At 72.1% G+C, this 196,399-nt stretch carries 163 protein-coding genes (1 of these 163 running past the window's edge); 90 read left to right on the forward strand and 73 right to left on the reverse strand.

From position 1 onward, the window contains the following. A protein-coding gene (locus ACIQCJ_RS16090; RefSeq protein WP_402711668.1) for an FAD binding domain-containing protein crosses the window boundary here: on the reverse strand, nt 1-166 show its 5' portion. It extends 740 nt beyond the left edge of the window; the window shows 166 of its 906 coding nt (coding positions 1-166); its start codon is at nt 164-166; its stop codon lies beyond the left edge, outside the window. 273 nt (nt 167-439) lie between these two features. Here ACIQCJ_RS16090 and ACIQCJ_RS16095 point away from each other — a divergent pair, with 273 nt between their 5' ends. Then, nucleotides 440-2,101 (forward strand): PucR family transcriptional regulator, encoded by a 1,662-nt coding sequence (locus tag ACIQCJ_RS16095; RefSeq protein WP_402711753.1) that lies wholly within the window; start codon nt 440-442, stop codon nt 2,099-2,101. A 222-nt stretch (nt 2,102-2,323) separates the two neighbouring features. Next, complete coding sequence (locus ACIQCJ_RS16100; protein ID WP_391049409.1) at nt 2,324-3,076, forward strand: hypothetical protein; 753 nt, start codon at nt 2,324-2,326, stop codon at nt 3,074-3,076. A 102-nt stretch (nt 3,077-3,178) separates the two neighbouring features. Here ACIQCJ_RS16100 and ACIQCJ_RS16105 read toward each other — a convergent pair whose 3' ends face one another. Both ACIQCJ_RS16105 and ACIQCJ_RS16110 read right to left on the reverse strand, forming a co-directional pair. Beyond that, nucleotides 3,179-4,021 (reverse strand): NmrA family transcriptional regulator, encoded by an 843-nt coding sequence (locus ACIQCJ_RS16105; protein WP_355338860.1) that lies wholly within the window; start codon nt 4,019-4,021, stop codon nt 3,179-3,181. Between the two features lie 88 nt (nt 4,022-4,109). Then, a complete protein-coding gene (locus ACIQCJ_RS16110) occupies nt 4,110-4,838 on the reverse strand; it encodes a GntR family transcriptional regulator (RefSeq protein WP_355338857.1) in 729 nt (242 codons plus the stop codon). A 418-nt stretch (nt 4,839-5,256) separates the two neighbouring features. Here ACIQCJ_RS16110 and ACIQCJ_RS16115 point away from each other — a divergent pair, with 418 nt between their 5' ends. The 3 genes from ACIQCJ_RS16115 to ACIQCJ_RS16125 all read left to right on the forward strand — a co-directional run bounded on the left by ACIQCJ_RS16115 (nt 5,257) and on the right by ACIQCJ_RS16125 (nt 8,584). After that, on the forward strand, nt 5,257-6,240 hold the full coding sequence (locus tag ACIQCJ_RS16115) for an acetylxylan esterase (RefSeq protein ID WP_402711669.1): 984 nt from the start codon (nt 5,257-5,259) through the stop codon (nt 6,238-6,240). 225 nt (nt 6,241-6,465) lie between these two features. After that, nucleotides 6,466-7,341, forward strand: a complete 876-nt coding sequence (locus tag ACIQCJ_RS16120) for a (2Fe-2S)-binding protein (protein WP_402711670.1) — start codon at nt 6,466-6,468, stop codon at nt 7,339-7,341. Between the two features lie 175 nt (nt 7,342-7,516). Continuing rightward, entirely contained in the window at nt 7,517-8,584 is a 1,068-nt protein-coding gene (locus ACIQCJ_RS16125) for a DUF2637 domain-containing protein (protein WP_355338847.1), read from the forward strand. A gap of 80 nt (nt 8,585-8,664) precedes the next feature. Here the strand turns inward: ACIQCJ_RS16125 and ACIQCJ_RS16130 are convergent, their stop codons facing one another. After that, nucleotides 8,665-9,120, reverse strand: a complete 456-nt coding sequence (locus tag ACIQCJ_RS16130; RefSeq protein ID WP_391163575.1) for an ATP-binding protein — start codon at nt 9,118-9,120, stop codon at nt 8,665-8,667. A gap of 384 nt (nt 9,121-9,504) precedes the next feature. On the opposite strand from ACIQCJ_RS16130, the gene ACIQCJ_RS16135 reads away from it, so the two are divergent. Beyond that, nucleotides 9,505-12,345, forward strand: a complete 2,841-nt coding sequence (locus ACIQCJ_RS16135; protein WP_401311744.1) for a fascin domain-containing protein — start codon at nt 9,505-9,507, stop codon at nt 12,343-12,345. A gap of 164 nt (nt 12,346-12,509) precedes the next feature. Here the strand turns inward: ACIQCJ_RS16135 and ACIQCJ_RS16140 are convergent, their stop codons facing one another. Together ACIQCJ_RS16140 and ACIQCJ_RS16145 are read right to left on the reverse strand one after the other, a co-directional pair. After that, nucleotides 12,510-14,252, reverse strand: coding sequence for a pyruvate dehydrogenase (locus tag ACIQCJ_RS16140; protein WP_355338838.1), 1,743 nt, complete (start codon nt 14,250-14,252; stop codon nt 12,510-12,512). A gap of 86 nt (nt 14,253-14,338) precedes the next feature. Beyond that, nucleotides 14,339-17,233, reverse strand: a complete 2,895-nt coding sequence (locus ACIQCJ_RS16145) for a protein phosphatase 2C domain-containing protein (protein ID WP_402711672.1) — start codon at nt 17,231-17,233, stop codon at nt 14,339-14,341. A 380-nt stretch (nt 17,234-17,613) separates the two neighbouring features. Here ACIQCJ_RS16145 and ACIQCJ_RS16150 point away from each other — a divergent pair, with 380 nt between their 5' ends. The 5 genes from ACIQCJ_RS16150 (at nt 17,614) to ACIQCJ_RS16170 (ending at nt 21,506) form a co-directional block, all read left to right on the forward strand. Beyond that, nucleotides 17,614-18,609, forward strand: a complete 996-nt coding sequence (locus ACIQCJ_RS16150) for a helix-turn-helix domain-containing protein (protein WP_355338832.1) — start codon at nt 17,614-17,616, stop codon at nt 18,607-18,609. Nucleotides 18,610-18,866: 257 nt separating this feature from the next. After that, complete coding sequence (locus ACIQCJ_RS16155; protein WP_188282878.1) at nt 18,867-19,349, forward strand: DUF456 domain-containing protein; 483 nt, start codon at nt 18,867-18,869, stop codon at nt 19,347-19,349. A gap of 156 nt (nt 19,350-19,505) precedes the next feature. Next, on the forward strand, nt 19,506-19,892 hold the full coding sequence (locus tag ACIQCJ_RS16160) for a PPOX class F420-dependent oxidoreductase (RefSeq protein ID WP_355350185.1): 387 nt from the start codon (nt 19,506-19,508) through the stop codon (nt 19,890-19,892). A 193-nt stretch (nt 19,893-20,085) separates the two neighbouring features. Further along, the gene (locus ACIQCJ_RS16165) at nt 20,086-21,132 is read left to right on the forward strand and encodes a LacI family DNA-binding transcriptional regulator (protein WP_355350182.1); all 1,047 of its coding nucleotides are present in this window, start codon (nt 20,086-20,088) and stop codon (nt 21,130-21,132) included. Nucleotides 21,133-21,368: 236 nt separating this feature from the next. Then, complete coding sequence (locus ACIQCJ_RS16170; RefSeq protein WP_188282881.1) at nt 21,369-21,506, forward strand: hypothetical protein; 138 nt, start codon at nt 21,369-21,371, stop codon at nt 21,504-21,506. Between the two features lie 37 nt (nt 21,507-21,543). On the opposite strand, the gene rsgA is transcribed toward ACIQCJ_RS16170, so the two are convergent. Next, a complete protein-coding gene (gene rsgA / locus ACIQCJ_RS16175; RefSeq protein ID WP_391163570.1) occupies nt 21,544-22,692 on the reverse strand; it encodes a ribosome small subunit-dependent GTPase A in 1,149 nt (382 codons plus the stop codon). 372 nt (nt 22,693-23,064) lie between these two features. On the opposite strand from rsgA, the gene ACIQCJ_RS16180 reads away from it, so the two are divergent. Then, nucleotides 23,065-24,006: an aldo/keto reductase gene (locus ACIQCJ_RS16180; protein ID WP_402711673.1), complete on the forward strand. Its 942-nt coding sequence runs from the start codon at nt 23,065-23,067 to the stop codon at nt 24,004-24,006. 24 nt (nt 24,007-24,030) lie between these two features. Here the strand turns inward: ACIQCJ_RS16180 and ACIQCJ_RS16185 are convergent, their stop codons facing one another. The 6 genes from ACIQCJ_RS16185 to ACIQCJ_RS16210 form a co-directional block, all read right to left on the reverse strand. Further along, nucleotides 24,031-25,047: a LacI family DNA-binding transcriptional regulator gene (locus ACIQCJ_RS16185; RefSeq protein ID WP_355350172.1), complete on the reverse strand. Its 1,017-nt coding sequence runs from the start codon at nt 25,045-25,047 to the stop codon at nt 24,031-24,033. A 159-nt stretch (nt 25,048-25,206) separates the two neighbouring features. After that, entirely contained in the window at nt 25,207-25,527 is a 321-nt protein-coding gene (locus ACIQCJ_RS16190; RefSeq protein WP_402711674.1) for an L-rhamnose mutarotase, read from the reverse strand. An 81-nt stretch (nt 25,528-25,608) separates the two neighbouring features. Next, a complete protein-coding gene (gene rhaS / locus ACIQCJ_RS16195; protein ID WP_355350166.1) occupies nt 25,609-26,712 on the reverse strand; it encodes a rhamnose ABC transporter substrate-binding protein in 1,104 nt (367 codons plus the stop codon). A gap of 80 nt (nt 26,713-26,792) precedes the next feature. Further along, nucleotides 26,793-27,938 (reverse strand): ABC transporter permease, encoded by a 1,146-nt coding sequence (locus tag ACIQCJ_RS16200; RefSeq protein ID WP_402711675.1) that lies wholly within the window; start codon nt 27,936-27,938, stop codon nt 26,793-26,795. Further along, the gene (locus ACIQCJ_RS16205; protein WP_355350160.1) at nt 27,931-28,986 is read right to left on the reverse strand and encodes an ABC transporter permease; all 1,056 of its coding nucleotides are present in this window, start codon (nt 28,984-28,986) and stop codon (nt 27,931-27,933) included. The genes ACIQCJ_RS16200 and ACIQCJ_RS16205 overlap by 8 nt, the downstream gene beginning before the upstream one ends. Continuing rightward, on the reverse strand, nt 28,983-30,503 hold the full coding sequence (locus ACIQCJ_RS16210) for a sugar ABC transporter ATP-binding protein (RefSeq protein WP_401719703.1): 1,521 nt from the start codon (nt 30,501-30,503) through the stop codon (nt 28,983-28,985). Before ACIQCJ_RS16210 ends, ACIQCJ_RS16205 begins: the two co-directional genes overlap by 4 nt. Nucleotides 30,504-30,802: 299 nt before the next feature. On the opposite strand from ACIQCJ_RS16210, the gene rhaI reads away from it, so the two are divergent. The 9 genes from rhaI to ACIQCJ_RS16255 all read left to right on the forward strand — a co-directional run bounded on the left by rhaI (nt 30,803) and on the right by ACIQCJ_RS16255 (nt 42,054). Continuing rightward, on the forward strand, nt 30,803-31,969 hold the full coding sequence (gene rhaI / locus ACIQCJ_RS16215) for an L-rhamnose isomerase (RefSeq protein WP_188282894.1): 1,167 nt from the start codon (nt 30,803-30,805) through the stop codon (nt 31,967-31,969). 243 nt (nt 31,970-32,212) lie between these two features. Beyond that, entirely contained in the window at nt 32,213-34,267 is a 2,055-nt protein-coding gene (locus ACIQCJ_RS16220) for a bifunctional aldolase/short-chain dehydrogenase (protein WP_402711676.1), read from the forward strand. A 335-nt stretch (nt 34,268-34,602) separates the two neighbouring features. Further along, nucleotides 34,603-36,108, forward strand: a complete 1,506-nt coding sequence (locus ACIQCJ_RS16225; protein ID WP_401856100.1) for a rhamnulokinase family protein — start codon at nt 34,603-34,605, stop codon at nt 36,106-36,108. Nucleotides 36,109-36,169: 61 nt separating this feature from the next. Further along, on the forward strand, nt 36,170-36,991 hold the full coding sequence (locus tag ACIQCJ_RS16230) for a (Fe-S)-binding protein (RefSeq protein ID WP_355350145.1): 822 nt from the start codon (nt 36,170-36,172) through the stop codon (nt 36,989-36,991). Then, entirely contained in the window at nt 36,988-38,481 is a 1,494-nt protein-coding gene (locus ACIQCJ_RS16235; protein ID WP_402711677.1) for a lactate utilization protein B, read from the forward strand. Before ACIQCJ_RS16230 ends, ACIQCJ_RS16235 begins: the two co-directional genes overlap by 4 nt. Then, a complete protein-coding gene (locus ACIQCJ_RS16240) occupies nt 38,478-39,122 on the forward strand; it encodes a lactate utilization protein C (protein ID WP_402711678.1) in 645 nt (214 codons plus the stop codon). Before ACIQCJ_RS16235 ends, ACIQCJ_RS16240 begins: the two co-directional genes overlap by 4 nt. A 126-nt stretch (nt 39,123-39,248) precedes the next feature. Then, nucleotides 39,249-40,088, forward strand: a complete 840-nt coding sequence (modA, locus tag ACIQCJ_RS16245; RefSeq protein WP_355338771.1) for a molybdate ABC transporter substrate-binding protein — start codon at nt 39,249-39,251, stop codon at nt 40,086-40,088. Continuing rightward, on the forward strand, nt 40,085-40,945 hold the full coding sequence (locus tag ACIQCJ_RS16250; RefSeq protein WP_391048694.1) for an ABC transporter permease: 861 nt from the start codon (nt 40,085-40,087) through the stop codon (nt 40,943-40,945). Before modA ends, ACIQCJ_RS16250 begins: the two co-directional genes overlap by 4 nt. Beyond that, nucleotides 40,942-42,054 (forward strand): ABC transporter ATP-binding protein, encoded by a 1,113-nt coding sequence (locus tag ACIQCJ_RS16255; protein ID WP_401312224.1) that lies wholly within the window; start codon nt 40,942-40,944, stop codon nt 42,052-42,054. Before ACIQCJ_RS16250 ends, ACIQCJ_RS16255 begins: the two co-directional genes overlap by 4 nt. Before the next feature lie 43 nt (nt 42,055-42,097). Here the strand turns inward: ACIQCJ_RS16255 and ACIQCJ_RS16260 are convergent, their stop codons facing one another. Further along, the gene (locus ACIQCJ_RS16260) at nt 42,098-42,346 is read right to left on the reverse strand and encodes a sigma factor (RefSeq protein ID WP_355338762.1); all 249 of its coding nucleotides are present in this window, start codon (nt 42,344-42,346) and stop codon (nt 42,098-42,100) included. A 190-nt stretch (nt 42,347-42,536) separates the two neighbouring features. Then, nucleotides 42,537-43,781 (reverse strand): ThuA domain-containing protein, encoded by a 1,245-nt coding sequence (locus tag ACIQCJ_RS16265; RefSeq protein ID WP_391163901.1) that lies wholly within the window; start codon nt 43,779-43,781, stop codon nt 42,537-42,539. Between the two features lie 491 nt (nt 43,782-44,272). On the opposite strand from ACIQCJ_RS16265, the gene ACIQCJ_RS16270 reads away from it, so the two are divergent. Next, nucleotides 44,273-44,689, forward strand: a complete 417-nt coding sequence (locus ACIQCJ_RS16270) for a VOC family protein (RefSeq protein ID WP_402711679.1) — start codon at nt 44,273-44,275, stop codon at nt 44,687-44,689. Here ACIQCJ_RS16270 and ACIQCJ_RS16275 read toward each other — a convergent pair. Further along, nucleotides 44,664-45,356 (reverse strand): helix-turn-helix domain-containing protein, encoded by a 693-nt coding sequence (locus tag ACIQCJ_RS16275; RefSeq protein WP_401724016.1) that lies wholly within the window; start codon nt 45,354-45,356, stop codon nt 44,664-44,666. The genes ACIQCJ_RS16270 and ACIQCJ_RS16275 overlap by 26 nt on opposite strands. Nucleotides 45,357-45,410: 54 nt before the next feature. After that, nucleotides 45,411-46,658, reverse strand: coding sequence for a YhjD/YihY/BrkB family envelope integrity protein (locus ACIQCJ_RS16280; RefSeq protein WP_391048707.1), 1,248 nt, complete (start codon nt 46,656-46,658; stop codon nt 45,411-45,413). Nucleotides 46,659-46,676: 18 nt separating this feature from the next. Here ACIQCJ_RS16280 and ACIQCJ_RS16285 point away from each other — a divergent pair, with 18 nt between their 5' ends. The 16 genes from ACIQCJ_RS16285 (at nt 46,677) to ACIQCJ_RS16360 (ending at nt 64,383) form a co-directional block, all read left to right on the forward strand. Next, complete coding sequence (locus tag ACIQCJ_RS16285) at nt 46,677-48,314, forward strand: acyl-CoA dehydrogenase family protein (RefSeq protein WP_402711680.1); 1,638 nt, start codon at nt 46,677-46,679, stop codon at nt 48,312-48,314. 383 nt (nt 48,315-48,697) lie between these two features. Further along, on the forward strand, nt 48,698-49,975 hold the full coding sequence (locus ACIQCJ_RS16290; RefSeq protein WP_391163898.1) for a GAF domain-containing protein: 1,278 nt from the start codon (nt 48,698-48,700) through the stop codon (nt 49,973-49,975). Between the two features lie 229 nt (nt 49,976-50,204). Further along, nucleotides 50,205-50,756: a GNAT family N-acetyltransferase gene (locus tag ACIQCJ_RS16295; protein WP_355338744.1), complete on the forward strand. Its 552-nt coding sequence runs from the start codon at nt 50,205-50,207 to the stop codon at nt 50,754-50,756. A gap of 151 nt (nt 50,757-50,907) precedes the next feature. Next, the gene (locus ACIQCJ_RS16300) at nt 50,908-50,991 is read left to right on the forward strand and encodes a putative leader peptide (protein WP_355338823.1); all 84 of its coding nucleotides are present in this window, start codon (nt 50,908-50,910) and stop codon (nt 50,989-50,991) included. A gap of 155 nt (nt 50,992-51,146) precedes the next feature. Then, nucleotides 51,147-52,871 carry a nitrite/sulfite reductase gene (locus ACIQCJ_RS16305; protein WP_391163896.1) on the forward strand — a complete coding sequence of 575 codons (1,725 nt, stop codon included), beginning with the start codon at nt 51,147-51,149 and terminating at the stop codon, nt 52,869-52,871. Continuing rightward, nucleotides 52,868-53,047: a hypothetical protein gene (locus ACIQCJ_RS16310; RefSeq protein WP_355338738.1), complete on the forward strand. Its 180-nt coding sequence runs from the start codon at nt 52,868-52,870 to the stop codon at nt 53,045-53,047. The genes ACIQCJ_RS16305 and ACIQCJ_RS16310 overlap by 4 nt, the downstream gene beginning before the upstream one ends. Further along, a complete protein-coding gene (locus tag ACIQCJ_RS16315; protein WP_355338735.1) occupies nt 53,044-53,748 on the forward strand; it encodes a phosphoadenylyl-sulfate reductase in 705 nt (234 codons plus the stop codon). Before ACIQCJ_RS16310 ends, ACIQCJ_RS16315 begins: the two co-directional genes overlap by 4 nt. Nucleotides 53,749-53,843: 95 nt before the next feature. Further along, complete coding sequence (gene cysC / locus ACIQCJ_RS16320; RefSeq protein ID WP_355338820.1) at nt 53,844-54,383, forward strand: adenylyl-sulfate kinase; 540 nt, start codon at nt 53,844-53,846, stop codon at nt 54,381-54,383. Next, on the forward strand, nt 54,380-55,315 hold the full coding sequence (cysD, locus tag ACIQCJ_RS16325; protein ID WP_355338732.1) for a sulfate adenylyltransferase subunit CysD: 936 nt from the start codon (nt 54,380-54,382) through the stop codon (nt 55,313-55,315). The genes cysC and cysD overlap by 4 nt, the downstream gene beginning before the upstream one ends. A gap of 2 nt (nt 55,316-55,317) precedes the next feature. Further along, the gene (locus tag ACIQCJ_RS16330; protein ID WP_401312203.1) at nt 55,318-56,682 is read left to right on the forward strand and encodes a sulfate adenylyltransferase subunit 1; all 1,365 of its coding nucleotides are present in this window, start codon (nt 55,318-55,320) and stop codon (nt 56,680-56,682) included. A 261-nt stretch (nt 56,683-56,943) separates the two neighbouring features. Then, nucleotides 56,944-58,089 (forward strand): aliphatic sulfonate ABC transporter substrate-binding protein, encoded by a 1,146-nt coding sequence (locus ACIQCJ_RS16335; protein WP_355338726.1) that lies wholly within the window; start codon nt 56,944-56,946, stop codon nt 58,087-58,089. 73 nt (nt 58,090-58,162) lie between these two features. Beyond that, nucleotides 58,163-58,966, forward strand: a complete 804-nt coding sequence (locus tag ACIQCJ_RS16340; protein WP_402711681.1) for an ABC transporter ATP-binding protein — start codon at nt 58,163-58,165, stop codon at nt 58,964-58,966. Beyond that, the gene (locus tag ACIQCJ_RS16345; protein WP_355338720.1) at nt 58,953-59,888 is read left to right on the forward strand and encodes an ABC transporter permease; all 936 of its coding nucleotides are present in this window, start codon (nt 58,953-58,955) and stop codon (nt 59,886-59,888) included. Before ACIQCJ_RS16340 ends, ACIQCJ_RS16345 begins: the two co-directional genes overlap by 14 nt. After that, nucleotides 59,888-60,640 (forward strand): sirohydrochlorin chelatase, encoded by a 753-nt coding sequence (locus ACIQCJ_RS16350; protein ID WP_402711682.1) that lies wholly within the window; start codon nt 59,888-59,890, stop codon nt 60,638-60,640. Before ACIQCJ_RS16345 ends, ACIQCJ_RS16350 begins: the two co-directional genes overlap by 1 nt. Before the next feature lie 212 nt (nt 60,641-60,852). Continuing rightward, nucleotides 60,853-63,102, forward strand: a complete 2,250-nt coding sequence (locus ACIQCJ_RS16355) for an MMPL family transporter (protein WP_402711754.1) — start codon at nt 60,853-60,855, stop codon at nt 63,100-63,102. Nucleotides 63,103-63,360: 258 nt separating this feature from the next. Continuing rightward, nucleotides 63,361-64,383: a sigma-70 family RNA polymerase sigma factor gene (locus tag ACIQCJ_RS16360; protein ID WP_355338814.1), complete on the forward strand. Its 1,023-nt coding sequence runs from the start codon at nt 63,361-63,363 to the stop codon at nt 64,381-64,383. Here ACIQCJ_RS16360 and ACIQCJ_RS16365 read toward each other — a convergent pair. Next, the gene (locus ACIQCJ_RS16365; RefSeq protein WP_188280389.1) at nt 64,342-64,563 is read right to left on the reverse strand and encodes an STAS domain-containing protein; all 222 of its coding nucleotides are present in this window, start codon (nt 64,561-64,563) and stop codon (nt 64,342-64,344) included. The genes ACIQCJ_RS16360 and ACIQCJ_RS16365 overlap by 42 nt on opposite strands. Nucleotides 64,564-64,905: 342 nt before the next feature. Here ACIQCJ_RS16365 and ACIQCJ_RS16370 point away from each other — a divergent pair, with 342 nt between their 5' ends. Further along, on the forward strand, nt 64,906-65,772 hold the full coding sequence (locus ACIQCJ_RS16370; RefSeq protein ID WP_355338711.1) for an aminoglycoside phosphotransferase family protein: 867 nt from the start codon (nt 64,906-64,908) through the stop codon (nt 65,770-65,772). 172 nt (nt 65,773-65,944) lie between these two features. Here ACIQCJ_RS16370 and ACIQCJ_RS16375 read toward each other — a convergent pair whose 3' ends face one another. Both ACIQCJ_RS16375 and ACIQCJ_RS16380 read right to left on the reverse strand, forming a co-directional pair. Further along, nucleotides 65,945-66,655: an exonuclease domain-containing protein gene (locus ACIQCJ_RS16375; RefSeq protein ID WP_391048729.1), complete on the reverse strand. Its 711-nt coding sequence runs from the start codon at nt 66,653-66,655 to the stop codon at nt 65,945-65,947. A 125-nt stretch (nt 66,656-66,780) separates the two neighbouring features. Continuing rightward, complete coding sequence (locus tag ACIQCJ_RS16380) at nt 66,781-68,010, reverse strand: SAV2148 family HEPN domain-containing protein (RefSeq protein ID WP_355338811.1); 1,230 nt, start codon at nt 68,008-68,010, stop codon at nt 66,781-66,783. A gap of 275 nt (nt 68,011-68,285) precedes the next feature. Between ACIQCJ_RS16380 and glgX the strand changes: the two genes are divergently transcribed. The 5 genes from glgX to ACIQCJ_RS16405 all read left to right on the forward strand — a co-directional run bounded on the left by glgX (nt 68,286) and on the right by ACIQCJ_RS16405 (nt 76,558). Beyond that, on the forward strand, nt 68,286-70,424 hold the full coding sequence (glgX, locus tag ACIQCJ_RS16385; protein ID WP_402711683.1) for a glycogen debranching protein GlgX: 2,139 nt from the start codon (nt 68,286-68,288) through the stop codon (nt 70,422-70,424). Nucleotides 70,425-70,630: 206 nt separating this feature from the next. Further along, nucleotides 70,631-73,153, forward strand: coding sequence for a malto-oligosyltrehalose synthase (treY, locus tag ACIQCJ_RS16390; protein ID WP_402711684.1), 2,523 nt, complete (start codon nt 70,631-70,633; stop codon nt 73,151-73,153). 287 nt (nt 73,154-73,440) lie between these two features. Beyond that, a complete protein-coding gene (locus tag ACIQCJ_RS16395) occupies nt 73,441-74,391 on the forward strand; it encodes a GNAT family N-acetyltransferase (RefSeq protein ID WP_402711685.1) in 951 nt (316 codons plus the stop codon). Between the two features lie 251 nt (nt 74,392-74,642). After that, nucleotides 74,643-76,409: a malto-oligosyltrehalose trehalohydrolase gene (treZ, locus tag ACIQCJ_RS16400; RefSeq protein ID WP_401312187.1), complete on the forward strand. Its 1,767-nt coding sequence runs from the start codon at nt 74,643-74,645 to the stop codon at nt 76,407-76,409. Further along, a complete protein-coding gene (locus ACIQCJ_RS16405; protein WP_223186409.1) occupies nt 76,406-76,558 on the forward strand; it encodes a hypothetical protein in 153 nt (50 codons plus the stop codon). The genes treZ and ACIQCJ_RS16405 overlap by 4 nt, the downstream gene beginning before the upstream one ends. 15 nt (nt 76,559-76,573) lie before the next feature. Here ACIQCJ_RS16405 and ACIQCJ_RS16410 read toward each other — a convergent pair whose 3' ends face one another. Both ACIQCJ_RS16410 and zapE read right to left on the reverse strand, forming a co-directional pair. Further along, complete coding sequence (locus ACIQCJ_RS16410; protein ID WP_402711686.1) at nt 76,574-77,548, reverse strand: polyphosphate kinase 2 family protein; 975 nt, start codon at nt 77,546-77,548, stop codon at nt 76,574-76,576. 19 nt (nt 77,549-77,567) lie between these two features. Beyond that, a complete protein-coding gene (gene zapE, locus ACIQCJ_RS16415; RefSeq protein ID WP_402711687.1) occupies nt 77,568-78,605 on the reverse strand; it encodes a cell division protein ZapE in 1,038 nt (345 codons plus the stop codon). Between the two features lie 181 nt (nt 78,606-78,786). Here zapE and ACIQCJ_RS16420 point away from each other — a divergent pair, with 181 nt between their 5' ends. From ACIQCJ_RS16420 to ACIQCJ_RS16445, 6 genes are all read left to right on the forward strand, one after another. Next, nucleotides 78,787-79,548: a pyrimidine reductase family protein gene (locus ACIQCJ_RS16420; RefSeq protein ID WP_401312176.1), complete on the forward strand. Its 762-nt coding sequence runs from the start codon at nt 78,787-78,789 to the stop codon at nt 79,546-79,548. 210 nt (nt 79,549-79,758) lie between these two features. Then, the gene (locus tag ACIQCJ_RS16425) at nt 79,759-80,226 is read left to right on the forward strand and encodes an indole-3-glycerol phosphate synthase (RefSeq protein ID WP_402711688.1); all 468 of its coding nucleotides are present in this window, start codon (nt 79,759-79,761) and stop codon (nt 80,224-80,226) included. 295 nt (nt 80,227-80,521) lie between these two features. Further along, nucleotides 80,522-81,916: a UDP-N-acetylmuramate--L-alanine ligase gene (gene murC, locus ACIQCJ_RS16430; RefSeq protein ID WP_402711689.1), complete on the forward strand. Its 1,395-nt coding sequence runs from the start codon at nt 80,522-80,524 to the stop codon at nt 81,914-81,916. A gap of 10 nt (nt 81,917-81,926) precedes the next feature. After that, on the forward strand, nt 81,927-82,331 hold the full coding sequence (gene msrB, locus ACIQCJ_RS16435) for a peptide-methionine (R)-S-oxide reductase MsrB (RefSeq protein WP_355338679.1): 405 nt from the start codon (nt 81,927-81,929) through the stop codon (nt 82,329-82,331). Between the two features lie 359 nt (nt 82,332-82,690). Further along, a complete protein-coding gene (locus ACIQCJ_RS16440) occupies nt 82,691-83,482 on the forward strand; it encodes an aminoacyl-tRNA hydrolase (RefSeq protein ID WP_402711755.1) in 792 nt (263 codons plus the stop codon). Nucleotides 83,483-83,644: 162 nt separating this feature from the next. Then, on the forward strand, nt 83,645-84,154 hold the full coding sequence (locus ACIQCJ_RS16445; protein ID WP_402711690.1) for a hypothetical protein: 510 nt from the start codon (nt 83,645-83,647) through the stop codon (nt 84,152-84,154). On the opposite strand, the gene hemQ is transcribed toward ACIQCJ_RS16445, so the two are convergent. After that, nucleotides 84,103-84,855 carry a hydrogen peroxide-dependent heme synthase gene (gene hemQ, locus ACIQCJ_RS16450; RefSeq protein WP_355338673.1) on the reverse strand — a complete coding sequence of 251 codons (753 nt, stop codon included), beginning with the start codon at nt 84,853-84,855 and terminating at the stop codon, nt 84,103-84,105. The genes ACIQCJ_RS16445 and hemQ overlap by 52 nt on opposite strands. An 84-nt stretch (nt 84,856-84,939) precedes the next feature. Beyond that, the gene (hemG, locus tag ACIQCJ_RS16455; protein WP_401312164.1) at nt 84,940-86,352 is read right to left on the reverse strand and encodes a protoporphyrinogen oxidase; all 1,413 of its coding nucleotides are present in this window, start codon (nt 86,350-86,352) and stop codon (nt 84,940-84,942) included. 148 nt (nt 86,353-86,500) lie between these two features. Here hemG and ACIQCJ_RS16460 point away from each other — a divergent pair, with 148 nt between their 5' ends. Next, nucleotides 86,501-87,631: a DUF4349 domain-containing protein gene (locus ACIQCJ_RS16460; protein WP_391048756.1), complete on the forward strand. Its 1,131-nt coding sequence runs from the start codon at nt 86,501-86,503 to the stop codon at nt 87,629-87,631. 4 nt (nt 87,632-87,635) lie between these two features. On the opposite strand, the gene hemE is transcribed toward ACIQCJ_RS16460, so the two are convergent. After that, nucleotides 87,636-88,676: a uroporphyrinogen decarboxylase gene (gene hemE / locus ACIQCJ_RS16465; protein ID WP_355338664.1), complete on the reverse strand. Its 1,041-nt coding sequence runs from the start codon at nt 88,674-88,676 to the stop codon at nt 87,636-87,638. A 625-nt stretch (nt 88,677-89,301) separates the two neighbouring features. Between hemE and ACIQCJ_RS16470 the strand changes: the two genes are divergently transcribed. The 5 genes from ACIQCJ_RS16470 (at nt 89,302) to ACIQCJ_RS16490 (ending at nt 95,949) form a co-directional block, all read left to right on the forward strand. Then, nucleotides 89,302-89,934, forward strand: coding sequence for a DUF3000 domain-containing protein (locus ACIQCJ_RS16470; RefSeq protein WP_402711691.1), 633 nt, complete (start codon nt 89,302-89,304; stop codon nt 89,932-89,934). 247 nt (nt 89,935-90,181) lie between these two features. Next, on the forward strand, nt 90,182-90,847 hold the full coding sequence (locus ACIQCJ_RS16475) for a LuxR C-terminal-related transcriptional regulator (RefSeq protein ID WP_188280408.1): 666 nt from the start codon (nt 90,182-90,184) through the stop codon (nt 90,845-90,847). A 215-nt stretch (nt 90,848-91,062) separates the two neighbouring features. Next, complete coding sequence (locus tag ACIQCJ_RS16480) at nt 91,063-92,319, forward strand: HRDC domain-containing protein (RefSeq protein ID WP_402711692.1); 1,257 nt, start codon at nt 91,063-91,065, stop codon at nt 92,317-92,319. Between the two features lie 286 nt (nt 92,320-92,605). Then, nucleotides 92,606-93,826 (forward strand): acetyl-CoA C-acyltransferase, encoded by a 1,221-nt coding sequence (locus ACIQCJ_RS16485; RefSeq protein WP_355338657.1) that lies wholly within the window; start codon nt 92,606-92,608, stop codon nt 93,824-93,826. Then, entirely contained in the window at nt 93,823-95,949 is a 2,127-nt protein-coding gene (locus ACIQCJ_RS16490) for a 3-hydroxyacyl-CoA dehydrogenase NAD-binding domain-containing protein (RefSeq protein WP_402711693.1), read from the forward strand. Before ACIQCJ_RS16485 ends, ACIQCJ_RS16490 begins: the two co-directional genes overlap by 4 nt. 93 nt (nt 95,950-96,042) lie before the next feature. On the opposite strand, the gene ACIQCJ_RS16495 is transcribed toward ACIQCJ_RS16490, so the two are convergent. The 14 genes from ACIQCJ_RS16495 to acnA all read right to left on the reverse strand — a co-directional run bounded on the left by ACIQCJ_RS16495 (nt 96,043) and on the right by acnA (nt 116,505). After that, nucleotides 96,043-97,035: an SPFH domain-containing protein gene (locus ACIQCJ_RS16495; RefSeq protein ID WP_402711694.1), complete on the reverse strand. Its 993-nt coding sequence runs from the start codon at nt 97,033-97,035 to the stop codon at nt 96,043-96,045. Continuing rightward, nucleotides 97,032-98,297, reverse strand: coding sequence for a peptidoglycan-binding protein (locus ACIQCJ_RS16500; RefSeq protein ID WP_402711695.1), 1,266 nt, complete (start codon nt 98,295-98,297; stop codon nt 97,032-97,034). Before ACIQCJ_RS16500 ends, ACIQCJ_RS16495 begins: the two co-directional genes overlap by 4 nt. A 180-nt stretch (nt 98,298-98,477) precedes the next feature. Further along, on the reverse strand, nt 98,478-99,344 hold the full coding sequence (locus ACIQCJ_RS16505; RefSeq protein ID WP_391048769.1) for a thioredoxin domain-containing protein: 867 nt from the start codon (nt 99,342-99,344) through the stop codon (nt 98,478-98,480). Between the two features lie 43 nt (nt 99,345-99,387). Further along, nucleotides 99,388-100,947: a glycosyltransferase gene (locus tag ACIQCJ_RS16510; protein ID WP_402711696.1), complete on the reverse strand. Its 1,560-nt coding sequence runs from the start codon at nt 100,945-100,947 to the stop codon at nt 99,388-99,390. After that, nucleotides 100,948-102,453, reverse strand: coding sequence for an amino acid permease (locus ACIQCJ_RS16515; RefSeq protein ID WP_402711697.1), 1,506 nt, complete (start codon nt 102,451-102,453; stop codon nt 100,948-100,950). A gap of 219 nt (nt 102,454-102,672) precedes the next feature. Continuing rightward, on the reverse strand, nt 102,673-104,598 hold the full coding sequence (gene dxs, locus ACIQCJ_RS16520; protein WP_355338639.1) for a 1-deoxy-D-xylulose-5-phosphate synthase: 1,926 nt from the start codon (nt 104,596-104,598) through the stop codon (nt 102,673-102,675). A gap of 304 nt (nt 104,599-104,902) precedes the next feature. Further along, complete coding sequence (locus ACIQCJ_RS16525; RefSeq protein WP_355338636.1) at nt 104,903-106,210, reverse strand: ABC transporter permease subunit; 1,308 nt, start codon at nt 106,208-106,210, stop codon at nt 104,903-104,905. Further along, complete coding sequence (locus tag ACIQCJ_RS16530; protein WP_188282659.1) at nt 106,207-106,995, reverse strand: ATP-binding cassette domain-containing protein; 789 nt, start codon at nt 106,993-106,995, stop codon at nt 106,207-106,209. The genes ACIQCJ_RS16525 and ACIQCJ_RS16530 overlap by 4 nt, the downstream gene beginning before the upstream one ends. Before the next feature lie 230 nt (nt 106,996-107,225). Further along, nucleotides 107,226-108,308, reverse strand: a complete 1,083-nt coding sequence (locus ACIQCJ_RS16535) for a substrate-binding domain-containing protein (RefSeq protein ID WP_355338632.1) — start codon at nt 108,306-108,308, stop codon at nt 107,226-107,228. A gap of 139 nt (nt 108,309-108,447) precedes the next feature. Then, complete coding sequence (locus ACIQCJ_RS16540; protein ID WP_355338629.1) at nt 108,448-109,662, reverse strand: ROK family transcriptional regulator; 1,215 nt, start codon at nt 109,660-109,662, stop codon at nt 108,448-108,450. Nucleotides 109,663-109,923: 261 nt separating this feature from the next. Beyond that, nucleotides 109,924-110,880 (reverse strand): carbohydrate ABC transporter permease, encoded by a 957-nt coding sequence (locus tag ACIQCJ_RS16545; protein ID WP_355338626.1) that lies wholly within the window; start codon nt 110,878-110,880, stop codon nt 109,924-109,926. Between the two features lie 13 nt (nt 110,881-110,893). Continuing rightward, entirely contained in the window at nt 110,894-111,826 is a 933-nt protein-coding gene (locus ACIQCJ_RS16550) for a sugar ABC transporter permease (protein ID WP_355338623.1), read from the reverse strand. 81 nt (nt 111,827-111,907) lie between these two features. Continuing rightward, nucleotides 111,908-113,305, reverse strand: a complete 1,398-nt coding sequence (gene ngcE, locus ACIQCJ_RS16555) for an N-acetylglucosamine/diacetylchitobiose ABC transporter substrate-binding protein (RefSeq protein ID WP_355338620.1) — start codon at nt 113,303-113,305, stop codon at nt 111,908-111,910. Nucleotides 113,306-113,790: 485 nt separating this feature from the next. After that, nucleotides 113,791-116,505 (reverse strand): aconitate hydratase AcnA, encoded by a 2,715-nt coding sequence (acnA, locus tag ACIQCJ_RS16560; protein WP_355338617.1) that lies wholly within the window; start codon nt 116,503-116,505, stop codon nt 113,791-113,793. Nucleotides 116,506-116,888: 383 nt separating this feature from the next. Between acnA and ACIQCJ_RS16565 the strand changes: the two genes are divergently transcribed. The 3 genes from ACIQCJ_RS16565 to ACIQCJ_RS16575 all read left to right on the forward strand — a co-directional run bounded on the left by ACIQCJ_RS16565 (nt 116,889) and on the right by ACIQCJ_RS16575 (nt 119,714). Beyond that, a complete protein-coding gene (locus ACIQCJ_RS16565) occupies nt 116,889-117,491 on the forward strand; it encodes a hypothetical protein (protein ID WP_402711698.1) in 603 nt (200 codons plus the stop codon). A gap of 103 nt (nt 117,492-117,594) precedes the next feature. Continuing rightward, nucleotides 117,595-118,452: a class I SAM-dependent methyltransferase gene (locus ACIQCJ_RS16570; RefSeq protein ID WP_402711699.1), complete on the forward strand. Its 858-nt coding sequence runs from the start codon at nt 117,595-117,597 to the stop codon at nt 118,450-118,452. 32 nt (nt 118,453-118,484) lie between these two features. After that, on the forward strand, nt 118,485-119,714 hold the full coding sequence (locus ACIQCJ_RS16575; RefSeq protein WP_402711700.1) for a hypothetical protein: 1,230 nt from the start codon (nt 118,485-118,487) through the stop codon (nt 119,712-119,714). A 15-nt stretch (nt 119,715-119,729) separates the two neighbouring features. On the opposite strand, the gene ACIQCJ_RS16580 is transcribed toward ACIQCJ_RS16575, so the two are convergent. Then, nucleotides 119,730-120,248 (reverse strand): hypothetical protein, encoded by a 519-nt coding sequence (locus ACIQCJ_RS16580; RefSeq protein ID WP_402711701.1) that lies wholly within the window; start codon nt 120,246-120,248, stop codon nt 119,730-119,732. A 294-nt stretch (nt 120,249-120,542) separates the two neighbouring features. On the opposite strand from ACIQCJ_RS16580, the gene ACIQCJ_RS16585 reads away from it, so the two are divergent. After that, a complete protein-coding gene (locus ACIQCJ_RS16585) occupies nt 120,543-122,072 on the forward strand; it encodes a UDP-N-acetylglucosamine 1-carboxyvinyltransferase (RefSeq protein ID WP_355338602.1) in 1,530 nt (509 codons plus the stop codon). Nucleotides 122,073-122,204: 132 nt separating this feature from the next. Next, entirely contained in the window at nt 122,205-123,347 is a 1,143-nt protein-coding gene (locus ACIQCJ_RS16590) for a mandelate racemase/muconate lactonizing enzyme family protein (RefSeq protein ID WP_402711702.1), read from the forward strand. A 64-nt stretch (nt 123,348-123,411) separates the two neighbouring features. On the opposite strand, the gene ACIQCJ_RS16595 is transcribed toward ACIQCJ_RS16590, so the two are convergent. After that, complete coding sequence (locus ACIQCJ_RS16595; protein ID WP_401312122.1) at nt 123,412-123,810, reverse strand: RidA family protein; 399 nt, start codon at nt 123,808-123,810, stop codon at nt 123,412-123,414. Next, nucleotides 123,807-124,940: an acyl-CoA dehydrogenase family protein gene (locus ACIQCJ_RS16600; protein WP_391119932.1), complete on the reverse strand. Its 1,134-nt coding sequence runs from the start codon at nt 124,938-124,940 to the stop codon at nt 123,807-123,809. The genes ACIQCJ_RS16595 and ACIQCJ_RS16600 overlap by 4 nt, the downstream gene beginning before the upstream one ends. A gap of 240 nt (nt 124,941-125,180) precedes the next feature. On the opposite strand from ACIQCJ_RS16600, the gene ACIQCJ_RS16605 reads away from it, so the two are divergent. Continuing rightward, nucleotides 125,181-126,833: an AMP-binding protein gene (locus ACIQCJ_RS16605; RefSeq protein ID WP_402711703.1), complete on the forward strand. Its 1,653-nt coding sequence runs from the start codon at nt 125,181-125,183 to the stop codon at nt 126,831-126,833. 19 nt (nt 126,834-126,852) lie between these two features. Continuing rightward, nucleotides 126,853-127,719: a PaaX family transcriptional regulator C-terminal domain-containing protein gene (locus ACIQCJ_RS16610; protein WP_402711704.1), complete on the forward strand. Its 867-nt coding sequence runs from the start codon at nt 126,853-126,855 to the stop codon at nt 127,717-127,719. A 15-nt stretch (nt 127,720-127,734) separates the two neighbouring features. Here ACIQCJ_RS16610 and ACIQCJ_RS16615 read toward each other — a convergent pair whose 3' ends face one another. Continuing rightward, on the reverse strand, nt 127,735-130,242 hold the full coding sequence (locus ACIQCJ_RS16615; protein ID WP_402711705.1) for an FAD-dependent monooxygenase: 2,508 nt from the start codon (nt 130,240-130,242) through the stop codon (nt 127,735-127,737). Nucleotides 130,243-130,244: 2 nt separating this feature from the next. Next, entirely contained in the window at nt 130,245-131,072 is an 828-nt protein-coding gene (locus ACIQCJ_RS16620) for an enoyl-CoA hydratase family protein (protein WP_401723936.1), read from the reverse strand. 256 nt (nt 131,073-131,328) lie between these two features. Here ACIQCJ_RS16620 and ACIQCJ_RS16625 point away from each other — a divergent pair, with 256 nt between their 5' ends. Next, nucleotides 131,329-131,778, forward strand: a complete 450-nt coding sequence (locus ACIQCJ_RS16625; protein ID WP_355338580.1) for an ATP-binding protein — start codon at nt 131,329-131,331, stop codon at nt 131,776-131,778. A gap of 47 nt (nt 131,779-131,825) precedes the next feature. Here ACIQCJ_RS16625 and argF read toward each other — a convergent pair whose 3' ends face one another. Beyond that, a complete protein-coding gene (argF, locus tag ACIQCJ_RS16630; RefSeq protein ID WP_402711706.1) occupies nt 131,826-132,824 on the reverse strand; it encodes an ornithine carbamoyltransferase in 999 nt (332 codons plus the stop codon). Between the two features lie 175 nt (nt 132,825-132,999). After that, nucleotides 133,000-134,223 (reverse strand): arginine deiminase, encoded by a 1,224-nt coding sequence (locus ACIQCJ_RS16635; protein WP_355338574.1) that lies wholly within the window; start codon nt 134,221-134,223, stop codon nt 133,000-133,002. A gap of 178 nt (nt 134,224-134,401) precedes the next feature. Here ACIQCJ_RS16635 and ACIQCJ_RS16640 point away from each other — a divergent pair, with 178 nt between their 5' ends. After that, nucleotides 134,402-135,439 (forward strand): SPFH domain-containing protein, encoded by a 1,038-nt coding sequence (locus ACIQCJ_RS16640; RefSeq protein ID WP_355338571.1) that lies wholly within the window; start codon nt 134,402-134,404, stop codon nt 135,437-135,439. After that, nucleotides 135,436-136,332, forward strand: coding sequence for a hypothetical protein (locus ACIQCJ_RS16645; RefSeq protein WP_391048839.1), 897 nt, complete (start codon nt 135,436-135,438; stop codon nt 136,330-136,332). The genes ACIQCJ_RS16640 and ACIQCJ_RS16645 overlap by 4 nt, the downstream gene beginning before the upstream one ends. A gap of 92 nt (nt 136,333-136,424) precedes the next feature. Here the strand turns inward: ACIQCJ_RS16645 and ACIQCJ_RS16650 are convergent, their stop codons facing one another. The 7 genes from ACIQCJ_RS16650 to ACIQCJ_RS16680 all read right to left on the reverse strand — a co-directional run bounded on the left by ACIQCJ_RS16650 (nt 136,425) and on the right by ACIQCJ_RS16680 (nt 144,610). Beyond that, a complete protein-coding gene (locus tag ACIQCJ_RS16650) occupies nt 136,425-138,968 on the reverse strand; it encodes a polynucleotide kinase-phosphatase (RefSeq protein WP_401857119.1) in 2,544 nt (847 codons plus the stop codon). Further along, nucleotides 138,965-140,515 (reverse strand): 3' terminal RNA ribose 2'-O-methyltransferase Hen1, encoded by a 1,551-nt coding sequence (locus tag ACIQCJ_RS16655; protein WP_402711707.1) that lies wholly within the window; start codon nt 140,513-140,515, stop codon nt 138,965-138,967. Before ACIQCJ_RS16655 ends, ACIQCJ_RS16650 begins: the two co-directional genes overlap by 4 nt. Nucleotides 140,516-140,567: 52 nt before the next feature. Further along, nucleotides 140,568-141,476, reverse strand: coding sequence for a homocysteine S-methyltransferase (gene mmuM / locus ACIQCJ_RS16660; RefSeq protein WP_402711708.1), 909 nt, complete (start codon nt 141,474-141,476; stop codon nt 140,568-140,570). A gap of 7 nt (nt 141,477-141,483) precedes the next feature. After that, entirely contained in the window at nt 141,484-142,407 is a 924-nt protein-coding gene (locus tag ACIQCJ_RS16665) for a TIGR03560 family F420-dependent LLM class oxidoreductase (protein WP_391048848.1), read from the reverse strand. Between the two features lie 33 nt (nt 142,408-142,440). Beyond that, on the reverse strand, nt 142,441-142,845 hold the full coding sequence (locus tag ACIQCJ_RS16670) for a DUF6099 family protein (RefSeq protein ID WP_391048850.1): 405 nt from the start codon (nt 142,843-142,845) through the stop codon (nt 142,441-142,443). A gap of 122 nt (nt 142,846-142,967) precedes the next feature. After that, on the reverse strand, nt 142,968-143,318 hold the full coding sequence (locus tag ACIQCJ_RS16675; protein WP_391048853.1) for a MazG-like family protein: 351 nt from the start codon (nt 143,316-143,318) through the stop codon (nt 142,968-142,970). Further along, nucleotides 143,315-144,610 (reverse strand): AAA family ATPase, encoded by a 1,296-nt coding sequence (locus tag ACIQCJ_RS16680; protein ID WP_402711709.1) that lies wholly within the window; start codon nt 144,608-144,610, stop codon nt 143,315-143,317. Before ACIQCJ_RS16680 ends, ACIQCJ_RS16675 begins: the two co-directional genes overlap by 4 nt. A 158-nt stretch (nt 144,611-144,768) precedes the next feature. Between ACIQCJ_RS16680 and ACIQCJ_RS16685 the strand changes: the two genes are divergently transcribed. Further along, a complete protein-coding gene (locus tag ACIQCJ_RS16685; RefSeq protein WP_402711710.1) occupies nt 144,769-145,410 on the forward strand; it encodes a DUF1697 domain-containing protein in 642 nt (213 codons plus the stop codon). 9 nt (nt 145,411-145,419) lie between these two features. Then, a complete protein-coding gene (locus tag ACIQCJ_RS16690) occupies nt 145,420-146,238 on the forward strand; it encodes a DUF2785 domain-containing protein (protein WP_402711711.1) in 819 nt (272 codons plus the stop codon). On the opposite strand, the gene ACIQCJ_RS16695 is transcribed toward ACIQCJ_RS16690, so the two are convergent. The 4 genes from ACIQCJ_RS16695 to ACIQCJ_RS16710 form a co-directional block, all read right to left on the reverse strand. Continuing rightward, entirely contained in the window at nt 146,223-147,317 is a 1,095-nt protein-coding gene (locus tag ACIQCJ_RS16695; protein ID WP_355338542.1) for a mannonate dehydratase, read from the reverse strand. The genes ACIQCJ_RS16690 and ACIQCJ_RS16695 overlap by 16 nt on opposite strands. Then, entirely contained in the window at nt 147,314-148,165 is an 852-nt protein-coding gene (locus ACIQCJ_RS16700; protein WP_402711712.1) for a fumarylacetoacetate hydrolase family protein, read from the reverse strand. The genes ACIQCJ_RS16695 and ACIQCJ_RS16700 overlap by 4 nt, the downstream gene beginning before the upstream one ends. Nucleotides 148,166-148,191: 26 nt before the next feature. Next, nucleotides 148,192-148,926: an SDR family NAD(P)-dependent oxidoreductase gene (locus tag ACIQCJ_RS16705; protein WP_402711713.1), complete on the reverse strand. Its 735-nt coding sequence runs from the start codon at nt 148,924-148,926 to the stop codon at nt 148,192-148,194. Between the two features lie 179 nt (nt 148,927-149,105). Further along, complete coding sequence (locus ACIQCJ_RS16710; RefSeq protein WP_355338533.1) at nt 149,106-149,846, reverse strand: GntR family transcriptional regulator; 741 nt, start codon at nt 149,844-149,846, stop codon at nt 149,106-149,108. A 183-nt stretch (nt 149,847-150,029) separates the two neighbouring features. Between ACIQCJ_RS16710 and ACIQCJ_RS16715 the strand changes: the two genes are divergently transcribed. The 5 genes from ACIQCJ_RS16715 to ACIQCJ_RS16735 all read left to right on the forward strand — a co-directional run bounded on the left by ACIQCJ_RS16715 (nt 150,030) and on the right by ACIQCJ_RS16735 (nt 157,004). Continuing rightward, nucleotides 150,030-151,334, forward strand: a complete 1,305-nt coding sequence (locus ACIQCJ_RS16715) for an extracellular solute-binding protein (protein ID WP_402711714.1) — start codon at nt 150,030-150,032, stop codon at nt 151,332-151,334. Between the two features lie 164 nt (nt 151,335-151,498). After that, on the forward strand, nt 151,499-152,392 hold the full coding sequence (locus ACIQCJ_RS16720; protein ID WP_355338527.1) for a sugar ABC transporter permease: 894 nt from the start codon (nt 151,499-151,501) through the stop codon (nt 152,390-152,392). Then, nucleotides 152,392-153,318, forward strand: coding sequence for a carbohydrate ABC transporter permease (locus tag ACIQCJ_RS16725; RefSeq protein WP_355338524.1), 927 nt, complete (start codon nt 152,392-152,394; stop codon nt 153,316-153,318). Before ACIQCJ_RS16720 ends, ACIQCJ_RS16725 begins: the two co-directional genes overlap by 1 nt. 52 nt (nt 153,319-153,370) lie before the next feature. Beyond that, nucleotides 153,371-156,139, forward strand: a complete 2,769-nt coding sequence (locus tag ACIQCJ_RS16730; RefSeq protein WP_402711715.1) for a fibronectin type III domain-containing protein — start codon at nt 153,371-153,373, stop codon at nt 156,137-156,139. Nucleotides 156,140-156,287: 148 nt separating this feature from the next. After that, the gene (locus ACIQCJ_RS16735; protein ID WP_391048870.1) at nt 156,288-157,004 is read left to right on the forward strand and encodes an FCD domain-containing protein; all 717 of its coding nucleotides are present in this window, start codon (nt 156,288-156,290) and stop codon (nt 157,002-157,004) included. Between the two features lie 181 nt (nt 157,005-157,185). On the opposite strand, the gene ACIQCJ_RS16740 is transcribed toward ACIQCJ_RS16735, so the two are convergent. Then, complete coding sequence (locus tag ACIQCJ_RS16740) at nt 157,186-158,523, reverse strand: class I SAM-dependent RNA methyltransferase (RefSeq protein ID WP_401857140.1); 1,338 nt, start codon at nt 158,521-158,523, stop codon at nt 157,186-157,188. 168 nt (nt 158,524-158,691) lie between these two features. Then, a complete protein-coding gene (locus tag ACIQCJ_RS16745) occupies nt 158,692-160,755 on the reverse strand; it encodes an APC family permease (protein ID WP_355338512.1) in 2,064 nt (687 codons plus the stop codon). Nucleotides 160,756-161,000: 245 nt separating this feature from the next. On the opposite strand from ACIQCJ_RS16745, the gene ACIQCJ_RS16750 reads away from it, so the two are divergent. Further along, entirely contained in the window at nt 161,001-161,666 is a 666-nt protein-coding gene (locus ACIQCJ_RS16750; RefSeq protein ID WP_355338509.1) for a TrkA family potassium uptake protein, read from the forward strand. Next, nucleotides 161,666-162,349 carry a potassium channel family protein gene (locus ACIQCJ_RS16755; protein WP_402711716.1) on the forward strand — a complete coding sequence of 228 codons (684 nt, stop codon included), beginning with the start codon at nt 161,666-161,668 and terminating at the stop codon, nt 162,347-162,349. The genes ACIQCJ_RS16750 and ACIQCJ_RS16755 overlap by 1 nt, the downstream gene beginning before the upstream one ends. A 91-nt stretch (nt 162,350-162,440) precedes the next feature. Here ACIQCJ_RS16755 and ACIQCJ_RS16760 read toward each other — a convergent pair whose 3' ends face one another. The 4 genes from ACIQCJ_RS16760 to ACIQCJ_RS16775 form a co-directional block, all read right to left on the reverse strand. Next, a complete protein-coding gene (locus ACIQCJ_RS16760) occupies nt 162,441-163,202 on the reverse strand; it encodes a DUF3159 domain-containing protein (RefSeq protein ID WP_402711756.1) in 762 nt (253 codons plus the stop codon). 114 nt (nt 163,203-163,316) lie between these two features. Then, nucleotides 163,317-163,715, reverse strand: a complete 399-nt coding sequence (locus ACIQCJ_RS16765; protein ID WP_188282613.1) for an OB-fold nucleic acid binding domain-containing protein — start codon at nt 163,713-163,715, stop codon at nt 163,317-163,319. Between the two features lie 118 nt (nt 163,716-163,833). After that, complete coding sequence (locus ACIQCJ_RS16770; RefSeq protein ID WP_188282663.1) at nt 163,834-164,517, reverse strand: response regulator; 684 nt, start codon at nt 164,515-164,517, stop codon at nt 163,834-163,836. Nucleotides 164,518-164,573: 56 nt separating this feature from the next. Further along, complete coding sequence (locus ACIQCJ_RS16775) at nt 164,574-167,120, reverse strand: DUF4118 domain-containing protein (RefSeq protein WP_402711717.1); 2,547 nt, start codon at nt 167,118-167,120, stop codon at nt 164,574-164,576. Nucleotides 167,121-167,494: 374 nt separating this feature from the next. Here ACIQCJ_RS16775 and ACIQCJ_RS16780 point away from each other — a divergent pair, with 374 nt between their 5' ends. Both ACIQCJ_RS16780 and ACIQCJ_RS16785 read left to right on the forward strand, forming a co-directional pair. Next, nucleotides 167,495-168,736 carry a hypothetical protein gene (locus ACIQCJ_RS16780; RefSeq protein WP_355338500.1) on the forward strand — a complete coding sequence of 414 codons (1,242 nt, stop codon included), beginning with the start codon at nt 167,495-167,497 and terminating at the stop codon, nt 168,734-168,736. Continuing rightward, nucleotides 168,733-169,341, forward strand: a complete 609-nt coding sequence (locus ACIQCJ_RS16785; RefSeq protein ID WP_355338497.1) for a hypothetical protein — start codon at nt 168,733-168,735, stop codon at nt 169,339-169,341. Before ACIQCJ_RS16780 ends, ACIQCJ_RS16785 begins: the two co-directional genes overlap by 4 nt. Here ACIQCJ_RS16785 and ACIQCJ_RS16790 read toward each other — a convergent pair. The 3 genes from ACIQCJ_RS16790 to ACIQCJ_RS16800 form a co-directional block, all read right to left on the reverse strand. Beyond that, nucleotides 169,224-171,695 (reverse strand): ATP-binding protein, encoded by a 2,472-nt coding sequence (locus tag ACIQCJ_RS16790; RefSeq protein ID WP_402711718.1) that lies wholly within the window; start codon nt 171,693-171,695, stop codon nt 169,224-169,226. The genes ACIQCJ_RS16785 and ACIQCJ_RS16790 overlap by 118 nt on opposite strands. A gap of 90 nt (nt 171,696-171,785) precedes the next feature. Further along, nucleotides 171,786-175,031, reverse strand: a complete 3,246-nt coding sequence (locus tag ACIQCJ_RS16795; RefSeq protein ID WP_402711719.1) for an AfsR/SARP family transcriptional regulator — start codon at nt 175,029-175,031, stop codon at nt 171,786-171,788. Nucleotides 175,032-175,560: 529 nt separating this feature from the next. Further along, nucleotides 175,561-176,328, reverse strand: a complete 768-nt coding sequence (locus ACIQCJ_RS16800; RefSeq protein WP_402711720.1) for a VOC family protein — start codon at nt 176,326-176,328, stop codon at nt 175,561-175,563. Between the two features lie 227 nt (nt 176,329-176,555). Between ACIQCJ_RS16800 and ACIQCJ_RS16805 the strand changes: the two genes are divergently transcribed. After that, nucleotides 176,556-177,389: a sulfurtransferase gene (locus ACIQCJ_RS16805; protein ID WP_402711721.1), complete on the forward strand. Its 834-nt coding sequence runs from the start codon at nt 176,556-176,558 to the stop codon at nt 177,387-177,389. A 160-nt stretch (nt 177,390-177,549) separates the two neighbouring features. Here the strand turns inward: ACIQCJ_RS16805 and sepH are convergent, their stop codons facing one another. From sepH to ACIQCJ_RS16820, 3 genes are all read right to left on the reverse strand, one after another. Beyond that, entirely contained in the window at nt 177,550-178,656 is a 1,107-nt protein-coding gene (sepH, locus tag ACIQCJ_RS16810) for a septation protein SepH (RefSeq protein WP_355338482.1), read from the reverse strand. A gap of 374 nt (nt 178,657-179,030) precedes the next feature. Beyond that, nucleotides 179,031-180,371, reverse strand: coding sequence for a D-arabinono-1,4-lactone oxidase (locus tag ACIQCJ_RS16815; RefSeq protein ID WP_402711722.1), 1,341 nt, complete (start codon nt 180,369-180,371; stop codon nt 179,031-179,033). After that, nucleotides 180,310-181,572, reverse strand: coding sequence for an MFS transporter (locus ACIQCJ_RS16820; protein ID WP_402711723.1), 1,263 nt, complete (start codon nt 181,570-181,572; stop codon nt 180,310-180,312). The genes ACIQCJ_RS16815 and ACIQCJ_RS16820 overlap by 62 nt, the downstream gene beginning before the upstream one ends. Nucleotides 181,573-181,802: 230 nt before the next feature. Here ACIQCJ_RS16820 and ACIQCJ_RS16825 point away from each other — a divergent pair, with 230 nt between their 5' ends. Together ACIQCJ_RS16825 and ACIQCJ_RS16830 are read left to right on the forward strand one after the other, a co-directional pair. Beyond that, nucleotides 181,803-182,936, forward strand: a complete 1,134-nt coding sequence (locus ACIQCJ_RS16825) for a ferrochelatase (RefSeq protein WP_402711724.1) — start codon at nt 181,803-181,805, stop codon at nt 182,934-182,936. A gap of 96 nt (nt 182,937-183,032) precedes the next feature. After that, nucleotides 183,033-183,851 carry an inositol monophosphatase family protein gene (locus ACIQCJ_RS16830; protein ID WP_402711725.1) on the forward strand — a complete coding sequence of 273 codons (819 nt, stop codon included), beginning with the start codon at nt 183,033-183,035 and terminating at the stop codon, nt 183,849-183,851. A 207-nt stretch (nt 183,852-184,058) separates the two neighbouring features. On the opposite strand, the gene ACIQCJ_RS16835 is transcribed toward ACIQCJ_RS16830, so the two are convergent. After that, on the reverse strand, nt 184,059-184,232 hold the full coding sequence (locus ACIQCJ_RS16835) for a hypothetical protein (protein ID WP_188282026.1): 174 nt from the start codon (nt 184,230-184,232) through the stop codon (nt 184,059-184,061). A 289-nt stretch (nt 184,233-184,521) separates the two neighbouring features. Between ACIQCJ_RS16835 and ACIQCJ_RS16840 the strand changes: the two genes are divergently transcribed. The 4 genes from ACIQCJ_RS16840 (at nt 184,522) to ACIQCJ_RS16855 (ending at nt 188,050) form a co-directional block, all read left to right on the forward strand. Beyond that, nucleotides 184,522-185,175: a response regulator gene (locus ACIQCJ_RS16840; protein ID WP_391163844.1), complete on the forward strand. Its 654-nt coding sequence runs from the start codon at nt 184,522-184,524 to the stop codon at nt 185,173-185,175. 5 nt (nt 185,176-185,180) lie between these two features. Then, a complete protein-coding gene (locus ACIQCJ_RS16845) occupies nt 185,181-186,449 on the forward strand; it encodes a HAMP domain-containing sensor histidine kinase (RefSeq protein WP_355338466.1) in 1,269 nt (422 codons plus the stop codon). A 419-nt stretch (nt 186,450-186,868) separates the two neighbouring features. Further along, a complete protein-coding gene (locus ACIQCJ_RS16850; RefSeq protein ID WP_103884889.1) occupies nt 186,869-187,168 on the forward strand; it encodes a DUF4193 domain-containing protein in 300 nt (99 codons plus the stop codon). A gap of 117 nt (nt 187,169-187,285) precedes the next feature. Beyond that, nucleotides 187,286-188,050 (forward strand): hypothetical protein, encoded by a 765-nt coding sequence (locus ACIQCJ_RS16855; RefSeq protein ID WP_355338463.1) that lies wholly within the window; start codon nt 187,286-187,288, stop codon nt 188,048-188,050. A 54-nt stretch (nt 188,051-188,104) separates the two neighbouring features. Here ACIQCJ_RS16855 and ACIQCJ_RS16860 read toward each other — a convergent pair whose 3' ends face one another. Both ACIQCJ_RS16860 and ACIQCJ_RS16865 read right to left on the reverse strand, forming a co-directional pair. Beyond that, the gene (locus ACIQCJ_RS16860) at nt 188,105-188,554 is read right to left on the reverse strand and encodes a DUF3093 domain-containing protein (protein WP_355338460.1); all 450 of its coding nucleotides are present in this window, start codon (nt 188,552-188,554) and stop codon (nt 188,105-188,107) included. 27 nt (nt 188,555-188,581) lie between these two features. Next, the gene (locus ACIQCJ_RS16865; RefSeq protein WP_355338457.1) at nt 188,582-189,475 is read right to left on the reverse strand and encodes an SDR family oxidoreductase; all 894 of its coding nucleotides are present in this window, start codon (nt 189,473-189,475) and stop codon (nt 188,582-188,584) included. Between the two features lie 155 nt (nt 189,476-189,630). Here ACIQCJ_RS16865 and ACIQCJ_RS16870 point away from each other — a divergent pair, with 155 nt between their 5' ends. The 4 genes from ACIQCJ_RS16870 to ACIQCJ_RS16885 all read left to right on the forward strand — a co-directional run bounded on the left by ACIQCJ_RS16870 (nt 189,631) and on the right by ACIQCJ_RS16885 (nt 192,518). Continuing rightward, the gene (locus tag ACIQCJ_RS16870; RefSeq protein WP_355338454.1) at nt 189,631-190,236 is read left to right on the forward strand and encodes a PaaI family thioesterase; all 606 of its coding nucleotides are present in this window, start codon (nt 189,631-189,633) and stop codon (nt 190,234-190,236) included. A gap of 37 nt (nt 190,237-190,273) precedes the next feature. Next, nucleotides 190,274-190,804, forward strand: coding sequence for a dUTP diphosphatase (gene dut, locus ACIQCJ_RS16875; RefSeq protein ID WP_402711726.1), 531 nt, complete (start codon nt 190,274-190,276; stop codon nt 190,802-190,804). A 2-nt stretch (nt 190,805-190,806) separates the two neighbouring features. Further along, the gene (locus ACIQCJ_RS16880; protein WP_355338451.1) at nt 190,807-191,580 is read left to right on the forward strand and encodes a DUF3710 domain-containing protein; all 774 of its coding nucleotides are present in this window, start codon (nt 190,807-190,809) and stop codon (nt 191,578-191,580) included. A 200-nt stretch (nt 191,581-191,780) separates the two neighbouring features. Further along, nucleotides 191,781-192,518, forward strand: coding sequence for an ABC transporter ATP-binding protein (locus tag ACIQCJ_RS16885; protein WP_402711727.1), 738 nt, complete (start codon nt 191,781-191,783; stop codon nt 192,516-192,518). Between the two features lie 63 nt (nt 192,519-192,581). On the opposite strand, the gene ACIQCJ_RS16890 is transcribed toward ACIQCJ_RS16885, so the two are convergent. Then, nucleotides 192,582-193,763, reverse strand: coding sequence for an ROK family protein (locus ACIQCJ_RS16890; RefSeq protein ID WP_355338445.1), 1,182 nt, complete (start codon nt 193,761-193,763; stop codon nt 192,582-192,584). Between the two features lie 239 nt (nt 193,764-194,002). Between ACIQCJ_RS16890 and ACIQCJ_RS16895 the strand changes: the two genes are divergently transcribed. Together ACIQCJ_RS16895 and ACIQCJ_RS16900 are read left to right on the forward strand one after the other, a co-directional pair. Then, complete coding sequence (locus ACIQCJ_RS16895; protein WP_355338795.1) at nt 194,003-195,157, forward strand: Gfo/Idh/MocA family oxidoreductase; 1,155 nt, start codon at nt 194,003-194,005, stop codon at nt 195,155-195,157. A gap of 24 nt (nt 195,158-195,181) precedes the next feature. After that, the gene (locus ACIQCJ_RS16900; protein ID WP_355338442.1) at nt 195,182-196,189 is read left to right on the forward strand and encodes a sugar phosphate isomerase/epimerase family protein; all 1,008 of its coding nucleotides are present in this window, start codon (nt 195,182-195,184) and stop codon (nt 196,187-196,189) included. Nucleotides 196,190-196,399 lie beyond the last annotated feature (210 nt).

Genomic DNA, 196,399 nt, shown 5'->3' on the forward strand with positions numbered 1-196,399 from the left:
CCTGGAGCTCACCGATGCGGTTCAGGTCCAGCAGAAACTCGGGCCTGCGGTGGTCGAAGTTGATCTCGACCATCACGTCCGTGCCACCCGCGATGGGCACAGCGGAGGGATGCTCGGCCTTGGCGGCGAGCGCTTCCTCCCAGCTGGCGGGGCGCAGGAATTCCATGGGGTTCTCTTCTCGAATCCGAGTGGGCTGTTCATGTCCTGTACACGCGGGGTGGCCCCAGTACACGGCTGTGGGGCCGTCCGGGTGCAGTCACCGAAAACATGAAGCGGTTGGCTGGCCAAGGGGTGGGTCTTGTAGATTCCTCCGAAAGGGTCCGCTCCGAAACCTCGCGGCAGCCCACCCGCAACACCGGTGTTCGACACTGCGACCCCGGGCTCCCGCGACGACGGCCGGGACCGCGACCACGACCCGGCAGAGGACAAGGCGACGACTATGCGGCTGCGCGCACTGCTGGACACCGAGGCCCTCGGCCTGCGGCTGCTCGGCGGCGAGGACGAGCTGGACCGTACGGTCCGCGGGGTGATGACCACGGACCTGCGCGACCCCAGCCGCTATCTGACCGGCGGCGAACTGGTCCTCACCGGTCTGGCCTGGCGGCGCGGCCCCGGCGACTGCGAGCCCTTCGTCCGGCTGCTGGCCGGCGCCGGGGTGGCGGCGCTCGCGGCGGGCGAGGCGGGGCTGAGCACGATCCCGCAGGATCTGGTGGCCGCCTGCGCCCGGCACCGGCTGCCGCTGTTCGCGGTGGACGAGACGGTGGCCTTCGCGACCGTCACCGAGTACGTGGTCCGGCAGGTCTCCGGCGGCCGGGCGGGTGATCTCGCGGCGGTCGTGGACCGGCACCGGCGGCTGATGTCGTCGGGGCCCGCGGGCGGCGGCCCCGACGCCGTGCTCGACCTGCTCGGCAGCGACCTGGACCTGCGCGCCTGGGTGCTGTCCGCGGTCGGCCGGGAGATCGGCGGCTCCTGCCAGTCGCTGGCCGCCTCGGTCCGCGCCGAGCTGGCCGGCGCCCAGCAGGCCGCCGCCCGCACCGCCCGGCCCGCGCCGCACCGCGTCGCCGTCCAGGGCGGCCGGATCTACTCGCTCTTCCCGGTCCGCGCGGGGGCTGAGGACGTACGGGCGACCGTACTGTCCGACTGGTTCCTCGCCGTCGAGGCGGACGCCGGAGAGTGGCCCGCGGAGCGCCTGGACCTGCTGCACGGCGTCACGCAGCTCATCGCGGTGGAGCGGGAGCGGCGGGACGCGGCCCGTACGGTACGGCGGCGGCTGGCCGCGGAGGTCTTCGAGCTGGTGCGCGGCGGGGCGCCGCCCGCCGAGATCGGCGCCCGGCTGCGGGCCGCGGCGCCCGTCCTGGTGCCGGGCGCGGGCGGCGCGCCGCAGTGGCAGATCGTGGTCGCCCGGGTCGACTGGGCGGGCGGCGACCTGGCGCCGGGGCCGGTGGCGCGGGACCTGCTGGAGGAAGTGCTGGTCGACCCGGCGGCGGCCGGGGCCGAGGCGACGGACCGGATCGCGGTGGCGCACCTGGACGACAAGGCGATGGCGCTGGTACCGCTGCCGCCGCCGGTCCCCGGCGCCCAGGAGGGCGGCGAGGACTCCCCCGCGACCCTGCACGCCGACCGGCTGCTCGACGTGCTGCGCGGCCCGCTCGGCCGCGGGCTCGCCGACGACGGACGGCTGACCATCGGCGTCAGCGCCGCCGTGCAGTCCGCCGAGGGGCTGCGCGGCGCCCTGGAGGAGGCCAGGCACGCGCGCCGGGTGGCCGCGGCCCGCCCCGGCCGGGTCTGCGTGGCCGGGCACGAGGAGCTGGCCTCCCACGTCCTGCTGCTGCCCTTCGTCCCCGACGACGTGCGCCGCGCCTTCACCGCCCGGCTGCTCGACCCGCTGCGCGCGTACGACCGCAGGCACCGCGCCGACCTCATCCCGACCCTTGGGGCGTTCCTGGAGTGCGACGGCTCCTGGACGCGCTGCGCCACCCGGCTGCACCTGCACGTGAACACGCTGCGGTACCGGATCGGGCGGATCGAACAGCTGACGGGGCGTGATCTGTCGCGCCTTGAGGACAAGTTGGACTTCTTCCTCGCGCTGCGGATGAGCTGACGGCACGGCGGTACGGGCGGCGCGCCCGCCGAAGCGGCCGTCGAATCTCCTTCACACGTTCACCTGTTGGACCGTCCGACCTGCCGAACAGGCATTAGTGATCCCGTTCACAAAAGGTGATCTCCAACCCCTTGGCGTGGACCCCCGCGCCATGTTGGACTTCGGCCACTGCACGTAAGCAGGAACTCGCACTCGCTCGACGACGCGCTTGGGGGAGAGACTGTGGCGGAAACCGCCCTGTCGGAATCGGTGGTCGGGGAACCGGACGTATGGCGGCTGCGGGCTCGCGGCTGCTGGGCGGAGGCGGCGACACTGCTCGCGCCGTTCTGCGCCGACCACGCCGGAGCCGCGCTACGGAGGGCGGAACTGCTGGTCGAGGGGTGTTTCTACCACCTCGACGGCTGGTCCGAGGCGGAGGACGCGCTGCGCGCCGCCGAAGCGCTGGCGGGCACCGACGAGGAGCGCGGCGCCGCCGCCTCCGAACGGGGGTACCTCGCGTACGGCGCGACGCTGTTCTCCGTACGCGACCGCGCCGACGAGGCCAGCTCCGCGTTCGGCCGCGCCGCCGCGCTGCTGTCCCCCGCCTCTCCCGGCAGGCCGCTGCTGGACTTCCGGCGCGGCCTGGTCGCCGAGAACATCGCCGCCAATCCGGCTGCCGCCCGCGCCGCCTACCGCCGCGCCCACGCCGGCGCCGTCGCCCACGGCGACGTCTTCCTGACCTCCTTCACCTGGCGCCACCTCGCGGGGCTCGCCGCCGCCGACGGCGAGATCGCCGAGGCCCGGCACGGCTTCGCGGAGTCCCTCCGCATCCGGGTCTCCCTCGGGCACCTCGTCGGCACCGCCCCGGCGCTGCTCGCCCTGGCCGATGTCGAGGACGAGCCCGAGGCCGCCCGGCTCCGTCTTGAGGCCGCCCGCCTCTACGCCCTCCTGGACGGCGTCCCCACCTGGCTCGCCCCGGCCTTCACGGCGGCCTAGGGCAGGCCCCCGCCACCGGCCCCGGCGGGGCGGTTCGGGCGTCTCCGGACACCTGCCGGTGGCGGCGGTCCTCGCGGTTGCGCTCCCCGGGGCGGCGCGGGGTCAGCCCCGGGTCCAGGCGCCTTCGGAAGCGGCCCGCAGGGCGTACTCGGTGAAGTCGCGCGGCGGACGCCCCAGGGCTTGCCGGACGCCGTCCGCGGTGTGGGCGTTGCGGCCGTCGAGGACTTCGGTGAACAGGTCGGTGAGGAGCGAGACCAGCTCGGCGGGAAGCCCGTGGGAGCCGAGCAGGGCGGCGTACTCGGCGGCCGGCAGGTGCGTGTACCGGATGTCGCGCCCCGTGGCGCGGGCGATCTCGGCGGTGGCCTCGCCGAAGGTGAGCAGGCGGGGCCCGGTGACCTCGTACACCTTCCCCTCGTGCCCCGGCGCGGTCAGCGCGGCCACGGCGACGTCCGCGACGTCCTCGGCGTCGACGAAGGGCTCGCCGACCTCACCCGCGGGCAGCGCGATCTCCCCGGCGAGCACCGGCTCCAGCAGATAGTCCTCGCTGAAGTTCTGGGCGAACCAGCTCGACCGTACGATCGTCCAGTCGGCGCCGCTGTCCTGGACGGCCCGCTCGCCGCGGAGCGCGCCCGGCTCGCCGCGGCCGGAGAGCAGGACCAGCCGCCGTACGCCCAGCTCCACGGCGAGCGCGGCGAAGGCGCCCACGTCGTCGGCGCCCTCGGGCGCGGCCAGGTCCGGGGAGTAGGCGATGTAGGCGGCGCGGACGCCGTCGAGCACCTTCGGCCAGGTCCCCCGGTCCTCCCAGAGGAACGGCGGCTCGCCCGCCCGCGAGCCGATCCGTACCCGCAGCCCGTGCTCGCGCAGCCCGGCGGCGACGCGGCGGCCGGTCTTCCCGTTGCCGCCGAGGACCAGCACCGTCTCGTGTCGTGCGTCTGTTGTCGTCATGGGTCAAGCCAACGTCAGCGGCCCTCCCCCGGACCATGGCCGACCCGCTCACCGGCATACGCGGGCGTCTTCGGCCGTCTCGACCGGCTCAGCCGCGGGCGGCGCCCGAGAAGTGCTCCCTGACCAGCGCCTCGACGGTGTCGGTGTCCCCCGCGACGAGGGCGTCGAGCAGTACGGCGTGCTCGGTGGCGTCGGCGAGCAGTTCCGCCGGGGCCGGGCGGGCGGCGTGCGGCGGGCGCGGGACGGCCAGCGGCCACTGGGCGCGGCGGTGCAGCTCGTCGGCGACGGAGACGAGCTGGAGGTTGCCCGACAGGCCCAGCATCGCGCGGTGGAAGGCGCGGTCGGACTCGGCGTAGGCGGCCCGGTCGCCGAGGGCGGCGGCGGTCACGGTCGCCTCGGCCAGCGGGCGCAGCGCCTCCCACTGGTCGGCGGTGACGCTGCGGGCGAGGCCGAGGACGACGGGCACCTCGAGCAGGGCGCGGATCTCGGCCAGCTCCGCCAGGTCGCGGGCGCTGCGCTCGGTGATCCGGAAGCCGCGGTTGGGCAGCACCTCGACGGCGCCCTCGCGGGCCAGCAGTTGCATGGCCTCGCGGATGGGCGTGGCGGAGACGCCGTAGCGGCCGGCGAGGGCGGGCGCGGAGTGCACGGTGCCGGGCGGCAGCTCACCGCTGACCAGCGCGTGCCGCAGCGCTCCGAGCACCTGGTCGCGTACGGACAGCCGCTCGGGCATGCGCCGCGGCGCGGGCAGCTCCGGCTGCCCGGCGTGCGGGTGGTCGCCGCGTACCTGCTCGGCCCCCCCGGGTGCGGCTCGTTCCACGCGGCGTCCCTCTCCGTACTCCGTGAGCGTGACCGGCCGTCCTGGCCGTGACCGGTGACCAGTGCCTGGTGACGCCACTCGGGTGGCGCAGTGCGGTAAGCGTAACCCGCGCCGGTGGTGTCCCCGGCCGCCCGCGCATTACCCCCACGGGGTATCGCGCGGAGCGCTGTACGCGCGCCGGTCACCGCCCGCCGACGGGAATTCCCCGCACCGGATTCCGTGCGACGCAGTGACGTCGGACAGGTCCGACGTCAGCTTCCGGAACCATGAGTGGACTGGTCCAACGGCCTTATCCCCCACCGGCATTGGACCAGTCCGAGAGAACGGACCGGGCTGGCGGAGCCGACCGGACGTGCGGTCTCGTTTATTCTTGTGCGACCTTGTTTACTCTCGGTTCGCTCTCGCCCATGGAGTCCGCATGGCCCTGTTCGATCTGCCCCTCGAAGAACTGCGCTCGTACCGGCCGGAGCGCCACGAGCCCGACGACTTCGACGCCTTCTGGAAGCGCACGCTCGACGAGGCGGCGCGGTCGGCTCCCGACGCCGAATTCCTGCCCGTCGACGCCGCGTTGACGGCCGTCGACGTCTTCGACACGACCTTCTCCGGCTGGGGCGGCCACCCGATATCCGCCTGGCTGGTCGTGCCGCGCGGCGCGGAGGGCCCGGTGCCGTGCGTGGTGCAGTACATCGGGTACGGCGGCGGGCGCGGCCTGCCGCACGACCATCTGGTGTGGGCCGCCACCGGCCGGGCCACGCTGGTGGTGGACACCCGCGGCCAGGGCGCGGTGGGCCGCAACAGCGCGGGCTCGACGCCGGACCCGCACGGCGGCGGCAACCCGCAGGCCCCCGGCTTCATGACCCGCGGCATCCTGGACCCCGAGGCGTACTACTACCGCCGGGTCTTCACCGACGCCGTCCGCGCGGTGGACGTGGCGGCGGCCCATCCCGCCGTCGACGCCGGGCGGGTGTACGTGGCCGGCGGCAGCCAGGGCGGCGGCATCGCGACCGCCGCCGCCGGACTGCACCCGGGGGTCGCCGCGGCGCTGATCGACGTGCCCTTCCTGTCGCACTTCCGGCGCGCGCTGACCCTCACCGACCGGGACCCGTACCAGGAGATCGTGCTGTTCCTGGCGACCCAACGCGGCACGGACGACGACGTGTTCACGACCCTCTCGTACTTCGACGGCCTCAACTTCGCCGCCCGCGCGACGGCTCCCGCGCTGTACTCGGTGGCCCTCATGGACCAGGTCTGCCCGCCGTCGACGGTCTTCGCCTCGTACAACCACTGGTCGGGCAGCACGAAGGACATCAGCGTCTACCCCTGGAACGGCCACGAGGGCGGCTCCGCCGAACACCGCGCCACCCAGCTCCGCTGGCTCCGCGACCTGGAGGCGCAGCGGTAGCGGACCGACGCGACACGCCCGGCACGGGCGGCGGCCGGGGCGGGCAGCGGCCAGGGCGGGCTGGTGGGGGCGCGGGGCAGCCGGAGGGGGGCGTGCGGGCACGCCTTTCCCCCGAATGCCGTAGTGGCAAACACTCCGGCTTGCTCAGGAACCCTTCTCCATGAGTAAGGTAAGCCTTACCTCGTAACGATCTCGTGTCGCTCGAAACACCCGATGGTGAGCCGCATGCCCGTGTCCAGAATCCTGCCGCCCGCCGCACCGACCGGCTCGCCACTGACCATGGCGTACGACCGGCTCGCCGAGGTCTTCCCCGGCCTCGTCGTGACCGAGGTGACCGACGTGACCCAGCCGCTGCCGCACGGCCCCGGCTGGGTCGGGGCGCGCGAACTGGCGGACGGCGGCGCGGCGGCGGACGCCCTCACGGACACCGTCGCCGCCCAGGTCACGGCCGACCACGGCCGCCGCCCGCGACCCGACGTGGCGGCGGCGCTGGCGCTGCACCGCTACGCGTGGCCCGCGTGCCTGCTCTTCACCGTGCCGTGGTTCCTCAGCCGCCGGGTGCCGCGGCTGGCGGTCACCGACGTGTCCTTCCACCGCGCCGCGGGCCGGATGACCGTACGGCCGCGCTCCTTCGCCTGCCTGCCGGACGACCCGGCCGCGGCGCTTCCCCACGCCCGCGTCGTGCCCGACGAGGCGGCACTGCGCGACGAACTGCGGGCCGCGCTGGCCGAGCATCTCGCGCCGCTGCTGGAGGGATTCGGGCCGCGGCTGCGGCGCGGACCGCGTGCGCTGTGGGGCATGGCGACCGACGAGATCACCGAAGGGCTCTGGCGCGTGGGGCAGTTGCTGGGCGAGGAGGAGCGGGCCGCGGCGGAGCTGGCCGCGCTGCTGCCCGCTGGCACTACGCCGTATGCGGGAGGCGCCGCATTCCGCGAACTGACGGTCCCGACCGGTACTGACGTACCGTCACCGCCCGTGAGCCGGACCCGGGACCGGCTCACCTGCTGCCGGTTCTATACGATCAGTCCGGCCGATGCCTGCACCACCTGCCCGCGGACCTGCGACGCGGACCGGATCAGGCGGCTGGTCTCGGCAGCCTGACGATCACGCTACGATCTCGCTCAACTGAGTTGTTGTGGCACGGAAGTTCGAGCAATCCATCCGAAGGCGTGCTCTTGGGCCATAACCTCTCCAGTCATCCGCGCTCTTCGCAAAGATGTCGCTCGTAAGCCGTCCCGCGGCCCGAGCGCGACGGAAGCGACACTAGGAATCGCACATGAGACTTACGGACATATCGCTGGACTGGGCGCTCTCGGGGGCCATCGGCCTGGTCGTCCTCGTGGCCTGCGTGCTCGTCTTCCGCAACCGCAAGGCGAGTTCGAGCAGCGCCGACGGCGCCCAGGTGGATTCGTGGGAGCGCAGTGAGGAGCGCCGTCGCCGCAAGGAGGCGATATACGGCAGCGCCTCGTACGTGCTGCTCTTCTGCTGCGCCGCCGTCGCCGCGGCCCTCTCCTTCCACGGCCTGGTCGGCTTCGGCCGGGAGAACCTCAACCTGACCGGCGGCTGGGAGTACCTGGTCCCGTTCGGCCTGGACGGCGCGGCGATGTTCTGCTCCGTACTGGCCGTGCGGGAGGCCAGCCACGGTGACGCTGCTCTCGGCTCGCGCATGCTGGTGTGGCTGTTCGCCGGGGCCGCCGCCTGGTTCAACTGGGTGCACGCGCCGCGCGGTATCGACCACGCCGGTGCTCCGCAGTTCTTCGCCGGGATGTCGCTCTCGGCCGCGGTCCTCTTCGACCGCGCGCTGAAGCAGACCCGCCGGGCGGCGCTGCGCGAGCAGGGGCTCGTACCGCGTCCGCTGCCGCAGATCCGCATGGTGCGGTGGATGCGGGCACCGCGTGAGACGTACGCGGCCTGGTCCCTGATGCTCCTCGAAGGCGTACGCACGCTGGACGAGGCGGTCGAGGAGGTCCGGGAGGACAAGCGGGAGCGCGAGCAGAACGTGATGCGCCGCCGCGACCACGACCGGCTGGAGCGGGCGCGCGTCAAGGCGCTCAACCGGCAGCACAGGAACTGGCCGCGCGGTGGCGGCCGGGGCGGCCGTCAGGTCGAACTGCCTCCGGCGGCCAGTGCCGCGGGCGGCAGCGGCCAGGCCGCATCGGAGCCTGCCATAGAGGCCCACGCGGCCGAACTCCCCGTCCGCGCCCGTCCGGCGCTCCAGCCGGTACGCGAGGACGCCGCGGCCCCCTTCACCATCGACCTGACGGCGGAGGACGACACGATGACCCTCCCCCGGCTGGACTCCCTGGAGCGCAAGCTGGAGGAAATGGAACGCCAATTCGGCTGAGCCGAAAGCCGGTTGTCGACTGCCGCCCACGGGTGGTGGGGCACGGGAGAGATACCCGGGTCCCCGCCCCGTGGGCGCTGTCACACGCGGCGGGCGTCGAGCTCGAACCAGACGACTTTGCCCTTGCCGCGTGAGTGCGCGCCCCAGGCGTCGGCCAGGGACTGCACGAGGAGCAGCCCGCGGCCCGAAGTGCCGTGGTCCTCGGGGGCGGTCGCCTGGGCCGGGAGCCTCGGGTGCCGGGCGAGGTCGTCGTAGACCTCGACGCGCAGCCGCTCCCCGGCCGTCCGCCCGGGGACGAGTGTGGCGGTGAGCACCGCCCCGTCGGTGGTGTGCTGGAGTGCGTTGGTGACCAGCTCGGTGGCGAGCAGCTCCGCCGTGTCGCAGAGCACGGGCACTCCCCAGTCCCGCAGATGCTCGCGCAGCAGGCGACGCACCTCGGCCACGGCCGGGAGGTCGGCGTGCCGCACCGTATGCCGCAGTATCTGCCCCGTGATGTCCGTCTGATCCCCCAGTTCCCCTGCTTCGGGCTCTTCCATGGCCCCGCTCCGGTCGCCGCCGCGATTCCCCGGTCGAACTTTCTTGCCGATAGGCATTCCCAGCCCCACAGGTTCCAGTCCTGCGCGCGTGATCCCCTGATGTGTCCCGGATGCGCGCAGCCGACGTCACATCGGAGGTCTGCGGATCGCGCCGCCGCCGTCGCGGATTCTCGACCCGGGCAGGCACTCTGACCTCCACTCCCTGAAGAGGTCCGATGTATAGCCGAGTCGGCGTTGTGAAAATCCTTGACACTACGCGGTCACGGCCTCCACTCTGTGGCGCACTCATCCCATGTGTCTCTTGGGTGTTGCGCCTGTGTTGTCGTCCCGTTGCCTCGGGAGGGGCCCGTGTACTCACCGCAAGGAAAACTCGGACGTCGGCGAATGATCCGACCACCCGCGCTCGTCACCACCGCACTTCTGGCGGCGGGCCTGCTCACCGCGGGCCTGCTCGTCCCCGCCGCCGCCCCGCCGGCCGCGGCGGCGACCGCGACCACGGCCTGGCAGAACGGCGGCTTCCATGTCGACACCCCCAATGTGATCCGCCGTTCGAACATCGTGCTCGGCTCGCCGAACACCGCCGCCGCGCAGTCGCTGCCGCTGGGCAACGGCTCGCTGGGCGCCGCCGCCTGGGCCGCGGGCGGCTTCACCGCGCAGCTCAACCGCGCCGACACCCTGCCGGGCCGCAAGTCCCCCGGCCAGGTGCAGATTCCGGGCCTGTCCGCGCTGACGAACGCGAGCGACTTCAAGGGCTCGCTGGACGTCTACACCGGTGTGCTCACCGAGTCCGGCGGCGGCATGACCCTCAAGTCCTGGGTGTCGGCGACCAAGGACGAACTGATCGTGGACGTCACCGGCGCCGATCCGGGCGCCCAGCAGACCGCGACGCTGAGCCTGTGGTCGGGCCGCGGTCCGCAGGCCGCCGTCTCGGGCACCGTCGGCACGCTGGCCGAGACCTGGGTGGACAACCAGGAGGCGGGCTCCTCGGGCCGTACCTTCGGCTCGCTGGCCGCGCTCTCCGCGGGCGGTCGCAATGTCACCGCCTCGGTGGTCAACTCCACCCAGGTGAAGGTCGCGTTCACCCCCAACGCCGACGGCTCCTACCGGGTGATCCTCGGCGCCCCGGCCTGGACCGGCGGCAACGCGGCGACCACCGCCGCGAATCTGCTCGGCTCCGACGCGACCGCCGCCGAGTCCTCGCTGCTGTCCTCCCAGCAGTCCTGGTGGTCCGGCTTCTGGGCCAACTCCGGTGTCCTTGAGGCGAATTCGGCCGACGGCACCGCGCAGTACATGGAGACGCTGCGCACCTTGTACCTGTACATGGAGGCCGCCTCGATGCGCGGCACCGTGCCGGGCAGCCAGGCGGGCGTCGCCGACATGTTCAACTTCGGCCAGGACCACCAGAACTGGACGCCGTCGGCGACCTGGCTGTGGAATCTGCGCACCCAGATCTCCGCGAACACCAGCAGCGGCAACTTCGCGCTGAACATCCCGATCTTCAACCTCTACCAGAACAACCTGGCCGCCATCGAGGCGTGGACCAAGCAGCAGATGGGCGGCACACCGGGCGCCTGCGTCCCCGAGGTCATGCGGTTCAACGGCAACGGCGGCGACCCCGGCAACGGCGCCAACGCGGCGTGCAGCCAGCCGGGCAGCCCCAACTGGAACGCCCTGAACATCACCTCGGGTGCCGAGATCAGCCTGTTCATCTGGCAGCAGTACCTGGCCACCGGCGACATCAACTTCCTGCGCACGTACTACCCGTTGCTGAAGTCGTCGGCGACCTTCCTGCTCAACTACCAGAAGGTCGGCTCGGACGGGAAGCTGCACGCGGTCGCCAACGCGCACGAGACGCAGTGGGCGGTGCAGGACCCGACGACCGACCTGGCCGCGGACGCCGCGCTCTTCCCCGTGGTGATCAAGGCGGCGCAGCTCCTCAACACCGGGGACACCGCGCTGATCTCGCAACTGACCACCGCGCAGGGCCAGATACCGGCGTGGGCGCGTACCGACTACGGCCGTACGCAGGTGCTGCCGCCGTCGGCGGACGCGTCGAACAACGACATCATCGCGTACTCGTACCAGCCGACCGCGCAGATCAGGAACAGCGAGAACATCGACCTGGAGCCGGTGTGGCCGTACAACCTGGTCACCGACGACCCGGGGTCGCTGCGGGACCTGGCGGTGCGCTCGTACAACCACCGGGCGGTGACCGGGGGCAACGACTGGAGCATGGACGCGATCGACGCGGCCAGGCTCGGGCTGGCCAGTGAGGTCGCGGCGAGGCTGACGTCGATCACCCAGAGCCACCAGGTGTACATCAACGGGCTGGCCGACCTCGGCAACACCGTCGGCACGGAGGCGTACATCGAGCAGGCGTCCGGTGTCGCGACCGCGCTGAACGAGGCGCTGGTGCAGGACTACGACGGGCTGCTGCGGATCGCCCCGGCCTGGCCGGCCGGCTGGGACGCGGCGGGCACGGTCTCGGTGCAGGGCAACACCAAGGTGGACGTGCAGGTCCAGAACGGCACCCCGGTCACGGTCGCCATCCAGGCCGGGTCGTCGCAGACCATGCGCGTGCGCAACCCCTGGCCCGGTCAGTCGGTGCAGGTGGTGAACGGTTCGAGCAACGCCGTCGTGGTCGCGCCGACCACCGCGGGCACCTTCAATGTGCCGGTCGCCTCGGGGCAGTCGTACCTCGTCGAACCGGTGGCCGCGCCGACCACGGCGCTGCCCTACGCGCAGGTCTCCGGCTCCCCCGCCACCGCCGCCAAGCACCTGGGCAATGTGCAGATCGGTCTGGACGGCGGCGGCACCGCGCCCGGCGGCGGCACGGTGGTCTCGCTGCGCGCGCACGCCAACGGCCAGTACGTGACGGCGGACAACGCGGGCGCGGCGCCGCTGATCGCCAACCGTACGGCCATCGGACCCTGGGAGCAGTTCGACGAGATCGACCAGGGCGGCGGTTGGATCGCGCTGCGCGCGCACGCCAACAACAAGTACGTGACGGCCGACAACGCGGGCGCCGCCCCGCTGCTCGCCAAGGTCGACGCGGTCGGCACCTGGGAGCAGTTCCAGCTCGTGCGCAACGGCGACGGGAGCGTCAGCCTGCGGGCGCGGGTCAACAACCAGTACGTGACGGCCGAGAACGGGGGCGCGGCGGCGCTGATCGCGAATCGGGCGGCCATCGGGCAGTGGGAGGAGTTCGATCTGATCCAGAGTTGACGGCTTTTCCTCCGTCGGCCCCCTGTTCCGTCCCGCGGTACCCGTACAGCGACGGCTGATTGTCCGGGCACCGCTGGACCGGGACGGGGGGTCGAGCCGGTGGAACGTGCCGGTCGGGGTGTGCCGGAGGGCGCGGTCCTGGGTCACAACGGAGCCGAACGGGGCTACGGGCGCGGCACGTTGCGCAGGTTGGAGCGCGCGAGCTGCACCATCTTGCCGACGCCGCCGTCCAGTACGACCTTGCCCACCGACAGCGCGAAGCCGCCGATCTGCTCGCCGGTGATCTTCGGCGGGATGGACAGGGCGTGCGGGTCGGTCACGACGTCGACCAGGGCGGGCCCCTTGTGCCGGAAGGCGCCGCGCAGCGCGTCCCGCAGGTCCTTGGGCTTCTCGACCCGGACGCCGTAGGCGCCGGCGGCGTTGGCGATGGCCGCGAAGTCCGGGTTGTGGTTGGTGGTGCCGTACGCGGGCAGGCCCTCGACCATCATCTCCAGCTCGACCATGCCGAGCGAGGAGTTGTTGAACAGCACGACCTTGACGGGGAGTTCGTACTGGACGAGCGTCAGGAAGTCGCCCATCAGCATGGTGAAGCCGCCGTCGCCCGACATCGACACCACCTGCCTGCGGCGGTCGAGGAACTGCGCGCCGATCGCCTGCGGCAGCGCGTTCGCCATCGAGCCGTGCGTGAAGGAGCCGATGACGCGGCGCTTGCCGTTGGGCGTCAGATAGCGCGCCGCCCACACATTGCACATGCCGGTGTCGACGGTGAACACCGCGTCGTCCGCGGCCTCTTCGTCGAGCACGGACGCCACGTACTCCGGGTGGATCGGCACGTGCTTGTCGACCTTGCGGGTGTACGCCTTCACGACGCCTTCCAGCGCGTCGCTGTGCTTCTTCAGCATCCGGTTGAGGAATTTGCGGTCGGACTTCTCCCGCACCTTCGGCGTCAGGCAGCGCAGCGTCTCGCCGACGTCGCCCCACACCGCCAGGTCCAGCTTCGAGCGGCGCCCGAGGTGCTCGGGCCGCACGTCGACCTGCACGATCGTCACGTCGTCCGGCAGGAAGGCGTTGTACGGGAAGTCGGTGCCGAGCAGGATCAGCAGGTCGCACTCGTGCATCGCCTCGTACGCGGCGCCGTAGCCGAGCAGACCGCTCATGCCGACGTCGTACGGATTGTCGTACTGGATCCACTCCTTGCCGCGCAGGGCGTGGCCGACCGGGGCCTTGACGCGTTCGGCGAAGGCCATCACCTCGTCGTGCGAGCCCGCGGTGCCGCTGCCGCAGAACAGGGCGACCTTGTTGGCGCCGTTGACGAGCCGGGCGAAGACGTCGAGTTCCGCGTCGCCGGGGCGGACGGTGGGGCGGCGGGTGACCAGGGCGTGCTCGATGCTGCGCTGCGGCGCGGTCTGGGCGGCGATGTCGCCCGGCAGGCTGATGACGCTGACGCCGCCGCGGCCCACCGCGTGCTGGATGGCGGTCTGGAGGACCCGCGGCATCTGCGCCGGGTTGGAGATCAGCTCGCTGTAGTGGCTGCACTCGCGGAAGAGCTGGTCGGGGTGGGTCTCCTGGAAGTAGCCGGTGCCGATCTCGCTGCTGGGGATGTGCGAGGCCAGCGCCAGCACCGGGGCCATCGAGCGGTGCGCGTCGTACAGGCCGTTGATCAGGTGCAGATTGCCGGGGCCGCAGGAACCCGCGCAGGCCGCGAGCTTGCCGGTGAGCTGGGCCTCCGCGCCCGCCGCGAAGGCCGCGACCTCCTCGTGGCGTACGTGCACCCATTCGATGGAACGGTTGCGGCGTACGGCGTCCACGACGGGGTTGAGACTGTCGCCCACCACCCCGTACACGCGCTGTACGCCCGCGCGCACCAGCACGTCGATGAACTGCTCGGCCACGGTCTGCTTCGCCATCGGGCCCACCTGTCCTCGTCGGTGACTCCTCTCATCTCACCGGGAAGTGGGTGGCCCCGCATCCGGGAGCGCCGGGGCGCGCCCGGTCACGCGTCCCAGACGGTCACCGCCGTCCGGTCGTCGGCGTAGCCCTTGACGCGGGTCTGGGCGTCGGCCAGATACGCGGCCATGCCGGGCGGTCCCGCGCCCCAGCGGCCTGCCAGGTGGACGGCCAGCGCGGGCTCGCCGCGCAGCGGTTCCGCGAGGCCGCCGCTGCACATCACCAGCGCGTCGCCGGGCTGCGCGACGGTGGCCCGGAAGCGGAACGGCGCCGCCGTCTCGTCCGGCGCCAGGTCCAGGTCCTGCCAGGTGTCGTCCCTGATCCGGAACAGTCCGCCGTCGCCGACGCCGAAGAACAGCCGGGTCCGGCACTCCGGGTCCGCGGGCAGCAGCAGACAGCGCAGCGAGGCGGTGTACGTGCCCTCGTCCAGGCCCAGGTCCTCGCCGCGGGCCCGCAGGCGTCCGTAGCAACGGTCGGTCAGCCGGTGCAGGCCCGACTTGAGCGAGCCTCTGCGGGCCGCGCGCAGGTCGTCAGAGAGCCGGTTCCTGCTCCGGCCGACCGCGCCCGCGATCCACCGCACCGCGTCCTGCGCCGCCTTGTGCGCGTCGTCCGCCGCGCGGGCGCCGCTGGCCATCGCGACCAGCAGCAGCGCCTCGTCGCCGCTGCCGAAGCGGGCCGTGAGCAGGGCGTCCCTGCGGGGCTGGCCCCGGTACCGCGCCGAGTCGCCGCGCAGCGACACCGTCCGGACCGTCATGCGGCCGTACCGCGCGCCGTCCAGCACCGTGTCCGCCACCAGGGCGCCCAGGTCGTCCGGTTCCGCCTCCGGCCACGCGGTCGGCTCCGCCGCGTACGTCGGCGGCCCCCCGCCCACCACCTCCGGCTCCGCGACCTCGTCCCGCGCCCCCACCGCCGCCACCCACCCGGGCGGCAGCTCCGGCGCCCACCGCACCTCCCCTTCCACGAACGCCGTCTCCCGCCCCCACCCCGCCGCCGACCCGGCCGCCTTCCCTGCGCCCTCGGTCGCCCCGGTCCCGGCCTCGGCACCGTCCCGCTCCCCCGCCTGCCCCTTCCGCCCGCCGACCGGCACGCCGACGACCGCGGGCCCCGCCCACGGACGGCGGGGCTCGACCGAAGCGGACGGCTGCGGGGGAATGGGCTGATCGGGCCCCGGTACGTCGGACTCGCCCGGCGCCGCCGGGACAGACTCGGCGTCAGCCGCCTGCGAAGGGCGTGACGGATCGGGCTCCGGCTCGACCGGTTCGGCCTCGGCCGCAGGTGTCTCCGGAGAAGGACCCGGCTGGGCCGGTGCCTCCGGAGAAGGACCCGGCTGATTGTTCTGCGCTGCGGTCGGCACACCCACGGCAGTCGGACCCACCCAGGGACGGCGGGGCTCGGCCGGGGCGGACGGCTGCGGGGGAATGGGCTGATCGGGCTCCGGTACGGCGGGCGGCTGGGCCGCCCAGGAGCGATCGACCTCCGCCCCGGGCGGGACAGCCCAGGGAGAGCCGGGCTCCGGGGAGGCGGTGGGGGCCTCCCGGTCGGCCGGGACAGGCTCGGCGTCAGCCGCTTGCAGGGAGGGACCCGGCGGGGCGGGCTCCGCCTCGGTCGGGGGAACCCACGGGCGGCGGGGCTCGGGCGGGGCGGACTGCTGCGGGGGAATGGGCTGGGCGGGCTCGTCCGGTGTCGCAGGGGCGGGTGGTTGGGCCGCCGAAGGGGAACGATCGGGGGCCGGTCCGGGCGGGGCGGTCTGCGGGCTCGGGGGTGCGCTCGGCGTGGTCGGGGCGGGCGGCCAGGGGTAGTTGGGGTCCGCCGCGCCGGTCGGGGCGGTAAGCGGGCGGTGGGGCTCGGCCTCGGGGCGGTCCGGCTCGGGGGTGGCCCAGGAGTTGTCGGAGGGGGGCGGCTCGGGCGCGGGGCGGCGGGCTGCCAGGAGTTGGTCGAGCGCCGAGTCGGTCGGCGACGGCGGTCCGGAATCGTCCGGCTCGGCCGGTGCCGGTTCGGCCGTCTCGGGGGTCGGGGCCTGCCAGGCGGTGCGGGGCCAGAGGGCAGGCTCGTCCGGGGAAGCGGGCGGGGGGTCCTCGACGGCGAAGGTCGGGGTGGCCGACCATGCGTCCCACGAGGCTCCGGGCGTATCGCCCTCCGGGGCCTCCGGCTCTTCGGCGACGGGCTCCGGCGCCGGTGCCGGCTCGGGGGCGGCCGAAGGTGAGCGGGTCCACCAGGAGTCGGACGCGGGGCGCGGCGCCTCGCGGGGCTCCGGGGCGGGGGCCGACGGCTCGGGGCGTTCGGCGAAGGTGGGAGCGGACGACCATGCGTCCCAAGGGCGTTGCTCCGGCCGGGGCGGCGGAGTGGGCTCGGGCGCGGCGGCCTCCGGAGCCTCTTCCGGTGGCGGCGGCGCCGTGCCGAAGGTCGGCTCGGCCGACCAGGCGTCCCACGCGGGAGCGTCATCGACCGGCGGCGCGTCCGGCGCGGCGATCGACGGCTTGGCGGGTGGTTCGGCCGAGGACTCGACCGGCGGCTCGGCCGGCCGCTCGGCTGGCACCACGTCGGCCGGCACCTCGTCGGCCGGCACCACGTCGACCGGCATCACGTCGACCGGCACCGCGTCGGCCGGTACCTCGGGCGACGCGTCCTGCTGAGCCGGAATCGACACCGAAGCGGGCTCCGGAGCCGAGACCGGCACCGTGGTCGGGACCGGCGCCGGAGGCGCACCCGGTGTGCGCGGCGGCCCCGGCCAGGAAGGGGGCGGAGGCGGCGGAGTGGGCCGACGCAGTCGCAACGTGTCGGCGGCCGGCGTCGGCGGCGGAGGCGCCACCGCGTCCAGCGCCGTATCGAAGTGCGCGTCGACGGAATCCGGCGTGGCGGACGGCGTGGCCGCGTCGTCGTCGTACAACTGACGCCACCAGTCGTCCTCTTGGCTGCTGTGGGAGTCCCCCTGCTGGCTCATGCCCTTATTGTCCACCGCGCGGGCCGCCGGGAAACGTGGAACCGCCGGGCCGGCCCCGCCCCCACAGCAGGGCCGCCCGGCGGAGTCGCCGTCCCCGGCCGGGACCTCGGGAAAGATCCTCCGGGGACCGCACCGAGACCTTCGGACGCGTCCGGAGACTTCTTGCGGGGGCTGCCACGGACGCCGTCCCCGGCGCCCTCCGTCCCGCCTCCCGCGAAGCCACCGGAAAGCTCCCCGTGAAGCTCTCCGTCAAGCTCTCCGCAAAGCTCGGTGTCGATCACACTGGCAGAGCGGACCTGCGGGAGTACAAGATGACCAAGGCGGGAAACCGCCGTGGCTCATTTCCGCCACCGTCACCATCACCGCAGGGAGGGGGCTCCGTGCTCGGCGCCATCGGTCTGGACGAAGTGCAGGAATCGGCCTACCGGGCGCTGGTCGGCCTGGGCGCGGCCGAGGTCGGCGACCTGTCGCACCGCCTCGGGCTGAACGAGGAGGACGCGGGCCGCATCCTGCGCAGGCTGGAGGGGCACGGGCTGGTCGCGCAGTCGTCGGCGCGGCCCGGCCGCTGGGTCGCCGCGCCACCGGCCGTGGCGCTGTCGGCGCTGCTGACCCGGCAGCGGCACGAGTTGGAGCAGGCGGAGCTGGCCGCCGCCGTCCTGGCCGCCGAGTTCCGCGCGGAGGCGACGGAACCGGCCGTGCACGACCTGGTCGAGGTGGTCACCGGAGCCAACGCGGTGGCGCAGCGCTTCCTGCAACTCCAGTTCGGCGCGGAGAGCGAGGTCTGCGCCCTGGTCACCGACCGCCCGGTGGCCATCACCGGGACGGAGAACGACGCCGAGCAGGAGGCGTCCCGACGCGGCGTCACGTACCGCGTGGTGCTGGAACGTTCCGTCGTGACGAGCCCGAGCGGTTTCACGGAGGTGTCCGCCGCGCTCGGCAGGAACGAACAGGTGCGGGTGGTGGACCGGGTGCCGACCAAACTGGTGGTGGCCGACCGGTCGTTGGCGATGGTGCCGCTGACCCGCCGCCTCGCCCAGCCCGCCGCGCTGGTCGTGCACGCCAGCGGGCTGCTGGAGTCGCTGATGGGGCTGTTCGAGGGAGTGTGGCGGCAGGGGATGCCGCTGAGCCTGGACGGGACGGGCACCGTGGCCGAGGAGTCCCCCGAAGCGCCGGACAGCACCGACCTGCGCATCCTCTCGCTGCTGCTGGCCGGTCTGACGGACGCCTCGGCGGCCAAGCAGCTCGACCTCGGGCTGCGCACCGTGCAGCGCCGGGTCAAACGGCTGATGGAGATCGCCGAGGTCACCACCCGCCTCCAGCTCGGCTGGCACGCCTACGAACGCGGCTGGGTGGCACGCGGCGACACGGACGTATGAGCGCGGGGCCGTACACGGCGGACGCGGTGACCGGCGACCGGCGACCGGCGACCGGCGACCGGGCCGACGGTCCCACCGGAAGGGTGAGCGCGCCACCGGACGGTTGACGGGCTGGCGGACCGACGACGTCCCCACGGCGTACGGACGGCGTACGAGCGGCGTACGCGAGTGGTCCTACGGGTCTCGGACAGGTCTCGCCTTGCGCCCCGAGGGTGATCCGCCCGGCGGACGGGCGCGTCATCGGGCAGGGTGGGCTCATGGGGACCGCACAGGTGTGCCTGATCGGCGCGGTGATGCTGCTCGGACTCGTCGGTGTGCTGGCCCCCGGCGTGCCGGGGACGCTGCTCTGCTGGGCCGCCGTCATGTGGTGGGCGACGCAGGAGCACACGAGCCTGACCTGGGGCGTACTGGCCGGGGCGACCGGTCTGCTGGCCGTCGTCCAGGTGGTGGTGTGGCTGCTCCCGGCGCGCCGGATCCGCGATTCGGGCATCACCTGGCACACCGTGCTGGTCGCGGGCTCCTTCGCCATCGCCGGTTTCTTCCTGATCCCGGTGCTGGGCGCGGTCCTCGGCTTCGTCGGCACGATCTACGCGACCGAGCGCGTACGCCTCGGCGGCCACCGCGCCGCCTGGACCGCGACCCGCACCGCGATGCGCGCGGTGGGCGGCTCCGTCCTGGTCGAACTCCTGGCGTGCCTCGTCGTGGCGGGCGCGTGGCTGGGCGCGGTGATCGCGGGCTGACCGGCACCCGGCCCCGCGCTCAGGGGGAGACGTACGGGGTGTGCGGTCGTACGGACATACGTATGACCGTACGACCGCGCGTCCCCACTCGGCCTAGGTCCTGGATAGGTCAAAGGTCCAATGGCCCGGTGCGCTCGCCCGTGTGAGGGTGAGGGCATGGCGATCAAGACACCCAGGACAGCGCTGACCGAGGCCGAGCTGCGCTATCTGCGCACGCAGCGCCTCGGGCGGCTGGCGACCGTGGACGCGCAGGGCCGTCCGCAGGCCAATCCGGTCGGCTACTTCCTGCGCCCGGACGGCACGGTCGACATCGGCGGCTACACGATGGGCGCCACGAAGAAGTGGCGCAATGTGGCGGCGAACCACTACGTGTCGCTGGTCGTGGACGACATCGCGGGCACCGACCCGTGGACGGTGCGCGGGGTCGAGATCCGCGGCACCGCCGAGCAGGTCGTGGGCCCGCACGACCTCGGCGCGCAGATGAGCGACGAGTTGATCCGGATCCACCCGTACTCGATCATCGGCTGGGGCCTGGAGGACTGACCCCGCGCGCCGGACCTCGCCGGGCGTCGCTCGCACCACCGTCGGCCGGCCCGCACAAGGCGCACACAAGGCACACCCGTCTCACCTGCCGAACCGACACGGAGAGCGCTCTCACGCCGCGCCGGGGGACCCGTTACGCTGTGCGCGTACCGGCCCCCGGTTTTCTGTTATTTCCGCGTGAAGGAGACGTCCCTTGTCCGACCCGAGCTTCGCGCCGCGTCCTACGCTGGAGGCCGTCGCCGCGCGGGCCGGGGTGTCGCGTGCCACCGCCTCGCGCGTGGTCAACGGCAGCGAAGGGGTACGGGCGCCGCTGGTGGAGCGGGTGCGCAAGGCCGTGGACGAGCTGGGATATGTGCCGAATCAGGCGGCGCGTACGTTGGTGACGCGGCGCAATGACGCCATCGCGGTGGTGGTCGCCGAGCCGGAGACGCGGTTCTTCACCGACCCGTTCTTCGCGCAGCAGGTGCGCGGGATCAGCAAGGAACTCACCGCGCGGGACAACCAGTTGGTGCTGCTGCTGACCGAAGGAGCCGCGGATTACGAGCGGGTGGGCCGCTATCTGGCGGGCGGACACGTCGACGGCGCGCTGATCTTCTCGCTGCACACCGACGACTCGCTGCCCGTGCTGGCCCGCAGGGCCGGAGTGCCCACGGTGATCGGCGGGCGGCCCGGCTGGACCGACTTCGACAGCGACCACGGCACGTTGTACGTGGACTGCGACAACCGGGGCGGCGCGCGGGACGCGGTCCGTCACCTGCTGAGGATCGGCCGCCGCCGGATCGCCCACATCGCGGGGCCACTTGACCAGACGGCGTCGGTGGACCGGCTGGACGGGTTCCGTGACGTGCTGCCGGAGACCGACCCGCGGATGATCGCCGAGGGCGACTTCACCCCGGAAGGCGGCGCCCGCGCCATGGCCGAACTCCTCCAGCGCTGCCCCGACCTGGACGCCGTCTTCGCCGCCTCCGACGTCATGGCCTCCGGCGCCCTGCGCGTCCTGCGCACCTCAGGACACCGCGTCCCCGACGACATCGCCGTCGTCGGCTTCGACGACATGGTCTCCGTCGCCGAATGGACCGACCCGCCCCTGACCACCGTCCGCCAGGACATCGAGGAAATGGGCCGCCTCATGGCCCGCCTCCTCCTGCGCGCGGTGGCGCCGCCGACGGGCCCGCAGAGCGTTCCCGCCCTGTCCTCCATCGTCACGCCGACGCACCTCGTGGTCCGCGCCTCCGCCTGAGCGCCGAATCTCGGCCCGAGCACCACGCTTCCCCCTGAGCGCCGCACCGCGCCCGTCCGAGGGCACTCGGCACCGCCCGACTCCGCCTGACATACCGTCACTTCATCGGATCGAACCCACGCGCGAACACCGGTCCCCCACCTGTGGGTTGGGAACGTCGGGCGAAGGGAAGGTCACGAACAGGTAGCGAAGGTGAGGGCACGGTGAAGGCCGTGCCGGAGGCGAGGAGGTCCGACATGGCATACAGCGTGATTCTCGGCGTCGTGATCGTCGTGCTCGTGGTCGCCTGTGTCGTCGGCTCGTTCTGGAGTGCGGGCAGCCCGATCGCGGTGCGGCGCCGCCACCAGCAGGGTCCTGGCGGCGGCGCCGGATAGGGTCCGCGCCCGTACGGTCGGCCGTACGGGACCGGGTTCAGGACCGGCGGCGGTGGCCGCCGCCCCCGCCGCGCTTGCGCTCGTACATCTCCCGGCCCGCCGCGGTCCGTTGCTTCCACTCGCGCCGCATCTCGGAGCGCAGCCGCTGGTCGGTGCGTGAGGCGATCCACGCGTTCTCGCGCAGCAGCTTGCGGTAGCTCTCCAGACGGCGGTGCTGCAAGGTGCCGTCCTCCAGCGCGGCCAGGACGGCGCAGCCCGGCTCCGACTGGTGCGAGCAGTCCTGGAAGCGGCAGTCGCGGGCCAGTTGCTCGATCTCGGAGAACACCTGGTGGAGCCCGGACTCCGCGTCCCACAGGCCGACCCCGCGCAGCCCCGGCGTGTCGATCAGCACCCCGCCCTGCGGCATCGGCAGCAGGTCACGCGTGGTCGTGGTGTGCCGGCCCTTGCCGTCGGAGTCCCTGGTGGCCTGCACCTCCTGCGCTTCGCGCCCCAACAGGGCGTTGGTGAGCGTGGACTTGCCCGCGCCCGACTGGCCGAGCAGCACCGAGGTGCCGCCCGCCAGCAGCTCCGACAGCGCCTCGATCCCCTCGCCGGTCGTGGCGCTCACCACCAGGACCGGCACTCCGGGCGCCGCCGATTCGGCGTCCTCCAGCAGATAGGTGGTGTCCGGCACGAGGTCCGCCTTGGTCAGCGCGACCACCGGTTGCGCGCCGCTCTCCCAGGCCAGGGAGAGGAAGCGTTCGAGGCGCCCCAGATCGAGGTCGGCCGCCAGCGACACCGCGATCACCGCGTGGTCGATATTGGCCGCGAGCACCTGGCCCTCGGAGCGCTTGGACGACGCCGACCGTACGATCGCGGTCCTGCGCGGCAGCAGCGCCCGTACCGACGGGCCCTTCGGCTGCGCCGGGTCCGGGTCGAACGCCGCCCAGTCCCCGGTGCACGCCACGAGCATCGGATCCGGCGAGTGCACCGGATCGGTGTCGGCGCGGACCGTCAGCAGACCGTCCGCGCCGTCGGGGACGACGACGTCGCACATCCCCCGGTCGACCCGCACGATCCGCGCGGGCACCAGTCCGTCCGCCGCGTACGCCGAGAAGGCGTCGTCCAGCAGCGAGTCCCAGCCGTACGGGACGAGTGAGGACCAAGAGGAGGACGACGACGAGAAGGAAGAAGACGAGAAAGACAAGGGAAACCCTTCCAACAGGGCCCCGGCACCGCGCGTCCGATCGGCGCGGCAGAAGAAGAGAGGTCAGCCGGAGACCACAGAGGTGAACTGAATGAACTTCCGCATCTGGGCAGCGCCCATCACCAAGGCAGTCATCGAGTCACACCTCCTGGCCGTACTCACGAGCCGACAGCGGCGAGCCATTTCTGCGGCTTCCGCTCCAACACCAGGGACCGTAGCCCCTCCCCCACCGCCTCCGCCACCGAATTAACGCCCGCCGCCGCGGGCGGGCAGAGAGTGCCGGAGCAAAGCGGAGGGATCTCCGGTAGTGGTACGGTCGGAGAAGCGGAGTGACCTCCGCTTGTTCTGGTGTCGCACGGGAACGGGATGCTCATGGCTTCCAGCGGGATGACCTCGGACGGGACGACGGCCGGCGGGGCGCGGCGGGCCGGAGGGGCGGGGGCGCTGGCCGGGCGGACGGTGGCGCGCGTCGGGTACGGGGCGATGCAACTGACGGAGCGGGCCGGGCGGGCCGCCGCGGTCGCCGTACTGCGGCGGGCGGTCGAACTCGGGGTGGACCACGTCGATACGGCGCAGTTCTACGGCGACGGCTTCGTCAACGGGGTGATCCGCGAGGCGGTCAGGTCCGAGGACGAGGTGCTGGTCGCCAGCAAGGTGGGAGCCGCACCGGATTCCGGCGGCCCGGTGCACCTGCGACTCGCGCAGAAGCCCGAGGAGTTGCGGGCGGCCGTGGAGGACAATCTCGCGAGCCTCGGCCTCGACCGGATCCCGCTGGTGAATCTGCGCCGCACCGATGTCGGGCCGGGCCTGCGGGCCGAGGGCGACCAGGTGGTCGAGCTCGACGACCAGCTCGCGACGATGGTGGCGCTGCGCGACGAGGGCAAGATCGGCGCGATCGGGCTGAGCAGCGTGAGCCTGGACAATCTGCGCCGGGCGATCCCGGCGGGCATCGCGTGCGTGCAGAACGCGTACAGCCTCGTGGCGCGCGACGACGAGGACATGCTGGCCCTCTGCACCGCGCAGGACATCGCGTGGGTGCCGTACTTCCCGCTCGGCAGCGCCTTCCCCGGCCTGCCGAAGGTGACCGACGAACCGGCGGTGATCGCCGCGGCGCGGGCGCTGGGCGCCACGCCCTCCCAGGTCGGCCTGGCCTGGCTGCTGCACCACGCGCCGAACGTCCACCTCATCCCGGGCACGTCGAACACCGCCCACCTCGAAGCGAACGTGGCCGCGGGCGCGCTCACGCTCGACGCCGCGACCCTCGCCGCGCTGGACGCCGTCCCGACCCGGCCGAACGACGCCCCGCTCACGTAACGCGGGGCGCGCGGCCGGACTCCCTCAGCGCGCCCCGAGGCTGGAGCCGCGCACGACCAGCTCCGGCTGGAGGACGACCTGGCGGTGCTCGTGGCCCTCGGGGTCCGCCGTCTCCTCCAGCAGCATCTCGGCGGCGAGCCGCCCCATCGCGACGGCGGGCTGCCGGACCGAGGTCAGCGGTACGGCCGCGGCAGCGGCGAATTCGATGTCGTCGTAACCGACGATGGCCATCTCCTCGGGGACCGCGATCCTGGCGGCGAAGACCGCCTGGAGGACCCCGAGGGCCAGCAGGTCGTTGGCGCAGAAGACGGCGGTGGGCCGGGGCGCCAGGCCGAGCAGCCGGGCTCCGGCGTCGCGGCCCGCAGAGACGTCCAGCCGCTCGGCGGACACCTCGGTCAGCGACTCGGGCGGCAGTCCGGCCTCGGCCAGCGCGGCGAGCGCCCCGGCGCGGCGGTCGCGGACCTGCGGGAGTTCGGGCGGGCCGCCGACGTAGACGATCGAGCGGTGTCCCGCGGCGATCAGGTGCTGGGCGGCGAGGCGTCCGCCGACGACGTCGTCCACCGAGACCGAGCAGACGGCGACGTCCGCCGAGACCCGGTCGACCAGGACGTACGGAATGCCCTGGCTGCGCAGCGTCTTGAGGCTGTGTCCGGTCGCGTCGGCGGGGGTGACCAGCACGCCGCGCACCCGCTGCTCGGCGAAGAGCGACAGGTACTCGACCTCCTCGCTGGTGCTCTGCGCGCTGTTGCAGACCATGACGCCGAGTCCGGCGGCGCGGGCGGCGCGCTCGGCGCCACTGGCCACGTCGACGAAGAAGGGGTTGCCCATGTCGAGGACGAGCAGCGCGACGATACGGCTTGCCCCGGCCCGCAGTTGGCGGGCGGACTCACTCCGTATGTAGCCGAGGCGGCTGATGACCGACTGCACCCGGGTCCTGGTCTCCTCGGACACCAGGTCCGGGCGGTTGATCACATTGGAGACGGTCCCGACCGAGACACCCGCCTGCCGTGCCACGTCCTTGATCCCAACCATGGGCTCCACTGCTCCGTCCCGCCCGCCGCAGGCAGGGCTCCTCGTAACGCTCATCCGGCGTCGGCGCGACGTGCTCGACGTTCACCCGGAATCAACGCATTGAACTTATTCAAGCACAGTGCGTGCTGGTTGATCCGGCACGAACTGAATCGTTCCAACCTCTCATGTTCACGGAAGGTGGAACACCTCGGTGAGCGGGACCATCGCCGCGTCGGGCGCGGCGCCGTCCAACTCCTCGAAGAAGCCCGCCATTTCCGCCTGCCAGCGGGCGTTCACCTCCGTACCGTCCATGGCGGCGCGCGCCCGCTCGAAGTCCTCGGTCTCCAGATAGCCGACGAGCAGGCCGTCCTCGCGCAGGAACAGCGAGTAGTTGTGCCAGCCGGCGGCGGACAGCGCCTCGCGCATGCGCGGCCCGACGTCCGCGTGCCTGGCACGGTACTCGTCCAGCCGTTCCTGACGGACCTTCAACACAAAGCAGACGCGCCGCACTTGAGGATTTCCTTCCGCACACCGCCGGCCCGGACCCACAGGGCCGGCGGTCCAACTGCCTTACTGGATGGTGCCGTCGGCTCAGAAGTTGAACTGGCCGATGTTCGCCTTGTCGAAGACGGTCGGCTTGCCGAGGACGATGACGCTGTCCTTGCCGACGGTGAAGGTGCCCATGTCGCCCGCGGTGAAGGTCTCGCCCTCGGCACCGGTGATCTGGCCGGAGGCCAGCGCGACGGCGGTGTAGCCCGCGAGCGCGCCGAGCTTGGCCGGGTCCCACAGCTCAAAGGACTGCACGGTGCCGTTGTTGACGTACGCGCGCATGTCGTTGGGCGTGCCCAGGCCGGTGAGCTGGACCTTCCCCTTGTACTTGGAACCGCTCAGGTACTGCGCCGCGGCCTTGATGCCGACCGTGGTCGGGGAGATGATCCCCTTCAGGTTCGGGTACTGCTGGAGCAGGCCCTGGGTCTGCTGGAACGACGCCTGCGCGTCGTCGTTGCCGTAGGCGACCTTGACGAGCTGGATGTCCTTGTACTCCGGCTTCTTCAGCTCGTCCTTCATGAAGTCGATCCAGGTGTTCTGGTTGGTGGCCGTCTGGGCCGCCGACAGGATCGCGATCTGGCCCTTGTTGTTGATCTGCTTGGCCATCAACTGGACCTCGGTACGGCCCAGGTCCTCCGCGCTGGCCTGCGAGACGAACGCGTCACGGCAGTTGGTGTTGGTGTCCGAGTCGTACGTGACGACCTTGACGCCGTTCTTGCGCGCCTGGTTCAGCGCGGTGCACAGCGCGCCCGGGTCCTGCGCGGACACCGCGATGGCGCTGACCTGCTGCTGCGTCAGGGTGTTGACGTAGCTGACCTGGCCCGCGGTGTCGGTGCCGCTGCTGGTGCCGACCTCCTTGTACTTCTCGCCGAGCGCCTCGACGGCCTTCTTGCCGCCGTTGTCGGAGATGGTGAAGTACGGGTTGTTCACCTGCTTGGGCAGGTAGGCGATGGTCAGGCCCTTCTTGACGGGCGCGTTCGGGTCGGCGGAGGCCGACGCCTTCGTACCGGATCCGGCGGAGGCCGATTCCGAGTCCGAGCTGGACTTCTTGGTGGTGCCGCCACAGGCAGTGGCGCTGAGCGCGACGACGGCGACAACGGCGACCGCGGCCGCGGCGCGACGGGCGGGGGCGGTTCTGTACGACATGCGGGTGTCCTTTCGATGCCGCACTCGCGGCAGGTGACGACCAGGTGAGGGTGTTCGGACGACGTGCGTGGTGCGGGGGGTCAGGTGGCGGCCAGTGCGGCCGGTGGTGGCGCGTCGGCGGTTCTGCGCCGGGCTCGCGCCCTGCCCACCTGCCGGGCCACCCGCGGTGCCAGTACCGAGATCACCAGCAGGACTCCGGTGATCAGGATCTGGGACTGCGCGGAGACGTTGATCAGACTCATCACGTTCTGGAGCGCGCCGAGCAGGAACACTCCGGCGATCGCACCGCCCAACGTGCCCTTGCCGCCGTCGAAGTCGATGCCGCCGAGCAGCACACCGGCGATGACGGACAGTTCGAGGCCGGTGGCGTTGTCGTAGCGGGCGCTGGCGTAGTGCAGGGCCCAGAAGACGCCGGTGAGCGCGGAGATCGTGCCGGTGGCGACGAACATCGACAGCTTCAGCCGCTTGGTGCGGATGCCCGCGAAGCGCGCGGCCTCCTGCGAGGCGCCGACCGCGAACAGCGAGCGGCCGACCGGGGTGGCGTGCAGGACGACGACCGCGATGACCAGCAGGACGGCCCACGGGATGGCGGCCTGCGGGATGAAGGTGCCGCCGATCCGCGCGGAACCGAAGTCCAGGTACTGCTGCGGGAAGTCGGTCACCGAGTTGGAGCCGAGCACGATCTGCGCGATGCCGCGGTAGGCGGCCAGGGTGCCGATGGTGACGGCCAGCGAGGGCAGTCCGAGCCGGGTCACCAGCAGGCCGTTGACCAGGCCGCAGACCACGCCGAGCAGGATGCACAGCGGGATGATCATCTCGATGGCCATGCCGTCGTTCCACAGCTTGCCCATGACGGCGCCGGACAGGCCCGCGGTGGAGCCGACCGACAGGTCGATCTCGCCGGAGATCACCAGCATCGTCATCGGCAGCGCGATGAGCGCGATCGGCAGGGTGTTGCCGATCAGGAACGACAGATTCAGCGCGTTGCCGAAGTTGTCGACCAGGGAGAAGGAGCAGAGCAGCAGGACGACGAGCAGGGCTCCGACGACGGTGTCCCAGCGGAACGCGTCCCGCGCCCAACCGGTCGCCGTACGGCCCGCGGTGGCGGGCTTCGCGCTCGCGGACGGCTTCGTACCGGCGGGCGGGTTCGTACCGGCGGACGGCTTCGTACCGGCGGACGGCTTCGCGGCCTTCGCCGGACCGGTGGATTTCGTTGGCTCAGGCATGAGTTGTCGCACTCCTTGTCTGTGCGGCCCGCTTACGGAGCACCGCCGCGACCCGCAGCGCGACCACCCGGTCGACGGCGATGGCCAGCAGCAGGAGGACGCCGTCGATGGCCTGCACCCATACGGAGCTGACGCCGATCGAGGGGAGCACGCTGTTGATCGAGGTCAGCAGCAGGGCGCCGAGCGCGGCGCCGTACAGGCTGCCGGAGCCGCCGGTGAAGGCGACGCCGCCGACCACCACGGCGCTGACGACGGTGAGTTCGTAGCCGCTGCCGGTGCCGGAGTCGACATTGCCGAAGCGGGCGAGGTAGAGAGCGCCCGCCAGGCCCGCGAGGGCGCCGCAGACGATGTAGGCGGTGAGGATGCGCTTGCGGACCGGCACACCGGCCAGCCGCGCGGCCTCCGGGCTCGAACCGAGCGCGTACAGGTCGCGTCCGCTGCGGTAACTGCGCAGGTAGTACGCGGCGATGATCAGCACGACCGCGGTGAGCAGCGCGAGATACGGGACGGCGCCGAGGCCGTCGTGCCCGAAGCTGCCGAAGCCCGACGGGAGGTCGGCGGCGGTGATCTGCTTGGAGCCGAACCAGATCGAGTCCAGGCCGCGGATGATGTAGAGCGTGCCGAGGGTGACGACCAGCGCGGGCACCTGGCCGAGGCTGACCAACAGGCCGTTGACGATGCCGAATCCGGCGCCGAGGGCGACCGCGATCAGGATGGCGACCAGCGGATTGCCGCCGCCGCGCAGGAACTCGCCCGCGGCGAAGGCGGTGATGCCCAGCGTGGAGCCGACCGACAGGTCGACGTTCCGGGTGATCACCACCATGGCCTGGCCGACCGCGACGAGCACCAGGATGGTCGCGTTGAGCAGCAGGTCCTTGATGCCCTGCTGGGACAGGAAGGCGCTGTTGTCGAGCTGGGTGGCCAGCAGCATCAGCACCAGGACGACGAGGATGGCCAGTTCCCTGACCTTCAGCACCCGGTCGAGGAGGCCGCCGGTGGAGGCGGTGTCCGGCGGCGCGGCCGACGCCGGTTTGGCGGTCATGGTCATGCCGCGTTCCTTCCGCGGCCGGTGGCCGCTGCCATGACGGATTCCTCGGTGGCGTCCGCGCGCGGGATGTCGGCGGCCAGCCGGCCCTCGTGCATCACCAGGACACGGTCGGCCATGCCGAGGATCTCCGGGAGGTCGGAGGAGATCATCAGGACGGCGAGGCCGTCGGCGGCGAGCTGCGAGAGCAGCCGGTGCACCTCGGCCTTGGTGCCGACGTCGATGCCGCGGGTGGGCTCGTCGACGATCAGCACCCGGGGGTCGGTGGCCAGCCACTTGGCCAGCACCACCTTCTGCTGGTTGCCGCCGGACAGCGTGCCGACGACATCGGCGAGCCGGGCGTACTTCACCTGGAGGCGCATGGCCCAGTCGACGGCGCGGCTGCGCTCGGCGCCGCGGTCCATCAGGCCCGCGCGGGTGGTGGCCTTGAAGCCGGTGAGATTGATGTTGCGCTCGATGGACATCTCCATGACCAGGCCCTGTTCGCGGCGGTCCTCGGGTACGAGGGCCAGGCCCGCGGCCATGGCGAGGCTGGGGGCGCCGGACTTCAGCGGGCGGCCGTCGACCTCGACCTCGCCCGCGTCCCAGCGGTCCACGCCGAAGACGGCGCGGGCCACCTCGCTGCGCCCGGCGCCGACGAGTCCGGCCAGGCCGACGATCTCGCCGCGCCTGACGTCGAAGGACACGTCGGTGAAGACGCCTTCACGGGTCAGCCTGCGCACGCTCAGCGCGACATCGCCGACCTTGGCGTCCTGCTTGGGGTAGAGCTCGTCCAGGTCACGGCCGACCATCCGGCGGACCAGGTCGTCCTCGGTGAGGCCGTCGACCGGCTCGCTGGCGATCCAGGCGCCGTCCCGCAGGGTGGTGACCTGCTGGCACAGCGCGAAGACCTCTTCCAGGCGGTGCGAGATGAACAGGATGGCGGCGCCGTCCTCGCGCAGCGCCCTGACGACGCCGAAGAGCCGGGCGACCTCGCTGCCGGTGAGGGCGGCGGTGGGCTCGTCCATGATCAGCACGCGGGCGTCGAAGGAGAGCGCCTTGGCGATCTCGACGAGCTGCTGGTCGGCGATGGACAGGCCCCGGGCGGGCTGGTCGGGGTCGAGGTCGACGCCGAGCCGCTTGAAGAGTTGCTCGGTGGCCTTGTGCACGGCCTTGTGGTCGACCCGGCCGAGCGAGCGGCGCGGCTGGCGGCCGACGAAGATGTTCTCGGCGATGGAGAGGTCGGGGAAGAGCGTGGGCTCCTGGTAGATGACGGCCACACCGGCGTCGCGCGCGTCGGCCGGGCCGTGGAAGACCACCGGCGCGCCGTCGAGCAGTACCGTTCCGGTGTCCGGTCGGTGCACCCCGGCCAGTGCCTTGATCAAGGTCGATTTGCCGGCGCCGTTCTCCCCCGCGAGGGCGTGCGCCTCACCCGCGTACAGCCGCAGTGAGACGTCGCGCAGTGCCCGTACCGCGCCGAAGGACTTGCTCACCCCCTCCAGCGCGAGGACCGGAGTCCGTTCCGGTTCGGGGTCGGTCATTGATGTCTCCTGGATCTCCCGGTCTTGCGCCGCGGGGTGAAATGTTTCAATGGAGTTGCCGGGACGTTAGCCCCGCTTGATCAGGCCGTCAAGAGTCCGTGGAAGCCATTTCGGGAGATCAACCCCCGACGGACGGCCAATCGCGGCTGGAAAGAGACCCTCTAGCAGCACGTCCGGCTCATGTGACACGATTCAATAACGGCGACCGGCCCGCCATCGGGTTCTCGTCATGACCATTGACATGGCGCAGCGTCGCCTTTAAGGTGAGCCGTCAAATGAAACGATTCACAGAGGTTGCCATGACAGACCTGTCGGCCGTGAAGGCGGCGCTGAAGTCCCAGCGGATCGAGACCCCTTCGTGGGCCTACGGCAACTCGGGCACCCGTTTCAAGGTGTTCAGGCAGGAGGGCGTGCCGCGTAACCCGTACGAAAAGCTGGACGACGCGGCCCAGGTGCACGCGGCCACCGGCGTCGCGCCCATCGTCTCCCTGCACATCCCCTGGGACCTGGTGGACGACTACGCGGCGCTCGGCGCGTACGCGAAGGAGCGCGGCCTGACCCTGGGCGCGATCAACTCCAACGTCTTCCAGGACGACGACTACAAGCTCGGCTCGGTCACCAACGCCGACCCCGCGATCCGCCGCAAGGCCGTCAGCTATCTGCTGGAGTGCGTCGACATCATGGACGCCACCGGCTCGCGCGACCTGAAGCTGTGGTTCTCCGACGGCACCAACTACCCGGGCCAGGACGACATCGTCGCCCGCCAGGACCGGCTCGCCGAGGCGCTGTCCCAGGTGTACGACCGGCTCGGCGACGACCAGCGGATGCTGCTGGAGTACAAGCTCTTCGAGCCCGCCTTCTACACCACGGACGTCCCCGACTGGGGCACCTCCTACGCGCACTGCCTCAAGCTCGGCGACAAGGCGCAGGTCGTCGTGGACACCGGCCACCACGCGCCGGGCACCAACATCGAGTTCATCGTCGCGTTCCTGCTGCGCGAGAAGAAGCTCGGCGGCTTCGACTTCAACTCCCGCTTCTACGCCGACGACGACCTCATGGTCGGCTCCGCCGACCCCTTCCAGCTCTTCCGGATCATGCACGAGGTCGCCAAGAACGGCGGTCTGAAGCAGGAGACCGGCGTCGCCTTCATGCTCGACCAGTGCCACAACATCGAGGCGAAGATCCCCGCGATCATCCGCTCGGTGATGAACGTCCAGGAGGCCACCGCCAAGGCGCTGCTGGTCGACCTCGACGCTCTCGGCGCCGCCCAGCGCGCCGGTGACGTACTGGAGGCCAACGCCGTACTGATGGACGCCTACAACACCGACGTCCGGCCGCTGCTCGCCGAGGTGCGCACCGAACTGGGTCTCGACCCCGACCCGATGGCCGCCTACCGCGGCTCCGGCTGGGCCACCCGCATCACCTCGGAACGCGTCGGCGGCGAACAGGCCGGCTGGGGCGCTTGATTTTCTTAAGGCTCGGTTCACCTCCGCTGCGCTTAGTCGCTGTCGACGGTCGATCGTGCTCGGTTGCTCGTTCCTCACAACCTGCGCGCGTTCTCCCTTTCAACAGCGACCGCTCCGCTTCGGTTCACTCGCCGGCCCTCCTGACGGCGAGCCCACGCGGCCGACCGGCTCCGCGACGCGCAGTGGAGCCTCCGAGCCGGTCGAGCTCATCGCACCCGTACTCATTCCTCCGAAGGACACCGCATGGCTTCCGCCTCCAGTTCCGACGACAGCACGGTCGGGGCGCTGCTCGGCCGTTCGAACCGGCTCGGATCCGATCCGCGCAACACCAATTACGCGGGCGGCAACACGTCCGCCAAGGGCATCGCGCCCGACCCGGTGACCGGGGCCGACACCGAGCTGATGTGGGTCAAGGGGTCCGGCGGCGACCTCGGTACGCTCACCGGCTCCGGTCTCGCGGTGCTGCGCCTGGACCGGCTGCGCGCCCTCACCGAGGTCTACCCGGGGGTGGAGCGCGAGGACGAGATGGTCGCCGCCTTCGACTACTGCCTGCACGGCAAGGGCGGCGCGGCGCCGTCGATCGACACCGCGATGCACGGGCTGGTGGACGCGGCGCACGTGGACCACCTGCACCCGGACTCCGGTATTGCGCTGGCGTGCGCGGCCGACGGCGAGGCGCTGACCAAGGAGTGCTTCGGCGACACTGTGGTGTGGGTGCCCTGGCGCCGCCCCGGCTTCCAGCTCGGACTGGACATCGCGGCGGTCAAGGAGGCCCACCCGGAGGCGATCGGCTGTGTGCTGGGCGGGCACGGCGTCACCGCCTGGGGCGCCACCTCGCAGGAGTGCGAACGCAATTCGCTGCACATCATCCGCACCGCGGAGACCTTCCTCCAGGAGCGCGGCAAGGCCGACCCGTTCGGCCCGGTGCTCGACGGGTACGAGCCGCTGCCGGAGTCCGAGCGGCGCGCACGGGCCGCCGCGCTGGCACCGCTGCTGCGCTCGATCGCCTCCCAGGACCGGCCGCAGGTCGGCCACTTCACCGACTCCCCCGAGGTGCTGGACTTCCTGTCGCGCGCCGAGCACCCGCGGCTGGCGGCGCTGGGCACGTCCTGCCCGGACCACTTCCTGCGCACCAAGGTCCGCCCGCTGGTCCTCGACCTGCCCGCGGGCACGGCCCTCGACGAGGCCGAGGCCCGGCTGCGCACGCTGCACGAGGAGTACCGCGCCGAGTACGCCGCCTACTACGAGCGGCACGCCTCGCCCGACTCCCCCGCCATGCGAGGCGCCGACCCGGCGATCGTCCTCGTACCGGGCGTCGGCATGTTCAGCTACGGCAAGGACAAGCAGACCGCGCGCGTCGCGGGCGAGTTCTACGTCAACGCCATCAACGTGATGCGCGGCGCGGAGGCCGTCTCCTCGTACAAGCCGATCGAGGAGTCGGAGAAGTTCCGTATCGAGTACTGGGAGCTGGAGGAGGCCAAGCTGCGGCGGATGCCGAAGCCGAAGCCGCTGGCCACCCGGATCGCGCTCGTCACCGGTGCCGGGTCCGGCATCGGCAAGGCCATCGCCCAGCGGCTGGTCGCCGAGGGCGCCTGCGTGGTGGTCGCGGACCTCGACGCGGGCAATGCCGCCGCCGTGGCCGAGGAGCTGGGCGGTCCCGACAAGGCCGTCGCGGTCACCGTGGACGTCACCTCCGAGGAGCAGATCGAGGCGGCCTTCGCCGACGCGCTGCTCGCCTTCGGCGGGGTCGACCTCGTCGTCAACAACGCGGGGATCTCGATCTCCAAGCCGCTCCTGGAGACCACCGCCAAGGACTGGGACCTCCAGCACGACATCATGGCCCGCGGCTCCTTCCTCGTCTCCCGCGCCGCCGCGCGCGTCATGATCGAGCAGAAGCTGGGAGGCGACATCGTCTACATCGCCTCCAAGAACGCGGTCTTCGCCGGGCCCAACAACATCGCCTATTCGGCCGTCAAGGCCGACCAGGCCCACCAAGTGCGGCTCCTCGCCGCCGAGTTGGGTGAGTACGGGGTACGTGTCAACGGCATCAACCCCGACGGGGTCGTCCGTGGTTCCGGCATCTTCGCTGGCGGCTGGGGGGCCAAGCGGGCGGCCGTCTACGGCGTCGAGGAGGCCAAGCTCGGGGAGTTCTACGCGCAGCGGACGCTCTTGAAGCGGGAAGTTCTTCCCGAGCACGTCGCCAATGCCGTCTTCGCCCTCACCGGCGGGGAGCTGACCCACACGACCGGGCTCCACATCCCCGTCGACGCGGGCGTCGCAGCCGCCTTCCTCCGCTAGGGCGTGTCACCCTGCGCAGGGCCGGTGTTCAAGGGCACGGCCCTACGCGTTCGCCCTGCGCAGGACGTGCCCCGTCAGGGGCGCCGGGGGCACCTCCCGGCCGAAGGCCGGAGGAGGAACTGCGCGGCCCGCCCCCACCGGCCGGTGGTCGGGACACCACCGAACTGCCCCTCTGGGGCCGGTGGTGACCTGCGGGAGCGCTTCGGCTGAGCGCGCAGTTCCCCGCGCCCCCAAAAGATTCGGCCTAACGCCTCGCGTAGGAGAACCGTCCAGGGGCCGCGGGGCGGGAAGAATGAAGGACCGCACTCCGCAGGAGTGGCCGTATAAGGAGAGGCATGATCGGCGAACCCCCAGGCGCAAGCCCAGCCGCAGGCGTGTTCGCGGCGGCGGACCTCGGCGCGACGAGCGGCCGCGTCGTCGTGGGCCGGGTGGGCGGCGGGGAACTGGCCCTCACGGAAGTGAACAGGTTCGCGAATGTGCCGGTGCGGCTGCCGAGCGGGCTGCACTGGGACCTGCCGGGCCTGTTCACCGGCGTTCTGGACGGACTGCGCGAGGCGGCGAGGTCGGGCGCCGCGGTGGCGTCCGTCGGCGTGGACACGTGGGCGGTGGACTACGGCCTGCTGGACGCGGACGGCGCGCTGCTGGGGATCCCGTACCACTACCGGGACAGCCGTACGGCGCAGGTGGCGCCGCGGGTGCGGGACGAGGTCGGCGCGCAGGAGCTGTACGCGGCCAACGGCCTCCAGCATCTGCCGTTCAACACGGTGTTCCAGCTCGCGGCGGCGCGGGACACGGTCCAACTGGCCGCCGCGCGGACGCTGTTGCTGATCCCCGACCTGGTGACGCACTGGCTGACCGGCAGTGTCGGCGCGGAGGTCACCAACGCCTCGACGACGGGCCTGCTGGACGCCCGTACGGGCGAGTGGTCGCGGGACCTCGCCGACCGGATCGGCCTGGACCCGGCGTTGCTGCCGCCGCTGCGGCAACCGGGCGACAGCGCAGGGGAGTTGCTGCCGCACATCGTGGCGGCGACGGGTCTGGCGGCGGGGACGCGGGTCACCACGGTGGGCTCGCACGACACGGCCTCCGCGGTGGCGGCGGTACCGGCCACCGCGCCGGGTTCCGCGTACATCTCCTGCGGCACCTGGTCGCTGGCCGGGCTCGAACTGGACGCACCGGTGCTCAGCGCGGCGTCGCGGGCCGCGAATTTCACCAATGAGCGCGGGATCGACGGCACGTTCCGCTATCTCAGGAACATCATGGGGATGTGGCTGCTGGAGGAGTGCCGTCGGGTCTGGGCCGCGCGCGGCGAGCCCTCCGAGCTGGCGTCGCTGCTCGCGGACGCGGGCCGCGCGGAGCCGTTCGGCGCGGTGATCGACCCGGACGCGCCGGAGTTCCTGGCACCGGCCGACATGCCCGCGGCCATCGCGGACTACTGCGTGCGTACGGGGCAGCGCCCGCCGGAGAGCCGGGGCGCGCTGGTCCGCTGCGTGCTGGAGAGCCTGGCGCTCGCGCACCGCAGGGTGCTGCGCAAGGCCGCCGAACTCGCCGACCGGGAGATCACCCACATCCATCTGGTCGGCGGCGGCAGCCGCAACGAACTGCTGTGCCGCCTCACCGCGGACGCGTCCGGGCTGCCGGTGATCGCCGGGCCCACCGAGGCGACCGCGCTCGGCAACATCCTCGTCCAGGCCCGCACCCACGGCCTCGTCGGCGACCTGGCCCGGATGCGGCAACTGGTCGCCGACACGCAGGAGTTGCGCCGGTACGAGCCGCGCGGTGACCTGCGCGCCTGGGACGCGGCGGACGCCCGTATCTCCGGTGCCCTCGCCGCCCCCTGACCCCCCGTCACCCGCCCACCCGCCGTCCGTCATCCGCCCGCACGACCCCGAGGGAGCCGCGATGCGTGCCGCCCTGTTTCTCACCTGCGTGAACGACACGCTCTATCCACGGACCGGCCAGGCCGTCGTCGCGCTGCTGACGCGGCTCGGCGTCGAGGTGGACTTCCCGATGGGGCAGACGTGTTGCGGCCAGGCGCACTACAACACCGGTTACCGGCACGAGGCGGAGCCTTTGGCGCGCCGCCAGGCGCGGGTCTTCGCCGGATACGACTACGTGGTCACGCCGTCCGGCTCCTGCGCGGCGATGGTGCGGGACATCTACCCGCGCCTCGGCGAACGGGCCCGGGAGGAGGGCCGCGGCGACGAGTTGAGCGAGGCGCTGGCCGACGTGGTGCCCAGGACGTACGAGTTGACGGAGTTCCTGGTGGACGTGCTGGGGGTGACGGACGTGGGCGCGTACTTCCCGCACACGGTGACGTACCACCCCACCTGTCACGGGCTGCGGATGCTGGGGCTCGGCGAGCGGCCCCGGCGGCTCTTGGAAGCTGTGAAGGGGCTTGAGCTGCGGGAGTTGGAGGGTGCGGAGGAGTGCTGCGGCTTCGGCGGCACCTTCGCCGTGAAGAATCCCGACGTCTCGGCCGCGATGGCCGCGGACAAGGTGCGGCACGCGGAGGAGACCGGCGCCGACGTGCTGTGCGCGGCCGACAACTCCTGCCTGATGCACCTGGACGGCACGATGTCCCGGCAGCGCACCGCCATCCGCCCGGTGCACATCGCGGAGATCCTGGCCAGTACGCGGGAGCACCCGCTGACGGTCCCGACCGCCGGGGTTCCGGTCCATGTCGCCACGGGCGGCGCGCGCAATGGAGGAGTGGTCCGATGAGTGGTACGTATCTGGGTCTGCCGTCGTTCCCGAAGGCCGCCGCCTCGTCCACGAAGGACACCCAGCTCCGCGCGAACCTCACCCACGCCACCCACACCATCCGCGACAAACGCGCCAGAGCCATCGCGGAACTCGCCGACTGGCCCCAACTCCGCGCAGCGGGCGCCGCCGTCAAGGACCACACCCTGCGCCACCTCGACCACTACCTCCTCCAGCTCGAGGAGAACATCACCGCCGCCGGCGGCACCGTCCACTGGGCCCTGGACGCCGACGACGCCAACCGCATCATCACCCGCCTCGTCCAGGACACCGGCGAAACCGAAGTCGTCAAAGTCAAATCCATGGCCACCCAGGAAATCGGCCTCAACGACGCCCTGACCGCCGCCGGCATCACCGCCTACGAAACCGACCTCGCCGAACTCATCGTCCAGCTCGGCAACGACCTCCCCTCCCACATCCTCGTCCCCGCCATCCACAAAAACCGCCACCAGATCCGCGACATCTTCCACACCCAGATGACCACATGGGGCCGCCCCGCACCCGACAACCTCACCGACACCCCGGCGGATCTGGCGGAGGCCGCCCGCCTCCACCTGCGGGAGAAGTTCCTCCGCGCGAAAGTCGGGATCTCCGGCGCCAACTTCATGATCGCCGACACCGGCACCCTCGTCGTCGTCGAATCCGAAGGCAACGGCCGCATGTGCCTCACCCTCCCCGAGACGCTGATCTCCGTCGCCGGCATCGAGAAAGTCATCCCCACCTTCCAGGACCTGGAAATCTACCTCCAGACCCTCCCCCGCTCCTCCACCGCCGAACGCATGAACCCCTACACCACCCTGTGGACCGGCACCACCCACACCGACGGCCCCGAAAACTTCCACCTCGTCCTCATCGACAACGGCCGCACCGACACCCTCGCCGACACCACCGGCCGCCAGGCCCTGCGCTGCATCCGCTGCTCCGCCTGCCTCAACGTCTGCCCCGTCTACGAACGCGCCGGCGGCCACGCCTACGGCTCCCCCTACCCCGGCCCCATCGGCGCCATCCTCACCCCCCAACTCCGCACCACCACCACCGAACTCGACGCCTCCCTCCCCTACGCCTCCACCCTCTGCGGCGCCTGCTACGACGTCTGCCCCGTCGCCATCAACATCCCCCAAGTCCTCGTCCACCTCCGCGAACGCGTCGCCCAAGGCGCCACCACCACCCAGGACGGCCAACGCGTCACCATCAAACCCGCCAAAGGCCACGCCGCCGAACGCGCCACCATGCGCGCCGCCCGCTGGACACTCGACCACCCGGGCGTCATGCGCCAGGGCCAGCGCCTCGCCACCCGCACCCGACACCTCCACCCCCAACGACTCCCCGGACCCGCCAAAGCCTGGACCGCCACCCGCGACCTCCCCACCCTCCCCCCACAGACCTTCCGCGACTGGTGGCAGAAAAACCAACCAGCCAACCACCCCCAGACCAAGGAGAACGGCCAGTGACCTCCCGCGACACCGTCCTCACCCGCATCCGCAACGCCCTCGCGGACGTCCCCCGCGACGACCGCCCGCACGACACCCCCCTCACCAGGGACTACCTGCACACCCACGCCGACCGCACCCCGCAGGAGACCGCGACCCTGCTCGCGGAGAACCTCACCGACTACCGGGCCCACGTCCACCACACGGACGAGACCGGACTGCCCGCGACCGTCGCCCGCCTGATCGCCGAGCACGGCAGCCGCAGCGTCGTCACCCCGCAGGGCCTGCCCGCGCACTGGCTCGACGCGGTCGGCCCGGACACCGAGCGGCACACCGACCGGCCCGAGCAGACCACCTACGACCTCGACGCGATCGACACCGTGATCACCGGCTGCGCCCTGGCCATCGCCGAGACCGGCACCATCGTGCTCGACACCTCCCCCGACCAGGGCCGCCGCCGGATCACCCTCGTCCCCGACCACCACATCTGCGTCATCACCCCCGCGCAGATCGTCGCCTCGGTCCCCCAGGCCCTCCCCCGCCTGGACCCCACCCGGCCCCAGACCTGGATCTCAGGCCCCTCCGCCACCAGCGACATCGAACTCGACCGCGTCGAAGGCGTCCACGGCCCCCGCACCCTGGACGTCATCATGGTTGTGTGATCGCACAAACGAGGCGGACAGCTGGATCATGCGGCTTATGCAATGCGCCAGGAGACTTATCCCTCGCAGATGCGTCACTATGATCGTCACAATGACCTGGTGCGCGGCAGAGAGAGAGTTCCTGTGATGATCCGTACCGAACGGCGCCGCGGCATGGTGGCGGCCGTCGGCGGCGCCGCCGTACTGCTGGCGCTCACTGCCTGCTCGTCCTCGGACAAGGGTTCCGACGCCTCGTCCTCGTCCCCCTCCGCCTCGTCCTCCGCTTCCGCGTCGGCGACCACGCCGAAGGTCACCGGTTCCGTGACCGTGTTCGCGGCGGCGTCGCTGAAGGAGTCCTTCACGACGCTCGGCAAGCAGTTCGAGGCCGCGTACCCCGGCACGAAGGTGACGTTCAACTTCGGCGGCAGCGACGTGCTCGCGGCCAGCATCACCTCGGGCGCGCCCGCTGACGTCTTCGCGGCGGCCAGTACGAAGACGATGAAGATCGTCACCGACGCCAAGGACGCGGCGGGCACTCCCGCCCCCTTCGTGCGCAACCAGTTGGAGATCGCGACGCTGCCCGGCAACCCGGACAAGATCGCGTCGCTGAAGGACCTGACGAAGTCCGGCCTCAAGGTCGCGCTGTGCGCGAAGACGGTGCCGTGCGGGGCCGCCGCGCAGACGGCGCTGACCGACAGCGGGCTGAAGCTGACGCCGGTCAGTTACGAGCAGGACGTGAAGGCCGCGCTGACGAAGGTGGAGCTGAAGGAGGTCGACGCGGCGGTGGTCTACAAGACCGACGTGAAGGCCGCGGGCGGCAAGGTGCAGGGCGTGGACTTCCCCGAGTCGGCGAAGGCGATCAATACGTACCCGATCGTGGAGCTGAAGAACGCGCCCAACGGGACGGCCGCGCAGGCGTTCATCGCGCTGGTGCGGTCCGCCGAGGGCCAGAAGGTGCTCACCGGGGCGGGCTTCCTCAACCCGTGACCGGTCAGGAGCGGTGGGGCGCCGCGGCCGGTCCGGGACTTCCCGGGCACCGGCCGCGGCGCCGCTTCGTGCGCAGCCGCGGCGGTGTCCCGCTGCCGTTGCTGCTGCCCGCGCTGATCGCGCTCGTCTTTCTGCTGCTGCCGCTGCTGGCGCTGCTGATCCGGGCGCCGTGGCGGAGCCTGCCGTCGCAGCTCACCAGTTCCGAGGTGTGGACGGCGCTGCGGCTGTCGTTGGAGACCGCGACCACGGCGACCGCCGTGTCGCTGGTGTTCGGGGTGCCGCTGGCCTGGCTGCTGGCCCGTACGACGTTTCCCGGCCGCGGTCTGGTGCGCTCGCTGGTGACGCTGCCGCTGGTGCTGCCGCCGGTGGTCGGCGGTGTGGCGCTGCTGCTGGCGCTGGGGCGCAACGGTGTGGTGGGGCGCTGGCTCGACTCGGCGTTCGGCGTCACGCTGCCGTTCACGACGGCCGGTGTGGTGGTGGCGGAGACGTTCGTGGCGATGCCGTTCCTGGTGATCACCGTCGAGGGGACGCTGCGGGCGGCCGACACGCGGTTCGAGGAGGCGGCGGCGACGCTGGGCGCCTCGCGGTTCACCGCCTTCCGCCGGGTCACCCTGCCGATGATCGCACCGGGTGTCGCGGCGGGCGCGGTGCTGGCCTGGGCCAGGGCGCTGGGCGAGTTCGGCGCGACCATCACCTTCGCGGGCAGTTTCCCCGGCCGTACGCAGACGATGCCGCTGGCGGTGTATCTGGCGCTCCAGGACGATCCGGCCGCCGCCATCGCGCTCAGCCTCGTCCTGCTCGCGGTCTCCGTCGCGGTCCTCGCCGGGCTGCGCGAACGCTGGACGGCCGCGTCATGAGACTCGACAAGGGGGACGGGCCCGACGTGCGGGGTGCCGAGGACGCCGACGGCCTCGACGCGCGTCTCGTCCTGGACCGCGGCACCTTCCGGCTGGACGTACGGCTGTCGGTGCCGCCCGGCGAGGTGCTGGCGCTGCTCGGTCCGAACGGCGCGGGCAAGACCACCGCGCTGCGTACGCTGGCCGGTCTCGCCCCGCTGTCCGGCGGCCATCTGCGGCTCGACGGGCGGACGCTGGAGGAACCGGCGGTACGGCGGCGGGTGCCGGCCGAGGACCGGCCGGTCGGAGTGATCTTCCAGGACTATCTGCTCTTCCCGCATCTGACCGCGCTGGACAATGTCGCCTTCGGGCCGCGCTGCCACGGCGCGTCCAAGGCGGACGCGCGGGCGCGGGCGGCGGATCTGCTGGACCGGATGGGGCTCGCGGACCACGCGGGCGTCAAGCCGCGGCGGCTGTCCGGCGGGCAGGCCCAACGCGTGGCGCTGGCCAGGGCGTTGGCGACCGGGCCGCGGCTGCTGCTGCTCGACGAGCCGCTGGCGGCGCTGGACGCCCGCGCGCGGCTGGACGTACGGGCGGAGCTGCGCCGCCATCTGGCCGCGTTCGAGGCGGTGGCGGTGCTGGTGACGCACGACCCGCTGGACGCGATGGTGCTGGCCGACCGGCTGGTGGTGATCGAGCACGGGCGGGTGGTGCAGGAGGGCACGCCCGCGGAGATCGCCCGCCGTCCGCGTACGGACTACATCGCGCGGCTGGTCGGGCTCAATCTCTACCGGGGCGAGGCCGAGGGGCACACGGTCCGGCTCGGTCCGGAGCTGACCGTGACCGCCACGGAGGAGCTGACGGGGCCCGCCTTCGTGGCCTTCCCGCCGAGCGCGGTCACGCTCTCCACCGACCGGCCGGACTCCAGCGCGCGCAACACCTGGCGGGCCAGGATCTGCGGCCTGGAGTCGCACGGCGACCAGATCCGTGTCGCTCTCACCGGGAGCGCCGACGACCTGCCGCTGACCGCCGACCTGACGGCGGTGTCCGTGGCCGAACTGGGCCTGCACGAGGGCGCGCAGGTGTGGGCGACGGTCAAAGCGGCCCAGACGCACGCCTATCCCGCGTGAGCCGGCCGGGCGGCGGGGCTCAGCGGTACCGACGCGGCGGCCCTCAGCGGGAGTTCGGCGGCGAGCCGGCCCCCGGTGTCACGGCCAGCAGATTGCGGGCGATGGTCAGCAGATAGGCGCGGACGGTGGCGCTGCCCGGCTCGATCCGGCCGAGGTGCAGCCAGGCGCGCAGCAGCGTCTCGTGGGCCACGTCCTCGGCCTGCGCGCGGTCGCGCACGTGGCCGAGGGCGAACGACACCAGCATCTCGTAGTGCTCGGTGTGCTGCCCGGTTTCGCGTTCTTCCGGTGTCACCGGTCGTCCCCTCCCCCGGGGGCGGCGCACGCCGCAACCCCTGTGGGAGTAATACGCGACCGGCGCGCGCCGCGTTCATCCGGGGTGGGTGTGGCCTCAGGTGGGCGTGGGGCGTACGAGTACGGAGCCGGGCCGTGGCCCGGCTCCGCTCGGGTGTCGGCCGGCCGCGGAGATCAGCCCGGCCGGTGGATCAACTCGGCAGCGTCCACTGCTGGTTGGCGCCCGTGCCGCAGGTCCAGATCTGGAGCCGGGTGCCGTTGGCGCTGCTGGGGCCCGTCGCGTCCAGGCACTTGCCCGACCCGGCGTTCACCAGCGTGCTCCCGCTGCGCGTCCACTTCTGGGCGGCGCTGCCGTTGCAGTCGTAGAGCTGCACCTTGGTGCCGTTGGCCGTGCCCGCCGAGGTGACGTCCATGCACTTGCCGAGGGCCTTGAGCGTGCCGTCGGAACCGACCGCCCAGGTCTGGGCGCTGGTGCCGTTGCAGTCGTAGAGCTGTACGGCCGCGCCGTTGGTGCTGCTGGCGCCCGCGATGTCCACGCACTTGCCGCCGTAGCCGTGGATGGCGCCGGTCGGGCCGCCCTGCGGCGGGGTGACCGGGCCGCTCTGGCCCGCCGCCCAGCGGATCTCCTGGATCAGCAACTGGTTCTGCTGGGCGCTGGCGAAGGTGGACGACAGCGCGGTGTTGGTGTCGTAGTTCATCGCGTTGTGCCCGAAGTTGTTGTAGACCATCCTGTAGTTCTTGTTGGTCCACACGATCGGGTAATAGCCGCTGTACCAGGTCTGGTTGGGGTCGGTCCCGATCGGGAACGTCGACTGGTCCATCGAGGCCAGGATGTCGATGTTCGGGTTCTGCCGCAGGTCGTTCTGCCAGCTATACCACTCGCTGACGGACGAGGCGATCGTGCCGGGCAGGCCCGCGGTGGCCGGGTGGTTCGGGTCCTCGATCTTCAGCGTCTCGGCGGTCGGCCCCCAGGTGTTGGACTTGAAGGTGCCGGTGCCGAGGAAGGTCTGGTGGTACCAGGACCAGCCGTTGGACGACGCGTCGTTGTAGGCCGCGACATGGAAGCCGATCCAGCCGCCGCCGTTGTTCATGTACGTCTGGAACGCGCTCTGCTGGGCCGCGGTCTGCGGGGCGTTGTCGAGGAACATGACCACCTGGTACTGGGCCAGGTTGGCGGTGTTGAGCTGGCTCCAGTCGTTGGTCGAGGTGTACGAGAAGCCGTACTGCGCCGCGTGCTGCGGGAACCACGCGTTCGCTTCGTGGACGAAGTTGATGTGGGCGGCGTCGTACGTGCCGTCGTAGAAGGCGATCACCTTGAAGTCGGCGGCCTGCGCGGTGTGCGCGGGCCCCGCCTGTACCCCGAGCACCACGGCGAACAGCGCGAACAGCCTCAACAGGGTGCGCGACCAGGGTATTTGTGTGCGGGATCTGATCATGTGGGGGACCTTCCTTGTGCGCGACGGTGGGGGACGTGCGCCTGTACCGCGATTGAAAGGTCCAGACTATGTTCATGTCAATGACTCGCGGTCGAATCCTTGACCTAGTAACAGCGTTGACCGGGAGGTGAGTTGTTTTTCGTTCACTTCCTTGACTCAGCCCTTGACGCGGCGGCCCGGTGGGGCGATCCTTCCGAACCAACGGACAAGAAGCTTTCCTTCCACGCACCACCGCATACCTCCCCCTTACCACTGGCCCGTACTCCTCCCCGTCGGGCCCCGTCCGACCCCATCGGCCTCATGCGACCCCATCGGCCTTCATCAGTCCCCATCGGCCTCATCGCATCCTTCGGACCGCGTCGCCCGCGGAGCACGGTGCGCGACCGCGGCGACGCTCACAACCCCGGTGGGGGCCGGGGGGTCGCAGGTCGGGTGCCGGGTGTCCGTTTCGTTCAAGACACCCGGCGCCCGGCCCGCCTAGCGTGAACGGCATGAACGCACCCCTCACGCCCCGTATCGATCTGATCGGCCTCGTCGTCGCGGACATGGCCGCCTCGCTCGCCTTCTACCGGCGCCTGGGCATCGAGCTGCCCGCGGCGGCGGACGCGGAGCCGCACGTCGAGGTCACGCTCCCCGGCGGTCTGCGGCTGGCCTGGGACACCGTGGAGACCGTCCGCTGCTTCGACCCCGACTGGTCGCCCGCCACCGGCTCCCGGATGTCGCTGGCCTTCGACTGCGGCGCCCCCGAGGGTGTGGACGCGGCCTACGCCGAGCTGACCGAGGCCGGGCACACGGGCCACCTCAAGCCGTGGGACGCCTTCTGGGGCCAGCGCTACGCGGCCGTGTACGACCCGGACGGCAACACCGTCGACCTCTTCGCCGCTATGCCGCAGCCGTCGGCTGGATGAGCCGCCCGAGCGGCACGCCCGCGAGCGACTTGACCTCGCGCGCGAGATGGGCCTGGTCGGCGTAGCCCGCGACCGCCGCGACCTGCGCGAACGCGGTGCCCCCGCGGGCCAGCTCCAGCGCCCTTTGCAGCCGCAGCACCCGGCCGAGCGTCTTGGGCCCGTAGCCGAACGCGGCCTCGCAGCGGCGGCGCAACTGCCGCTCCCCCAGGCCCGTCCCGGCCGCGATCGCGCCCACCGGGCGGCCCGCGGCCAGCGCCCTGGCGACGCCGCCCGGGAGGGGATCGACGGGCCCCGCCGCGCCGAGCCGCGTCACCGCCCAGGCGTCGAGGACGGCCGCGGCGTCCCGGCCGCCCAGCCGGTCCGCCAGCCGTCCGGCGCGCGCCGCGGGCCACAGCGCGTCCAGCGGCACCCTGCGGTCGCGCAGCTCGCGGGCCGGCACTCCCAGCACCAGCGGGCCGAGCCCCGGCGCGAACCGCAGCCCCGCGTACGAGCCGCCCGGCGCGTCGTCGGCGACGAACGCCCGGGTGTCGGGGCCCGCGACCAGCAGGCCGCCGTCGTACCAGATCAGGTCCATGCAGCCGTCGGGCAGCACGCGGTAGGACCCGCCGCCGTTCTCACGGGTCCACACGGTGACGCCCGGCACCGCGGCGGCACGTTCCTCGTACATGCCTCCATGGTGCACCGCGACCCGGCCGCCGGTCCCGCCGAGCCGAGCCGCGCGTCACAGCTCCGGCGGGAAGGGCGGCATCGGCGGCGGGGGCGCGGCGGGCGGCGGAGGCGCGGGCCGGGAGGCCGAGCGGTGCGGGGCCGAGTGCCGGGCGGGCGGGGGCGCCGGAGCCATCGGCGGTACGTCGGGGCGGCGGCGCAGCCGGGACCGCACATCGGCGTGCGGCAGGAATTCCGCCCACCGCTCGGGGTATTCGGCGGGCGGGTCGTCGTCGGGGTCGCCGTCCTCGTCCCCGGCGTACGCGGCCCTGCGGGCGGCGGCCTGCGCGACGACCTCGGCCGCCGCGGCCTCCCGCAGCCTGGCGTTCTCCTCGCGGGCCGCGGCGGTGGCCAGCGACGGCCACACCCGGTCCACGGCCGCGTTGACGGCCGCGCCGACCAGGACGGCGAAGGCGGACACGCCGATCCACAGCAGGACGGCGACCGGTGCGGCCAGCGAGCCGTAGATCGTCGGTCCCTCGACGGTGTGGGTGAGGTAGATCCGCAGGACGAAGCTGCCGACCACCCACATCAGCAGCGCGATCAGCGCGCCGGGCACGTCCTCGTACCAGGCGGAGCGCACCGGCACCGACACGTGGTAGAGCGTGGTGAGGAAGGCGATCGTGGCGAGCAGGACGGCGGGCCAGTACAGCACCGCGACCGCGCCCTCGCCGCCCGGCAGCACGTCGACCACCGCGTCGGGTCCCGCGACGACCAGCGGCAGTACGGCGGCGCCCAGTATCAGCGCGACGACGTACAGCACCAGCGACATCAGCCGGGTCTTGACGATGCCGCGGCGGCCCTCCAGGCCGTACATGATGGTGATGGTGTCCACGAAGACGTTGACCGCGCGGGAGCCCGACCACAGGGCGATCAGGAAGCCGAGCGAGATCAGGTCCGGGCGGCGGCCGTGGAAGACGTCGTCGACCAGGGGTTTGACGAGCTGGTTGACGCCCTTGTCGGAGAGCACGGTGGAGGACGCCGTGAGGATGTTGTGCCGGATGTGGTCGATGGTGTCGAGGCCGATGACGGTGTCGACGTAGCCGAGGGCGCCGACCAGGCCGAGCAGCAGCGGCGGCAGCGACAGCAGGACGAAGAAGGCCGCCTCGGCGGCGAGGCCGGTCACCCGGTACTCCATGCAGGAGTTGACGGTGTCCTTCAGCAGCAGCCAAGCGACCTTGCGCTTGGAGACGTTGCGGTACACCACCCGAGCCCGGCGCCACCTGCTCGGGCGACGATGGCCTCTTTCTTCGGCTGCTTGCACCCCCTTACGTTAGCTGCCATGAGCACCCTCACTCACACGGTGACCAATCAGGCTCCGCCGCTGGTCGGCCATGACGTGTACAGCACCGACAGCGCCCTCGTGGAGGCCGTGGCCCGCCACGCCGATCCGGCCGGGCTCACGGAGATCACGGACGAGTTGAGCGAGCTGGGCAAGGCCGCGGGATCCGCCCAGGCACAGCGCTGGGGCGAGGAGGCGAACACGTACTCGCCCGTGCTGCGCACCCACGACCGCTACGGCAACCGGATCGACGAGGTGGACTTCCACCCCTCGTACCACCGGCTGCTCGGGCACGCGGTCAGCGCCGGTCTCACCGACGCCTGGTCGCGGCCCGACGGGCACCTCAGGCGGGCCGCCGGGTTCCTGGTCTGGTCGCAGGTCGACGCCGGGCACGGCTGTCCGGTGTCGATGACGCACGCGGCGGTGCCCGCGCTGCGCACCGACCCGGCGCTGGCCGCCGAGTGGGAGCCGCGGCTCGGGTCGCGGGTCTACGATCCGCAACTGGTCGCGGCCGGCGAGAAGCCGGGCGCGCTGTTCGGAATGGGCATGACGGAGAAGCAGGGCGGCTCCGACGTACGGGCCAACACCACGCACGCCGAGCCGCTGGCGGAGGACGGCGCGTACGCGCTGACCGGGCACAAGTGGTTCTGCTCCGCGCCGATGTCGGACGGCTTCCTCGTCCTGGCGCAGGCGCCGGGAGGGCTGACCTGCTTCCTGCTGCCGCGCGTGCTGCCGGACGGCACCCGCAACGTCTTCGCGATCCAGCGGCTGAAGGACAAGCTCGGCAACCGCTCCAACGCCTCCTCCGAGGTGGAGTTCAGCGGTACGTGGGCGCGGCGGGTCGGCGACGAGGGGCGCGGGGTGGCCACCATCATCGAGATGGTCGCGGCGACCCGTCTCGACTGCGCGCTGGGCTCGGCCGCCCTCATGCGGCAGGCGGTGGCGCAGGCCGTGCACCACGCCACGTATCGCAGCGCCTTCGGCGGGCCGCTGGCCGACAAGCCGCTGATGCGCAACGTGCTGGCGGACCTCGCGCTGGAGTCGGAGGCCGCGACGACCACGGCGCTGCGGCTGGCGGCGGCCTGCGACGCGGACACCGAGCAGGAGCGGCACTTCCGGCGGCTGGCGGTGGCCGTCACCAAGTTCTGGGTCACCAAGCGCTGTCCGGTCGTCGCGGCCGAGGCGCTGGAGTGCCTGGGCGGCAACGGCTACGTGGAGGAGTCCGGCATGCCGCGGATCTTCCGCGAGTCGCCGCTGAACTCGGTGTGGGAGGGCTCGGGGAACGTCCAGGCCCTCGACGTGCTGCGCGTCCTCCAGCGGGAGCCGCTGGCCCTCAACGCCTTCCTGGCCGAGCTGGGGCTGGCCCGCGGGGCCGACCACCGCCTCGACGGCGCCGTCAAGGACCTCCTCGGCGAACTCGCCGACCTCGACGGAGTCGAGACCCGCGCCCGCCGCATCGTCGAGCGCATGGCGCTGGTCCTCCAGGGCACCCTCCTGGTCCGCTTCGCGCCCCCCGAGGTCGCCGACGCCTTCTGCGCCTCCCGCCTCGGCCACGACTGGGGCGCCACCTTCGGCACTCTCCCCCACACCCTGGACCTGTCCTCGATCGTCGACCGCGCCCGCCCGGTCCAGTCCTAGGGCGCGTCCGCGAAGTCCCGTCGCGGCGGAACGGAAAACGGCGCGGCAGCGGCTGTCCCTCCGCTCGCCCCCCGAAGGGGGAGCAGAAAGGTTTCCGCCGCCGCGCCCACGGAGGGTGGCGCCGCGCCGACTCGGCACCACCCCCGGTCTGTTGGGCCGTCAGGCCGACCGTCCCGGCAGCGCGGGCGGGGGGCTGCCGCGCGCCGGTGACGCCGCGTCACTCTCCGTCGAAGTCGCGTACGCTCGCAATGGTTGCAGCCCGTTGCACATGTCGTCAGGCCGTGTGGGGACCTCCGGCGGAGGGGAGGGAAATCGCGACGGCCGGGCCCGTACGGCGGCACCATGGGCAGTGGAAGACGGAGAGCACGCAGGGCGGGGGCGACGTGACACACTTTCCGATCCAGGTCGGCCGGAGGGACGCGATGGACGCCCGCGCGTCCGCGCACCTGCTGGCCTCGGTCCGGGAAGCCACTCTTGCGGGTGATGTGCCGCCGAAGCCGCCGCGGCCGGTGATCGGCGAGTCATGGACACGCGCCCTGAGCCGGGGCCTGGACCCGGACACCGGTCGCAACGACGGGCTGCTGGGCACCGACGAGCTGGAGTACCGGCGGCAGTCCACCCCGCTCGGCGCTCTGCTGCCGCTGCTGCGCGACGGTCTGCACGCGGTCGCGGACGTGGCCGGGCACATCATGATCGTCACCGACCCGGAGGGCCGGGTGCTGTGGCGCGACGGCAGCCTCGCGTCCCGCAAGTCCCTCGCCGACCGGCTGGGCTTCGCCGAGGGCGCGAGCTGGGCCGAGGACGCGGTCGGCACGAACGCGATCGGTACGGCGCTGGTGACCGGCACCCCCCTCCAGGTGCACTCGGCCGAGCACTACGTGCGCAATCTGCACGGCTGGACCTGCGCCGCGGCCCCGCTGCACGATCCGCGCGACGGACGGCTGCTGGGCGTGGTGAATGTGACCGGTCCCGCCTCCACCGCGCACCCGGCGAATCTGTCGCTGGTCTCCGCGGTGGCCAGGGTCGCCGAGGGCGAACTGCGGGCCAGGCACTGGGCGGCGGTCGAGCGGCTGCGGTCGGTGGCCGCGCCGCTGCTGGCCCGGATGGAGGGCCAGGCGCTGGCCGTCGACCCCAACGGCTGGGTGGCCGCGGTGGCCGGGATGGCGCCGCCGGACCGGCTGCAACTGCCCGCGGCCGTCAGCGCCGGGCAGATGTGGCTGCCCTCGCTCGGCCTGTGCTCGGTGGAGCCGCTGCCGGGCGGCTGGCTGGTACGGCTGGGCAGCCGCGAGCGGGCGTCGGGCGCGAGCCAGGTGGTGCTGGACGTGAGCCGTCCGCGCAACTGGATGGTGACGGTGAGCGGCGCGGCCGGGAGCTGGGCGCAGCAGCTCAGTCCGCGCCACGCGGAGCTGCTGTTCGTGCTCGCGGTGCACCGCGGCGGCAGGACCGCGGCCGAGCTGGCCGCCGACTTGTTCGGCGATCCGAGCCGTACGGTGACGGTGCGCGCGGAGCTGTCCCGGCTGCGGCGGAATCTGGCGGGCGTGCTGGCGCACCGGCCGTACCGCTTCGCCGACGGGGTGAATGTCGAACTCATCCGTCCGCACCACCCGTTGGACCTCCTCCCGCACTCGCTCGCGCCCGCGGTGCTGGCCGCGCGCCGCTGACCGTACGGCCGCCGGGCGCGGCCGGTCACCGTACGTGTCCGGCCGCATTCGCGTGATGACCATCGAAACGAGTCGGCGGCGCGGCCGTCAAGAGGACGTGTCCGCGCCGTGGGGGCGCGCGGAGCGCGGTACGGGCGCGGGCCGGGGGCGAGATCCGGCCACCGGGTGCCCGGTCGCGGCGTCCGGGGCGGGCCCGGGGCGCGGGGCCGCACCGCCTAGGGTGGGCCGCATGAGTACGCCCGTGACCACCTGGTCCCTCGAACTGACCTCGCCCGACGAGCTGCGGGCCGCGGCCGTGCCGCCCGAGGCGTCGGGTGTCCGGATCGTGCGGTCGCAGGTCCCGTCGGCCGAATTCGGGCGCTTTCTGTATACGGCGGTCGGCGCGGACTGCGCGTGGCGGGACCGGCTGCCGTGGCCGCCGGAGCAGTGGCGGGCGCATCTGGCGCGGCCCGGCACCGAGGTGTGGGTGGCGTACGAACACGGCACCCCCGCGGGTTATGTGGAGCTGGGGGCGCAGGACGCGGGCGTGGTGGAGATCGTCTACTTCGGGCTGCTGCCGGACTCCAGGGGCCGCGGTCTCGGCGGCCATCTGCTGTCCTTCGGCACCGAGCGGGCCTGGGACCTGGGCGACCGCTGGGAGGGAAGGGAACCGACCGAGCGGGTGTGGGTGCACACCTGCTCGCTGGACGGGCCGTACGCGCTGGACAACTACCGGCGGCGCGGCTTCCGGGTGTTCGACACGACGGTCGCCGCTTCCCCGTCCACTCCGCCGGGCGCGTGACCGTCCACTTAGCCGGGCGCGTGACCGTCCGCGCGCCGGTCGCGCCGGGCGGGGCGTGACCGACGCCACAGTTTCTCACCTGGTGAGATTATCTGGTCCACATAATGGATGGCGGTGGACTCTCCGGAGACCCGCATGCCACGCTTTCGTCATGTCACGCACTGGAATCGCCTTGGTAGGTCGGCCACACGTCGACTTCTGCCGCGTGTCCAGCGCCATCTGTCCGGCGGTCTGACCGACTTAGCTCCGCTCCCCGCCATCCCCGTCGTCGTGGATGCCCGGGAGTCCCCGGCCGCCCCGCTGTGTTTCACAGCCCTGCGTTTTCCCAGGCCATAGGGTGCTCCCGCGCGTAATCGACCGTATTCGAGCCTGCCCGAAGGACGCATCGCCATGGCTTCCACCCCTGACCTGCCCCAGACTCCGGCCGGAGACGCCGCCGCCGGGGCTGCCGCGTCGCGCCGCAAGGCCGGACGGCACCGCGGTGAGGGCCAGTGGGCCATGGGGCACTTCACGCCGCTCAACGGCAACGAGCAGACCAAGAAGGACGACGACGGTCTCAATGTGCGGACACGCATTGAGACGATCTACTCCAAGGCCGGATTCCAGTCCATCGACGGCGCCGACCTGCGCGGCCGGATGCGCTGGTACGGGCTGTACACGCAGCGCCGCCCCGGGATCGACGGCGGCAGGACCGCCATCCTGGAGCCGGAGGAGCTGGACGACGAGTTCTTCATGATGCGGGTCAGGATCGACGGCGGCCGGCTGACCGTGGCCCAACTCCGGGTGATCGGCGAGATCTCGCAGGAGTTCGCCCGCGGCACCGCCGACCTCACCGACCGGCAGAACATCCAGTACCACTGGATCCGGATCGAGGACGTACCGGAGATCTGGCGCCGCCTGGAGGCGGTCGGCCTGTCCACCATGGAGGCGTGCGGCGACACGCCCCGCGTCATCCTCGGCTCGCCCGTCGCGGGCATCGCCGAGGACGAGATCATCGACGGCACCACCGCGATCGACGAGATCCACGACCGCTACATCGGCAGCAAGGAATTCTCCAACCTGCCGCGGAAGTTCAAGACCGCGGTCTCCGGCTCGCCGCTGCTGGACGTGGCGCACGAGATCAACGACATCGCCTTCGTCGGCGTCCGGCACCCCGAACACGGCCCCGGCTTCGACCTGTGGGTCGGCGGCGGGCTGTCCACCAACCCCAAGCTCGGTGTGCGGCTGGGCGCCTGGGTGCCGCTGGACGAGGTGCCCGAGGTGTGGGCGGGCGTCATCGGCATCTTCCGCGACTACGGCTACCGGCGGCTGCGCGCCCGCGCCCGGCTGAAGTTCCTGGTCGCCGACTGGGGTCCGGAGAAGTTCCGCCAGGTGCTCCAGGACGACTACCTCAAGCGCGAGCTGACCGACGGTCCGGCGCCCGACCAGCCGGTGCAGCAGTGGCGCGACCACATCGGCGTGCACCGGCAGCAGGACGGCCGCTTCTACGTCGGCTTCGCCTCGCGGGTCGGCCGGATCGACGGCGCGACGCTGACGAAGATCTCCGAACTGGCCGCCGAGCACGGCTCCGACCGGCTGCGGACCACCGTCGACCAGAAGATGCTCGTCCTGGACGTCGAGGAGTCCCGGGTCGAGTCGCTGGTCGCGGGTCTGGAGTCGCTGGACCTCCAGGCCACGCCGTCGCCCTTCCGGCGCGGCACGATGGCCTGCACCGGAATCGAGTTCTGCAAACTCGCCATCGTGGAGACCAAGGCGCGCGGCGCCTCGCTCATCGACGAACTGGAGCGGCGGCTGCCGGACTTCGACGAGCCGGTCACCATCAACATCAACGGCTGCCCCAACTCCTGCGCCCGTATCCAGGTCGCGGACATCGGTCTCAAGGGACAGCTCGTCACCGACGCCGACGGCGAGCAGGTCGAGGGCTTCCAGGTGCACCTGGGCGGCAGCCTCGGCCTGGAGGCGGGCTTCGGCCGCAAGGTCCGCGGTCTGAAGGTCACTTCGGCGGAGCTGCCGGACTACGTGGAGCGGGTGCTGACCCGCTTCCAGGCCGGTCGCACCGACGGCGAGCGCTTCGCGCAGTGGGCGGCGCGCGCCTCCGCTGAGGAGCTGTCATGAGCGAGCGGGCCGCGCCGTTCTACTGCCCCTACTGCGGGGACGAGGACCTGCGTCCGTCCGAGGAAGGCCACGGCGCGTGGGAATGCCACGCCTGCAATCGCGCATTCACGCTGAAGTTCCTCGGGCTGCTGTCCAGGGGAACGACCGCCAACTCCCCGCATGGAGGCGCCTCGTGACCACCGCACAGCACACCGCCGAGGACTTGCGCACCCTGGCCGAGCAGGCGGGCCGCGACCTGGAGGAGGCGTCCGCGCTCGACGTGCTGCGCTGGGCCGCCGACACCTTCGGGCCGCGGTTCTGCGTCACGTCCTCGATGGAGGACGCCGTGGTCGCGCACCTCGCCTCGCGGGCGCTGCCCGGCGTGGACGTGGTCTTCCTCGACACCGGCTACCACTTCCCCGAGACCATCGGCACGCGGGACGCGGTCGCGGCCGTGATGGACGTCAACGTCATCACGATCAGCCCGCGCCAGACCGTCGCCGAGCAGGACGCCGAGTACGGGCCGAAGCTGCACGACCGCGACCCCGACCGGTGCTGCGCGCTGCGCAAGGTCGCTCCGCTGGAGGAGGGCCTGCGCGGCTACGAGGCGTGGGCGACGGGCCTGCGCCGCGACGAGTCGCCGACCCGGGCCAACACCCCGGTGGTGTCCTGGGACGCCAAGCGGCGGAAGGTCAAGATCGCGCCGATCGCCCGCTGGACGCAGGACGACGTGGAGGCGTACGTCGCCGAGCACGGGGTCCTCACCAACCCGCTGCTGACGGACGGTTACGCCTCGGTGGGCTGCGCGCCGTGCACCCGCCGGGTGCTGGAGGGCGAGGACGCCCGCGCCGGCCGCTGGGCGGGCCTGGGCAAGACCGAGTGCGGGATCCACCTGTGACGGCCGGTCGGACGGGGACCGGTGCCACGAAGGCCGGCCCCACGCGGACCGGCGCGGTGACGACCGAGGCAGTGACGACCAGTCAGGAGTTGGGGATGACCACCGGCGCCACCGTCTGGCTCACCGGTCTGCCGAGCGCGGGCAAGACCACCATCGCCCATGCCCTCGCCGAGCGGCTGCGCGCGCAGGGCCGCCGGGTCGAGGTGCTCGACGGCGACGAGATCCGCGAATTCCTCTCCGCGGGCCTCGGCTTCAGCCGCGAGGACCGGCACACCAATGTGCAGCGCATCGGCTTCGTCGCCGAACTCCTCGCCTCGCACGGCGTGTTGGCGCTCGTCCCGGTCATCGCGCCGTACGCCGACAGCCGCGAGGCCGTCCGCAAGCGCCACCAGCAGCAGGGCACCGGCTATGTCGAGGTGCATGTCGCGACACCGGTCGAGGTCTGCTCGGTGCGTGACGTCAAGGGCCTGTACGCCAAGCAGGCCGCGGGTGAACTGACCGGCCTGACCGGCGTGGACGACCCGTACGAGATCCCGGCCGACCCCGATCTGCGGATCGAGACCCAGGGCCGCACGGTCGAGGAGTCGGCTTCCGTACTGCACGCGCTGCTTGTCGAGAAGGGGCTCACCATATGACCGCCGCCGTCGCGCACTCCGGAAGCACGGACAGCCCGTACGCCCTCTCGCACCTGGACGCGCTGGAGTCCGAGGCCGTGCACATCTTCCGGGAGGTGGCGGGCGAGTTCGAGCGGCCGGTGATCCTCTTCTCCGGCGGCAAGGACTCGATCGTCATGCTGCACCTGGCGCTGAAGGCGTTCGCGCCCGCGGCGGTGCCGTTCTCGCTGCTGCACGTGGACACCGGGCACAACTTCCCCGAGGTGCTGGAGTTCAGGGACCGTACGGTCGCCGAGCACGGCCTTCGGCTGCATGTCGCGATGGTGCAGGAGTACATCGACGACGGGCGGCTGCGCGAGCGGCCCGACGGCACCCGCAACCCGCTCCAGACGGTGCCGCTGACCGAGGCCATCAGGGAGCACCGCTTCGACGCGGTGTTCGGCGGCGGACGGCGCGACGAGGAGAAGGCGCGGGCCAAGGAGCGGGTGTTCTCGCTGCGCGACGAGTTCTCGCAGTGGAATCCGCGCCGCCAGCGCCCCGAGCTGTGGCAGCTCTACAACGGCAAGCACGCGCCGGGCGAGCACGTACGGGTCTTCCCGCTGTCCAACTGGACCGAGCTGGACGTGTGGCAGTACATCGCCCGCGAGAAGATCGCGCTGCCCGAGATCTACTTCGCGCACGAGCGCGAGGTGTTCAACCGGTCGGGGATGTGGCTGACCGCGGGCGAGTGGGGCGGCCCGAAGGCCGGTGAGCCGGTGGAGACCCGCCAGGTGCGCTACCGCACGGTCGGCGACATGTCCTGCACGGGCGCCGTCGACTCCGCGGCCACCACGCTCGACGCGGTGATCACCGAGATCGCCGCCTCCCGGCTGACCGAGCGGGGCGCGACCCGCGCCGACGACAAGATGTCGGAAGCCGCGATGGAAGACCGCAAGCGCGAGGGGTACTTCTAACCATGACCGCCACCACGGGTCCCACCAACCCCCTCACCGCCGAGCAGTTGTCGGCCACCACGCTGCTGCGCTTCGCCACCGCGGGCTCCGTCGACGACGGCAAGTCCACGCTGGTGGGGCGGCTGCTGCACGACTCCAAATCGGTGCTCACCGACCAACTGGAGGCGGTCGAGCGGGCGTCGCTCGGCCGCGGCCAGGAGGCCCCGGACCTGGCGCTGCTCACCGACGGCCTGCGGGCCGAGCGCGAGCAGGGCATCACCATCGACGTCGCCTACCGCTACTTCGCCACCGCGCGGCGGCGGTTCATCCTCGCCGACACCCCGGGCCATGTGCAGTACACCCGCAACATGGTCACCGGCGCCTCGACGGCGGAGCTGGCCGTGGTGCTGGTCGACGCCCGCAACGGCGTGATCGAGCAGACCCGGCGGCACGCGGCCGTCGCGGCCCTGCTGCGCGTCCCGCACGTGGTGCTCGCGGTCAACAAGATGGACCTGGTGGACTACGCGGAGCCCGTGTTCGCCGCCATCGCCGAGGAGTTCACCTCCTACGCGGCCTCGCTGGGCGTCCCGGAGATCACCGCGATCCCGATCTCCGCGCTGGCCGGTGACAATGTCGTCGAGCCGTCCGCGCACATGGACTGGTACGGCGGCCCGACCGTCCTGGAGCACCTGGAGACGGTCCCGGTCAGCCACGACCTGACCGGCTGCCCCGCGCGGTTCCCCGTGCAGTACGTGATCAGGCCGCAGACCGCGGAGCACCCGGACTACCGCGGTTACGCGGGCCAGATCGTCTCGGGGCTGCTGCGCGTCGGCGACGCGGTGACGGTGCTGCCGTCGGGCCGTACCACCACGATCTCCGGGATCGACGCGCTCGGTGAGGCCGTCGACACCGCGTGGGCGCCGCAGTCGGTGACGGTGCTGCTCGCCGACGACCTGGACATCTCGCGCGGCGACATGATCGCGCCGACCGCGACGGCGCCCGCGATCACCCAGGACATCAGGGCCACGGTGTGCCATCTGCACGAGCGTCCGCTGCGGATCGGCGACCGCGTGCTGCTCAAGCACACCACCCGGACGGTGAAGGCGATCGTCAAGGGCCTGCCGTACCGGATCGACCTCTCGCACGGTCTCGCGCACGACAACGAGCCCGCCGAGCTGGAGGTCAACGACATCGGAGCGGTGCTGCTGCGCACCGCGGAGCCGCTGCCGGTGGACGCGTACGCGGACTCCCGGCTGACCGGTTCCTTCCTGCTGATCGACCCGGCGGACGGTACGACGCTGACCGCGGGCATGGCGGGCGAGGCGTTCGCGGAGAAGACGGATCCGGCCGCGGGTGGCGCGGCCGACGACGAGGGTTGGGACTTCTGACGATGACTCAGGATGCCTTCTCGGGTTTCGCGAAGGAGGGCGGCCGCGTCGGCAGCGGCTCACTCGGCGCGGGTACGGGCGGGGTCGCACGATGTGTGGGCTGACGCGCCCGGCCGCGGACCACGGGCACGCCGTGACCGCCGCCGTACCCCAGCGCCGCGCACAGCGGCCCCCGTTGCACCGCTTTCGAAGACCTGACGAACTTCCGGCCGCGCCCTGACCATGAGCGCGACACGCCGGGCCTTACGAGAGGACACCCACGTGTCTGCCCAGTCCCGTCCCGTATCCCGCGCCCTCCGCCGCCGCAGACTCACCGCCGCGGCCGCCGCCCTGCCGATCCTGTTCGGCGCTCTCGCCGCCTGCGGCTACGGCTCCAACGACGACAAGTCGAGTGACGCGACGACCGCGCCGGCCGCCAGTGCCGGTGCCGACGCGAAGAAGCTCTCCGCCGACCAGGTCAAGATCGGCTACTTCCCGAACCTGACGCACGCCACCCCGCTGGTCGGCCTCAAGGAAGGCATCTTCCAGAAGGAACTGGGCGCCACCACGGTCAAGGAACTGACCTTCAACGCGGGCCCCGAGGAGATCGAGGCGCTCAACGCCGGTTCCATCGACATCGGCTGGATCGGCCCCTCCCCCGCGATCAACGGCTACACCAAGTCGAACGGCGCCAGCCTGAAGATCATCTCGGGTTCGGCGTCCGGCGGTGTGAAGCTCGTCGTCAACCCCGACAAGATCAAGACGCTGGACGACGTCAAGGGCAAGAAGATCGCCACCCCGCAGCTCGGCAACACCCAGGACGTGGCGCTGCTGAACTGGATCAAGACCAAGGGCTGGAAGGTCGACGCGCAGAGCGGCAAGGGCGATGTGTCGGTGGTCCGCACCGACAACAAGATCACCCCCGACGCGTACAAGCAGGGCTCCATCGACGGCGCGTGGGTGCCGGAGCCCACCGCGTCGAAGCTGGTCGCCGAGGGCGCGAAGGTGCTGCTGGACGAGAGCACGCTGTGGCCCGACAACAAGTTCGTGATCACCAATGTGATCGTGTCGCAGAAGTTCCTCAAGGCGCACCCGGACGTGGTCGAGGCGGTGCTGCGCGGTTCGGTGAACACCAACGCGTGGATCGCGGCCAACCCCGACAAGGCCAAGGCGGACGCGAACGAGCAGCTCAAGAAGCTGACGCAGAAGGCGCTCCCGGCCAACGTCCTCGACCCGGCCTGGAAGTCCATCCAGGTGCTGGACGACCCGCTGGCGAAGACCGCGGGCGAGGAGGCGCAGCACGCCGTGGACGCCGGTCTGCTCAAGGCGCCGAAGCTCAACGGGCTGTATGACCTGACGCTGCTCAACAAGGTGCTCACGGCGGACGGCAAGCCGACGGTGGACGCCGCGGGGCTCGGCGCTCAGTAGCCCCGCCCGCGACACCCGCCCCCCGACGACCCGTAGCGGCGTCAACCGCACCCGCCCCGTAGGACCCCAGGAGGTGACACCCATGGCCGACACCCTCACCAGTGCCGACGCGCAGACCGCGGAGCCCGAGGCGTACGCCGCGCGGCTCGACCATGTGTCGAAGGCGTTCGGCAGGCCCGGCGCCCGGCAACTCGTGCTGGACGACATCACGCTCGACGTGGGGCCCGGTGAGTTCGTCTGCCTCCTGGGGGCCTCGGGGTGCGGCAAGTCCACCCTGCTCAATCTGGTCGCCGGACTCGACAAGCCGTCCGCGGGCGCCATCGCGGCGCCCGGCGGGCGGCCCGCCCTGATGTTCCAGGAACACGCGCTGTTCCCGTGGCTGACGGCGGGCAAGAACATCGAACTGGCCCTGCGGCTGCGGGGCGTGCCCCGTGAGGAGCGCCGCCCCGAGGCCGAGCGGCTGCTGGACCTCGTACGGCTCGGCGGCGCGTACGGCAAGCGGGTGCACGAGCTGTCCGGCGGTATGCGGCAGCGCGTGGCACTGGCCCGCGCGCTCGCCCAGGACAGCCAACTGCTGCTGATGGACGAGCCGTTCGCGGCGCTGGACGCCATCACCCGCGATGTGCTGCACGACGAGCTGACCCGGATCTGGTCCGAGACCGACCTGTCGGTGCTGTTCGTGACGCACAACGTCCGGGAGGCGGTACGGCTCGCCGAGCGGGTCGTGCTGATGTCGTCACGGCCGGGGCGGATCGCCCGTGAGTGGACCATCGACATCCCGCAGCCGCGCCGTATCGAGGACGCGGCCGTGGCGGACCTGTCCGTCGAGATCACCGAAGAACTGCGTGGGGAGATCCGCCGCCATGGCCAGCACTGAGACGTCCGCGCAAGGCGCCGTCCCGCTCGGGAAGACGGACGGGCCGGGCGCCGCGGACCGGCACGACCTGTCAGGGCTCGAAGCGGGCCTCGACGCGCTGGAGACCGTCGAGGTCCGGCGGGCGCCCTTCTGGGAGATCCTGTTCAAGAAGGTGCTGCCGCCGGTCACCGCGATCCTGCTGGTGCTGGTGGTCTGGCAGCTCGCGGTGTGGGGCGGTTTCTCCGACCCGACGAAGCTGCCCAGCCCGCACGCCGTCGGCCAGGCGCTGTCCGAGCGGTGGAACGAGGGCGACCTGCTCTCCATCATCTGGACCAGCGTGCAGCGCGGCCTGCTCGGCTTCGTCGCCGCGCTGGCCATCGGCACCCCGCTGGGCCTGCTGGTGGCCCGTGTGCCGTTCGTACGGGCGGCGATCGGCCCGATCCTGTCCGGGCTCCAGTCGCTGCCGTCGGTGGCGTGGGTGCCCGCCGCGGTGATCTGGCTGGGCATCAACGACTCGGCGATGTACACGGTGATCCTGCTGGGCGCGGTGCCGTCGATCGCCAACGGCCTGGTGTCCGGCATCGACCAGGTGCCGCCGCTGTACCTGCGCGCGGGCCGCACCATCGGCGCGACCGGCCTGCGCGGCGCCTGGTTCATCCTGCTGCCCGCCGCGCTGCCCGGTTACGTCGCGGGCCTCAAGCAGGGCTGGGCGTTCTCCTGGCGCTCCCTGATGGCCGCCGAACTCATCGCGTCCTCACCGGACCTGGGCGTCGGCCTCGGCCGCTACCTGGAGAACATGCGCGAGGGTTCCGACATGGCCGGGGTCTTCCTCGGCATCCTGCTGATCCTGTTCGTCGGCATTGCCATCGACCAGATCATCTTCAGCCCGCTGGAGCGCTGGGTGCTGCGCAGCCGCGGCCTGACCGCCGGGGCCCAGCAGTAGTGCGCCCCGCCGCCCGGCCCCCCTTGGTCGTCATCGCGCACGGTTCCCGCGACCCGCGGCACGCCGAGACCGTGCGCGCGCTGACCCGGCGGGTCAGGGCGGCGCGGCCGGGTCTGCGGGTCGAGACCGGCTTCCTGGACTTCTGCGCCCCCTCGGTGCCCCAGGTGCTGGAACGGCTCGCGGCCGAGGGCGTACGGGAGACCGTCGCCCTTCCGCTGCTGCTGACCCGCGCCTTCCACGCCAAGGCCGACATCCCCGCCGTACTGCGGGACGCCCCCTCCCGGCTGCGGATCACGCAGGCCGACGTGCTCGGCCCGTCGCCGCTGCTGGTCGCCACCTTGGAGCGGCGGCTGACGGAGGCCGGGCTGCGGCCGGGCGACCGCGCCTCGACCGGTGTGGTGCTGGCCTCCGCGGGCTCGACCGACCCGGAGGCCAGGGCGGTGATCGCCGACATCGCGCGGGAGTGGCGGCGCACCGGATGGCGCGCCGTGCGCCCCGCGTTCGCCTCCGCCGCCCTGCCGCGCACCGAGGACGCCGTACGCGCGCTGCGCGCCGAGGGCGTCCGCCGGATCGCCGTGGCCCCGTACGTCATCGCGCCGGGCTTCCTGCCCGACCGGATCGCCCGCGGCGCGCGGGAGGCGGGCGCCGACCTGCTCGCGCCGGTGCTCGGCGCCGCGCCGGAGCTGGCCGAACTACTGCTGCGCCGGTACGACGAGGCGCTGCTGCCCGCGCGCCGACTGGTGTCGGTGTAAGGGCCAACTTCCCGGCCATGGTGGGGTTGTCCCCACCCCTGAGGGGGAGCCCGCCCTCCCGGAAGTCACCAGCAGGCCGGATGGGTCGGCGCCCCGCGTCCCCATAGCGTCATAGGCGTACGGAGCGGCCCCGGATCACCAGGTCAGGCCGCCACCCATGACGATCCTTCAAGGGGGACACCGTGAGTCGCTCAGGCGCACACGGCAGCAGGATGGGCATCGCGGCGGCTATGGGCGGTTGGAGCGCCCGGCACCGCTGGGCGGCGGTGGGCGGGTGGCTGCTCTTCGTCATCCTGGCGATGTTCGTCGGACAGTCGGCGGGCCGGGTCGACCTCGACCAGGACAAGTCGATGTCCGGCGAGATCAACCAGGCCGCCACGATCAAGGAGAACGCCGGGCTCAAGAGCGCGGCGGGCGAGATGGTGCTGATCCAGGCCAAGGGCTCGGGTCACGCGACCGACCCGGCCTTCCGCACCGCGGTCGCCGATGTGATGACCGCGGTCAAGGGCACGGGCAAGGTCACCGCGGTCACCTCGCCCTATGACACCAAGGCCGTCTCCGCCGACCGGCGTTCGGCGCTGGTCCGCTTCGACATGCTCGGCCTGGCGGACGACGCGCCCGACAAGGTGCAGCCGGTCATGGACGCGGTGAAGAAGGTCCAGTCGCGCCACACGGACCTGCGGATCGAGGAATTCGGCGACGCGAGCGGCGGGAAGGTGCTCAACGACGCCTTCGGCAGCGACTTCAAGACCGCCGAGTTCTCCGCCGTGCCCGTGGCACTGGGCATCCTGCTGATCGCGTTCGGCGCGCTGGTCGCGGCGCTGCTGCCGGTGGCGCTGGCGATGACGGCGTTCATGGCCGCGGGCGGTGTGGTGGCGATGGTCAGCCACATCATCCCGATGAGCGACACCGCCAACTCCGTGATGCTGCTGGTCGGCCTGGCCGTCGGCGTCGACTACTGCCTGTTCTACCTGCGCCGCGAGCGTGAGGAGCGGGCCGCGGGGCACGACGGACAGACCGCGATCAAGATCGCGGCGGCCACCTCGGGGCGGGCCATCCTGATCTCCGGCATCACCGTGATCGTGGCCATGGCGGGCATGCTCTTCACCGGCATCGGTGACTTCAAGGCGATGGGCCTGGCCACGATGATCGTCGTCGCCATCGCGATGTTCGGTTCGGTCACCGTGCTGCCCGCGCTGCTGTCGCTGCTCGGCCACCGGGTCGAGAAGGGCCGCATCCCGTTCCTGAACCGCGGCCGGAAGAACACCGCCCGGCGCGCCGCCAACCCCAGCAGCCGCTTCTGGAAGACCGTCCTGGGTCCGGTGCTGAGCCACCCCAAGACCGCCACGGTGATGGCGGGCGGCGCGCTGCTGGTCATCGCGCTCCCCGCGTTCGGCATGAAGACCGCGAATCTGTCGATGCCGCAGGAACTGGGCAGCAAGCTGCCGATCATCCAGACCTACGAGCACATCAACGAGGCGTTCCCCGGCGGTCCCGACCAGGCCAACGTGGTCGTCAAGGCCGACGACATCGACGCCCCGGCGGTCAAGAAGGCCATCGCCGCCTTCCGCGCCGAGGCCGTGTCCTCGGGCGCCAGCAAGGGCCCGGTCACCCTGACCGTGCACGCCGCGCAGAACGTCGCCCAGATCGACGTACCGCTGGCCGGCGGCAGCGACCGCGCCAAGGCCCAGGACAACGTGCGGACGCTGCGCGACCACGTACGGCCCGACACCCTCGGCAAGGTCGACGGCCTCCAGGCGCCGGTGACCGGTGGGACGGCCGGGTCGATGGACTTCACGGCCAAGATCACCAGCAGTGTGCTGCCGGTCTTCGCCTTCGTGACCGTCTTCGCCTTCCTGCTGATGCTGCTGTCCTTCAGGTCGCTGACCATCGCGCTGACCTCGATCGTGCTCAATCTGCTCTCGGTGGGCGCGGCCTACGGCATCCTGTCCGCGGTCTTCCAGCACGGCTGGGGCGCGTCGCTGGTGGGCGCCACCGGTACGGGCGCGGTGGTGGCCTGGCTGCCGCTGTTCCTCTTCGTGATCCTGTTCGGGCTGAGCATGGACTACCACGTGTTCGTGGTCTCCCGGATCCGCGAGGCCAAGGTGCGCGGGATGAGCACCCGCGGCGCGATCGAGCACGGCATCACCACCACCGCGGGCGTCGTGACCAGCGCCGCCGTCATCATGGTCGCCGTGTTCGCGATCTTCGGGACGCTGTCCATGCAGAGCATGAAGCAGATGGGTGTCGGCCTGGCCTTCGCGGTGCTGATCGACGCGACCGTCATCCGCGGGGTGCTGCTCCCGGCCGTGATGAGCCTGCTCGGCGAGCGCAACTGGTACCTGCCGCGCTGGATGCACCGGCTGCCCGACATGACGCACGACGAGTCGACCCTGGCCCCGCCGCCGGTCGTCGCGCTGCCGGAGGAGCCGTACCGGGACCAGGTGCCCGACCGGGTCTGATCCCCGGCCAGGAGCCGGGGAGGACCCTGGGACCTGTTCCCGACCCGACCTGGGCCCCAGGACCTGTTCCCGGCCCGGCCCGGCCCGCCTCGGCCCGGCGCGAAAATTACCTCGGAAAATTCGGATCCCGCGTTTCTCCGCAGGTCACGGAGCCCCTGTCCCGCCCGGGACGGGGGCTCCGGCGCGTTCCGGGCGGTGTTCCGGGCCCCTTTTCCGGGCTCGTTGTCAGTGGGCGGGCCTAGTGTGGAAAGCGTGACCGTGAGAGAGAGCGAAAGCGCCGGGAGCGGTACCGCCCTGGCTGCCGACGAGGTGGAGCTCCGTCTTGAGGAGCACCGGGCAGAGCTGACCGGCTACTGCTACCGCATGCTCGGCTCGGTGTTCGAGGCCGAGGACGCCGTGCAGGAGACGCTGGTCCGCGCCTGGCGCGGGCAGCGTGGCTTCGAGGGTCGGGCCTCGTTCCGCTCCTGGCTGTACCGGATCGCGACCAATGTGTGCCTGGACAGTCTCAACGCGGGCAAGCGCCGGGCCCGCCCGATGGACCTGTCCCCCGCGTCGCACGCCGACGCGACGCTGCCCGCCGCCTCCCCGGAGAGCGTCTGGATCGAGCCGGTGCCCGACGTCCGCGCCCTGCCGTCCTCCGGCGACCCGGCCGATGTCGTGGTCTCCCGCGAGACGATCAAGCTGGCCTTCGTCGCCGCCCTCCAGCACCTGCCCGCTCGGCAGCGGGCCGTCCTGATCCTGCGCGAGGTGCTGGCCTGGAAGGCCAGCGAGACCGCGGAACTGCTCGGTACGACGGTGGCGTCCGTCAACAGCGCGTTGCAGCGCGCCCGTGCCACGCTCAGCGAGGCCGGGGTGAGCACGGCGGGGACCGACTACGCCAAGGCCGCCGCCGCGCCGATGGACGAGGCGCAGGAGAAGCTGCTCGCGCGCTATGTGGACGCCTTCGAGCGCTACGACCTCGATTCGCTGACCGCCCTGCTGCACGAGGACGTCACGCTGTCCATGCCGCCGTACGCCCTGTGGCTCCAGGGTCACCAGGACATACGCGACTGGTTCCTCGGCACCGGTATCGAGTGCAAGGACTCCCGGCTGCTGCCGGTGTGGGCGAACGGATCGCCCGGCTTCGGGCAGTACCGGTCGAACGGCCCGGAGGGCGGCCACCACCCGTGGGCGCTCCAGGTGCTGGAGATCACCGACGGCCGGATCACCGGCATCAACGCGTTCCTCGACACCGCGCACCTATTCCCGCTTTTCGGCCTCCCACTCGAACTGCCCCGCTAGCCCGGCGAGTTCGAGCAATTCGCGGAGTTCCGCGGTGGCGCCGCGCAACCGCACGGTGTGCCCGGTCCTGTGCGCGGCCAGCCCCAGCCGGGCGAGCGCGCCGATGGTGCCGGGCGCGCCGCCGGGGAGCCCGGTCACGTCCACGACCAGGGGTTCCGTCGGGCCGGGTGCCGCCGTCACAGTCTTCTCCGCCTCTCCTGGACCTGGCCCCCGGACGGGCCTTCATGGATACCGACCGGCCGGGCGGCCAGGATTCATCGCTGCGCGCCCGACGTATTCGGGCGTATTCACGGCGCATTCTCAGCCGGTGACGCGCGTTCAGGGGGCGCGCGGATGCGACACTGGCCTAGTTCCGCGCCGTTGACCGATGCTGTCGGCATATGCGGTACGGAAAGCGGCACGTCGGTGGGGCGGCGCGTGACACGGCGGGGGCGTACGGGGAGGGCGCGGGCGGGCGCGGCGGTACGGGACAGTGGACGATTCGGGACTGCGGGCGATTCGGCGAAGGGTTCGGGTTTCGGCATGGCGGACACGAGGGTGTTCACGCGGGAGCGGGCGCGGGCGGTGCTGGATGCCGCCGGGCATCACGAGGCCGAGCTGCTCGCCTTCGGCGAGAACGCGGTCTACGCCGCCGGGCGTCTGGTGATCAAGATCGGCCGCAGCGCCGATCTGCTGGAGCGGGCCCGGCGCGAGGTGCGCACCGCCGACTGGCTGGCCAAGCACGATGTGCCCGCCGTGCGCTCGGCGGAGTCCGAGGTGCGGCTGGTGGACGGCCACCCGATCACGTACTGGCAGCGGCTGCCGGAGCCGCTGCGGCCCGCGGAGCCCGCCGATGTGGCGCCGCTGCTGCTGCTCGTGCACGCGCTGCCCGAGCCGGACTTCGGGCTGCCGCCGCGTGAGCTGCTCGGCGGGGTCGAGCGCTGGCTGCGGCTGGCGGGGGACGCGATCGATCCGGCGGACGCCGCGTATCTGCGCAATCGGCGCGACGGTTTCGCGACCGCCGCGGCCGAGCTCGTACCGCACCTGGAGCGCGGGCCGATCCACGGGGACGCGCTGCCGCGCAACGTGCACATCGGGCCCGACGGGCCGGTCCTGGTCGACCTGGAGACCTTCTCCTCCGACCTGCGCGAGCACGACCTCGTCGTCCAGGCGCTCAGCCGTGACCGCTACGGGGTGCCCGCGGCGGCGTACGACGCCTTCACCGCCGCCTATGGCTGGGACGTCACCGAGTGGCCCGGCATCACCGTCCTGCGCGGTGCCCGCGAGACCGCCAGTTGCGCCTGGGTCGCCCAGCACGCCCCGGCCAGCCCGGCCGCCCTCAACGAATTCCGCCGACGTGTCGCTTCGCTGAGAGCCGCCGACCCCACCGTCCGCTGGTACTCCTTCTGACCCCGCCCCACCGCGGCGGCCTTCAAGGAAGGCACCGCCGCCTTCCCCCGCCCCATCACCCCCCGCACGGCCGCCGGTTGACCGCGACGCACAGGTGAGCCGAAGAGGGGGCGCCTCTTCGATCCGCCGCAGCGGCGGGACGCGGGACGGCGGGTGACCGGCCCCGGAGGGGTCAGGCGGCGGAGACGCGCAGCGGCCAGGCGCGGTCGATGGTGGAGGCGTCGGCGGACCCCTTGCGGCGGAGCCAGGAGGCGAAGTCCTCGGCCCAGTCGGCGTACCAGCCGCGCTGCTCGTCGTAGAGGTCCCAGAGGTCGGCGTCGGCGACCTGGGGGTAGCGGGCGGCGAGGGCGCGGGCGACGCGGACGGCGGCGAGGGCGTCGGCGCCCGCTTCGTGCGCGCCGTCGAGGACGACACCGTAGACGCCGCAGGCGGCCTCCAGGGTGCGCTTGCCGCGCCGGTACTTGTCGAGGGCGCGGTCCATCACCAGCGGGTCGAGCACGGGCCCCGGACGGGCCCCGGGAACGGCCAGCGGCGGCAGCGCGTACCGCCGCAACTCCTCGTCCAGCAGGGTGAGATCGAAGGGCGCGTTGTAGACGACGACGGGCACCCCGGCCGCCCAGTACCCCCGCAGGGCGTCGGCGATCTCGGCGACGACCTCCGGCGCCGGGCGCCCCTCGGCCGCCGCGCGGGCGGTGCTTATGCCGTGGATGGCGGTGGTCTCCTCGGGAATGGCGACGCCGGGATTGGCCAGCCACGCCCGGTGCCGTACCGGCTCCCCGTCCTTCACCTCGGTGACCGCCGCGGTCACGATCCGCGCCTGGCGCGGATCCGTCCCCGTCGTCTCCAGGTCGAACCCGACCAACAGCTCCTCATGCCATGCCATGGCGAGCATCCTTCCCACCCATTTCCCCGTAACCCCCGTGTGCCCTGCCATCATCGCGCGGACCACTGACAGCGCCGGACGGCGGGGTTCCGTTTCCCGGGGCGTCCCCGCCCCTCCCCCGGAGGTCACGACACGGGACGGGAATCCGTCCAGATGCCCTCGAACTCCTCGCGGTAGACCTCGAAGAGCCCGTGTTCCGCGGGCCCTTCCTCGGCGACCACCTGCCGGGACCCGCCGCGCAGCAGCAGCACCGGCACCTCCATGCCGCGGGCCCGCCGCAGATAGGACTGCACGACGGCCAGGCCGTCGCCGGTGTCGCCGTCGACGAGGTAGGCGGTGAAGCGCGGGGTCTCGTCGAAGACCCGGATCTCGAAGGCGTCGGGGTCCCGCAGCCGGGCCCGCACCCGGCGCATGTGCATGATGTTCATCTCGACCGACCGGGCCAGCTCACCGCGCCCCAGGCCCAGTTCCCGCTCGCGGCGGCGGACCGTACTGCTCGCGGGGTTGAGGAAGAGCAGTCTGACCCGGCAGCCGGACTCGGCGAGCCGCACCAGGCGCCGCCCCGAGTAATTCTGCACCAGCAGATTGAGGCCGATGCCTATCGCGTCGAGCCGGCGCGCGCCGGAGAACAAGTCCTCGACGGGGAGCTGCCGTTGCAGCCGCACCCGGTCCGGGTAGACGCCGATGACGTCGGAGTAGCGGTCGGCGACCAGGTCCTCGACGGCGTCCACCGGCAGCCGCTGCGCGGCCGTACGGGCGGGTCCCGCGCCCAGCAGCTCCAGCAGCTTGGCGGCGGCCCGCTCGGCCTGGTCCAGGACGGTCCTGGACAGCGCCCGGTTGCGCGAGACGACGTGCCGGGCCACCTCCAGCTCGTCCAGGGCGAGTTCGAGGTCGCGGCGGTCGTCGAAGTACGGCTCGAAGCACGGCCAGTGCTGGACGACCAGTTCGCGGAGCTGGGGCAGCGTCAGAAAGCTGAGCACATTGTCGTCGGCGGGGTCGAGCAGGAAGCCCTTACGGCGGCTCACTTCCCGTACCGCGACGGCCCGTTGCACCCATTCGTGCCCGGCCGGGCCCGCCGCGGCGACCACCCACTCCTCGCCGTGCACGGGCTCGTAGATCGGGCGCAGCACAGCGTTGACGACGGCGCGCAGGCGCTGTTCCACGAGGTTGAGCCATACATAGGCCCGCCCGGCGCGCGTGGCGCGGGTGCGTACCTCCGACCAGGCTTCCGCGCCCCAGTCCAGCTCCGCTCCGATCTCCAGCGGCTGGGCGAGGGTGACCGCGCTCTGCACCGCCTCGGCGGCGGCACCGTCCGCGACCTGACGGTCCTCCTGATCTCCACCACCCGGGAGCATCAGACCTCCGGACGTCTCCACGCCACCCGCCTCCCACCCCCGTCCACGATCAAGGAAGGGTACTGCGGTGCAGGGTGCCCCGCAGCCCTGTTGACCCTACTTGACTACTACCGGACAAGCTCATCACCCTTGCGGTAGCTGGCTGTTGTGGCTTTGTCACCCTCGGGTGGACCAGGTGGGAGGATGCACTCTCGGCAACGAATTCGGCAACGAAGCTGGCCGGGTGCGCGGAATCGATCCGCGCTCTCCCGGTCCGGGAGTGGAAGAGTCACGAGATGCAAGTCTGGCCGGGTCAGTCGTACCCCCTGGGTGCCACCTTCGACGGCGCGGGCACCAACTTCGCCGTCTTCTCCGAGGTGGCGTCCCGTATCGAGCTGTGCCTGCTGCACGACGACGGGTCGGAGACGGCCGTCGAGCTGCGCGAGGCGGACGCCTTCGTACGGCACGCCTACCTGCCGGGGGTGATGCCGGGTCAGCGGTACGGCTTCCGGGTGCACGGGCCCTACGACCCGCCCCGCGGCCACCGCTGCAACTCCGCGAAGCTGCTCCTCGACCCGTACGCCAAGGCGATGAGCGGCAGCATCGACTGGGACGAGGCGGTCTACGGCTACCGCTTCGGACAGCCCGACTCGCGCAACGATCTGGACTCCGCCCCGCACACCATGACGTCCGTCGTGGTGAATCCGTACTTCGACTGGGCCGACGACCGCGCCCCGCGGATCGATTATCACAAGACCATCATCTACGAGGCCCACGTCAAGGGCCTGACGATGACTCACCCGGGTCTGCCGGAGGAGATCCGCGGCACCTACGCGGCGCTGGCTCACCCGGCGGTGATCGGCCATCTGGTGGAACTCGGGGTGACGACACTGGAACTGATGCCGGTGCATCAGTTCATCCAGGACCACCGTCTGGTGGACGCGGGCCTCGCGAACTACTGGGGTTACAACACCATCGGCTTTTTCGCGCCGCACCATTCGTACTGCTCGCTGGGCGACCGCGGGCAGCAGGTGCTGGAGTTCAAGACGGCGGTCCGCGCGCTGCACCGGGCCGGGATCGAGGTGATCCTGGACGTGGTCTACAACCACACGGCCGAGGGGAGCCACCTCGGGCCGACGCTGTCGCTGCGCGGCCTGGACAACGCCTCGTACTACCGGCTCGGCGGCGACAAGCGGTACTACACGGACACCACGGGCACCGGCAACAGCCTGCTGATGCGCAGCCCGCACGTCCTCCAGCTCATCATGGACAGCCTGCGGTACTGGGTCACCGAGATGCACGTGGACGGCTTCCGTTTCGACCTCGCGGCCACGCTGGCCCGGCAGTTCCACGAGGTGGACCGGCTCTCGTCCTTCTTCGACCTGGTCCAGCAGGACCCGGTGGTCTCGCAGGTGAAGCTGATCGCCGAGCCGTGGGACGTCGGCGAGGGCGGCTACCAGGTGGGCAACTTCCCGCCCCTGTGGACCGAGTGGAACGGGAAGTTCCGCGACACGGTACGGGACCTGTGGCGCGGCGAGAGCGCCACGCTGGCCGAGTTCGGCTCCCGGCTGACCGGTTCCTCCGACCTCTACCAGGACGACGGCCGCCGCCCGTTGGCCTCGGTCAACTTCGTCACCTGCCACGACGGTTTCACGCTGCGCGACCTGGTGTCGTACAACGACAAGCACAACGACGCCAACGGCGAGAACAACCGTGACGGCGAGAGCTTCAACCGGTCCTGGAACTGCGGTACGGAGGGGCCGACGGAGGACGAGAAGGTGCGGTCGCTGCGCGGGCGGCAGATGCGCAACTTCCTCGCCACGCTGATGCTCTCGCAGGGCGTGCCGATGATCTCGCACGGCGACGAGTTCGGCCGTACCCAGAAGGGCAACAACAACGTCTACTGCCAGGACAACGAACTGGCGTGGGTGTCCTGGCCCGGCAAGCCGGACGACGGCGGGCCGAACGACGAGGCGCAGCAGTTGCACGAGTTCCTGCGCACGATGGTGTGGCTGCGGCGCGACCACGCCGTGTTCAGGCGGCGGCGCTTCTTCCACGGGCGGCCGGTCGAGGGCACGCACGACGAACTGTCGGACATCGCCTGGTTCACGCCCGAGGGGCAGGAGATGGCGCAGCGCGACTGGCAGGCGGCGCACGCGAGGTCGATGTCGGTCTTCCTCAACGGCAACGCGATCTCCGAACCGGGGCCGCGCGGCGAGCCGGTCACCGACGACTCGTTCCTGCTGATGGTCAACGCGGCGCCGAAGCCGCAGGAGTTCGTGGTCCCGGTCAACCACGGCTTGGAGTGGCAGCTCGTGGTGGACACCCAGTTGGCCGGGGGCGTCCCGCCGGGCACCGGCCAGCGCGTACGGGCCGGGGACCGGGTGGAGCTGGCCGACCGCAGCATGGTGGTGCTCCAGCGCCCGGCGCTGTAGCGGCCCGGCGGCGCGACACGTGCTCCGCGTGAGGCGGCGCGGCCGGTGGCCCGCGGGTCGGCGGCGCGGCAGGTGGCCCGCGGGTCGGCGACGCGGCCGGCCTGCCACGGGGAAGGACGGGCCGCTTTCGGCGATACGGACGGCGTCCGGGGAGACCCGGGCGCGTTCGGCCGCTTCACGGCCGAATCCGGGGTAGAGAAGACCTCATGACCGGACTTCCCGTGACGCCCTCCGCCACCTACCGGGTGCAGGTGCAGCCCGGCTTCACCTTCGCCGACACCGCCGCGCACGTGCCGTACCTGGCCTCGCTCGGCGTCTCGCACCTGCATCTGTCGCCGATCCTCGAAGCGGTGCCCGGCTCCACCCACGGCTACGACGTGGTGGACCACTCGCGGGTACGCGAGGAGCTGGGCGGCGAGCAGGGCCTGCGGGCGCTGTCGCACACCGCCCGCGAGCACGGCCTCGGCCTGATCCTGGACATCGTCCCCAACCACATGGCGGTGCCCGCGCCCGAACACCTCAACGGCCCGCTGTGGGAGGTGCTGCGCGACGGTCCCGGCTCCGCGTACGCCGACTGGTTCGACATCGACTGGGCCGCGCTGGGCGGCAAGGTGCTGCTGCCCGTGCTGGGCGACCCCCTGCCCGACGTCCTCGGGCAGCTCTCGGTGGTCTCCGACAAGCGCGCGGGCGGCGAGGTGCTGCGCTACTACGACCACCGGTTCCCGCTGCGGCCGGGCACGGAGAATCTGCCGCTGCCGGAACTGGTGGAGGCGCAGTGGTACCGGCTGGCGTACTGGCGGCAGGCCCGCACCGAGCTGAACTACCGCCGCTTCTTCACGATCTCCGACCTGATCGCGGTCCGCGTCGAGCGGCAGGACGTCTTCGAGGCCACCCACGCGACCGTGCTGCGGCTGCTGCGCGAAGGCGTCGCCGACGGGCTGCGGATCGACCACCCGGACGGCCTCGCCGACCCGGCGGGCTATCTGCGCCGCCTGGCCGAGGCCAGCGAGGGGCGGTGGACGGTGGTGGAGAAGATCCTCCAGCGCGACGAGGCGCTGCCCGCCGACTGGGCGTGCGCGGGCACCACCGGGTACGACGCGCTCGACCGGATCGACGGGCTGTTCACCGACCCGGCGGGCGTCGCCGAAGTGACCGACTTCTACCGGGAGTTCACCGGCGTCGAGGACAGCCGCGGCGGCCGGTGGGAGCCGACCGCGCGGCGCGCCGCCCACCGCATCGTCGGCCACGACCTCGCCGCGGAGGTCTCCCGCCTCGCGGCGAGCGCGCAGCGGGCGCAGGGCCCCGGCACGGGCGGCGGGACCGAGGGAGCGGCCGGGCCGGTAACAGCCGAGCACCAGGAGACCGACCCTTACACGGCGCCCTATGCGACGTCCGTGCTGGAGGAGGCGCTGCGCGAGCTGCTGGTCCGTATCCCGGTGTACCGCCCGTACGTACGCCCCGGCACCCCGGCGACGCCCGGCGACACCCTGATGGTGACCGAGGCCGCCTCCAGTGCGGCGGAAAGCGCCGACGGGCGGCTCGCCCCGGCGATCGGCCTGCTGCGCGACCTTGCGCTCGGCCGCCCGGCCGAGGGCGCGACGGTGCCCGGTGAGGACGCCGACGACTTCGCCGTCCGCTTCGCGCAGGTCGCCTCCGCGCTGCACGCCAAGTCCGTCGAGGACACCGCCTTCTACCGCTACTCGCCGCTGCTGTCGCTGTGCGAGGTCGGCCGCAGCCCGGCGCATCCGGCGACGGCCCCGGAGGAATTCCACGCCTATTGCGCGCGGATCCAGCGCGACCACCCCGGCACCGGCACCGTCCTGTCCACGCACGACACCAAGCGCAGCGCCGACCTGCGGCTGCGGCTGGCCGTCCTGTCCGAACTCCCCGACGCCTGGCGGGAGTGGATGGGCGCCCGCGAGGCCCGCGCCGAGCGGTCAGGCGACGCGCCCGCGCCCGACCGGCACACCGCGTACACCGTCTTCCAGACCGGCGTCGGCCTCGGCTTCTGCCACCCGGACCGGCTGGTGCCCGCCGCCCTCAAGGCGGTCCGCGAGGCGGGCCTGCACACCTCGTGGACCGAGCAGGACGAGGCGTACGAGAAGGCCGTCACCGACTTCACCGAGCAGGGCCCGTGCGGCGCGGGCGTCTACGACGTCGGCGAATTCGTCAACTCCCTCGCCCCGTACGCCGACGCCAACGCGCTCGGCGCGGCGCTGGTGCACCTGACGATGCCGGGGGTGCCCGACGTCTACCAGAACACCGAATTCCCGGTGTACACCCTGGTCGACCCGGACAACCGCGGCCCCATGAACGGGCCGGTCGGCGGGACCCAGCGGTTCGGCGTCGACCGCACCCTGGACCGCCTGCTGGACGGCGCCGCGCCGGGCTCCTTCGACGAGGCCAAGCTGCGCCTGACCGCGGTGGCGCTCCGGCTGCGGCGCGACCGCCCCGAGTGGTACGGCCCCACCGCCTCCTATATCCCCCTCGTCGCGCAGGGTCCTGCCGGTGACCACTGCCTCGCCTTCCTGCGCGGCGGCTCCGCCCTCACCGTCGTCACCCGGCTCTCCGCCCGCCTCGCCGCGGCGGGCGGCTGGCGCGAGGCGTCGCTGCCGCTCCCTCCGGGCCGCTGGCACGACCGCCTGGGCGGCGGGACGTACGAGGGCGCGGCCCCGCTGGCCGAACTGCTGGGCCGCAGCCCTGTGGCCCTGCTGACCCCGGAGAGGTGAGCGCGGAGAGGTGAGCGCGGAGAGGTGAGCCCGGCGGGGTGAGCCGCCCCCGCTCGCTCCCGCGCACCCGCGTCGACATCCCGACAGGGCCGCCGCGTAAAACCGGTGGCCTTGTCGGCCGTCGCCCGCCTAGGGTGCCGATCACGCCCATGACCGGACGAGAAGGAGGCGAGAGCGATGACGTACATCACTGTGCCGCGCTCCCGCCCCTCCGCAGGGCGTCCGTAGATCCACGGGGAGATGGTCCCGGGAGCGCTCCGTCGAACTCCCGAAGGAATCGCTTCACCATGTCCGATCTGGTTTTCCGCCCGCTCGTCGCGGGCGAGTCCGCCCTGTTCAACTCCCTTGCCGAGACGGCATCCGGCACGCGTACCGACACCGGCGACGCGTTCGTCGGCCGCGCCCTGCTCGGCCAGTCCTTCGCGACCCTCGACGCGGGCGGCGAGTACCGGCCCGAGTGGTCGTGGGTCGCGCTGCGCGGCGCGAAGGTCGTCGCGCGGGCCGCGTGGTGGGCCAAGCCCGAGGACAGCGAGCCGCTGGCCCTGGACTGGTTCGACTTCGCCGAGGGCGAAGCCGAGGCGGCCACCGAACTGCTGCGCGCCGCGCCCCTGAACACCGAGTACAGCCTGCTGCTGCCGCCCGACTGGCGCGAGCGCCCCGACGTGACGGCGGCGGCGCGGAGCCGCGCGGCGGCCGTCGAGGCCGCGGGGCTGCGCGAGTTGGTCGAGCGGTACCGCTACGAGTGGACGGCGGACTGCCCGCTGCCGCCGCGCACCGGGCGTCTTGAGTACCGGCCCGAGCCGGACGACACCGCCTTCCGGGCCGTCATGGCCCGCATCATGGAGGGCACCCTCGACGCCCACGACCGCCGGATGATCGCCGAACAGGGCCTGGAGGCCGCCCTCGACGAGACCATCGGCTTCTTCGACTGGTTCCCCTCGCCCGCCGACTGGCGGCGGGTGGCGTACACCCCGGACGGCGAGGTGGCCGGGCTGCACGTGCCCGCGCGCAATCCGGCCGGCCCGTGCATCGGCTTCATCGCCGTGGTGCCCGAGCAGCGGGGCCGCGGTTACTCGTACGACCTGCTGGTCGAGTGCACTCACGACCTGGTCGACCGCGGCGCGGTCAAGGTCGCGGCGGCCACCGACCGGACGAATGTCCCGATGGCGCGGAATTTCGCGAAGGCGGGGTATCCGATCGTTCAGGAGCGGATCGACTTCGTCCCCGACGCAGTGTGATGTTCCCCCGCTGATCCGCTCGCGGTGATGCGGGAGGCCGTTCCGTGGGCATGCATGTGCCCGGGGTCCGTGGCGCGGCCACGGCCCCGGGCACCCGCGAGGAACGGCCTCGGGGGCGCCCGCACAGAAGACCGCCGTACAGAAGACTGCCGTACAGAAGACCGCCGTACCGCCGTACAGAAAACCGCTGTACGGAGAACTTCCGCGCGGAAGACCGCCGCGCGGAAGACCGAAGACGCTGAACGAACCGGATGACGAGACGGGAGCCGTGGGTGCTGTTCGAGGTGTGGGCGCCGGATGCCCAGCAGGTGGAGATCCTGATCGACGACCGCACACGGCACGGCCTCGGCCCCGACCCGGCGCGGGCCGGCTGGTGGCGCGCGGAGGTGTCCGCCGGGCCGGGCACGCGGTACGCGTATCTGCTCGACGGCGGTCCGCCGCTGCCCGATCCGCGCTCGCGCCGCCAGCCGGAGGGCCCGGACGGGCCGAGCGCCGTCGTCGACCACGACGCGTTCGCCTGGACGGTGCCGTGGCCGGGCCGCGCGCTGCCCGGCGCGGTGGTCTACGAACTGCACGTCGGCACCTTCACCCCCGAGGGCACCTTCGACGCGGCGATCGAGCGGCTGCCGCACCTGGCCCGGCTGGGCATCACGCACATCGAGCTGATGCCGGTGTGCCCGTTCCCCGGCACCAACGGCTGGGGGTACGAGGGCGTGTCGCTGTGGGCGGTGCACGAGCCGTACGGCGGCCCCGAGGGAATGAAGCGATTTGTCGACGCGGCGCACAAGCAGTGCCTGGGCGTCGTCCTCGACGTGGTCCACAACCACCTGGGCCCGTCGGGCAACCATCTGCCGCCGTTCGGCCCGTACTTCACCGACCGGCACCACACCCCCTGGGGCGACGCGGTCAATCTGGACGCGCCCGGCTCCGACGAGGTGCGGGACTTCCTGATCGGCAGCGCGCTGTCGTGGCTGCGCGACTACCGGCTCGACGGGCTGCGCCTCGACGCCGTCCACGCGCTGGTGGACACGCGCGCCCTGCACTTCCTCGAGGAGCTGTCGACGGCCGTGGACGGGCTGTCAGCCGCGCTCGGCCGCCCGCTGTTCCTGATCGCCGAGTCCGATCTGAACGACCCGCGGACGACGGCCCCGCGCCAGGCGGGCGGCCTCGGCCTGCACGCCCAGTGGAGCGACGACTTCCACCACGCCCTGCACGCGGCCGTCACCGGTGAGGCGCAGGGCTATTACGCGGATTTCGCCGCCGCCGGGCCCGCCGCGGTGGCCAAGACGCTCACCGGGGGCTTCTTCCACGACGGCAGTTGGTCCTCCTTCCGCGGCCGGCACCACGGCCGCCCGCTGGACCGGGCCGCCGCGCCCGCCCACCGGCTGCTGGGCTACGCGCAGACGCACGACCAGATCGGCAACCGCGCGACCGGCGACCGGCTCACCCCTGACCAGCTCACCGTGGCCGCGGCCCTCGTCCTGACCTCGCCGTTCACCCCGATGCTCTTCATGGGCGAGGAGTGGGGCGCGGGCACGCCCTGGCAGTTCTTCACCGACCACGACGACCCGGAGCTGGGCGCGGCCATCACGCGCGGGCGGCGCCGCGAATTCGCCGACCACGGCTGGGCGGAGGAGGACGTGCCCGATCCGCAGGACCACGCGACCCGGGACCGCTCGTGCCTGGACTGGGCCGAGCCGGACAAGGCGGGGCACCGCGAGCTGCTGGAGTGGTACCGCGGGCTGATCGCGCTGCGCAGGTCGGAGCCCGCCCTGACCGATCCCCAGCTCGACACGGTCGCGGCGACCGCGGGCGGCCGGACGCTGCGGCTGGCCCGCGGCCCCTTCCGTACGGTCGTGAACTTCTCCGACGCGCCCGCGCGGGTGCCGCTGGACGTGCCGTGCGAGGTGGTGCTGGCCCGGCCGTCGTGCAAGGTGCTGCCGGGCCCGGACGCGGCCGTCCAGCTTCCGCCCCGGGGGGCCGCCGTGCTGCGCGCCCGCGTTACGGTGAACGGGTGACACAGACGACCCCGACGCCCGACGCGGAAGCCCTCGCGGACTGCGTGCTGTGCGGCGAGCCGACCGAGTATCCGGCGAGCACGCGCGGCGCGACGTACTGCCCGGTGTGCGAGTGGCAGGAGGCGCAGCGCACCGCGTGCTCCGGCTAGGGCCGGGCACGCGGGTCAGGTCTTGAGGAGCGCGACGCGGTTCTCCTCGATGTCGAAGTCGGCCTTCGGATAGGCCGGGTCGATCAGTTCGAGGTGTTCGAGCAGCAGCTTGGCGACCGCCCAGTTCCGGTACCACTTGCGGTCGGACGGCACGACGTGCCAGGGCGCGGCGTCGGTCGAGCAGCGCTCCAGGGCCACCTCGTACGCCTTCTGGTACGCGGGCCACAGCGCGCGCTCGCTGATGTCACCGGGGTTGAACTTCCAGTGCTTGTCCGGGTTGTCGAGCCGCTTCAGCAGCCGCTCGCGCTGCTTGTCGTAGCTGATGTGCAGGAAGACCTTGACGACGGTGACGCCGTCGTCGGCGAGCGACTGCTCGAAGCGGTTGATGACGCTGTAGCGGCGGCTCCAGGTGGCGCGCGGCACGAGGTCGCGCACGCGGGCGATCAGCACGTCCTCGTAGTGCGAGCGGTCGAAGACGCCCAGCTCGCCGGGGCGGGGCAGCGCGCGGCGGATGCGCCACAGGAAGGGGTGCTGGCGCTCCTCCTCGGTGGGCGCCTTGAACGCGGTGACGCGGATGCCCGACGGGTTCAGCCCGGAGGACACGTGCTTGACGGTGCCGCCCTTGCCCGAGGTGTCCATGCCCTGGAGCACCAGCAGCACGCAGTGCGGGTCGCCCGCGGTGCTCTGCGCCCACAGCCGCTCCTGGAGCTCGGCCAGCCGGGCGCGCAGCTCCTCGGTCGCGGCCAGGGCCGTCGCCTTGTCACGCGGGCCGCCGGGGGTCGCGGAGGGGTCGTACGCCCGCAGGTTGACCGGTCCGCCGCCGGGCGGCACGCGCAGCAGGGAGCGCAGGCCCGGGTCCTTCTGCGCCTTCTTGGCGGCGGCGTCGGCGTGCTTGCCGCCCCGGCCGTCCTCGTGCGCGTGCCGGTCCACGTGCGCGTGCTCGGCGCCGTGCTTGCCCTTGCCCTTGTCCTTGCTCCCGCTCTTGGCCATGCACCGATCCTGCGCCGGATCAGCGGTCTCCGCCAGTGCCGGTCAGCTTCTCGGCGTCCCGCGCGAGCGCGGTGAGCCGGGAGACGGCGCGGAAGTACTTCTTGCGGTAGCCGCCCGCCAGCATGTCCTGGCCGAAGACGCGGTCGAAGGGCACGCCGGAGGCCAGTACGGGGATCTCGCGGTCGTAGAGCCGGTCGGCGAGCACCACCAGGCGCAGCGCGGTCGCCTGGTCGGTGACGGGTTCCACGCCGCGCAGGAAGACCGCGCCGACGCCGTCGCAGAGCGCGCCGTAGCGGCTGGGGTGGACGGTGGCCAGGTGCGCGGCCAGCGCGCCGAAGTCGTCGAGCGCGGCGCCGGGTGTGACGGCCGCGGCGGCGGTGACCTGCTCGTCGGTGTGCGGGGTCGGCGCCTCGGGCAGGCCGCGGTGCCGGTAGTCCTCGCCGTCGATCCGCAGGCTGGTGAAGCGGGCGGACAGGCCCTGGATCTCCCGCATGAAGTCGGCGGAGGCGAAGCGGCCCTCGCCGAGCTTGCCGGGCAGCGTGTTCGACGTCGCCGCCAGCCGTACGCCCGCGTCGGCGAGCTTGCCGAGGAGCGTGGACACCAGCACCGTGTCGCCCGGGTCGTCCAGTTCGAACTCGTCGATGCAGACCAGCCGGTGGTCGCTGAGCGCCGCCACCGCGTGCTGGAAGCCGAGGGCGCCGACCAGATTGGTCAGCTCCACGAACGTGCCGAACGCCTTGCGCTCGGCGGGCGCCGGGGTGGCGTGCCACAGCGACGCCAGCAGGTGGGTCTTGCCGACGCCGTAACCGCCGTCGAGGTAGACCCCGCCGGGGCCGCCGGGCGCGAGCGCCTCCCGCCGGAACCACCGCTTGGGCGTCGGCGCGGCCGTCAGCGACGCCGCGAAACCGGCCAGGGCCCGTACGGCCGCGGCCTGGCTGGGCTGATTCGGGTCGGGCACGTAGGTCTCGAACCTGACGCCGTCGAACCGCGGCGGCGGCACCATCTCCGCCACCAATCGCTCCACCGGCACATGCGGCGTGCGCGCGCTGAGTGACACGGGCCCGCCATCGCCGCCTATCGCGGCACTCCCAGACGAAACGACAGAGGTCGACACAGCTCACCAGCGTAGTGCCTTCCGGTTCCGCCCCCGCCGGCATGTGTCCGACCCCACGCGTACAGGGGCGGCGGGCCGAGGGCGCCGACCGGCCCGTAGCGGCGCGGCGTGGGAGACTTCGGGGATGCGACGGCTCTATCCCGTAGCGGGAGCGAACGATTCGGCCGGGCTGGAGACACCGCTCGGCCTGGCGGACGCGTACGCGTACCCCGAACGGGGAGCGGGCCCGTACCTCCGGGCCAACATGGTGTCGTCACTGGACGGCGCGGCCCGGTACGACGGCAGGTCGGCGCCGCTGTCGTCGGAGGCGGACATGCGGGTCTTCGGCGTGCTGCGCGCACTGGCCGACGTGGTGCTGGTGGGTGCGGAAACGGTTCGCCTGGAGGGCTACCGGCCCGCGAGGGCCCGCGAGGTGTTCGCGGCGCGCAGGGCGGCCGACGGCCAGACCCCGGCCGCCGCCGTCGCGGTGATCAGCCGCGGACTCGATCTGGACTTCACGACACCGCTGTTCACCGCGCCGGTCACCCCCACCCTGGTGCTGACCGGCGCGTCGCCGCCCGCCGACCGTGTCGCCGCCGCCCGCGCGGCGGGCGCCCATGTGGTCGTCGCGGGCGACGGCGAAGGCGTCGACCCGGTCCGCGCGGTGCGCGAGTTGGCCGCGCTGGGCCACACGCGGCTGCTCCACGAGGGCGGCCCGCGGGTCCTCGCGCAGTTCGCCGCGGCCGGCACGCTGGACGAACTGTGCCTGACCGTCGCCCCGGTGCTCGGGGGCGGCGACGCGCCCCGGATCATGCACGGCCCCGACGTTCCGGGCCCGGCCCGCCTCGTCCCGCGCTCCGTCCTGGAGGAGGACGGCTTCCTGTTCACCCGTTACGTCCGGGCCTGACCGCCCGACCGTCCCACCGACACACCTCATGCCACCCACCTGACCAGCGGCGCGCCGCACGGTGGAACCGCGACCGAAAAAAGCGGATTCCCTCGTTCCGTTTTGCTCCGCGCGGGAACACTTACCCGAGTGCCCCGCGAAGATCGGGGCAGGATTGTTCCAACGCCGGCCCGGTGGCCCCGACGAAGCACGAGAAAGAAGGACGCGTCCGTGTTCACGACCGTACTCATGATCGAGAAGCCGCTCGCACCGGCCGACGTGGAGCTCGTCACCTCTCTCCACGGCGACGAGCAGGTCTCCTTCGTCGTGCTCATGCAGCCACGCGGCGACCAGGACCGGCTGTTGCGGGCCGTGGACGACGTGGCGCTCGGCTATCTGGATGACGCCGCGCACGAGGACCGCGAGCCGGAGGGCGACGACGCCACCCCGGTCGCGGAGCGGGCCCTGGCGCACTCCCTGGAGGCGCTGCGCGCCTCCGGCGCGGAGGCGGTGGGCCGGATCGTCGACAAGCACCCGCTCGACCTGCTGCGCACGGTCGTCGAGGAGACCGACGCCGACGAGGTCATCGTGCTCACCGCGCCGCACTTCGTGGAGGAGTTCTTCCACCGCGACTGGACGTCGCGGGCGCGGCACAAGGTGGGGGTGCCGGTGCTGAAGCTCTTCGCCGAGCACGATTAGGCGCAGCGCGCGATGAGGCGCCGAGCGCGATGAGCCGCAGGGCACGATGAGGCGCAGGGCACGATGAGGCGGCGAGCGCGATGAGGCGGCGCCGCGCCACCCGGCGGCTCGGGCGTCGTGTGTCCCGGGCACCCCTTGCAGAAACGTCTCGCCGGGCGGGGGGTGCCATGGGCGCGCGGTCAGGGTCGGCGCGCGGTGCCACGGGCGCGCGGGCAGAGTCGTCCGCCCGCCCGGAGGTGCGAGAATTGGGACCCGGTCAATAAACGAACCACGCACATCTCCGGGAGACCTCCGTATGAGCCCGTCCGTTCCCCCCGCCATGGACCGACCGCACTTCATCGGCATCGGCGGCGCCGGAATGTCGGGGATCGCGAAGATCCTCGCGCAGCGCGGGGCGCGGGTGGCGGGCAGTGACTCACGTGAGTCAGAGACGGCGGGCGCGCTGCGCGCGCTCGGCGTGACCGTGCACATCGGCCACGACGCGGCGCACCTGGCGCAGGACGCCACCTCGGTGGTCGTCTCCAGCGCGATCCGCCCGGAGAATCCGGAGCTGGCGGCGGCCCGCGAGCGCGGCGTCCCCGTGGTGCACCGCAGTGACGCGCTGGCCGCGCTGATGGAGGACACCCGGCCGATCGCGGTCGCGGGCACCCATGGCAAGACCACCACCACCTCGATGCTGGCGGTCGCGCTGACGGCGCTCGGCAGCGAGCCGTCGTACGCGATCGGCGGCGACCTGGACGCGCCCGGCTCGAACGCGCACCACGGCGGCGGCGAGATCTTCGTCGCGGAGGCCGACGAGAGCGACCGCAGCTTCCACACGTACGCGCCCGAGGTCGCGATCATCCTCAACGTGGAGCTCGACCACCACGCCAACTACGCCTCGATGGACGAGATCTACGACTCCTTCGAGACCTTCGTCGGCAAGATCCGCCCCGGCGGCACGCTGGTGATCTCCGCCGACCAGCCGGGCGCCGTCGAGCTGACGAAGCGGGTACGGGACATCGGCGGTCTGACCATCGTGACGGTCGGCGAGGCCGAGACCGCCGACGTACGCATCACGAAGATCAACCCGCGCGGGCTGACCAGCGAGGTCACCGTCGTCATCGACGGCCGCCCGCTGACCTTCACCGTCTCCGTGCCGGGCCGCCACTACGCGCACAACGCCGTCGCCGCGCTCGCCGCGGGCACCGCGATCGGCGCCCCGACCCGGAATCTGGCCTCGGCCCTCGCGAAGTACACCGGCGTCAAGCGGCGCCTCCAGCTCAAGGGCGAGGCGGCGGGCGTCCAGGTCATCGACTCCTACGCCCACCACCCGACCGAGATGGCCGCCGACCTGGAGGCGATCCGCGGCGCCGCCGGGGACGCCCGCGTCCTGGTCGTCTTCCAGCCGCACCTCTTCAGCCGCACCCGCGAGCTGGCCACCGAGATGGGCGCCGCCCTCGCCCTCGCCGACGCCTCCGTCGTCCTCGACATCTACCCGGCCCGCGAGGACCCGATCCCCGGTGTGACCAGCGCACTCATCATCGACGCGGCCCGCGCGGCGGGCGCCGACGTGACCGCGGAACACGACAAGCAGGCGGTACCGGACGTGGTCGCAGGAATGGCGAAGCCGGGTGATCTCGTTCTCACCATGGGCGCGGGCGACGTGACCGACCTCGGTCCCCTGATTCTCGCCCGCCTCGGCAGCTGAGGAGACCTCCATGTCCTACGAAGTCAGCAAGTCCGACGAGCAGTGGCGCGCCGAGCTGTCGCCGGAGGAGTACGCGGTCCTGCGCAAAGCCGGTACCGAGCGGCCCTTCGTCGGCGAGTACACCGACACGAAGACGACCGGCGTCTACGCCTGCCGTGCCTGCGGTGCCGAGCTCTTCCGCTCCGACACCAAATTCGAGTCCCACTGCGGCTGGCCCTCCTTCTACGACCCTGCCGACACCGACGCCGTCGAACTCATCGAGGACCGCACCCTCGGGATGACCCGCGTCGAGGTCCGCTGCGCCCGCTGCGGCTCCCACCTGGGCCACGTCTTCGAAGGCGAGGGCTACGGCACACCGACCGACCAGCGCTACTGCATCAACTCCATCTCCCTGACCTTGACCCCCACGGAGTAACCCCTCCGGGGGGGCCGTGCGCCTCCGGCGGGGGGCAGCCTTTCAGCGCCGCGGGGACGCGCGACCAGCCCCCGCGGCGGAACGGGCCCCGAAGCGGCGCTGGGGGCACCTCCCGGCCGAAGGCTGGGGGAGGAACTGCGCGATCAGCCCCCACCGGCCGGTGGTCCGGAGACAACCGAACCGCCCCGCCGGGGCGGGCGGTGCCCTGCGGGAGCGTCGTGGCTGGCACGACGACATCGGCGGGCGCCACCGGTTCCGGCGTGGCCGCCGCGGCCGCCGCAGCCGCCGCCGCTTCCGTACGCACCGACGCCGCACGCCACGGCGGATCGGCGTCCAGCAGCGGGTGGCAGACTGGGGCGGTGAGCAGCCCCTTCCAGCACCAGGTCGCCGACCGCGACGCGGCACCCCAGTTCGTCCTCCCGCTCGTCGTCCGGATCGAGCGCGACGCGCCCCCGGCCCGAACCGACGCTCTGGAGACGGCGGCGCGCGCCGTCCTCACCTTGCTTTGCGACGAGCGCGCGACGGCCGACGACGGCGAGTGGGCGCAGGCCGTACGGGACTGGCAGGACGCCAGAATCCGCAAGGTCGTACGGCGGGCGCGCGGAGCGGAGTGGCGGCGGGCGGCGGCCCTGCCGGGCATCACGGTGACGGGATCGGGATCGGGGTCCGCGTCGGGATCGGTGCCGCGGGCGGACACGGAAGCGGGTACGGCCGATGTGCCGCCCGCCGAAGTGCGGGTGTACCCGCCCGTGCCGCTCGACGGCTGGCCGAAGGAACTGGCCAAACTCCAGGTCTCCGGCACGGAGTTGGACGACCCGCAGCCGCCGTCACCGCTCGAACCCGGCGACCCGCGCCCCGTGCTGTGGATGAATCCCGACGTCACCATGTCGGCCGGGAAGGCCATGGCCCAGGCCGGACACGGCGCCCAACTCGCCTGGTGGGAGCTGTCGGACGCCGACCGCGACGCCTGGCGCGCCGGCGGTTTCCCCCTGGCCGTCCGCACCCCCTCCCCCGCCCTGTGGACCCGCCTGAGCGCCTCCTCGCTCCCCGTCGTCCGCGACGCGGGCTTCACCGAGGTCGCCCCGGGCTCCGCCACCGTCGTCGCCGACCACCCGTCCCTGCGCGCGCATCCCGCCCCCGGCACGCTCTGACGGGCCCCGCCAGCCCGCTCGCGGAGTTATCCACAGGCCGAGAACGCGGTGTCGGCGGAGTCCGGTAGAAATCCCTCATGTGGATTCTTCTGCTGCTCGTCGCGTGTGCCGCGGCGACCGCCGCCGGCGCGCGCCTGTGCCTGGCCGGGGTCGCCGCGGCCGGTGGAGCGCCCGGAGAGCGGCGGCCCACGGACGACGTCGAACTCGGGCAGTACGAAACGGCGTTCCTGGCCGGAGGCCGTACGCGCGCTCGGCGAGCGGCTGGTGGCCGCCGGGCTCGGGGTTCCGGCGGCGGCACGCGAACGGCTCGCGGCGGGGGTGCGGCAGGTGCGCGGCGCCACCGGGCTGACGTTGGCGATGGCGGTGGCCACCGTCGTGCTGAACGGGTCGGTCCGTGCGCCGGACGGCACGCCCGCGCTGCTCTGGTACGTGCTGCCGCTGCTGCTGACGGGGGCGTGCTGGGCGGTGGCGCGCGTCGAGGTCTATCCGTACACGCGGTGGGCGGCCCCGGCCGGGCAGGAGGCGCTCCGGGGGATACCCCGGGACGCGCCGCCGCTGTCGGCCCTGGCCGCCCGTGGGCCGCGCACGCCGCGCGACCCCGCGATACGGGCGCTGCCGCGTCAGGCCAGGCCCGCGACCAGGTCGGCGATCTCGCGGCGCCGGCCGGTGTAGAAGGGGACTTCCTCGCGGACGTGCAGGCGGGCCTCGGAGGCGCGCAGGTGCCGCATGAGGTCGACGATCCGGTACAGCTCGTCGGCCTCGAAGGCCAGGATCCACTCGTAGTCGCCGAGCGAGAAGGACGCGACGGTGTTCGCCCGCACGTCGGGGTAGCCACGGGCCATCTTGCCGTGGTCGGCGAGCATCCGGCGGCGGTCCTCGTCCGGCAGCAGGTACCAGTCGTAGGAGCGCACGAAGGGATAGACGCTGACCCACTCGCGCGGCGTCTCATCGGCGAGGAAGGCCGGAACATGCGACTTGTTGAACTCCGCCGGGCGGTGCAGCGCCATGTTGGACCACACCGGCTCCACCGCGCGCCCCAGCTTGGTGCGGCGGAAGAGGTTGTACGCCTCCTGCAACTCCTCGGCCGTCTCCGCGTGCCACCAGATCATCAGATCGGCGTCGGCCCGCAGCCCCGAGACGTCATAGGTCCCGCGGATCGTGATGTCCTTGGCGGCGAGCTGCGCGAACAGCTCCTCGACCTCGTCCGCGTACCCGCCGCGGTCCTCGGGCAGGGTGTCGCGCAGTCGGAACACCGACCAGAGCGTGTAGCGAATGACCTCGTTGAGGTCCTTGGCCTTCTTCCCCGCGTTGGGGGCCTTCGCCGACGTGGCGTCGGCGGAATCGGAAGCGCGGTCGGCAGTCGAGTCGGTCATACCCCCCATTCTCCCGCGCCCCCCGACGCTCCCGGCACCAGGGTCCCCCACGACGCCCCGCGGGGCCGCCCGGCGCGGAGCCGTTCAGCCCCGCGGCAGCAGCTCGGCCGCGGCGCGGTGGGCGCCGGCGATGCAGGCGGGGATGCCGACGCCGTCGTACGCGGCGCCGCAGGCGGCCAGGGCGGGGAGCTTGGTGAGGTGTTCGCGGACGCGGGCGACGCGGGCGAGGTGGCCGACCGGGTACTGGGGCAGACCCGCGGTCCAGCGGGTGACGCGGGCGGCGATCGGGGCGGCGCGCAGGCCCACGGCGGCCTCCAGGTCGTCGCGGGAGAGGCGGACGAGGTCGGTGTCGTCCCAGGCGAGGTCCGCCTCGTCGCCGTGGCGGCCGATGGAGGTGCGCAGGACGACGGTGTCGCCGCCTGCCTCGCCGAGCCAGCCCCATTTGCGGCTGGAGAAGGTGGACGCCTTGATGGTGCGGCCGTCGACCGGCGGGACGAGGAAGCCGCTGCTGTTGGGCAGCCGTGTCATCTCACGGCGGCGGAAGGCCATGGTGACCAGCGCCATGCCCGCGTATTCGACGGTGTCCAGTTCGGCCGCGGCGGCGGGCGACTCGGCGGCGAGCAGCCGGGCCGCGGTGGGCGCGGGCACGGCGAGCACCACGGCGTCGGCCTCCAGCGCGCGGCCGTCGAGGCCGACCTGCCAGCCGTGCGGGGTGCGCCGCAGCTCGCGTACGGGCGCGTCGGTCTCGATGGTGACGCCCGCGGCGCGGCACGCCTCGGCGACCGCGAGCGGCAGCCGTCCGACGCCGCCGCGGATGCCGTTGAAGACCGGTCCCGCGCCGCCCGCCCTGGCCGCGGCCCGGCGCTGGATGTCGCGGGCCGCCTCGATCAGGGAGCGCCCGGTGCGCATGGCCTCGAAGAGCTGCGGCACCGCGGCGCGCAGCGAGATCTCGTAGGCGTTGCCCGCGTAGACGCCGCCGAGCAGTGGTTCGACGAGCCGGTCCACGACCTCGTGGCCGAGCCGGGCGGCGACGAAGGCGCCGACCGCGACATCGTCGCCGAGTTCGGTGCGCGGCAGTACGTGGTCCAGCGGGAGCCTGGCGAGACCCGCGGCGGACAGCACACCGGACGAGGCGAGCGGCCCGAGGTCGCCGGGCACGCCCATGACGTGTCCCTTGGGCATGGGCCGCAGCTTGCCGCGCGTCCACAGCGCGGCGCCGAGCACCGCGGGCGGCTCCAGGTCGTCGCCGAGCCCGACCTCGCGGGCCAGGGCGATCGCCTCGGGGCGGCGGGCCAGCATCGACTCGGCGCCGAGGTCGACCGGCACCCCGGCGATCTCGTCGGCGTACAGCTTGCCGCCCAGCCGCGACGACGCCTCCAGCAGCGTGACGCGGACGCCCGCGCCCGCCAGCCGGTGCGCCGCGGCGAGTCCGGAGATTCCGCCGCCGATGACGATCGCGTGTTCAGGAGCGCCCGTGCCGTTGTGCGTCTGGCTCATGCGTCCACTGTCTCAGACTCCGTTCCGAGTTCCGAACGTGATCCCATCGCTACCGCGGGACCGCAACCCGGCGCGGACCGTCCACGTCCAACTGTCACTACAGGTCACTAGGCGGGCCTCACGAGGCTCGCACCTGGGGGGAATTGACGTGAGGACACACAGACCCGGAGCGCCGCGCACCGGGCGCGCGCACCACGCCGGCCGGCGCGGACGGCGGCGGCTGGCCGCCGTCCCGGCCGCGCTGCTGCTGGCCGCCTCGCTCGCGGTCGCCGGGTGCAGCAGCGAAAGCGGCGGCGCTTCCGACAAGGCCGCCGCCCCGGCGGCCCGCGGCCAGGACGACAGCGGCAGCGACTCGATGAAGAACGGCGGCAGCGGTACGGACGCCGGGAACGCGCCTTCCGGTACGCCCGGTTCCGCGTCGGACAAGGCCGCCACCACCGGCAACAACGCCAAGCCGTCCGCGCCCAGCTACCTCGTCCGTACGGCCCACCTGACCGTCCGCACCCCGAAGGTGGGCGACGCGCTCGACAAGGCCCGCGCGATGGTCGCCGACGCGGGCGGTTACGCGGGCACCGAGGACACCTCGGTCGACGCCGGGGGCCACGAGCAGTCGACGATCCAGCTCCGGGTGCCGCCCGCGGCGTACGACGGTCTGCTGACCCGGCTGGCCGGGCTCGGCACGCTGATGGAGCGCAAGGTCGGCGTCGAGGACGTCACCGGCCAGGTGGTCGACGTGCAGAGCCGGATCAAGTCGCAGCAGGCCAGTGTGGCGCGGGTGCGCAAGCTGATGGACCAGGCGGGCTCGCTCAGCGACGTGGTGTCGCTGGAGCGCGAACTGAGCACGCGCGAGGCCGACTTGGAGTCCCTCCAGGCGCAGCAGGCGGCACTGCGGGAGCGGACGGATCTGGCCACGGTGACGCTGCGGCTGGTCGAGCCGCCGGTGAAGCACGTCGCGGCGAAGCCGAAGCCGAAGCACGAGGACGGTTTCTGGACGCAGGTCGGCCACGCGCTGGGCGGCGGCTGGCACGCCTTCTACGTGACGATCCGCGGTGTGCTGGTCGTCCTGTCGGCCGTGCTGCCGTTCCTGGTGGTCGCGCTGGCCGGCTTCATCGGCTACCGGCTGGTGCGCCGCCGCTGGCCCCGGCAGGAGCCGCCGACGATGGCGCCGCGCCCCTGGAGCCCGTCCTCGCACGCGCCGATCCACCCGCAGCGCACGCCCTCCACGGCTCCGGCGGGTACGGACGCGCCGGAGCGTGCGGAGGAGCCGCCGACGGACTGAGCCGTCACACCTCGGTCGAGGTGTGCACGAAGTCGACGAGACGGGTGAGAGCGTCCGGGTCGGTGCTGGGCAGGACACCGTGGCCGAGGTTGAACACATGGCCGGTGGCCGGGGCCGCGTCCAGCACCTCCCGGGCCTTCGCCTCGACGGCCGCCGTCGGGGCGAAGAGCACCGACGGGTCGAGGTTGCCCTGGAGCGCCTTGCCGGGACCGACCCGACGGCCCGCCTCGTCCAGCGGCACCCGCCAGTCGACGCCGACGACGTCCGCGCCCGCCTCGCCCATCAGACCGAGCAGTTCGCCGGTGCCGACGCCGAAGTGGATCCGCGGGACGCCGTAGTCCTCGACCGCGTCGAAGACCTTCACCGACGCGGGCATCGCGTAGCGCCGGTAGTCGACGGGCGCGAGCGCCCCCACCCACGAGTCGAAGACCTGGACGGCGCTCGCGCCCGCCTCGATCTGCACCTTCAGGAAGCCCACGGTGATGTCGGCGAGCAGGTCCAGCAGGTCACGCCACAGCTCGGGGTCGCCGTACATCAGCGCCTTGGTCCGCTCGTGGTTGCGCGACGGGCCGCCCTCCACGAGGTAGCTGGCCAGCGTGAAGGGCGCGCCCGCGAATCCGATCAGTGGCGTCTCGCCGAGTTCGGCCGTCAGCAGGCCGATCGCCTCGGTGACGTAACCGACGTCCTCGGGCTCCAGCGCCCGCAGCCGCTTCAGGTCCTCCCGCGTACGGATCGGGTCCGCCACCACCGGGCCCACGCCGGGCTTGATGTCGAGATCGATCCCGATCGCCTTGAGCGGCACCACGATGTCGCTGAAGTAGACCGCCGCGTCGACCTTGTGCCGCCGCACCGGCTGCATCGTGATCTCGGCGATGAGGTCGGGCCGCGTGCACGAGTCCAGCATCGCGATGCCCTCGCGAATCTTCAGGTACTCGGGCAGCGAACGCCCGGCCTGCCGCATGAACCACACCGGCGTATGCGGCACGGGCTCGCGCCGACAGGCGCGGATGAACGGGGAAGCAGCGGTCTGCTGGTGCGCACTCACGCCGAGAATCCTCCCACGTCTCCCCCACCACCCCCACCAAGGGGGCTGCGCCCCTAGCACACGTCCGCGCGCTGGGGTTCGCCCCCAGGGTGCGTCTACGCGAGGGGCTGCGCCCCTACAGCACCGCTGCGCAGGTGGGTTCGCCGCTCGGGTGCGTCTACGCAGGTGGGTTCGCCGGTAGCCAGCGAGCCAAAGGCGGCGCCGGTGTTGAAAGGGAGAACGCGCACAGCGACCGAGGAACGAGGGAGCGAGCACGATCGACCGTCGACACCGGATCTAAGCCGCCGGAGGCGAGAGGGCGGCAAAAAAAGGGAATCGCGGTGAGCTGACACAAGGCGGCTCCCCCGCACGCCCCCCCGTACCGCTGACCCCACACAAGAGCGCACCCCGGACGTTCACCCCCTCCCACCCCCGCTCCCCCGTACCGCTGACCCCACGCAAGAGCGCGCCCCTTGACGGTCACCCCCCACAGCCACCCCAGCGGCGAACCCCGCCGCGCAGTCGGGAGGTTGGGGGCGCGCGGCAGGCGCAAGGGTGCTCCTCGCGGGGAGCGGGAACGCGCCCCGAAGGGCAATAAGGGTGTTGTTCCGAGCCCGGAGGGCATCGGCGGCTTAGTCTTCCGGGCATGGCAGCGGTTCACGGGCACCTCGGCGACGGCAGTGGCGACGTCCCCCTCCCCTTTCGGCGCTCGGTGGACACCCTGCGCTCGGTGCGGGTGAGGCCGGAGGTCAGGATCGAGGAGACGGCCGCGCCGAAGCGGCTGGCGTCGTACGCGTACGCGCTGGAGGCGACGGTGCTGGCGGACGGCGAGGAGCTGGCCGACGGGCGGTTGGTGCTGCTGCACGAGCCGGACGGGCACGAGGCGTGGCACGGCGCGTTCCGCCTGGTGACGTTGGTGCGGGCCGAGTTGGAGCCGGAGATGGCGGGGGATCCGCTGTTGCCCGAGGTGAGCTGGTCCTGGCTGACCGGGGCGCTGGCGGCGCGCGGGGCGGCGTACAACGACCCGAGCGGTACGGTCTCGCGGGCGTCGTCGCACTACTTCGGCGCGCTGGCGGACCGGGTGGACGACACGCAGATCGAGATCCGGGCGTCGTGGACGCCGAGGGAGCGGGCGGGGGGCGCGCCCGAGGTGGCGGCGCACCTGGCGGCCTGGTGCGATCTGCTGTGCGCGTGCGCGGGTCTGCCGCCGTCGGAGGGCCCGGAGCCGTTGGTGCGCGGGGGCAGCGGCGTGGTGCCGATGCCGAAGCGCCGTACCTGAGTCCGTCGGACCGCTTCCGTAGCCCGGCGTACCGCCCCGGCCTGCGGTGACGTCACGCGCCCCCGATGGCGCGCCCCCGCGCACTCCCCGGCGTATCGCGCGGCGCACTCACTTCTCGCATGTTCGATTTCTCGTCCGAATTGCCGGAAATGATCCTCAATAAATCGTGATCTTTCCCTAAAGGCCGGAGCAATTGCTGCCGAAGGAGATTGTGACCGTTTCAGTCCCCTTTGCCACAGGAGGCCCGGTGTCCGTTCTTCTCGAGCAGCCCACGAGCCTGGTCGCCTACCGCCCCAGCAAGCCGACGGCCATGGTCGTCGTAGCCGACCCCCGCGTCCGCTCCACTGTCACCCGACACCTGTGGGCTCTCGGGGTTCGCGACGTGATCGAGGCCTCGTCCATCGCCGAGGCCCGTCCCCGGGTCGGTAACCCCCGCGACATCTGCGTCGCCGATGTCCATCTCCCCGACGGCTCCGGCCTCACCCTGCTCGCCGAGACCCGCGCGGCAGGCTGGCCCAACGGCCTCGCACTCTCCGCCGCCGACGACATCGGCGCCGTGCGCAACGCGCTTGCCGGGGGGGTGAAGGGCTATGTCGTGACCGGCACCCGCAACAGCCCCGGCGGTCTCGCCACCCGGCCGGGACTGGCGCCGCTGGGCGCCACCGCGGCCCGTATGCAGCGCCGCCCGCCGGGCGCCCCCGGCCACCCCAGCGGCTACCGCGAGCTGTCCGGCCGCGAGGTCGAGGTCCTGCGGCTGGTCGCGGAAGGCCAGTCGAACAAGGCGATCGGCGTCTCCATGGGCCTTTCGGCGCTGACCGTCAAGAGCCACCTCGCCCGGATCGCCAGGAAGCTGGGCACCGGGGACCGCGCCGGCATGGTCGCGGTGGCCCTGCGCACCGGAATCATCCACTGAGGCCCCGGCCGTGAGCGACCCCCGGCGGAACGTTCCGCCGGGGGTCGTTTCGTATACGCGCGCCCGTATCCGCGCGTACGCCCGCCGTACACGCGCGCGCGTCGGCCGTCGTGGCGGTGCCGCGGCCCCGGCGCTCACGGACCCGGCGGCGACGTACCGTACGCCCTGTCCGTTGGATCTCCACCTGACACGCCGTACCCGGCTACCCTTAACAAGTGACCGACGCCAGAGAGACCGCAACCCAAGCAGGCCCGGCGCCGGTCCCGCTGCTGGACCCGCGCGAGGGAATCCCGCCGGTGACCGCCAGCCCGGAGGCTCTCGCAGATGTCGTCGCGGCTTTCGCCGCGGGTTCCGGTCCGGTCGCCGTCGATGCCGAGCGCGCCTCCGGCTACCGCTACGGGCAGCGGGCCTATCTGGTCCAGTTGCGCCGCGCCGGAGCAGGGACCGCGCTGATCGACCCCACGGGATGCCCCGACCTGTCCACCCTGGGCGACGCCCTGACCGGCACCGAGTGGGTGCTGCACGCCGCCACCCAGGATCTGCCGTGCCTGTCCGAGATCGGCATGCACCCCACCTCGCTGTTCGACACCGAACTGGCCGGGCGGCTGGCCGGGTTCGCCCGGGTCGGCCTCGGCGCGATGGTGGAGAACGTGCTGGGCTTCGCGCTGGAGAAGGGCCACTCGGCGGTGGACTGGTCCACCCGCCCGCTGCCCGACCCGTGGCTGCGGTACGCCGCGCTCGACGTCGAGCTGCTGGTGGATCTGCGCGACGCGCTGGAGGAGGAGCTGCGCACCCAGGGGAAGCTGGAGTGGGCGCTCCAGGAATTCGCGGCCATCGCCGCCGCCCCGCCGGCCCCGCCGCGCGTCGACCCCTGGCGCAGGACCTCGGGCATGCACAAGGTGCGGCGGCGTCGGCAGATCGCCGTAGTGCGCGAGCTGTGGCTGGCGCGCGACCGTACCGCCCGTGAGCGGGACGTCTCCCCCGGCCGGGTGCTCAGCGACGCCGCGATCGTGACGGCGGCGCTGGAGAGCCCGCCGAACGCGCACGCACTGGCAGCCCTGCCCGGTTTCGGGCACCGGATGGGCCGCCGCCAGCTCGACCAGTGGCAGTCCGCGATCGACCGGGCGCGCGCGCTGCCCGAGCGGGAGCTGCCGCAGCCCGCCGCCGCGTACACCGGCCCCCCGCCGCCGCGCGCCTGGGCGGACAAGGACCCGGTCGCCGCCGCCCGGCTCTCCGCGGCGCGCGCCGCGGTGAGCGCGCTGGCCGAGGAGCTGAATCTCCCCCAGGAGAATCTGATCACCCCGGACACCGTGCGACGACTGTGCTGGGCGCCTCCGGCGAACGCGAGCGAGGAGGTCGTGGCCGCCCAGCTCGCGGACATGGGCGCCCGCCCGTGGCAGGTCGAGCTGACCACCCCGCTGCTGACGGTCGCGCTGACCGCCCGCCCGGCGGACCCGCCCCCGGGCGAATAGCCCGCCGGGGCCGGTGGCCCGTCCGCAGGCGGCGGTTCCCCGTCCGTGGTCCTGCGTCGGTGGTCCGCAGTCAGCGGTTCTGCGTCCGAACGGCCGACCCGCCTGCGGCGCTCCCTCAGGGTCTCCCGCCTTAGGGGTAACCTTCGGTAACATCCGTGCGATGTGAGCTGCGCCGCTTCCGCGAGGGAAGCTGTGCACATGAGTTACCGACGAGTAGCATGTGAGGCGAGCCGTAGGAAGCGTGCTTCAGCGCCGCGTTCCACATCGTCGAAGAGGGAGACCCACCGTGCCTCGTACCGGAAGGGACGTCGTATTCGTTGACGGCGTCCGCACCCCGTTCGGCAAAGCGGGCCCGAAGGGCATGTATCACGAGACCCGGGCCGACGACCTGGTGATCAAGTGCATCCGGGAGCTGCTGCGGCGCAACCCGGATCTGGACCCGGCGCGGATCGACGAGGTCGCGGTCGCCGCGACCACGCAGATCGGCGACCAGGGCCTCACCCTGGGCCGGACGGCGGGCATCCTCGCCGGGCTGCCGACCACCGTGCCCGGTTTCTCCGTCGACCGGATGTGCGCGGGCGCGATGACCGCCGTGACGACCACGGCCGGCGGCATCGCCTTCGGCGCGTACGATGTCGTGGTGGCCGGCGGCGTCGAGCACATGGGACGGCACCCGATGGGCGAGGGCGTCGACCCCAACCCGCGGTTCGTCTCGGAGAAGCTCGTCGACGAGTCGGCGATGTTCATGGGCATGACCGCGGAGAATCTGCACGACCGCTTCCCGCAGCTCACCAAGGCGCGCGCCGACGAATTCGCCGTCCGCAGCCAGGAGAAGGCCGCGAAGGCGTACGCCAACGGCCGGATCCAGCAGGACCTGGTGCCGATCGCGATCCGCCGCACCACCCCCGAGGCCGGGGAGACCGGCTGGGGCCTGGCGACGGCGGACGAGCCGATGCGGCCGGGCACCACGCTGGAGCAGCTCGCGGGCCTGAAGACCCCCTTCCGCCCGCACGGCCGGGTCACCGCGGGCAACGCTGCCGGTCTCAACGACGGCGCCACCGCCTCGCTGCTCGCCGCGGAGGACGTCGCCAGGGAGCTGGACCTGCCGGTACGGATGCGCCTGGTCTCGTACGCCTTCGCGGGCGTCGAGCCCGAGGTGATGGGCATCGGCCCGATCCCGGCGACCGAGAAGGCGCTGGCCAAGGCCGGTCTGTCGATCGGCGACATCGGCCTGTTCGAGATCAACGAGGCGTTCGCCGTCCAGGTGCTCTCGCTGCTCGACCACTACGGCATCGCCGACGACGACCCGCGGGTCAACCAGTACGGCGGCGCCATCGCCTACGGCCACCCGCTGGCCTCCTCCGGTGTGCGGCTGATGACGCAGCTCGCCCGGCAGTTCGAGGAGCAGCCGCACGTGCGCTACGGCATCACCACCATGTGCGTCGGCTTCGGCATGGGCGGCACGGTCATCTGGGAGAACCCCCACTTCGACGGAGGCACCAAGTGAGCAGCACCACCGAGCTGTTGAAGGGGGCGGCCGAGCGGTTCCCCGGCGAGGTCGTCACCCAGGCCCAGGTGCGGCACCTGGAGCTGCCGGGCGCGGGCCGTTTCGCGCTGATCACGCTGGACAACGGCCTGGACCACACCAAGCCGACCACCTTCGGCCCGCAGTCGCTGGCCAACCTGGACGCGGCGCTCGACCAGGTCGAGAAGGAGGCGGCGGAGGGCGCGATCACCGGCGTCGGCATCACCGGCAAGCCGTTCATCTTCGCGGTCGGCGCCGACCTCAAGGGCGTCGAGGTGCTCAGGACGCGCGACGAGGCGCTGACCATCGGCAGGAGCGGCCACGAGGTCTTCAAGCGGCTCCAGTCGCTGGCCGTGCCGACCTTCGCGTACTACAACGGCGCGGCCATGGGCGGCGGTGTCGAGGTCGGTCTGCACTGCACCTACCGCACGGTGTCGGCCTCGCTGCCCGCCTTCTCGCTCCCCGAGGTCTTCCTCGGCCTGGTGCCCGGCTGGGGCGGCTGCGTACTGCTGCCGAACCTGATCGGCGCGGACCGCGCGGTCACCGTCATCATCGAGAACTCGCTCAACCAGAACCGTCAGCTCAAGGGCGCCCAGGTGTACGAACTGGGCATCGCCGACGCGCTGTTCGAGGCGGCGGACTTCCTGGAGCAGTCGCTGGCCTGGACCGCGGCCGTCCTCAAGGGCGAGCTGGAGGTGGACCGGGCCGAGGTGGACCGCGGCGAGGCGTGGGACCAGGCCGTGGCCCGCGGCCGGGCCGTCGCGGACAGCAAGGTGCACGGGGCGGCCCCTGCCGCGTACCGCGCGCTGGACATCATCGCCGCGGCGAAGAACGGCGATCTGCGGCAGGGCTTCGACGCCGAGGACGCGGCGCTGGCCGACCTCATCATGGGCGGCGAACTGCGCAGCGGCATCTACGCCTTCAACCTGGTGCAGAAGCGCGGCAAGCGCCCGGCGGGCGCGCCCGACAAGTCGCTGGCCCGCCCGGTGTCCAAGGTCGGCGTGGTCGGCGCGGGCCTGATGGCCTCGCAGCTCGCGCTGCTCTTCGCCCGCCGCCTGGAGGTGCCGGTCGTGCTGACCGACATCGACCAGGCGCGGATCGACAAGGGCGTGGGTTACGTCCACGGCGAGATCGACAAGCTGCTCGCCAAGGGCCGCGTCGGCCAGGACAAGGCCAACCGCCTCAAGGCGCTGGTCTCCGGTCACCTGGACAAGGCGACCGCCTTCGGCGACGCGGACTTCGTCATCGAGGCCGTCTTCGAGGAGATGGGCGTCAAGCAGCAGGTCTTCGCGGAGCTGGAGGCGGTGGTGCGCCCGGACGCGATCCTGGCCACCAACACCTCCTCGCTGTCGGTCTCCGAGATGGCCTCGAAGCTGGAGCACCCGGAGCGGGTCGTCGGCTTCCACTTCTTCAACCCGGTCGCGGTGCTGCCGCTGCTGGAGATCGTCCGCGCCGAGCGGACCGACGACGCGTCGCTGGCCACCGCCTTCGGCGTGGCGAAGAAGCTGAAGAAGACCGCGGTGCTGGTCAAGGACGCCCCGGCGTTCGTCGTCAACCGCATCCTGACCCGCTTCATGGGCGAGATCCAGAACGTCATCGACGAGGGCACGCCGGTCGCCGTCGCGGAGAAGGCCGTCGAGCCGCTCGGCCTGCCGATGTCGCCGCTGGTGCTGCTCGAACTGGTCGGCCCGGCCATCGGTCTGCACGTCTCCGAGACGCTGCACGGCGCCTTCCCCGACCGCTTCACCGTCTCGGAGAATCTGGCGGCCGTGGTCAAGGCGGGCAAGCGCGGCTTCTACGTCTACGACTCCGGCGTGCCGGAGCTGGACCCCGAGGTCGCCGCGCTGCTCAAGCAGGGCGACTCGGTGCTCACCGAGGCGCAGGTGCGCGACCGGGTGCTGGACGCCGTCGCGCAGGAGATCGGCCTGATGCTGGACGAGGGCGTGGTGGCCGAGGCGCAGGACATCGACCTGTGCCTGATCACCGGCGCGGGCTGGCCCTTCCACCTGGGCGGCGTCACCCCGTACCTGGACCGCGAGGGCGTGTCCCAGCGGGTGAACGGCAAGCCGTTCCTGGCGCCTGGCGTGGCGAGCGTCCCGGCCTAGGACGGACGCGGCGAAGCGCCGGACGGCCCCGATGTCAGGGGGCCGTCCGGCGCTTCGCCGTTCCGGCTCAGCTCACGCGGGTCCCGGCGCGGCTCACTTCTTCGGCACGGTCGTGCACAGCGCCACCGTCAGGTCCCGTACCAGCGCCTTGCGTTCGTAGTCGTCGAGCTGGACGAGGCCGCGCTCGGTGATGCCGCGGACGGTCTCGGCGACGGTGGCCAGGACGTCGTCGAGTACGGCTCTGCGGTGTTTGGCGTCCAGCGCGGCGATCTGGGCGCGCCGCATGGCCGCGGCGACCTCGGGGGCGTAGTCGAGGCGGACCGGGGTGGCCGAGAAGACCTCGATGCCGACCGGGCGCTGGTCGGCGGCGATCAGCTTGGTGAGGTGGTCGCCGAGCCGTTCGCTGTCGCGCAGGGTGGGCGCGGCGCCCCGGAAGCCGTCGGCCGGGTGCCGGGAGACGGCCAGCGCGACGGCGGCCTCGACCTGCTCGCGCAGGAAGAGGTTGTGGTCGTCGACGGCGAAGGCCGCCTTGGCGGTGTCCCTGACCCGCCACACCAGCAGGACGCTGAGCTGGAGCGGGGTGCCGTTGGCGTCGACCGCGTCGATCGGGCGGCTGCGCCAGTGCCGCAGGGACACGTCGAGCCTGCGGCGGGTGAGCAGCGGGCTGATCCAGAGCAGGCCGGTACGGCGGACCGTGCCGCGGTAGGAGCCGTGCCGGGTGAGCACCCAGACGCTGCCGTTGCGGCCTCTGGTGAGGCCGCCCGCGGCGAAGGCGGCGACCGCGGCGAGCAGCAGGACGCCGCTCCACAGGCCGCTGGCGGAGCCGCCGCCGGGCGGGGGCGGCAGCAGGGGGCGGCCGGCCACGTCGGCGGGCAGGACGCCGGCGCGCCACAGCAGCCAGCAGACGCCGACGGTCGCGGCGAGCACGACGGCGGTCGCGGTCCAGCCGGGCAGGCAGGGCCCCGGCCGTTCGACGAGCTCCGGCGGGGCGGCGGGGGCGGGGTGGACTTCGGTGCCGCCGCTGTGGGCGGCCGGGCGGGTCTGCTCCGGCAGCCCCGTCCCGGCGGCGGTGGAAGATGTCGTCACGTGAACAGTCGTCTCCAGGTCTCGGGGCCGGGGTAGCCGTCCGCGTCGCGCCCGGTCCAGCCCAGGGACCGCTGGAACGCCTCGACATTGCGCCGGTCTGCCTCGCCCCATGTACGGCTGGGGCCCACCGTGTAGTTCTTGCCGAAGCCCTTGGCGACGAGCCGTTTGCCGAGGGCGAGTACCGAGTCGTTGGTCTGGCCGGGCCGGAAGGCGCCCGCGCCGGGGTAGGCCGGGACCTTGGCGGGGGTGCCGCCGGAGGCCCGCGGGGCGCCGGAGATGTCGCGGCCCTTGTCCTGGACGAGGTACGACCAGGTCGTGGGGCCGGGCAGCCCGTCCGCGTCGCTGCCCGACCAGCCCTGGGCGCGCTGGAAGGCGCTGGTCGCGCCGCGGTCGGACTCGCTCCACTTCGGTCCGGGACCGACCTTGTAGTACGAGCTGGCGCCGCGGCCGACCAGCATGGTGCCGAGCCGGGTGACGTTGGCGTTGTCGGCGCCGGGGCCGAAGGCGGACGTGCCGGGGAAGGCCGTGGAACCCGACGACGACCCACCGGACCCCGATCCCGAACTGCTGCCACCCGCCAGATACTTGTACCGGTAGGGAATGTATTTCCCGGAATTGGACCAGTATGCGTACGGCGTGGTCTGGACCCGGGTGGCCGGGACCGTCTGCTCGTAGCCGGTGTACGCGGTGTGCGCGTCGTCCACCCAGCCGTCGAAGATGACCGTGTGCGACCCGTGTTCGGGGTCGGCGGCGTTGTGGAAGAGCAGGATGTCACCGGGCATCAGCTCGTCCTTGGTGATCCGGACGCCGTAGCCGGCCAGACTGCCGGTCCAGGCGCTGCTGCCCAGACCCCAGGCCATGGAGACGAAGCCCGAGCAGTCCTGCCGGTACCCGTCCTTCCAGTACGCGGTCATGCTGTACGGCACCTTGGCGTCCGCCCAGGTGCGGGCGCGCTGGATGATCTGGTCGCGGGTGAGCCGCAGGGGGGTGGCGGCCGGGACCGTGGCGGGGGCGGCGGCGAGCGCGGCGTGGCCCGTGGTGAAGGCGGTGGCCTCCGACGGCACGGGCACGGCGGCGACCGCTCCGGCGGCGCTGCCCAGCGCGGTGCCCGCGGCGGCGGCCACGACCACCACACGGGTCGTCGCGCCGGTGGCCGGTCCACCGGTGTCGCGCGCCATCGAGTCGGTGAGGCGCCGTCGGGCGCACTCCTCGCAACCGCAGGCGGGCAGCGGTTCGACGTCATCGAACACCGGTATGGACATGCGCACCACTCCTCCGTGATCGGGTGTCACATGCCTTCAGTACCCGATTTCGCCTAAAAGTTGACGAAATCTGACATACCGATGATTCAAGGGCACGAAACACCCGACCGCGGGGAGCGGCGGGACAGCGGAGCTACCGCGGTGCGGACGACGGAGCGGCCGGAGAAATCCGACAGTCCGTCAGCCCAGCAGCGCGGGCGTGTCCGACGGCGTGGCCTGCACCGCGATCACGCGCTTGGCCTCGGCGAGCACCATCTTGCGCAGCTTCTGCGGGGTCAGCGTGGAGTGCACGTCCTTGACCGGCGTGCCGTTGATCTCCACCACCGGGATCGAGCCGAGGTCGGACTTCGCGAAGTCGTTCTGCGACTGCTGCACCCAGCCGTTGTGGTCGCCCTGCTCCAGGCACGGCTCGAAGGTGCTGAGCTTGATCTTCCCGGCCTTGACGGCCAGTTCCTTCAGGAAGTTCAGGTGGGTCAGCGTGTCGCTCTTGGGGTCCGGCTGGTGCTTCCAGACCTCCTTCATGAACTGCGTGAAGCGGCTCTGGTCCTGCGCGCACGCCGCCGCGTTGGCCGCGGTCTTGGAGCCCTCGCCGCCGTACTGCTGGTCGGAGGCGGTCACCAGGCGGTACTGGAGCTCCGCCTGGCCGGTCGTCAGCAACTGCGTCAGCGTGGCCTGGTACTCGTCGGCGAACGCCTTGGAGTCGGGGCTGCGCAGGTCCACGAAGATCGTGACCGTGACCGGCACGGACGGCCGCACCGGCAGGCCGAGCTTGGGGCCCGTGGGGGCGGCGCTGGGGCTGGGCGACGCGGTGTCCACCGGGCCCGTGGGCACGATGGGCGCGGCGATGACGCCCGAGGGCTCGCGCACCTTGTCGTCCTTGGTGCTGCGTACGTGCTGGCCGATCAGCGCGGACCCGCCGAAGACCACCACGATCGCGGTCGTGCCGACCGCGTAGGGCCGTACCCGGTCCAGGAGGGACTTGCGCTTGGGCTTGCTCCCCCCGTCCTTCGCACGGTCCTGGTTCCCGGGTCCCTTGGACTCCGTCATGACAACGCCACCTCGATATTGCCGCACCAGCTCTCGCGCCTTTTTACCATCGCCCCCATGCGCCACGTCCAGCCGGTCCCCCATGGGCGCCGCCGCGCCCGGCCGGTCCTGCGGCCTCGCGCGCCCAGACGACCGCGCCGTCGACCCTCGCCACCCGCCGGTAGCCGGAACCCAGCAGGTCACGCAGGGTCGGCGTGCGCGAGATCGCGTACGGGTCGCCGCGGGAGTCGTCGACCACCAGCGCGGGCGGGTGCGCGGAGAATTCCGCGCCGAAGGCACGCCAGGCGCCGGGGACCGCGTACCGCTCCCCCACCCGGACCCCGCCGCGCCCGCCGCTGAAGTTGGTGAGGAAGCCCGCGGTCAGATAGCGGCTGGCGGGCCGCCGGTCGGCGAACCAGTACGTCTCGGGGTGTATGCCCCACACCAGGACGCGGTCGTCGGGCGCGGTGTGCGCGCGGACCGCGGCGGCGACGGCGACCGCGTGGTCCAGCTCGCGGCTCGGCGCGGCCAGGTCCCAGACCAGGAATCCGGCGCAGGCCAGGACCGTCCAGCAGGTGACGGCGGCGCGCAGCCGGGGCAGCGCGCGGACGGCGGCCACGCCGATCAGCACCAGCGGGGGCACCATCTGGAGGAAGTAGTGGCCGTAGAACTGGAAGCCGGAGACCACGGCGACCCCGGAGGCGGCCAGCCACACCCACAGGTCGGCGGGGACCGGGCGGCGGCGCAGCGCCCAGGCGGCACCCGCGGCCAGCAGCATTCCGGCGGCGGCCACCGCCAGGACGCTGGCGCCGCCCGCCGCCCGGCTCAGCCCGGTCAGCCAGGCGCCGCGCGGCGAGACGTACTCGGCGGAGCCGGTGACCGTCCAGAACAGGAAGCGGCCGGGTCCGGTCAGCAGGGCCACCGCGCCGACCGGCAGCGCGAAGCCGAGGCAGAGCCGCAGCGCGCCCGCGAGCGCCGGGGCGCGTCCGGCCCGCGCCGCCCGCCACAGCGTCCAGGCCACCGGGAGCAGCATCACCGCGCCGGTCTGCTTGGTCAGGGCCGCGCCCGCCACGGCCACGCCCGCCAGTCCCCAGCGGGAGCGGTCGGCGCACCAGACGGCGGCGGCGGTCCACGGGAGTATGAAGACCTCGAAGGTGGCCGCCAGGGTGTCCTCGGGCGCGAGGCCGACCGACAGCAGCAGATATCCCGCGCCCGCCGCCGCCCCCGACCGGTCGCCCCAGCGGCGGCGGGCGACCGCGGCCAGCAGCAGCGCGGTCGCCAGGTGCGCCAGCAGCGCGGCCGTGCGCGGCGGCCACAGCGAGCCGTCGCCGAAGACCGCGAAGAGCCCCTGGTACAGCCATGGCAGCAGCGGCGGCTTGCGGTCGACCACCGTGTCGTACAGCACCCCGCCGTGCGCCAGCAGCCGCGCCTGGACGGCCAGATAGCCCTCGTCGGGATTCCACACCGGGCGGGCGAAGGACGGCAGGCGCAGCAGGACGGTGAGCGCCGCGAGCAGCGCGGCCAGCCGCGACCAGTAGCGCCGGTCGCGGCGGCCGGGGGCACCCGCGGGTACGGCCACCGGTACGGCCGGCCGCGCCGCCAGTACCGCGCTCGTCGGCTGCACTTAGCGCCCGCGGCCCAGCCTGCTGTGGGAGCGGCCGTAGCCGAAGTAGATGACGAAGCCGATCACCATCCATACGGCGAACCGGAGCCAGGTCTCCACGCTGAGGTTGAGCATCAGCCACAGGGACGCGCACACCGAGGCCACCGGCAGGACGGGCACCCAGGGGGCGCGGAAGGCGCGCGGCAGGTCGGGGCGCGTGTGGCGGAGCACGACGACGCCGATGGCGACGACGACGAACGCGAAGAGCGTCCCGACGTTGACCATCTCCTCCAGTTCGCCGACGGTGAAGAATCCGGCGATCAGCGCGACGATCACGCCGAGCAGCACCGTGGTGCGGTAGGGGGTGCCGAACTTCGGGTGCACCTGGGAGAAGGCGCGCGGCAGCAGCCCGTCGCGGCTCATCGCGAAGAACACCCGGGTCTGGCCCATCAGCAGGATCATCACCACGGAGGTCAGGCCGACGGCCGCGCCGAAGCTGATCAGGCCGGACCAGAAGGGCGCGCCGACCGACTTGAAGGCGGACGCCAGCGGCGCGGTGGTGTCCAGGTCCGAGTACTTCTGCATGCCGGTGACGACGAGCGAGACCGCCACGTACAGCACGGTGCAGATCACCAGCGAGCCGAGGATGCCGCGCGGCATGTCCCGCTGCGGCTTCTTGGTCTCCTCGGCGGCGGTGGCGACGATGTCGAAGCCGATGAAGGCGAAGAAGACCACGGCGGCGGCGGAGAAGATGCCCATCACGCCGAACGAGGACGGGGTGAAGCCGAAGATCATCTGCACCAGCGGCGCGTGCAGGTCGGAGCCGCTGCCGGTGTTGGCCTTCGACGCCGGGAGGAACGGGTGGTAGTTGCTGCCGGTGATGAAGAAGAGCCCGGCGAAGATCACCAGCAGCACCACGGTCACCTTGACGGCGACGATCAGCGTCGTGACCCGCGCGGACAGCTTCATTCCGGCCATCACGATGCCGGTGAGCACCAGCACCAGCACCGCGGCCAGCAGGTCGAAGCCGAAGCCGCCGCCGTCGTGGGTGAGGACCTTGGGGATGTCGATGCCGAAGTGCGACAGCAGATTGGCCATGTAGCCGGACCAGCCGCCCGCCACCACGCCCGCGCCCAGCGCCAGTTCGAGGATCAGGTCCCAGCCGATGATCCAGGCGGGCAGTTCGCCGATGGAGGCGTAGCTGAAGGTGTACGCCGATCCGGCCACCGGCACGGTCGAGGCGAACTCGGCGTAGCAGAGCCCGGCCAGGCCGCAGACGATCGCGGAGACGATGAAGGCGAGCGCGACGGCGGGCCCCGCGTAGTCCTTGGCGACCGAGCCGGTGACCACGAAGATGCCGGTGCCGACGATGACGCCGACCCCGTAGACGATCAGGTCGAGCGCGGACAGCTCCTTGCGCAGGCCGTGTTCCGGCTCCTCGGTGTCCGCGATCGACTGTTCGATGCTCTTGGTGCGGAACACCCCCCGGGGTCGGGGGGCCGTGTCGTCACGCGTGTCGGTGTCCACCGTCACACCTCCAGATCGTCCGGCGGCCGGTCGGTTCGGCCGGTCGATTCCGTCGGTCGGCAGCCGCTACTGCGTTACTGCACTCCGGAGGTCCGTCTCACCCGAATAGGCGCGCCTACGCGTACGCCGATGGAAGAGGGGGTCCACCCGTATGGGTGGACCCCCGCGTCGTACGGGTGCGCCGCCGTGTCCCCGGCGAGGGGCGGGCGGGCGGTGGGATCAGTCGCGGGCGATCTCGCGCGCGTGGTCCGCGTCGTCCGCGAAGCGGCCGTCGATGGTGGCGACCAGGCCGGTCACCTGGCGGGCGATGTCCGGTGCGGTGAGCCCGATGTCGGCCATCACGTCCTTGCGCGATCCGTGGTCGAGGAAGCGCTGCGGGATGCCGAAGTCGCGCAGCGGCACGTCCACCTCCGCGTCGCGCAGCGCCTGCGCGACGGCGGAACCGACGCCGCCCACCCGCCCGTTGTCCTCGACGGTGACCACGACGCGGTGCTTGGCGGCCAGGCCGGGCAGCGCCTCGTCCACCGGCTTGACCCAGCGCGGGTCGACCACGGTGGTGGTGATGCCCTGCGCGTCCAGCAGCCCGGCGATCTCCAGGCACATCGGCGCGAGGGCGCCGACCGAGACCAGCAGGACGTCGGGGCGCTCGCCCTCGGACGGCTCGCGCAGCACGTCCATGCCGCCGATCCGGCCGACGGCGGCGACGGCCGGGCCGACCGCGCCCTTGGAGTAGCGCACCACGGTCGGCGCGTCGTCCACCGCGACGGCCTCGCGGAGCTGGGCGCGTACCTGGTCGGCGTCGCGCGGGGCGGCGATCCGCAGTCCCGGCACGACCTGGAGGATGGACATGTCCCACATGCCGTTGTGCGAGGCGCCGTCGCTGCCGGTGACGCCCGCCCGGTCCAGGACGAAGGTGACACCGCACTTGTGCAGGGCCACGTCCATCAGGACCTGGTCGAAGGCGCGGTTGAGGAAGGTCGCGTAGACCGCGAAGACCGGGTGCAGTCCGCCGGTGGCCAGACCCGCGGCCGAGGTCGCGCCGTGCTGTTCCGCGATGCCGACGTCGTAGACGCGGTCGGGGAACGCCTTGGCGAACTTCTCCAGGCCGACCGGCTGGAGCATCGCGGCGGTGATGGCGACGATGTCGTCGCGCTCCTTGCCGAGCGCGACCATCTCGTCACCGAAGACGGACGTCCAGTCGGCGCCCGCGGCGGCGACCGGCAGACCGGTGTCGGGGTGGATCGGGCCGATGCCGTGGAAGCGGTCGGCCTCGTCCTGCTCGGCGGGCTTGTAGCCGCGGCCCTTCTCGGTGATGCAGTGCACGATGACCGGGCCGCCGAACCGCTTGGCGCGCAGCAGCGCGGACTCCAGCGCCTCCACGTCGTGGCCGTCGATCGGGCCGACGTACTTCAGGCCGAGGTCCTCGAACATGCCCTGCGGGGCGATGAAGTCCTTCAGGCCCTTCTTCGCGCCGTGCAGCGTCTCGTAGAGCGGCTGGCCGATCAGCGGGGTGCGCTCCAGGAGGTCCTTGGTACGGGACAGGAAGCGCTCGTAGCCGTCGGTGGTGCGCAGGGTCGCCAGGTGGTCCGCGAGGCCGCCGATGGTGGGCGCGTAGGACCGCTCGTTGTCGTTGACGACGATGATCAGCGGGCGGTCCTGGGCGGCGGCGATGTTGTTCAGCGCCTCCCAGGCCATGCCGCCGGTGAGCGCGCCGTCGCCGATCACGGCGACCACGTGGTCGGTGCGGCCCAGCACCTCGTTGGCCTTGGCGAGACCGTCGGCCCAGCCGAGGACGGTGGAGGCGTGGCTGTTCTCGATCACGTCGTGCTCGGACTCGGCGCGCGACGGGTAGCCGGACAGGCCGCCCTTGCTCTTGAGCTTCGCGAAGTCCTTGCGTCCGGTGAGCAGTTTGTGCACGTACGCCTGGTGGCCGGTGTCGAAGAGGATCCGGTCGACGGGCGAGTGGAAGGTGCGGTGCAGGGCGATGGTCAGCTCGACCACACCGAGGTTGGGGCCGAGGTGCCCGCCGGTCTTGGACACCGCGTCGACGAGGAAGGCACGGATCTCGCCCGCCAGCTCCACGAGCTGCTGCTGGCTGAGCCGGTCGAGGTCGCGCGGTCCGTTGATACGGGTCAGCACTGCCACCCGTTCCTCCCTCTGCTGCCTGTCGGTACCTGTCGGCACCTGTCGAAGGTCTGTCCCACGGTTTTGCCGACGTGGACGCCGACACGGCCGGATCGCTTCGATACGGCCGATCCGACGAGTCTAATCTTCCGGTTCCAAGGCTGTCGGCCGCCCTGTGCGATGTATGTCACGGCACGGCAACGGCGAACCGCCGGGCGGACCTGGATTTCCAGGTCCGCCCGGCGGTTCGAGGTGCTGCCGCGGTGCGCGTGTCCGCCCGCGTTGTTACGAGCCGTTACGCGCGCCGCCGTCGTACGCGGTGCCGCTACGCGCGGCCGGAGGTCTTCTGCGTACGGCGCGAGACCGAGTCGATGACCACGGCGGCGAGCAGAACGGCGCCGGTGATCATGTACTGGATCGAGGTGTTCATGTTGAGCAGGTCGAGTCCGGTCTGGATGGACTGGATGACCAGCATGCCGAGCAGCGCCGACCAGACGTTGCCGCGACCGCCGAAGAGGCTGGTGCCGCCGATGACCGCGGCGGCGATCGCCAGCATCAGCAGGTTGCCGGTACCGGCGGCGAGCGTCGCGGTGTAGGTCTGGGCGGCCAGGAAGAGACCGCCGATGGCGGCGAAGCCGCCGGAGATCGCGAAGACCGCGATCCGGATCAACGCCACGTTGATACCGGCGCGGCGGGCGGCCTCGATGCTGCCGCCGACCGCGAAGACCTTGCGGCCGAAGGGCGTGCGGCGAAGGACGAAGTCGCAGATCACCAGGGCGACCAGGAAGATCACCAGGGCGTTCGGCACACCGGCGGACTTGTTGAGCACGTACGCGGCCACGTAGGCCACGACGGCCAGGGCGACGGTGCGCAGCGCGATCTCGCTGGTGGGGCGGAACGGGACGCCCGCCTTGCGGCGGCGGGTCTGCTCGATCAGCGAACCGGCGAGCAGCGCGACGACACCGACGGTCGCCAGGATGTAGGCGCCGGCGATGTCCTGGTCCATGAAGAAGGAGCGCTGGCCCAGGATGTGCATCGGGCCCTTGTCCTGGATGGACAGCGAGCCGGTGGAGCCGAGCAGCCACAGCATCAGGCCGTTCCAGCCGAGGTTGCCCGCGAGGGTGACCACGAAGGCGGGGACGCCGATCTTGGCGAAGAAGAAGCCGTGGATCGCGCCGATGCCGATGCCGGTGAGGACCGTGAGGATCATCGCCAGCCACATGTTCATGCCGTGTGTGGTGGAGAAGATCGCGAAGATCGCGGCCGACAGACCGCTGACCGAGGCGACCGACAGGTCGATCTCACCGAGCAGCAGCACGAAGACCAGGCCGACCGCGATCATGCCGGTGGCGGCCAGGAAGTAGCTGATGTTGACCATGTTGGTCGAGCTGAGGAACAGGCTGTCCTTCAGCTGGAACACGGTCCAGATGATGATCAGGCCGACGATGACGGGCAGCGAGCCCAGTTCACCGCCCTTGAGCTTGCGCTTGAACTCGGTGATGTAGCCCTTGAAGCCCTCTTGGCGGACCAGCAGCCGGGGGTCGATGACCTCGACCGCGGCCGGGGCCATTTCGTCGACCGGAGCGGCCGGCGGCTCCTCGTCGGCCTTCGACAGGGTGGTCTTGTCGCTCACTTCGCCGCCTCCACATTGCGCGACTGACGGCGGGTCACGGCGTTGTCCGTGGCTCCGGTGATGGCCGCGATGATCTGCTCGTTCGTGGTGCCCTTGACCGGGAAGGACCCGTTGTTCCTGCCCAGGCGCAGCACGTGGACGGTGTCCGCGACCGCCGTCACGTCAGCCATGTTGTGGCTGATCAGAATCACGCCGAGGCCGCGCTCGCGCAGCCGCTCGACCAGGTCGAGGACCTGGGCGGTCTGCTCGACGCCGAGGGCGGCGGTGGGCTCGTCGAGGATGACGACCTTGGGCTCGCCGATCAGGGCGCGGGCGATGGCCACGACCTGCCGCTGACCGCCGGAGAGGCTGGCGATCGGGATCCGCACGCTGGGGATCCGGATGGACAGCGTGTTGAGCAGCTCGCGCGCACGCCTTTCCATCGTGACCTCGTCGAGCACTCCGACCCGGAGGATCTCCCGTCCGAGATAGAGGTTGCCGACCACGTCGAGGTTGTCGCAGAGCGCGAGGTCCTGGTACGTGGTGGCGATGCCGAGGCTCTGGGCGTCCTGCGGCCGGTTGATGCTGACCGCCTTGCCCTCCCATTCGATGACGCCTTCGTCGATGGGGTGCACACCGGCGATCGTCTTGACCAGTGTGGACTTACCGGCTCCGTTGTCGCCCACCAGGGCGACAACCTCTCCGGCGTGGACCTCCAACTCGACATCGGTGAGGGCCTGAACCGCACCGAATCGCTTGGAGACTCCGCGCAACGCCAGCACGGGCGTAGCGGACACGTGAACCATCTCCTTCGCCGCCTGACCGGCGGGGATGCCGCGTACTGGGGGGACAGCCGCGGGGGACGTGCAATAAAGCACTGGGATGACATCAGTCAACGGGGAACGGGCTCATACCCCTTCCCCGAACGCTCTACCCCGGAAGCGTTTCCGTCCGGTGCCCCGCCCCGGCAGCGGGGTGGAATGGTGGGGGCGGGGCACCGGACAGGTCTTTCGGGGGCGGGCCGAGGCCCTGGGTACTACTGGATGCCCGCGTCCTTGCACGCCTGGGCGAACTCAGCGGTGCAGATCTGGGCCACGGTGTACAGCTTGTCCTTGATGACCGTGTCCTTGATGTTCTCCTTGGTCACCGCGACGGCGCCGATGAGGTGGGCGGGGACCGTCTGGCCCGAGCCGCTCTTGGCGGTGGTGTCGGCGACGTCCTTGAAGTCCTTGCCCTCGAGCAGCGCGACCGCGATCTGGGCGGTGGCGTCGGCCTCCGGCTGGTACGCCTTGTAGATCGTCGCGGCCTGGGTGCCCGCGAGGATCCGCTGGATGCCGGGCAGTTCGGCGTCCTGGCCGGTCAGCGGCGGGTTGATGCCGGCGCCCTTGAGGGCGGTGGCGATACCGCCGGCCATGCCGTCGTTGGCCGAGTAGACGCCCTTGATGTTGGCCTTGCCGAGCTGGGTGATCGCCGCGGTGACCTTCTGGTTGGCGACGGTGTCCTTCCACAGACCCGACTGCTCGTAGGCGATGTTCACCTTGCCGTCGAGGATCTTGTGGGCGCCGGCCTTGAAGGAGGCGGCGTTCGGGTCGGCCGGGTCGCCGTCGATCATGACGATCTTCGAGGTCGGCTTGGCGTCGGCGCCCATGGCGTTGAGCAGCGCCTGGCCCTGGAGCTCGCCGATCTTCTCGTTGTCGTAGGAGACGTAGGCCGAGACCGGGCCCTGCGCGAGGCGGTCGTACGCGACGACCTTGATGCCCTTGTCGACCGCGGCCTGGACCGAGGACTGGATGCCGACCGAGTCCTGCGCGTCCAGGATGAGAACCTTGACGCCCTTGGCGATCATGCTGCTGACCTGCTGCGCCTGCTTGGCGGGGTCACCGGCGGCGTTGGCGTAGTCGACCTTGCAGTCGGAGCACAGCTCCTTGACCTTCGCCTCGATCAGGGGCCGGTCGAACTTCTCGTACCGGGTGGTCGCGTTCTCCGGGAGCAGCAGGCCGATGGTCTTGTCCTTGCTGCTGTCGGACGACTTGTCGCCCGCCTTGCCACAAGCGGCCATCGTGAGCGCGATCGAAACAGCGACCGTCCCGACGGCGATTCGACGCGTCATTGCGTTCATGTGAGGTTGCCTCCCTGACAGGGCCGCAACACCGCGGCCGAGGTGCTCGTGAGTCAACTCCGGCTGACGCCATGCCGTCAAGAAGTAAACACTTAACGAGATGGCAACGACCCGTTTCGTTAGCTGTGTGAACGCTCAGTTATGCCGAAAAGGCGGGTGTATCAACCGGAGTATTACCATCCAACAGTGTAGAATCACCCATCTCACTCAGCACCAGGGCAAGTGCCCCCAAAACCTCCGCACGGGCACCCAGCGACCCGGGCACCACGGACAGCCGTTGGGCGGCACTGGGGATCGCGTACCGCGACACGGACTCCCTTATCGGGCCGAGCACCAGCTCCCCCGCCTCGGCCAAGTCCCCGCCCAGCACGACCCTGCTGGGGTTCAAGAGGTTGCACAGACTGGCCACGCCCATGCCTATGTGGCGGCCCACGTCCCCGATCACGCGACGGCAGCCGGGGTCGCCCTCGCGTGCGAGCTGCACCATCTTCGGGACCGTTAGGCCATCTCCGTGGCTGCCGCGCAGGAGTTCGAGCACATAGCGCGCGGCGGTGAAGGTCTCCAGGCAGCCGCGGTTGCCGCACCGGCACACCGGACCCGACTCGTCGAGGGTGATGTGGCCGATTTCACCCGCCGTGCCCCCCGGTCCGCGGTAGATCCTGCCGTCGATCACCAGGCCCGCGCCGACGCCGCTGGCGACCTTGATGTACGCCAGGTCCTTCACGCCCCGGCCGCCGCCCCAGACCAACTCGCCCAGTGCGCCCAGATTCGCGTCGTTGTCCACCTGGACCGGCACACCGAGCCGGTCGGTCAGCTCCTGGCGGGGGTTGATACCGCTCCAGCCGGGCAGGATCGCGGTCGAACCGAGCGTCCCGGACTCCACGTCGATCGGCCCCGGCACGCCCAGACCCACCCCGAGCACCTTGTCGGGGTTGATCCCGGTGGACTCCACCAGCCGCGCGACGAGTTGCTCGGCGCGGTCGAAGCCCTGGGAGGCGGAGGCGTCCACGTCGATCGGCTCGGACTGCTCGGCCAGCACCTGATGGGCCAGATTGCCGACCGCGACCCGGAGATGCGAATGGCCGAAATCGACTCCTACGACGATGCCGGCGTCACCGGACAGCGCCACGCTGCGGGCCCGCCGACCACCCGAGGAGGTCGACGTCACCTGCACCGTGCCGTTGTCCCGCAGTTCGCGGACGATGTTGGAGACCGTCGCGGCCGACAGGCCGGTGCTGCGCGCGATCTCCGCCTGGGTGAGTGACCCGGCCAGCCGTACGGCACGCACGACGCGTTCCAGGTTGGCCCGGTGCAGCGACGACTGCGATCCCGGAGTCTCGACCACGACATCCACTCCTGCCCGGCAGCCGGAGCGTCCCGGCTGCCCGCACGGACGGGGACCCGGACCGATGTCGTACCTGCCACATCGGTGAGACCCCGTCGTCTACAACATGTGAACTCTAAGTTGAGTGTTTGGGGTGATGTCCCGTCAAGGGGGAGAGCCACACCGTTATGCGAATCGGTCGCCAACGCCGAGGAGCGGCTCCGCGCCCTCGCGGAGCCGCTCCTCGCGGCGTACGGCCTGCTCAACGGCGCTCGGGGGCGCCGCCGTGGGCTACTTCAGGGTGCCCGCGGTGAGTCCGGCCTGGACCTGGCGCTGGAAGGACAGGTACACCACCAGCACCGGCAGCATCGCGATCACCATGCCGGCGAACAGCGCCGGGTAGTCGCCCGAGTACCCCTGCGACAGCGCGAGGTTCACCAGGCCCTGGGCCAGCATGGAGTGGTCCTTGTCGGTGCTGGTCTGCGGCTGCATCAGCGTGACCGGCAGGATGTACTGATTCCACTGCCCGAGCACGTTGAAGATGCCGACGCTCAGCAGACCGGGCTTGGCCATCGGCACCATCACCTGGAAGAACGTCCGGGTGTGCGAGGCGCCGTCGAGCACCGCCGCCTCATGGATGGCCGTTGGCAGCGTCTTGAAGAACGAGTGCATGAAGAAGGTCGTGAACGGCAGCGAGTAGGCGACGTACACCAGGATCAGACCCTGGTACGTGTTCAGCATGCCGAGGTTCTTCACCATGAAGAACAGCGGGACCAGCGCGAGGAAGTACGGGAACATCGCGCCGCCGACGAACAGGAAGTAGATGAACCTGTTGCCGGGGAACTCGTACCGGGCCAGCACGTAGGCGACCATCGAGCCGAAGAGCATGGTCAGCGGCACCGAGAACACCATCACGATCACGGTGTTCAGGAAGAAGTCGCCGATGCCCTTGTCCCAGGCGCGGCTGAACGCGCCGAAGGTGAAGTGCGAGGGCCAGGACCACGCGCTGGAGCCGATCTCGCTGTTGTTCTTGAACGAGCTGAGGATGATCCATGCCAGTGGCAGGATGATCATGATCGCCCAGACCGCAAGGAAGCCGTGCGAGAAGACGTTGAGCACCCGGCCGCCGGCTCCGTCGTAGCCGGCCTCCTCCGCTCCCTTGCCCTTGCGCTTCTTGCCGGGCCCGCCCTGAGCGGGTACCTGGCCCAGCAGTCCGCCGGACTGCGCCTCGGTGATGGGTGAGGTCATGGTGCTTCCCCGCTCAGAACTCGATGCGGTCACGGCGGGAGACCCGCAGCGTGACAGCGGAAACGATCAAGGTCACCAGCATGATGATCACGCCCTGTGCGCAGGCGTAACCGCTCTTGCCGAAGGACAGGAAGTTGCGCATCAGGTAGGTCGCCATGACCTCGCTGTGGTGGTCGGGACCACCGCCGTAGCCGGTTCCGGGGGTCAGTCCGGAGACCAGGGCGAAGAAGTCCATCGCGAAGATCGAGATGTACACCCACGAGGTCTGCACGCTGTCCCACAGCAGCGGGAGGGTGACCTTGAAGAAGGTCTGCGAGCGGCCCGCGCCGTCGAGCAGCGCGGCCTCGTAGATGTCCTTGGGGATGGACTGCATCGCCGCGGAGAACAGCACGAGGTAGAAGCCGACGCCCGCCCAGACCTGGATCGCCAGCAGGCACCAGAGCACGAGGTTGGGGTCGTTCAGCCACTCGATGGGGTTGTTGGCGTCCTCCAGGTGCAGCTTCACCAGGACGCCGTTGAGCAGACCGGCCGAGTCACTGCGGTAGACCGCGCCGAACAGCACGATCAGGATCGCGACCGACAGGACCTGCGGGAAGAAGTAGACGACCTTGTAGATCCCGGCGCCGCGGACGCCCTGGACACCGCCCGCCGTGCTGCGACCGCCCACGTTCACCATGAAGGCGAAGAACAGCGCCAGCAGGATGGTGATCACCGGCAGGAAGATCAGCAGCAGGATGTTGTGCCACAACGCGGTCCTGAAGACGGAGTCGTGGAACAGGGTCGTGTAGTTGTCCAGGCCCACGAAGTTGAAGGTCTGGGACTCGCCCTTCCAGTCCGTGAGCGAGTAGCCGATCGTCTGAAGATACGGCCAGATCACGAACGTCACATACAGGACGATCGGGACGATGAGGAAGCCCACAATGAAGGGGTATTTGCGATGCTGCATGGATCCTGCTCCTGATCGAGGGGCTATGCCGGTGCGGGGGCCGGACGGATTCCGGCCCCCGCACCGCACGACGTCGCTGGGTCAGGCCTTCTTGGCCTTGGCCGCGAGCGCCTTGGCCTTCGAGATCCACTGGGCGGGGGTGAGGCGCTTGGCCATCAGCTCACCGCTCAGGTTCTGCAGGGCGACATCGAACTCGCTGTTGGTGTTCGGGTAGTTGTAGTTGAACGTGTTCGCACCGGCAGCGCTCAGCGCGGTCACGGTCGACGCGGTACCCGGACGGAGCTGGACGTCGGAGCCGACGCCGTCCTTGAGGACGGTGAGGGAGTTGGCGGCGGCGGCGAACTTGCCGGAGCCCTCCTTCGTCAGCATCATGCGCAGGAACTCCAGGCCGCCGGCCTTGTTCTTGGCCTTCTCCGGGACGATGAACGGCTCGCCCGCGCCCGCCCGGATCGCCTCGAAGGGCAGCTTGTCGCCCGTGAGCGACGGCATCGGCATGAACTTCATGTCGAAGTCGCTCGGGGTGGCCTTCATCTGCTCGTTCTCCAGCCAGGAGCCGCACGGGATGAAGGCGGCCTTGTACTGGTTCCACGCGGTCTGCGACTCGATGTGGGTCAGACCGTTGGTGCCGGGCAGCAGGTAGTTCTTGTCCACGATCTCGTAGACCGCCTCGATGCCCGCCTTGACGGCCGGGTCGTCCCAGGCCGTCGGGTCCATCGTGTCGATGCGCTTCTGGAGCTCCAGGCCGCCGTTCTTGGCGATGAGGTCCATGATCGCGACGTTGATGTAGTACGGGTACTTGCCCTGGTGACAGAAGGGCGCGATCTTCTCCTTCTTGATCTCCGCGGAAAGGGAGATGAAGTCGGCCCACGTCTTGGGCTCGGTCCAGCCCTTGTCCTTGAACAGCTTGCCGGAGTACCACAGGCCGAACACGGTGTAGATGTAGCTCAGCGAGTACATCTTGCCGTCGAGCGTGCCGGTCTCGATCGTGCCGGGCTGGAGCACGTCGCGGATCTTCTTGCTCGGGTCGTCGATGTAGGGCGCGTCGAGCAGCGGGGTGAGGTCCGCGAGCTGACCGCTCTTCTGCAGGACGTCCAGCTTGATCTGCTGGGCGCCCGAGTCGTCGATGACGTCCGGCGGGCTGCCGGCGTTGAAGCGCGGCTGGAGCTTGCCGGCGATGTCCTGCGTGGGCAGGACGCTGGACTTGGAGCCCGGGTGCTTGGACTCGTACAGCTTGCCGAGCGCGGTGGCGTAGTCGTGGCCGTAACCACCGTCGAAGATGACGATGTCGAGGGCCGTGGAGTCGTTCACGCCGAAGGGGTTGTCCTTCGAGGCCGCAGTCGCGCTCTTGGTGGGCTTGTCGCTACTGCTGTCACCGCCGCTGGACGCGCAGGCGCTCAGCAGACCGGCCGACGGAATGGCTACGAGGCCAAGCGCCGCGGAACGCTTGACCAGATCCCGGCGGTTCATTTCGGATCCCATGCTCAAGTCCTCGCTCTCATCAGGACTCATGCGGTGCAGCGGAATCCGCCGACGACCGCGAACAGTTGAAGCTTGAGTGATGCCGTGCATCCATCGAGGAGGGGTACGTCACCGTAGGCCGCCGGGTGTTTCTGCCCGACGTTCCCCCCCGCCCCGCCCCGCTGTGAGCGGGTTCCTTGGACGCCGACAGGTATAGTCCACTTGCAGTCGGCAGGGCAAGATCGAATGATGGTTTGGGCGGCAAGCTTTCCCGAGTTGAGACCTCCGCGAAACGTGGGATGTCTCACCGATCCCGAGCGCGCCGGATCTTGTATTCACTAGTCAACACGACTGTCACGGAAGTGCGTTCAAGTAGTGAAGACCGAACCGGGCCGAGCCGGTCTGCATGTACGGACATAAGCGGACGGGCCGCACTCCCCTGAGAGGAGCGCGGCCCGCCTGCGGTTTCTTCTGCGTATCCGCCGTAGCGGAACGTCACTTGATCGTTACTTGCGGATCAGCGACCGCAACACGTACTGCATGATGCCGCCGTTGCGGTAGTAGTCGGCCTCTCCGGGGGTGTCGATCCGGACAACGGCGTCGAACTCCACGCCGGTGTCGGTGGTGACCTTCACCGTGCGCGGGGTCGTGCCGTCGTTCAGCTCGGTCACGCCGGAGATGGCGAACGTCTCCTCGCCCGTGAGCCCCAGGGAGGCCGCGGAGGCGCCCTCGGGGTACTGGAGCGGCAGCACGCCCATGCCGATCAGGTTGGAGCGGTGGATGCGCTCGTAGGACTCCGCGACGACCGCCTTGACGCCGAGCAGCGCGGTGCCCTTGGCCGCCCAGTCGCGGGACGAGCCGGAGCCGTACTCCTTGCCCGCCAGGACGACCAGCGGCACGCCCTGCTCGATGTAGTTGCGCGAGGCGTCGTAGATGAAGGCGACCGGGCCGTCCGCCTGGGTGAAGTCGCGGGTGTAGCCGCCCTCGGTGCCCGGCGCGATCTGGTTGCGCAGCCGGATGTTGGCGAAGGTGCCGCGGATCATGACCTCGTGGTTGCCGCGGCGCGAGCCGTAGCTGTTGAAGTCGCGGCGGTCGACGCCGTGTCCGGTGAGGTACTTGCCCGCCGGGGTGTCGGCCTTGATCGCGCCGGCCGGGGAGATGTGGTCGGTGGTGACCGAGTCGCCGAGCTTGGCCAGGACGCGGGCGCCCTCGATGTCGGTGACCGGGGTGGTCTCCATCGTCATGCCCTCGAAGTACGGGGGCTTGCGGACGTAGGTGGACTGCGGGTCCCATTCGAAGGTGTCGCCGGTCGGGATCGACAGCGCCTGCCACTGCGCGTCGCCCGCGAAGACGTCGCGGTAGGACTCGTTGAACATGTCCTGGCCGATCGCGGACGCGACCACGTCGTTGACCTCGGCCTCGGTCGGCCAGATGTCCTGGAGGCGGACCGGCTTGCCGTCGGTGTCGGTGCCGAGGACGTCCTCGGTGATGTTCACCTTCATCGAGCCCGCGATGGCGTACGCGACGACCAGCGGCGGCGACGCCAGGTAGTTCATCTTGACGTCCGGGTTGATCCGGCCCTCGAAGTTGCGGTTGCCCGAGAGCACCGCGGCGACCGCGAGGTCCGCCTCGTTGACCGCCTTGGAGACCTCCTCGGGCAGCGGGCCCGAGTTGCCGATGCAGGTGGTGCAGCCGTAACCGACCAGGTTGAAGCCGAGCTTGTCCAGGTACGGGGTCAGGCCCGCCTTGTCGAAGTAGTCCGTGACGACCTTGGAGCCGGGCGCCAGCGTCGTCTTCACCCACGGCTTGCGGGTCAGACCGCGCTCGACCGCCTTCTTGGCGACCAGGGCGGCGGCGACCATCACGTACGGGTTGGAGGTGTTGGTGCACGAGGTGATCGCGGCGACGGTGACGGCGCCGTGGTCGATCTCGTACGTGCTGCCGTCGGGGGCGGTCACCACGGTCGGCTTGGTCGGCACGCCGTTGTGGGTGGCCGGGGAGTCGGAGGCCGGGAAGGACTCCTTGCCCGCCTCCTCGTCGTCGGTCACGTAGTTGCGCACGTCGCGGGCGAACTGCTGGGAGGCGTTCGCCAGGACGATACGGTCCTGCGGGCGCTTGGGCCCGGCGATCGACGGGACGACGGTGGCGAGGTCCAGCTCCAGCTTCTCGGAGAAGTCCGGCTCGGCGGCCGGGTCCAGCCACAGGCCCTGCTCCTTGGCGTACGCCTCGACCAGCGCGACCTGCTGCGCGTCCCGGCCGGTCAGCCGCAGGTACTTCAGCGTCTCCTCGTCGATCGGGAAGATCGCCGCGGTGGAGCCGAACTCCGGCGACATGTTGCCGATGGTGGCGCGGTTGGCCAGCGACGTGGCGCCGACGCCCTCGCCGTAGAACTCCACGAACTTGCCGACCACGCCGTGCTTGCGCAGCATCTCGGTGATGGTCAGCACCAGGTCGGTGGCGGTGGTGCCGGTGGGCAGCTCGCCGGTCAGCTTGAAGCCGACGACCCGCGGGATCAGCATGGACACCGGCTGGCCGAGCATCGCGGCCTCGGCCTCGATGCCGCCGACGCCCCAGCCGAGCACGCCGAGGCCGTTGACCATGGTGGTGTGCGAGTCGGTGCCGACCAGGGTGTCCGGGTACGCCTGGCCGCCGCGGACCATGACGGTACGGGCCAGGTGCTCGATGTTCACCTGGTGAACGATGCCGGTGCCGGGCGGGACGACCTTGAACTCGTCGAACGCGGTCTGGCCCCAGCGCAGGAACTGGTAGCGCTCCTTGTTGCGGCCGTACTCCAGCTCCACGTTCTGCGCGAAGGAGTCGGCGGTGCCGAAGCGGTCGGCGATCACCGAGTGGTCGATGACCAGCTCGGCCGGGGCGAGGGGGTTGATCCGGGCGGCGTCGCCGCCGAGCTCCTTGACGGCCTCGCGCATGGTGGCCAGGTCCACGACGCAGGGCACACCCGTGAAGTCCTGCATGATCACGCGGGCCGGCGTGAACTGGATCTCCTGGCTCGGCTGGGCCTGGGAGTCCCAGCCGCCCAGCGCCCGGATGTGGTCGGCGGTGATGTTCGCGCCGTCCTCGGTACGCAGCAGGTTCTCCAGCAGCACCTTCAGGCTGTACGGCAGCCGGGCCGCGCCCGCCACCTTGTCCAGCCGGAAGATCTCGTACGACTCGTCGCCCACGCGCAGCGTGCTGCGGGCGTCGAAGCTGTTCGCCGACACGACAGTCTCCTTCATGCGTCGTCTTGCGTCATTGCGCGCGTACCACCGCGGTCCCCCGGCCCGGCCGCATGTCGGTGACATGCCCGCCGGCCGGTCCGCTAAGGTGGGCTCTGGTTAGGTAACCCTTACCTCGTGCGGTGCGGTCGTCGTACGCCTCAGCAGATATCTCGATGTCGAGATAACTCTAGTACATGACCGCCGCTGGGTCATGCCCGGCCCGCCCGGGGACGGCGGCGTGGCGCGCGCCGGGTCGGACGGGCGGGTGGACGGGCGTGACCGACGGCGTGACCGACGGGTGTGCCGTGCGGCGGGTCGGACGCGGGACGGGGCGCGGGCCTCGCGCGGGGGTGTGCCCGCTTGACGGGTGCCGGGACAATCTCCTCATGCGGTATGCGACGGAGGACGAGGGCGCGAGGGTCGCGGCGGTCCTGGCCGAGGCGGCGCGGCGGATGGCCGCGCTGCGCGGGGCACCGCCTTTCCGGGTGTGCGCGGTGACCGGTCCCGCGCCGGAACCGGCGTGGTTCGCCGAAGGCCACAGAAGAGACGACGTATGGCAGCGGATCACCGTGCGGCACGGACGGCTGGGGCAGGACGAGGCGGGGGTCTGGGTGACCAGCGCGGTGCGTGACGCCGAGCCGGTAAGCCTGGCCGAGTCGCTGCGGCTGGAGCGGGACGGGTACCCGCGGGCGGACGAGGACCCTTCGGCGCGAGAGGCCGGGGCGGGCCGTATGTCGCGGGCGGAGGTCGTCGTGGACGGTGCGCCGCGGGCGGCCGATGTGCTGACGGAAGGGACGTGGTGGGCGGCGCGGATCGAGGCGGTGACGGATGCCGGTACGGACGCCGACGCGGACGCTGACGCGGAATCCGTCATGGTCACCGTCGTCGGGCACCACGTGCCCATCGGACAGGTCCGGTTGGCGACCGTGACCGACCTCGGACCGTACATCGACGCCAGGGAAGCGGAGTTGGCGCGACTGCGGACCTGACCCGCGGGACCCGTCGTGCGGCCGACGGGAAGATCCACAACGGCAACGGGACGTGATACCAAGGTGGGTGACGCAACGTCACACACTCGGGGGTCGACGGGTCATGCAGCACGGTGGGGTCGAACTGACCGCGTATCTGGTCAACGAGTCGCGGGCGCGCAAGCCCGACCTCGCCGAGGATCCTCTGGCGGGCGCGTGGATTCCGGACGGTGACCGGCCCGCGGTGAGGGATTTGTGGCGGGAGTTCGCCGACGAGGTGTACCCGCACGACGACCTGGTGGTGTCGCTGCGCGGACGCTACATCGCCGACACCCTCGCGCGGGCGCTGCGCGCCGACCCGGACACGGTGCTCGTGGTGTGCGGGGCCGGTTTCTCCTCGTATCCCTGGCTGTTGCCGTTCCCCGCGGCGCTGGAGGTGGACCTGCCGGAGATGGCGGCGGCCAAGCGGCGGCGGGCGGCGGAGCTGACGGCGTCCGGTGTCGCGCCGGAGCGTGAGGTGCGGCATCTCGCGGCCGATCTGAACAGCGCGCAGGGCCGCGCCGAAGTGACCTCCGCCGCACGCGAGTTGGCGGCCGGTCGGCCGGTCGCGTACGTCGCGGAGGGCGTCGTCTTCTATCTGCCGGGGGACGCGGCACGGTCGGTGGTGACGCTGGGCGCCGGTTTCGGTACGACGGCGGTGACCGCGGTCAGCTACTGGCCCGCGGCGGCGGCGGGCTGCCGCGTCCTGGCCGAGCAGCGCGACTGGTTCCTGCGCAGGTCGGTGCCCGCGGACGCGAGCCATCTCACGCACGACGAGCTGGAGTCGCTGCTGGGCACGGCGATCGAGGACCGGGGCCCCGAGGATCTGCAACGCCGTTATCTGGGCGGCGTGTCGGTGAGCGAGTCCGACCTGATCCCGGAGTACGTGGCGGTCTCCTGGACCCCCGGCTCCGGCACCGGCCGCGCGGGCGCGGCGGCATGAGCGGCGGCGCGAGAAGCGGCACGAGCGGCAGTATGAGCTTCGGCGCGAGCGAGGTGCTGCATCTCCAGAGCCGGGCGTATCCGCTGCACCACCGCTCCCCCGTCAGCTCGTTGGAGCTGGTCGCGGTGCCGGGCCACGGCGAGTTACGGCCGGTGGTCGGGGGCCTGCGGTCGCTGGCGTACAACCCGGACACCACCATCGAGATGGACCTGACCGGCATGGTCGGACCGGCGATCAGCCTGCCGGGCACGGAGATCGTGGCCTGCCACGCGCGCATCCTGACCGCGGGCACAGTGCTGGTGGTCTACGCGCTGCGGCACGAGGCCGATCTGCGGCGGATGGCGCTGCACGACCTCGACGCGCTCGACGCGACCGTCAACCAGGCGCTGCGGGAGGCGGACGCGCCGATCCTGACGGCGGTGCTGGCCGCGGCCGTCGCCAGTGGTCTAGTCCAGGGGATCGCACTGCGGCCCGATCTCGCGCTGACCGGGGCGGGTTCGCCGATCGACCGTCAATCGGCGCGCTACAACTGCCACTTCGTGACGCGGGACCCGCCGTGGGCGGCCGACGCACGGGTCCCCGCGCTGATATCGGGCCCCGACTGCCGGATCCTGCTGCCGTACACCTACGCCTGGGACCGCGATCCGGCGACGCCGCTGCACGATCTGCTGACCATGACCGAGCCCACGGACATCGCGGTGGCGCAGCAGTCGCTGCTGGTGGGCGCGCTCGTCGCCGGGCGGTGGGTGCTGGCCGACCTGGCGCACGGCCACCCCGAGACCACCGATGTGCACGCCTTCCGGCGGTTCCTCGACGGTCTGTGGGCCGACTTCCACCATCTCGACGGCTACCGGATCGAGTCGACGCAGGCGCACCGGGCCAGTTATCTCTCCGCGCGCCAGGTGATCGGGCTCGACGACACCCAGGAGCGCGCCGACAAGCTCCTCGGTTACGTCAGCAACTCCCTGCTGGCCGCGTCCTCGCAGCGCGCGGAGGCGCTGGACGCCCGGCTGAACCGTGTCGCGGCGGCGCTGACGGTGGTGAGCGCCGCGTCCTTCGGCCTCGACATCGCCGTGTTCGTCCTGCCGCAGGTCTCCCTGGCCACGAAGCTCGGCGTCGTCACCGGGCTGCTCGGCATGGCGGTGTGCTGCCTGCTGGCCGTGGTCCTGCCGCGTACGCCGCGGTGGGTGGCGCGCCGCCGGATTCCGGCGCCGCGGGCCGCGGCCGACGACGAGCGGATCTTCGTACCGCACGGGCGGTAGCGGGCAGTGGCCGCGCTACGTCGGCGTGGCCGGTGTCGGGACCTTCGGCAGCTCCACCCAGGAGCCGTAGACGCACACATACGTCGTGCCGCCGTGGACCCCCTGGTCGCTGTCGACGCATGGCGCGGACGGGTCGATCGTCGGCCGGACCAGCGTGTAGTGGCCGCACACGCGATACGGGTGTCCGGGGGTCGGGCACGTGCGCGCGTTCCCGCTCACGCCGGGCGTCACCGCGGTCGCACCCGCGCGCGCCGGCGGCGCCGTGAGGGCGAACGTCGAGCCGGCCGAGGGCGATCCGGTACCCCGCGTGGCCGCGGCGCCCGTCGTCTCCGCCCAGGTCGGGGGTGTCCGGGAGGGTCCGCTCGGCGACCAGCCGAAGGGCAGCTTCGGCTGGTCCCGCGAGGGGCCCGCGCCGCCGCCGCACCCGGCGAGCGCTCCGGCCAGGGCGAGTACGGCGACGGCCAGTCCCGCACCGGCCGCGCGGTGCGCGGGCCGGGGCCGCGTGGGCCGTGGGGAACGTATGCGCGTGAGCATGATCGGAAGTGTGCCGTACGCCCGCGGCGGCGCGTGGCCGGGGCGTGCGCATCGGGTCGCGGGGGCCGGGGCCGCGCGGTCGGGTTGCGGGACCGGGTTCCGCGGTCGGATGGTGCGCCGGACAGTGCTCCGGGTTGCGCGGCCGTGACCCGCGAGTACGGTGATGGCGGTCGCGGGTGCGGGCACGGGCGGCACGCGCTGGCGTACGCCGGATGGCACGCGGCGGGAGTGGGGTCCGTCACGGACGGCCGATCTGCGGTTGCCGCATCTCATATGTGAGATAGCCTCGGCGATATGACCGACGACTACCTCGTACGTATCGGCAGGCTCATCCGGGACGCCAGGCAGCACAGAGGCTGGACACAGTCCCAGCTCGCCGAGGCTCTCGGGACCAGCCAGAGCGCAGTCAACCGTATCGAGCGCGGCAACCAGAACATCAGTCTTGAGATGATCGCCCGCATCGGCGAGGCGCTGGACAGCGAGATCGTCTCCCTCGGCTACGCGGGCCCCATGCATCTGCGGGTGGTCGGCGGGCGTCGCCTGTCCGGCGCCATAGACGTCAAGACGAGCAAGAACGCCTGCGTGGCCCTGCTGTGCGCGACCCTGCTGAACGCCGGGCGCACCACGCTGCGCCGGGTGGCCAGGATCGAGGAGGTCTACCGGATCCTGGAGGTGCTGGGCAGCATCGGCGTCCGCGCCCGCTGGATCAACGACGGCAACGACCTGGAGATCGTGCCGCCCGCCAGCCTCGACCTGGACTCGATGGACACCGAGGCCGCGCGGCGCACCCGCAGTGTGATCATGTTCCTCGGGCCGCTGCTGCACCGCACCGACCGCTTCCGCATCCCGTACGCGGGCGGCTGCGACCTCGGCACCCGTACGGTCCAGCCGCACATGAACGCGCTGCGCCACTTCGGCCTGGACATCACCGCGACGGACGGCACGTACCACGCGGAGGTCGACCGGAGCGTCACCCCGACCCGGCCGATCGTGCTGACCGAGCGCGGCGACACGGTGACCGAGAACGCGCTGCTGGCCGCCGCCCGGCACGACGGCGTCACCGTCATCCGCAACGCCAGCTCCAACTACATGGTCCAGGACCTCTGCTTCTTCCTGGAGGAGCTGGGCGTCCGCGTCGACGGCATCGGTACGACGACGCTCACCGTGCACGGCGTCTCCTCGATCGACCGCGACGTGGACTACGCGCCGTCCGAGGACCCGGTCGAGGCGATGAGCCTGCTGGCCGCGGCCGTCGTCACCGAGTCGGAGCTGACGATCCGGCGGGTGCCGATCGAGTTCATGGAGATCGAGCTGGCCGTGCTGGAGGAGATGGGGCTCGATCACGAGCTGACTCCCGAGTACCGCGCCGACAACGGCCGCACCCGGCTGGTGGACCTCACCGTCCGCCCGTCCAAGCTGCGCTCCCCCATCGACAAGATCCACCCGATGCCGTTCCCCGGGCTCAACATCGACAACGTCCCCTTCTTCGCGGCCATCGCCGCCACCGCCCAGGGCTCGACCCTCATCCACGACTGGGTCTACGACAACCGCGCCATCTACCTCACCGAGCTGACCCGCCTCGGCGCGGCCGTCAAGCTCCTCGACCCGCACCGCGTCCTGGTCGAGGGCCCCACCCGCTGGCGCGCCGCCGAGATGATGTGCCCCCCGGCCCTGCGCCCCGCCGTCGTCGTCCTGCTCGCCATGATGGCCGCCGAAGGCACCTCCGTCCTCCGCAACGTCTACGTCATCAACCGCGGATACGAAGACCTCGCCGAGCGCCTCAACTCCATCGGCGCCCAGATCGAGATCTTCCGCGACATCTGACACACGGATGCCACCGCACCCCGTCTGACCTGCTGTTGAGCGGGTCGGTGCGGGGTGCGGCGGCTGGTCGTATGCTGGGCTCGTTCAGGGATGCGCTTGGCATTTAGATATGTGATCGGGAGGATTTCCGTGGTGTCGATACCGCCCGCCGGTGACCGGATCCGGTCGGTCAGATTGTCGTCCGTCTATCTGCCGCTGGCGGTGCCGGTGAGCGACGCCAAGGTGCTGACGGGGGTGCAGAAGGCGATGACGGAGGTCGCGCTGCTCTTCGCGGAGATCGGGACGGAGGACGGGCACGAGGGGATCGGGTTCGGTTACTCCAAGCGGGCCGGCGGTCCTGGGCAGTTCGCGCACGCGCGGGAGGTGGCCGGGGAGTTGGTGGGCGAGGACCCCAACGACATCGGGCGGCTGTGGGGGAAGCTGGTGTGGGCGGGCGCCTCGGTGGGCCGAAGTGGCCTGGCCACGCAGGCGATCGCCGCGTTCGACATCGCACTGTGGGATCTGAAGGCGAAGCGGGCGGGGCTGCCGCTGGCCAAACTGCTGGGCGCGCACCGGGATTCGGTGCGGTGCTACAACACCTCCGGCGGCTTTCTGCACACGCCCGTCGAGCAGGTGATGGAGAACGCGACGGCCTCGCTGGAGCGCGGCATCGGCGGCGTCAAGATCAAGGCGGGGCAGCCGGACAGCGCCGAGGACCTCAAGCGGCTCGCAGCGGTACGGGCCCATCTCGGCGACGGCGTACCGCTGATGGTGGACGCCAACCAGCAGTGGGACCGGCCGACGGCGGCGCGGCTGGGGCGGGCGCTGGAGTCGTTCGGGCTCACCTGGATCGAGGAGCCGCTGGACGCGTACGACGCGGAGGGGCACGCCGCGCTGGCCGCCGCGCTGGACACGCCGATCGCCACCGGGGAGATGCTGGCCAGTGTCGCGGAGCACGTGGCGCTGATCGACGCGCGGGCCTGCGACATCATCCAGCCCGACGCGCCGCGCGTCGGCGGGATCACGCAGTTCCTCAAGCTGGCCGCGCTGGCCGACCACCACCGGCTGCAACTCGCCCCGCACTTCGCCATGGAGATCCATCTCCACCTGGCCGCCGCCTACCCGCACGAGCCGTGGGTCGAGCACTTCGAGTGGCTCGAACCGCTGTTCAACGAGCGGCTGGAGATCCGGGACGGCCGTATGCATCTGTCCGACCGCCCCGGCCTCGGCTTCACCCTCACCGACCGGGCCCGCGCGTGGACGCGCGACAGCTATCGGACCGGCGTGGACGCGTAGTGCCGCCAAGTGCGCAGCCCAGGCAGGGCGTTACGCGCGGAAGGGGGTTACGCGAGGAAGGGCGTTACGGCAGCACCGCGATGCCGTCCAGTTCCACCAGGGCCTGTTCGTCCCAGAGTCCGACCACCCCGATCACCGCCATCGCCGGATAGTCCCGGCCCGCCGACTCCCGCCAGATCCGGCCCAGTTCGGCGGCGCACGCGCGATACGCGGCGACGTCGGTGGTGTGCACGGTGAGCCGGGCGAGATCGGCCGGGGTGCCGCCCGCCGCGCGCAGGGCGGTCAGCAGATTGGCGAGAGCGCGCTCGAACTGGGCGGGCAGGCCGTCGCCGACGACCGCGCCGGAGGAGTCCAGCGCGGTCTGGCCCGCGAGCATCACCAGGCTGCGGCCGGTGGCGGTGACGGCGTGCGAGAAGCCGGTGGGCGGCGAGAGTTCGGCGGGGTTGATACGGCGCAGGCTCATCGGTACAACTCCCTGGCGATGATGGTCCGTTGGACCTCGGTGGCACCCTCGTAGATCCGCGGGGCGCGCACCTCGCGGTAGAGGTGTTCGAGCAAGTGGCCGCGGCGCAGTGCGCGGGCGCCGTGGATCTGGAGGGCGGCGTCGACCACGTACTGCGCGGTCTCGGTGGCGTAGAGCTTGGCCATCGCCGCGCGGGCGGTCAGGTCGGCGGCGCCGGTGTCGTACGCGGTGGCCGCCGCGTGGACCAGCAGCCGGGCGGCCTCGGTGCGGGTGGCCATCTCGGCGAGCGGGTGCGCGACGGCCTGGAGGTCCTTCAACGGGCCGCCGAACGCGGTGCGTTCACCCGCGTGCGCGACGGCCGCGTCGAGTGCGGCCTGGGCCATGCCGACCGCGAAGGCGCCGACGCTGGGCCGGAAGAGGTCGAGGGTGGCCATGGCGGTACGGAAGCCGTGGTCGGGCACGCCGAGGAGGTCGTCGGCGCCGACCGGGACGCCGTCGAAGACCAGCCGTCCGATGGGGTGCGGCGAGAGCATGTCGAGGTGTTCGCCGGTCAGGCCGGGGCGGTCGGCGGGGACGGCGAAGGCGGTGACACCGCGCGCGCCGCTGCCGCCGGGGCCCGGCCCGGGGGCCGTCCGGGCGAAGACGGTGAGGATGTCGGCCTCGGGCGCGTTGGAGATCCAGCACTTCTCGCCGGTCAGCCGCCAGCGGCCCGCGCCGTCCGGCTCGGCGGCCAGGGACAGCGCCGCCGCGTCGGAGCCCGCGCCCGGCTCGGTGAGCGCGAAGGCGGCGACGGCCCGGCCCGAGGTCACCTCGGGCAGCCAGCGCGCGGCGACGGCGGGCGCGGTGAGCAGCGGGTGGGCGCCCAGGCCCTGGAGGGCGAGAGCGGTCTCGGCCTCGGTGCACTCGCGCGCCAGCGATTCCCGCAGTACACAGAGATCGAGGGCGGAGACCGGGGCGCCGTCTCCCGGCAGCACGCGGGCCAGGAGTCCGAGGGCGCCGAGTTCGGCCAGCAGCGGCCGGTTGACGCGGCCCGGCTCACCGGCCTCGGCCAGCGGTTTCAGGCGTTCCGCCGCGAGCGCCCTGATCCGGTCCGCCCAGGCCGCCCGTGCCGGGTCGAGGGTGAACGCCACACGGGTGCCACCGGCGCCGCCGCCCCCACCGATGCCACCGCCTCGACCGGTGCCACCGCCTCCACCGGCGCGGCCCACGGCTCCTTCCCCGGCCGCAGGACCGTCGGAATCCGCACCGCGGGAAACCCCGTCCTCCATCGCCCCGCCTCCCAGCTTTATCGCGTCCTGTTGACTGCCGTCATCAACACGTTACGCTGAAATCGTCCGCTGGATGCTTACTCGTCGAGGGGCACTGTCGCCATGGACCTGCTGCCGTCAGCCCATGTGGACACCTTCGCGCGCGATCACCTTCCGCCGTCCGACCAGTGGCCGCGCCTCGACTGCCTCGACGGCGACGACGGCGACGACCGCGACGCCCTCGGTGAAGGCCCCGGAGCCGACGGCGGTCTCCGCTACCCCGATCGGCTCAACTGCGCCGCCGAACTCCTCGCCACCGGACGCCCCGACGCCCCCTGCCTCCGGCTGCCCGACGGCTCGGAGTGGACATACGCCGAGCTGCGCGCGACGACCGCCAGGATCGCGCACGTCCTCACCGACGAGCTGGGCGTCGTCCCCGGCAACCGCGTGCTGCTGCGCGGCCCGACCACCCCCTGGCTGGTCGCCTGCTGGCTCGCCGTGCTGGAGGCGGGCGCGGTGGCCGTCACCGTCCTGGCCGCGCAGCGCGCGCACGAGCTGGCGGAGGTGGGCCGGATCGCCCGCGTCTCGCACGCGCTGTGCGACGCCGCGTATCTGGAGGAGCTGACGGCGGCGCGCGTGCCGGGGCTGCGCATCACCCCGTACGGCGGTACCGGCGACGACGATCTGCTGCGGCTGGCCGAGGGGCGCGCCGAGACGTACGAGGCGGTGCCGACCTCGGCGGACGACGTGGCGCTGATCGCCTTCACCTCGGGCACGACCGGGCACCCCAAGGGCTGCATGCACTTCCACCGCGATGTGCTGGCCATAGCGGACACCTTCTCCGCGCGGGTGCTGCGCCCGGTGCCCGAGGACGTCTTCACCGGCAGCCCGCCGCTGGGCTTCACCTTCGGACTCGGCGGCCTGGTGGTCTTCCCGCTGCGCGCGGGCGCGTCCTCGCTGCTGCTGGAGCGGGCCGGACCGGAGGAGCTGCTGGCGGCGGTCGAGAAGCACCGGGTCAGCGTGCTGTTCACCGCGCCGACCGCGTACCGCGCGATGCTCGGCGACCTGCCGTCGTACGACGTCTCGTCGCTGCGCCGCTGCGTGTCCGCCGGGGAGAATCTGCCCGCCGCGACCTGGATGGGCTGGCACGAGCGGACCGGACTGCGGCTGATCAACGGGATCGGGGCGACGGAGCTGCTGCACATCTTCATCTCCGCCGCCGACGACGCGGCCCGGCCCGGCGCGACCGGGCTGCCGGTGCCCGGCTACACCGCGCGGATCGTGGACGAGCGCCTGCGGCCGGTGCCGGACGGCGAGCCGGGGCTGCTGGCCGTGCGCGGACCGACCGGCTGCCGGTATCTGGCCGACGAACGCCAGACGGAGTACGTGCGCGACGGCTGGAATCTGACCGGCGACACCTACGTCCGGGACGCCGACGGCTACTTCCGCTACGTGGCGCGCGCCGATGACATGATCATCTCGGCCGGGTACAACATCGCGGGGCCCGAGGTCGAGGAGGCGCTGCTGCGGCACCCGGACGTGCGGGAGGCGGCGGTGATCGGGGTGCCGGACGAGGAGCGCGGGCAGATCGTCCGGGCGTTCGTCGTCCTGCACGAGGGCGTGGACGGCGGGGACCGGGCGGCGGGCGCGCTGCGGGACTTCGCCAAGAGTGTGATCGTGCCGTACAAGGCGCCGCGCGAGATCCGTTTCGTGCCCGCGCTCCCCCGTACGCCCACCGGCAAGCTCCAGCGCTTCCGGCTGCGCGACCTGGACTGAGACGCCCTAGGGTGATCATGTGACCGAGCAGCACACACCGAGTTCCCTGATCCTCACCTTCTACGGCGCCTACGGGCGCGCGGAGTTGGCGGGCCGGGTGCCGGTGGCCGCGCTCATCCGGCTGATGGGGGCGGTGGGCGTGGACCCGCCGTCGGTCCGGTCCGCGGTCTCCCGGCTCAAGCGGCGCGGCCTCCTCGTGCCCGACCGGGTCGGCGGGGCCGCCGCGTACGCGCTGTCCGACGACGCGCGGCTGCTGCTCGCGGACGGCGACGGGCGGATCTACGGGGTCGGCGCCGCGCCCGATCCCGACCCGGAGGACTGGCTGCTCGCCGTCTTCTCGGTGCCGGAGTCCGAGCGGCACAAGCGGCATCTGCTGCGGTCCCGGCTGGCCGGTCTCGGCTTCGGTACGGCCGCGCCCGGTGTGTGGGTGGCGCCCGGCGCGCTGCACGAGGAGACCCGGCACGTACTGCGGCGGCTCGAACTGGCCCCGTACGTCGACCTGTTCCGCGGCGCGCACCTCGGTTTCACCGCGACCGAGGAGGCGGTACGGCGCTGGTGGGATCTGGACGCGCTGGCCGCGCTGCACCACACCTTCCTGGCGGCGCACGAGCCAGTGCTGGGGAGGTGGTCGGCCGGGGCCGAGGCTGAGTCCGAGGTCGGGGCCGAGTCCGAGGTCGGGGTCGGGGCCGGGGAGCGCTCGCCCGAGCGGGCCTTCGGGGACTATCTGCGCGCACTCGACACCTGGCGCCGCCTGCCGTACGCCGACCCCGGCCTGCCCCCGGCGCTGCTGCCCGCGGACTGGCCGGGCATCCGCTCGGCGGCGGTGTTCACGGCCCTGCATGTGCTGCTGCGCGACCAGGGGGCGCGGTTCGTGGCGGACCAGTAGCCCGGCCCCTTGTGCTCAGGAGTCCAGCGCCAGCCGGGGTTTCGGCGCGTCCGTACGGCCGGTGGGCGGCGGGCGGCGGCCCGCGAGGTACGGGGTGGGCCAGGGTGCGCCGGGGCCCTCGTAGGACTGGTCGGCGGCGGCGTGCAGTGTCCAGTGCGGGTCGTACAGGTGCGGGCGCGCCAGCGCGCAGAGGTCGGCGCGGCCCGCGAGCAGCAGGGAATTGACGTCGTCCCAGGAGGAGATGGCGCCGACCGCGATCACCGGCAGGCCCGTCTCGTTACGGATCCGGTCGGCGTACGGCGTCTGGTAGGAACGGCCGAAGGCGGGCCGCTCGTCGGCGACGACCTGGCCGGTGGAGACGTCCACGGCGTCGGCGCCGTGCTCGGCCAGCGCGCGGGCGACGGTGACGGCGTCGTCTCCCGTGGCGCCGCCCGGCGCCCAGTCGGTGGCGGAGATCCGTACCGTCAGCGGCCGGTCGGACGGCCACGACTCCCGTACCGCGTCCAGGACTTCGAGCGGGAAGCGGAGCCGCCCCGCGAGGTCGCCGCCGTAGCGGTCGGTGCGGTGATTGGTCAGCGGGGACAGGAAGGAGGAGAGCAAGTAGCCGTGGGCGCAGTGCAGTTCGAGCAGGTCGAAACCGGCGCGGGCGCCGCGCTCGGCCGCCGCCGCGAACTGGTCGCGGATCTGTGCGAGTTCGTCCGCGCGCAGGGCGTGCGGCACCTGGTTGACGCCTTCGCGGTACGGCAGCGGCGAGGGGGCGACCAGCGGCCAGTTGCCGTCGGGGAGCGGCTGGTCGATGCCGTCCCACATGAGGCGGGTGGAGCCTTTGCGGCCGCTGTGGCCGAGCTGGAGGCCGATGGCGGTGCCGGTTCCGCCGACGCCGGTCCCACCAGCGCCGGTTCCGTCCGGGCCGGTTCCGTCCGGGCCGCTCGCACCCGCGCCGGTCCCGCCCGCGCCGCCCTGCTGGTGGACGAAGTCGGTGATCCGCCGCCAGGCGGCTTCCTGTTGGCCGTTCCACAGGCCGGTGCAGCCGGGGGTGATCCGGCCGCGCGGGCTGACGCAGACCATCTCGGTCATCACCAGACCGGCCCCGCCGAGGGCCCGCGCGCCCAGGTGGACGAGGTGGAAGTCGCCGGGCACACCGTCCCGCGCCACGTACATGTCCATCGGTGACACGACGACGCGGTTGCGCAGCGTCAGGCCGCGCAGCCGGAAGGGGGTGAACATCGGCGGTGTGCCGGGCGGCGCCCCGAAGCCGCGCTCGACGCGGTCGGTGAACTCCCGGTCGCGCAGCCGCAGATTGCCGTGCGTGACGCGGCGGCTGCGGGTCAGCAGATTGAACGCGAACTGTGTCGGCGGCTGGTCCACGTAGCTGCCGAGCCGTTCGAACCACTCCAGGCTGGCCAGCGCCGCCCGCTGCGTGCTCTCCACCACCGGCCGCCGCTCGCTCTCGTAGGCGGCCAACGCCGTTTCGGTGTCGGGCTGTTCGCGCAGGGAAGCGGCGAGCGCCAGCGCGTCCTCCATGGCGAGCTTGGTGCCGGAGCCGATGGAGAAGTGCGCGGTGTGGGCGGCGTCGCCGAGCAGGACCGTACGGCCGTGCCGCCAGCGCTCGTTGACCACGGTGGTGAAGGGCTGCCAGCGGGAGCGGTTGGCGTGCAGGGCGCGGCCGTCGAGGAGGCGGGCGAAGAGCTTTTCGCAGGCGGCGATGGTGGCGGCGGTGGCGGCTTCCGTATCGGACCCGTTCGCTGCGCCCGCCGCGCCGACGACGCCGACAGCACCCTCAGCGGCTTCGGCGGCTTCGGCGGCTTCGGCGGCTTCGGCGGCTTCGGCGGCCTCGCGGTCGAAGCCCGCCCGCCGCCAGACGTCCTCGGTCATCTCGACGACGAAGGTGCTGGCGCCCGGCCGGTACGGGTAGGCGTGGGCCTGCATCACACCGTGCGGGGTCTCCAGGATCTCGAAGCGGAAGGCGTCGAGCGGGAGGTCGGCGGAGAGCCAGATGTAGCGGCAGCCGTGGGTGGTCAGGCGGGGGCGGAAGACGTCGGCGTGCGCGGCGCGGGTGGCGCTGTGGGCGCCGTCGGCGGCCACCACGAGGTCGTGGTCGAGGGCGAGCCGGTCGGCGGAGGGGGCCGGGGTGCGGACGCGGACGTCCACGCCGAGGTCGCGGCAGCGCTCGTACAGCAGCGCGAGCAGCCGGCGCCGGTCGAGGGCCGCGAAACCGTGGCCGCCGGAGCGGGTGAGGCGGTCGCGGTGCCGGATGTCGATCGCTTCCCAGCGGATGAACTCCTCGCGCATGGCGGCGTAGACGGCCGGGTCGGCGTTCTCGATGCCGCCCACGGTCTCGTCGGAGAAGACGACGCCGAAGCCGAAGGTGTCCTCGGGCGCGCCGCGTTCCCACACCGTGACCGTGCGGTCCGGGTCGAGGCGCTTGAGGAGCGCGGCGGCGTAGAGGCCGCCGGGGCCGCCGCCGATGACGGCGACGCGCTCGGCACGGCGGGCGCCCGCGGTCCGGTGACCGCCCGGCATCGCTAGTGGCCTTCCCACGTCGGCTCGCGCTTCGCGGTGAAGGCCGCGTGGAATTCGGCGTAGTCGCTGCTGGTCATGAGCAACGCCTGGGCCGCGGCGTCCATTTCGACGGCGGCGCCCAGCGGCATGTCCAACTCGGCGGTGAGCAGCGCCTTGGTCTGCTGGTGGGCCAGCGCCGGGCCGGCCGCCAGCCTGCGGGCGAGCGCGGCGGCGGCCTCGTCGGCGCCGCCCTCCGGCGCCGGCTGGCTGACCAGGCCGATCCGCTCCGCCTCCGCCGCGTCGACGCTGTCGCCGAGCATCAGCAGCCGGGTGGCGTGGCCGAGCCCGACGAGCCGGGGCAGCAGATACGCGGCGCCCATGTCGGCGCCCGACAGGCCGACGCGGGTGAACAGGAAGGCGAAGCGCGCGGAGGGCTCCACGATCCGGAAGTCGGCGGCGAGGGCGAGCACCGCGCCCGCGCCCGCGGCGACGCCGTGCACGGCGGCGATCACCGGGAAGGGCGCCTCGCGGATCGCCCGGACGACCTGTCCGGTCATCCGGTTGAACTCCAGCAGTTCGCCGGTGCCCATGGCCAGGGTGGCGCCGATGATCTCGTCCACGTCGCCGCCCGAGCAGAAACCGCGGCCCGCGCCGCCGAGGACCAGGGCGCGGGTCCCGCCCTCCCTGGCCAGCTCGGCCAGCAGGTCGCGCAGGTCGGCGTAGGCGCCGAAGGTCAGTGCGTTGAGCCGCTCGGGCCGGTCGAAGGTGACGGTGACGACGCCCTCGGCCCGGTCGACGCGCAGATGGCGCCAGTGGCCGGTGGGGCTCGCGGAGCTGGGATACGGACTCATGCGCGGCCTCCTCGCCCCGACGTTATCACCTGTTTGTGACTGTCGTCAGGAGGGCGAGACAAGGAGGAGGCGGGGCGCGGACACGGGCGGAACGAGAGCGGCGCGCGCGCCGGGTACGGGCAGGAGGTCCGTCCGCTCGCGGGCCTTTGGTCCCTACGACCTCCTTCCGGACGCCTCTGCTGACCGTATTGTCCGATTCCTAAGGTGGAGGACATCGGGGTGAGCGAGCCCCCGCCCCGTCCGGATCGGAGTAGCGATGACCAGCCCCACCCGCACCGCAGGCGAGTTCCCCGACCGGCCGACGGTCTGGCGGATCGACCTGCCGCACTCCCCCGCCGCCGTCCCGCTGGCGCGCGCCATGGTCCGTACCGTCCTGGTCGAACTCGGTCAGGACACCGGCCCCGACACCGACACCGCGGAGCTCCTCACCGCCGAGGTCGTGGCCAACGCCGTGGAGCACACCCCGCCGGGCGCGATCGAGCTGTTCGTGGAGCTGCTTCCGCACGGCTTCCAGGTCGAGGTCCACGACCAGGGCCTGGACTTCCCCGTCGGCCTCAATCTCCTGATCCCCGCCCAGCCCGACCCCCCGTGCCACGACGAGCTGGCCGAGCACGGCCGCGGCCTGATCCTGATCCGCGCGCTGAGCGCCGACTCCGGCTGCCGGCTGACCGGCACCGGCAAGGCCGTCTGGTTCACCCTGCACTGACCACCGGGGCGGCCGGGCCTGGCCTCAGGACCGGGGCGGCACCGGGCTCAGGCCAGCGTCGCCACCAGGACCGCCTTGATGGTGTGCATACGGTTCTCCGCCTGGTCGAAGACGACCGACCGGTCGGATTCGAAGACCTCGTCGGTGACCTCCAGCGAGGTCAGCCCGGTGCGCTGGTGGATCTCGCGGCCGATCGCGGTGCCCAGGTCGTGGTACGCGGGCAGGCAGTGCATGAAGCGCACGTCCGGGTTGCCGGTGGCGGCGAGGACGTCGGCGGTGACGGCGTACGGCGCGAGCAGCGCGATCCGCTCGTCCCAGACCTCCTTCGGCTCGCCCATCGACACCCACACGTCGGTGTGGACGAAGTCGGCGCCGCGCACGGCCTCGGTGACGTCCTCGGTGAGGGTGAGGCGGGCGCCGGAGACCTCGGCGAGGCGGCGGGCCTCGGCGACCACGGACTCCCGCGGCCACAGGGTGGCGGGCGCGGCGACACGTACGTCCATGCCCAGCAGCGCGCCCGTGATCAGCAGCGAATTGCCCATGTTGGAGCGGGCGTCACCGAGGTAGGCGTATGCGATGCCGATGAGCGGCTTCGCGCTGTGCTCGGTCATGGTGAGGACGTCGGCGAGCATCTGGGTGGGGTGCCAGTCGTCGGTGAGGCCGTTCCACACGGGGACGCCCGCGTGGGCGGCCAGCTCCTCGACGACGTCCTGGCCGCTGCCCCGGTACTCGATGCCGTCGAACATCCGGCCCAGCACGCGGGCGGTGTCCTTGACCGACTCCTTGTGTCCGATCTGCGAGCCGGACGGGTCGAGGTAGGTGGTGGACGCGCCCTGGTCGGCGGCGGCGACCTCGAAGGAGCACCGGGTACGGGTGGAGGTCTTCTCGAAGACCAGCGCGATGTTACGGCCGCGCAGCCGCTGCTCCTCCGTGCCCGCCTTCTTCGCCGCCTTCAGCTCCGCGGCCAGCTCCACCAGGTGGCGGAACTCCTCGGGCGTGAAGTCCAGCTCCTTGAGGAAGTGGCGGCCCTTGAGGTCGACGGCCATGCGGGGACTCCTAGGTCGGGGTGCGGGACGAACAAGACTGGAAGTCTATACGTAGATCGGCATTCTTATACAGACCCCTCCCGCGCCGCACACGCGCCCCGCCGAGATCAGGCGCTCAGACCCCGCCCCGCCCCCGACCAGGCGTTCGGGCCGCCCCTCAGCTCCGGTCGGGCGTTCAGACCGCGTCCCGCTCGATCGGGCAGCTCATGCAGCGCGGGCCGCCCCTGCCCCGGCCCAGCTCGCTGCCCGGGATCTCGATCACCTCGACGCCGCGCTTGCGCAAAAACGTGTTGGTGGTCGCGTTGCGCTCGTAGGCGACGACCACGCCCGGCTCCACGGCCAGGACGTTGCAGCCGTCGTCCCACTGCTCGCGCTCCGCGGCGTGCACGTCCTGCGTCGCGGTGAGCACGTCGATGGAGTCCAGGCCGAGGGCCGCCGCGATGGCCCGGTGCATGTGCTCGGGCGAGTGGTCGGTGACCTTGAGGTCGCCCGCGCCCGAGCCCGGCTCGATGGTGTACGAGGGCAGCATCCCCAGCCCCGCGTACTGCGTGAACGTGTCGCCGTCGACCATCGTCATCACCGTGTCGAGGTGCATGAAGGCCCGCCGCTTCGGCATGTCCAGGGCCACGATGGTCTGCGCGGAGCCGGCCTCGAACAGCCCCTGCGCCAGCATCTCCACGGCCTGCGGGGTGGTGCGCTCGCTCATCCCGATCAGCACGGCGCCGCTGCCGATGACCAGGACGTCGCCGCCCTCGATGGTGGACGGGTAGTCGGCCTGCCCCTCGGACCAGACGTGGAAGCCGCCGCCGGAGAACAGCGGATGGTGCCGGTAGATCGCCTCGAAGTGCACCGTCTCGCGCTGCCGGGCGGGCCACCGCATGGCGTTGATGCTGACGCCGTCGTAGACCCAGGCCGAGGTGTCGCGGGTGAAGATGTGGTTGGGCAGCGGGGCGAGCAGGAAGTCGTCCAGGTCCATGGCGTGGAAGCGGACGGAGACGGGTTCGGCGAAGCGCTCCAGGAATTCGCGCTTGGTCATGCCGCCGATCAGCGCCTCGGTCAGCTCCACGACGCCCAACCGGTCGAACGCCTCCCGCAGATGGGGCGTGGCCAGCGGTCCGTACTCCTTGGCGTCGAAGACCCGGTCCAGGACCAGCTTCTTGGCCTCGGGCACCAGCATCGACTCGCGCAGCAGGTCGCCGAAGAGGTGGACCTCGACGCCCCGGTCGCGCAGCACGTCCGCGAAGCCGTCGTGCTCGGCGCGGGCCCTGCGCACCCACAGGACGTCGTCGAAGAGCAGCGCGTCCTTGTTGCTGGGGGTCAGGCGCTTCAGTTCGAGGTCGGGGCGGTGCAGTATGACGCGGCGCAGCCGCCCGGTCTCGGAGTCGACGTGGAATCCCATGCCTCCATCCTGACCACCGCGCCCGCGATTCACGCGCCCCGGCGGCAGGACGCGCCGCGCGCGCCCCGTCAGCCCGCGCCAGCGCACCCCGGCGGGTACGCCGAACTCCCCATCTCGTCTTCTTGACGATAAGAGGATCGCTCGATATCGTCGCACTGACGAGAAGGAGGGGCCCACCATGGCCGACATCACCAGGCGCTTCGGCTGGCGCCATCTGCGTTCGGCGCCCACCGCGCACATCTGCCACCACTCGCGCGGCGCGCTCGTGCACGACGGGCCCGGCCTCAGCTTCTGGTACCGGTCGCTGACCGCGGCCCTCTCCGAAGTGCCGGTCGACGACCGCGAGTTGGCGATGTCCTTCCATGCCAGGACCTCCGACTTCCAGGACGTCAGCGTGCAGTCGACCGTGACGTACCGGATCAGCGCCCCGGCCACCGCAGCCGAGCGCCTGGACTTCTCCATCGACCCCGACACCGGGATCTGGCGCGGCGCCCCGCTGGAACAGCTCGCCACCCTGCTCACCGAGACCGCCCAGCAGCACGCGCTCGACGTCCTGGCCCGTACCGCGCTGGCGTCCGCGCTGGTCGACGGCGTGGCGGCGGTACGGCAGCGGATCGCCGACGGGCTCGCCGACGAGCCGCGACTGGCCACCACCGGCATCGAGGTCGTCGCCGTGCGCGTGGTGGCGATCCGGCCGGAGCCCGAGGTGGAGCGCGCGCTGCGGACGCCCGCCCGCGAGCAGATCCAGCAGGAGGCGGACCGGGCCACGTACGAGCGGCGGGCCGTCGCCGTCGAGCGCGAACGGGCCATCGCCGAGAACGAGTTGGCCAGCCGGATCGAACTGGCCCGGCGCGAGGAGCAGTTGGTCGAGCAGCACGGTACGAACGCGCGCCGCGAGGCGGAGGAGAACGCGGCGGCCGACGCCGTGCGCGCCGAGGCCGAGGCCGCCCGGCTCGTCCGCCTCGCCCGCGCGAAGGCCGAGGCGGCGCGCGAGGCGGGTACGGCGCGCGCCGAGGCACAGGCCGGGTGGCTGCGGGTGCACGGCGACGTGGATCCGGCGACGCTGCACGCGCTGGCGCTCAACCGGGTCGCGGAGAATCTGCCGCGGATCGACAGCCTCACGCTCACCCCCGACATGCTCACCGGCCTGGTGGAACGGCTCGGGCGCCCCAGCGGCGGCGGCGCGGTCCCGGGCTCCGGTGGTGAGCGGCGGTGAGCCTCGCCCCGCGCGCGGTGCTGGTGCACCGGGTCAGCGAGTACGAGGAGTTGCTGGCCCGGCACGGCACCCACGGCCAGGCGGCGTTCTTCCTCTCCTCGCGCGGCCGGAGCATCCAGGAGGTGCGCGAACGCCATCAGCGCGGGCGGGCCGCGCTCGCCGAGGTGGCCGCGGCGGTGCCGTTGCGGTGGCGGCAGGCGCGGGTGGAGCGGGCCGATCTGGACCGCTTCCTCTTCGCGCCGGAGGACGTGGTCGTGGTGATCGGCCAGGACGGGCTGGTCGCCAACGCCGCCAAGTACCTGTCGGGGCAGCCGGTGGTGGGGATCGACACCGACCCCGGCCGTAATCCGGGCGTGCTCGTCCGGCACCGGGCGGGCGACGCGGGCAAGCTGCTCGACTCCGCCGCGCGCGGCGGCCGGGCCGACGAACTGACCATGGTGGAGGCCGTCGCCGACGACACACAGCGGCTGCTGGCGCTCAACGAGATCTACCTCGGACCGCCGGGACACCAGACCGCCCGCTACCGGCTCGGTCCCGACGACGACGCCGCGCCCGCGGAAGCCCAGGCGTCATCGGGCGTTCTGGTGGGTACAGGCACGGGTGCCACGGGTTGGCTGCGGTCGCTGTGGCAGGAACGCGGCAGCGGCCTTCCGCTGCCGGGTCCCACGGAGCCGCGGCTGCTGTGGTTCGTCCGCGAGGCCTGGCCCTCCCCCGCGACCGGCACTTCGCAGGTCGCGGGCGTGCTGGCCGCGGCCGACCGGCTCCGGCTGACCGTCGAGTCCGACCGTCTGGTCGCCTTCGGCGACGGCATGGAGTCCGACGCGCTGGAGCTGACCTGGGGTCAGACCGTACGCCTCGGCCGGTCGGCGACGGCGCTGCGGCTGCTGGGGTAGGAACGGTTCGGCACACGGGGATCGAGCCCGGTCGGACCGCCCACCGGAGGGGTGTGGGCGGCCCGACCGTTCGACGGGCACGACTCACGGCGTCACAGCCGGGGGTCGACCGGCTCCGACTCCAACGCCAGTACGGCGAAGACCGCCTCGTGGACGCGCCAGAGCGGTTCGCCGGCCGCCAGCCGGTCCAGCGCCTCCAGGCCGAGCGCGTACTCGCGCAGGGCGAGCGAGCGCTTGTGGCCGAGGAAACGGGACCGCAGCCGCTCCAGGTGCTCCGGACGGGTGTACTCGGGACCGTAGATGATCCGCAGATACTCCCGGCCGCGGCACTTGATGCCCGGCTGCACCAGCCGCCCCTTCTCGGTGCGGACCAGCGCGGCGAGCGGCTTGACGACCATGCCTTCGCCGCCCGCGCCGGTCAGTTCGAGCCACCAGCGCACTCCGGCCGCGACCGACTCCTCGTCCGTGGTGTCGACCAGCAGCCGCCCGGTGGTCCTGAGCAGCCCGGTGGGGTCGGCCTCGACCAACCGGTCGATGAGCGCCAACTGCTCGTCGTGCGGGAGCGCGGCGAGGCTGCGGCCCTGGACGGCGAGGAGCTGGAACGGCGCCAGCCGTACGCCGTCGAGCCCGTCGGTGGTCCAGCAGTACCGGCGGTAGGCGTCGGTGAACGCCGCCGCGTCCGACGCCCGTTCGCGCTGTCTGCCCAGCAGGTCCGCGACGTCGGTGCCGCGAGCCGCCGCGGCTTCGAGCGCGCTCAGGGCGGCGGGGAAGACCGCGCCGCCCGCGGCGCCGACGGCCGCGTACTGCTTGCGCAGCAGGCCGGACGCCTTCAGCGACCAGGGCAGCAGTTCGGCGTCGAGCAGCAGCCAGTCCGTGGACAGCTCGTCCCACAGTCCGGCCGCCGTGACGGCCGCGCGCAGCCGGGCCAGCACCTCCTCGGTGACGGCCCCGTCGTCGAAGAACGGCCGCCCGGTACGGGTGTGCACCGCGCCGGTCGTGCCCTCGGGCACGTCGAAGCGCTTCCGCGCGGCGGCCTCGTCACGGCAGACCAGGACGACCGCGCGGGAGCCCATGTGCTTCTCCTCGCAGACGACCTGGGCGACACCGCTCTCGCGGTAGTCGGCGAAGGCGTCCGCCGGGTGCTCCAGCCAGCCCTCCTGCCGTGAGGTCGCGCAGGGCGACATCGTCGGCGGCAGGTAGGCGAGCAGGCGCGGGTCGACGGCGAAGCGGCTCATCACCTCGAGGGCCGCCGCCGCGTTCTCCTCGCGGACGGCGAGCCGTCCCATCTGCCCGGTCTCCACGATCCGCCGCCCGGTGACGTCGGCGAGGTCGAGCGGGCGCCCGTCATGGCCACCGGGCGCCTCGACCACGAGCGGCTTGGCCGGCTCGTACCAGACCCGCTCGGCCGGTACGTCCACGATCTCGCGCTCGGGCCAGCGCAGCGCGGTCATCTTGCCGCCGAAGACCGCCCCGGTGTCGAGGCAGATGGTGTTGTTGATCCAGGACGTGTTCGGGACCGGGGTGTGGCCGTAGACCACGGCGGCGCGCCCGCGGTAGTCCTCGGCCCACGGGTAGCGCACGGGCAGGCCGAACTCGTCGGTCTCGCCGGTCGTGTCGCCGTACAGCGCGTGCGAGCGGACCCGGCCCGAGGTGCGGCCGTGGTACTTCTCGGGCAGACCCGCGTGGCAGACCACCAGCTTGCCGCCGTCCAGCACGTAGTGGCTGATCAGACCGTCGATGAAGGCCGCGACCCGCTTGCGGAACTCCGGGTCGCGGGCGTCCTCGCGCTCCAGCTGCTCGATGGTCTCGGCCAGTCCGTGGGTCTGCTGCACCTGGCGGCCCTTGAGGTAGCGGCCGAGCTTGTTCTCGTGGTTGCCGGGCACGCACAGCGCGGTGCCCGCCTCGACCATGCCCATGACGCGGCGCAGCACACCGGGGCTGTCCGGGCCGCGGTCGACGAGGTCGCCGACGAAGACGGCGGTGCGCCCCTCGGGGTGCGTGCCGTCGGCGTAGCCCAACTCGGCCAGCAGCGTCTCCAGTTCGGAACTGCATCCGTGGATGTCGCCGATGATGTCGAACGGCCCGGTGAGGTGCGTCAGGTCGTTGTAACGGCGCTCGGTGACGATCTCGGCGGAGTCGATCTCCTCGGTGCCGCGCAGGACGTGCACCTTGCGGAAGCCCTCGCGCTCCAGGCCCCGCAGCGAGCGGCGCAGTTCGCGCTGGTGCCGCTGCACGACGTGGCGCGGCAGCGAGGCCCGGTCGGGGCGCTCGGCGTTGCGCGCGACGCAGACCTGCTCGGGTACGTCGAGGACGACGGCGATCGGCAGCACGTCGTACTCGCGGGCCAGCTTGATCAACTCCCTGCGGCTCTCGGCCTGCACGTTCGTGGCGTCCACGACGGTGCGGCGGCCCGCCGCGAGCCGCTTGCCCGCGATGTAGTGCAGGACGTCGAAGGCGTCGGCGCTGACGCTCTGGTCGTTCTCGTCGTCGCTGACCAGGCCGCGGCAGAAGTCGGAGGAGATGACCTCGGTGGGCTTGAAGTGCCGTGCGGCGAAGGTGGACTTGCCGGAGCCGGTGGCGCCGATCAGGACGACGAGGGACAGGTCGGTGACGGGCAGCGTGCGCGGTGCGGTCATGCCGCCGCCTCCTTGCCGGTGGTCGTGGTCGCGGTCGTGGTCGTGGTCGTGTTCGTGGAAGTGGTCGTGTGACGGGTGTCGGTCGTGGGCGCGGCGATCGTGAAGACCGCCATCTGGGTGGGCGGCCCGACCTCGGGGTCGTCGGGGCCGACGGGGGTGAAGGCGACGTCGTAGCCGTGCCGGGCGGCGACCGTCGTCGCCCAGCCGCGGAACTCCTCGCGGCTCCACTCGAAACGGTGGTCGGCGTGCCGGACATGGCCCGCGGGCAGCGACTCCCACCGCACGTTGTACTCGACGTTCGGCGTCGTCACGACCACGGTCCGCGGCCGGGCGGAGCCGAACACCGCGTACTCCAGGGCGGGCAGCCGCGGCAGGTCGAGGTGTTCGACGACCTCGCTGAGCACGGCCGCGTCGTAACCCTTGAGCCGCGCGTCGGTGTACGCCAACGAGCCCTGGAACAGCGTGACCCGCGCCGCCTGCCGTTCGCTCAACCGGTCCAGGCGCAGCCGCCGCGCCGCGCTGCCGAGCGCCCGCACCGATACGTCGACGCCGACGATCTCCGTGTACCGCACGTCCTTCAGCAGCGCGCCCACCAACTGGCCCTGCCCGCAGCCCAGGTCGAGCACGCGCGTGGCCCCGGCGTCGCGCAGCGCCCCGAGGATCGCCTCGCGCCGCTGAACGGCCAGCGGCGTCGGCCGCTCCTGCGCCTCCTCGCCGTCCGGGCCCACGGTGTCCTCGACCGCGTTGTCGATGGCCTCGACCTCGATGTCGTCGGCGTCCGCCAGCCGGGCCAGCTCAAGCCGCTCCATCGCCTGCCGGGTCAGCGCCCAACGCCGCGCCAGATAGCGGCTGGTGATCAGCTTCTGCTCCGGGTGCTCCTCCAGCCACCCCTCGCCGAACCGCAGCAGCTTGTCCACCTCGTCCGCCGACACCCAGTAGTGCTTGGCGTCGTCGAGCACCGGCAGCAGCACATAGATCTGCCGCAGCGCGTCCGCCAGCCGCAGCTCCCCTTCGAGCACCAGCCGTACGTACCGCGAGTCGCCCCACTCGGGAAACCGCGTGTCCAGCGCCACCGGCTCGGCCTCGACCCGCCAGCCCAGCGGCTCGAACAGCCCGGCCACCAGCGCGGGGCCGCCGCGGGCGGGCAGCACCGGCACCTCGATCCGCAGCGGCAGCGGCGCCGCCGCCCGCTCCGGCATCGTGCGGCACTCGCCGCGCAGCGCGCTGGAGAAGACGGTGCGCAGCGCCACCGCGAGCAGCGACGAGGCCGCGTAGGGCCGGTCGTTCACATACTGCGCGAGCGCGGAGTCGGGCGCGCCGCCCCGGCCTTTGCCCTTGCCCTTCCCCCGGCGCGCCAGCGCGGGCGGATCGATCTCCAACAGCAGCGCGGCCGTGGTCCGCTCGACCGACGCCTCGGGATAGAAGACGTGCGCGTTGCCGTAGGAGGTGGAGAAGGACTGCGCCTTCTCCGGGTGCTTGTGCAGCAGAAACCCCAGGTCAGTAGCCGGGGCAGCCGCGGTGCCGGTGGTGGAGATCGTCAGGAACACCTCCCCGAGTATTCCCTTCCGGCCGCCCCCCGACCAGGGGATTTTCCCGGCCCTAGCCGCCGCCCAGCACCTTCGACAGGGCGCTGATCCGGGCCGGGCCCACTCGGCAGCAGCCGCCGATCAGGCGGGCGCCCGACCGTTCCCAGGCGGTCACGCGGGCCGGGGAGAAGGTGGCGGCGCCGTCCCAGCGGCGGAGGCCGGCGTCCCAGTGCTCGCCGCTGTTGGGGTAGACGACGACGGGCTTGCCGGTGACCGTCGCCGCCGCCTCCACCGCATGGTCCGCGTCGGCGGGCGCGCAGCAGTTGACGCCCACCGCGATCACCTCGTCGCGGCCCGCGGCCACCGCGAAGGCGTCCGCCAGGGGCTGCCCGGCCCGGGTACGGTCGCCGTCGACGGTGTAGGAGAGCCAGACCGGCACGCCGGTCCCCTCGGCCGCCCGCAGCATGGCCTCGGCCTCGTCGGTGTCCGGCACCGTCTCCAGGGCCAGGACGTCGGGACCGGCCGCCGCCAGGGTCTCGATCCGCGGCCGGTGGAAGCGCTCCAGCTCCCACACGCTCAGCCCGTACCGCCCGCGGTACTCGCTGCCGTCCGCGAGCATCGCCCCGTACGGCCCGACCGACGCCGCCACCCGCACGTCGGTCCGGCCCGCGCCCGCCCGCCGGGCCAGCTCCACGCTGCGGGTCAGCAGCGCGGACGCCTCGGCCCGCCCGATGCCGCGCCGGGCGAACCCCTCGTAGGTGGCCTGGTAACTGGAGGTGATCAGCACCCGGGCCCCCGCCCGCACATAGGCGGTGTGCGCGGCCTCGATCTGCTCCGGGGCGTCGGCGAGCAGCCGGGCGGACCAGAGCGGGTCCGACAGGTCGCAGCCCTGGTCGGCGAGTTGGTTGGACAGCCCGCCGTCCAGGACCAGTGCCCTCCCGGCGGCGGCCGGGAAGAGCGGTGCGGGCGGGGTCATGGACATCGCGGCCTCAGCCCACCTGGGTCCTGACCTGGGACGAGATCAGCTCCAGGTGGTCGAGGTCGGACAGGTCGAGAATCTGGAGGTAGAAGCGGGTGGAGCCCTGCTCCGCGAACTGCCCGATCCGGTCGACGACCTCGGCGGGCGTGCCCGCCAGCCCGTTCGCCTTCAGCTCGTCCACCTCCCGGCCGATCGCGGCGGCCCGGCGGGCCACCTCGGCGTCGTCCTTGCCGACACAGGCCACCAGGGCGTTGGAGTACACCAGGTCGTCGGGGCCGCGCCCGGCCGCCTCCGCCGCCGCGCGCACCCGGCCGATCTGGAGCCCGCTGTCCTCGACCGAGGCGAACGGGATGTTGAACTCGGTCGCGTAGCGCGCCGCCAGTTCCGGTGTCCGCTTGGCGCCCATGCCGCCGATCAGCACCGGGACCTTCGCCTGCGCGGGCTTGGGCAGCGCGGGCGAGTCCTTGAGCTGGTAGAACGTCCCGTCGTAGTCGAAGGTCTTGCCGACCGGGGTCTCCCACAGGCCGGTGACGATGGCCAGTTGCTCCTCAAGGCGGGCGAACTTCTCCTTCGGGAAGGGGATGCCGTACGCCGTGTGCTCCTCCTCGAACCAGCCCGCGCCGAGGCCGAACTCGACCCGTCCGCCCGACATCCGGTCCACCTGGGCGACCTGGATCGCCAGCACACCGGGGAGCCGGAAGGTGCCGGCCGTCATCAGGGTGCCGAGCCTGATCCGGCTGGTCTCGCGGGCGAGTCCGGCCAGGGTGATCCACGCGTCCGTGGGTCCCGGCAGTCCGGTCCCGTCGCCCATCTTCAGGTAATGGTCGGAGCGGAAGAAGGCGTCGAATTCCAGGTCTTCGGTCGCCTTCGCGACGGTGAGCAGGGTGTCGTACTCGGCACCTTGCTGGGGCTCGGTGAAGATTCGCAGATCCATTCCTCCATCCTGCCCCCATCACGGCGATCTCCGTCAACGGTCCACCTCCCGGGTCAGCGCGCGCACGCGGTCCTTGGCCTCGTCCACCGCGTCCAGCGCTTCGATGCAGTTCCAGTACGCCGCCTCGTCCTCCGCCGTGCAGGTGATGGCGACCAGGGACAGGCCGATCTCGCCGAGCAGCGTGCGCAGGGCCCGCAGGGTGCCGTGCGGGTCGCGCACCCCGGTCAGCCGTGCGGCCCGCGGCGGGTCGCCGCCTGACGCGCCCACCACCGGCCCCGGCCCGGCGCGGACCACCGGCCGCTCGTGATCGGCGGTGAGCAGCCGTCCCACGGCCTCGGTCAGCTCGAACGCCTGCCATGCCTCCGCGATGACGTCGTCCGGCTGCGGCGACCGGCTCATCACGCGCTCCGCCTGGGCCACCAGTCGCGCTGCGTCCATGTCCCGCACCCCCTCTGTCCTGCGGCGATCCCTTCGCCGTTACTCAGAGTGACAGAGTTTCGCGGGTGCGGAAAGGCCCCTCGGGAGATCTGTGGACAACTCCGCGCCTGTGGAAAACCTCGTCACCCGGACGAGGGATCGGCCCGCGGGAACCGCAGCTCGTTGCGGTCGATCTTCGCCGCCAGCGCGGCCAGCACGTCGATGCCGAGCACTTCGCAGAATTGCAGCAGGTACGCCAGCACGTCCGCGACCTCGTCGCGGACCCGGTGCGCGGTCCCGTCGTCCGCCATCACCTCCGCCGCCTGTTCCGGGGTGAGCCACTGGAAGATCTCCAGCAGCTCCGCGGCCTCGACGCTCAGCGCGGCGGCGAGGTTCTTGGGCGTGTGGAACGGCTGCCAGTTCCGGGCCGCGGCGAAGGAGGCGAGGCGGTGCTGGAGCGCCGCGAGATCGGGTGCGTCGGTTTCTTCGGTCACCCCGACTGGTCTACCGCATCCTCGCGGCGGCGTGGCCTCGGGACCCCGAGCGCGGTGACCGAGACACCGCCGATCCCCTCCGCGAAGCTCGCGTCCTGGACGGTGCCCAGCAGCCGGATGTGCCCGCGTTCCGCGGCCGGGCCCGCCAGCCGCAGCAGTTCGCTCAGTTGACGACGGTCCAGGCCGTGGTCGAGGCCGTCGCCCAGCACGGTCAGCACCTGACTGGCGGGCAGCAGCTCCGTACTCGTGTCGACGTCCAGCACTCCGGGGCCGGTGAGCAGCACCAGCGCCAGCGCGAGGAAGCGGAGTTCGCCGTCGCCGAGGCGGTCCACCGGGACCAGGCCGAGCGGGCCTCGGTCCACCGCGGCGATCACGGCGTCCACCGCACGCGCCGTTTCCGCCACCGACCCGCCGCCCGCGCGGGCGCCCTCCGCCGTACCGGCACCGGTACGGAGACCGGCGCACGTACGCCCGCCTGCGCCCGTGCTCGCGGCGGCGCCCGCAGCCAGCGCCGTGATCCCCTCCACCGGCGGACTGCACACCGCGCGCACCGCGTTGACCAGCGCCGCGTGCCGGGTGCCGCACTCGCCTTCCGTCCTGGCCAGGACGGCGGACAGATTGTCGCAGGAGGCGCGCAGCCGTCCGTCGCCGACCGGGACGGGGCCGCGCATCAGCTCGGGGCGCGGTGCGATCGGGAAGACCCCGCGCAGCGCCACGACGACCTGTTCCGCGGCGGCCAGCACCAGGCGCTGCCCGTCGGTGCGTCCGGCGACGCGCAGCGGCAACAGGGCCGTGGCGAGGCGGTCGTCGGGCAGCGGCGCGCGGGTGACGGCGACCAGGCCCGCGGTGTGCCAGGCGGCCTGCACCGTGGGGCGTTCCGGGTCGCGCAGCGCCGTCGTCAGCAGCGTCTCGCCCGCGCCGGTCAGCCGCTCGCCGACGATCCGCAGCGTGGGCTCCGCCTGGACGGCGACGTCGAGCCGCACGGGACCCACCGGGCCGGTGACCGTGCAGCCGATCCGGAAGCCGCGCCGTCCCTGCGGGTCGGGCTGCGCGTCCTGCGGTACGCACGCCGCCGCGCCACCGCGCACCACGGACTCGAAGACCTCGTCGAGCCCGTCCCCGCAGGCCAGCCGACCGAGCGCGGCCAGCGCCTCCAGCACGCTCGACTTGCCGGTGCCGCTGCCCCCGCACAGCAGGGTGAGCGGCCCGAGTCCGAACGACGCGCCCCGGTGCGATTTGAAGGCCGACAGCCGCAGTTCGGTGACGACGGGCCTGTCATGGATGCTGGTCATATGCGCGAACGTAACCAGGCCCCGGCCTGACGAACCGTTCCAGCGACCGTACCGTCCTCCGAACGAGGGACATCGCGCATGATTCGCGCGACGCCGCGCTTGCCCCGGCACCACCCGGAATCGACCGATTGTCAGTGCCGGCCGCTAGCGTGGCGATCGTGACGACCAAGGCCACCGGCGCCAAGACCAACACCAAGACCAACACCAGGACCAGGACCGGCACCAGTAAGAGCACGACCCCGGATGAGGACACGGACACGGATACCCGCTACGTCGCGCTGCTGCGCGGAATCAACGTCGGCGGCAAGAACAAGCTGCCCATGCGGACCCTGAGGGACCTGCTGGCCTCCATCGGCGCCGCCGACATCCGCACCCACCTCCAGAGCGGCAACGCCGTCTTCACCCACGCGCAGGCCGATCCGGGGCGGCTGGCGGCGGATTTGGAGCAGCGGATCAGCGACGAATTGGGGCTGACCGTCGCCTGCCTGATCCGTACCGGCGCGGACCTCCGGCGGGTCGTGGACGCCAACCCGTTCCCGATGGACGGGGTGAATCCGTCGCGCTTCATGGTGACGTTCCTGTCGGGGCCCGTCCCCCTCGACAAGCTGGCGGCGATCGACGCGGCGGCGTACGCGCCGGACGAATTCCGTCCCGGCCGGAGCGAGATTTACGGCCACTTCCCCGGCGGTGTGCACAATTCCAAGCTGGCCGCCCAGTTCTCCGACCGCCGCCTCGGCCTGACGGCGTCCACCCGCAACTGGAACACGGTCACCAAACTGGTGGCGATGAGCGAGGAATAGCCTGATGCCATGAACGCCGATCGTGTCGACTGGACGTCGGTCGCGGCCGACGGATTCCCCTTCCCCGAGGGCGTCCCCGCGCCACGGCTCGCCGCCGAGCTGTCCGTCATGCTGACGTCCCCTGACCCCGGGACACGCGACGACCACGCCTATACCGGCGCTGCCCGCTGGATCAGGGACGGGCGTCTCGACGCCGTCCTCGAAACGCTCGGGGACGACGCGGCCGGCCGTCTCACCCACCCGGAGGTTCAGGCCAGGGCCTTCGCACCGCTGATCATCTGCTCCGTGCTGACGCGGGGCGACGCCGTGCCCGGGCTCGTGCCGCGAGAGGCGGCGGAGCGCTGGTACGCGCGGTTCTCGGCCTGGTATCCGGCCGAGCGCGACACCCGCGGCTGGGACGACGCGCTGGGCTGGCTGCACGCCGTGGCACACGGCGCCGACGCCGCCGCCGCGTTCGCGAAGGCCCTGCCGGAGCGCCGCACCGGCCTGCTGGAGCTGTGCGCCCGCAGGATGACGGTCGAGCAGACCGCCTACCGCTACGCGCAGTTGGAGGACGCGCGGCTGGCCCGCGCGCTCACCCGTATCCTCCAGGCCCCCGGACTGACCGTCGAGGAGGCCACCGACTGGCTGACCGTCGTTCACAAGGCCCTGGAGGGCGGCGGACCCGGCGCGGTCCCGGTCTGGGCGTTCAACACCTTCGCCACCCTCCAGTCGCTCCATCTGCATCTGATACGCGGCATCGCCGACGAGGGCGTCCCGCCGCACGCGCGGGAGGTCGCCGCACGCGTCGCCGACCTCCTGCGCCTGCCGTACTACTGGCTGGCCTGAGGCTGCCGGCCGACCGTCGCCGAGCGGCCGGCCCGCGGGCGGGCCTCCGGCTGGTCGAGCCCGAGGCCGTTGAGGACGCCTTGCAGGTAGCCGATCGCGTGGGCCCGACCGCGGCTGCAGTACGCCTCGGAGGAGATGTCGCCCCAGGTGTCGAGGTCGCCGATCATCGCCGGGACGTGGTCGTCGATGAGGAACCCGTCGAATCCGGAGTCCTCAAGACGGCGGATGACCCGCGCCGGGTTGAAGTTGCCCTCGCCGAGGAAGCACTCGCTGAAGCGGGGCACGGTGCCGCGGACGTCCCGGAAGTGGACGTAGAAGATGGACGGCCCCAGCAGGTCGATGACCTCGTTGACGCTCTCCTCGCCCGCCATCTCCGACACCGTGCCCAGGCAGAGGTTCAGGCCCCAGGACGGGCTGCCGCCCGCCTGGTCGCGGGCCCGTCCGATGGCGGCGGGCGAGGTGAAGATCCGGGCGATGCCGCCCAACGGCACGTCGACGGGCGGGTCGTCGGGGTGCAGGGCCAGCCGTACGCCGACCTCCTCGGCGACGGGCAGGACGGCGTCGAGGAAGTACTGGTGGTTGGCCCACATCCGGTCGGCCGTGGCCGGCTCGTCGACGGGGTGGTCGGGGGTGAGCCGGTATCCGGCGAGCGCGTTGCCGCGGGAGACGTCCGCCAGGTCGAAGGCGCTGACCTTGGCGCCGCCGCGGCCCGCCGCCGCCATGTCCGTGCGCCAGACGTACGTGGCGAGGAAGTTGTAGCCGAGCAGGTCGATGCCGACGGCGGCGAGGTTGCGGATGGTTCTGAGGTAGTTCTCGATCTGCTCGTCGCGGCCCGGCAGTCCGCGCTGGATCTTCCAGAAGTGCGCGAGCGGTACGTTCTCCAGGCCGTCGATCGCGAGGCCGTCGGCCTCGCAACGGTCCTTGAGGGCCCGCAGTTCGGACTCGCTCCAGAAGCCGTCCTCGCCGGGCAGCAGGTCGGGGGTGTGGAGCTGGACGCCGGTGAGGCCGAGTTGGCGCGCGAAGGTCGCCACCCGCGCGTCGTAGGTGTCGATGTGTCCGAGCGAGAGTCGTATGGTCATGCCCGGCCGACCCGCTGCCGCTGACGGCCCAGCCCGTCGATCTCCAACTCCATGGTGTCGCCATCCTTGAGGTAGGGGAAGCGGCCCGACAGCGCGACGCCTTCGGGCGTGCCGGTGTTGATGACGTCGCCCGGTTCGAGGACGGTGAACTGGCTCAGCTCGTGGATCAGCGTGGCGACGTCGAAGATCATGTCCTTGGTGCCGGACGCCTGGCGGGGTTCGCCGTTGACCCAGGAGCGCAGGCCGAGGGCCTGGGGGGACGTGATCTCATCCGGGGTGACCAGCCAGGGACCCAGCGGGTTGAACGTCTCGCAGCTCTTGCCCTTCGACCACTGGCCGCCGCTGGTCTCCAGTTGCAGGGCCCGCTCGGACACGTCGTTGGAGATCGTGTAACCCGCCACGTGGGCCAGGGCGTCGGCGGGCGAGTCGAGGTAGCGGGCCCGGCGTCCGATGACGATCGCGAGCTCGACCTCCCAGTCCGTCTTGGCGGAGCCGCGCGGCAGCAGGACGTCGTCGTCCGGTCCCACGACGCAGTGCGGTGACTTGTAGAACACGACCGGCGCCCGGGGCGGTGCGGCGCCCGATTCCGCCGCGTGCGCCGCGTAGTTCATGCCGACGCAGAGCACGACGCCGGGGCGGGCGACGGGCGGGCCGACGCGCTGCCCGCTGACGTCGACGGCCGGCAGGCCGCCCGCCTCGATCGCGTCGCGCAGCCGGTCGGGGCCGTCGCCCGCGAGGAAGGCGCCGTCGATGTCGTCGGTGAGCGCGGACAGGTCGAGGTGGCGGCCGTCGGGAAGCAGGGCGACGGGCCGTTCGGCCCCGGGTGGGCCGACACGCATGAGCTTCACGGTGATCCGTTCGGTGGTAGGGATGGTCAGCCGGCGAGCAGCCCGCCGTCGATGACCAGCTCGGTGCCGGTGATGAACGCGGCGGCGTCGGAGGCGAGGTAGAGGGCGGCGGCGGCGACCTCGGCCGGGGTGCCGAGGCGGCCCATCGGCTGCCGGGCGACGAGTTGGGCGCGGGCCTGCCCGGGGTCGTCGGCCGCGGCGAGCAGGCGGCCCACCCACGGGGAGTCGACGGTGCCGGGGCAGACGGAGTTGCAGCGCACGCCGGTGCCCGCGTACTGCACGGCGACCTGGCGGCTGTAGGCGATCACGGCGCCTTTGCTGGCGCAGTACGCGGCGCGGTCCTTCAGTCCGACGAGTCCGGCGGCGGAGGCGGTGTTGACGATGGCGCCGTCGCCCTGGGCGAGCATGTGCGGCAGGGCGAGTTTGGTGCCGAGGAACACCCCGCGGGTGTTGACCGCGAAGGTCGCGTCCCACTCCTCGACGCTGCACGCCAGGGTGTCGGTGCTGGAGGCCAGGCCCGCGTTGTTGCAGAGCACGTGCAGCGCACCGGTCTCCGACACCGCCCGGGAGACGGCCGCGGCGAACGATTCGGGGTCGGTGACGTCGGCGGTGAGCGGGATGCCGCCGTCGGGCACGTCGGCGGGGTCGAGGTCCGCCGCGTAGACGGTCGCCCCCTCCGCCACGAACTGGCGCGTCATCTCGCGGCCGATGCCGGAACCGGCGCCTGTGACGAGAACCGTCCGTCCGGCGAACCTGTTCACGTGGGGTTGTCCTTTCGTCGCGGTGATTCGATGCACCTGGCTGTCATGCGCGGTCGTGCGCGGTCGTGCGCGGTCGTGCACGTTATGGGGCGGTCGTACGACGCTGCCCCGCCCGGTCGTACGACGCTGCCGCGCGTGGTCATACGCCCCCGCGCCCGGTCGTACGCCGCCGCGCGCGGTCACGCCGTGAAGTAGTGCGGATACTGCGCGCGCAGCCCTGGCACGCGTTCGAGCGCGCGTCTGGCGTGACGGCTGATCAGGGCGCGCCCGCCCGCGATGTCGCGGGACTCCAACGCGTCGACGATCAGCCGGTGTTCGTCGATCAGGTCACGCATCGTGGCGGTGTCGGGTTGGGCGAGCCGGCGCACTCTGTCGAGTTGCAGCTTCATCCGCTGGACGACCTGCCACGCGCCGGGGTGGCCGCTGAGGGTGAAGATCGCACTGTGCAGGGCCTCGTCGGCCTGGAAGAACGTGTCGTAGTCGGCGGTGCGGTAGGCGTGCTCCTGCTGTTCGAGCAGGTCGCGGAGGATGCCGACGTCCAGTGCTGGATTGCCGCAGGCCGCCTCGAAGGCCGAGACCTCCAGGCTCTCGCGGACGAAGCGCGCTTCCTCGACGTCGCGTAGCCGGATCAGCCCGACCTGCGTGCCGACCTGCGGCACGACGTGGACGAGGCCGGTGTCGGCGAGCCGGGCGATGGCCTCCCGGACGGGCGTACGGCTGACGTGCAGCCGTTCCGCGATGTCCGTCTCCGACAGGGAGGAGCCGGGGGCGAGCCGCAGTCTGCGGATCGCGGAGACCAACTCGTCGTAGACGTGGTCGGAGGCGCGGTTCCGCGTGCGGTCCCGGGTGATCGGCGACAGCCCTCCGGCGGGGCCGGGGGGTGCCTGCTCCTGGATGCGTGCTGGTCGGGGAGGATTCACGTCCGAATCCTTGCATGCCAGTATTCTTGTATGCAAGTATCCCGGTCGCCTACCCGGTGTCGTCCGCGGCGGTATGTCCGCTCCCCCATCGCCCCCTCATCGCCCCCGCCAACGCCCCCCATCACCACGGCACGAAGACACGAACCGCGCTGTACAGCAGCAAACCGAGAGGTCGCCATGATCATGCGCAGGGCAAGACTCACCACCGCCGCGGTCCTCGCCGCGCTCAGCCTCGCGCTGACCGGATGCGGCGGCGGCAGCGGCAACGGCAGCGGCAGCGCCAAGGCGGACACCGGCGGCCCGGCGGACATCACTTTCTGGGGCTGGGCCGCGGGCTACGAGAAGTCCGTCGCGCTCTGGAACAAGACGCACCCCGACGTCCACGTGAAGTACGAGGCCATCACCAACGGCGGCGCCGGCGGCTACGACAAGATGCTCACCGCCGCCAAGGCGGGCAAGGCGCCCTGTCTGGCCCAGGTCGGGTACGAGACGTTCTCCAGCTTCCTCGCGGCGGGCGTGCTCCAGGACGTCAGCACATACGTCAAGGACGGCAGGAGCGAGTTCCCCGACTGGGTGTGGGGCAACGTCGGCGTCGAAGGCAAGGCGTACGGCGTACCGGTGGACACCGCGCCGATGGCGATGTTCTACCGGGCCGACCTGTTCAAGAAGGCGCACATCGCGCTGCCCAAGACCTGGGACGAGTTCACGGCCGCCGCCGCCGCGGTGAAGGCCGCGGACCCGGCGTCGCGGATCATGAACCTGCCCACCGACCCCTACCTCTACGCCGGGTTCGCGTGGCAGGGCGGCGCCCCCTGGTTCGGGGTGAAGAACGACGCGTGGTCCGTGTCGTTCGACAGCGCCGCCAATCGCAAGGTCGGCGACTACTGGCAGGGCCTGTACGACAAGGGGCTGCTCGCCTCGTACCCCGCCTTCGACGCGGCGCTGTACTCCGCGTGGAGCAAGGGGACGGTCTGGGCCGAGGTCGGTCCCGTCTGGTCGGCGTCCCTGATCCGGGACAACGCCTCGGGCTCCGCGGGCAAGTGGGCCGTCGCGCCGATGCCCCGATGGGCCGGTACGGACACGGTCGGGAACTCCGGCGGATCGGCCACGGCCGTGATGAAGGACTGCTCGCACCCGAAGGAGGCGACCGAATTCGCCACCTGGATGTCGACGGACAAGGAGTCGGTGTCGAACCTCATCGCCTCCGCGGCCATCCTGCCCGCGTCCAAGTCCGGGCTCACCAACCCCGCGCTGGACGCCCCGCAGAGCTACTACGGCGGCCAGCCCGTCTACCAGTTGTTCCGCACCGAGTCGGCCAAGGTCAACTCCGGCTGGATGTGGGGGCCGATCATGTCGATCTCGGCCACGACGCTCGGTGACGGCCTCGGCAAGGTGCACACGAAGAAGGCCACGTACGAGAACGCGCTCGGCAACGCCCAGAAGGACACGCTCAAGGCGCTGAAGTCCCAGGGCTTCTCGGTCAATTAGCCGGGGCCAGGAAGAAGGGCCGCGCGGGGGCCGCGAATCCGCCACCCCCGCCGCCGCCCTGCCCTGCCCTCGCCCCCGACTCGCCCTCGCCCTCGCCCTCGCCCTCGCCCCGACAAGTCCCCCAGCACCCACGTTCCTTCAGAGAGAAGGTGACCGTGTCCTCCGTGACGACTCAACGGCGCCGACTACGCGAGCTCCGCCGGGCCGCGCCGTTCGTCCTGCCCTTCCTCCTGCTCTTCGTCGTCGTCTACCTGATCCCCACCGCGTACTCACTGGAGCAGAGCCTGTTCTCGGTGAAGCGCTCCGGCCTCGGGCTCGGCGGCTCGAAGACCGTCTTCGCGGGCTTCGACAACTACGTCGAGGTGTTCCACGACGCGGACTTCCTCGCCTCGCTGGGACGGGTGGCGTTCATCGGCGTGATCCAGGTGCCGGTGATGCTCGGCATCGCGCTCGTACTCGCCCTTCTCCTGGACTCCGCGGCGATCAAGGGCGGCCGGTTCTTCCGGCTCGCCTACTTCGTCCCCTACGGGCTGCCCGGTGTGATCGCGGGACTGGTCTGGTCGTTCCTGTACGCGCCGTCGCTGAGCCCGATCACCCGCGCGCTCGACTCGATCGGCGTCCACGCCAGCTTCGTCACCGACGCCGCGCTGCCGTTCTCGATCGCGAACATCCTCACCTGGGCGTGGACCGGCTACAACACGATCCTGCTGTACGCGGCGCTCCAGGCGATCCCCGAGGAGACCATGGAGGCCGCCGCGATGGACGGTTGCACGGGGTGGCGGGCCGCGTGGCTGATCAAGGTCCCGCAGATCCGCCCCGCCCTGCTGATGACCCTGGTCTTCTCGATCATCGGCACGTTCCAGCTCTACAACGAGCCCGCGACCATGAAGTCCGTGGCACCGAACCTGTCCTCCACCTACACGCCGATCATGGCCACGCTGCGGTCGGTCTCCTCCAACAACTTCAACTACGCGGCCACGCAGTCGGTGGTGCTCGGTGCGCTGATCTGTGTGCTCTCCGTCGCCGTCTTCCGCGCGTCGGCCAAGAGGACCGACTGATGACCGCCACCGTGGAATCACCCGCGCCCGCCACGCCGGCTCCCCCGAAGCCGCGACCGGGGCCCAAGCGCGCCTCGGGCAGCCCGCTGACGACCGTGAACCCGGCCTCGCGGATGTTCGTGCTGGCCGTCATGGGCCTGTTCGCCCTCTACTTCCTGCTCCCGGTGTGGTGGCTGATCGTCTCCGCCACCAAGGGCAGCGGGGAGCTCTTCTCCGGCAACGGCTTCTGGTTCGGCGCGCACTTCGCCCTCTGGGACAACGTCCAGACGCTGTTCGAGGCCCAAGGCGGCATCTACTCCCGCTGGTTGCTGAACTCGCTGCTGTACGCGGTCGGCGGCGGCGTCGTCTCCACGCTGCTGGCCACGATGTGCGGCTACGCGCTGGCGAAGTTCCCCTTCCCCGGCCGTGAGGCGGTCTTCGGCACGGTGCTCGCCGCCGTCCTGCTGCCCGCCCCCGTACTCGCCGTCCCGCTGTATCTGCTCTTCAGCCACACCGGCGTGATCAACACCTTCTGGTCGGTGTTCATCCCCAGCATCGTCAGCCCCTTCGGCGTGTATCTGAGCCGGATCTACGCCGCGTCGTCGATCCCGGACGCGCTGATCGAGGCCGGACGGATCGACGGGGCGGGCGAGTTCCGCATCTTCGTGATGGGGATGCGGATCATGGCGCCCGCGATGGTGACGATCTTCCTGTTCCAGTTCGTCGCGATCTGGACGAACTTCCTGCTCCCCTCGCTCATGCTCGCCGACAGATCGCTCCAGCCCGTGACCGTGGGGCTCGTCGGATGGCGTGAGATGCAGGGTTATCCGATCGGTTACGCGACCGTCGTCACGGGCGCGCTGCTCTCGGTCGTGCCCGTCGTCGCCATGTTCGTGTCCTTGCAGTCCTTCTGGAGCAAGGGCCTGGTCGCGGGGTCGGTCAAGTAGCCGGTCGGTTCAACGGTCGGCAAGTCAGCCAGTGCCAACGAAAGGATGATCAATGAGAGTCCTGTACGGAGCCGTGGCGTCCGCGTGCGTCATCGTGCTCCTCGCGGCACCGTCCCAAGGTGCCGTCGCCGCCGACGACCCACAGGTCAACCTGCTCGCGGCGGACATGGACACCACGATGGACAGCGGCACCAGTCCGCTGACCATGTCCACCGCCTCGGGCGGGGGCAGCCAGCAGATCGTGAGCGTCGGCGGGAACAACGCGCTCGAACTGCGCGACGCCTCCCAGGGGACCAACCTCGCCAGCTACTTCTACCACCGGTTCTCCACCGGCTCGCTGGTGAGCCGCGTCAACGCCGTCTACGGGGCGCCGGTCGGCAGCCCGGCCGAGCAGTTCGTCCTGAAGTTCGACCTCAAGCGCGCCGCGGCCAGCAGCAAGCCCGTCGCCAAGGACATCTACGCGGAGATCCAGTTCGGCAACGCCGACAACGTCCTGGTGCCGCGGTTCGCCGTACCGGCCGTGAGCCTGACCGGCACCGCCGCGTACAAGAGCACGTCGGGCGCCCTGGCGACGGTCGACGACAGCGACATCCCCGAGTACCGCTTCACCGTGGTGCCCAACGGCGGCCAGCGGCTCGTGACGACCGTCGAACTCGGCTTCCAGGTACGCGTCGACACCGGCGGCACCGATGAGGCGATCGACGTCGACAACGTCGGTGTGTACGACGCCGGCGCGGTGTCCGACAGCGCGCCGCCCACCACGCCGACGTCCCTGCACGCCGGGACGGCCTCCTCGGACAGCGTCCCGCTGCTGTGGAACGCCTCGACCGACGACACCGGGGTCAGCGGCTACGACATCTACCGCGACGGCTACCTGGCCTCCTCGGTCAGCGGCTCCAGCACCTCCGCGGTCGTCACCGGCCTGATGCCGAGCACGGGTTACGACTTCGCGGTGCGCGCGAAGGACGCGTTCGGCCACGTCAGCGCGCTGAGCGCCCCCGTGCACGTCACGACCGCCACGTACGTACCCGCGGCTCCCGCCCCGTTCCCCGGCACCCAGCAGACCCGGACCCAGTGGCTGTGGGACCGGACGAAGGCCATGAAGGAGGAGGACGGCCCCATCAACGTGGCGCAGTACACCGCGCAGTTGGTGGACCACCAGAACGTGGCGGCCAACCTCGGCAAGCTGGACAAGCTCTACCAGGGCTACGACTACGAGCAGTACAAGATCATGGCGAAGATGTACACGTACCTGATGGCGGGTGACCAGTTCAGCCCCGCGATGCTCCAGGACGTGCGCGCGTACTTCGCCAAGTACGGCTACCAGAAGCTCCCGCAGACCGAGAACCTGCGGATGAGCACGTACGTCACCGGCTATCTGGTCGGGCAGTACTTCCCGGACGTGGCCGACCTCAACGGCAGCTCCGGGGCGGCGCTCAAGGCGAGCAGCAAGGCCAACATCGAGGAGATGGTCAAGGCCGGGGTGCGGCGCGGCTGGGCCGAGTACGAGAGCCCCGAGTACACGATCATGACGTATGTCGGTCTGAACGCGATCTACCAGTGGTCCGACGACCAGCAGTTGCGCTCCGAGGTCAAAATGGCCATGGACGTCATGTGGTTCGAGTGGGCGAACGACTGGGACAACGGCTACCTGATCTCGTCGGAGAGCCGCGCCAAGGGCGACCTGGCCTCCGCCAACGACCCGACCTGGCGGTCCGCGGACCACACGACCCTCGCCTGGACGTACTTCGGGGAGCACCGGGCGCAGCAGGGCGTGGGCGAGTCGGACAACACCGCGCCGTCGGCGTACCGGCCCGACCTGGAGTACGTGGGCATGCTGGCCTGGTCCGGCACGTCCTACACGCCGCCGCCGCTCGCGGTGAAGATCGGTCAGATGACCGACAAGTCGTACAGCGCGTACAAGTCGAATCTGCAGAACTCCAGCGGCAACGCGATGGACGTCTACCGCACCAGCTATGTGCGGCCCACCTGGGGACTGGCCACCGAGACGCAGTACCGCAGGGTCGACAACTGGATCGAGGACATGCCGATGGTGCTGCGCTGGCAGTCCAACGCGGCGAATCCGCTGTTCCGGATCTCGCTCGACCAGGGCACCGCGCAGATCGGGTCGTACGACCAGCCCGACAACCACCGGGTGATGCAGGACGGTCCGACGGCGCTGGGCATCTACAAGTCGTCGGGTGACCAGACGTCGAACTACATCAACGCGATGTTCCCCGACAACGGTTCGATCGTGGAGCGCGAGCAGGTGGACGGCTGGACGGTCGTCAGCACCGGCCCGATGTACTTCGCGTTCAAGCTGGCGAAGCCCGGCACCTGGTACCACCAGACGCCCAACGACCCGTCGAACAAGGTGAAGACGACGACGCAGATCCACCCGACCGCGACGCTCGGCTACACCTACGACATCCTGCGCAGCCAGGCCGACACCAACGCGTGGGTGCTGGAGACGGCCGACGCCTCCGCGTACGCCGACCTCGACGCCTTCGCGACGGCGCTGACCACGCAGACCAGCCTGGACACCAGCCACGTGAACGACGCCACCCCGCGCGTCGTCTACCACAGCCTGGCCGGGGACGACCTCGACCTCACCTACGACAAGGCGTCCCAGGCGCCCGGCGCGACCCACCTGGTCAACGGCCAGGCGATCGGTTACGACAGCTTCAAGCTGTTCGACACGCCGTGGCTCCAGCAGGACAAGCTCGGCTCGACGTTCACCGCGACCGTCGGCGACGAGTCGGTCGCGTACGACTTCGACCAGTGGACGGTGACGCCCGGCACGCAGAGCGCGAAGCGCTGACCGCCGCGTCGCGTCGATGAGACACACGGCCGGCCGGGTCGCGGGACCCGGCCGGCCGCGGTGTGCGCGGGACCCGCTGCCCGACGGACGAATCCCGATATCCTGACGAGGAGTTTGGCCCGAAAATCTTGCGAGGGTGGAACGATCGTTGAACAGCCCCCCAGCGGAAGCGCGCGGCGGCGGCTCCCCGCTGCGTCCGGTCGTCCGCGGTCGCGCCCGCACCTCCGACCGCGTCTACGAAGAGCTGGTCTCGGCGATCAGGACGTTGCGCATCGCGCCCGGCGCCTCGCTGTCCGAGACCGACCTGTCGGCCAGGCTCCAGGTGAGCAGGACCCCGGTGCGCGAGGCCATCGCCCGCCTGGTGGACAACGGGCTGGTGACCGTCATCCCCCAAGTCGGCACCACCGTGGCGAAGATCAGCCTGCGCGACGTCGAGGAAGCGCGGTTCGTCCGCGAAAGCCTGGAGATCTCCGCCTTCGCCGTCGCGTGCGCCGCGCCGGACCGCCGCCTGGGCGTATGCCGCGCCCTGCTGGCGGAACAGGTCCGCTGCGAGGCGGAACAGGACCTCGCCGGATTCTTCGACGCCGACGAGGCCCTGCACGAGCAGATCTTCGTGATCAGCGGCTACCACGGCGTCTGGACCGTCATGCAGCCGATGAAGCTCCAGCTCGACCGGCTGCGCCGCCTCAGCCTCCCCGACCCCGACACCGTCCGCGCCCTGGTCGCCGAGCACACGGCCATCGTCGACGCCCTCGAAGCCGCCGACGTCACCGGCGGCAGGCGCCTGCTCAGCGACCACGTGAGCCGCGTCCGCCGCTACGGCGTCGCCCTGCGCGAGCAGTACCCCGACTACTTCACGGACTGACTGTCGGAGCGGGAGGGAGTCCTCGTTCCTCGTTGATGCTGTGCATCGCCCAGGGGACCGGGCAGGGGCCCTCGTGGTCCGGGTCGGGGCAGGGCGCTTCGGACAGCCGGTCCATCAGCCGCTCGTGTTCGGCGGCCGTGGCGACCAGGGCGAGCCGGACGCCCCGCGCGTCATTCCGGCGTCAGGCGTCCTTCTTCTCCGGCTTCTCCGGCACGAGGATCGCGACGCACTCCACGTGGTGGGTGACCGGGAAGAGGTCGAAGGCCCGCAGGGTGGTGGGGCGGTAGCCGGCTTCGGCGAAGTAGGAGAGGTCGCGGGCGAGGGCGGCGGGGTCGCAGGCCACGTAGGCGATGCGGCGGGCGCCGAGGGCGGCGAGCCGGCGGACGGTCTGCTTGCCCGCGCCCGCGCGCGGCGGGTCGAGGACGATGAGGTCGGCCTCGTCGATCCGCGTCTTGGGCAGGACCTGCTCGACCTTGCCGTGCTCGATGCGGACGCGGTCGAAGTCCTGGAGATTGTGCCGGGCGTCCTCGACGGCGCGCTTGCCCGACTCGATGCCGAGGACGGCGCCCTGGTCGCCGACGCGTTCGGCCAGCGCGCCCGCGAAGAGGCCGACCCCGCAGTAGAGGTCGAGCGCCATGTCGCCCTTGCGCGGCATCAGGCCCTGCATGACGGCCTCCACCAGCAGGTCGGCGGCCTTCGGGTGGACCTGCCAGAAGCCGCCGTCGCCGACGCGCCAGGTGCGGCCCGCGGCGCGCTCACGGACGAAGGGGCGGCCGTGGACGCGGTGCACGGCGTGGTCGCGTTCGCCGATCCGCTGCACCGACACCGGCTGGTCCAGCTCGACGATCGGCAGCCGCCCGCCGGGGCGCGGGGTGAGGATCACCTGACGGTCGTTCGAACCGGTGGCGGCGATGGCCTCGACGGTGGCGATCTGCGGCCACGTACGGTCCTCGACGCCGAGGTCGCTGACGCCGGGGGCGGCGATCAGGCAGTGGTCGACCACCTCGACCTCGTGGGAGCGGTGCTTGCGCAGTCCGGCGCGGCCCTCGGCGTCCACCGCGTACTGCACGCGGGTCCGCCACGCGGGCACCTCGCCCTTGGCGACCTTGTCGCCGGGGGCGGGCATCACGGTGCCGTCCCAGCCGGCCTGCTCCGGGGTGAGCCCGGCGAGCCGTTCGAGCTGTTCCGCGACGACCGTCGCCTTGAGGCGGCGCTGCGCGCCGGGCGCCGCGTGCTGCCAGTCGCACCCGCCGCAGCGGCCGGGCCCGGAGAAGGGGCACGGCGGCTCGACCCGGTCCTTGGACGCGGTCAGCACCTTCACGGCGTCGGCCCGGATGAACCGCGCGCCCTCCTCGCCCTCCGTGACCCGCGCGACGACCCGCTCGCCGGGCAGCGCGTGCCGGACGAAGAGCACCTGCCCGGCGTCGGTGCGCGCGACGCAGTGGCCGCCGTGCGCCACCTGGCCGACCTCGACCTCGTACTCCTGGCCGACCAGTGACGGTGCGGATTCGGTCTGCATGGGGGCGGTGCTCCTGAGCTTCAAGGTGGGGTGCGCGGGGACGGGCCCCGCGCGTGCCGGGGTGTCCGAGGGGACAAGCCCTCCAGTCTACGTGCCCGCGCCCGGCCGGAATCCCGGTCCCGGCCCGCGGCCCCGGTCCCGGCCGGGACCGGGGCCGCGGGCCGGGCGTCACTTCTGGCGTCCGCCGTTGCCGGTGTGCTCCCTGTCGCGGCGCGGCGGACCGACCGGACCGCGGCGGATCGCACCGGGCGCGTTCCAGTCCGCGCGGCGCCTGGCACGCGCCTTGGCGACCTCGGAGGACTCCAGTTGCCAGGGCACCGAGGTGACCATCACACCGGGAGTGAACAGCAGCCGCCCCTTGAGCCGCAGCGCGCTCTGGTTGTGCAGCACGTGCTCGTACCAGTGGCCGACCACGTACTCCGGGATGTAGATGCTGACCACATCGCGCGGACTGCTGCGGCGCAGGCCCCGTACGTACTCGATGATCGGCCGGGTGATCTCGCGGTACGGCGAGTCGAGGACCTTCAGCGGTACGTCGATGCCGCGGCGCTGCCATTCGGTCTGGAGCGCCTTGGTGTCGTCGGGGTCGACGTTGATGCTGAGCGCCTCCAGGGTGTCGGAGCGCATCAGCTTGGCGTAGGACAGGGCCCGCAGGGTGGGCTTGTGCAGCTTGGAGACCAGCACGATGGAATGCACGCGCGACGGGCGCACGTAGTCGTCGCCCGGCTCGTCCTCGGCGGCGATCTCGTCCGCGACCCGCGTGTAGTGGCCGCGGATCGCGGTCATCAGCGCGTAGAAGGCGATCATGCCGAGCACCGCGACCCAGGCGCCGTGGGTGAACTTCGTCAGCAGCACGATGACGAGCACCAGGCCGGTGAGGAAGGCGCCGAAGGTGTTGATGGCGCGGGAGCGGTGCATGTGGCGGCGCTTGGCCGGGTCGGTCTCGGTGCGCAGGTGCCGGTTCCAGTGCCGGACCATGCCGGTCTGGCTGAGCGTGAAGGAGACGAAGACGCCGACGATGTAGAGCTGGATCAGCCGGGTGGAGTCCGCGCCGTAGATGTAGACGAGGACGGCGGCGAAGCCCGCGAGCAGCACGATGCCGTTGGAGAAGGCGAGCCGGTCGCCGCGGGTGTGGAGCTGGCGCGGCAGGTAGCGGTCCTGGGCGAGGATCGAGCCGAGGACCGGGAAGCCGTTGTACGCGGTGTTCGCCGCGAGGAAGAGCACGAGCGCGGTGACGGCGGCCAGGAAGATGAACGGGATCGAATTGTGGCCGAAGACCGCCTCGGCGACCTGCGCGATCACCGGGTCCTGCGTATAGCCGGAGCCGACCGGGACGCCGTTGTTCAGCAGGTCGGTCGCCGGGTTGGAGGCCATGTGCACCTTGGTGTTCATGGCCAGCGCGATGATGCCGCAGAACATGGTGACGGCCAGCAGGCCCATCGCGGCGAGCGTGGTCGCGGCGTTCTTGGACTTGGGCTTCTTGAACGCCGGGACGCCGTTGCTGATCGCCTCGACGCCGGTGAGCGCGGCGCAGCCGGAGGAGAAGGCGCGCAGCAGCAGGAAGATCAGCGCGAAGCCGCCGATGCCCGAGGTCTCGGCGTGGATGGTGTAGTGCGCGGTGGGCGCCTGCATGTCGTGTCCGGTGGCGATCTTGAAGGTGCCCCAGGCGATCATGCAGAAGACGCCGACGACGAACGCGTAGGTCGGGATGGCGAAGATGCTCCCGGACTCGCGCACCCCGCGAAGGTTCATGACCATCAGCAGGAAGATCATGCCGACCGCGCCGAGCACCTTGTGGTCGGCGAAGAAGGGGACGGCGGAACCGAGGTTCTCGATTCCGGAGGCGACGGAGACGGCGACGGTCAGGACGTAGTCGACGAGCAGCGCGCTGGCGACGGTGAGTCCGGCCTTGGGCCCCAGGTTGGTGGTGGCGACCTCGTAGTCGCCGCCGCCGGAGGGGTAGGCGTGGACGTTCTGCCGGTAGGAGGCCACCACTGTGAACATGAGCACGACGACCGCGACGGCGATCCACGGGCTGAAGTGGTAGGCCGAGGCCCCCGCGATGGACAGGACGAGCAGGACCTCGCCCGGCGCGTACGCGACGGAGGACAACGGGTCGGAGGCGAAGACGGGTAGCGCGAGCCGCTTGGGGAGGAGCGTTTCCCCCAGCTTGTCGCTGCGTAGCGCCCGGCCGATCAGGATCCGTTTCGGCAGGTCGGTCAGTTTGGACACCCCGCGATGTTAAGGGATCGTCAATACGGGCGCTCCCCCCACTGCCCTAAGGACTGTGGGGGACTTGGTGACGGGCGGGGTACGGCTTCGGTGGGGAAGTTGTGCGTCCGGTCGGCGCAACCTTCTCGCCCGCCGCACGCGTGTGTAGCTTTGGCCGCGGTCTGAGACGCTTGTGCTGACCAACAGTGCTCCGCGGGGCTCCACAAGAGCCCGGCCACAAACGTTTGACAGCCGGAAGGACGGTCGTGCACGTCGTGATTATGGGATGCGGGCGAGTGGGCTCCACTCTCGCGCACTCCCTCGAACAGCAAGGTCATACGGTCGCGGTGATCGACCAGGACCCGACGGCCTTCCGCCGCCTGGGCTCCGGGTTCGGCGGGCGCCGGGTGACCGGAGTCGGGTTCGACCAGGACACGCTGCGCGAAGCCGGAATCGAGGAGGCGGGAGCCTTCGCGGCGGTCAGCAGCGGCGACAACTCCAACATCATCGCGGCCCGGGTGGCCCGTGAGATGTTCGGCATCGAGAACGTGGCGGCCCGGATCTACGACCCGCGCCGTGCCGAGGTGTACCAGCGCCTGGGCATCCCCACCGTGGCCACCGTGCGGTGGACGTCCGACCAGATGATGCGACGGCTGCTGCCGTCCGGTGCCGAGCCGCTGTGGCGCGACCCGAGCGGCGGCGTACAGCTCGCCGAGGTGCACACGTCGGTCGCGTGGATCGGGCACAAGATCAGCACGCTCCAGGAGGAGACCGGCGTCCGTGTGGCGTTCCTCACCAGGCTGGGCGAGGCGATGGTGCCGACGTCCCAGACCGTCCTCCAGGAGGGCGACCTGGTGCACGTGATGATGCGGACCGACGGGGTCGCCGAGGTCGAGGCGGCATTCGCCAAGGGTCCCGAGGAGGCGCGCTGATGAGGGTCGCCATTGCCGGGGCGGGGGCCGTCGGCCGGTCCATCGCCGGCGAGCTGCTGGAGAACGGGCACGAGGTGCTGCTCGTCGACAAGAACCCCACCTCCATCTCCGTGGAGCGGGTCCCGCAGGCGGAGTGGCTGCTGGCCGACGCCTGCGAGATCACCTCGCTGGACGAGGCCGCGCTCCAGCGCTGCAACGTGGTCATCGCCGCCACCGGTGACGACAAGGTCAATCTGGTGGTCTCGCTGCTGGCGAAGACCGAGTACGGGGTCCCCCGGGTGGTCGCCCGGGTCAACAACCCCAAGAACGAATGGCTGTTCAACGAGTCGTGGGGCGTGGACGTCGCCGTCTCCACCCCGCGGCTGATGTCGGCGCTGGTCGAGGAGGCCGTGAGCGTCGGCGATCTCGTACGGCTGCTGCGCTTCAGCCAGGGTGACGCGAATCTGGTGGAGCTGACGCTGCCGGAGGAGGCCGCGCTGGTCGGCACCAGGGTCGGCGACGTGGAGTGGCCGCAGGACACCTCGCTGGTCACGATCATCCGCGGCAACCGGGTGCTGACGCCGTCCAAGGACGACGCGTTGGAGGCCGGTGACGAGCTGCTGTTCGTGGCCGCGCCGCACCGGGAGGAGCAGTTGGAGGATCTGCTGTCGCTCCAGGGCGACGGTGGCACCGCCACGGATTAGTCGCTCCTTGACGACCCGCGAAAAGGGGGCGGGCCCGGACCTCGGTGAGGTCCGGGCCCGCCCCCTTCCGCATGCCGTACGGACGCGCGGGTCAGGGCCTGGCGTGCTTGGCGGACTTCCCCGTCGTGCCCGTCCGCTCGGCCTGTTCCGTGTTTTCTGCCGTTCCGGCCGTTCCGGCTTTTTCGGCTTTTTCGGCCTTCTCCGCGGCCTCGGCCGCCTCCATCTCCGCGATCACGTCGATCGGCGGCGGCGCCTTCACCAGGAAAATCCAGGTCAGGTACACCGACAGCAGGAACGGCGGGATGCCGAGCGCGACCTTGACCCAGCCGAGCTGCGTCGCGTTGCCCCACCAGTACAGCGGGAAGAGGATCGCCGACTTGGCCAGCAGGATCAGGCCCCAGGCCCAGCTCGCCTTGGTGTACGCGCGCAGCCGTCCGGGATTCCGCTTCCGCCAGGACAGGTTCTCCTTGAAGATCGGCCCGAGGATCAGGCCGAGCAGCGGGAAGCCCGCGGCGGCGGAGACCAGATACGCGACGGCCAGGCCGAGCGTGTAGAGCATGCCGGGCAGATAGAAGTTCTTCGCGTTGCCCGACATCATGGCGAAAACCGCGCCGAAGGCGACGCCGAAGACCCCGCTGAAGGCGTGCTTGAGGGTGTCCTTGCGGGCCAGCCGCGCCACGCCCATCAGCACCGACAGCGCGAGGGCGGCGATGGCCGAGCTCTTGAGGTCCTTGTTGACCGTGTAGATCGCGACGAAGACCAGGCCGGGCACGGTGGTCTCCACCATGCCGCGCAGCCCGCCGAAGGCGTCGAAGAGCGCGGCCTCGGTGACCGCCCGCGACTCGTCGGTGATCCCGCCCGCGGCCTCGCCGGTGACCTCGTCGGTCCCTGTACCGTCCGTGCTCCCGCCGGGCGGCCGGGAATCCGCGCGGACCGTCTGATCCGTGTTGTCGATCGACGCCACCTGTTACTCCTGTCCGACCGGACGCAGTTCGTACTTGGGGTTGAACAGCACCGGACGACCCCGGTTCATGGAGATCCGGCCGGAGGCGATGATCCGACGGCCGGGTTCGATACCGCTGATACTGCGGCGGCCGAGCCAGACCACGTCCAGCGCGGCGGACCCGTCGAAGAGTTCCGCCTCCAGCGCGGGCACACCGGCCCGGGGACGGAGGGTGACCGTACGCAGCGTACCGGTGACGGACACTATCTGGCGGTCGGAGCAGTCGCAGATCCTCGTGCAGCCGACGGCCAGGGCGTCCTTCTGCAGCTCCTCGGAGTGCAGCTCCTCCTGCGAGGAGGACAGGCGGTCGAGCATGCGGCGGAAACGTCCCGCGGGTCGGTCCGAACGGATGGCACCACTCATATTCCCCAGGGTACCGGCCAGTCAGAGCCCGGTCATTGCCCCGAAGGGGCGGCTCCGGGAGAGCCGGGTCACTGCCGGACCGGGTCGCCACCGGACCGGGTCGCCACCGGAAGCCCGGTCACTGCTCGAAGCGGTACCCCATGCCCGGTTCGGTGATGAAGTGCCGGGGGCGGGCCGGGTCGGCCTCCAGCTTGCGGCGCAGCTGCGCCATGTAGACCCGCAGGTAGTTGCTCTCGGTGCCGTAGGCGGGCCCCCAGACCTCCTGGAGGAGCTGCTTCTGGCTGACCAGCCGGCCGGGGCTGCGTACCAGCACCTCCAGCAGGTGCCACTCGGTCGGGGTGAGGCGTACGTCCGCGCCGTCCCTGTTGACCTTCTTCGCCGCCAGGTCGACGGTGAAGGACTCGGTCTCGATGACGGCGGCGTCGTCGTCGGGTCCGGTGGGCGTGGCGCGGCGGACCGCGGCGCGCAGCCGGGCCAGCAGCTCGTCCATGCCGAACGGCTTGGTGACGTAGTCGTCGGCGCCCGCGTCCAGCGCCTCCACCTTCTCGTCGGACGCCTGCCGGGCGGACAGCACGATGATCGGCACGCGGGTCCAGCCGCGCAGGCCGCGGATCACCTCGACGCCGTCCATGTCGGGCAGCCCGAGGTCGAGGACGACCACGTCGGGGTGGCGGGCGGCGGCGACCCGCAGCGCGGTGGCGCCGTCGTGCGCGGCGTCGACCTCGTAGGCGCGGGCCCGCAGATTGATGACGAGGGCGCGGACGATCTGCGGCTCGTCGTCCACCACGAGCACCCGGTACATGTGCGTCCTCTTCTGTTCGCTCTTCTGTTCGATCTTCTGTGCGCTCTTCTGTTCGGTCATGAGACGGCCGTGGCGGGCCGGTCGGGAACGCCGGGCGCTGCGGGGGCCCCGTGCGCGGCGGGCAGCGTCAGCACCATCGTGAGGCCGCCGCCGGGTGTGTCCTCGGCGACCAGTGTCCCGCCCATCGCCTCGACGAAGCCGCGCGCCACCGCGAGGCCGAGGCCGACGCCGTTGCCGCGCGGCGCGTCCCCGTACCGCTGGAACGGCTCGAAGATGTGGTCCCTGGCGCTCTCGGGGACGCCGGGGCCGCGGTCGACCACGCGCAGTTCGACGCGGTGGCCGAGCGCGCTGGCGGCGACCAGCACCTTCTCGTCCTCCGGGCTGTACTTGACGGCGTTCTCGACGACGTTGGCGACGCTGCGCTCCAGCAGGCCGGGGTCGACGGCGACCATCGGGAGCGTTTCGGGGATGTCGAGGGCGACGCTCTGCTCGGGGACGCCGCCGAGCGCCATCGGCACCACCTCGTCCAGGTCGAGTTCGCGGATCAGCGGGGAGACGGTGCCGGTCTGGAGCCGTGACATGTCCAGGAGGTTGCCCACCAGGTGGTCCAGGCGGTCGGCGCCGTCCTCGATCCCGGCCAGCAGTTCCGCCTCGTCCTCAGGCGACCAGGCGACGTCCGCGGAGCGCAGCGAGGACACCGACGCCTTGATCCCGGCGAGCGGGGTGCGCAGGTCGTGCGAGACGGCGGCCAGCAGGGCCGTACGTATCCGGTTGCCCTCGGCCAGCTCCCTGGCTTTGGCCGCCTCGTCGGTCAACCGCTTGCGGTCCAGCACCACGGCGGCCTGCGCGGCGAACGCGGACAGCACACGGCGGTCGGAGGCGGGCAGGACGCGGCCGGTGAGCGCGAGGGTGAGCCGGTCGTTGACGGGCACCTCCACGTCGGCGTCCTCGGGCCGTACGCAGGGGGTGCTGCCGACGCTCGCGGCGCAGTGCCAGGCCGCGTGCTCGTCGTCCCGTTCCAGCAGCACCACGGCGTCCATGCCGAAGGTCTCCCTGACCCGTTCCAGCAGCGCTTCGAGCGAGCTCTCGCCGCGCAGGACGCTGCCCGCCAGGTACGACAGGATCTCGGCCTCCGCGCGCAGCCGCGCGGCCTGCTGGGTGCGGCGGGCGGCCAGGTCCACCACGGAGGCGACGGCGGCGCCGACGACGATGAAGATCGCGATGGCGATGATGTTCTCTGGCTGGGCGATGGTGAAGGAGTGCGTCGGCGGCGTGAAGTAGTAGTTGAGCAGCAGCGAGCCGACCAGGGCCGCGGCCAGCGCGGGCAGCAGTCCGCCGATCAGGGCCGCGGCGACCGTCATGGTCAGGAAGACCAGCATCTCGGTGGCCTGGCTCATGCCGGGGTGCCAGCGGGTGAGCAGCACCGCGAGCAGTACGGGGCCCGCGACGCCGGTCAGCCAGCCCGCCACAACCCTGGAGCGGCCGAGTTTCGCGCCCCGCGCGGAGGGCAGCCCGCGGCCCTTGGCGGCGTGCTCGTGGGTGACGATGTGGACGTCGATGTCGCCGGAGTCGCGGGCCACGGTGCTGCCGACGCCCGGCCCGAACACGTACTGCCACGCCTTGCGGCGGCTCGTGCCGAGCACGATCTGGGTGGCGTCGACGCCGCGCGCGAAGTCCAGCAGCGCGTCCGGCACGTCGTCGCCGATGACGTGGTGGAAGGATCCGCCCAGGTCCTCGACCAGGGCCCGCTGGACGGCCAGTTCCTTGGCCGAGCCGGACACCAGGCCGTCGCTGCGCACGATGTGCACGGCCAGGATCTCGCTGCCCGAGCCCTTGGCGGCCATCCTGGCCGCCCGCCGCAGCAGCGTGCGGCCCTCGGGGCCGCCGGTCAGGCCGACCACGATCCGCTCCCTGGCCTGCCACGCGGCCGATATCCGGTGGTCGGCCCGGTACTGCTGGAGGTATTCGTCGACCCGGTCCGCGGTCCACAGCAGCGCCAGCTCGCGCAGCGCGGTCAGATTGCCGGGGCGGAAGTAGTTGGACAGCGCCGCGTCGACCCGGTCGGGGGCGTAGATGTTGCCGTGCGCCATCCGGCGGCGCAGCGCCTGGGGCGACATGTCGACCAGCTCTATCTGGTCGGCCCTGCGCACCACCTCGTCCGGCACCGTCTCGCGCTGCTTCACCCCGGTGATGGACTCCACCACGTCACCGAGTGACTCCAGGTGCTGGATGTTGACGTTCGAGACGACGTGGATCCCGGCCTTCAGCAGCTCCTCGACGTCCTGCCACCGCTTCGCGTTCCGCGACCCCGGCACATTGGTGTGCGCCAACTCGTCGACCAGCACCACCTCGGGCGCCCGCTCCAGCACCGCGTCCACGTCCATCTCCGTGAACACGGTCCCCCGGTAGTCGATCTCCTTGCGCCGGATCTCCTCCAGGCCCGCCAGCATCACCTCGGTCCGCGGCCTCCTGTGGTGCTCCACGTACCCGACCACCACGTCCGTACCGCGCTCCGCACGCCGATGCGCCTCCGACAACATGGCGTAGGTCTTCCCCACACCAGGTGCCGCCCCCAGATAAATGCGCAGCTTCCCGCGTGCCATGTCTCCATCGTCCCGCTCCGCCGCCCCCTTCGCCCGGACGGCCCGGCAGGCGCACCCTCCGACTCTAGAACCGCGCAACGGGATATTCCGGGCGCGCGGCCACCGCCGGGGCGACCTTGACGGCGTCTTGACGCCCCGAGCGGGACCGGGCCGTTGCCGCGAGCGTGACCCGGAGAACGCTGCGCCGGGCGCGGACTTCGCGCCGTCGCGGCCCGTTCGCTCCCCCCGGGTCCCAAGACCGCCCGTCCCCCGGCCTGCCGGGCAAGGTTTCGGCAAGGGTTTGGCAAGCCTTCCGCCAGACGCCCCGGGCAAGCCGCTTCCTGCGGCCGGGCACCGGTCGCAGGAGAGAAGACTCACTTCGGGGGGTTTCACCCATGTCAGCGGTAGACGGGCTTACCGGCCCGGCCATACGCGATCCCGGACGGTGGTCCACACTGTCCGACTGCAAGCGAGTCCTGGTCGTGGTGCACACCGTGGTGTACGGGCAGCGGCTCAAGGACGTGTTCGAACTGCTCCGCTCCGATCTGCGGATCCACGTACGCTTCACCATCGCCCCGCACGCCTTCAACCCGGGTGTCGGCGCCTTCCTGACGGCGCTGGACGCCCAGGTGCTGCCCTGGTCCGAGGCGGTGACCGAGGAGTACGACCTGGTGCTGGCCGCGGGCTCCCAGGGCCTTGAACAGTTGCGCGGCCCCCTGCTGCGGATCCCGCACGGCGCGGGTCACATGAAGCTGTCCGGGCCGTCCGGCGCGGCTCGGCGCGGCGTCAGCGGTCTGGCCAGGGACTTCCTGATGATCGGCGACCGCGTGGTCCCGGCCGCGTACGCGCTCGCCCACCGCGACGACCTGGCGCTGCTGTCGCGGTCCTGCCCCGAGGCGCTGCCCATCGCCGAGGTGGTCGGGGACGCCTCGTACGACCGGATCGCGCGCAGCCTGGGGCGCCGGGACGAGTACCGCAGGGCGCTGGGCCTGCGGGACGGGGAGAAGCTGGTGCTGGTCTGTTCCACCTGGGGCCTCGGGTCGAGCTTCAACCGGCTGGAGGCACTGCTGCCGCGGGTGCTCGCCGACCTGGACCCGGCGGACGGCTTCCGTACGTATCTGCTGCTGCACCCCAACGCCTGGGCGGGCCACGGCGGATGGCAGGTGCGCGCGTGGCTGGCGGGCGACGGCCGGCAGGCCGTTCAGCCGATCGCGCCCGATGTCGACTGGCGTCCGCTGCTGGTCGCGGCGGACGCGGTGATCGGCGACCACGGCTCGCTGACGCTGTACGCGGCGATGTGCGACGTCCCGATCGTGATGGCCCGCTTTCCCGGTCAGGACGTCAATCCGCACTCGCCGGGAGCGGCGCTGGCGGCCCTCGCGCCGGCGATCTCCCTGACGCATTCGCTGTCGCGGCAGCTCCGTTACGCGCGCGACCACTACGACCGGCGCGCGTACCGCAGGATCGCCGCGCGGATCTCCTCGGAGCCGGGCCGCTTCAACGGCCGGATGCGGCGGTTGATGTACCGGCTGCTGGAGCTGGGCGAGCCCGCCCACGAGCCGGAGACGCGGGAACTGGATCTCCCCGACCCGCTGCCGCCGCCCGTGGCATCGGCCGAGGGCGGCGGGTCACCGTGAGCCGGGATTCCGGGCACGCCGTGCCGGGGTGCCGCGAGGTCCGGGTGGAGCTGCTGGTGGGCGGTGACGGGGCGCCGTTCGGGGGCGCCTTCGCCGACGAGCACCTGAGCGTCCGCTGGGACGACGCCCGTTGCGTGCCCTGGCGGGACAGCGCCGACGTGCTGTGGCACGGTCTGCCGCTGCCTTCCCGGGCCGTCGCGCTCGCCTGGACGCGGCGGGTGTTCCGCCGTCATCCCGGCGTCCTGGCGGTCTGCGCGGGATACGGCGGCGGGGGCTCCGCGTGGCTCGCCGCCGTCACCGGCGCTCCCCCGCTGACGGTGTACGCGTCCGGGCCCCCGGGCGGGTGCGGGACGGTCGGCGGGGGCGCCGCCACGGCCGCCGTCGGGTCGCTCCTGCACGCGTGCGCCGCTGCCCGGCTGCCGCTGAACCGTCCACTGCTGGTCGCGGCGGCCTCACGAGAGCCCGGCGGGGCCGGCCGGTGGGCCGTTCACCTCGTGCCGGAGCCGACGGGCGGATCCGGCTCGGGTGCCGTACCCGGTCCGGCGTCCAGCTCCGCGATCCGGGCCGTGACCCGGTCCGTGTCGGAGGCCCCGACGCTCTCGTAGAGCGCGACCGACCGCTCGTACGCACGCCTCGCGTCGTCCGGGCGGTCGGCCCGCTGGAGGACCACACCGAGCATGTCCAGGCTGTACGCCTCCCAGTGCACCGAACCGCGCGCCTCGAATTCCGCGGCTGCCTGCCGCAGACAGGTCTCGGCCTCACCGGTCCTGCCCGCCTCCCCGAGCGCGCGGCCGAGCAGCGCCAGCGCCCGGTTCGCCTCGTACGCGTCGGGCAGTGCCAGCAGGTCGGCCCGCGCCTGGCGCAGCGCCGCGACGGCGGCTTCCGGACGGCCGGCCAGCCGGGCGGTGTCGCCGAGGGACATCCGGGAGAGCGCGGCGCCGCGGACGTAGCCGATCTCCTCGCGCAGCCGCAGGGCCCGGCCGAACCAGTCCGCCGCTTCGTCGAGCCGCCGGGCGTAGTGGTGGGACTGGCCGAGGCCGTGGAGTGCCTGGGCCTCGCCGAGCCGGTCCCCCGCCGACCGCGCCAGGTCGAGCGCCTGGCCGAACCACACGATCGCCTCGTCCGTGGCGCCGCAGTCGCACAGACCGGTGGCACCGGAGGTCAGCATCCGCAGTTCGCCCGGCGTGTGCCCGGCGCGGCGGGCCGCCTCCAGGCCGAGGCGGTGCGCCTCGACCCACAGCGCGTAGGGTCTGAGCCGCAGCCACAGCGGCCACAGCGCGTCCACCAGTTGCCAGCACAGGCCGTCCCAGCCGCGCGCGGCGGACAGCCGCACCGCCGTCATGAGGTGGTGCTGCTCGGCCGCCAGCCAGGCGAGCGCCCGCTTCTCCTCGGTGAAAGTGTGGGCCCGGTCGGGGGACAGTGCCGGGTAGTCGCGGTCCAAGGTGCGGTGGGACGGGCTGATCAGCTCCTCCGCGGCCGTCGCCGTTGCCAGGTACCACTCCAGCGCCCGGCGTACGGCGGCCGTACGGACCGGCTCCGCGTCGCGCGCCTCCGCGAGGCCGCGGGCGTGCAGGCGGACCAGGTCGTGGAAGCGGTGCCGTCCGCCCGCCGCCTCCTCCAACAGGCTGGCCTCGGCCAGCGTTTCCAGCAGCCGGTCGGCGACGGCCTCGCCGCGGCCGGTCGCGGCGGCGGCCAGCGGCAGGCCCACGTCGGCGAAGGGCAGTACGCCCAGCAGCCGGTACAACGCGGCGGCGTCCTCCGGCAGCAGGCGGTAGGACGCGTCGAGGGCGCTCTGCACAGCGGCTTCTTCTCCGATCCGCAGTTCCGCGAGGCTCTGCTCCCCGCGGTCGAGGGCTTCGGCCGTCGCCGCCAGCGGCTGGCCGGGGCGGGCCGCCATCCGCGCGGCGGCGACGCAGACGGCCAGGGCCAGGCCGCCGCAGGAGTCGATCACCCGGCGCACGGCCGCGGGCTCCGCCTCGGTCCGCAGGACGCCCACCCGCTGGGCGAGGATGTCCGCGGACGCCTCGGCGTCCAGCACCCCGACCGGGTGGAAGACCGCGCCCTCCAGGCCGAGACCGGTCAGCCTCCGCCTGCTGGTCACGACCACGACGCTCTGCTCGGAGCCCGGCAGCAGCGGCCTGACCTGGGCGGCGGAGATGGCGTTGTCGAGCATGAGGAGCAGGCGGCGGCTCGCGGTGACGGACCGCCACAGGGAGGCGAGTTCGGCCGGGTCGCCGGGGATCGCCGTCATCCCGAAGGCGCGCAGGAACATGCCCAGTGCCTCGGGAGGCGCCGCCGGGCCCTCGGGGGCGTGCCCGCGCAGGTCGACGTAGATCTGCCCGTCGGGGAAGTCCGCGGCGACGCTGCGCAGCCAGTACGCGGCCAGGGCCGTCTTGCCCACTCCCGCAGGCCCGTTGACGACGGCGACCAGGGGACCCGCGCGGAATTCGCCGCGCAGCATGGCGTCGAGATCCGCCAACTCCCGTGTCCTGCCGGACAGACGGCGAGGGGCGGGGATCAACTGCCGCGGAGTCGGCAACGCCACGGGCGCCGGAGCGGCGTGCCAGTGGACGTCGCCGATGGTGTGTCCCTGGACGACGCCTCCCCGGTGGTCGCCGCCGGTGACAGTGTTGACCAGGCGGTCGGCGGGCGGGGCGTGCGGCGCGTCGACCGCTGGGGGACCGGGGTGCCGGGGGCCGGCGGTGCCGGTGCTGTCGGCGGCCGTCGACGCGATCCACCGCGCCAGGCGTCGGCGGAGCGTGTCGCTGACGGCCGCGGCGGCGCTCAGCGTCCGCGCCGGATCGGCGGGGTCGGCCGGGGACGTCCCGTCGAGCGCGGTGGCGCTCTCCGCCGCGAGCAGGTCGACGGCCTCCCGCAGCAGTTCCTCCGCCGTCGTCCGCCCCGCCGCGTCCGCCCGCCGCAGCGCGGCCTCGACGTCCCCGCGACCGATCGCCTCCACAGCCGCTCTCCCCCGCTCTGCCGTCGGGCCGCGCGCAAACGCGGCCCTGCTGTCCCGCCGTCCGATGCCCGTGCTCGGTACTCCGTGCGCCTACGCCTCCTTCGGCCACCAGCCGGAGCCGTCCTGGTCGTCGCGGGCCAGGGAGCGCCTGATCCGGTCCGCCTCCAGCGGATTCAGCGGTTCGAAAAGGGCCAGGGCGTGCCGCCACAGCGCGCGGGCCTCCTCCGCCCGTCCCTCGTCCCACAGCAGCCGGGCCAGTACGTCGGTGGCCAGCGCCTCCTCCTCGGGTGCCTGAATGCGCCGGGCGAGGGCCGACGCGGCCTCCAAATGCATCCGGGCCTCGGGGAATTCACCGAGGGCCCGCTCCACGGTTCCGGTGCCGCGCAGGGCCGCGGCCTCTTCGTGACTGGCGCCGATCCCCCGGGCCAGACGCAGCGCGTCCTCGTGGTGGGCCTTCGCCTCCTGCCACAGGCCCGCGCCCAGCAGCACCTTGCCGAGCACATTGAGGGCGTGCGCCTCGTGCCGTACGCCCCCGGTGCGGCGGAAGGTGGTGAGGGCCGTCCTGCCCAGTTCCAGGGCCGCTTCCGGGTCGCCCAACTCCCCCAGTGCGACGGCCAGATTGGTCCTGATCACCGCCCGGTCGGTCTCGCTGAGCACGACCGCCCCGATCGCCAGGGCCTCCTTGAAGCAGGCACGGGCCGAGTCCGTGTCCCCGGTCCTGAGGTGGAATTCGGCCAGGTTGTTCACGAAGGTCGCCTGGAGTTCGACGTCACCGGCCTCGCGCACCGCCGCCAGCGCGGCGGTGAAGTTCTCCAGAGCGCCGCGATAGTCACCCATGGAGAGGTGCACGATGCCGACGTTGTTCAGACTCCTGCCGCAGCCGCGGATGTCACCGGAGCGGCGCCGCAGCTCCAGGCACTCCTGGTGCAGCACCAGGCCCGCGTCGTATTCGCCGACATGCCATTGCAGGACGCCGAGTTGCCCGAGCGCCTCCGCCGTCACGACGTCGTCCTCGCAGCCGCGGGCCAGGGCGAGGGCGCGCTCGACGGCCTCGGCCGACTGCGGGTAGCGGCTCACGCGGGCGTGGGCGGTGGCCAGGTCGAGCAGCGCGCGGGCCTCCGCCCGCGGCTGGTCGGCGGCCCGCCAGTGCGCGGCGGCGGCCTCGTGCATGGTCACGCCTTCCCGCCAGTAGCCCTCGGAGTCCGCCAGTTCGCCCAACGCGTGGGCCAGTTGAGCCGCCTGCCGGACGTGTCCCTGCTGGCGGAGGCCGCGTTCGACCGTCAGCGCGCCTTCGAGTTCGGCGCCGAGCCAGGTGCGGGCCGCGGCGGCGTCCGCCATACGGGGGACGCTCACCCGTCCCTGCGGTGCGAGTTGTCCCAGCCGGTTGCGGTGCGGGTGCAGCAGCCGGTCGGCGCGGTCGGCGGCCCGTAGCGCGTAGCCGCCCAACCGCCGCAGGGCCGCGTCACGTTCCTCCGCCGGCTCCTCCAGCCCCGCCAGCGTGGCGGCGAATTCGCCGAGCAGGTCGTGGAAGCGGTACCGCTCCGTCCGGGGCTCCTGGAGCAGGCAGTACTCGAGCAGGTCCTCGATGAGGCGTTCGGTGCGGTCCAGCGGTTCGCCGATGACCGCGGCGGCGGCGTACAGGCCGAAGTCGGGCCCGGGGTGCAGGCTGAGCCTGCGGAAGGCGGAGCGCTGCTCGGGGGTGAGCGCGTGGTACGACATCTCGAAGGCGACGGCCACTTCGCGGTATCCGTCGCGCAGTTCCTGGAGTCTGCCGGGGCTGCGGGACAGCCGCTCCATCAGATGGTCCAGGTCCCAGGAGGGTCTGGCCTTGAATCTGCTGGCCGTGATCTCGACGGCCAACGGGAGCAGACCGCAGCGGGTCACGATGTCGGCGATCCGGTCGGTGTCCGTGGCGCGCTCCGGGCCGACCAGCCGCTGGAAGAGGCCGACGGCGTCGTCGAGCGGCAGCACGTCCACGAACAGCGGGTGGGCGGCAGGCAGTTCGACCAGCCGGTGCCTGCTGGTGATCAGCACGAGCGAGGGTGAGCCGTCGGGCAGCAGCGGGAGCACCTGCCGTGTGCCGGCGGCGTCGTCCAGCACGATGACCGCGCGCTTTCCCGCCACGAGCGTCTGCCACTGCGCGGTGCGCGCCTGGAGGTCGGGGCGGATCTCCTGCGGCGGTACCTCGAAGCCCCGCAGCAGCGCGGCCAGCGCCTCCTCGGTGGTCAACGGCGACTGGGCGACGGAGTGTCCGCGAAGGTCCACGAAGACCGAGCCGTCGGGGAAGCTGTCGCCGAGCCGGTGGGCCGCGTGCAGGGCGAGGGTGCTCTTGCCGACGCCCGCCATGCCGGAGATGGCCTCGATGGCGATGACCCAGCCCGAGCCGCCCGACCGGTGCCCGGCCCGTAAGAGACGGCTGATCTCCTGTTCCCGGCCGACCAACTCCTGCCTGCGGCTGGGCAGATGGCGCGGCGCGGCCCGTACCGGCGGTGCGGTCACCTCGACGGGCTCGGCCGTCGGCGGCGCCGAGGGCCGCGGCGCGGGCGGGCGCAGGCCGGGGATGAGGTCGGGGAGCGCGGCCCGGCGGAGGATCTGTCCGTGCACCCGTGCCAGGGGCTCGCCCGGCTCGCTGCCGAGCTGGGCGCGGAAGAGGGTGCGGGCCCGCTGGTAGACGGCCAGCGACTCGGCATGCCGCCCGACCGCGTAGAGGGCGACCATCAACTGCCGTGCCAGGGTCTCGTCCAGCGGATGACGGCCCGTCAGCTCCGATGCCTCGGAGACGACATCGGCGAAGTGCCCGAGCCGTAAGCGCAGCGCCAGCCGGGTGTGCACCGTGGCGAGCCGCCGCTCGGCCATCATGTCCCGCGCCGACTGCGGCCAGATTCCCGGCAGTCCCGCCAGCGCCTCACCGATCCACAGCCCCTCGGCCGCGTCCAGGCCGTCCAGCGCCCGTGTGTCCTCCCCCGCTCGCGCGGCGACCGCCGCCTCCCGCGACAGCCGCACGAACCGGTGCCAGTCGACGCTCTCCGACTCCGCTTCCAGCGTGTACGTGTGCGCCCGCAGGGTGATCACCGCGGGCGGCTTGGAGCGCTGGGCCGTCGCCGCGCCGACCGTGCGCAGGGCGTGCCGCAGCCGCGAGATGTACGTGTGGAGGTTGGCGCGGGCCGTCTTGGGCGGTTCGTCGTCCCACAGCCGCCCGACGAGGACGTCCTGACTGACCGGGCGGCCGACGTCGAGAGCGAGCGACGCGAGCAGACAGCGTTCTCTGTCCGAACCGAGCCGTACGACCGAGCCTCGCGCCGATAACTCGACCGCGCCAAGAAGATGAACCTCCATCGTTGCCCCTCCGGCCGATGGGCACGCTCTGAAGAGTGAGCATGACACGACGGTGCGTCACGGGGCCATACCACCTCCGCGCTCACGCACGCGGGAAATCCCCGAAGGTTCGCTCGCGCGACGGCGCCTTCTGCTAAGTGCGGCCGGGCCGCGACGGGTTCACGCATCGCGTGCAGTTTCGCATATGCCTGAAGCAGGTGCCAGTGGCATATGTCCAAGATCAGCGCATTGGCCCTAGCTTGCGCGGTTGATGATCGTTCGGGCAGTCTCTCCCGCTGTACCTCAGCACCCTCATTTCTTCAACAGAACGAGGAACAAAGAGACATGAAGCAGTCACTTGCCGCCAAGGTCGTCGGCGTTGTGTGCGGTGTGGTCGCCTTCGCGGCCTTCGCCTCCATTTGCATCCCGTCCGTCATAGGCGGTTCGTCGGCCATGTTCTGACGGTCGACGCGCCCGCACGGCGCACACAGCGCGGCCCGCCCCGGCAGGTGCAGGGGCGGGCCGCGGCGCGTTGCGAGGGGGACGGGGGCTACGGCGGGCTCTGGAGGGTGAAGGGGGCGCCTTCGGGGTCGGTGAGGGTGGCGGTGCGGCCGTGGGGGGACGGGTGGGCGGCGTGGATGACGTGGCCGCCGAGGGCCGTGACGCGGGCGGCGGCGTCATCGACGTCCGCCACGGCGAAGTGGGTCGTCCAGTGGGCCCCTCGGTCGCGCGGGACGCGGGAGCCGACGCCGTGGATCGCGGCGACGGGGTGGCCGCCGACGCGGAGCAGGACGTCGTCGGAGTCGGAAGCGGCGTCTTCGGCCTCGAGACCGAAGACGGCCTCGTAGAACTTGCCGACGAGCGACGCGTCCCGCGTCACCAACTCGCTCCAGGCGAGGGTGCCGGGCTCGCCGGTGGCCTCGGCGCCGCCGAGGAGTCCGCCCTGCCAGACACCGAAGACGGCGCCCGAGGGGTCGACGGCGAGGGCGAGCCGTCCTTCGTCGTTGACCTGGAGGGGGCCGATGCCGACGGTGCCCCCGCATTCGCGGACCAGTTCCGCGGTCTCGTCGACGTCGTCGGAGGCGAGCATCGTGGTCCAGGCGACCGGCCGGTGCGGCTCGGGCGCCCCCTCGCCGATACCCGCGATGCGGCGGCCGTCCAGCTCGGCGAGGGCGTACGTGCCCAGTTGGGGCGGTCCCGGTACGAACTCCCAGCCGAACAGCGCGCCGTAGAAACTCCGCGCAAGGTCGGCCCGGTGCGCCATGAGGCTGACCCAGCAAGGGGTGCCAGGTGGGCGACGGTTCGGTACCTCGGTCATGGCTACGGTCTCCTGGCGGGCAGCCGGCACGGCGTGCCCCGCCGGTCGGGAATGGTGTGGCACAGCCGATCGTCGCACCACCCGGAGCGGCGCGCGCCGTGACCGCGCCGCATTCATCACCCTGGTGCCGCGCGGCAACCGAAATGTCATGTCGCTTCCGTTTCGCGGCCGTTGCCGTACGGTGTCCCGCCGTACGGCGGCTACGACCGGTCGACCACAATGTGCGTATGGAACCCCTCATCTCCGTGACCGAACTCGCTTCCGCCGCAGAGCGGGACGGCGTCACCGTGCTCGATGTGCGCTGGCAGCTCGGCGGCCCTCCCGGCCACCCCGCCTACCTCGAAGGCCACGTACCCGGCGCGCGGTACGTCGACCTGGACGCCGAACTGGCCGGGCCCGCCGGGGCCCGCGGACGGCACCCGCTGCCCGACCCCGAGGAGTTCGGCGCCGCCATGCGCCGGGCCGGGGTGAGCGGCGACCGGGACGTCGTCGTGTACGACAACTGGCAGGGCTGGGGCGCGGCCCGCGCCTGGTGGCTGCTGCGCTGGGCCGGACACACCCGCGTACGCGTCCTCGACGGCGGCCTCGCGGCCTGGACCGCGGCCGGACACCCGCTGAGCCGGGACGAACCCGCGGGGGGCACGGGGGACTTCGTGCCCGCGACCGGCGCCCTGCCGCTGCTCGACGCGGCCGGGGCGGCCGACCTCGCCCGCCGCGGGGTGCTCCTCGACGCCCGCGCGCCCGAGCGCTACCGCGGCGACTCGGAGCCGATCGACCGCGTCGGCGGGCACATCCCCGGCGCCGTCAACGCACCCACCACGCAGAACACCGGCGCCGACGGCCGGTTCCTGCCCGCCGCCGAACTCACCGACCGCTTCACCGGGTTGGGCGCCGGGCCGGACGCCGAAGTGGGCGTCTACTGCGGCTCGGGGGTCTCCGGCGCCCACGAGGTCCTCGCCCTCGCCGCGGCCGGGATTGCGGCCGCGCTCTACGTCGGCTCCTGGAGCGAATGGTCCGCCGACCCGGCCCACCCGGTCGCCACCGGCCCCCAGCCGGGCTGACCCCAGCGACACCCCCTACCAGGCCCGGGCAGGGCCCGTACCGGCCGCACGCGACCCGGTAACGCGCGAGCCGCCGCACAACGCGTCAGGGGCAGCCACCAAGGTGGCTGCCCCTGACGGCCGTCGGCTCCCGGTCTGCCCAAACCGCGCACCACCCGCGCTACTCCTGCTTCTTGCGCCTGCTCCCGAACACGATCTCGTCCCAACTCGGCACCGTGGCCCGGCGTCCGGGGCGGACCCCGTCGGCCTCGGCCTGGCGGTCGGTGGTACCGACCAGACGGTCGCGGTGACCGGCGACGGCGCGCGGCATCAGGACGTCGGCGTAGGCGGACCCGGCGCTGGCGGCCGGAGCCGCCTCTTCCTCGGTCTCCTCCTCCGGCTCCACGGCGGGCACGACGTCCGGAGGACCCGGCGGGCCCGGCGGAGGCGCGGGCACGACCATGTCGCCGCGGAAGTTGGGCACCGCTTCGAGCAGGCTGGTCAGCGAGTCGCGCTCCTCCGGCTCCGGCCGGTCCTCGGCGCGGGCCTCGCGGTCGGCGCGGTCCGGCCGGTCGGGCCGTTCCAACTGCCGGTCGAGGGCGCGGTCGAGAGGCCGGTCACGCGGCAGGCGGGCGATCCTGGGCACGAAGGGGAAGCTCGGTTCCTTCGTGCTCTCCTGCTGCGCGGCGTTCTCACCGATCAGCGCCCTGGCCTCGTCGTCGACGGCCGCGACCAGGCGGCGCGGCGGGTCGTAGGTCCAGCTCGCGGAGTGCGGTTCACCGGCCACCCGGTAGACCAGGAGGACTTCCCACGTGCCGTCGTCGCGGCGCCAGGAATCCCACAGGACGGTGTCCTTCTCCGCGCCGCGCAGCAACAGCCGCTCGGCGACGGCCTCGCCGAGCTGGGGCCCGGTGCTCTCGCCCTGGCGGCGTACGGGCGTCTTCCTGGCCCGCTCGGCCATGAAGGCGCGCTCGGCCAGCACGGGACCCTCGAAGCGCCGTACGCGCTCGACCGGGATGCCGGCCATCGACGCGACCTCTTCCGCCGACGCACCCGCACGTATACGTGCCTGGATGTCGCGGGGCCGCAGATGGCTCTCGACCTCGATCTCGATCTGTCCGAGACGGGCCCGGTCGTTGCGGACGGCGGCGCGCAGCCGTTCGTCGATGGGGAGTGTGTATTCCGTGCTGTCGGCAGCCTTGAGCACCAGTCGTGTGCCGTCATTGCTGACGGCCACAACCCGCAGTTCGGGCACGGTTACCTCCCGGGTGGTGCCTGCCGACGTCACGTGCGTCGCTGCTCCCGTTGGACGAGTGTGGCCTGCCCGGGTGCAGCGTGCCACAACCTTGCAGAGTTACCCGGCGTGTCGGGGTGACACGGTGACACGCCGTTATGGGACGGTGGTCGATTGGCCACTCAGCGTGACCGATCGCGGCACCCCGGGACGAGTGCCGTCGGGCTCCCCTCCCGCCGTTCCGGACCAGCTACCGACCACCCGGACGGGCAACCGGGAGCCAGGATTCGCCACGGTACTCCATTTGGGCCAGCGGGGTGGGCTGCCGCGCCGTCGAATCTGGGCCAGGAGCGCGGGAGTTGAGTGGCACGGCTCACACGAAAGGGTTGCGCGCCGAGTGCAAATGCGGACTTTCCCGTATGAAGCGACTACGAGCCCAGCACCCGCCGGAGGTAGTCGTTCGTGAACCGCCGGTCCGGGTCCAACCGGTCCCGCAGCGCCGTGAATTCGCCGAAGCGCGGATAGGCCGAGGCGAGGTATTCCGCGTCGCGGGTGTGCATCTTGCCCCAGTGCGGACGCCCGCCGCGCGCGGTCATGATCCTCTCGACCGCGGTGAAGTACTCCTGGTAGCGGCTGCCCCGGTACATGTGCACCGCGATGTACGCGCTGTCCCGGCCGGACGCCGTCGACAGCGCGATGTCGTCCGCGGGCGCGACCCGTACCTCCACCGGGAAACTGATCCGCAAGTCGGACCGCTCGACCATCGCCTTCAGCTCGCGGATCGCGTCGACCGCCGCCTCGCGCGGCACCGCGTACTCCATCTCCACGAAGCGCACCCGGCGCGGGCTGGTGAAGACCTTGTACGGGATGTCGGTGTACGAACGGGCCGACAGGGCGCGGCTGGAGAGCTTGGCGATGCCGGGGATGACGGCGGGCGCGGCCCTGCCGACCACGCAGGCGGCCTGGAAGACGCCGTTGGACAGCAGCTCGTCGTCGATCCAGCCGCGTACGGCGGGGACGGGCGCGGCCGGGCCCTGGCTGCGGTTGTTCCGCTTGGTGTTGCAACTGTCGGTGTGCGGGAACCAGTAGAACTCGAAGTGCTCGTTCTCCGTGGCGTGCTGCTCGAACTCCGCCATCACCCGGTCGAACGCCATCGGCTCCTCGCGTGCGGTCAGCAGGAAGACCGGCTCGACGGCGAAGGTGACGGCGCTGACCACGCCGAGCGCGCCGAGCCCGATCCGGGCGGCGGCGAAGACGTCGGGGTTCTCCTCGGCCGAACAGGTCAGCACCGAGCCGTCGGCGGTGACCAGTTCGAGCGCGGTGATCTGGGCGGCGATCGAACCGGAGTCACGGCCGGTGCCGTGCGTGCCGGTGCTGGTGGCGCCCGCCACCGTCTGCTCCATGATGTCGCCCATGTTCGTGAGCGACAGGCCCTCGGCGGCCAGCGCCGCGTTCAACTGCTTGAGCTGGACGCCCGACTCGACGGTGACGGTGCCCGCCGCGCGGTCGATGGCGCGGATCGCGGTCAGCCCCTCGGGGCGGATCAGCACCCCGTCGGTGGCCGCCGCGGCGGTGAAGGAGTGCCCGGAGCCGACCGCCTTCACCGGCAGGCCGTCCTCGGCGGCCCGCCGCAGCACGGCCGCCAGTTCGCCCACGGAGGCGGGCGCCACGGCCCGCGCCGGCCGGGCGGAGACGTTCCCCGCCCAGTTACGCCACGCCTTCTGTTCGACCCTGCTTGTCGTGCGTGCCGTACTGCCCGTCGTGCTCATCGCGCGGCCCCTCCCGCTCCGGCGCCGGCATGAGCCGGCGATACCCGAGAAACGCCACCGCCACGGCGAGGACCGCCGAGGCGGCGGGCACCGCGAAAGCCGCCGACGCCCCGTGCGAGTCGATCACCCGACCCGCCACCGAGGCCCCTGCGGCGACCCCGACCGCCATCCCCGTGGAGGTCCACGTGATGCCCTCGGTCAGTTTCGTCCGCGGTACCAACCCTTCGATCAGGCCCATCGCGGTCACCATCGTCGGAGCGATGGTCAGGCCCGAGAAGAACAGCGCCACGGCCAGAAACGGCAAGTTTCCGACCAGTAGTGGCGGGATCATACTCACAGTCATCAACGCGATGCCCAGCAGGAACCTCCCGGTGGGCGTCCCGCGCGGGGTCATCAGCCCGAAGACCAGCCCGGCCAGACACGATCCCAGGGCGTACGTCGCCAGCACCAGACTGGCCAGCGCCTTGTGCCCGCGCTCGTCCGCGAAGGCCACGGTGGCCACGTCGACCGCGCCGAACAGCGCCCCGGTGCCGACGAAGACGCCGGTGACCACCAGCAGCCCCGGCTCGCGCAGCACCGACCGGTCCGAGAGGCGGTCGCGCGGATGCGGCGGCGGCTCGGTGGCGTGCTGCGCGGTCAGCAGCAGTACGCCGGTGCCCAGGAAGACCGCGGCCAGCAGCGGGCCCGCCTCCGCGAACCAGGCCGTGCACAGCCCGATCGACAGGATCGGCCCGAGGATGAAGACGATCTCGTCCACCACCGACTCGAAGGAGTAGGCGGTGTGCAGGAGTTCGGGAGAGCCGCGGTGGATCCGCGACCAGCGGGCGCGCACCATGGCGCCCATGCTCGGCGTGCAGCCCGCGCCGACCGCGCACACGAAGTACACCCAGTCCGGCGAACCGGCCCGCACCGCGATCAGCAGGGCCGCCACCGACAGCACCGTCACGGCGCTCGCGGGACGCAGCACCCGCCGCTGTCCGTACCGGTCGACCAGCCGGGAGATCTGCGGTCCGATCGCCGCCCCCGACAGGGCCAGCGCGGCGGCGAGCGCGCCCGCGAGCCCGTACCTCCCGGTGACCTGGGAGATCATCGTCACGATGCCGATGCCCAGCATGGACAGTGGCATCCGCCCGATCAGCCCGGCGGCGGAGAACGCCTTGGTGCCGGGAGCGGTGAAGATCGCGCGATAGGGGCTGGACAAGGGCGCTCCCGGCGGCGTCGCCGAATTCTCGGTAAGGAACGTAGCTGGCGCGTACAGCTTACGAGTCCGCGCAACCGAATTGTGCCGCGCGGCGCCCCGGATTCCACCGCGCGGATTCCACCGCGCGGAGGGCGCCCGCGGCGGCCACCGCGAGCCACCGCGTGACCGGGCGCACCCGCCCGGGGAGGCGGAGCGCGGCGGGATCGTCGCGGGGTGGCAGGATCGATGACATGTCCGATCAGCCGCCTCAGCGCGACCCCCACGACGCCGGGCCGTACGACGCCCTGCTGCTGCTCTCCTTCGGCGGCCCCGAGGGACCCGACGACGTCGTGCCCTTCCTGGAGAACGTCACCCACGGCCGGGGCATCCCCAAAGAGCGGCTGAAGGAGGTCGGGCGGCACTACTTCCTCTTCGACGGCGTCAGCCCGATCAACGCGCAGAACCGCGAACTGCTCGACGCGCTCCGCAAGGACTTCGCCGGGCACGGCCTCGACCTGCCGGTCTACTGGGGCAACCGCAACTGGGCGCCGTATCTGACCGACGCCCTGCGGGAGATCGCGCGGGCGGGCCACCGCCGGGTCCTGGTGCTGGCCACCAGCGCCTACGCCTCGTACTCCGGCTGCCGGCAGTACCGCGAGAATCTGGCCGCCTCGCTGGCCGTGCTGGCCCGGGAGGGCCTCCCGGTGCCGCGGGTGGACAAGCTGCGGCACTACTTCAACCACCCCGGCTTCGTCGAGCCGATGACCGACGCGACGCTGGCCGCGCTGGACGCGCTGCCCGCGGACGTACGCGACGGCGCCCGGCTGGCCTTCACCACGCACTCGATCCCCACCTCGGCCGCCGACACCTCGGGACCCGTCGAGGGCCACGGCGACGGCGGCGCGTACGTCGCGCAGCACCTGGACACCGCCCGGGTGATCGCCGACGCGGTACGCGCCGCGACCGGCGTCGACCGGCCGTGGCAGCTCGTCTACCAGTCGCGCAGCGGCTCCCCGCAGATCCCGTGGCTGGAGCCGGACATCTGCGACCACCTCGAGCAGGCGCACGCGCAGGGCGCGCCCGCGGTCGTCATGGTGCCGATCGGCTTCGTCTCCGACCACATGGAGGTGAAGTACGACCTGGACACCGAGGCCGTCGCCAAGGCCGCGGAGCTGGGGCTGCCGGTCAGCCGCGCCGCGACCGTCGGCGCCGACCCGCGCTTCGCCGCCGCGGTGCGCGACCTGGTGCTGGAGCGGGCCGCGACCGAGCGGGGAGCGGCCCCGGCGCGCTGCGCGCTGGGCGCGCTCGGCCCCAGCCACGACATCTGTCCCGCGGGCTGCTGCCCGGCCAGGACCCCGCTGCCCGCCGCCGCCGGAACCGACTGACCGGTACCGACCGGAGCCGGGCGGCGGGACACGACCGACAGGTACCGACCCCGCCCGGAGACCGGCTGTGACCGGAACCGACTAAGGAGCCCCCCGTTGAGCCCCACCCCCGACGCGTCGTCGACCGAGCCCGCCGCGCTGCTGGAGATCGCCCTGGAAGCCGCGCGCAGGGCCGGTGAGCTGCTGCGCGACGGCCGCCCCGCCGACCTGGGCGTGGCCGCCACCAAGTCCAGCCCGATCGACGTCGTCACCGAGATGGACATCGCGGCCGAGAAGCTGATCACGTCCTACATCAGCGGTCTGCGCCCCGACGACGGCGTCCTCGGCGAGGAGGGCGCGAGCAGCGAGGGCACCAGCGGGGTGCGCTGGGTGATCGACCCGCTCGACGGCACGGTGAACTACCTCTACGGCCTGCCGTCCTGGGCGGTGAGCATCGCCGCGGAGGTGGACGGCGAGGCGGTGGCCGGTGTGGTGGCCGCCCCGATGCGCGGCGAGACGTACCAGGCGGTACGCGGCGGCGGCGCGTTCGTCAACGGCGAGCGGGCCCGCTGCCGTCCGACCCCGGCCTTCTCGCACGCGCTGGTCGGCACCGGCTTCGGCTACCTGTCCGAGCGCCGGGCGGCGCAGGCGACGGTGGTGAGCGCCCTGCTGCCGCGGGTCCGGGACATCCGGCGCGGCGGCTCGGCCGCGATCGACCTCGCGGACGTGGGCTGCGGGCGGCTGGACGCGTACTTCGAGCGCGGCCTGAACCCCTGGGACTTCGCGGCCGGGGCGCTCTTCGCCCGCGAGGCGGGCGCGCTGACCGGTGGACGGCCGGGAGAGGCCGCCTCGGGCGAGCTGACGGTCGCGGCCCCCGGCGGCCTCTTCGAACCGCTCCAGGAGCTGCTGGACGGCTTGGGCGCCTGGCACGACTAGAGCGTCGGCACGGCGGCGGGGGCGGCGGGGCAGGTGGGGCGGACCGTGGCGCTCGCCGCGTTCGTAGGACCCCGCGGGGCTCGCAGCGCTCCCAGGGCGTGTCACGCCGACCGTCCGACGAGCGGCTGATATTCGCGCGTAGACATGCGAACGCCCCGGCACCTGTGAGGTGTCCGGGGCGTGCGGCTCGGGGTCAGCCGGTGTGGATCAGGCGACCTTCGGCCGTACGTCCACGCCGTTCTCCGACGCGAGTCGGCGGAGGTCTTCCAGTTCCGCCTGCTCGACGTCGGCGAGGAAGTCGTCGCCTGTCTCCCGGGCCCGGCGCAAATCGGTCTCCGTGCTGTGTATGCGCTGGAGGATTCCGGTGGTGAACGCGTCCATTAGGCGCCCCCTCGTCGTCGTCGTTGACACGGGGTGTGTCAAGCCAGGTACCACGCGAGGGAAACGCGTGGCGAGGCGTGGTGGGTGGGTGTGCAGTCGTCTTGCCCACCCGCTTCGGAGCGGAAACCTCCGTCGGCCGGAGGAATATTCCGTCGTCGGTCCCTTACCGCCGATTTACGGTCCTCAGGTGCAGGATGGTGGAGCATTCGCACAGCTCATGCCGTTCCGGCCGCGGCTCCGCGCCGCCGCAGGACCGCTCATGTCCCCCCGCTCTGGAAGGAACAGCGCCTTGCGCGTACTGGTCGTCGAGGACGAGCAACTGCTCGCCGATGCGGTTGCCACCGGGCTGCGCCGCGAGGCGATGGCCGTCGACGTGGTCTACGACGGCGGCGCCGCCCTGGAGCGGATCGGGGTCAACGACTACGACGTGGTCGTCCTCGACCGCGACCTCCCGGTCGTCCACGGCGACCAGGTGTGCCGCGAGATCGTCGATCTCGGCCTGCCCACCCGGGTGCTGATGCTCACCGCCGCCGGTGACGTCAGCGACCGGGTGGAGGGTCTTGAACTGGGCGCGGACGACTATCTGCCCAAGCCCTTCGCCTTCACCGAGCTGACCGCGCGGGTCCGCGCGCTGGGCCGTCGTACGACCGCGGCCCTGCCGCCGGTCCTGGAGCGCTCCGGCATCAGGCTCGACCCCAACCGCCGCGAGGTCTTCAGGGACGGCGCGGAGGTGCATCTGGCGCCCAAGGAGTTCGCGGTCCTCGAAGTGCTGATGCGCAGCGAGGGCTCGGTGGTCTCCGCCGAGCAGTTGCTGGAGAAGGCGTGGGACGAGAACACCGACCCGTTCACCAATGTGGTGCGGGTGACCGTCATGACACTGCGCCGCAAGCTCGGTGAGCCTCCGGTGATCGTGACGGTCCCCGGTTCCGGTTACCGGATCTGATCCGCGTGGCGTCCCCCTCCGCCGGCTCCCCCGCGCCCGCACCGCCCTCGGCCCCGCCGACCCCGCCCAGGCCCCCCTGGGACCCGCTGCCGGGCGAGAGCCCGCTGCCCTGGCTGCGCCCGACCATCCGGATACGGCTGACCGTGCTGTACGGCGGCATGTTCCTGATCGCCGGTGTGCTGCTGCTGTGGATCATCTATCTGCTGGCGGCCCAGGCCCTGCACCAGGGCAGCGAGCCGCTGTTCACCGTCAACAGCGGCCGGGTCAACATCGTCAGCAACACCTGCCCGAGCCTGATCAACGAGACGGATTCGGGGCGCTTCAACTCCGCCCTGGCGCAGTGCATGGCCGTCCAGCGCGAGGCGGCGCTCAATGTGCTGCTCAAGCGCTCGCTGCTGGCGCTGATCGGCCTGGCCGTGGTCGCGCTGGTCTTCGGCTACGTGATGGCCGGGCGGGTGCTCGCGCCGCTCGGGCGGATCACCAGGACCGCGCGGGTCGTGGTCGGCTCCGACCTCAAGCGCCGGATCGAGCTGGACGGCCCGGACGACGAGCTGAAGGAGCTGGCCGACACCTTCGACGAGATGCTCGACCGGCTGGAGAGATCCTTCGACGCCCAGCGCCGCTTCGTGGCCAACGCCTCGCACGAGCTGCGCACACCGCTGGCGATCAACCGGACGCTGCTGGAGGTCCAGCTCTCCGATCCGGACGCCTCGGCCGACCTGTTGCAGCTCGGCAAGACCCTGCTGTCCACCAACGAGCGCAGTGAGCAGCTGGTCGAGGGCCTGCTGCTGCTCGCCCGCAGTGACAACGAGATCGTGGACCGCAAGCCGGTGGACCTGGCGGAGGCCGCCTCCCGGGCGCTCGACCAGACCCGCGCCGAGGCGCAGGGCAAGGGCGTGGAGCTGCGCTCCCGGCTCGACGGCGCGGTCGTCCAGGGAAACGGCGTGCTGCTGGAAAGGATCGCCCTGAACCTGGTACAGAACGCGGTGCGGTACAACGTGGCGGAGAACGGCTGGGTCGACGTCTCCACGGCCGTGGAGGGCGGTCAGGGGCTGCTCGTGGTCGCGAACACCGGACCGGTCGTTCCGGCGTACGAGATCGACAACCTTTTCGAGCCGTTCCGGCGTCTGCGTACCGAGCGGACGGGAAGTGACAAGGGGGTGGGACTGGGACTGTCCATCGCGCGGTCGGTGGCACGGGCGCACGGAGGCGTCATCGTGGCCGAGCCGCGCGAGGGAGGCGGCCTGGTCATGCGGGTCGCGATCCCGTTGTGAACCGCGTCACGCCCAGGACGGCCACCGGCGACGACAGCACCGACGAGTGTTCGCTATGCGAGAAATTTCGCGGTCTGTTCCCCGCCGGGAACCGTTGTGATCGACAGCACATGCTATTGGAGGGACACCTACACACAGTGATCAAGACATTGGGGAAAAAGACCGGAAAATCCATGTTTCCCCAGGTCATGATCACGGGAAGTACACGTGATGGCACCCGCGACATACGACTTTCAGACTGTCGCGAGTGACGATCGGCCACCCGTGCGATCACCCCTTCGGGGGCGACCTTGGGTGTCGATTGAGTAACAGGCCTTGATGTGAGGCAAAATCTCCGCCTCGGGTCGGGCACAAGTCCGGCCTCCCGCGCGTTACGTGCGCTGGAGACACCGCAGACACCCACAGGGGGAGAGCGAAAAATGGCTACGGATTACGACACCCCACGCAAGACCGACGATGACGTCAACGAGGACAGCATCGAGGAACTGAAGGCCCGGCGGAACGAGAAGTCCACCTCCGCGGTGGACGTCGACGAGTTCGACCAGGCGGAGTCCCTGGAGCTGCCGGGCGCCGACCTCTCCAATGAGGAACTGTCGGTTCGCGTACTGCCCAGGCAGGCCGACGAGTTCACCTGCATGAGCTGCTTCCTGGTCCACCACAGGAGCCAGCTCGCGGCGGAGAAGAACGGCAACCCGATCTGCCGCGACTGCGCGGCCTGATCCGCGGGCGCGGTGACGGGCTCACGGCGGGACGGCCGGGCGGACGACGCCGGCCGGGCGCAGGACCAGGACCAGGACCGGGCACAAGGCCCGGTGGAGGGTCCGACGGAAGGCCGGGTGGAAGGCCGAGAAGGCGACGAGCGGGGCCGCAGGGCCTCGCTCGCGGCCACGACCGCGCGCGGGGCGCGCGGAATACGCAGCGGGGCGCGCTACGGCGGCAGGAAGGCGATGGCGGGCATGGGCTCGGTCGCCGAGCGGCTGATCGAGGTCGCCCCGCGCATCCCGGTGCGTGACCTGGCGACGCTGCGGGGGCAGTTTCCCGGTCTCGGCCCCGAGGACATCGCGGACCGGCTGATCGCCACCGCGGTGAAGGGCACCATGACCGTCGGCGCCGGTGTGGGCGCCGCCGCGATGCTGCCCACCCCGCCGGCGATGCCGGCCGAACTGACCGCCGAGACGCTCGGCGTCGCCGCGGTCGAGTTCAAACTCATCGCGGAACTGCACGAGGTCTACGGACTGCGTGTCCCGGGCAACTCCCGGGAGCGCGCGACCGCGTATCTGTGGTCCTGGACCGAACAGCGCGGTATCGATGTGCTGAAACTCTCCACGGTCAACGTGGCCCTGGGCAGCAGCATGAAGAAGGAGATGCGCCAGCGGCTGCTGCGCCGCACGCTGCGCAATATGCCGACGCTGACGCCGTTCATGATCGGCGCGGCCGTCGGCGCGGTGATGAACCGCCGCGACACCCGCAAGCTCGCCCAGCGGATCCGCCACGACCTGCGCGCCGCGCAGCTCCCGTGGCCCGAGCTGCCCGCCGTCGGCGCACCGGCCGACGCGGCCCTGACCGGCACGCTGTGGCAGCCGCCCGCCATCGAGCCCTGACCGGCCGCGGGCGCCCCCGCGGGGGCCGCCCGGCACCGTGCGGCCCGGCCGGTCCTACTGGGGCGCCTTCACGGCTTTCAGCGCCTCCGCGAGCCGCTTCGGCGAACGCGTCGACAGATAGACGTACGGCGTCGGGTCGTCCGGATCGGTCACGTCGACCTTCAGCGCCGTCGGCACGTACGAGCGCAGCAGCATGTACGCCCGCGGGTCGGCCTTGTGGGAGCGCCAGGCCACCGTCTCCGCCGCGTCGAGCACGGTCGCCTCGCCCAGTGCCGCCAGCGGGATCCGGGCCTTGCCCGCCACCAGCGAACCCGCCACCACGCGGATCCGCGCGGACCCGTACGAGCTGACCGCCATCATGGCGACGGCCGCGCCGGCCGCGAGCCCGGCCAGCATCGGCAGCGGGCCGAACGGGAAGAGGATCAGCGCCATCGCCACACCCACCCCGGCGGCCAGGAACCACCAGGAGCGCGGCACGGTGAGACGTTCGTCGTAAGGCTGCATGGCACCAGACTGCCATGCGGTCCTGTGCTATCTGCCGCGAAGGCGCGCCAGCGCACGGGTGACCCTCGGCGGTGCCTGCCGCAGCCCGGTGGCGAGCTGCTTCGCCCAGTCGGAGGCGGCCGTCGGCGCCACCGCGTCCAGCACCGCGGTCGAGCGGGCGCCGCCGCCCACCAGATAGCGCGGCAGCGGGTGCCGGGCGGTCAGCGCCTTGCGCACCGCGAGCGCCACCGGGCGCGGCCCCGGCAGGTCGCGGCTGCCGCGCAGCACGTCCCCGGCCGCCGCGTACTGCTCCTGGTACGCCGACGCCCGCTCGTCGGGCAGCAGCCCGGCGCCGGTCTCCCAGATGCCGGTGCCGTAGGAGCCCGGCTCGATCAGCGAGACCTGCACGCCGAACGGCGCGGTCTCCATCCGCAGCGCGTCCGTGACTGACTCCAGGCCGCGCTTGCTCGCGCAGTACCAGCCGAGCATCGGCAGCGACACCCGCCCGGCGATCGACGACACGTTGACGATCCGGCCCGCCCGCCGGTCCCGCATCGCGGGCAGCACCAGGCGGGCGATCCGCGCGGGCGCCACCAGATTGGTCTCCAGCTGGCGCCGTACCTGCTCGTCGTCCACGTCCTCCACCGCGCCCGGCTGCGCGAACCCCGCGTTGTTGACCACCGCCCACGGGCCGCCGTCGGTCATCGTGGCGATCTCGGTGAACGCCCGGACGCAGGACGTCGCGTCGGCCACGTCGAGCACCGCGGTGCGCACCGCCGCGCCCGTACGGTCGACCGCCGCGCGCAGGGCCCGCGCGTCCCGGTCGTTGCGGACCGTGCCGATCACGTCGAAGCCGCAGTGCGCCAGCTCCAGCGTGATGGCACGGCCGATGCCGCGTCCGGCTCCGGTGACGACGACGGACTGGCCTACTCCTGGGGACATGCGCGCGCTCCGGTGCTACCAGATGACAACGGGGGGACTGCGGGGGCGGTACGAGGGTGGTACAGGGGGCGGTTTCCGCCGGCCGCCGGGCGGCTCCCCCGGGACCAACGGACACCGGCAGGGAAAGGATCCCGCGGAAGGGTAGGGTCTCGGGCGTGAGTGGAGCGAACACACCCAGAAGCGCCGGACGGTCGTCGTTGACGCCGCCGCCCGACGCCACCGCGCCCACGCGGCACCCGGACGCCCCGGCGCCGGGCGAGCTGCTCGGGGCGCACTACGACCAGTGCTTCGGCTGCGGCGAGGGTCTGCCGCACGGGCTGCACCTGGCGGCGCGGGCGGGCGAGGGCGTCAGCGTCACCGCCGAGTTCACCGTCAAGCCCGCCCACCAGGGCGCGCCGGGCCTCGCCCACGGCGGGGTCCTGGCCACGGCGCTGGACGAGACGCTGGGCTCGGTCAACTGGATGCTGCGCGCCATCGCCGTCACCGGACGGCTGGAGTCGGACTTCCTGCTCCCGGTCCCGGTCGGCGCCACGCTGTACCTGTCGGCGCGCTGCACCGCGGTCGCCGGACGCAAGATCTACAGCTCGGCCGAGGGCCGGATCGGCGGCCACGACGGGCCGGTCGCGGTCCGCGCGGAGGCGCTGTTCGTCGAGGTCAAGCTCGACCACTTCACGCAGAACGGCCGCGCGGAGGAGATCCGCGCGGCGATGTCGGACCCCGACCAGGTGAAGGTCGCCCGCGCCTTCGAGGTGAACCCATGAGCCGTGCGCCGCTGCGCCTCGTCAGCGAGGTGAACCCGTGAGCACAGAGCGACAGCCGGTGGACGTACTGCTGCACCGGCTCGACGAGTCCGTGCCCGTACCGTCCTACGGGCATCCCGGTGACGCGGGCGCGGACCTGACGACCACGCTGGCGGCGGACCTCGCGCCCGGTGAGCGCGCGGTCCTGCCCACCGGGGTGTCGATCGCCCTGCCCGACGGGTACGCGGCCTTCGTGCATCCCCGCTCGGGGCTGGCAGCGCGCTGCGGTGTGGCCCTGGTGAATGCCCCGGGAACGGTGGATGCCGGGTACCGTGGAGAGATCAAGGTGATCGTCGTCAACCTCGATCCGCGCGAGACCGTGCGGTTCGAAAAGGGTGACCGGATCGCCCAACTGGTCGTCCAGCGGGTCGAGCGGGTCCGTTTCCATGAGGTGGCGGAGCTGCCCGGCTCTGCCAGGGCCGCGGGGGGCTTCGGCTCCACGGGGGGTCATGCCGCGGTGGAGACGCCGTCGGCCGACACGTCCAGAGTCGGATTCGCATCGGTCGTTGCAGACCGGGAAGGACAGTGACCGTGTTCCGTCGTCGCAAGGAGCGCGAAGACGACCTCGACGAGCTCGACGAGGCCGCAGGCCCTGACGAGCAGGTCGAGGACGCCGAGGAGTCGGACGACTCCGGTGAGTCCCTCCGGTACAACCTTCCGCCCGCCCCGAGGCCCGACGGCCCGTGGGACCTGAGCGAGGTCAGTGAGCCCGGCGAGGGCCGCGTCGACCTCGGCGGACTGTTCGTGCCCGGAGTCGAGGGCATGGAGCTGCGGGTCGAGGTCGCGGGCGAGTCCATCGTCGCCGCGACCGTGGTGCTGCGGGACAGCGCCGTGCAGCTCCAGGCGTTCGCCGCCCCCAAGTCCGAGGGCATCTGGGGCGAGGTCCGCGAGGAGATCGCCGCCGGTATCACCCAGCAGGGCGGCATCGTCGACGAGCTGGAGGGCCCGCTCGGCTGGGAGCTGCGGGCCCAGGTGCCCGTCCAGCTCCCCGACGGCACCAATGGCGTGCAGCTCGTGCGGTTCATCGGCTGCGACGGCCCGCGCTGGTTCCTGCGCGGGGTGATCTCCGGCCAGGGCGCGGTGCAGCCCGCCGCCGCCGGTGTGCTGGAGTCCGTCTTCCGCGACACCGTGGTGCTGCGCGGCGACACCCCGATGGCGCCGCGCGACCCGATCGTGCTGAAGCTGCCGAACGACGCGCAGATGGTGCCGGACGGCGCCGCGCCGACCGAGCAGGGCGAGCCGTCGAAGTTCGGCGACGGCATCGACCCGCTGCGCCGCGGCCCGGAGATCACCGAGCTGCACTGAGGCGTCGCTCCGCGTACGCGCCGTTCGCGGCCTTCGTGGCCCCTCGTGGCCCGGATCCGTTCCCACGGGTCCGGGCCACGGCGTTTGCGCGTACCGTCCACGGCGTTTGCGCGTACCGTACGGATACGCGACGGCCTTACGGTGGCCGGCGCGCCGCGGGCGGGGGCCGGCAGGGGATGCGGCCAGGACGGGGAGGACGCATGAGCGAGGGGTCCACGGGACGTGCGGCGACGGCGGTCGCGGACGGTCCGCCGTCCGGGGACATGGTCGTCGTCGAGGATCTGCGCCGCACCTACGGCAGCGGCGACACCGCCGTGCACGCCCTGCGGGGTGTCTCGTTCTCCGTCCCGCGCGGCGAACTCGTCGCGCTCAAGGGCCGTTCGGGCTCGGGCAAGACCACCATCCTCAACCTCGTGGGCGGTCTCGACAGCCCCGACGACGGCCGGATCATGCTCGACGGCACCGATCTGGCCTCGCTCGGCGACGACGAACTGCTCGCCCTGCGCCGGGACCGTATCGGCTTCGTCTTCCAGTCCTTCGGGCTGCTCCCCATCCTCAGCGCCGCCGAGAACGTGGGGGTCCCCATGCGGCTGCGCAAGACCCCGCCGCGGGAGCGCGAGGAGCGCGTCGAACTCCTCCTGGCCCTCGTCGGCCTCGCCGACCACGCCGCCCAGCGCCCCGGCGAACTCTCCGGCGGCCAGCAGCAACGCGTGGCCATCGCCCGCGCCCTCGCCAACCGCCCCGTCCTGCTCATCGCGGACGAGCCCACCGGGCAGCTCGACGCCGACACGGGCCTGGCCGTCATGGAGTTGCTGCGCGCGGTCGTCCGCAGCGAGTCCGTCACCGCCCTCGTCGCCACCCACGACACGCAGCTCCTCGCCCTGGCCGACCGCGTCCTGGAACTGCGCGACGGGCAGATCGTCCAGACCACGGACTGAGCGGCCTGACGCGGGTCAGGCCGCTTTCCGGGGCAGGCCGCTCCGGGGCAGGCCGCTTTCCGGTCAGGCCGCTCCGGCGAGCAGTGAGGCGGCGTCGGCGAGGACGAGACCGGCCGCCCCGCGGACCTCGGCGCCGTCCCCGAGGCCGCCGGTGACGATCTCCAGGCCCTCCGCGGCGGAGGGAAGGGTGTGGCGGCGGACACCGGCCCGCATGGGTTCGAGGATGTCGGCGCCCGCGGCGGCGAGGTCGCCGCCGACCACGATCAGGCGCGGGTTGAGGAGGGTGACGAGCGTGGCGAGCGCGCGGCCGACGGCGTCTCCCGCGTCGCGGACGGCGCGCAGGGCGCCGGTGTTGCGGTCCCGGATGAGGGCGGGGAGGTCGCGGGGTGCGACGGTCTCGCCCCAACTGTCGGACAGCAGGCGGGCGATGGCGACCGGACTGGCGACGGTCTCCAGGCAACCGCGGTTGCCGCAGCGGCAGATGAGGCCGTCGGTGATGAGCGGGAGATGGCCGATCTCCCCGGCGAGGCCCCGTGAGCCGAGCAGGAGGCGGCCGTCGCTGACGATGCCCGCGCCGATACCGGCGGAGAGCCGGACGTAGACCATGTCGCCCGCCTGCCGTCCGGCGCCGTACATGCGCTCGGCGAGGGCGCCGGCGTTGGCGTCGTTGGTGACGCGGACCGGCAGCGAGGTGCGGTGGCGCAGTTCGTCGGTGAGGCGCAGGCCGACCCAGCCGGGCATGATGCCCTCGGCGCCGAGGGCGCCGCTGCCCTTCTCGACCGGGGAGGCGATTCCGGCGCCGATGCCGAGGACGCGCTCGCGGGCGACGCCGGTCTCCTGGAGAGCGCGGCCGACGAGGACGGCGACCAGGTCGAGGGTCTCCTGCGGGGCGCGGTCCACGTCCTTGGCGACCCAGTGCTCCCACAGGACGGCGCCGAACAGGTCGCAGAGGATGACGCGTACGTGCTGGTGGCCGATGTCCGCGCCGATGGCGTAGCCCGAGCTGGGGACCAGCGAGAGGGACTGGGCGGGCCGTCCGGTGCGGCGGGGCTCCGGCTCCTCGGGGCCCTCGTCCTCGGTGACCAGGCCGACGGTGATGAGGTCGGCGATCAGCGAGGAGACGGTGGCCCTGGACAGGCCGGTGACGCGCACGAGTTCGGGCCTGCTGCTGCGTGCGGTGGTGTGCAGGGCCTCGAGGACCCGGAGCCTGCCGACCTCGCGGAGATTGACTGGAGTGTCGATCACTGCCCCCCGGATGTGTGACGTCTCGGCAACCGCACGGTGCCCTGTTGCCGTCACCGACGTCAAGAGCCTTGACTTATGCCGAAGTTCAGGCAGAAACTGCCGAACTGTTCTATCCGGCGCCGTGAGTTTCAGTCGATGCCGGATGAATAACGATTCACGGCCCGTACCAGGAGCGGCATTCCGCCAGGAGGACGTACGTGACGACGACACCACCCCCGGTCCCCGCGCTGCGGATCGGCATGGTCGGCCATGCCTTCATGGGCGCGGCGCACTCCCACGCCTGGCGCACCGCGGGCCGCTTCTTCGACCTGCCGGTACGGCTCGAACTCACCGCCGTCTGCGGCCGGTCGGCCCAGCGGGCGGCGTCGGCCGCCGAGCGGTACGGCTGGGGGTCGTACGAGACCGACTGGCGGGCGCTGGTCGCGCGGCCGGACATCGACGTGGTGGACATCTGCACGCCGGGCGACAGCCACGCGCGGATCGCGGAGGCGGCGCTCGCGGCGGGCAAGCACGTGATGTGCGAGAAGCCGCTGGCCAATTCGGTGGCGGAGGCCGAGGCGATGGTCGACGCGGCGCACAAGGCCCGGCAGGCCGGGGTGCGTTCGATGGTGGCTTTCAACTACCGCCGGGTGCCCGCGCTGGTGCTGGCGCGGCGGCTGATCGAGGAGGGCAGGCTGGGCACGATCCACCAGGTGCGGGCGCAGTACCTCCAGGACTGGCTGGTCGACCCGGAGTTCCCGCTGGCCTGGCGGCTGCGCAAGGACCGCGCCGGGTCAGGGGCGTTGGGCGATCTCGGCGCGCACAGCATCGACGCGGCGCAGTATCTGACGGGTCAGCGGATCAGCTCGGTCGGCGCGCTGCTGGAGACCTTCGTGACCGAACGGCCGCTGCCGGAGTCGGCGAGCGGCCTGTCGGGCAAGGGCGGTTCCGAGCGCGGCCGGGTCACGGTGGACGACGCGGCGCTGTTCACCGCGCGGTTCGACGGCGGCGCGATCGGCGTGTTCGAGGCGACCCGTTTCGCCACCGGGCACAAGAACGCCATGCGGATCGAGGTCAGCGGCTCGCGCGGCACGCTCGCCTTCGACGCCGAGTCGATGAACGAGCTGGCCTTCCACGACCGTTCCGAGGACCCGGACACCGCCGGTTTCCGCCGCGTCCTGGTCACCGAGCCCACCCACCCCTACCTTGACGCGTGGTGGCCGCCAGGCCATCTGATCGGCTACGAGCACTCCTTCACGCACCAGGTGCGCGATTTCGCCGAGGCGGTGGCGGGCGGTACGGATCCGCGGCCGTCGTTCGCCGACGGGCTCCAGGTGCAGCGGGTGCTGGCGGCCGTGGAGACCAGTGCGGCGGCCCTCGGCGTGCACATCCCGGTGCCCGCCCCTCAGTCCTGAAGCCCCGATCCCTGGAGGACGCACATGGCCCGACCCGTCACGCTCTTCACCGGCCAGTTCGCCGACCTGCCCTTCACCGAGGTGTGCGCGCTCGCCTCGCGGTGGGGGTACGACGGCCTGGAGATCGCCTGCTGGGGTGACCACTTCGACGTGGAGGCGGCGCTCAGCGACGACGCGTATCTGCCGCGGCTGCGCGACACCCTGGACAAGCACGGGCTCAAGAGCTGGACCATCTCCTGCCATCTGACCAGCCAGGCGGTCTGCGACCATCCGATCGACGAGCGGCACCGCGGCATCCTGCCCGCCCGTATCTGGGGCGACGGCTCGCCCGAGGGGGTGCGGGAGCGGGCGGCGGAGGAGATCAAGAACACCGCGCGGGCCGCCGCGGCCTTCGGCGTGGACACCGTGGTCGGCTTCACCGGTTCGTCGATCTGGCACACGGTGGCGATGTTCCCGCCGGTGCCGGAGGAGATGGTCGACCGCGGATTCGCGGACTTCGCCGACCGCTGGAATCCGATCCTGGACGTCTTCGACGAGGTCGGGGTCCGGTACGCGCACGAGGTGCACCCGGGCGAGATCGCGTACGACTACTGGACGACGGTGAGGACCCTGGAGGCGATCGGCCACCGCCCGGCCTTCGGGCTCAACTTCGACCCCAGCCACTTCGTGTGGCAGGACCTGGACCCGGTCGGCTTCCTGTACGACTTCCGCGACCGTATCTACCACGTGGACTGCAAGGAGTCGGTCAAGCAGTTCAACGGCCGCAACGGGCGGCTCGGTTCGCATCTGCCGTGGGGCGACCCGCGGCGCGGCTGGGACTTCGTGTCGACCGGGCACGGCGACGTGCCGTGGGAGCCGGTCTTCCGGATGCTCAACAGCATCGGGTACGAGGGGCCGATCTCGGTGGAGTGGGAGGACGCGGGGATGGACCGGATGACGGGCGCGCCCGCCGCGCTCGCGCACGTACGGGCGCTGGCCGCGATCGAGCCGCCCGCGGCCTCCTTCGACTCGGCGTTCAGCTCGTCCTCATGAACGTCTGGGATCGTCGCTGACGTCCTGCGGCTCCTCCCGGCGGGCCCGGTCCTGACAGGCTGGCCTGCCGGGCGGCGCTCGGCGCGGCCGGCCCCCCCCCCCGGGGGGCGGCGCGGGCCCGGGGGGGGGCCGCCCCCCGCGCGGGCGGAACGGTGGATTGCGGCCCGGGGGTGGGCCAGCGGGGTTGTGAACGGGGGGCGGGGGTGAGGC

Origin of the sequence: Streptomyces sp. NPDC093221 (assembly GCF_044753885.1) — a bacterium.
Classification (GTDB): Bacteria; Actinomycetota; Actinomycetes; order Streptomycetales; family Streptomycetaceae; genus Actinacidiphila.

Bases quoted from the DNA above. Each gene is read 5' to 3' on its own strand.
- ACIQCJ_RS16095 (WP_402711753.1), top strand. From the start codon at position 440: ATGCGGCTGCGCGCACTGCTGGACACCGAGGCCCTCGGCCTGCGGCTG.
- ACIQCJ_RS16105 (WP_355338860.1), bottom strand. From the start codon at position 4,021: ATGACGACAACAGACGCACGACACGAGACGGTGCTGGTCCTCGGCGGC.
- ACIQCJ_RS16115 (WP_402711669.1), top strand. From the start codon at position 5,257: ATGGCCCTGTTCGATCTGCCCCTCGAAGAACTGCGCTCGTACCGGCCG.
- ACIQCJ_RS16120 (WP_402711670.1), top strand. From the start codon at position 6,466: ATGCCCGTGTCCAGAATCCTGCCGCCCGCCGCACCGACCGGCTCGCCA.
- ACIQCJ_RS16125 (WP_355338847.1), top strand. From the start codon at position 7,517: ATGAGACTTACGGACATATCGCTGGACTGGGCGCTCTCGGGGGCCATC.
- ACIQCJ_RS16130 (WP_391163575.1), bottom strand. From the start codon at position 9,120: ATGGAAGAGCCCGAAGCAGGGGAACTGGGGGATCAGACGGACATCACG.
- ACIQCJ_RS16135 (WP_401311744.1), top strand. From the start codon at position 9,505: ATGATCCGACCACCCGCGCTCGTCACCACCGCACTTCTGGCGGCGGGC.
- ACIQCJ_RS16140 (WP_355338838.1), bottom strand. From the start codon at position 14,252: ATGGCGAAGCAGACCGTGGCCGAGCAGTTCATCGACGTGCTGGTGCGC.
- ACIQCJ_RS16145 (WP_402711672.1), bottom strand. From the start codon at position 17,233: ATGAGCCAGCAGGGGGACTCCCACAGCAGCCAAGAGGACGACTGGTGG.
- ACIQCJ_RS16155 (WP_188282878.1), top strand. From the start codon at position 18,867: ATGGGGACCGCACAGGTGTGCCTGATCGGCGCGGTGATGCTGCTCGGA.
- ACIQCJ_RS16160 (WP_355350185.1), top strand. From the start codon at position 19,506: ATGGCGATCAAGACACCCAGGACAGCGCTGACCGAGGCCGAGCTGCGC.
- ACIQCJ_RS16170 (WP_188282881.1), top strand. From the start codon at position 21,369: ATGGCATACAGCGTGATTCTCGGCGTCGTGATCGTCGTGCTCGTGGTC.
- ACIQCJ_RS16180 (WP_402711673.1), top strand. From the start codon at position 23,065: ATGGCTTCCAGCGGGATGACCTCGGACGGGACGACGGCCGGCGGGGCG.
- rhaS (WP_355350166.1), bottom strand. From the start codon at position 26,712: ATGTCGTACAGAACCGCCCCCGCCCGTCGCGCCGCGGCCGCGGTCGCC.
- ACIQCJ_RS16200 (WP_402711675.1), bottom strand. From the start codon at position 27,938: ATGCCTGAGCCAACGAAATCCACCGGTCCGGCGAAGGCCGCGAAGCCG.
- ACIQCJ_RS16205 (WP_355350160.1), bottom strand. From the start codon at position 28,986: ATGACCATGACCGCCAAACCGGCGTCGGCCGCGCCGCCGGACACCGCC.
- ACIQCJ_RS16210 (WP_401719703.1), bottom strand. From the start codon at position 30,503: ATGACCGACCCCGAACCGGAACGGACTCCGGTCCTCGCGCTGGAGGGG.
- rhaI (WP_188282894.1), top strand. From the start codon at position 30,803: ATGACAGACCTGTCGGCCGTGAAGGCGGCGCTGAAGTCCCAGCGGATC.
- ACIQCJ_RS16220 (WP_402711676.1), top strand. From the start codon at position 32,213: ATGGCTTCCGCCTCCAGTTCCGACGACAGCACGGTCGGGGCGCTGCTC.
- ACIQCJ_RS16225 (WP_401856100.1), top strand. From the start codon at position 34,603: ATGATCGGCGAACCCCCAGGCGCAAGCCCAGCCGCAGGCGTGTTCGCG.
- ACIQCJ_RS16230 (WP_355350145.1), top strand. From the start codon at position 36,170: ATGCGTGCCGCCCTGTTTCTCACCTGCGTGAACGACACGCTCTATCCA.
- ACIQCJ_RS16235 (WP_402711677.1), top strand. From the start codon at position 36,988: ATGAGTGGTACGTATCTGGGTCTGCCGTCGTTCCCGAAGGCCGCCGCC.
- modA (WP_355338771.1), top strand. From the start codon at position 39,249: ATGATCCGTACCGAACGGCGCCGCGGCATGGTGGCGGCCGTCGGCGGC.
- ACIQCJ_RS16255 (WP_401312224.1), top strand. From the start codon at position 40,942: ATGAGACTCGACAAGGGGGACGGGCCCGACGTGCGGGGTGCCGAGGAC.
- ACIQCJ_RS16265 (WP_391163901.1), bottom strand. From the start codon at position 43,781: ATGATCAGATCCCGCACACAAATACCCTGGTCGCGCACCCTGTTGAGG.
- ACIQCJ_RS16270 (WP_402711679.1), top strand. From the start codon at position 44,273: ATGAACGCACCCCTCACGCCCCGTATCGATCTGATCGGCCTCGTCGTC.
- ACIQCJ_RS16275 (WP_401724016.1), bottom strand. From the start codon at position 45,356: ATGTACGAGGAACGTGCCGCCGCGGTGCCGGGCGTCACCGTGTGGACC.
- ACIQCJ_RS16285 (WP_402711680.1), top strand. From the start codon at position 46,677: ATGAGCACCCTCACTCACACGGTGACCAATCAGGCTCCGCCGCTGGTC.
- ACIQCJ_RS16295 (WP_355338744.1), top strand. From the start codon at position 50,205: ATGAGTACGCCCGTGACCACCTGGTCCCTCGAACTGACCTCGCCCGAC.
- ACIQCJ_RS16300 (WP_355338823.1), top strand. From the start codon at position 50,908: ATGTCACGCACTGGAATCGCCTTGGTAGGTCGGCCACACGTCGACTTC.
- ACIQCJ_RS16305 (WP_391163896.1), top strand. From the start codon at position 51,147: ATGGCTTCCACCCCTGACCTGCCCCAGACTCCGGCCGGAGACGCCGCC.
- ACIQCJ_RS16310 (WP_355338738.1), top strand. From the start codon at position 52,868: ATGAGCGAGCGGGCCGCGCCGTTCTACTGCCCCTACTGCGGGGACGAG.
- cysC (WP_355338820.1), top strand. From the start codon at position 53,844: ATGACCACCGGCGCCACCGTCTGGCTCACCGGTCTGCCGAGCGCGGGC.
- cysD (WP_355338732.1), top strand. From the start codon at position 54,380: ATGACCGCCGCCGTCGCGCACTCCGGAAGCACGGACAGCCCGTACGCC.
- ACIQCJ_RS16330 (WP_401312203.1), top strand. From the start codon at position 55,318: ATGACCGCCACCACGGGTCCCACCAACCCCCTCACCGCCGAGCAGTTG.
- ACIQCJ_RS16345 (WP_355338720.1), top strand. From the start codon at position 58,953: ATGGCCAGCACTGAGACGTCCGCGCAAGGCGCCGTCCCGCTCGGGAAG.
- ACIQCJ_RS16355 (WP_402711754.1), top strand. From the start codon at position 60,853: ATGGGCATCGCGGCGGCTATGGGCGGTTGGAGCGCCCGGCACCGCTGG.
- ACIQCJ_RS16370 (WP_355338711.1), top strand. From the start codon at position 64,906: ATGGCGGACACGAGGGTGTTCACGCGGGAGCGGGCGCGGGCGGTGCTG.
- ACIQCJ_RS16375 (WP_391048729.1), bottom strand. From the start codon at position 66,655: ATGGCATGGCATGAGGAGCTGTTGGTCGGGTTCGACCTGGAGACGACG.
- ACIQCJ_RS16380 (WP_355338811.1), bottom strand. From the start codon at position 68,010: ATGCTCCCGGGTGGTGGAGATCAGGAGGACCGTCAGGTCGCGGACGGT.
- glgX (WP_402711683.1), top strand. From the start codon at position 68,286: ATGCAAGTCTGGCCGGGTCAGTCGTACCCCCTGGGTGCCACCTTCGAC.
- treY (WP_402711684.1), top strand. From the start codon at position 70,631: ATGACCGGACTTCCCGTGACGCCCTCCGCCACCTACCGGGTGCAGGTG.
- ACIQCJ_RS16395 (WP_402711685.1), top strand. From the start codon at position 73,441: ATGTCCGATCTGGTTTTCCGCCCGCTCGTCGCGGGCGAGTCCGCCCTG.
- treZ (WP_401312187.1), top strand. From the start codon at position 74,643: ATGACGAGACGGGAGCCGTGGGTGCTGTTCGAGGTGTGGGCGCCGGAT.
- ACIQCJ_RS16410 (WP_402711686.1), bottom strand. From the start codon at position 77,548: ATGGCCAAGAGCGGGAGCAAGGACAAGGGCAAGGGCAAGCACGGCGCC.
- ACIQCJ_RS16420 (WP_401312176.1), top strand. From the start codon at position 78,787: ATGCGACGGCTCTATCCCGTAGCGGGAGCGAACGATTCGGCCGGGCTG.
- murC (WP_402711689.1), top strand. From the start codon at position 80,522: ATGAGCCCGTCCGTTCCCCCCGCCATGGACCGACCGCACTTCATCGGC.
- msrB (WP_355338679.1), top strand. From the start codon at position 81,927: ATGTCCTACGAAGTCAGCAAGTCCGACGAGCAGTGGCGCGCCGAGCTG.
- hemQ (WP_355338673.1), bottom strand. From the start codon at position 84,855: ATGACCGACTCGACTGCCGACCGCGCTTCCGATTCCGCCGACGCCACG.
- hemG (WP_401312164.1), bottom strand. From the start codon at position 86,352: ATGAGCCAGACGCACAACGGCACGGGCGCTCCTGAACACGCGATCGTC.
- ACIQCJ_RS16470 (WP_402711691.1), top strand. From the start codon at position 89,302: ATGGCAGCGGTTCACGGGCACCTCGGCGACGGCAGTGGCGACGTCCCC.
- ACIQCJ_RS16500 (WP_402711695.1), bottom strand. From the start codon at position 98,297: ATGTCCATACCGGTGTTCGATGACGTCGAACCGCTGCCCGCCTGCGGT.
- ACIQCJ_RS16505 (WP_391048769.1), bottom strand. From the start codon at position 99,344: ATGACGGAGTCCAAGGGACCCGGGAACCAGGACCGTGCGAAGGACGGG.
- ACIQCJ_RS16530 (WP_188282659.1), bottom strand. From the start codon at position 106,995: ATGGTTCACGTGTCCGCTACGCCCGTGCTGGCGTTGCGCGGAGTCTCC.
- ACIQCJ_RS16535 (WP_355338632.1), bottom strand. From the start codon at position 108,308: ATGAACGCAATGACGCGTCGAATCGCCGTCGGGACGGTCGCTGTTTCG.
- ACIQCJ_RS16545 (WP_355338626.1), bottom strand. From the start codon at position 110,880: ATGACCTCACCCATCACCGAGGCGCAGTCCGGCGGACTGCTGGGCCAG.
- ACIQCJ_RS16550 (WP_355338623.1), bottom strand. From the start codon at position 111,826: ATGCAGCATCGCAAATACCCCTTCATTGTGGGCTTCCTCATCGTCCCG.
- ngcE (WP_355338620.1), bottom strand. From the start codon at position 113,305: ATGGGATCCGAAATGAACCGCCGGGATCTGGTCAAGCGTTCCGCGGCG.
- ACIQCJ_RS16565 (WP_402711698.1), top strand. From the start codon at position 116,889: ATGCGGTATGCGACGGAGGACGAGGGCGCGAGGGTCGCGGCGGTCCTG.
- ACIQCJ_RS16570 (WP_402711699.1), top strand. From the start codon at position 117,595: ATGCAGCACGGTGGGGTCGAACTGACCGCGTATCTGGTCAACGAGTCG.
- ACIQCJ_RS16575 (WP_402711700.1), top strand. From the start codon at position 118,485: ATGAGCTTCGGCGCGAGCGAGGTGCTGCATCTCCAGAGCCGGGCGTAT.
- ACIQCJ_RS16580 (WP_402711701.1), bottom strand. From the start codon at position 120,248: ATGCTCACGCGCATACGTTCCCCACGGCCCACGCGGCCCCGGCCCGCG.
- ACIQCJ_RS16585 (WP_355338602.1), top strand. From the start codon at position 120,543: ATGACCGACGACTACCTCGTACGTATCGGCAGGCTCATCCGGGACGCC.
- ACIQCJ_RS16595 (WP_401312122.1), bottom strand. From the start codon at position 123,810: ATGAGCCTGCGCCGTATCAACCCCGCCGAACTCTCGCCGCCCACCGGC.
- ACIQCJ_RS16605 (WP_402711703.1), top strand. From the start codon at position 125,181: ATGGACCTGCTGCCGTCAGCCCATGTGGACACCTTCGCGCGCGATCAC.
- ACIQCJ_RS16615 (WP_402711705.1), bottom strand. From the start codon at position 130,242: ATGCCGGGCGGTCACCGGACCGCGGGCGCCCGCCGTGCCGAGCGCGTC.
- ACIQCJ_RS16620 (WP_401723936.1), bottom strand. From the start codon at position 131,072: ATGAGTCCGTATCCCAGCTCCGCGAGCCCCACCGGCCACTGGCGCCAT.
- ACIQCJ_RS16625 (WP_355338580.1), top strand. From the start codon at position 131,329: ATGACCAGCCCCACCCGCACCGCAGGCGAGTTCCCCGACCGGCCGACG.
- argF (WP_402711706.1), bottom strand. From the start codon at position 132,824: ATGGCCGTCGACCTCAAGGGCCGCCACTTCCTCAAGGAGCTGGACTTC.
- ACIQCJ_RS16635 (WP_355338574.1), bottom strand. From the start codon at position 134,223: ATGGGATTCCACGTCGACTCCGAGACCGGGCGGCTGCGCCGCGTCATA.
- ACIQCJ_RS16640 (WP_355338571.1), top strand. From the start codon at position 134,402: ATGGCCGACATCACCAGGCGCTTCGGCTGGCGCCATCTGCGTTCGGCG.
- ACIQCJ_RS16650 (WP_401857119.1), bottom strand. From the start codon at position 138,968: ATGACCGCACCGCGCACGCTGCCCGTCACCGACCTGTCCCTCGTCGTC.
- mmuM (WP_402711708.1), bottom strand. From the start codon at position 141,476: ATGTCCATGACCCCGCCCGCACCGCTCTTCCCGGCCGCCGCCGGGAGG.
- ACIQCJ_RS16665 (WP_391048848.1), bottom strand. From the start codon at position 142,407: ATGGATCTGCGAATCTTCACCGAGCCCCAGCAAGGTGCCGAGTACGAC.
- ACIQCJ_RS16670 (WP_391048850.1), bottom strand. From the start codon at position 142,845: ATGGACGCAGCGCGACTGGTGGCCCAGGCGGAGCGCGTGATGAGCCGG.
- ACIQCJ_RS16680 (WP_402711709.1), bottom strand. From the start codon at position 144,610: ATGACCAGCATCCATGACAGGCCCGTCGTCACCGAACTGCGGCTGTCG.
- ACIQCJ_RS16690 (WP_402711711.1), top strand. From the start codon at position 145,420: ATGAACGCCGATCGTGTCGACTGGACGTCGGTCGCGGCCGACGGATTC.
- ACIQCJ_RS16695 (WP_355338542.1), bottom strand. From the start codon at position 147,317: ATGACCATACGACTCTCGCTCGGACACATCGACACCTACGACGCGCGG.
- ACIQCJ_RS16715 (WP_402711714.1), top strand. From the start codon at position 150,030: ATGCGCAGGGCAAGACTCACCACCGCCGCGGTCCTCGCCGCGCTCAGC.
- ACIQCJ_RS16725 (WP_355338524.1), top strand. From the start codon at position 152,392: ATGACCGCCACCGTGGAATCACCCGCGCCCGCCACGCCGGCTCCCCCG.
- ACIQCJ_RS16730 (WP_402711715.1), top strand. From the start codon at position 153,371: ATGAGAGTCCTGTACGGAGCCGTGGCGTCCGCGTGCGTCATCGTGCTC.
- ACIQCJ_RS16740 (WP_401857140.1), bottom strand. From the start codon at position 158,523: ATGCAGACCGAATCCGCACCGTCACTGGTCGGCCAGGAGTACGAGGTC.
- ACIQCJ_RS16755 (WP_402711716.1), top strand. From the start codon at position 161,666: ATGAGGGTCGCCATTGCCGGGGCGGGGGCCGTCGGCCGGTCCATCGCC.
- ACIQCJ_RS16765 (WP_188282613.1), bottom strand. From the start codon at position 163,715: ATGAGTGGTGCCATCCGTTCGGACCGACCCGCGGGACGTTTCCGCCGC.
- ACIQCJ_RS16770 (WP_188282663.1), bottom strand. From the start codon at position 164,517: ATGTACCGGGTGCTCGTGGTGGACGACGAGCCGCAGATCGTCCGCGCC.
- ACIQCJ_RS16775 (WP_402711717.1), bottom strand. From the start codon at position 167,120: ATGGCACGCGGGAAGCTGCGCATTTATCTGGGGGCGGCACCTGGTGTG.
- ACIQCJ_RS16780 (WP_355338500.1), top strand. From the start codon at position 167,495: ATGTCAGCGGTAGACGGGCTTACCGGCCCGGCCATACGCGATCCCGGA.
- ACIQCJ_RS16795 (WP_402711719.1), bottom strand. From the start codon at position 175,031: ATGGAGGTTCATCTTCTTGGCGCGGTCGAGTTATCGGCGCGAGGCTCG.
- ACIQCJ_RS16800 (WP_402711720.1), bottom strand. From the start codon at position 176,328: ATGACCGAGGTACCGAACCGTCGCCCACCTGGCACCCCTTGCTGGGTC.
- ACIQCJ_RS16805 (WP_402711721.1), top strand. From the start codon at position 176,556: ATGGAACCCCTCATCTCCGTGACCGAACTCGCTTCCGCCGCAGAGCGG.
- ACIQCJ_RS16815 (WP_402711722.1), bottom strand. From the start codon at position 180,371: ATGAGCACGACGGGCAGTACGGCACGCACGACAAGCAGGGTCGAACAG.
- ACIQCJ_RS16825 (WP_402711724.1), top strand. From the start codon at position 181,803: ATGTCCGATCAGCCGCCTCAGCGCGACCCCCACGACGCCGGGCCGTAC.
- ACIQCJ_RS16835 (WP_188282026.1), bottom strand. From the start codon at position 184,232: ATGGACGCGTTCACCACCGGAATCCTCCAGCGCATACACAGCACGGAG.
- ACIQCJ_RS16850 (WP_103884889.1), top strand. From the start codon at position 186,869: ATGGCTACGGATTACGACACCCCACGCAAGACCGACGATGACGTCAAC.
- ACIQCJ_RS16860 (WP_355338460.1), bottom strand. From the start codon at position 188,554: ATGCAGCCTTACGACGAACGTCTCACCGTGCCGCGCTCCTGGTGGTTC.
- ACIQCJ_RS16865 (WP_355338457.1), bottom strand. From the start codon at position 189,475: ATGTCCCCAGGAGTAGGCCAGTCCGTCGTCGTCACCGGAGCCGGACGC.
- ACIQCJ_RS16885 (WP_402711727.1), top strand. From the start codon at position 191,781: ATGAGCGAGGGGTCCACGGGACGTGCGGCGACGGCGGTCGCGGACGGT.
- ACIQCJ_RS16895 (WP_355338795.1), top strand. From the start codon at position 194,003: ATGGTCGGCCATGCCTTCATGGGCGCGGCGCACTCCCACGCCTGGCGC.
- ACIQCJ_RS16900 (WP_355338442.1), top strand. From the start codon at position 195,182: ATGGCCCGACCCGTCACGCTCTTCACCGGCCAGTTCGCCGACCTGCCC.